Below are 212,600 nucleotides of genomic sequence, written 5' to 3' on the forward strand. Positions count from 1 at the left end.
CAAACCTAGAAAAGCTCCGACACAAAACACACGTATCTCTCAAACGATGACACAAAAACACCACCGCGGGATGGAGCAGTCCGGTAGCTCGTCAGGCTCATAACCTGAAGGTCGCAGGTTCAAATCCTGCTCCCGCAACCAAATCGAAAAAGCCCCGTGGCAAAACGCCCGGGGCTTTCTTGCGTTTGGGGGGTCGCGTAAGCCCGCCCCTCACTCCACGTAGTGCTGCGCCCAATTCTGGTAGCACTCCAGGCTCTCGGGGTAATCCGCCGGGCGCTGGTCGCCGTAGGCGCGCATGCGCAAGGGGGAGCCCAGCGCTTCGCGGTACTCCTCGACCGGCACGTAGTAGAGGAACTTCAACACCCGGCTTTCGAAGCGCCAGACACCCGCGTCCCGGCGGTAGCGGTCGTCGTAGCGCAGGCTGCCGATCAGTGTCTGCCCGTTCCGGTGGGCTTCGGCATGGCAGAAGCATTCGCCGGTGGCGCGGTCGGGGTTTCCATCGTCAAAGCTGATGATCGTGTCATGCGTCCAATGCACCGAAATATCGAGCACTTCGAAACGCTTGCGGTAGGTCTGCATGACCGCCTCGAGGCCCTTGCCCTGCATCATGCCGTCCTGGGAGCGGACCTCGGCGTCCTCGGTGAAGAGCGACCGCAGGAGCGGCACGTCGCGGTCGTCGCAGGCCTTGCAGTATTTTGCGATCAGCTCGAGGATCTCGACCCGGCTTTCGAGCCGGTCGATGCGGTGCAAAAGGGCGTCGTCCATGGGGTCCTCCTCAGACAGTGGCCGATGTTCCGAAAACCAGCGTGGCCTGGCTCGAGAGCACGCCGCCGTTGCCGTGGCTGACGGCGATCTCGGGGGCTTCGAGCTGACGCTCGCCGGCTTCGCCGCGGAGCTGGCGGATGCTCTCCACCATGGTGAAGAGGCCGTACATCCCGGGGTGACAGCAGGAGAGCCCGCCGCCATTGGTGTTGACCGGCAGGCTGCCGCCCGGCGCGATGGCACCCGAGGAGACGAAACCGCGGCCCTCGCCCTTGGCGCAGAAGCCGAGATCCTCGAGGAAGAGGATCGTGTTGATCGTGAAGGCGTCGTAGAGCTGCAGGCAGTCCACGTCGCGAGGCGTGATGCCGGCCTGGCCCATGGCCTCGGGGCCGGTGCGGGCGGCGCCGGTCACGGTGAGATCCGGCATGGCGGCGATTTCCTTGTGGGTCACCGTCTGCGCCCCGCCGAGAAGGGGCACCGGTGCGCGGGTGTCCCGGGCGCGGTCGGCGCGGGTCATGACCACGGCGGCGGCCCCATCGGTGACAAGGCAGCAGTCCCGCGCGGTGAGCGGGCTGGAGATCATCCGCGCGCCCAGCACCTCGTCGAGGCTCAACGGGCCGCGGCGGAAGGCTTCGGGGTTGAGATTGGCCCAGGCCCGTGCGGAGAGCGCCACCTGCGCGAGGTCCTCGCGCGTGGTGCCGTAGTCATGCATGTGGCGCGCGGCGGCGAGCGCGTAGCCGCCCACCGGCATCATCGCGCCATGCGGCTGCTCGTAGACCGAGGATTTCAGCGCCGAGACCAGCCCGCCCGAGGCGGTGCGCTGGTTCGAGCCATAGGCGATCAGCGCCACGTCGATCAGCCCGGCGTCGAGCGCCAGGGCCGCGTGGATCGCGTGGCAGAGGAAGGACGATCCCCCGGTGCGGTTGTTGTCGGTGATGCGCGGCGCGATGCCCAGGTATTCGGCGAAGGCCAGCCCGCCGAGGTAGTCGTCGGGCAGCGCCACGAAGAGCCCGTCGACCGCGTCGAGCGGCAGGCCCGCGTCATCGAGCGCCAGATGCGCGGCGCGGGCGGTCATCTCCAGCGCGGTGTAGCCGGGGCATTCGCCCAGGCCGAAGGTCGCGGCGCCGACGGCGGCGGTGCGGGCGCGGGGGAAGCCGGTCATGGCGCCTCTCCTTCGGGCTCGAAGACCACATGCGGCACCTCGGCCTCACGCGCGATCCGGGCGCGGACCGGCGCGCCGATCGCGATGTCCTCGGCGCCCGCGCCGGTGAGGCGCGAGAGCATCCGCCCGCCTTCGGCGAGGTCGACAAGGGCGATCACCCGGGGCGGCCCTTCGCGGCGGTGCTGCAGGGTCACCGAATGCACGGTGCCGCGGCCCGACATCTCCTGCCAGTCCTCGAGCGGGGCCTGCCCGCCCGGCGCGCGCAGCCGCGGCGGAAAGACAGCCTGCCCGCTCTCGGGGTCGCGTTGCAGCATGAACCTTCCTTCGGCCAGATAGCCGAGGTAGCGGGCTTCGGGACCTAAGTCGGACACGGGCGGACCTTTCAGATGACCTTGCGGCTGCGCAGAGCCTCGATCTCTTCCTCGCTGAGCGTCAGCCGCTCGCGCAAGAGCTGGGCGGTATGTTCCCCGGCGAGCGGCGGCGCGCAATTGTAGACCACCGGCGTCGCCGAGAACTTCAGCGGGCTGCCCACCACGCGCACATCACCCATCTGCTCGTGGGTCAGGGTGACGAACATCTGGCGGTCGGCGAGCTGTTCGTCGGCCTCGATGTCGGGCATGTCGTTGATCGGCCCGCAGGACACCTTGGCGGCGTTGATGGTCTTCATCCAGTGCTGCTTGCCGTGGTGTGAAAGCGCCTCGGTCATGTCGCGGGTCAGATCCCTGCGGTTGGCCAGCCGGTCGCGGGAGCGGGCGTATTTCTTGTCCTCGGCCCATTCGGGATGGCCCAGCACCTCGGCCAGGCGGGCGAACTCCCGGTCGTTGAAGGTGGCGATCAGGATATGGCCGTCGGCCACCTCGAAGACGCCGTTGGGCACCGCCGTCGGATGGTCGTTGCCGGTCCGGGGCAGGGGCGCGCGGGCGTTCAGCCAGGCCGACAGCGAGTTCAGCAGCAGCGCGACCTGCGAGTCGAAGAGAGAGATGTCGACATGCTGGCCCTTGCCGGTCTTCTGGCGGTCGATGATCGCGGCGAGGATGCCGATCACCGCGTTGTTGCCGGCGGTGATATCGGCGATCGGCACGCCCACCCGCATCGGCCCGGCGCCGGTCATGCCGTCGGGCAGGCCGGTCACGGCCATCTGCCCGCCCATGGCCTGCACCAGGTAGTCGTAGCCCGAACGGTCGGAATAGGGGCCGGTCTGGCCGAAGCCGGTGATCGAACAGTAGATCAGCCCGGGATTGATCTTGGCGAGATCCTCGTAGCCCAGCCCGTAGCGCGCCAGCGTGCCCGAGCGGAAGTTCTCGATGAAGACGTCGGATTCAGCGATCAACCGGCGCAGGATCTCGGCCCCGTCGGGGTCGGAGAAGTCCAGCGTCAGGGATTTCTTGCCACGGTTCACGGTCTGGAAATAGGTGCTCTGTTCCAGCGCGCGGTCGGGCGAGGTCACCCAGGGCGGCCCGAGGGTGCGCAGGTCGTCGCCGCCGTCCACCCGTTCGATCTTCACGACGTCGGCGCCGAGATCGGCCAGGGTCTGCCCGGCCAGCGGGCCGGCCACGACGCGGCTGAGGTCGAGGACCTTCACCCCGGCCAGGATCCCGCCGGAGGCCGGCGCGGAGACCGCGGCACTCTCGGGCGTGGGGCCCGGCGTCACCGAACTGTGGTTCATACATGTCCTCCCTTCGGTTGGCGTTCCCCGGATTCGCACCGAAGATATTCGCAAGCCTGCTTTTAGGTATACAATAGTTTGGCGATCATATACATGTAAAGGACTATCCGCGGCTTTGCCGGTTGCGCCCGCGGGGCGGCCGTCAGACCATGGCAAAAAGGGAGGAGCAGAAGGATGGAGCTAGGCCTCAGCGGGATGAAGGCCGCGGTCACGGGCGGCAGCCGGGGCATCGGCAAGTCGATCGCCACGCATCTGGCCGCCGAGGGCTGCGACGTCTCGATCTGCGCGCGCGGCCCCGAGGCGATCGCCGAGACCCGGGCCGAGATCGAATCGCATGGGGTGGCCAGTTTCGGCGCCGCGCTGCAGGGCCGCGACGGCGAGGCGGTGCGCCGCTGGACGCAGGACACCTGCACGGAGTTCGGCGGGCTCGACGTCCTGGTCTGCAGCCTCTCGGCGGGCGGCGGCACCAATGACGAACGCTACTGGTATCGCTCCTTCGAGATCGACCTCATGAGCGCCGTCCGCGCCGTCGAAGAGGCCTATCCCTATCTGAAGAAAAGCAAAAACGCCTCGATCCTAGTTGTCTCCAGCATGGCGGCGGCGGAAACCTTCGTGGCGCCCATGGCCTATAACGCCATGAAGGCCTCCTTGGTGACCTGGTCCGAGCAGCTGGCCCAGCAGTACGCGCCCAAGGGCATCCGGGTGAACTGCCTCGAGCCCGGCCCGACGATGTTTCCCGGCTCCAACTGGGAGATGATCAAGATCGCGCGCTCGCGCACCTACGCGGGCGTCATGCGCCAGCAGCCGACCCGCCGCATGGGCACTGCCGAAGAGATCGCCCGCGCCGCCGTCTTCCTGTCGAGCCCCGCCGCGCGCTGGGTCGTCGGCGCCACGCTCCGGGCCGACGGCGGCTACACCAAGGGCGTGCAATTCTGACATCGCGTGAGGGAAAAGAGATGACCATCCAACGAGTGTCCGAGGGCGATTTCACCAAGACCCCGATCGACAAGACCCCCGATCCAGGGCTGGGAACCGAGATGATTCCCAAGGAACGGTATACAAGCCGGGACTTCATGCAGAAGGAATGGGAGCGGCTCTGGACCAAGGTCTGGAACTGGGGCTGCGCCTCCGAGGACGTGGCCGAGCCGGGTGACTACATCGTCACCTCGCTCGGCAAGGAGGAGATCCTGATCACCCGCCAGCACGACGGGCAGGTGAAGGCCTTCTACAACGTCTGCCAGCATCGCGGGAACCGGCTGATGATGGGGCAGGGCAACGCCGAGACCTTCCGCTGCAACTACCACCATTGGGAATACCGGCTGAACGGCGAGTTCGAGAACATCCCCGACGCCGACAGCTTCCCCCAGGGCGCGCCGCCCTGCGGCGGGCTGACCGAGGTCCGGGTCGAGGAGTGGAACGGCTTCGTCTTCTTCAACCTCAACCCCGAGGCCGAGCCGCTTCTGGAGTTCCTGGCCCCGCTCGACACCCACCTCGGGCCCTATCACTTCGACCGGATGGTGAAGGTCACCGACTGGACAGTCGAATGGGAGTGCAACTGGAAGACCTCGGTCGATGCCTTCAACGAGTCCTACCACGTCCAGGGCATCCACCCCGAGCTTCTCTATTTCATCGAAGACAAGCACATCCAGATCGACACCTACGAGCGGCACAACCGCTACCTCATCCCCTTCTCGACCATCAGCCACCGGGTCAACGAGACCACCGAGATCCCGCATCTCATCAAGCACGCGATGAAGGAGGCGGGCATGGACCCGGCGGATTTCGACGGCCGGGTGAGCGAGGTGCGGCGCGCGCTGCAGCTCTACAAGCGCAAGCATGGCGCCGAGATGGGCATCGATTACTCGGATCTGAACGACGATCAGCTGACCGACGATTACCACTACATGATCTTCCCCAACATCACGATGAACACCCATGCCGAGGACCTCATGCTGTTCCGCCAGCGCCCGCATGAGAGCGACCCGGACAAGATGTATTTCGACGTGCAGATGTTCCGCCTGCTGAAGAAGGACGAGCCGCGCCCGAAGAAGCCCAAGAACGAACGCTTCAAGCACGGCGAGCGCAGCATGGGTCTGGTCATCGACCAGGACGCCGCCAACCTGCCCGGCGTGCAGCGCGGCATGCATTCCGCCGCCTTCGAGGGGCTCTGGCTGGGCGACCAGGAGCTGCGCATCCGGCATTTCCACAAGGTGCTGATGGATTATGTCGGCGAAGACTGATCCCCACCCCGCCCGCAAGTGGGAAGACCTGGAGCTTGGCGAGACCACCCGTTCGGACCCGGTGACGGTCACCGAGGACGACATGCTGGCCTTCGCCACCCGCTACGACCCGCAGTATTTCCACTCCGATCCCGAGGCCGCGAAGGACAGCCTTTTCGGTGAGCTGATCGCCTCGGGCATCTATACCGCGGCGCTCTGGCGGATCCTCGATCATTCGGTCAACGGCGACGTGGACTGGGTCTGCGGCGTGCAATGGGACGAGGTGCGCTGGCGCAAGGCCGTGCGCGCCGGCGACGTGCTGACCGCCTGCTCCGAGGTGATCTCGAAGCGGCCCTCGAAAAGCCGCCCCGGGGTCGGGCTGGTGGTCCTCGCCCATCACGTCGAGAACCAGGACGGCGCGGTGGTCTTCAGCTTCACCTCGACCGACCTGGTCTACCGCCGCGACGCGCCATGAGCCTGCCGCCGCGCTGCGAGGCCCTGCTGATCACCGGCGGCCCCTATCACGACATGGACCACGCCCGGCTGGCGCTTCTGGGCTTCATGGGCGAAGAGGAGCGCCTGCGGGTCACCTGTCGCGACCGCTACGACGCCGCGGCCATCGCCGCGGCCGAGGTGATCGTCACCTACACCTGCGACATGGTGCCGGACGCGGCGGCGCTCGACGCGCTCGAGGCCTTTCTTGCCCGGGGCGGCCGCTGGTTCGCCCTGCATGGCACCAATTCGCGCATGGTGCTCGACGGCGATGCCCCGGTTCGCTGCCCGCCGCTGCCGGAGCGGTTCCGCGCGCTTCTCGGCAGCCAGTTCGCCGCCCATCCAGCGCCCGGGCGCTACAAGGTCCGGGTCGCCTCTGACGATCCGCTGACCGAGGGGCTCGGCGACTTCCACGTCGAGGACGAGCAATACCTGCAGCATGAGGACCCGGGCAACGAGGTGCTGCTCTCCACCAAGTTCGAAGGCGCCACGCCGCTGTTCGAGACCCGCGACTGGCCGCTCAGGGAGCACGCGGTGCTCTATCGTCGGCGCCACGGGCCCGGCGCGCTGCTGTATCTCACGCTTGGCCACAGCCGGGGGCGTTACGACATGCGCCCGCTGACCGAGCATTACCCCTTTGTCGAACGCGGATCCTGGCCGCATCCGGTCTTTCAGAGACTGGTCCGCCGTGGCATCCGCTGGGCCATGAAAGAGGAGCCCTTCGCATGACCCAGGCCCTGGCCGAGGACGACGCCCGGATCGTCGAGTTTCACACAGACGACGGGCTGCGCCTGCGCGGCGAAGCCTATGGCGACCCCGCTGCGCCGGGCGTGCTGCTGGCCCATGGCGGCGGGCAGACGCGCTATGCCTGGAGCCGCGTCGCCCGGCGGCTCGGCGCGGCGGGCTGGCATGCCCTGGCGCTCGATCTGCGCGGGCATGGCGAAAGCGACTGGGACGCGGGTGAGAACTACACGCTCGACCGCTACGGCGCCGACCTTGTTGCCGTGGCGCGGGAGTTCGCCGCGCCGCCGGTGCTGGTCGGGGCATCGCTTGGCGGCAACTCGGGGCTTCTGGCGGCGGGCAGCTTCGGGCAGGGGGCCTTCCGCGCGCTGGTGCTGGTCGACATCACCCCGAAGATCGACGCCAAGGGTGTGGACAAGATCATCGACTTCATGGGCAAGCATCTCGACCGCGGCTTCGGAAGCTACGAGGAGGCGGCGCAGGCGATCTCGGACTACCTGCCGGAACGGCGCGGGCGGCGCTCGAACGTCACCTCGCTGGCGCGCTACCTGCGCGAGCGCGAGGACGGGCGGCTGCGCTGGCACTGGGATCCGGCCTTCATCAAGGGCCGCCGCTCCTCCCGGCTGACCTCGGGCACGCTGGAGAAGCTGAACGCCGCGCTTGGCGCGATCTCGGTGCCGATCATGCTCATCCGGGGATCGAACAGCGAGCTCGTCAATGACGAGAGCGTCGCCGAGTTCCTGCGCATCGCCCCGCACGCGGAGTTCCGTGACGTGACCGGCGCCGGGCATATGATCGTCGGCGACCGCAACGACGTCTTTGCCCGGACGCTCGAAGACTTCCTCGGGGGGCTCAGCGGCTAGGCCGCACCAGCACCCGGCGTCCCTCGATCTTCACGTCGAATCGCGGCAGGTTCGGGCAGGGCGTTTTCGCCCGGCCCGTCCGAATGTCGAAGCGCGCCCCGTGGTGGGGGCAGGTGATCTCTCCATCCTCGACCGCGCCGCCTTCGAGCTTGCCCAGCGAATGGGTGCAGAAGCCCGAGAAGGCCACGATCTCGCCCGCGGCATCGCGGGCAAGCATGACCTCCTGGCTGCCGATCGTGGTGAAGAAGACGCCGCTCTTCGGCACCTGCATGGTCGAACAGGCGTCCTGGTAGTCGGTCTGACCGCTCGGCAGCATGATCCCTCCTCAGCCGACACGCTGGTTGAACCGCCGGCCGATCATGGCCGAGGCGATGTTCACCTTCTGGATGTCGATGGCGCCGCCGGCAATGCCCCAGCCCCAGCTGTCGCGCAGGCGCCGCTCCATCGGGTATTCCTTGGAATAGCCGTAACCGCCCATGAGCTGCACCGCCGTGCCGGTCACCTCGCGGCTGATCTCGTTGGCGTAGCACTTGGCGACCGAGCTCTCGAGGATCGAGGGCATCCCGTCCTGGGCGTTGCTTGCGGCGCGATGGATCAGCAGGCGGGCGCCTTCGACGCGGATCTTCATCTCCGCCAGCTTGATCTGCACGCCCTGGAAATCCACGATCGGGCGGCCGAACTGCTTGCGCTCCTGCACGTAGTCCTGGACGTCCTCGAGCGCGCCCGAGGCCTGGCCCAGCGACATGGTCGCATTGCCGCAGCGTTCGAGGTCGAAGGCCTCCATCAGCTTCTTGAAGCCCCCGGCGGGCACGATCACGCTGTCGAGCGGCAGCTCGACGTTGTCGAAGTTCAGATCCGAGGAGGGCACGCCGCGGAAGCCCATGAGCTCTTCCTGCGGGCCGAAGGACAGGCCCGGGGTGCCCTTTTCCACGTAGACCGCGCCGATGCCCTTGGCGCCGGGATCGTCGGACATGCGGCAGTAGACGACGTAACCGTCGGCATGGCCGCCGCCCGAGCACCAGCGCTTGGTGCCGTTCAGAATCACCTTGTCGCCCGAGATCACCGCCCGGGTCTTGAGGTCCGTGAGCGCCGAGCCGGCGTCGGGTTCGGACATCGAGACCGCGACCACCGCCTCTCCGGCGCAGACCCGCGGAATCACCCGTTCCTTCAGGCTGTCCTGGGCGAAATGCTCGATCGCGCGGACCGGGCCGACGCAGCTTTCGAAGACCGGGAAGGCCACGGCCGAGCTGATCTTGGCGAACTCCTCGACCACCAGCAGCGCCTCGAGGTTGCCGAGGCCCAGGCCGCCGTATTTCTCGGCCACGTTGATCCCGAGAAAGCCCATCTCGGCGTAGCGGGAGAGCCAGTCGGCCGGCACGGGCTCGCAGGTCGCCTCGAGCGTCTTGGCCAGCTCCGGCAGTTGCTCCTGCGCGAACCGCCTGGCGGCCTCTTGCAGGCTTCGCTGATCATCGGTCAGTTTGAAGTCCATCTGACCTCCTCCTCCGCTGTGAATACAAAACTATACCTTTTCATATACACAAAAATCTGAGATGGGTATATGCAATCGCTGAAAATGCGGAAAGTCTGACGTTGTTGGGCGGCTAGGGAGGAGACAATGCAGCAAAACCCGGACCAGATCCGGCAGGCCTATCGGCAGATGCGGTTGATCCGCGAGTTCGAGGAACGCCTGCACGTCGAGAACCCCAAGGGCGAGATCGCGGGCTTCACCCATCTCTACGCCGGCCAGGAGGCCATCGCCGTCGGCGTCTGCGAGACCCTGCGCGACAGCGACTACATCATCTCCACCCACCGCGGGCACGGCCACTGCCTGGCGCGCGGCTGCGACCCCAAGGGCATGATGCACGAGATCTACGGCCGCGCCGACGGGCTGTGCAAAGGTCGTGGCGGCTCAATGCATATTGCCGATCTGGACCGCGGCATGCTGGGCGCGAACGGCATCGTGGGCGGCGGCCAGCCGATCGCGGTGGGCGCCGCGGTGGCCTGCAAGGCGCGCGGAGACGGCTCGGTCTCGGTCAGCTTCACCGGCGACGGCGCCTCGAACCAGGGCACCGTTTTCGAGGCGATGAACATGGCGGTGGTGCTGAAGCTGCCCAAGGTCTTCGTGCTCGAGAACAACGGCTATTCCGAACACACCGGCGCGAGCTACGGCATCGGCGGCGAGCTGAAGACCCGCACCGAGGGTTTCGGCATCCCGGTCTGGGAAGCGGACGGCTTTGACTACTTCTCTGTATACGAAGCCGCCAGCCAGGCCGTGGAACACGCCCGGTCCGGCAAGGGTCCAAGCGCCATCCTCGCCACCGCGACGCGGTATTTCGGCCATTTCGAGGGCGACCCGCAGGCCTATCGCGCCAAGGACGAGGTGAAGACCTTCCGCGAGACCAAGGACGCGCTGATGCGCATCCGCGAGAAGGTCACCGGGGCGGGCATCTTCACCGCCGAGGAGCTCGACAAGATCGACGAAGAGGTCCTCGCCCAGATCGAGGCCAGCGTCGAAAGCGCCCGCAGCGGGCCCACGCCGGACGCCGAGATCCTGATGTCCGACGTCTACATCGACTACTGAGAGGGCGCGTTATGGCTGAAATGACAATGCGCGACGCGCTGAACCAGGCGCTGCACGAAGAGATGGAGCGCGACCAGAGCGTCATCGTCATGGGCGAGGACGTGGCCGGCGGCTCGGGCGGCAGCTCGGGCAACCCCGAGGCTGCGGGCGGCATCTTCGGCGTGACCAAGGGGCTCAAGACCAAGTTCGGCGGCGACCGGGTGATCGACACGCCGATCTCGGAAAGCGCGATCGTGGGCCTCGCAAACGGCTCGGCGCTGGCCGGGATGCGGCCGGTGGCCGAGCTCATGTTCGCGGATTTCGTCGGGGTCTCGCTCGACCAGATCTTCAACCAGATGGCCAAGTTCCGCTACATGTTCGGCGGCAAGGCCAAGACCCCGGTCGTGCTGCGCATGTCCATGGGCGCGGGCATGAACGCCGCCGCCCAGCACAGCCAGACGATCTACCCGATGCTGACCATGGTGCCCGGCCTCAAGGTGGTCGTGCCCTCGAACCCCGCCGACGCCAAGGGCCTGATGAAACAGGCCATCCGCGACGACGACCCGGTGGTCTTCTTCGAGCACAAGGCGCTTTATTCCAAGAAGGGCGAGGTGCCCGAGGGCGAGCTCCTGACCCCCTTCGGCGAGGCCGCGCTTCTGCGCGAGGGCTCGGATGTGACCGTCGTGGCGCTGGCGCGCATGGTGCCCTTCGCCATGAAGGCGGTCGACAAGCTGGCGGCCGAGGGCATCAGCTGCGACCTGATCGACCTGCGCACGACCTCGCCGCTCGACGAGGAGGCGGTGCTGGAAAGCCTCTCGCTCACCGGGCGGCTGGTGGTGGTCGACGAGTCCAACCCGGTCTGTTCCATCGCCTCGGAGATCGCCGGGCTGGCCGCCTCGCGCGGGTTCAAGAGCCTGCGCGCGCCGGTCCAGAAGGTGACCGCGCCGCATACGCCCGTGCCCTTCGCCCGCGAGCTGGAGCGCATGTATGTGCCCAGCCCCGCTGATATCGAAGCCGCGATCCGCCGCGCCATGGATGGAGTGTGAGATGACAGAGATTACACCGATCACGCTTCCCAAATGGGGGCTCGAGATGTCCGAGGGCACGGTGACCGGCTGGCATCTGTCCGAAGGCGACAGCGCCGAGAAGGGCGCCGAGCTGGTGGACGTGGAAACCGACAAGATCGTCAATGTGGTCGAGCTCGACCGCCCCGGCACGCTGCGCCGGATCCTGGTGCAGCCGGGCGACACGGTGCCGGTGGGCACGCTGATCGCGGTCATGGCCGACCCGGCGGTCGAGGATGCCGCGGTCGAAGGCTTCATCCGCGAGTACAGCCCGGTGGACGCCTCCTTCGACCCCGACGAGGGGGCAAGTGAACCCAAAGCCGAGGCCCCCGCAGAGGCGCCCGCCGCCGAGGCCCCGCCCGCGACCGAGACGCGCGCCACCCCGCTGGCTCGCCGCGCGGCGGATCGCGCCGGGGTCGACCTCGCCGCGGTGCCGGGCAGCGGGCGCGGCGGCAAGGTCCTGCAGAAGGACGTCTCCGGCGCCGCCACCCCGCGCGACCCCGAGGCGGTCAGGGCCGAGAATGCCGCCATCCCGGCCAGCGTCATCGCGCGCAAGTTCGCCAATGGCCTCGGGCTGTCGCTCGCGGGCATCGCGGGCACCGGCCGCAAGGGCCGCGTCTCGCTGGAGGATGCGCAGGAGGCCGCCCGGGCCGCCGGGCTCTGGTCGCCGCCGGCGCCCAAAGCCGCCCCGGCCGGTCAGGCTGCGCCCGAAGCGGCGGCGGGACAGGAGCAGCCCTTCACCGGCATGCGCAAGTCCATCTCTGCGGCGCTGACCCGCTCCAAGCAGAACATCCCGCATTTCTACACCACCGTGGACATCGAGGTCTCCGCGCTTCTCGACCTGCGCGCCGCGATGAACACCGCCGCCGAGGAGGGTGCGCCGAAGCTCTCGGTCAACGACTTCCTGCTGCGGGCCTGCGGGTTGGCTTTGGCGCGTCACCCCGAGGTCAACGTGCATGTCTCCGAGACCGGCGTGACCGCCTTCGAGCAGGTCGACATCGCCATGGCCGTGGCCGTCGAGGGCGGGCTCGTGACCCCGGTCCTGCGCGACGTGGCGGGCCGGGGCCTGCGCGCCTTGGCCGCCGAGGCGCGCGACCAGGCGGCCCGCGCCCGAGACCGCAGCCTGACCAGCGCCGACCTCGCCGGCGGGACCTTCACGCTTTCCAACCTCGGGATGTTCGGGGTGCGCGAGTTCGACGCGATCATCAACCCGCCGCAGGCCGCGATCCTGGCGGTGGGCGGGCCCCGGCGCGAGCCGCGCGAGACCGCAGAAGGCATCGCCTTCACCTCGGTGATCTCGGTCACGCTTTCGGCCGATCATCGCGCCGTCGACGGGGCGCTGGCCGCGCAGTTCCTGGCCACGCTCAAGGCTCTGATCGAGGCACCGGCGCGGCTCCTGTCCTGACGGGAGCCCGGCCGAGGAAAAGCCGCCGGGATCTCCTCCCCCGGCGGCTTTTCCATGCGCGGTGATGGGGCTTAACCGGCGGCGTTGGCCCGCAGCGCCTCGCGGTCGCCAAGCGCGATATACTCCGCCAGCACATCTCCCTGCACGTTGGTGTGCTTGCGGAAGAGCTCGGCTGCGAGCTCGTATTCTCCGCCGCAGATCGCTTCCATGATCTTCTCGTGGTCGCGCAGGTTGTTCTCGGAGCGGCCCGGGTAGGAGAGCTGGAAGCGCCGGTAGGGCACCAGCTTGATGCCCAGACGATTGGTGGTCTCGATCAGCTCGTGGTTATGCGTGCCCTCGATCACCATCAGGTGGAACTTGCGGCTGAGGTGGTAATATTCGTCCTCGCGCCCGGCCTTGAAGGCCGCCTCGGAGGCCTCGTGCAGCTTGCGCAGGTCGGTACGCTCCTGCGGGGTCATGCGGCGGGCGGCGAACTTGGCGCAGATGCCCTCGAGCTCGGACATCACCTCGAAGAGCCGGATCATGTCCGATAGGTCGATCTGCGCCACGATCGCGCCCTGGCGCGGGCGTTTCTCCACCAGCCCGGACTGGATGAGCTGCAGCATCGCCTCGCGCACCGGCGTCCGCGAGACCGAGAAGCGCCGCGCCAGCGCCTCTTCGTCCAGCGAGGCCCCGGGGGCCAGCCGGCCGGCGAAGATATCGTCTTCCAGTGCCAGCCGCACGGTTTGCGCGTGTGTCATGCCCGAAGTTTTCGCCATCGGCTACCAGCCCTTTCCGAAGTCCAGTGGATCAGCTTCCGTGTTTTTAGTCATACCAGTCTGAATACGTGCTTTTCCAGAAAATTGCGCCGCCCCTGCACGATCGCCCCCAGGGTTGCAACATCTCCGGCACGGTTTTCAGCCAGGCAGGCGCCTGCGGCACCGTGAATTGCTTTGCATTGTATTCCATTGAGGTTGTATAAGTATACCCAGTAGGAGGGGCGATGAACAGCGTTTTCGGAGACATCCGCCAGATCGCCTATGTGAGCGACGACCTCGCGCGCAGCCTGGCCTATTTCACCGGGACGCTCGGGATCGGGCCCTGGTTCGTCAAATCCGACTTCCGCGTCCCCGAGTGCCGCGTCCACGGCCTTGAGACGGAGGTGGTCGTCGATGCGGCGCTGGCAAGTGCCGGGACGCTGCAGCTCGAGATCATCGTGCAGAAAAGCCCCGCGCCGACGCTCTATTCCGAGTTTCTGGCGCAATTCGGCGCCACCTATCTGCCGCACAGCTGGTGCGCCTGGCCCGAGGATTACGACGCGACGGTGAAAGTGGCCAAGGCGCGCGGCTTCCGCCCGGTGCTCGAGGCGCGGCCCGGGCTTGGGCGGATCGCCTATCTCGAACACCCCGCGCAGCCGCATTTCGCCTACGAGCTGGCGGAATACACGCCCGAGCGCCGCTCGATCTTCGCGCAGATCCGCGCGGCGGCAGAGGGTTGGGACGGGTCGGACCCGATCCGCGACGCCTGGCCCGCACCACAACCAGAAGGACCAACAGGATGACCGGACGACTGCAAGGCAAACGGGCGATCGTGCTGGGCGCGGCGCAGGCGGGCAACCTGGGCCAGGTGACCGCCCGCCGCTTCGCCGCCGAGGGCGCGCGCGTTCTGGTGGCCGGGCGCCATGAGGCGCCGCTTCGGGCCCTCGCCGAGGAGATCGGCGGCGCCTGGGCGCTCTGCGACATCACCGAGGAGGCGCAGCTCGGAGCCCTGGTGCAACGCTGCCTCGATGCCTTCGGCGGGCTCGACCTTGCGGTGAACTGCACCGGCTGGGGGCTGCTGACGCCCTTCCTCGACAACACCCGCGAGGAGCTCGAGGCCATGTCGGCCCTGCAGTTCGTCGGGCCCTTCCAGTTCTTCCAGGCGGTGCTGCGCGAGATGAGCGACGGCGGCGCGCTGGTGCAGGTCTCATCCGCCACCGCGAAGATCATGATGGAGGACCACGCCGCCTACATGGGCACCAAGGCGGGCATGGATCACGTGATCCGCTGCATCGCCAACGAGTTCGGCGCCCGCGGCATCCGCGCCAACAGCGTCGCGCCGGGCTTCACCGCCTCGCCGATGACCGAACGGGCGGCGCGCAATCCCGCCGTGGTCGGCGCCTTCGCCAAGGAATACCCGCTGGGCCGGGTCGGCACGCTGGAGGACACCGCCGAGGCCATCACCTGGCTTTGCAGCGACGCCTGTTTCATGACCGGAGAGGTCCTGCAGGTGAACGGCGGCGTCACCCTGCGCCGCAACCCCACCAACGACGAGATCGTCGGTGCCGCCCGCAAGGCCCGCGCGGAGCGCGACGCTCAGGGCTGACGCGCCCGCGCCTTGGGGTCGATCTTCTCGGAAGGCGCGAAGTCGCGGGGCAGCTTGAACTTCTGGATCTTGGTGGTCGACATCGGCCAGTCCTCGACGATCCGCACGTAGCGCGGGATCTTGTAGCTGGCGATCTGGCCGATGCAGTGGTCGACGACCTCCTCGGGAGAGAGCCGCGCGCCGGGCACCAGTTCGACGAAGGCGGCGGCGACCTCGAAGAGATGGTCGTCCGGCACGCCGATCACCTGGGCGATCTGGATCTCGGGATGGGCGCAGAGGAAGGTCTCGATCTCCAGCGCGGCGACATTCTCGCCGCCGATCTTGAGCATGTCCTTCAGCCGCCCGTCGTAGGTGATATGCCCGTCCGCCGAGACGTAGCCCATGTCCCCGGTGCGCAGCCAGCGGCCGCCGTCGACCAGCGTGCGGGCGGTCTGCTCGGGGTCCTTGTAGTAGCCCTGGAAGAGGCAGAAGCCGCCGATCCAGATTTCGCCGCGGCTGCCCGGGGGCAGGTCCGCGAGGGTCTCGGGGTCGACCGCCTTGGCCCGCACCCCGTCGAAGACCCGGCCCGAGACGCGCGGCGCCTCTTCGGGCGGGTCCGCGGGGTCGGTGAAGCAACAGACGCCGGTCGCCTCGGTCAGCCCGTAGGCGTTGATATAGGCCACGCCGGGGAAGGCGCGGGTGTATTTCTCCATCAGCTCCGAAGGGCCGACCACATGCAGGTGCCGCAGCGCCGAGAGGTCGTGCCGGGCAAACTCGGGGTGCTGCACGATCTGGTTCACCAGCGTCGGGAAGGACAGGTAGCCGAAGCTCACCCGCTCGCGCTCCATCTGCGCCAGGGTGCGCGTGGGGTCGAAATGCCCGGTGCAGATCTGCGCGGCGCCCGAGGCCCGGCAGGCCGCCATCGGCAGCATGGTGGACATGTGGAAGAAGGGCAGGGGGTTCATCACCCGGTCGGCCTCGGTCAGTCCGAAGCGCTCGGCGAAGCTGGTGCCGATCATCGACAGGGTGCGGTGGTTGATCATGCAGGCCTTGGGCTGCGCGGTGGTGCCCGAGGAATAGATCATCAGCGCCGGATCCTCGGGGTCGACCGCCTCGCGCAGCGCGTCGATCCGCGCGGGCGGCACGGCTTCGGCCCCGGCCAGAAGGGCGTCGCGGTCCGGCCAGCGGTCCTCGCGCGGGTCGTCGAGGTTGTAGACGGCCCGGAGCCGGGGCGCCTCCTCGAGGTCCAGCGGCCCGCCGTTCCAGATGCCGAGGTCGGGAAAGATCCGCGTCAGCATGCTGCGGAAGTCCATGTGCGGCAGCGCCTGCCCGCCGATGAACAGAAGGTCCATGTCGGAATGGCGCACCGCGTAGGACAGATCGTCGTCGCGGAAGCGGGCGTTGAGCGTCAGCGTCACCGCCCCGATCATGCCCGCGGCGTAGAACAGCCGCACGTAGTCCAGGCAATTGGGCATCAGCACGCCGATATGCGCGCCCGGCGCGACGCCCGCGCCCCGAAGCGCCCGCGCCCAGAGATGGGCGTCGCGGTAAAGCTCCCCCCAGGTCAGCCGGTCGTCGTCGAGGATGATCGCGGTGGCCTCGGGCCAGCGTTCGGCGGCGCGCGCCAGCATGGTGGCGGCGGTTTCCTGTCCCGCGGCGCGGAGGCTGTCGCTCAGATCGTCCATCGGTCCTCCCGCTCGTGGCTCCCGGGCGCGCCTCAGGCGGCGGCCCAGGCCGCCGCCTCCTCGCTTGTCACCCAGTCGATGGCGTTGCGCAGGAGCTTGCGGAAATTCGCGTTGCCATAGGTGTCGGCGTCATTGCCGCAGAGAATGGTCACCGTCGGGGCCTGGCCGGCCTTGCGGGCCCAGGCGACAAGATCGGTGCCCGGCCCGTGGGACCAGCCGTCGCGGGTCCACATCCGCGCTTCCAGCGCATTGGCAGCGGAATAGAAGTTGTCCTGCGTGAAGTCGAACTCCGCCCGCAAAAGCGGCACGACGTCCGGTTCGAGCAGCGGCATCAGGTAGAGCTCGTCGGTGAGGGTGAAGCCCTCGTCCAGACCCTCGGTGACCGGGTGCGTGCCCTCGGGGCGCAGGTGGTAGTCCACCGGGAAAAGGTAGCCGCTGTCGGGATAGTCGCGGCCCTTGTAGCGCCCCGGCTGGTAGAAGAACCGCGCGCCGATGGCCTCGGCGTAGTCGTCCCAGAGCGGCCAGCCCGCCACCGCGTGGTGCAGGAAGATCATCGGCTTGCCCGCCGCCAACAGCGCCCGGAAGCCCTGTTTCATGCGCTCGGGTGGCTCTTGCAGGGCGGGCGGCTGAGGCGTGCGGAACTGCAGCCCGGGCACGTCATAGAACAAGAGCGCGTCGAAGTCCGACGCGCTCTCGGGGGAGAGCAGCGCCGCCGTGGCGGGCTGCTCCACATGGGTCCAGGTCATGCCGCGCATCGCGTCGAACATGCCGAAGAAGGCCGGCTTGTCGAACGGGTGCCCCTTGGTGGACACCAGCAGGTTCAATGGCGCGTCGTAGCGGATGACCATGGGGCGTCAGAACTGCACGCGCTTGGTGAAGCCGCCGTCCACGATCAGGTTGGTGCCGGTGACCCAGCTGGCCGCATCCGAGGCCAGGAAGGCGATGCATTTGGCCACCTCGTCGGCCTCGCCCATGCGCCCGTCGGGCTGCTGCGCGAGGATCGAGTTGAAGAAGGCCTCGTCGGACTGGCGGATCTGGTCCCAGTTGCCGCCCTCGATCAGGATCGGGCCCGGCGAGACCACGTTGAAGCGGATGCCGCGCTTGGCGTGGAACTGGCTCATCTGCTTGGCATAGGTGATGAGCGAGGCCTTGATCGAGTTGTAGGGCATCGGCGCGATGAAGGTCTCGACCGCGGCGGTGGTTGAGATGAAGACCACCGAGGCGTTGCCCGAGGCCTTCATGTAGGGAAACAGCGCGTCGAAGCCGCGGACGCAGCCCATGAGGTCGATCTCGAAGGCCTTGTACCAGCTCTTCTCGCCCTCCATGCCGCCGCCTGCGCTGACGCCGGGCACGAAGATGTCGCAGCCGCCCAGTTCCTCGGCGGCGTCCTTCAGCCACTGCTGGTAGCCCTCGACCTCTTTGACGTTGGCGCTGCCGCCGATGACCTTGACGCCAAAGGCCTTCAGCTCCTCGGCGGTCTTGGCGACCTCGTCTTCGCTGCGCGCGCAGAAGGCGATGTCGCATCCCTCTTCGGCGAGGATCGTGAGCAGCGACCGGCAGATGCCCTTGGTGCCGCCGGTGACGATTGCCTTCTTGCCTTTCAGGCCAAGATCCATGCCTTTTCCTCCCATGTCAGTTGGCCCGTACCGGCCGCTGTCTGTCCGTATACACAGAAACGGCCTTTCTGTCCATTGGCAAGCCGAAACCGGGTGGAATTGCGCGGCGTGGCGCGTGACGCGTCTCTATTTGCCTGTAAAAACTCACAAATATCGACTGCATCTCTGAATACGGAAATTGCCTTCTTTACACACAATGCGCGTATTCTGTATACGGGTCGGCAGGAGGAGCGACCGATATGACGGCGGAACGGGGCAGGAGATCCGGCTGTGCGGCTCGATGAGGTGATCTTCGGCGCCGGGCGGCGGACGCCGCTGGGCAACTTCGGCGGCGCGCTGCGCGGCGTGCCCCTGGCCGACCAGGCCGCCCATGCGATCACGCACAGCCTTGCTGCCGCCGGGCGCGCGCCCGAAGAGGTCGACCACTGCGTCTTCTCCACCACCGTGCCCACCGACCGCGACAGCCTTTTCGCCGCCCGCGTCGTCGGCATGCGCGCGGGCCTGCCCGAGGCCGCCCCGGCGCTCTGCGTCACGCGCGCCTGCGCCTCGGGGCTGCAGGCAATGATCTCCGGCGCCCAGCAGATCGCCGAGGGCCAGAGCCGCCTGACCGTCGTCGCGGGCGCGGAGGCTTTTTCCCGCGTGCCGCACGCCGTCTCGGGCCTGCGCTGGGACGGCGCGCGGGGCAGCCGCCCCTTCGAGGACATGCTCGACTGGGCCTACCGCTGCCCTTTCAGCCAGGAGTACATGGGCGACACCGCCGAGACGCTGGCCGAACGCTTCGGCTACAGCCGCGAGGCAATGGACGCCTGGGCCGAGATGAGCCAGTCCCGCGCGCTGGGCGCCCGGGACTTTCTCGCCCGCCAGATCGCCCCGATGGAGATGCTGGCCGAAGACGAAAGCCCGCGCGCCGATGCCGATGCAGACAAGCTCGCCCGCCTGCGCCCCGCCTTCCGCGAGGGCGGGTGCGTCACCGCGGGCAATGCCTCGGGTGTGACCGATGGCGGCGCGGCGATGATCGCCTGCGCGCCGGGCGAGGCCCTGCCCGAGAATCCCTTCCGCATCCGCGCCTGGCGCGCGGTCGGCGTCCCGCCCGAGATCATGGGCATCGGCCCGGTCCCGGCGGTGCGCGCCGTGCTCGAGGCGACCGGCCTCGGCATCGCGGACGTGGACTACTTCGAGGTCAACGAAGCCTTCGCGGTGGTGAACCTGCACGCCGAGGCCGAACTCGGCATCCCGCGCGAGAGGCACAACCTCTACGGCGGCGGGATTTCCCTGGGCCATCCGCCCGCGGTGACCGGGCTGCGCATGGCGATGACCGCCGCGCAGCACCTGCACGAGACCGGCGGGCGCCTGGCCATGCTGACCATGTGCCTCGGCGGCGGTCAGGGCATGGCCATGCTGATCGAACGGATATGAGGAGAGCTGCATGAGCGAGCTTGTGACGGTGACGATCGAGGGGGCGGTGGCCGAGTTGCGCTTCAACCGCCCCGAGGCGCTGAACGCGCTGGACCTGCCCCTGGCCCGGGCCTTCGCCGAGGCGGTGGACCGGGTCACTGCGGACCCCGCGGTGCGGGCGATCCTGCTGTGCGGCGCGGGCCGGGCCTTCGTCGCGGGCGGCGATGTCGCGGCCATGGCCGCCGACCCCGACCGCGGCCACGAGGTCGTCGACGCGCTGCTCGAAGTGCTGAACCCCGCCGTGCTGGCTCTGCGCGCGGGCGACGCCCCGGTGATCGCCTCGGTGCGCGGGGTCGCGGCGGGCGCGGGCCTGTCGCTCGTGGCCAATGCCGACCTGGTCGTCGCCGATGCCGAGGCGCGTTTTGTCATGGCCTACGACCAGGTGGCCGGGGTGCCCGATTGCGGCGGCACCTGGTTCCTGACCCATCGGATCGGCCGGGCGAAGGTGCTCGAGATGATGCTGACCGGCGCGCCGATGACGGGCGCGGAGGCGCAGGCCGCGGGGCTGGTCACCCGGCTCTGTCCCGAAGACGAGGTCGAGGGTGAGGCCCGGAAGCTCGCCGCCCGCGTCGCGCGCGGGCCGACACAAAGCTACGGGCGGTTCCGCCGGCTCATTGACGCCGCGCCCCACCACACGCTGGCCGAACAGCTCGCGGCCGAGCGCAGCGAGATCGTCGCCGCCGCCCATAGCGCCGACTTCCGCGAGGGGGTCAGCGCCTTCACCGAGCGGCGCAAACCCGAGTTCAGGGGGCAATGATGGCTGACTACGACATCCTCGTCATCGGCGGCGGGCCGGGGGGCTATACCGCCGCAATCCGCGCCGCGCAGCTTGGCTTCAAGGCCGCCGTGGTCGAACGCGAGCACCTGGGCGGCATCTGCTCGAACTGGGGCTGCATCCCGACCAAGGCGATGCTGCGCTCGGCCGAGGTGCTGGGCCAGATGCGCCATGCCGCCGACTTCGGCTTGAGCCTCTCGGGCGATGTGAGCCCGGACATCGCCGCCATCGCCTCTCGCGCGCGGGGCATCGCCGAGCGGATGAACGGCGGGGTCGGCATGCTGTTGCGCAAGAACAAGGTCGACGTGATCTGGGGCGAGGCGCGGCTGACCGGCCCCGGCCAGGTCAGCGTCGGCGTACCCGGCAAGGCACCCTGCGCGCCGCAGGCGCCGAAGCCGCGCGGCGTCAAACCCGAGGGCGACTACACCGCCCGGCACATCGTGCTGGCCACCGGCGCCCGCCCGCGCGTGATCCCCGGGCTCGAGCCCGACGGTGAGCGCATCTGGACCTATTTCGAGGCGCTGAAACCCGAGGCAGTGCCCAAGCGGCTCGCCATCGTCGGCTCCGGCGCCATCGGCGTGGAATTCGCCAGCTTCTACGCCGCCATGGGCAGCGAGGTCACCGTGGTCGAGATGGTCGACCGCATCCTGCCCGCCGAGGATGCCGAGGTCTCGGATTTCATGCGCAAGGCCCTGGAAAAGCGCGGCATTGCCTTCCGCACCGGCGCGGCGATCACCGGCTCCAAACTCACCAAGTCCGGGGTGACGCTGACCCTCGGAGAGGGTGAGACGCTGAAGGTCGACCGGGTGATCTCGGCCGCAGGCGTGGTGGCGAACACCGAGGGGCTCGGGCTCGAGGCGCTGGGACTCACGCTGGAAAACGGCGTGGTCCCGACCAGCGGCGCGGGGCGGACCTCGGTGCCGGGGCTCTACGCGATCGGCGACATCACCGGCGCACCGATGCTGGCGCATAAGGCCGAACACGAGGCCGCGCTCTGCATCGAGGCTATCGCCGGCGAGCCGGGGCCCGAGCTGAACCGGAGCCGCATCCCGGCCTGCACCTATTGCGACCCGCAGGTTGCATCGATCGGGCTGACCGAGGCCCAGGCCGAGGCCGCCGGACATGCGCTGCGCGTCGGGCGCTTCCCTTTCCTGGCCAACGGCAAGGCCATCGCCATGGGCGAGGATCAGGGCATGGCGAAGGTGATCTTCGACGCCGACAGCGGAGAGCTGCTTGGCGCGCATCTCGCCGGGCCCGAGGTGACCGAGCTGATCCAGGGTTTCGCCATGGCGATGGAGCTGGAAGCTACCGAGGCCGAGATCATCGACACGGTTGTCCCGCATCCGACGATCTCGGAGGTGATGAAAGAGGCCGTCATGGCTGCCTTCGGCCGGGCGGTGAACATCTGAGACCCTCGCGCGCCCGGGCCTCGGGGTCCGGGCGTGGGGTCCTCGCGGGTTCCGGCCTCAGTCCGGCAGCGACCAGCCGCGGGCCAGCGCCACTTTCTCCACCTCGGGCAGCACCAGCCGGCCCTCGCTGTCGAGATGGCCCAGGACGCCGGTGCGGAAGAACCGGTCGGTGAAGCCCGCGCCGGGGCGCCCGGCGTATCCCTGGAAGACGCCTGTGCCGCGCAGCCAGACCTCGCCGGTCTCATACAGCAGCACGTCCATGCCGGTGCGGGGATCGACCACCATGACCTCGATCCCGCCGAGCGGGCGTCCGCAGGTGGCCACGACCGTTGCGGCGGGGTCGCGTGGATCGCTGGTCAGCGCCAGGCCGAAGGTCTCGGGCAGGGTCAGCCCGTTGACGAGCCGCGTGCCGGGCAGGGCCTCCGCGACCTCGGCCAGCTGCGCGCGCCCGGCGCGCAGGTGCAGCCGCGCAAGCCCGGGGGTGGGGCGGTAGTCCGCCACGGCCCCGGGCTCGAGCAGCCAGCCGGTCGTGGCCGCCTCAAGGTCAGCCGACAGGTCAAGCTGCGCGCCCGAAGCCAGGCAGGCGGCGAGCACCGGCCAGAACCCCGGATCCTCGGGCCGGGCGGCCAGCGCGACGCGGTCGTCCGCCGTGAGCGCCTCGCGCCGGGCCAGCGCAGCACCAAGGTGCGCGGCGTCAGCGGAGACATGGCAGAGCACCGCGCGCGCGCCGTCGCGCTCGATCGCGAAGCCCATGTCGCTGCGGCCGGACAGCACATCGGCGGTTCCGCCAAAGCGGACGACCCCGCCCGAACCGAGCTCGCCGAGCACCTCAAGCACCCGGCCTAGAGCCCCCGTGGCGGGCCCGCCGCCGTCGCGCACGGCTTCCGCGACCGCGCCCCAGGTGAGGCTGGTCTCGCCGTCGGTCAGCCCCGGGCGATCGGGGTGGTCTCCCGCAACCGAGGCCAGCAGACCCGCGAGGCCCTGCCGTTCCGATACCCTGGGCCTGTCCTGCGCATCCGCCGCCATGGCGCTTCCCTCACCTGATGAATTGTGTTTCTAATTACCTATTAGCGTATACAGGAGTTTCGGTCCATGCCATTGGCTTTCATCACGGGCGGCGCGCGGGGGCTGGGCCTTCGCATCGCGCAGGAGGCCGCGGCGCGCGGCTACGAGGTCGCGATCTTCGACATGGCCGCGCCCGAGGCGCCGGTCGATGCCTCCTGGCGCTGCCTGACCGGCGATGTGACCGATCCCGAGAGCGTCGCCCGCGCGCTCGAGGCGCTGGGCGCGGCGCCGGACCTCGTGGTGAACAACGCCGGCATCGTGCGCTTCGCCACGCTCCTGGAGACCTCGCCCGAGGACTTCGCCCGGACCATCGCGATCAATCTCAGCGGCGCCTACACGGTCGCCCGCCTGGCCGCGCCGGGGATGCTCGAACGCGGCTCGGGCCATATCGTCAACATCACCTCGACCGGCGGCATCGCCACCTCGCCGGGCACCAATGCCTATGCCGGGGCCAAGCGCGGGCTGGCGGCCATGACCGAGCTCATGGCGCAGGAATGGGGGCCCATGGGCCTGCGGATCAACGCGGTCGCGCCGGGGATGATCGACGGCGGCATGTCCTCGGGGATCTACATGAACGAAGAGGCCCGCGCCCGCCGCGCCGGTGCCGTGCCCACGCGCCGGCTGGGGCGCGAAGAGGATGTCGCCCACGCGGTGATGTGGCTCGACAGCGCCGAGGCCAGCTACGTCAACGGCCATGAACTGGTCGTCGACGGCGGGCTGACCAAGGCCACCATGTCGATGATCCCGCGCGACTAGAACTTCTGGAAGGCCTCGGGCACGCCCGCGGGCCAGACCGTGCCCCACATCCGCATGCCGCCATCGATGGTCAGCACCTCGCCGGTGATGAAATCGCCGCTCGGCGCGGAAAGGTAGACCACGCCCTCGGCCACGTCCCAGCTGTCGCCCATGCGGAACATCGGGTTCACGTTGTTGAAGCGCTGCGTGGCCTCTGGCGGATAGGCCGAGAGCCCCTCGGTGGCGATGGCGCCAGGGGCCACGCAGTTCACCCGGATGCCCAGCGGGCCCCATTCGGTCGCCACGGTGCGGCTGAGGTAGATTACCCCGGCGCGCGCCGCGCAGGTATGCGCCGCCTGCGGCATGCCGCGTTCCACATGCGCGACGTTGGAGACCACATGCCCCGGCTCGCCGCGGTCGCGCCAGCGCTGGGCCGCGCCCTGCATCATCCACCACGTGCCGTTGAGGTTCAGGTCGATCACCGATTTCCAGCCCTTGCGGGTGAAGTCGATGGCGCCCTGCGGATACTGCCCGCCGGCGTTGTTCACCAGCGTGTCGAGCCCGCCGAACTCCTCGAAGGTCTCGTCGAGCAGGGCGTCCACCTGGTCCTCGTCGCGGATCGACATGGGGCGGTAGTGGATCTCCGCGCCGATCAGCTCCTTTGCCTGGTCGCGGGTCTCCCGCAGAAGCTCCTCGCGGCGGCCGCAGATCATCACCTTCGCGCCGAGACGCGCGCAGAGAAAGGCCATGGCCTTGCCCATGCCCATGGAGCCGCCGGTGATCAGGAAGCGCTGCCCTTCCAGAAGATCGGGGGCGAAGATCGTTTTCTGGGTGGCAAGCTCCTGCGGCGAAAGCCCCCAATCGGGCTTCTGCGGGGTGGGGTCGGTCATGGGGTCCTCCCGAAGTCGGCGGCGCGCTTTTCGGCGTAGGCGGCGATTCCCTCGCGGCTGTCCTCCGAGCGCATGAGCCGGTCTGCATTGGCATGTCCGCGGTTGATCGCCGCGGGAAGCGGTTCGTTCTGCGCCTCGTTGAAAAGCGCCTTGGCGAATTGGATGGCATGCCAGGAATTGCCCAGCATGGCCTCGGCGAAGGCGAACGCCTCGTCGAGAACCCGGTCGGCGGGCACCACGCGGTTCACCACGCCCAGCTGTGCCAGCCGTTCGGAGGGCAGGAGCGTGCCGCAGGTCACCAGCTCCATGGCGATCTGCCGGGGAAGCTGTTGCGCCAACCGCTGCACGCCGCCGGTGAAGGCGACCATGCCGCGGGCGACCTCGGGCAGGCCGAAAAGCGCGCCCTCGCGGGCGATCAGGCAGTCGCAGGCCAGGGCGATCTCGAAGCCGCCGGCCACCGCCGCGCCGTTGATGGCGCCGATCACCGGCTTGGCGATCACCCGTTCGGTCACCCCGCAGAAGCCCGCGCCCGGCACCAGCCCGTGCCCGGCCCCCCGGGCCGCGGCTTCCTTCAGGTCCATGCCGGCGCAGAACGCCTTGTCGCCGGCGCCGGTCAGGACGATGGCGCCGACCTCGGGGTCGGCCTCGGCGGCGCGCAGGTGGCGGTCGACGAGATAGGAGCCCTCGGCGTCCATCGCGTTCGAGGCCCGCGGCCGGTTGAGCGTGATGAGGCAGATGGCCCCCCGCCGCTCGACGCGGACCGGGGGCTCTGCGCCGGGCGCGGCCATGGGGTCAGCCCTCGGCCGGCTCGGTGGTCTTGGCGGCCTCGGCAGGGGTGAAGGGGCTCACCCAGTCGCCCAGCCTGTCCGGCACCCGCAGCGCCTCGGGCACATCCGCGGCGCCGATGCATTTGTCGAGCTCGGCGTGCCAGTGGTAGATCCGGCGCTCCTGGTAGTTCAGCGGGAAGCCCCGTAGACCGGCGCTTTCCACCGACTTCTGGATCTTGTCGGCGAACTGCAGGTCCTCGTCGAGGATGTGCAGGAAGTTCTTCAGCCGCATGTCCCAGACCTCGGGGCGCGGGCCCTCGCCCCAGGAGGGGGCGAACCAATGCACCTCGATGGTCATCGTGTCGATCGAATCGGGCCAGAAGCACAGCACCGGGATGCCGGCGGGCGCGATCGGCGAGACGAAGTTCGGGAAGGCGAACATCGAGTAGTTGGTGCTTTCGAAGAAGGGATCGGCGTCCTCGACCTCGGGCAGGCCCTTCACGCCGGGATCTTTCCAGCCTTCGCGCTTGTAGGGGGTGACCATGCGGCTGTGGCCCTTGTCCCAGAGCGTGATCGCCGTGCCGCGATGGTCGAGGAAGCGGTCCACCGTGTTCTGGTGGATCGACTTCAGGTGATAGGTCTCCATGAAGGCATCCAGAAGGATCTTCACGTTGCAGTTCACCTGGATCGCCTGCTTGTCGACCAGGATCAGCGTCTCGGGCTTCACCTCGTCGAGGTCGCGCGCCGCGGGGCCAAGGTAGTCGCGCAGCGGCTCGGCCTCGGGGTCGAGGTTGACGAAATAGAGGTTGCCGATGTTCTCGCAGCGCACCTGGATCAGGCCGCGGCAGGACATGTCGAGGTCGACGAAATCGCGCCGGTCGCGCAGATTGATGAGCTCGCCGCGCGTGTTGTAGGTCCAGCCGTGGTACTTGCAGGTGACGCCGCGCGACTTGCCGTTTTCCTCGGTGACCACCGGCGCGCCGCGATGGCGGCAGGTGTTGTAGAAGCAGCGGACTTCCTGGTCCTCGCCGCGAATGAAGAAGAGCGGCTCGCCGAGGCGCGTCCACTGCACGTAGGAGCCGACCTCGGGCACCTCGTCGGCATGGATCGCGTAGACCCAGGTCTTGTGCCACATGCGCTCGATCTCGAGGCGGTTGAACTCGGGGTCGACGTAGCGGCCGCCGGGGATGTCGGGCAGCTTCGGGAAGCCCTCTGGCGGTCCGCCGCGCTTGGATTCGTAGGCTTGCTGGTCCTTGATGGACTGGACTTCACGGGGATCCATAGGCTCTCCTCCCTGCCTTGCGGGCGCACCCGGCCGGATTTCTTGTATTTTACTCATGCCTCTCGTATATGCAAACCTCAATTACCGTATTTTTGAGGGCAGGTCAGATGGGGCAGCGTTTCGGCAGGATCATGCAGATGGGCTATGTCGTGCCCGACCTCGACGCGGCGGTGGACCACTGGGTCAACGTGCTGGGCGTGGGGCCGTTTTTCGTCACGGGAACAGTGCCCTACGCCGAGGTCACCTTTCGCGGGGCGCCCTGCGACGCCGAGACCCGCGTGGCGATTTCCAGCCACGAGGGCCTGCAGATCGAGATCATCGAGCAGACCGGGGGCGGGGCTTCGACCTTCACCGAGTTCCTTGCGGCCACCGGCGGCGGGCTGCATCATGTCTGCGCGCTGACCGAGGACCTCGACGCCGCGCTCTCCGACTGGCGCGCCAAGGGGGTGGAGCCGGTGCAACATGGTGTCACCAAGGCAAAAATCCCCTTTGCCTACCTGGAGACCGACGACCAGCACCAGGGCCGGATCCTGGAGCTGGTGCAGCCCAGCCAGGGGCTTCTGCGGTTTTTCGACAAGATCGAGGAGACCGCGGCAGCCTGGGACGGCACGACCGCTCGCATCGAGTTGTGATTGTATGCGTTGACGGTTTTTTCTGGATACATTAATCCTGAAAGCCAGCAGAGGAGGACGCAATGCCGACGATTCACGCCACCGACCGCGACGGAACACAAAAGGTCATCGAGGCCGAAAACGGGCTCTCGCTGATGCTGAACCTGCGCGACAAGGGCGGGCTCGACATCGCGTCGATCTGCGGCGGCATGTGCTCCTGCGCGACCTGCCACGTCTATGTCGATCCCGACTGGCTGCCCAAGACCGGCGAGCAGTCGCCCGACGAGTTCGAACTGGTCGAGTTCTCCGACCACTACCAGGAAAACTCGCGCCTCTCCTGCCAGATCGAGATGTCCGGCGAGCTGGACGGCATCAAGGTCACCCTCGCCCCCGAGGAGTGACCCGGCGCGGCCCTCAGGCCCGCCCACCCTGGACGCAAAAAAGCCCCCGGTCGGGGGCTTTTTCGTCTCAAGGCCAGTGCCGGCGCGGCCCCGAGGCCGCGCGCCGCCTCAGGCCAGCATGTCCTTCAGCTTGAACTTCTGGATCTTCGAGGAGGACATCGGCCATTCGGTCACGAAATGCACCTCGCGCGGGACCTTGAAGCTCGAGATCTTGCCCTTGCAGTAGGCGATGATCTCCTCGGGCGCGATCTCGTTGCCCGGGACCAGTTCCACAAAGGCCACCGGCACCTCCTGCAGGCGCGGATCGGGCTTGCCGACCACCTGGCAGAGCTTCACCGCCGCATGGCCCGCGACCATGGCCTCGATCTCCTGCGCGGCGACGTTCTCGCCGCCGACCTTCAGCATGTCCTTCAGCCGCCCGTGGAACATCAGCGAGCCATTGGCGTCGAAGGCGCCCAGGTCGCCGGTGTGGAACCAGCCGTCGCGCTTGGCCTCGGCGGTCTTTTCGGGGTCCTTGTAGTATTCGGTGAAGACCGAGAAGCCGCGCACGCAGATCTCGCCGATCTCGTCGGGGCCGCAGGGGCCGGTCTCGGGGTGCAGAATCTTCACCTCGAGCCCGTCGAAGGGCTTGCCGAGGCGGCGGGTGCGTTCCTCGTAGCTGTCGGTCGGGAAGCTGGTGGTCACCGTGCCCGAGGTCTCGGTCATCCCGAATGTGCCGACCTGGATGGCATTGGGGATCTTCTCCTGCAGCGCCTTGGCGAAGCTCGGCGGCTGCATCGCCATGTTGGAGTTCATGATGCGGATCGAGGACAGGTCGCGGTCGTCGAAATCCGCATGGTAGATCATGTCACCGATGAAGGTGCCGAAGCTCGGATAGGTCACCGTGGCGCGTTCGGCCTCGATCATCTCGAGCGCCACGCCGGCGTCGAAATACTGCATCGAGAGATAGGTGGCGCCGACCGAATAGGCGGCGCAGAGCGGGAACATCGCCCCGATGTGATACATCGGCAGCGGCGACCAGAAGACGTCCTCGTCGGTCATGTCGTAGCGTTTGGCCATGGCCTGCCCGGTGCGGATCAGGCTTTCATGGGCGATCATGCAGCCCTTGGGCTGGGAGGTCGTGCCCGAAGTATAGAGCATCAGCGCCGTGTCGCGCACGCGCACGCGGTTGCGGATGGCGTGGATCTCTTCCTGCGGCACCTCGGTCGCGGCGCGGCGCAGCGCGGCCTCGGAGGTGAAGCCGCGCGCGCTGTCTTCGCCGGTCAGGAGGATGCGCTTCAGGCGCGGGGCCTCGGCCAGTTCCAGGGGCTGATCGGCGGGCGCCTCGGCGAGCGCCGGGAAGGCTTCGGTCAGCCGCGCGACGAAATCCACCGTCTCGGCGACCTTGCCCTGGGTGATCAGCGCGGTGAGATCGGCGTTCTCGACCACGAAGGACAGCTCCGAGCTGCGGTAGCGCGCGTTGATCGGCACCGAGACGGCGCCAAGGAGCGCGATGGCGAAAAAGCTCTCGACCGCCTCGATGCAGGAGGGCAGCAGCATGCCGACGTGATCGCCGGGCCCCACGCCCAGGGCCCGCAGGCCGCGCGCGCGCTGGATCGCCCGGGCCTCGAGCTCGCGGAAGCTCAGGCGTCGGTCGGGGAAGACGATGGCGTCTTTCTCGGGGAAGACCGAGGCCACCCTGAGCAGCAGGTCACCGACCGTGGTGATGGCCGTATACGCCTTGAAATCCAGCATGGTTGTTCCTCCCGTGGTCGCCATGATCAGCCCTCCCTGGCTTTTTGAGTATGAAAAACACTCGCTCCGTATACAAGAGCAATTCTCCAAAAGCCTCAGCCTGGCTTGGGTTTGGCGCGTGTTTATAGGGGGTCGGAGGGGGTCCGGCGTGCCGTGAACGCCACATTGCTGCGCCGCGGCGCGACAGAAATTCATTGATCAGTGTGTATATTTATGACCAACTCGCTAATACAAAGATGTGGGAATGGCATGGCCGTCAGCCCGATCCTAGCGAAAAGCGGACAGAGTGCACGGCTGTTTATAGGGAGGAAGACATGAAAATCCGGACACTTACGCTGACAGCCGCCAGTACATTGGCAATGACGCTCGCAGGGGCCTCTGCGCATGCGGAAGAGTACAAGGCCGTGATTCTGCAGTCCCTGACGGGCGGCGCGGCCTTCATCGGCAAGAACATCGCCGACGGCGCGGTGCTGGCCGCGGAAGAGCTGAACGAACAGGGCTTCTTCGGCGAGGGCAACTCGCTGGCCTTCGAGGTCGAGGACGACGCCACCGACCGCACGCAGACGCTGTCGCTGATCACCCGGCTCGCGGCCGATCCCGAGGTGCTCATGGTGGTCGGCCCGACCTCCGGCGCCGTGGCCATGGCCGGCGCCAACGTGGCCAACGAGCGCGAGTTCCCGATCATGACGACCACCAACACCATGGAGGTGCTCGAGAACGGCCCCTGGTCCTTCATCATGACCCAGCCGGGCAGCATCACCATGCCCTTCATCGCCGATTACACCGCCGAGACGCTGGGCGTTGAGACCTGCGCGATCATCGGTGTGAAAGACGTCGAATCCTACGTGGCGCTGCAGCGCAAATACGAGGAGCTGATCACCGAGGCCGGCGTCGAGATCGTCTCGAGCGACGGTGTTGCGGCGACCGACAGCGACTTCTCCGCGCTCGCCACCAAGATCGCCACCTCCGACCAGGACTGCGTCTTCGTCGGCACCCCGGCGGCGCAGGGAGCGAACATCATCCTGCAGCTCAAGCAGGCGGGCCTCGACCCCGACACCGCGATCCTCGGGCACAACGCCTTCGCCTCGCCGACCTTCATCGAAAAGGGCGGCGCCGCGGTCGAGGGCGTCTACCTGATCGGCGCCTGGGTGCCGGGCGGCGACACCGAGTTCGCCAGCGCCTTCGCCGAGAACTTCGAGGAGAAGATGGGCTTCCCTGCCGACGAATGGAACGCCATGGGCTACTCCGGCATGCAGGTGGTCGCCCATGCGATCCGCGACGCCGCCGAGGCCGGCAATGCCACCCGCGAGGGCGTGCGCGACGCGCTGGGCGAGCAGAAGGACGTCCCCGTCGTGGTCGGCACGCACACCTACAGCCTCAATGAAGAGCGCGTCCCCTACTTCGGGATGAAGGTTCTGCAGGTGAAAGACGGTGAGTTCACCGTCGCGCCGCAGTAATCCTTGAAAGGACGGCGCGGCGCCCCGGTGCCGCGCCTCACCGGAAAGACAGGGTAGAACCCTGCTCAATTGGTGGATGACATGCTTGCACAGCAAATCCTGAACGGTCTGGTCTCGGGGTCGGTCTACGCGCTCTTCTCGCTGGGCTTCACGCTGATCTTCGGAGTCCAGAAGCTTCTCAACTTCGCCCATGGCGCGACCTTCATGGCGGGCGCCTTCATCGCCTACTACTGCACGATCAGTGGGCTGCCTTTCGTCATGGCGATCGGTTTCTCGATGCTGGCGACGGGGATCATCTCGATCCTGGTCGACCTCATCGCCTTCCGCACGCTGCGCAAGCGCGGCAACGCCGAGTTCCCGGCGCTGGTCTCCTCGATCGGGGTCGACTTGATCCTGGTCTCGATCGCGCAGCAGGTGTCGAACACGCAGGTGCTGAACTTTCCCTTCGGCACCTTCCCGATCCAGTTCTACGACCTCTTCGGGCTGCGCATCTCGCTTCTGCAGATCGTCATCCTGGGCGTCGTCGCGGTGCTGGTCACGGCGCTGATCTTCTACCTCAAGAAGACCACCTTCGGCCGCCAGGTCCGGGCGGTGGCCACCAACGAGCGTGCCGCGGCGCTGCTCGGGGTCAATGCGCAAAGCGTCTACATCCAGACCTTCTTCATCGCCGGGGCCCTGGCGGGGCTTGCGGGGGTGCTGATCGGGCTGCTGTTCAACTCCATCCAGTTCCTGATGGGCGAGCCCTACATGCTGCGCGCCTTCGTGGTCGTGGTGATCGGCGGGCTCGGCAGCGTGCAGGGCGCCATCGTCGCCTCGCTGATGCTGGGCGTCGCGCAGTCGCTGACGGTCGCCTACCTGCCGTCGGGCCTGACCGACGCGATCATCTTCGGGCTTCTGTTCCTGGTGCTGCTCGTGCGGCCGAACGGGCTCTTCGGTGACATCAATGCCGTGGCCGGGGGGACGCGCCAATGATCCAGCTCTACTACGCCTATCAGCCGATCATCGACTTCTTCCTGCTGTCGGTGGGCTTCGGCTACAGCCAGCAGATCGCGCTGCGCGCCGGGGTCTTCTCGATCGCGACGGCCGGCTTCGCGGCGCTCGGCTCCTATTGCGTGGCGATCCTCGCGACGACCACCGGCGTGCCGATCTTCCTGACGGTGATCCTCGGGACCGCGCTGGCCGCGGTGATGGGCGGGCTTCTCGCCCTGCCGCTGGCCCGGCTGCGCGGCGCCTTCCAGGCCATCGCGACGCTGGCCTTCGTGCAGATCGTCCTGTCGCTCCTGCTCTATGGCGAGGGCTTCACCGGCGGCGCGCTCGGGATCGTCAACATCCCCCGCGAGGTGAACACCTGGATCCTGCTCCTGGTCACCGGCGCGACCATGTATGTGATCTGGAACATCGGCCGGTCGGGCATGGGGCGGGTCTTCAACGCCCTCCGCCAGGAGGAAAGCGTGGCCGCCTCGCTCGGGGTGAACATCGGCAAGTATCACATCCTTGCCTTTATCCTTTCGGGGGCGATCGGCGGGCTCTTCGGCGGGCTGCAGAGCCTCTATACCTTCCAGATCGAGCCGCATAACTACGGCTTCGCCTTCATCGTGAACACGCTGACCGTGGTGATCCTCGGCGGCCGGACAACGCTGCTCGGCCCGATCATGGGCGCGCTGATCATGGCGCTTCTGCCCGAGATCGCCCGCCCGCTGGCAGAGCACCGCCAGGCGGTGAACGGCGTGATCCTGATCCTCGTCATCACCTTCCTGCCCAACGGCGTCGGCGACGAGATCGTCTTCTGGTTCCGCCGCCGTCGCCAGGCGCGCCTACAGCGCAAGACCGCAGCCGCAAGGGAGGCCCGCGATGCCGTCACTTCGTCTTGACAATGTCGCCAAGCACTTCGGCGGGCTGAAGGCCGTCGACGGGATCACCATGGAGGTCAAGCCCGGCGAGATCACCGGGCTGATCGGCCCCAACGGCGCCGGCAAGTCGACCGTGGTGAACATGATCTCGGGGGTGCTGGCGCTGACCAAGGGCGACATCACCGTGGACGGGGTCAGCCTGGCCACCGACCGCGCCGATGTCGTCGCCCGCAAGGGTGTCGCCCGGACCTTCCAGAACATCCGCCTCCTGCCCGAGGCGACGGTGCTGGAAAACGTGCTGATCGGCTTTCACCGCCGCGAGGAAGCCTCGCTTCTGAGCCAGCTCCTGGGCCTGCCGCAGGCGCGGCGCGACACCCGGCGCTTCGAGGCCAAGGCCTGGGACCTGCTGCGTCGCTTCCGCATGGAGGAGTTCGCCGACTACGAGGCGGGCAACCTCGCCTACGGCCACCAGCGCCGGGTCGAGATGATGCGCGCCATAGCCGCCGAGCCGGATATCGTGCTGCTCGACGAGCCGGTCGCGGGCATGAACGACGTGGAGAGCGACGAGCTGGCCACGATCTTCCGCGAACTGGCCGAGAGCGGCATGGCGCTTCTGCTGATCGAGCACAACGTCGGCTTCGTGACCCGGCTCTGCCGGCAGGTCTACGTGCTCGACAGCGGGCGCATGATCGCCGCGGGCGATCCGGACAGCGTGACCCGCGATCCCGAGGTGGTCGCGGCCTATATCGGGACTTCGGGGCACTGACATGACCACATTGAAGATCAACGACCTGCATGTGTCCTACGGCGGCGTGAAGGCGCTGCGCGGGGTCTCGCTGCACATCGACGAAGGCGAGATGGTGGCCCTGATCGGCTCCAACGGGGCCGGGAAATCGACGCTGCTGAACGCCCTGTCGAACGTCGTCAAACGCCAGAGCGGCGAGATCGTCTTCGAGGGGCGCGAGACCCGGGGCATGTCGCCCTACGCGGTGTCGCGGGCGGGGCTCCTGCATGTGCCCGAGGGCCGGCAGGTGCTGGCCGACATGAGCGTCTACGAGAACCTCCAGGTCGGGCTCATCGCCCGCGGCAAGCGCGAGACGCTCTACACGCTCGACCATGTCTACGAGCTGTTCCCGGTCCTGCAGGAGCGGCGTGACCAGATCGCCGGCACGCTGTCGGGCGGGCAGCAGCAGATGCTCGCCATCGGCCGGGCGCTGATGGGCGGGCCGCACCTGCTGCTGCTCGACGAGCCCTCGCTCGGGCTCTCGCCCCTGATCACCGACCAGGTCTTCGCCGCGCTCAAGCAGCTCAACGCCGAGGGGCTCACCGTGCTGCTGGTGGAGCAGAACGCCCACCGCGCGCTCGAGGCGACCAGCCGGGCCTATGTGCTCGACCGGGGGCAGATCTCCTTTGAAGGGGCCAGCGCCGAGCTTGCGGGCAACAAGGCCGTGATCGACAGCTACCTCGGCGCCTGAGCGATGTTTCCGCTTGCGCTTCACCAGCTTTGCCTGCGCGACACCGGGCCGCTCGATCTGCCGGGCATCGCGCGGGGGGCGGGGCTCGACCGGGTGTCGGTCTTCGTCACCCCGCCGGCGCCGAACCTGGACATCTTCCCGCGGCTGACCGCGCAGGACCTGGCCGCCTTCCGCACCACCTGCGCCGCCCATGCGGTGACGGTGCACAACATCGAGGTCTTCTCGATCACGCCCGAAACCGAGGTCGCGGATCTCGCCCCGGCGCTCGACCTCGGGGCCGAGATCGGCGCGCAGCGGCTGACGGCCCTGGTGCAGGACCCCGAGGCCGGTCGCGCGGGCGCCCGGCTGGCCGAACTGGCCGATGCCGCCGTCGCGCGCGGCATGGCCGTCAGCCTGGAGTTCATGAAGTTCTCCCAGTGCCGCTCGATTAGCGCGGGAGAAGAGCTTTTGCGCGCCATCGGCCACGGGAATCTCAGCCTGCTGGTCGACCCGCTGCATCTATTCCGCACCGGCGGCACGGTGGCCGACTTGGCCGCGACCGATCCCGCGTTGATCGGGGCCGCGCAGCTCTGCGACGGGCCGCTCACCGCGCCCGAGAGCCCCTTTGCCGAGGCGGTCGAGGACCGCGGGTTGCCGGGCGAGGGGGCCTTCCCGCTCGCCGCCTTCCTTGCGGCGCTGCCGCCGGGGGTGCCGCTCGACCTCGAGGTGCCGATGCAGCGGCTCGCCCGCGCCGGGCTCTCGCCCGGAGAGCGGGCCGAGCGGCTGGTCGCGGCCTCCCGGGCCGTGCTCGAGGCCGCCGCCCCCGCCGGGGCCTGAGCCCCGCGCCCCCTTTCCCGTCACATCCTTTCCGAATGGACCAGCCATGACCCGAACAGCCTATATCGCCGGCTATACCCGCACGCCCTTCACCTTTGCCCGCAAGGGCGCGCTGGCGGGCACGCGGCCCGATCACCTGGGCGCCGCGGCGATCCGGGGCCTGCTGGCCCAGACCGGCCTCGCCCCCGACGCGGTCGAGGACGTGGTCTGGGGCTGCGCCTTCCCCGAGGGCGAGCAGGGGCTGAACATCGGCCGCGTGACCGGCCTTCTGGCCGGGCTGCCCGAGACCGTCGCCGGGGCCACGGTGAACCGCTGGTGCGGCTCCTCGATCCAGGCGGTGCAGATGGCGGCGGGCATGCTGATGATGAACGCCGGCGACTGTTTCATCGCCGGCGGCGCGGAAAGCATGTCGCGGGTGCCGATGATGGGCTTCAACGTGCTGCCGCCGCCGGAATGGGACGCCGAGGCGGTGTCGGATTTCGTCAATGTCGGGCTGACCGCCGAACGTGTGGCGCGGGACTATGGCGTCGACCGCGCCGCGCAGGACGCCTTTGCCTATGCCTCGCAGCAGAAGGCGCTGGCCGCCCAGGCCGATGGCCGGCTCGCGGCCGAGATCACCACCGTCGAGACTGCGGCGGGGCCGCTCGACCGGGACGGCTGCCCGCGCCAGACCACGCCCGAGAAGCTGGCCGACCTGGCGCCGGCCTTCCTCGAGGGCGGCAGCGTGACGGCGGGCTCCTCCTCGCCGATGACCGACGGGGCGACGGCGCTGATCGTCTGCACCGAGGAGGTCCTCGAGCGCCACGGCCTCACGCCCCTGGCGCGGATCGCGGGCTTCGGCGTCTCGGGCTGCGCGCCGGGCATCATGGGCATGGGCCCGGTGGAAAGCTCGAAGAAGGCGCTGTCCCGCGCCGGGCTGGGCATCGCGGACATCGACATCGTGGAGATGAACGAGGCTTTCGCCGCCCAGGCCGAGGCCTGCCGCCGGGCGCTCGAGATCCCCGAGGAAAAACTCAACATCGACGGCGGCGCGATTGCGCTCGGCCACCCGCTGGGCGCCACCGGCGGACGGCTGGTCGGCAAGGCCGCGCAGCTTCTCAAGCGCGAGGGCGGGCGGCACGCGCTGGCCACGCAATGCATCGGCGGCGGCATGGGCATCGCCATGGTTCTGGAGGCAGCATGAGGACGGACTTGAAAGCGGCATTCGGCAGCCAGGACACCGGCGTCCGGCGGGCGGCGGTGATCGGCGCGGGCTCCATGGGTGGCGGCATCGCGGCGCAGTTCGCCAATGCCGGGATCCCGGTCGACCTTCTCGACATTCCCGGCTCCGACAGCCGCAACGGCCCCGCCGAGGCCGGCATCGCGCGCCAACTCAAGAGCGGCGGCTTCATGGCCCCCGAGGCGGCGGCGCTGGTGCGCCCCGGGAACGTCGAGGACGACCTGCCGCGGCTCGCCGAGGCCGATTGGATTGTCGAGGCGATCATCGAGGATTTCGATCTGAAGCGCGATCTCTACCGCCAGATCGAGGCGCATCGGAAGCCGGGCAGCACGGTCTCGTCCAACACCTCGACGCTCCTGCGTCGAGACCTCGTGGCGGGTCTGCCCGAGAGCTTCGCCCGGGACTACGTGATCAGCCATTTCTTCAACCCGCCCCGGCAGATGCAGCTTCTCGAGGTGGTCGCGGGCGCGGATACGGCCAAGGAGAGCGCGACCCGGGCCTGGCGCGCGGGGCGCGGGCTCTTGGGCAAGACGGTGGTGGAATGCCGCGACACGCCGGGTTTCATCGCCAATCGCATCGGCTGCTACTGGATCGCCATGGCGGTGCTCGAGGCGGCGGAGCAGGGCCTGAGCGTCGAAGAGGCCGATGCGGTGATCGCCGCTTTCGGCGTGCCGCGCACCGGGGTTTTCGGCCTTCTGGACCTGATCGGCATCGACCTCATCCCGCTGGTCTGGGGCAGCCTGATCCGCTCCTTGCCCACGGGCGACGGGGCGCATGCCTATGACCTGGCGGGCTCCGAGCTTTCGGCGAAGATGCAGGCGGCGGGGCGCTTCGGGCGCAAGTCCGGCGCAGGGTTCTACCGCAAGGCCGAGGACGGCAGCCGCGAGGCGCTGGACTTGGCGAGCTTCGACTATCGTCCGCGCCGCGAGGTGGCGGATCTTCCGGGCGGCGGCCGCGATCTCGCCGCGCTGATCGCCGCGGGCGGGCCGCTGGGCGATTACGCCTGGTCGGTGCTGCGCAACCTCGCCCTCTACACCGCCTCGGTCGCGGGCGAGATCGCCCATGACCTGCCCGCCGTGGATACCGCCGTGGCGCTGGGCTACGGCTGGCGCGAGGGGCCGTTCCGGCAGATCGACCGGGTCGGCGCCGGTGAGGTGGTCGCGCGGCTCCGGGCCGAAGGCCGCGCGGTGCCGGAGCTTCTGGAGGGCGCGGCCCAAGCGGGCGACTTCTACGACGGCGCCGCGCCGCGCATCGATCTGTCGGGCGCGCCGCTGACCGGGGAGGACACCCCGGGCGCTGCCGCCGAGGTCGCGCCGCGCATCCTGGCCGAGACCCCGGGCGGGCGGCTCGAGGATGGCGGCGAAGGGCTCGGGATCCTGCGCATCACCACCAAGATGGGCACCTTCGCGCCCGAGGTCTTCGACCTCTTCGAGGCGGTGCTGGCGCGCGGCGACCTCAAGGCGCTGGTCATCGCGCCGGGCTCGCCCCGGGCGCTCTCGGCGGGGGCGGATCTGTCGCGGTTCCTGGAACTGGCCGAGACGCCGGAGCGTCTCGAGGCTTTCCTCGCGCGCGGCCAGTCGGTCTTTTCCGCGCTGCGCCGGGCGCCCTTCCCGGTGGTCGCCGCGGTGCGCGGGCTGGCGCTGGGCGGCGGCTGCGAGGTGACGCTGCACGCCGACCGCGTGGTCGCCCATGCCGAGGCCCGGATCGGCCTGCCCGAGACGCAGCTTGGCATCCTGCCGGGCTGGGGCGGCTGCACGCGGTTGTTTGCGCGCTTCGCCACGCCCGGCAGTGGTCTGCAGGGGCCCGGCGCGCTGGCGGCCCGGCTGGTCGAGACACTGCTGCCCGGGCCCGTCGCCCGGTCGGCGGCCGAGGCGCGGGGCCTCGGGCTCCTGCGCGAGGCGGACGAGATCGTCATGCATGCCGATGACGTCGAGCCCGCCGCCTGCGCCATCGCGCGGGCTCTGGCGCGCGACTACAGCGCGCCGGAGGAGGAGCTTTTCACCCTTGCCGGGCCGTCGGGCCTCGCCGGGGCCCTGGCCAGCGCGCGGGCCGCGCGGCAGGCGGGCCGGATCGAGCCGGCGGCGCTGCGCGTGGTCGAGGACCTGGCCGAGGTGGTGACCGGCGGTCCCGAAGGCGACCCGTCGCGGCCGCTCTCCGAGGCGGAGATGCACGCGCTCGAACGCGCGGCGGTGCTGCGCATGGCCGCCCGGCCCGAGACCCGCGCGGCGATGCAGGCCACGTTGAAGCGCTAAGAAATGCACCGGTCCCGCGGAGGGCGGGGCCGGTGGCTGGGCGTTGGAGACCGTCGGAGACGGGGGCTTGCTGCTGCCGTCGCGAGACTTGCTTGTGGTCCGAGGCTTGGCCGGGAGCGGTCCGCGGTCACCCCGGCACCAGCAAGCCCGCCCTCAGACCAGCTTCTCCACCTCTTCGCGCAGGATCTTGCCGCTGACCGACCGGGGCAGCGCGTCCATCTCGACGAAATGCACGTCCTTCGGGCGCTTGTAGCCCGCGAGCTCCGCGCGGCAGAGCGCCAGCACCTCCTCGGCCTCGAGCGGTGCGGCGCGGGCGACCACGGCGACCGGCACCTCGCCCCAGCGCGCATCCGCCCGGCGCACCACGATGGCATCGGCGACGCGCGGATCGGAGAGCAGCACCCGCTCGATCTCGGCGGGGTAGATGTTCTCGCCACCGGACTTGATCAGGTATTTCGACCGCCCGGCGAAGAGATAGCCCTCTGAAGTCTTGCGGAACATGTCGCCCATGCGGAACCAGCCCCCGGCAAAGTCCTTTGCGGTGACCTCGGGGTTGTTCCAATAGCCCGAAAAGAGCGCGGGCCCCCGCACCCAGGCCTCGCCCGGGTCGCCCTCGGGCACCTCGCGGCCCTCACCGTCGCAGAGCCGCAGCTCGACCAGGCTCGAGAGCCGCTTGGGAAAGCGCGTCGCGCGCGTGCCGGGCGGGATCACCGCGCCCGACAAGGGGCCCATGCCGGTCTCGGTGGCGCCGAAACTGTCGAGATAGGGCGCGCCGATCAGGGTGGTGATCTCGGCGATGACCTCCGAGGGCACAAGGTCGGCCATGCAGCCCACCGCGCGCACGCCCTGGATCGCGGGCTTCCGCGCCTTCAGCTCGGCGATCAGCGGCTCGATGGTCGCGGGCACCAGCAGCAGCCAGCCCACCGCGAAGCGTTCGAGCGCGTCGAGGATCGCGCCCGCGTCGAAGCCGTCCACCACGTAGCCCGGCGCGCCGGACATCAGGCTCGAGACCAGGTGCTCGGTGCCGCCGATGTGGAACATCGGGGCCCAGGCGACATAGCCGTCGCCGGGCAGGATGCCGAGGTCGAGCCGCAGCGTGCTCATCCGCGCGATCTGCGCGCGATGGCTGATCACCGCCGCCTTGGGCCGCCCGGTGGTGCCCGAGGTGTAGATGATGAAGAGCCCGTCTTCGGCCTCGGCGGCGACCTCGGTCTCGCCGGGGGCGGAAAGCTCGGCGAAACCCGCGACGGGGCAGGGCCCGGCCACCGCCGCCGCCATCTCGGCGTGGCGCTGCGAGGCGACGATCAGGCCGGGGCCGACCAGCTCCATGCAGTAGCGCAGCTCTGGCTCGGTCAGGCGGGTGTTCTGGCAGGCGGTGATCAGGCCCAGCTTGGCGCCCGCGAGCTCCAGCACGGTGTAGTCGATCGAGTTCTCCGACAGGACCGCGACCCGGTCGCCGCGCCGGAGCCCGCGCTGGGCGAGGGCCGCGGCGCAGCGGTCCACCCGGTCGATCAGCTGGGCGTAGCTCAGCTCGGTCGTCCCGTCGGTCAGCGCAAGCGCCCCGGGCCGTTCGCGGGCGCGCATCGCCACGAGCGGATAGACGGTCATCTGGGCGGCCCGGGCGGTGTCGGTCATTCCTGGTCTCCGAAGCGGAAGGTGGCGGTGAGAAGCGGCGCCTCCTCGCCCGCGCGATAAAGCGCGGCGCTGTCGCCGTCGCGGCGCGCGCAGAGGTGATCGCCCTCTCGGACATTGCCGAGAAACCGCGCCTCGACCTCGCGGAGCGTGCTTTCGCTCTCGCCGTCGAGAAGGGCGTTCATCAGCACGGCGAGGTTCGCCGGGCCTGGGTTGATGCGCAGGGGGCCAAGCCCCGCGGCTTCGGCGGCTTCGCGCGACAGGTGGATCTCGTTGTCGTCGTTCAGAAGCGCGCACCATTGCGCCATGTCACCGCCCGAGACCGGGCCGAAGCGGAAGCTGGGGGCGTCGGTCATTGGGCCTCCGGTGCGGGAAAGACGATGTGCAGCGCGATCTCCGAGGCGGGGGTGCCGTCTTCGGTCAGCGCCACGGCGAGATGCAGGTGATCGGCGGCGCCATAGGCCTGGCTGGGCCGCCGCTCGAGCCCGGCCACTTTGGCCTCGACGGTGTACTCCCGGTCGATCTGGAGCGGCGCATGCAGCGTGATCCGGCAGCCCGCCAGCACCGGGCCCGCGGCGAAGTCCAACCCGAGGCTCTCGCTCAGCTCCTTGATCGGCTGCGGCAGCCCGCCGAGGGCGCCGAGGAAGGCGAAGATCGGATGCGCCCCTGCGCCCTGCCGGGCCTGCGCGCCCGACATCCGCCGCACCGCGTCGTCCGCCTGCCGGGTGAGGCGGTAGCGGCTTTGACGGATGGGCGGATGCGCGGCGGGGGCAGGCATGAGGTCAGGCGCCGGGTCCGAGGGCCGTGCTGGCAGAGCAGGGGCGTAGGGGCATGAGGCGAGACCTTCCGTGGCGCGTGGCGCGCGGCCTAGAAGCCGCGCGGTAGGGGTGTGACGCGCGGGTGAGAGGTGATGGGTGGGGTGATCATTGTGTGAATAGAGGTATCTGTCAATATGCAGATGAGGCGCATGTGTATGCAGAGGGGCAAGCCTGTGTGCGCTTGCCGGGCCTTTCGGCCGCCCGTGGCAGGAGCAAATGCACGCGCATAGCGTGGCATGGGGGGCTTTCGGAACAGCGGCGGTCTAACGGGTGGGCTCTGCGCGCCGCCTGCGGGGATGATGCAGCTGGTATCCGACCCGCTCTCGCGGACGCCGCTGGATCAAAATGAGCCGTTCTGGATACACAAGAGTGTCGCGCCCAAACCTTGCCGCGTTGCGGCGCAAACGGCGGGCGGCAGGGCAATCGCCAGCACTGCTTGGGTATCTCCCTCCCGGCCGCTCATGCCACGCCACCCAACCCCGACAAAGCCCTTTGACCACATCCCGGATTTCGCATACAAAATACTACCCGCGCTCCGCCTCGGGCCGTCCATCCGGCGGCGCGGCGGCACGCTTTCTTGCGCCGTCCCGGGCGCGCTTTCAGCACGGATCCGCGCCCCATGACAGCCGCTGCCCAGCCGAAGATGAACGCCACCGAGCAGGCCTACCAGATCATCCGCCGCGACATCCTGACCGGCAAGCTCGAAGAGGGCGAGCGGCTGACCGAGACGCGGCTCTCCGAGGACCTCGGCCTCAGCCGGACGCCGATCCGCGAGGCCATCGGGCGACTCATCCTCGAGGGCTTCATCGACCGGCAGAGCGGCTATACCACCCGGGTCGCTTATTTCCCCGAGGACGAGGCCGAACAGGTCTACGAGATCCGCCGCCTCGTCGAATGCTACTCGGTCCAGCGCGCCGCGCGGCTCGCGACCGAGGAGGACCTGGCCGAGCTGCGCCGCATTCACGCGGTCATGCAGGCCAACACGCCGCCGCGCGACGACAGCGCCTACCAGGTGCTGGTCACCGCCAACGAGGAGTTTCACCGCACCATCGTCAATGCCGCGCGCTCGCCGCGGCTGACGGCGCTGATGACGACGGTGCTGGATGTCAGCATGGTGGTGCGCACCTATTCGATGTTCTCCGAACACGACCTGCGGCGCAGCCTGCATCACCACGCCGAGATCATCGACGCCATCGAGGCGCGCTCGCCGGAATGGGCCTCGAGCGTCATGTCGGCGCATCTGCTGGCCGGGGCCTCGCGGGTGGCGACGCATATTCAAAGCTCGCAACAGGCGAAGGACGGGGCGTGAGCCCGCCCTTCGAGGAGATCGCGGCGCGCGCCACCCGCTGGGGCTTCTGCGAGGCGCCCGAGGTCTCGCTGCCCTTGGATGCGGCCAAGGCGCCGGGGGCGGGGCCCTTGGCGGGTCTGACCCTCGGGGTGAAATCCAACTTCCGGGTCGCGGGCCAGGCCTGGACGGCGGGCATCGGGGCGCGCGCGGGCGAGCTGGCCAAGGCGGACGCGCCGCTGGTGGCCCGGCTGCGCGGCGCGGGGGCGCGCATCCTGTCGCGGCTTTCCATGGACGAAGGCGCGCTGGGGGCCGCCTGCGACAACCCGCATTTCACCCGCTGCGAGAACCCGGTCTGGCCGGGGCATTCGCCGGGCGGCTCCTCGGGGGGCTCGGCGGCGGCCTTGGCGGCGGGGGCGGTGGACCTCGCGCTTGGCAGCGACACCATGGGTTCGGTGCGCATCCCGGCAGCCTATTGCGGGGTCTTCGGGCTGAAGTTCGGCGCGGGGGCGGTGGCCGATGCCGGGCTCTTCCCGCTGGCGCCGAGCCTCGATGCGCCGGGGATCTTCGCGCGGGATGCGGGCGGGCTGAACGCGCTGCTGGATGTGCTTTTGCCTGACGACAACTCGCCGAACCCCCTCGGCTGGTGCGCGCCGGAGGCGGCGCAGCTGGCGGGCTGCACGCCCGAGGTCCGGGCGTTCTATGACGCCTGCCACGATGCGCTCGGCGCCTTTCTCGGCCCGCCCGATCCGCTGCCGCCCATGGACTTCGCCGAGCTGCGCGGCACCGCCTTCCTGCTGACCGAGATCGAGGCGGCACAAAGCCTCGGCGGCGTGCCCGGCCTCAGCCCGGGACTGCGCAAGCTCATCGATTACGGCGCGGCGATCCCGGAGGACAAGGCCCGCGCGATCCGTCCGTCGATCGCGCAGACCGCATCCGCCGTGCAATCCGCCCTCGATGGCCCGCGCGTCGCACTTCTGCCCACGGTGGCGGAGCCCGCCTTCCCGCTCGGGGGCCGCCCGCCGCGCGGGCAGGCGGATTTCACCGTGATGGCCAATGTCGCGGGCTGCCCGGCGCTGGCGCTGCCCGCGCCAGGGGCGCATCCGCCGGTCTCGGCGCAGCTTGTCGGGCCGAAAGGCAGCGAGCGCCTTCTGGTGACGCTCGCCGAGGACATCCTCGCGCGGCTCTGAGCCGCGCTCAGCCGCCCGCCTGCCGGGCTGCGCCGGGGGCGAAAAGCTCGGCGCATTCCTCCCGCAGCACGTTCTTCTGCACCTTGCCCATGGTGTTGCGGGGCAGGGCCTCGCGCATGACGTAGCGCTTCGGGCGCTTGTAGTTGGCGAGCCGCCCCGAGACCTCCTCGGCGATCCCGTCGAGGTCGGGGCCCGCGCCCTCGGCCACCAGCACCGCCACGACGCCCTCGCCGAAATCCGCATGCGGCACGCCGATCACCGCGCTTTCGCGCACGCCCGGCAGGTCGTCGAGCAGCTGTTCGACCTCCTTGGGATAGACGTTGTAGCCGCCCGAGATGATCAGGTCCTTCTCGCGACCGACGATGGTCACATAACCCTCGGCGTCGATCCGGCCGAGGTCGCCGGTGATGAAGAAGCCGTTCTCGCGCAGCTCCTCGGCGGTCTTTTCCGGCATCTGCCAGTAGCCCTTGAAGACATTGGGCCCGCGCACCTCGATCATGCCGGTCTCGCCGGCGGGAAGCGGGGTGCCCTCCTCGCCCATGATGCGGATCTCCACGCCCTCGAGCGGGAAGCCCACGGTTCCCGCGCGACGGTCGCCGTCATAGGGGTTCGAGGTGTTCATGCCGGTCTCGGTCATGCCGTAGCGTTCGAGGATGGCGTGGCCGGTGCGTTCGCGGAAACGGTCGTGGGTCTCGGCCAGAAGCGGCGCGCTGCCCGAGGTGAAGAGCCGCATGTGCCCGGCGCGGTCGCGGTCGAACTCGGGAGCGTCGAGAAGCCGGGTGTAGAAGGTCGGCACGCCCATCATCGAGGTGGCGCGCGGCAGCGCCTCGAGCACCGCGTCCGTGGAGAAGCCGGGCAGCCAGATCATCGATCCGCCGGCGTTCATCAGCACGTTGCAGGCCACGAAGAGCCCATGCGCGTGGAAGATCGGCAGGGCGTGCAGCAGCACGTCCGCATCGGTGAAGCGCCAGGTGCGGGTCAGCGTCTCGGCGTTGGAGGCGAGGTTGCCATGGGTCAGCATGGCGCCTTTCGAGCGTCCGGTGGTGCCGGAGGTGTAGAGGAAGCAGGCCAGGTCCTCGGGCGTGCAGGGGGTCACCTCGGTGACGGGGTCCGCCTCGGCGACCCGCGCAGCGAAGCTGCCCTGCTCCTCGGCGTCGAGCGTCAGGAGAAGCGCGCCCGCGGCCTCGGTGATCGGGCGCAGCGCGGCCTCGGCGGAGGGATCGGTGACGACGATCTTGGGCGCCGCGTCGCCGACGAAATAGCCGATCTCGTCGGGCGTATAGGCGGTGTTGAGCGGCAGGAAGATCACGCCCGATTGCAGGCAGGCGAGGTAGAGCGCCAGCGCCTCGGGGGACTTCGGGCATTGCATCGCCAGACGGTCGCCCTTTTCCAGCCCTTCGGCGCTGAGCATCCCGGCGATGCGGGCGGCGCGCTTGGCCATGTCGGCGTAGGACAGCACCTGCCCGCCCGGCAGATGCAAAAGCGGCGCCGGGCTGTCGGCGCGGCCTCCGATCAGCATGTCGTAGAGCGGATTTGTCATCTCGTCGTCTCCTGCAATGTCACGCCGCCGCGTGAAGCCTGACCGTCATCGCCGTGGTGCCATCCGGGCGCCGCGCCCAAAGCTCGGTCCCCTCGCTGCTGTCGCGCCCCTCGAGCGTGAAGGGCGCGGTGACGAAAAGCGGGGCCATGGCGCGGATCTCGATCGCCGAGAGCGCCCGGCCCTCCAGCCGTTCGAGGCCCAGCCCGATGAGCAGCGTCGCGGTCAGCGGACCATGCACCACCAGCCCCGGGTAGCCCTCGGTGCCGCGGGTGTAATCGGCGTCGTAATGGATGCGGTGGCCGTAGAAGATCAAGGCCGAGTAGCGAAAGAGCAGCACCGGGTCGGGGTGGATCTCGCGGGTGAAATCGGCGTCCTCGGGCGCGGGCTTGCCCGGGGGCGGGGGTGCGTCCGGGTCCGGCGCGGCGCGGTAGACGATGTTCTGCGTCTCGCGCAGCCGGTGTTCGCCCGCGACGCTGAAGTCGTGGTCGACGGTGACGAAGCAGAGCCGCCCCGAGCGGCCGGTCTTCTCTTCGACGCTGCGGATGGTCGAGAGCTTCTGCACCCTCTCGCCCAGCCGCAGGGGTTTGTCGATCTCGACCCGCCCGCCGGCCCACATCCGCCGTGGCAGCCCGAAGTCGGGGATGAAGCGCCCGAGCTTCTCGTGGCCGTCGGGGCCCAGCTCCGAAGCGCGGATCTGGGGGTTGAAATAGAGGTAATGCCAGAAGGGCGGCAGCGGATCGCCCTCGTCCAGCGTGGCCTCCTGGTCGAGCGTGAGCTGCATGAGCCGCGCCTGGCGCAAATCGAGGCTGTCCTCGGCGCGCTCGCTGCGGCCGACGGCCTCCTGCAGGGCCTTGTCCCGGGTGGCGGTGTTCATGTCATCGGCCCTCGAACCGGGGTTTGCGCTTCTCGGCGAAGGCGCGCTGTCCTTCCTGGTAGTCGGCGCTGTCGAAACAGGCGCGCACCAGCGCCTCGACCCGTTCGGGGTCGCGGGCGCCCTCGGGGCGCGCTAGCTCGAGGAGCGCCGCCTTGACCGCGCGGATGGTCAGCGGCGCATTGGCGGCGAGCCGGTCGATATAGGCGGCGCATTCGGCCTCGAACTGGTCCACGGGGTAAAGGAAATCCGCGATGCCCGCCGCGCGGGCCTCCTCGGCGTCGAGCCGGCGGCCGGTGAAAAGCAGATCGGCGGTCCGCGCGTGGCCCAGCCGCGACAGGAGCGAGGCGACGCCCTCGTAACCGTAGCCCAGGCCCAGCTTCGCGGGCGTGATGGCGAAACGCGCATCCGAGGCGGCGAGCCGCAGGTCGCAGCGCATGGCGATGCCGAGCCCGCCGCCGATGCAATAGCCGCGGATCAGCGCGAGGACCGGCACCGGCATGACCTCGACCGCGCGCTCGGCCCGGGCGACGGCGGCGTTGTAGCGCGCCGCCCCCGCGGCATCGCTGCGGGTCTCGCCGAACTCGGAGATGTCGGCGCCCGCGACGAAGGCCCGGTCGCCCGCGCCCTCCAGAACCAGGACGCGCAGGTCCGGGTCCGTGGCAAGCTCGTCGCAGATCTCGGCCAGCGCCTCCCACATGGCGAGCCGCATGGCGTTCATCTTCTCGGGCGCGTTGAAGACGATGCGGGCCACGCCGCCCGCGCGGCGCAGCAGGATGCGGCCCTCGGCAAAGGGCGTCTCGCGCGTCACGTCCCCGTCCATTGGCCGCCTCCGTCGATGTCCACCACGGTGCCGTTCAGATAGCCCGCGCGCGGCGACAGAAGCATGACCGCCAGGGCGGCGACCTCCTCGGGGTCGGCGGGGCGGCCATAGGGGAAACGGTCCGGGTCGACCATCTCGCGCCAGCGGGCCACGTCCCCCAGCTCGGCCTGGGCCTTGCGTTTCATGAAGTCGGTCATCCGGTCGGTCAGCGTCGGCGAGGGGTTGATGCCGAAGACCCGCAGCCCCGCGCCCTGCGCCTCGGCCCCGAGCGCCTGGGTGAAGGCGATGAGCGCCGCATTGGCCGCCGAGCCCGAGATATAGGCCGGCCGGTTCGCCCGGCCCGCCATGCCGATGATGTTCAGCATCGCGCCCGAGCCCCGCGCCGCCATCTGGGGCAGGAGCTGCTGGCAGAGATGGATATAGCCGAAGACCTTGAGCTCCCAGTCCTGCCGCCAGTCCTCGATCGACAGATCGCCCAGCCGCCCGGCGCGGATGGCGCCGGCGTTGTTGATCAGGATGTCCGGCAGTTCGACCGCCTCGAGCAGCGCCGCCCGGCCCGCGTCGCTGCCGAGATCGGCGGGCAGCACCGAAACCCGCGCGGGGTCCTCGGGGGCCAGCGCCGCCTGCGCCTCGGCGAGCCGCTCCGCGTCGCGGGCGACCAGCGTGACCCGCGCCCCCTCGGCCAGGAGCGCCGCGGCGATGGCCCGCCCGATGCCCTTGGAGCCGCCGGTGATCAGCGCGTGCCGTCCAGAAAGCCCAAGGTCCATCAGCCGTCCCCGTCGATGTAATACTGGATCTCGAAGAAGCTGCAGCCTGCCTCCGAGGTGAAGGGCCCGTGTTCGGTGCCGGGCGGGCGGCAGGCATAGGCAGGCGCCTCGAAGGCGGTGCCGCCCTTGCCGTCCGCGTCGCAGCCGGTGACCAGCACGCCCGAGAGCAGATAGACCTCTTCCCAGTAGTCATGCACGAAGACCGCGGGCGCCACGGCGCCGGGCTGGAAGCGGATCAGCCGGGTGCGGACGCCGGTCTTGGCCTCTTCGTCCAGCGCGCCCGAAAGCATCTTCATCTCGACCCCCGGCGCGCCGCCGGGCACCGGCTCCCAGCCGGTCTCCTCGGTCAGGGCGTGGAAGGGCACGGCGGGTTTCAGGGTCATGGCACGGGCTCCGGTTCGGGTGTGACGGCGCGGGTCAGCGCGCGGTGCAAGGCAAGAAGGTCGGACGCCTCGGGCAGGGCGGTCACCGCCTCGGCCAGGGCGCGGGCGGCGGGCGGCGGCACCCGGCCATGCGCGGCGTTGAGGTGGAACTTCTCCAGAAGATCCGCCTCGGACATCGGGTTCTCCGGGTCGCCCCAGGCGGCGGGGCATTCCGCGCTGCGCTCGGGGCCCGAGGACCGCGCGACGGTAACCCTGGCGCCATAGGCCTCCGGGAAGGCGGCGTCATGGGCGGGGTCCTGTTCCAGCCGCACGCGGGCGCGCAGCGCGGCGATGGCGGGATCGGTCAGCGCGGCGCCTTCGAAATCGGCGACGCCGGGCCGCCCGCGCAGGAGCGTCACCGCCACCGCGTGCTGCAGGCTGAAGCGCGCGGCATCGCCGGTCCGGGGCTCGGGCGCGTCGCAGAAGTCGATCGCCGCGCCATAGGTGGCGACGCGGATCTCCGCGGCCTCGGTCACGCCGTCCTCGCGCAGCGCCAGCGCCGCAGAGATCGCGGGATGGGTGTGGCGGCAGGCCGGGAAGGGCTTGTAGCTCATCTCGGTGATCGCCCAGGGGCCCGGCGCGGTTAGCGGCGCGGGATCGGCGCCGGGGTAGTGGCTCGCGAAAAAGCCCATGCGCCCGGTCAGGATCGCCCGCGGCCCCCGGAAGCCCGCCGCGCCCAGCTCGGCCGAGAAGACCCCGGCGCGGGCGGCATGGGCGGTGGCGAGCTGCTTGGAAAAGCTGGGCTCCAGCCGGCACTGCCAGATCCCGGCGGCCTGCATGCCCGCCTGTCCGAGCGCGTCGGCGGTTGCCTCGGCGTCGAGCCCGCGCAGCCGCGCGGCCGTGAGCGTGGCGCCGAAGACCCCGCAGGTGCCCGAGTTGTAGAAGGGGGTATAGCCGCCCGAAGCCGCGACCCGCCCGATCCGGGTGGCGATCTCGTAGCCCGCGACCAGCGCATCGAGAAGATCCGCGCCCGGGGTCTTGCGGCGCAGGCCCAGGGCCAGGGCGGCCGCGCAGATCGTGTCGCCGGGATGCAGGATCGAGGCGCGGTGCAGATCGTCCATCTCGAGCACATTGCCGAGCGCCCCCAGCGCCAGCACCGCGGTCTGTGCATCCGAGCGCAGGGGCGCGAAGGCCATGCCCAGAAGATCGCCGCCCTCGACCCCCAGTGCCGCCGCCAGCGCGCGCGCCTGCGGCGCGCCGCGCGCGGCCAGGATGCAGCCCAGCCAGTCGAGCAGGCAGAGCCGCGCCGCGGCCCGGGCCGGAGCGTCCGGCGCGGCGCTGGAAAGCGCGATCAGGGCCGATTCGGTGGAGGCGGGGTTATGGGTCATTTCGCATACAAAATCCGCTATACACCCTCAGGATTGCCCCGATTCTGCGTGCAGATCAAGCGCCATGAGCCTGCATATAACGCTGGAATCGCATGTTCTTGGGCGGGCCTCACATATTTCGCAATGCTTTTCAGCAGCTTGCAGGAATCTTCATTCTGCATACAAAAAAATTTTGCAATCACGCCGTTTCGGGACATACTCGATGGCAAGAGCAAGGGCGTGTCCGGCCTGAACCGGGCCGCCCGGCGGCCGCGAAGATCGGCCGCCATGCCATTGGGGCAAGACGATCGGGACAGACGATCCACCCTGCCGGCTGGTCGGCGGGCCCAACCAACAGGAGAGTTCGCATGAACCAAGCTGAGTTTAACCGCCGCACATTCATGGCCCTGATGGGCGCCACCGCCGCCTCGGGCGCCTTCGGCACCGCGGCCCGGGCGCAGGAGGCGCTGAAGCTCTGGGCGCCGGGCATCGCCAAGGTCGGCGCGCAGGACTGGTCCGACATGGAGTCCCAGGCCGGGATCAGCATCAACGCCATCGCCAAATCGGCCCGCGCCGATGAATCGATCCAGAAGATGGTCGTGGGCGACGGCAACGCGCTTTACGACGCGATGACCGACAACGGCGGCGGCATGGAGGACGCGCTGGCCTCGCAGGGGGCGATCGCCGAGCTCGACATCTCGCGGATCCCGAACTGGGCCAATATCCTCGAGAGCTACCAGGAGGGCGGCGACAGCGCCGACACCATCCGCCACGACGGCAAGGTCTACGCCGTGCCCTATATCTCCAACGCCGACAGCCTGGCCTTCAACCACGAGGTCATCGGCGAGGAGCTGACCTCCTGGGAGGCGCTCTTCGACAGCCAGTTCCGCGGCCGGGCGGCGATGCAGAACGACTTCGGCCCGACGCTGACCAATACCGCGATCTACCTCAAGCAGTCCGGCAAGGGCGACATCGACAACCCCTCGGACATGACCGAGGACGAGGTGCGCCAGACCTGCGAGTTCCTCATCGACCTCAAGAAGAAGGGCCACTTCCGCACCTTCTGGGACGGGGTGCAGAACGGCGCGGACCTTCTGTCCTCGGAAGAGGTGCTGGTCTCCTCCTGCTGGGAGGTGATCCAGATCTTCGCGGCCCGCAAGAACGGCCAGGACATCCGCTACGGCACGATGAAGGAAGGTCACCAGAGCTGGAACAACATCGTCATGCTGACCCGCGGCGGCCAGGAGCGCGGCATGGAAGAGGCCTTCTACAGCCTCGCCAATGTCTACCTCAGCCCCTGGTTCGGCGCGCAGACCCTGGCGGGCCTGGGCTTCACCCCGCAGATGACCGGCGTGTCCGAGTTCGTCGAGGCCAACGGCGACATGTTCGACGATGACACCAAGGCGATCATGGCCGAGCGGCTCGAGCGCAAGCAGGCGCGCCGCGCGGTGGCCGGCAACTCCTGGCAGAACGTCTTCCCGACCAACATCCGGGCCTACCAGGACTGGTGGTCGCGCGTTCAGGCGGCCTGATCCACATGGCGGTGCAAAGCACAGAAACGGTCGGCGGGGCACGTCCCGTCGACCGGACCACGCCCCCCTGGCGCGAGCGGCTGGTGCCCTGGGTCTTCCGCGCACCGCTGATCTTCATGGTGATCTTCTTCGCCCTGCCGATGGCGATGACCGTGGTCTTCTCGGTCTTCGAGCGCACGATGTTCTGGATGGAGCCGGGCTTCACCCTGTTCTCCTACGAGAACTTCTTCTTCTCCGCGCGGCTGACGAACTTCCTCAACTCGATGAAATACTCGCTGATCTCGGTGGCGATCTGCTTCGTCTTCGGCTTCCCCATCGCGGTCTTCGTGCGCAAGTCGATCCCGCAGGTGGCCCAGCACCGGGTGGTGCTGCTGTTCATCCTGCCCTTCATGGTCTCCGAGATCATCCGCGTCTTCGCCCTGCGCCCGGTCCTGCAACGCAACGGGCTGGTGAACACCACGCTGATGGACCTCGGCATCATCGACGAGCCGATCACGGCGCTTCTCTACACCCATACCGGGGTGGTGATCGGCGAGGTACTGTCCTTCCTGCCCTTCATCGTCTTCTCGGGCTTCCTCGCGATGGAGGCGGTGCCGAAATACATCTTCGAGGTCTGCGACGACCTGGGCGTCGGCCCCTGGCGGCGCTTCAAGGACGTGATCCTGCCGCTCGCGGCGCCGGGGATCTTCGCGGGCTCGGTCTTCATCTTCGTCAACGGACTGGGCGTGGCGCTGCTGCCGAACATCCTGGGCGGGGCGGGGGCCGTGAACGCCGGGCTGATCGCCACGCAGGCGATCACCGCGCTCGACTTCCCGCTCGCCATGGCGGTGAGCGCGATCATGATGGCCACCCTGATGACGCTTCTGTGGATCGGGCACCGGCTTTTCGATCTCACCAAGATCCTCACCCCGCTGAGCTGAGGGCGCGCGCATGAACGACTACGACAATCCCTGGCTGCATCGCCTGAAGTGGGCCTACCTGCTCTTCGTGGTGCTGACGCTGATGACCCCGGTCCTCTACGTCATGTATGTCTCGTTCAACGCCAACGGCTTCGGCGCGAACGAATATGTCTTCACGCTCGAGTGGTACGGGCTGATCTTCTCGGACGAGCTGTTGATCGGCGCGCTGCGCTGGACGCTGATGCTGGCGGTGGTGGTGACCGTGATCACCGTGCCGATGGCGCTCTTGGCGGCCAAGCACTACAAGTCGGCGGGCAACAAGATCTTCCCGGTCTTCCTGCTTCTGGCGCCGCTGTTCGTGCCGCCGGACATCCTGGGCTCGGCGCTCCTGGTGTCCTTCAAGAACCTCAACATCGCCTTCATCTGGCTGGGCGACCAGCTCGGCACCGCGATGTTCGACGGCTGGTTCCGGCTGAGCTTCCTGACCGCGACGATCGGGCTGATCATCTACACGATCCCCTATTCCTTCGTGGTGATCCTGATCACCATGGGCCGCTACCGCCCCGAACAGACCGAGGCCGCGCGGGCCTGCGGGGCCAACGGCTGGCGCGCCTTCTGGGACATCGAGTTCCCGCAGATCCGCGCCGGTGTCTTCTCGGCCTGCGCCTTCACGGTGATCCTGGTCTTCAACGAATACACCCGCACGAGCCTTCTGAAGGGCGGGTTCGACACCTTCACCACGGTGCTGATCAGCCAGATGCTCAACACCGGCATGTCGCCGCAAAGCTATGCCATGTCCGCCATGGTCAGCTTCGTCGCCATCGCCGTGATCGGCTCCATCATCCTTTTCACCATGATCCGCGCCGAGAGCCTCTCGCGCGTGGCCCGCGCCAAGGCGGCGCCGGTGGGATCGTGACCCAGATCGAGACCCAGGGGACCCAGCAGATGACCGACAGCCAAGCTCCCGCCGTCGAGGTGCGCAACCTCGCCAAGCACTACGGTGACTTCGTGGCGCTCCAGAACGTCAATGTCTCGATCGGGGCCGGCGAGTATTTCGTCCTGCTCGGGCCCTCGGGCGGAGGCAAGACGACGCTCCTGCGCACCATCGGCGGCTTCCAGAAGCCGACCCACGGCGAGGTGCTGCTGCATGGCCGCAGCGTCGGCCACCTGCCGCCCGACAAACGCCCGACCAGCATGGTCTTCCAGGCCTATGCGCTGTTCCCGCACATGAGCGTGGAGCAGAACGTGGGCTACGGGCTCAAGGTCGCGGGGCTGCCGCGCGCGCAGGTCGGCGAAAAGGTCGCCGCGGCGCTGGAGCAGGTCGGGCTCACGCCCTTTGCCGCGCGCCGACCGCACGAGTTGTCGGGCGGCCAGCAGCAGCGCGTGCAGCTCGCCCGGGCCATCGTGCTCGACCGCGACATCCTGCTGCTCGACGAGCCGCTGGCGGCGCTGGATGCGCAGCTCCGCAAGGACATGTGCCTCGAGCTCAAGCACCTGCAGGAGAAGGTCGGCATCACCTTCATCCATGTCACCCACAACCAGGAAGAGGCGATGACCGTGGCCGACCGGATCGCGCTCATTGCCAATGGCGAGCTGGTGGAGTTCGGCCGCGCCCGCGACATCTACCGCGCGCCGGAGAAGACCTTCACCGCCAGCTTCGTGGGCGAGAACAACGTGCTGAAGGGCCGCGTCGCCGAGGCCGCGGGCAGCGAGATCATCGTCGACGTGGCGGGCTCGCGGCTGCAGGTCGACAAGCGCGGCCTCGCGGTCAGCGACGGGCAGGAGGTGACGCTCTCGATCCGCTCGGAATGCGTGGCGCTCGACCGGGTGAACGGGGCCGAGACGCCGGCGGACGGCTTCTCGATCACCGGGGCCTACGACGAGTCGGTCTACCTTGGTCTCACCACCTCGCACCTGGTGCATCTGCCCGACGGCACCGAGATGGTCAGCCGCGAGATCGCCGACAGCGACGAGCGCCTGCCCGAGGCCGGATCGCGCGTGCGGCTGTCCTGGAAGCCTTCCGACATCCGCCTGCACGTGGAGTGATCCCCATGCCCTCCAATCCGCGCATCCCCTTCCAGCTGTCCTCGGACCGCGCGCCGCTCGACGGGCCGGACGGCAAGCCGCTGATCGTCCATATCGTGATGAACATCGAATACTGGCCGATCGAGCGGGCCATGCCGCGCGGCATCATCCCCGCGCCGCATGGCGCCACCCCGGCGCCGCCGGATGTGCCGAACTTCTCCTGGGTGGAATACGGCATGCGCTGCGGCATGCCGCGCATCCTCGACATGCTTGACCGCAAGGGGCTGCCCTGTTCGGCCTTCATCAACGCCCAGGTCGCGGACGTCTACCCGACGCTCATGGGCGCGGTGAAGGACGCCGGCTGGGAACTGGTGGGCCACGGCTGGTTCCAGCAGTCGCTGAAACAGGCCGAGGATGAGGCCGACGTGATCCGCCGCAGCCTCGACCGGCTGGAGCGGGTGGCGGGCCACAGGCCCCGCGCCTGGCTCGGTCCGGGCCTCGGCGAAAGCGAGGACACCCCCGACATCCTCAAGTCCGAGGGCGTGGAGTTCCTGCACGACTGGGCGCTCGACGACCTGCCGGTCTGGATGAAGACCAAGCACGGGCCGCTTCTCGGGCTGCCCTATACCTTCGAGCTGAACGACGTGCCGGTCTACGCCATCCAGAACGGATCGAGCGACGAATACCTCAAGCGCGTCGAGGCGACGCTGGCCACCTTCGAGCGCGAGCTGGCCGCGCAGCCCCGGGTCATGACCCTGGCGCTGCATCCCCATATCATCGGCGTGCCGCATATCGCGCATTTCTTCGAGGCCGCGCTCGATCTGCTCATGGCGCGGGAGGACACCGTCTTCCTGACCTCGAGCGGCATCGGCGACTGGTATCTCGGGCAGGACCCCGACGGGGCCGCCCGGCTGATGGAGGCGCAGTGATGGCGGATCGTTCGCTTGCCCTCGACGGGCTCAAGGTGCTGGACCTCACCCGGGTGCGCGCCGGGCCGACCTGCTGCCGCGTGCTGGCCGATTTCGGCGCCGACGTGATCAAGATCGAGGCGCCGGTGGGCGCCGATCCTTCCGCCGGGGTCTCGGGGGCGCGGCACGGCTACGACATGCTGAACCTGCACCGCAACAAGCGGTCGCTGACGCTGAACCTCAAGGCGCCCGAGGGCCGCGCGCTGTTCCTGCGCATGGTCGAAAGCGCCGACGTGGTGGTCGAGAACTTCCGCCCCGACGTGAAGGACCGGCTGGGCATCGCCTATGACGATCTGAAGGCGGTGAACCCGCGGGTGATCCTGGCCTCGATCTCGGGCTTCGGGCAGGACGGGCCCTACGCGCGCCGGGCGGGCTTCGACCAGATCGCCCAGGGCATGGGCGGGCTCATGGGTGTCACCGGAGAGGCCGGCGGCGGGCCGATGCGCGCGGGCGCGGCGGTGGCCGACAGCGCCTCGGGGCTCTACGCGGCGATCGGCATCCTCGTGGCGCTGCAGGAGCGCGAACGCTCGGGGCAGGGGCAGTGGGTGCAAAGCTCGCTTCTCGAGGCGCAGATCGCGATGATGGACTTCCAGGCCGCGCGCTACCTCGTCGAGGGCGAAGTGCCGCAGAGCTCGGGCAACGATCACCCCTATGTCACGCCCATGGGCGTGGTCGCGACACGGGACGGATACCTCAACCTCGGCATCGGCAGCGATGCCCAGTGGCGGGCCTTCTGCGGCCTGATCGACCAGCCCGACTGGGGCGAGGACGCAAAATGGGCGACAAATGCCGCCCGCTTCGAGCGCCGGGCGGAGCTTTGGGACCTGCTGAACCCGATCTTCGCCGAGCGCGACACCGCCGATTGGGTCGAAGCCCTCGAGGCGGTCGGCGTGCCTGCCGGGCCGATCTACAAGATGGACGAGGTCTTCGCCGATCCGCAGGTCAACCACCTCGGCATCGCCGCCCCCGTCCACCACCACGCCCGCGGCGAGACGCGGCTGGTGGGCCAGCCGGTGACGCTCTCGCGGACGCCGGCCTCGATCTACATGTCCGCGCCCGATGCGGGCGCCCATTCCGAGGCGATCCTGGCCGAGGCCGGCCTGTCGCCCGAGGAGATCGCCGCGCTGAGGGCGCGCAACGTCATCTGAAGGACAGAGCCATGAACCACTACGACCCCGACATGATCACGATGCCGGTTGCCCCGGCCTTCGAGGATATCCGCGACGCGGTGGCGCGGCTCTGCGACGACTTCCCCAACGAATACTGGCTGAAGCTCGACAAGGAGGACGCCTATCCCCACGACTTCGTCACCGCGCTGACCGAAAGCGGCTTTCTCGGCGCGCTGATCCCCGAGGAATACGGCGGCTCGGGCCTGCCGCTCGCCGCTGCCGCCGCGGTGCTCGAGACGATCCACGCCAAGGGCTGCAACGCCGCCGCCTGCCACGCGCAGATGTACACCATGGGCACGGTGCTGAAGCATGGCTCCGAGGCGCAGAAGCAGAAATACCTGCCGAAGATCGCCACCGGCGAGCTGCGCCTGCAGGCCTTCGGGGTGACCGAACCCACCACCGGCAGCGACACCACCCAGCTCAAGACCCGGGCCGAGAAGACCGACAAGGGCACCTATGTCGTGAACGGCCAGAAGGTCTGGACCTCGCGGGCCTTCGAGTCGGACCTGATGCTGCTCCTTGCGCGGACCACGCCGGCGGACCAGTGCAAGAAGCGCTCGGACGGGATGTCGGTCTTCCTCATCGACATGAACGAGGCGCGGCAGAACGGGCTCTCGCTCACCAAGATCGACGCGATGATCAACCACAACACCTGCGAGGTCTTCTTCGACAGCGTCGAGATCCCCGCCGACACGCTGGTCGGGGAAGAGGGCAAGGGCTTCAAGTATATCGTCGACAGCATGAACGCCGAGCGCATCCTGATCGCCAGCGAATGCATCGGGGACGCCAAGTTCTTCATCGAGAAGGCCTGCGAATACGCCAATGACCGCAGCGTCTTCGGCCGGCCGATCGGCGCCAACCAGGGCATCCAGTTCCCTCTGGCCGACGCCTATGCCAAGGCGCAGGCGGCCGAGCTTATGGTCTCCAAAGCGGCGGCGATGTTCGACGCGGGCCAGAAGGCGGCCGCCGAGGCGAACCTCGCGAAGCTGCTCGCCGCCGATGCCTCCTGGGCCTGCGCCGAAGCCTGCATGCAGGTCTATGGCGGTTTCGCCTTCGCCCGCGAATACGGGATCGAGCGCAAGTGGCGCGAGGCGCGGCTTTATCAGACCGCGCCGATCTCGAAGAACATGATCTTCGGCTACCTGGGCCAGCACGTCCTGGGGCTGCCGCGAAGCTACTGAGCGCCGGGCCCTTTCGGGCCGGCGTCACCGGCGGGCGGGGGGCAAGCCCCGCGCCGCCGGACCGCGCGGGCGGGCTCCCTGTGCCGTCCGCGCGTTTTTTCTCACCCGCCGGGTTCGGGCCCAGGCGGGTAGTCTTTCCGCGCCCGTGCGCCAGATGCTTCATATTTAAATTATTGATTTATGAAGGATCTTTCCCGCGCCCCCGGTGCCGCATCTGCCGCCCGGCGCGGCTTTGAACGCAAGACCAAGGCACCAAAGGCTTTCCGCGCTGCGAAAGTGACCCAGGGAAAGGCGCCGGCTTCCTTGCGGCCTGCTCTGACTTCGCTATCATCCCAATTCTCGAACGGGGCCAAAGAGCTCCGGTTCAGTCACAGGGAGTATTCTTATGAAATCCACCGGCATTCTTGCCGCGGCGCTTCTTGCCAGCACGGCATTGAGCGCGCAGGCCGAAACGCTGCGCTGGGCGCGCGCGGGCGACAGCCTGACGCTCGACCCGCACGCGCAGAACGAAGGTCCGACGCACACGCTGTCGCACCAGATCTACGAGCCGCTGATCATCCGCGACATGACGGGTGAGTTCCAGGCCGCCCTGGCGACCGACTGGGCGCCCAAGGAAGACGATCCGAACGTCTGGGTGTTCAACCTCCGCGAAGGCGTGACCTATCACGACGGCGCCGAGTTCACCGCCGAGGACGTGGTCTTCTCGATCAACCGCGCGAAGTCCGAGGACTCGGACATGAAGGAGCTGCTGAACTCCATCACCGAGGTGCGCGCGGTCGACGACCTGACCGTCGAGTTCGTCACCGACGGGCCGAACCCGATCCTGCCGGCGAACCTCACCAACCTGTTCATGATGGACAAGGGCTGGGCCGAGGCCAATGACGCCACCGACGTGCAGGACATGGAAGGCGGCGAGACCACCTTTGCCGCGACCAACGCCAACGGCACCGGCGCCTACAAGCTCGTCAGCCGCGAGCCCGACGTGCGCACGGTTCTGGAACAGAACCCCGATTACTGGGGCATGGACCAGTTCCCGATGGAGGTGACCGAGATCATCTACACCCCGATCCAGAACGCCGCGACCCGCGTCGCCGCGCTGCTCTCGGGCGAGGTGGACTTCATCCAGGACGTGCCGGTGCAGGACCTCGGCCGCGTCGGCGACACCGAGGGCCTCGTGGTCAAGACCGCCCCGCAGAACCGGGTGATCTTCTTCGGCCTGAACATGGGCGCCGATGACATCGCCAACGATGACGTCGAGGGCGAGAACCCGCTGGCCAGCAAAGAGGTGCGCCAGGCCATGTCGATGGCGGTGAACCGCGACGCGATCCAGCAGGTCGTGATGCGCGGCCAGAGCCAGCCCGCCGGCATGATCGCCCCGCCCTTCGTGAACGGCTGGACCGAAGAGATGGACCAGTCCACCACCGACGTCGAGGCCGCCAAGGCCCTGATGGAGGAAGCGGGCTACGGGGACGGCTTCTCGATCCAGCTCGACTGCCCGAACGATCGCTACATCAACGACGAGGCGATCTGCCAGGCCGTCGTGGGCATGCTCGCCCAGATCGGCGTGACCGTGAACCTGGACGCCAAGCCCAAGGCCCAGCACTTCCCGCTGATCACCAACGGCGAGACCGACTTCTACATGCTCGGCTGGGGCGTTCCGACCTATGACTCGGAATACATCTTCAACTTCCTGGTTCACACCCGCGGCCCCGAGCGCGGCAGCTGGAACGGCACCGGCTTCTCCGACAGCGCGATCGACGAGAAGATCGTGAGCCTCGCCTCCGAGACCGACCTCGAGGCGCGGAACGCGACCATCGGCGAGATCTGGCAGACCGTCCAGGACGAGACGCTCTACATCCCGGTGCACCACCAGGTGCTGAACTGGGGCATGACCGAGGGTGTCGGCATCGAGGTCAGCCCGGAAGACGATCCGAAGTTCAAGTTCTTCGAGATGAACTGAGGTTTGGCCGGCGCCTGAGCGCGCCGCCCATGATCCCGGACCCGGACGCGGCTGGCCCGCGTCCGGGCAACCGCATTAGCTGAAGGATGACTGCCATGAGACTGCCCCTCGCTCTTGTCGCGGTTGCGGCGCTGACCGCGCCTGCCGCCGCCGAACCCTTCCGCTGGGCGGGACAGACCGACCCCAACACCATGGACCCGCATGCGGGCAACTCCGCGCCGGTCCTGGGTTTCCTGAACAATGTCTACGAAGGCCTCGTGCGCCGGAACCAGGACATGGAGATCGAGCCCGCGCTCGCCACCTCCTGGGAGCCGCTCGAGGACGGGCCGGGCTGGCGGTTCACCCTGCGCGAAGGCGTGACCTTCCACGACGGGTCCGAGTTCACCGCCGAGGACGTGGTCTTTTCGTATGAGCGCGCCTCTTCCGCCGAGGCCGATACCGCGAGCTGGTTCTCGGGTGTGACCGAGGTCACGGCGCCCGACGATTACACCGTGGTGATGCGCACCGAGGCGCCGAACCCGATCTTCCCCGACAGCATCGCCAACTGGATGATGATGGACAAGGGCTGGTCCGAGGCCAACGACGTGGCCCGCCCCAACATCGAGCGCGGCAACTACGCGACGATCAACACCAACGGCACCGGCGCCTTCATGGTGACCGAACGCGAGCCGGGCCTGCGCACCGTGCTCGAGCCGCATGAAAGCTGGTGGGGCGAGGCCGACCACAACGTCACCCAGGGCATCTTCACCCCGATCGAGAACTCCGCGACCGCGGTGGCGGCGCTGCTCTCGGGCGAGGTCGACATGATCAACCCGGTGCCCGTCCAGGACGCGCAGCGCATCGACCAGGCCGAGGGCGTGCAGCTCCTGCGCGGCATCGAGGCGCGGGTGATGATGTTCGGCTTCAGCCAGGACAAGGAGACGCTCCTGGCCTCCGAGGAGGAGAACCCCTTCCAGGATCCGCGCGTCCGCCAGGCGGTGGGCCATGCGATCAACGTGCCGGCGATCCTGCAGACCACCATGCGCGGGGCGGCCGAACCGGCGGCGCAGCTCGTCAGCGCGGCGATGCGCGGCTATTCCGACAGCCTTTCCGAGCGGCCGGCCTTCGACCCCGAGCGCGCCCGCGCGCTCCTGGCCGAGGCGGGCTACGAAGAGGGCTTCTCGTTCCAGCTCAAGTGCCCGAACGACCGCTACATCAACGATGAATCGGTCTGCCAGGCGGCGGTCGCCATGCTGGCCCAGGTCGGGCTCGACGCCCAGCTCGAGGCCATGCCGGTGCGCAACTACTGGCCCGAGCTTCGCGCCGACAACTACGACATGTATCTGCTCGGCTGGTCGCCCGGCACCTTCGACGCGGAACATCCCTTCCGCTTCCTGGTGCACACCCCGCAGGAGAACATCGGCACCTGGAACTTCGGCGGCTATTCCAACCCGCGGGTGGACGAGCTGATCCCGATGGTGCAGGCCGAGATCGACGAGGAGGCCCGACAGGGCATGCTCGACGAAATCGCCGGCATCGTGCAGGAAGACGCGGTCTACCTGCCGCTTTATGTGCAGCCGCTCCTTTGGGGCGCGGCCGAGAACGTGGAACTCACCCAGCGCGAAGACAACTTCTTCATCCTGCGCTGGGTCACCGTGAACTGAGGGCTCATGCTCGCCTATATCATCCGCCGGGTCGCCCAATCGATCCTCGTGCTGTTCGTCGTGGGCCTGGTGGCCTTCTCGATGTTCCGCTTCGTGGGCGACCCGATCGACAACATGCTGGGGCAGGAACGCACCCAGTCCGACGTTGAACGCCTGCGCACCGAGCTGGGGCTCGATCAGCCCTTCCCGGTGCAATATTACCGCTTCCTCGAACAGGCGGTGCAGGGCAACTTCGGGCTGAGCTACCGCCAGGGGCGTCCGGTCTCGGAGATCCTCATAGAGCGGCTGCCCGCCACCCTGGAACTCGCCACCGTCTCGGGCATCCTCGCGCTTGTGGGGGGCATCGGGCTCGGGATCTTCACCGCGATCCGAAGGCGGGGCACCGCGGCCAATGTCATCATGACACTGTCACTGGTGGGGGTATCACTCCCGACGTTCCTGATCGGCATCCTGCTGATCTACGTCTTCTCGGTGGAACTTGGCTGGCTGCCCTCGTTCGGGCGCGGCGAGGTCACCTGGATCGGCGGCTGGTCCACCGGTTTCCTGACCGAAAGCGGGCTGAAGGCACTGATCCTGCCGGCGATCACGCTGGGGCTCTACCAGATGACGCTGATCATGCGGCTGGTGCGCACCGAGATGCTCGAGGTCTTGCGCATGGACTACGTGCGCTTCGCCCGGGCCCGGGGCATCAAGGAACGCGCGATCAACTTCCGCCACGCGCTGAAGAACACGCTGGTGCCGGTGATCACCATCACCGGCCTGCAGCTCGGCTCGATCATCGCCTTCGCGATTATCACCGAGACGGTCTTCCAGTGGCCGGGGGTGGGGCTGTTGTTCATCAACGCCATCCAGTTCGTCGATATCCCCGTGATGGCCGCTTACCTGATGCTGATCTCGGTGATGTTCGTCGGCATCAACCTGATCGTCGACATGCTCTATTTCGCCATCGACCCGCGTCTCAGGGTCGACCGGACCGCAGGAGGTCACTGATGTCCGAAGTGCAGACCGAAGCCAAGGTGCGGCCGGGACGGCTGGCCCGCGCCTGGGACAGCGATCTGGCCTATTCCTTCCGCCATACCCCCGTCGCGGTGGTCTCGGCGGTGGTGGTGTCGATCCTGATCCTCGCGGCCGTCTTCGCGCCGCTGGTGGCGCCGCACAATCCCTTCGATCCCGCCACGCTGAACCTGATGAACGGCTTCACCCCGCCGGGGCAGCCGAACCAGTTCACCCAGGATTACTTCCTGCTCGGCACCGACGACCAGGGCCGCGACGTCTTCTCGACGATCCTCTACGGGATGCGGATCTCGCTTTTCGTGGGCTTCGCCGCGGTGATGCTGGCCATGGTGATCGGGGTTCTGCTGGGGCTGCTCGCGGGCTACCTCGGCGGCTGGACCGAGACGGTGATCATGCGCATCGCCGACATCCAGCTGACCTTCCCGGCGATCCTCGTGGCGATGCTGATCTTCGGCATCGCCAAGGGCATCACCCCGCCGGAATACCGCGACCAGATGGCGATCTGGGTGCTGATCCTGGCGATCGGCCTGTCGGACTGGGTGCAGTTCGCCCGCGTGGTGCGCGGCGCCACGCTGGTCGAGAAGAACCGCGAATACGTCCAGGCGGCGCGGCTCATCGGGCGCTCGCCCTTCTCGATCATGCTGCGGCACATCCTGCCCAACGTGCTGAACCCGGTGCTGGTCATCGCGACCATCAGCCTCGCGCTGGCGATCATCGCCGAGGCGACGCTGTCCTTCCTGGGCGTGGGCGCGCCGCCGACGAAACCCTCGCTCGGCACGCTGATCCGCATCGGCCAGGAGTTCATGTTCTCCGGCGAATGGTGGATCCTGTTCTTCCCCGCCGTGACCCTGCTGGCGCTGGCCCTGTCGATCAACCTTCTGGGCGACTGGCTGCGCGATGCGCTCAATCCGAAACTGAGGTGAGGCGATGAGCACACCCGTTCTGTCCGTCCGCGACCTGGTCGTGGAAATTCCAACGCGCCGTGGAGTCCTGCGGCCGGTGAACCAGGTGAGCTACGACATCCACGCCGGGGAGATCCTCGGCGTGGTGGGCGAATCCGGCGCCGGCAAGTCGATGACCGGCAACGCGGTGATCGGCCTTCTGGACCGCCCCGCGCGCATCGTCTCGGGCGAGGTGCTCCTGGGCGGCGAGCCCGTGCACCAGCTCAAGGGCGAGCGGCTGCGCAAGCTGCGCGGGCGCAAGATGGGGATGATCTTCCAGGATCCTCTGACCTCGCTGAACCCGCTTCTGACGGTGGGCGAGCAGCTGACCGAGACCATCACCGAGCACCTTAACGTGGGCCAGTCCGAGGCCCGCCGCCGCGCCATCGCGGCGCTCGACGAGGTCGGCATCCCGGCGGCCTCGCAGCGCATCGGCTCTTACCCGCACGAGTTCTCGGGCGGCATGCGGCAGCGCGTGGTGATCGCGCTGGCGCTCTGTGCCGAGCCCGACCTGGTGATCGCCGACGAGCCGACCACCGCGCTCGACGTCTCGGTGCAGGCGCAGATCGTGGCGCTCCTGAAGCGGCTCTGCCGCGAAAAGGGCGTGGCGGTCATGCTGGTCACCCACGACATGGGCGTGATCGCCGAGGCCGCCGACCGCGTGGCGGTGATGTATGCCGGCCGCCTGGCCGAGCTCGGCCCGGTGCGCGAGGTCATCACCAACGCCCGGCACCCCTATACCGCGGGGCTCATGGCCTCGACGCCGCTGGCCAGCCGCGGCCAGAAGCGGCTGCGCCAGATCCCCGGCGCCATGCCGCGCCTCGACAACCTGCCCGCGGGCTGCGCCTTCCATCCGCGCTGCGACCGGGCCGAAGCCGCCTGCCGCCAGGACCCGCCGCCGAGCCTCTCGGCCTGCGACGGGCGCGCGGCCTGCTGGTTCCCCCTGACCGACAAGACCAAGGCCACTGCATGAGCGCGATCGTCAAAGTCTCGGACCTCACCCGTATCTTCGATGTCTCGAAACCCTGGCTGAACCGGGTGATCGAGCGCAGCCCCCGGGCGCTTCTGACCGCCGTCTCCGAGGTCAGCTTCGAGATCGAGGAAAACTCCGTCTATGCGCTGGTGGGCGAATCCGGCTCGGGCAAGTCGACCATCGGCAAGATCATCGTGGGCCTGGTGCCGCCCTCCGAGGGCCACGTCGAGGTCGACGGCGTCGATCTCGCGACCGAGACCGATGCCGAGAAGATCGAGTCGATCCGCTCGGAGATCCAGATGATCTTCCAGGATCCCTATGCCTCGCTGAACCCGCGCTGGACGGTGCGGGACATCATCGCCGAGCCGGTCGCCGTGCGCGGCGGCAAGACCGACGGGCTGGCCGAGCGGTTGCTCGAACAGGTGGGCCTCTCGGGGGCGGATGCGGGCAAATATCCGCACGAGTTCTCGGGCGGCCAGCGGCAGCGGATCTGCATCGCGCGGGCGCTGGCGGCGGGCCCGCGGATCATCGTCTGCGACGAACCGACCTCGGCGCTGGACGTCTCGGTGCAGAGCCAGGTGCTGAACCTGATGTCCGACCTGCGCGAGGAGCTGGGGCTGACCTATCTCTTCATCAGCCACGACCTGACGGTGGTGCACCACATGGCCGACAAGATCGGCGTGCTCTACCTCGGCGGGCTGGTCGAGGAAGCGCCGCGCGACCGGCTCTTCGACGATCCCAAGCATCCCTATACGCAGATGCTCTTCGACGCCGCGCCGCGCATGGATGCCTTCGGGCGCGAGGTCGAACCGCCGAAGGGCGAGATCCCGGATGCGATCAACCCGCCGCCGGGCTGCCCCTATCACCCGCGCTGCCCGATCGCGGTGGACCGCTGCCGCAAGGAACGCCCCGAGCTGCGCCGCCTGGGCGAGACGCGGGTCGCCTGCCACCTGGCCGAATAGGGCCGGGCGGGCGGTCTTGGGCGTGTCTTCGACGGGGGGTTAGGTCTGCGGCCGGGGGAGACCCCGGCCTGGGGCCTCAGCCCATCCGCTGCGCCTCGCTGGGGACCGCGCGGGGGAAGTCCTCCTGCGCGCCTTCGGCGAGCTGGGAGGTGATGCCCGCGGCCACGCGCATCGTCTCGGAGGCGTTGTTGCGCATCATCGCTACCACGACCTTCTGCAGGTTCTCCTGCAGCGCGCGCCAGCAGCCGTCGGGGTCGGCGGCGTAGTCCGCCACCCGCCAGCGGATCACCCGCCAATGCGCCACGGTCAGCGCATGGGCCAGCACGTCGTCGGGCAGGATCGAGGCCATGGAGCGGCAGATGCTGATCGCGTAGCGGGCGTAGAGGTCCATCGAATGTTCGGTGGTGTTCTGGGCGACCAGCGACTGGCCGACCATCTCGATCTTGGCACCGTCGTCGACCTTGGCGCCGACGCAGCAATTGGCGGCGGCGGTGGCGATCTCGGCGTAGACCTTGAAGGCCATGCCGCGGTCGGTGTCGTAGAGGCTCGAGATCACCGTTCCGACGCCCGGCCGGGTTTCCACGAGCCCGGCGATGGCCAGTTCCTGGAGCACCTGGCGGACCGGCGTGCGCGACACGCCCAGCTCTTCGGCGAGGGCGGTTTCATGCAGGACGGTTGTCGTGTCGGTGGGTGCGAGCAGGACCTTGGTCAGCACGACATCGAGCGTATCGTCGTAGGTGCGTAGCTCTGTGGTGGCCATGGGATTCCCAGATCAACTGCCGAAAACATGTATACAGCTGGACGCTGCAAGTCAAGCGTGTGTCGAAACGTGCTAAATACACGTTAATAGTTTAGGCCAACCCGCGAGAAAAAGGCGATAGAGCTTGCCATAGTCGCGAAAAAGCCACATTGTCGCCCGAAAGTGCCGGGCTATATCCCGGTATACAGGTAGATAAACTTTGAGCAGTATTGTGGCCATTTGTCCAGAGGACATGGGCAGTAACGCCCGCCTTTCCCGCGCCTCCGCGCGCGAGGAAAACCAGTGATTTTTCTGCGAATTTCCCCGAAATCCCGGGTATCCACCCGGGGTGTCGGGGAATTCCGGGCGTTTTCAACGCCTTTCCCCACCCGCCCCGCGATCTGCCCGCGAACCGGGGCGGCACGACCCTCTGCGGGGAAAATGCCGAAAATCCCGCGCGCCAGCCGCGGACGTGAGCTTTGTTTTACCTTCTCGCGATACAAAGAATCCGGCAGAATTGTGGAAACAGAACAATAATCCGAGGCAGTGCAAGATGACCGAGATCCTGACAGAGATCCTGAAAAATGGCGTGCCAGACACGTCGATCGACGCCTCCCTGCGCAGGCTCTACTACCTCGCCTCGGACGCCGATCGCACGATCGACGAAAAGGCGCAGGAACTTCTCGAGCTGGGCTGCAGCACGCTGGGGCTGTCGCTCGGCATCGTCAGCCGCGTGCAGGACGGTCGCTACGAGGTGCGCTACAGCGCCGGCCTCGAGCTCGATCCCCCCGAGCCGGGCACCATCTTCGAGGTCTCCGGAACCTACTGCTGCCACACGCTGGCCGCCGAGGATGTGACCAGCTTCCACCACGCCGGCAAGTCCGAGATCGCTGAACATCCCTGCTATCTCGACTTCGGGCTCGAAGCCTATATCGGCACGCCGCTGATCGTGCACGGCCAGGCCATCGGCACGCTGAACTTCTCGGACCCCGCCGCCCGCCAGCGCCCCTTCTCGATCAAGGAGGTCGAGCTGGTGCGCTTCTTCGGCAAGTGGCTGTCGAAGGAATGGCAGCTCGAGGTCGAAAAGCAGGAGCTGCTCGACACTTCGGCGCTTCTGAAGGCGGTGATCCAGGCCATGCCAGACGCCCTGATCGTGGCCGACCGCGAACGCCGGATCACGCTCACGAACGAGGCCTTCGGCAAGACCTTCGGCTACCGCACGCAGGAGCTGGCGGGGCGGCAGACCTCGGTGCTTTACGCTGATCTCGACCAATACGATTCCACCGGCCAGCGCCGCTTCAATCCCGGCGCCAACGGCGTCGGCGACCCCTACGAGATGACCTATCGCCGCCGCGACGGCGAGGCCTTCACCGGGGAGACCCATGCCGCGCCGCTGACCACCCAGGACGGGCGGCGGCTGGGCTATCTCGCGGTGATCCGCGACCTGACGCGCCGCAAGGCCATCGAGGCGCAGCGCGACCACGCCATCTCGGTGGTCAGCCACGAGATCAAGACCCCGGTCTCGGTGGTCTCTGGCGCGCTGCAGCTTCTGGGGAACTACGCCCACAAGCTGCCCGAGGAGGGCCAGCACCTGATCACCATGGCCGAGAACGGCATGACCCGGACCGAAAGCCTGATCGAGGACATCCTGACCTCGGGCCGGCTGCAGGCCGAGGACGGGCAGTCCCCCTTCGAAGAGGCCGACCTGGCCGTGGTGCTGAAGCAGGCGATCCAGGGCATCCAGCTTTTTGCCGATACCAACGACGTGAGCCTCGATTTCGTCGGCGCAGAGGGCGGCGGCGCGGAGGTCTTCGTGAACATCTCGCGGGTCCAGCAGGTGGTGACGAACCTGCTTTCGAACGCGATCAAGGCCTCGCCCAAGCACGGGCGGGTCAAGGTCGGACTGGTGACCAACCCCGCGGGCTTTTGGATCAGCGACAACGGCCCGGGCATCCCCGAGATGCTGCAGCCGGTGCTTTACGACCGCTTCACCCGCAGCGACGAGGAAAGCTTCCGCTTCGGCGGCGGCACCGGGCTGGGGATGAGCGTGGTGAAGGCCATCGTCGACCAGCACCGGGGCGAGATCACCTTCGACACCTCGAAATCCGCGGGCACGACCTTCGTGGTGCGCTTCCCCAACCTCTCCGCCGAGGCGACGCCCGGCGCCGAGGTGATCGACCTGCCGGGCGTCTCGGCGGAGTGAGGTCGGGGCAGGGCGGGGGCTTTTCCGGGTGGTGTGGGGCCGGGGGCCGAGTGACGGGCCTGCCGGTTGGAAAAATGGCGTGAGTCTCAAAGCCGGGTGCAAGCCCGGCTTGCCGAGCCGCGCCGTGGTCGTCTGGATCAGGTCTGAGCTTCCGCAAGCCTGCCGGCGCTAGCTCTGCCGTCCGGCAAACCGCCCGGCGTTAACCTTGCGCTCTCTCAAGCCTGCCCACGCCAGCCCCGCTCTCTCGCGAACCGTTCGACTCTAAACTCGCCCTCCCGCAAATCGCCCGGCGCTAACCTCACACTCCAGCCAACCGCCCGACCCCAAGCCTTCCAGCCCCTCACCCCCCGCGCCGCAACACATGCGACTCCCGCGGCACCAGCGGGCATTCCAGCCGCACCTGCTCGCCGTCGAGCTCCGCCGCCAGCAGCCGCTTCACGCAGAGCTGGCCCATCTCGCGGTGCGGCAGCAGCACCGTGGAGAGCTGCGGCGAGAGGTGCTGCGCGACCTCCTGGTCGTCGTAGCCCATGACCGCGATGGTCTCTCCGATGGTCTCGCCCAGCTCCTTCAGCGCCTCGTAGCAACCCAGCGCGGTCAGGTCGTTGGCGCAGTAGATCGCATCGGGGCGCAGGGGGCCGCGCATCAGCTCCAGCGTGGCGCTGCGCCCGCCGCTGGGCAGGAAGTTGCCCTCCTTCACCAGCGCCGGATCGACGGCGCGGCCCGCGGCGCGCAGGGCGCGCTCGTAGCCCTCGAGCCGCTGTTCGGAAGCCTCCATCCAGGGCTCGCCCGAGATATAGGCGATGCGCGCATGGCCCGCCGCGATCAGCGCGCGGACCGCTGCCTCGCTGCCGCGCCGCTCGGCGGGCACCACCGAGGGAAAGCGCGCCTCGGGGTCGTGGCAGTTCAGCAGCACCGCGCGGTGCTGGGCCAGCCCCGGCGGCGGCTGCGCCTCGCGGGTCAGAATCGCGCCGTAGATCACCCCGAGCACCCCGTCCTGCTGCCATTTGCGCAGTACCGCGGCCTCGTAATCGGGGTCGCCGCCGGTCATCACGACCTCGGTCATCACGCCGCCTTGCCAGGCCTCCTCCTGGATGCCGTCGACCGAGATGGCAGCGAAGGGGCTGGTGGCGATCTGGTCGAACATCACCCCGATCACCCTGAGACCCAGCTGGCGCGGCGGCCGGCCCGCGCCGCGCGGGCGGTAGCCAAGCGCCTTCACCGCCTCGAGCACCCGGCGCCGGGTCTCGCCGCTGATGCGCATGTCCTCTTGCCCGTTCAGCACGAAAGAGACCGTGGACTGCGACACGCCGGCCTGGCGCGCGACATCCTTCATGGTGACGCGCTGGGATTTGCCTGTCTCCTCCGCGGCCATGCCTGGGCTCCCCGCCTGTTGCTCCCGTCACACGCCATACACCGGCGCCCCCGCGCGCGAAACACCGGTGCCGGAGCCCCGGCGCAGGAATGTCTTGCGCATCGCTAATAAATATTGCTAAAAATATTAGCACAAGCGGAATCAGCCCGCGGACCGCCCTTTGCGGCGGGTCCGGCGCGGCGATGACCGCGAAAGCCCGGGGCGCGCGCCAGAGGAGAGGCCGCGCAAGCCCCGAGGCAGACGACAAGGCGCATGGACGGGGAGGAGACCGATGCCGCTGCGACCCAAGATCGGACGTTCGCTGAGCCAGGCGCAGGCGGCCTATGCGCTGCTTCTGCCCTTCCTGGCGGTCTACGCGCTCTTCCTGATCTATCCCTTTTTCCGCGGCGTCTGGATCAGCCTGCACGACTGGAACCTGCTCGAGGTCGCCTTCAACCCGGCGGCCAAGGAATACGTGGGTCTGCGCAACTACGAGCGGGTGATGTGGGGCAAGGACATCGAGTGGAGCCTCTTCGCCGCGCCGCTGATCCAGCTTGCCGGGCTGGCCGCACTGGCCGGTGCCGCGCTTGCCGGCTGGACCGGACGGCTGAGCCGGCCCACGGCCCTGGCGCTGGGGGTCGTGGCGGCGCTCGTGGTGCTGATCGCCGGGCTGCACCCGGGCGAGGAGGGCCGCTGGTACGACCGCCGCTTCTGGCCGACCGTCGGCAACACGCTGGTCTTCGTCGGGCTGGCGGTGCCGGGGGTGACGCTTTCGGCGCTGGTGCTGGCCGCGGCGCTCAACCGCGAGAGCCGCGCCATGGCGGCGCTGCGCACGCTTTTCTTCCTGAGCCAGGTGCTCTCGGTGACCGTGGTCACGCTGATCTGGCAGATCATGTTCTCGCCGCGCCAGGGGCTCATCGCCAATATCACCGAGCTTTTCGGCGGCACCCCGATCAACTGGCTGACCGACGCGCAATTCGCCATGGCGGCCATCGTGATCGCAACCATCTGGTGGTCGCTCGGGATCGCGCTGATCCTCTTTCTCGCCGGGCTGCAGGACATCTCGAAGGACCTCTACGAGGCCGCGGCGCTGGACCATTGCACCGGCGTCCGGGCCTTCCGGCACATCACCTTGCCGAACCTCAAGCGCACCATCACGCTGGTGGTGATCCTGCAGATCATCCTGCACTTCCAGGTCTTCGGCCAGTCGCACCTGATGACCCAGGGCGGGCCCAACGACAGCACGCAAGTGCTGGTCCGCTACATCTACCAGACCGGCTTCCGTGACAGCGACCTGGGCCGCGCCTCGGCCATGGCGGTCTTCCTCTTCGTGGTCATGGGCGCCTTCTCGGTCATCCAATTCATCGTCGGACGGGAGAAGAGCCAATGACCCGCGGAACCTCCTGGCTGGTGATCGCGCTGGCGATCCCGGCCTTCCTCTGGCTGGTGCCGACGCTCTGGATGGTCTCGCTGTCCTTCCAGCCGAACGACGTTCTGGCGCGGACCACCTCCTCGACGGCGCTGGGGCTGGTGCCCTGGCCCTTCACCGCCGAGAATTACGCCGCACTTTTCGCCTTCGGGCAGACGCCCTGGTGGTTTCTCAACTCGCTGATCGTGGCGACCGGCATGACGCTGGGCGTGCTCGCGGTCTCGACCACGGCGGGCTACGCGCTGGCGCGGCTCGAGTTTCCCTTCAAGAAGACCATCGCCACGATCTGCCTCATCGGGCTCATGGTGCCGGAACAGGCGGTCTTCATCCCGCTTTACACGATGTTCGCGGATTTCGGCTGGCACAACAGCTACCACGCGCTGATCCTGCCGCGCATGGCGGTGCCGATCGGCGTCTTCCTGATGATGCAGTTCTTCCGCGCCATCCCGCAGGACATCGAAGAGGCCGCGCGGCTCGACGGGGTCGGCTGGCTGCAGATCTTCTGGCACGTCATGCTGCCGCTGGCGCGCCCGGCGATGATGACGCTGGCGATCCTGACGTTTCTCTATGCCTGGAACGACTACCTCTGGCCGCTCGTGAGCGCCCAGCAGCGCGAATATTTCACCATCACGCTCGGCCTCGCCTCGATCCAGTCGAACTTCGCCCAGTCCGAGGGGCTGGGGCGGGTCATGGCCTCGGGGGTGATCGCCTCGCTGCCGGTGGTCGTGCTGTTCCTGATCTTCCAGCGCTACGTGGTCCAGGCGATGACCGCCGGCGGGACCAAGGGCTGACCCGGGGCAGGGGCCCCATCCATCTCAGAGGGAGGACACCATGAGACAACTCATCATCTGCGGGCTTGCCGCCGCCACGCTGGCCGGCGGCGCCACGGCCCAGGAGGTCACGCTCGGCCGCTTCTTCGGCGCCTGCGAGGACGCGGGCACCGACACCAAGGCCTCGGTCGGCGAGGCCTGCATCATCCAGTCGATCATCAACGCCGCCTCGGCTGAGATCGAGGGCGTCTCGATCGAGACCCTGCCCACCGACTGGGGCAATTACTACGACCAGATCAAGGCGGCCTATGCCGGCGGCACCCCGCCGGACGTGCATGTCATGCACCGCCACCGGATCCCCGAGTTCGCGGGCATCGGCGCCCTGGCCGAGCTCTCGGGCGACCTCGAGGCCGCGGGCATCGACCCCGCCGACTGGAGCGAGGCGGCGCGCGCCGCGGTCACGCATGACGGCGGCATCTACGGCGTGCCGATGGATATTCACGCCAACCTCTGGCACGTGAACATGGACATCATGGCCGAGGCGGGCCTCGTCGAGGACGGCAAGCCGGTGCTGCCCTCCTCGCCCGAGGAACTCATCGCCCATGCCGAACAGGTGAAGGAGGCGACCGGCAAGAGCTACCTCGCCGCCGATTTCGCGCAGTTCCCGCTCGGCGTGCGCATGGTGCTGGCGCTGCTCTGGCAGCAGGGCGACAACATCTTCACCGAGGACGGCACCGCGACCCTCGACACCGAGGCCGCCCGCCGCGCCGTCGAGACGGTCACCCAGCTGTTCGACGCGGGCCATGCCGATCCGCGGCTGAACTACGCCGACAGCCAGCAATCCTTCCTGAACGGCGAGGCCGCGGTTCTGGTCAACGGCACCTGGGTCGTGGACTTCTACGACGCAGAGGCCGCCAAGGAGGAAACCGGGCTCGACAGCTACTATGTCGCGGATTTCCCGACGCTCTTCTCGGAAGGGGCGACTTGGGCGGACAGCCACATGTGGGCGATCCCGGCGCCGCTCAAGGCCAATGACGCCGAGACCTATCAGGCCGCGCTGAAGGTCCTGGCCTTCATCAACGACCACAACATCGACTGGGCGCGCACCGGGCATATGGCCGTGCGCAACTCGGTGGTGGACAGCGCCGAATACGCCGAGCTGCCGCATCGCGGCGAATACGCCGGCACCGCCGCCATCGCCACCGACACCCCGCCGTCGGAGCGGTATGGCGCGATCCAGGACGTGCTGAACCGCGAGTTCCAGGCGATCTGGCTGACCGGCAAGCCGGTGGGCGACGCGCTGGCCGATGCCGAGATCGAGGTCCAGGACCTGCTCGACCGCTGAGACCCCGTGCCCCGCCGCCCGGAAAGGCGGCGGGGCCCCTGATATTCCGGAGACGACAGATGCAGGTTTGGAGCCCGAGCCGGGCGCAGGATTGGTGGCAGCGCCGCGGCTGGGTCTGCGGCGCCAATTTCCTGCCCTCGACGGCGGTCAACTTCCTCGAGATGTGGCACCCCGAGAGCTTCGACCGCATCACCATCGCGCGCGAGCTGGGCTGGGCCGCCGAGGCGGGGCTGAACGCGCTGCGGGTGAACCTGCACAGCCTGGCTTGGCGCCATGACCCCGAGGGGCTGATCCAGCGGCTCGACTGGGTCATGGACCAGGCCGCGCGGCAGGGGATGCGCGTCGCGCCCTGCCTCTTCGACGACTGCGGCTTCGGCGGGCAGGAGCCCCACTGGGGCCCGCAGCCGGACCCGCTGCCGGGTGTGCACAACAGCCGGGCCGTGGCCTCGCCGGGCCGCGATGTGGTGGTCGCGGGCACCGACCGGGCCGCGCTCGAATCCTACGTGCGCGGCGTGGTGGGCGCCTTCCGCGACGATCCGCGGGTGCTGTTCTGGGACATCTACAACGAGCCCGGCAACCGCATGGAATTCACCGCCGAGGGTTTCGCGCAGTATTCCCGCGACCTCGAGCCCGCGGCGATTGCGCTGATGGAGATGGCCTTTGCCTGGGCCCGCGCCGAGGCGCCCGAAGCGCCGCTCACCGCCGCGGCCTGGAGCACGCCGCTTCCGGGCGAGGACGCGGCCCCCTATCAGACCGAGGCCGACCGAAGGGCGCTCGATCTCTCCGACATTGTGACCTTCCACGCCTATTGGCACAGCGAGGCCGTGGCGGGCTTCATCGACCACCTTGCCGCGCGCGACCGGCCGATGCTCTGCACCGAATGGATGGCCCGGGCGGTGGGCAGCACGATCCCCGACCAGCTGCCGCTCTTCCGCGCGCGGGACGTCGGCTGCTTCCAGTGGGGGCTGGTGCGCGGGCGCACCCAGACCCATCTGCCCTGGCCCGCCGACCTGGTCGCCGCGCATGGCGGCGACCCCCGGCGCGACATCTGGTTTCACGATCTCCTGCACCGCGACGGGCGGCCCTACGACCCCGAGGAGATCGCCACGATCAAACGGCTGCGCGCCGCGCCTCCCGGCGGAGCGCAGGGCGGGGCGGCTGCGGGGTAGGGGTACCCCGCGCCGCTCAGTCCAGACGGCGGCCCTCGACGATCCACATGGTGGCCGGCCAGGCCAGGGGCAGGGTCAGCCCCTGCGCCATGAGCCAGCGCCCCGAGGCCTGGATCGGGCCCGTCTTCAGGCGGTTCGGCCCGCGGCTCTGCGGCGGCGCATCCTCGGGGTTCGCCAGTTGCAGCTCGTAGCGCGCCGCGGGGTCGAGCCCGGTCAGCCGCAGCGGGCGCGGCAGGCTCTGCCGGCTGGTCTGTGACTGGCCCGCGAAGAGCGCGAAGCGGCTGCCGTCGGCACTGACTTGCAGCTCGCCGGTCATCGCCGGGTCGTCGCTGTCGAGCCGGTGCAGCGCCGCGCCGAAGAGCCAGCCGCGCGCGGCTTTCCACCAGGCGGTGAGCCGGGTCAGCACCGCCTCCTCCGCCTCGGTCAGATCGCGCAGGTCCATCTCGAAGCCCATGTGGCGGCTCGCGGCCACTCCGGCGCGATAACCCATGGGCAGGCTGCGGCCGCTGGAATGGCTGTCGCGCGCGCCCACATGCGCGCCGGTCACCGCCGCGGGCAGGAAGAGCGCCGCATCGTGCTGGATGCGCAGCCGCTCCAGCGCGTCGTTCGAATCCGAGAGCCAGACCCGCTCGGTCCGGGACAGGATGCCGTAGTCGATCCGCCCCCCGCCCGAAGCGCAGGTCTCGAACTCGATGCCCGGATGGGCCGCGCGCAGCCGGTCGAAAAGCGCGTAGACCCCGCGCGTCTGGGCGGCATCGGCGACGGGCAGCACCCGGTTGTGATCCCATTTCACGTAGTCGATCCGATGCGCCGAGAAGACCGCGTCGAGGGCCTCGAACAGGTGGTCGCGCACCTCCGCGCGGCTCATGTCGAGCACGTATTGCGCCCGCCCCAGCGTCTGGTCGGCGGGCCCGAGGATCCAGTCGGGATGGGCGCGGAAGAGCGCGCTTTGCGGGTTCACCATCTCGGGCTCGACCCAGAGCCCGAAGCGCATGCCCAGGGCCTCCACCCGGTCGATCAGCGGGCCCAGGCCCTCGGGCCATTTCCGCGCATCGACCTGCCAGTCGCCGAGCGAGGTGGTGTCGTCGTCGCGCGCGCCGAACCAGCCGTCGTCCAGCACGAAGCGCTCCGCCCCGATGCGCGCGGCGCGTTCGGCGATGTCTGACAACACCTCGAGGTCATGGTCGAAATAGACCGCCTCCCAGCAGTTGTAGTGCACCGGGCGCGGCCGCGCGGGCTCGCGCCAGGCGACATGCTCGTCGCGCAGATAGGCCTGGAGCCGCACCGCCGCCGAGTTCAGCCCCGCGTTGCCATGCGCGGCGTAAAGCGTCGCGGTCTCGAAGCTGGTGCCGGGGGCGCGTTCGGAGCCCGCGGCATGGCCGAACTGCACCTGCCGCCGCCCGTCCGACAGTTCCTCGGCGAGGAATCGGTGCCCGCCCGACCAGCCGTAATGCAGCGCCTGCACCGCGCCGCGGGTGTTGGCGGCCCCGGCTTCCAGCAGGTAGGCGCCGGGGAAATGCTCGTGCCCGGAACGGCCGTTCAGCGCCTCCTGCAGGATCGCGCCCTGCCGCCAGGGCTGCCGGTCGAGCTGGAACTCCGAGAGCCAGCGCCCGGTCACGGTCAGGACCTCGGCGCTCGACTGCGGCGCGGCGAGGACCGGCGCGGAGAGCCACTGCAGACGCACCGGCGCCTCGGAGGTCAGCCGCGCCGAGAGCTTCAGCACGTTGGAAGGCGTGGTCTCGATCCGCGCCTCGTAGCTCAGCCCCAGCGCCGCGTCGCGCCCGCGTACCCGCGCGCTTCTGCCGTCGCAGTCCACCGTCTCGAGGGTCAGCCGGGGCAGCAGCGGCGCGCCATCCGCATCCGCGAGGCTCAGCCCCGGCTGGCCCGGAAAGCCCGCGCCATGGGTCGGGCAGATCGTCAGCTCGGGCAGCGCGTCAAGCATCCCGCCGCCGATGTCCGAGAGGCTGGCCCGCGCCAGTTCGGCCAGGTCCTCCTCGGGGGGCAGCGGGTCGCCCCAGTAGATCACGCCGGGCAACTCCGTGCCGGTCGCGGCCAGAACCAGGGTTTGCGTCGCGTCGTCGATACGCCAGGGGCCGGTCATCGCGGGGCTCCTTCTGTCTTGTGGGGGGATGGAAAAACCCCGGCCCCGCCCGGGAGGCGGGGCAGGGCCGGGCGGTGCCGGGGCCTCTGGCGCGCGCCTTAGCGCAGCCCGTCCCAGCGTTCCTGAACGCGTCCCGCCGCCTCTTCGGCGCTGGCGCCGACGGTGTAGTCGATCATCGCCGACCAGAAGGCCGAGGTGCCGATCTCGCCCGGCATCAGGTCCGAGGCGTCGAAGCGGAAGGTGGTGGCATCGGTCAGGATGCGCCCCTGTTCGCGCAGCATGTCGCTGGCATAGGCGTCGGGGTTCGCCTCGGTGAAGGGCGTGAGGAAGCCCGACTGCGCCATCCAGACCTCATGGGCGATCGGCGTCTTCAGGAACTCGATGAAGGCGCGCGCGGCGGGGCTGTCCTCGGTGATGACGAACATCGTGCCCGCGCCCAGGACCGGGCGGCCGAGGTCACGCTCTTCCGAGGCGGGGAAGTAGAAGAAATCCACGTCCTCGCCCATCTCGACGCCCTCGGGGAAGAAGGTCGGGATGAAGGTCGCCTGCTTGTGCATGTAGCACTCGTTCGGCACCGAGAAGAGGCCCGCCGGGCTGTCGCGGAAGTCGGTGGTGGCCGCCGCCTGGGCGCCGCCCGCGACGAAACCCTCGGTGCGGGCGAACCAGCCGTATTCCTCGATCGCGTCCAGCACCTTGGGGTCGTCGAAGGGCATCTCGTTGGCGACCCAGGCGTCATAGTCCTGCGGCGGGTGGAGGCGCAGCATCAGGTCCTCGACCCAGTCGGTCGCGGGCCAGCCGGTGGCGTCGCTCGATCCCAGGCCGATGCACCAGGGGGTGCCGCCCTCCTCGGCGATCTCCTCGGTCAGCGCCTTCAGCTCCTCGAGGCTCTCGGGCACGTCGTAGCCCATCTCGTCGAAGGCGCGGGGCGAATACCAGACCAGCGACTTCACATCGACCTTGTAGAACAGCCCGTAGAGGCCGTCGTCGCCCTCGGGGCCCGCGAAGCTGGCCAGGTCGACCCAGCTTTCGCCGGCGGAATAGTTCTGCCGCACCCAGTCGGCGGTGTCCTGGCCCAGCGGCGTCAGCAGCCCCTTGGCTGCGAGGTCGCGGGCGAGCCCCGGCTGGGCCACCGCCGCGACACCCGGTGGGGTGCCGGCGTTGAGGCTCACCACCACCGATTGCTCGAAGTTGCCGGTGCCGGAGTAGCGCGCGTCGGCGCCGGTCGCCTCGGCGAAATAGGCGACCACCGAAGAGATCAGCGCCGCGTCATTGCCGGTCCAGGGCCCGAGGATCTCGAGGCTTTCGCCCGCGAGGTCATGCGCCTCGGAAAAGCTGGAGAAGCTGTCCCAGCTGAAACGGTCCTCGGCGCCGGGCGCGAAGGGCAGCTCTTGCGCCGTGGCGGGGCCCGCAAGGGCGCAGGTCAGCGCGGTTGTCGCGATCAGCTTGTGCATCAGTCAATCCTCCCGGTTGCTGGGCTTGAGGTAACGCGGCCCCACCCCTTCGTTCTTCCGGGAAATGACGATAGTCTTCCGGGAATCGCTGGAGAGATGCCATGCCCCAGGAGGACGCGCCGCCCGTCACCGCCCGCGAGGGCCGGATCGAGCCCTCGCTGTCGCCCGACAGCGGCTTCCTGATCGAGCGCCACCGCCCGAGGCGCTTTCGCGAACCCTATCACCACCATGCCTCGATCGAGGTGAACTACCTCGACGGCGTGTCGATGACCTATGCCTTCTCGGGCGAGGAGGTGACCCTGCCCGAGCGGCGGCTGACGCTTTTCTGGGCCATCGCGCCGCACCGGGTGACCGAGGTCGCGGGCCGCGGGACGATCACCAACATCTACCTGCCGCTCGGGCACATGCTGCAAAGCGGGCCGGGCGGGGCCTTCCTGGATGCGCTGTTCCGGGGCGCGGTGCTGAGCGCCCGGCCGGGCGCGTCCGAGGACGGCGCCTGGCTCGACCGGCTCTTGCGCGAACAGGGCCAGAGCGATCCGCGCTGGCGGCGGCTGCACCTGGCCGAGATCGACGCGCGGCTGGCGCGGTTCGCGCTCGAGGGCTGGGAGGTGCTGCGCGCCCCGGCCCCCCGCAGCCGTCAGGAGGACCGCTCCGCCCGCGCGCTGGGCCAGGTGGAGCGGATGTTGCACCATATCTCGGAGCATTTTGCCGGGGACCTATCGGTGAGCGATGTGACCGGCTGCACCGATCTCTCGCCCAGCCACGCCGGCGCGCTTTTCCGGCGCGTCACCCAGCGCTCGATCAAGCAGCACATCGACCGCACGCGGCTGTCACACGCCTGGGTGCTTCTGTCGGAGACCGACCTGAAGATTTCCTCGGTGGCGATGGACGCCGGCTACCGCTCGCTCTCGAGCTTCTACGAGGGGGTGACGCGGCACTACGGCATGTCGCCCGGCGCGGTCCGCAAAGCGGCGCGGCAAGGGCGGATCTGAGCGGCCGGGGAGCGGCCGGACATGCGGAAATTTTTGGCGGGAGAGGCCCGGCGGAGCCAGTTTTCTCAACCATTTGCGGGGAAAGCCGCAAATGGTGCCCAGGAGAGGACTCGAACCTCCACGTCCATACGGACACCAGCACCTGAAGCTGGCGCGTCTACCATTCCGCCACCTGGGCAGGTTGCGTGAGGGGCCGTTTAGACGTGGTGGCGGGCAGTGTCAACGCCGATTCCGAGACTTCCTGTCCTCACCGCCCGGCCTCCCTTGCCGCGCGGGCCGGGCAGGGTTAGGAACGTCGCAACGACAGCGCCTGGAGAGAAATTCGATGCCCAAATCCAAGCTCGTCACGATCTTCGGCGGCTCCGGCTTCCTGGGCCGCTACGTCGCGCGCCGCATGGCGCAGGACGGCTGGCGGGTGCGGGTTGCCTGCCGCCATCCCAACGACGCGATCTTCGTGCGGACCTATGGCGTGGTGGGCCAGGTCGAGCCGGTCTTCTGCAACATCCGCGACGATGATTCGGTGCGCAATGTGACTACCGGCGCCGATGCGGTGGTGAACTGCGTGGGCGTCTTGGCCGAGAGCGGCAAGAACAGCTTCCAGGCGGTGCAGACCGAGGGCGCCGAGCGCATCGCGCGCATGGCCGCCGCCGAGGGCGTGGGTGCCCTGGTGCATGTCTCGGCGATCGGGGCGGACTCGGGCTCGCGGTCGAAATACGCGCGCACCAAGGCGGCGGGCGAGGCGGCGATCCTCGAAGCCTATCCCGGCGCGGTGATCCTGCGGCCTTCGATCATCTTCGGGCACGAGGACGGCTTCTTCAATCGCTTCGCCCAGATGACCCGCTACGGCCCGGTCCTGCCGGTGGTCGGCGCGGGCACCCGGTTCCAGCCGGTCTATGTCGACGACGTGGCCCATGCCGCCTTCAAGGCGGTCAAGGGCGAGGTCGCGCCGGGCACCTACGAGCTGGGCGGGCCCGACGTGAACACCTTCCGCGAGCTGATGGACTACATGCTCGAGGTCATCGCGCGGCGGCGGCTGGTGCTGAACATTCCCTTCTTCGCGGCGCATGTGATCGGGGCCCTGTCCGAGCTGGTGACCAAGCTGACGCTGGGCGTGATCCCGGCGCAGATCACCCGCGACCAGGTGGCGAACCTGCGGACCGACAACGTGGTCTCCGAGGAGGCCAAGGGCTTTGCCGATCTCGGCATCGAGCCGACCTCGATGGAGGCCGTGCTGCCGGACTACCTCTGGCGCTTCCGGCCCTCGGGGCAGTATTTCGACATCAAGAAGTCGGCGGAATCGCTGAAGCGGCGGTGAGGGGCGCGCCCGGCGCTGGCGGGTCGCGAGGCTGTCCTTTGGTGCTGGGAGCACGGTAAGGTGCCCGGCTGGTGGGGCGCGAATTGCGGTGCGCAAAGCCCGAAGACTTGTGGCCGGTATTCGGGCAAATGCAGTCCAACGTCGCTATGACGTGAGGCATTCCTGGAGAATGCCTCGCTGTACCCCACGCAGGCCCTTGATGAACACCATCGCTTTCGAGCCCATGCTCCTCCAACAGCCCGCGCTACCCTTCCCCACATCAGCGCCCCCTTGCGCCCGAATAGCACCGAAGGTGCCGGGCGCGCGCCGGACCGGCCCCTTGGGCCGGCGCTCTTGTGGGCGAAGCGCAAAGATCACCGCTAGTCCTGACCTTGTTGGTATAAAGCGCCTTGCTCAGTCGTCAGCAGCGCCGGCCCCCGGTCCGGTGCGCGCCCTCTGTTGCGCGGGGTGAGAGGGGGCGGGGCGGGTAGGAAAGCGCTTTCAGCCAACAGCTGGTCGCGCGGGACGGCAGTCAACAGGCGACGACCGTCCGCACAGCCACTCAACCGCCCGAAAACCCTCGGCCAAATCCCCCCTCAGATCGCCCCCATCTGCGCCGCGGTGCGCCGCACGATGTCGATCCGCGAGGCATTCGGCGGATGCGTCCCGAGGAACCGGTTGCCGGGATCGGGGATGCGCAGGAAGAACTCCGCCCCGCGCACCGGGTTGTAGCCCGCCTTGCCGGTGATGATCGTCCCGAGCTGGTCGGCCTCGAGCTCGAAATCCTTGGAATAGCGCCGCGCGCCGACCTGGGCGCCAAGCTGCTCGGCCTCGCGGATGTAATCCGGGCTCGCCCCCGAGGCCGCCGCCAGGTTGGAGAAGATCAGTGCCCCCACCGTGGCATTCTGCTGCGTCCGCTCGAGATGGCCGAGGACGTGATGCGCCGCCTCGTGCCCCATCACGAAGGCCAGCTCGTCGGCATTCTCGACCGAGGCGATCAGCGCGAGGTTGAAGGCCAGGATCGGCCGGCCCGCCTGGTCCAGCGTCTGGTAGGCGTTGGGCTGCTGCCCGGGCCGGTCGTCCACCACGATGATGAAATTGCAGTTCGCCCGGGGCGCCACGCGGCGGCATTCGCTCTCGGCCACGGGCTCCACCGTCTCCACCACCTCGATGAAGGTATTGGCGGCGCGCTCGGCGCGGCTGCGCGAGCCATCGCTGCCGACCGGCGTCAAGACGCCCGAAGGCGGCATGGCCGGACCGGTCTGGGGCAGCGGCGCGCAGGCCGACAGGATCACGAGCAGAAGCGGGACGAGACGCAGCATGACACCTCTCATTGAGCCGATACCCTAGGCATATCTTCGCTCATATTGATGGGGAACCCACGAATCCGCGACTTGGCGGCAGCGCGCCGACGCCTATCTCTGCCGCCATGGATGGGACTTTGACCGTCATCTACAACGATACCTGCCCGATCTGCGCCCGCGAAGTGCAGGGCTACAAGCGGATCGCCGCGCGCCACGGGCTGGAGATCGGCTTCCGCGGGCTCTCCGAGGGCGACCTCTCGGCCTATGGGCTGACCCGCCGCGACGCCGCCCGGCGCTTCCACGTCGAGGCGGACGGGCGGGTGCACGACGGGGTCGACGCCTTCGCCCTGGTCTGGGAACGCATGCCCGGCTTCCGCTGGCTCGCGCGGCTGGTGCGGCTGCCGGGGGTGCATCGCGCGGCGGAGCTGCTCTACGACCATGTCGCCGCACCGGCGCTGTTTGCCCTGCACCGCCGGCGGGTTGCGCGCGGCACCGCGGTGCGGCGCGGCTGAGGCGGGCGGAAACTGCGCGAAAAGGCGGTTCCCCGGGCGCCCGGGCCGGGCTAGGCTCGGGGCATGTTCAGCATAGAGCACGATTTCGACGCGACCGTCGTGACCCTCGTCGACGAAGGCAAAGCCCCGCTGATGGAGGATGTCGTCGTTCATTCCTTCGAGGAATGCATCACCATCGAACAATTCGACGCGCGGACCGACAGGATGATGAAGATCACCCTCTCGATCAGCCAGATGCGCGACCTCGCCGCCGCGCTGGACCTGCCCGAGGGGGTCTACCGGCGCGATTGACCGCGCGCCGGGGGCGTCTGCGGGGCGCATCGCTGGTGCGGATCACGGGCCCGGACCGCGATCCGCGGTTGATATTGCCGGCCCCTGCGCAGACATATCGCCCAGCACAGTCCGAGAGGTCACCATGCCCGACGCCAATCCCGCCGCGATGGAGTTCCTGCTGAGCCGCCGCTCGCGCCCGGCCAAGACGCTCACCGGCCCCGCGCCCGACCGCGCGGCGCTTCTGCCGATCCTGACCGCCGCCTCGCGCAGCCCCGATCACGGCAAGCTCGAACCCTGGCGCTTCGTGGTGCTGGAGCGCGCCGCGCTCGACCGGCTGGCGGCGCTGGCGGTCACGCGCGGCCGCGCCGCGGGCCTCGAGGACGACCAGGTCGAGAAGGGCCGCGCGCAGTTCGCCAATTCGCCGCTCTGCGTGGCGGTGGTGGAAAGCCCCAAACCCTCGCCCAAGGTGCCGGCGCTCGAGCAGACCTACGCGGTGGGCGGGGTGTGCCTGGCGCTTCTCAACGCCGCGCTGGCCTCGGGCTGGGGGGCGAACTGGCTGACCGGCTGGGCCGCGCATGACCGCGCCTTCCTGGCCGAGGGCCTGGGCCTCGCGCCCGAGGAACGCCTCGCGGGCTTCCTGCACATCGGCACCGAGACCTCGGCCCCGCCCGAGCGCCCGCGCCCGGACCTCGAGGCCATCGTCGAATGGGCCGAGGCGTGATTCTCACCGCCTTTACCCGCGCGCTGGGCCAGCTCGGCGACCCGCGCTTCCGCCGCGTGCTGCTGCTGGGGCTGGGCCTCGCGCTGGGGTTGCTTGCGCTCTTCTACGCGGGGTTCGCCACGCTGGTCGGCTGGATGGTGCCCGAAAGCGTGAGCCTGCCGCTCCTGGGCGAGATCACCTGGGTCGACGACCTGGCGAGCTGGGGGTCGCTTGTGCTGATGCTGGTGCTGTCGGTCTTCCTGATGGTGCCGGTGGCCTCGGCGATGACCGGGATCTTCCTCGAGGACGTGGCCGAGGCCGTGGAGGCGCGGCATTACCCCGGCCTGCCGCCCGCCGGCCGCATCCCCTTCTCCGAGGCGCTGCGCGACACAATGACCTTCCTGGGCGTGCTGATCGCCGCCAACGTGCTGGCGCTGGTCCTCTACCTGATGTTCGCCCCGCTCGCGCCGGTGATCTTCTGGGGGCTGAACGGTTTCCTGCTCGGGCGGGAATATTTCACCGTGGCCGCCATGCGCCGGGTCGGCCGCCAGGGCGCCGCCGAGCTGCGCCGCCGCCACCTGCCGGTGATCTGGCTCGCCGGCGTGCTGATGGCGGTGCCGCTCTCGGTGCCCTTGGTGAACTTGCTTGTGCCGATCCTGGGGGCGGCGACCTTCACGCATTTGTATCACGCGCTGACCGGCGCGCGGGGGTGAGGAGCGGCCTAGTGGGGCAAGACTGAAGGTGCACCTCGGGCTGGCCGGGTGTGCTGGCTTCTGGGGGGGGGGGCGCTGGAGCACGACCTGCGGGACATGACGCATCTTGAGGAGCGTAACCCGCCCTTTTTCGTCGCGGACGCAGCCCATGGCTTCCCGGCGCCACGCCACCGACCCTGTCCCTGTCCCTGTCCCTGTCCCTGACGCGACACAGCGCATCCTCTCCAGCCACGCCCAATGTCACCACCCCATCCCGACGCCCCCTCCGCCCTCTCAACACGCCCCAACAGAGGGCGCGCGCCGGACCGGGGGCCGGCGCTGCCGACCTCAGAGCGAGGCGCTTTATCCCGGCAAGGTCAGGGCTAGGGGCATGCTACGCGCGCCACTCCAAGGAGCGCCGGCCCAAGGGGCCGGTCCGGCGCGCGCCCGGCACCTTCGGTGCTATTCGGGCGCAAGAAAGGGCGGTCGGCTGCTGTTTCAGCGGCTGGGGTTGCTTGGGCGGTTTGAGGCTTGAAAGCTAGAGTTCCGCAGAGCTCTGGAGCCACCTGCCGGATCACCTAAGCCGACCCCCCCCCCAAACTCACTCCACCGCCGGCGCCATCCGGCCGAACAGGTCGATGTCCTCGATCGTCAGCCACCCCGAGGTGATCACCACGAAGAGTACCAGCCAGATCACCGCGGACACCCCCGAGGTGATCCAGGCCTTTTTCTTTAGATGGTGATTCTCCGGGCTGCCCGCATGGGTGCCGGGCACCACCTTGCCGAGGTCGCCCTGGGTCTCGAGCCGGATCGGGATCACCACCAGGAAGGTGAGGAACCAGATCACCGCGTAAAGCACGATGGCCGAGGTAATGCTCATGTCGCCTCCTATCGGGGCCGGGCCGCGCGGGCGGGCCTCAGACCTCTTCCAGCTCGATCAGGCAGCCGTTGAAATCCTTGGGGTGCAGGAACAGCACCGGCTTGCCATGGGCGCCGATCTTCGGCTCGCCCGAGCCCAGGACCCGCGCGCCCTCGCCCTTGAGCTTGTCACGGGCGGCCAGGATGTCCTCGACCTCGTAGCAGATGTGATGGATGCCGCCCGCGGGGTTCTTGTCGAGAAAGCCCTGGATCGGGCTTTCCTCGCCCAGGGGGTAGAGAAGCTCGATCTTGGTGTTCGGCAGCTCGATGAAGACCACGGTCACGCCATGGTCGGGTTCGTCCTGGGGCGCGCCGACGGTGGCGCCGAGCGCGCCGCGATACTGCGCCGAGGCGGCCTCGAGGTCGGGCACGGCAATCGCGACATGGTTCAATCTGCCGATCATCTGGCCAAGCTCCTTCTGGGCATTGCGTGCCGCCATATGGCCCGCGCCCGGCCCGGCGCGCAAGGCGGTGCGACCGTTAACCGCTCGTTAGCCATCCGCCCGCAAGCTGGGACGCGGCAGTTTCGCCCGGATCAGGAGGCCCCAAGGCATGCAGATGAACCCGCTCACCCCGACCCTGCGCCCGACCCCGGCGCGCCCGCTGCTGGGCCTGACGCTCCTGGTGGTCGAGGACAGCCGCTACGCCTGCGAGGCGCTGCGCCTTTTCGCGCTGCAAAGCGGCGCGCGGCTGAGGCGCGCGGACCGGCTGTCGGCGGCGCGGCGGCATCTCGGCGTCTACCGGCCCTCGGGCATGATCGTGGACATCGGCCTGCCCGACGGCTCGGGGCTCGAGCTGATCCGCGAGGCGGCGCAGGCAAGCCCCCGGGTGGCGGTGCTTCTGGCGACCAGCGGCGATCCCTTCACCGAGGACGTGGCGCTCGCCGCGGGCGCCGACGGCTTCCTGCCGAAGCCGGTGCCGGGGCTTGCGGTCTTCCAGTCCGAGATCCTCGCGCATCTGCCGCGCGGGCAGCATCCGCTGGGCCCACGGCATGTCGCCCAGGTGCTGGACCGCCCCGACCCCGAGGCCTTCCGCGACGACGTGGCCCATGCGCTGAGCGTCTTGTCCGAAGACCCCGACGCCGCGCGCATCGACTATGCGGCGCGCTTCGTCGCGGGGCTGGCGGCGACGGCGGGCGACCACGCGCTGGGTGAGGCCGCCGAGGTGCTGGCGGGCGCGGGCGTCAGCGGCGCGCCCCTAGGCCCCGGGCTGACGCGGCTGCGGGCCCTGCTGGAGGACCGGCTCGACCGGGCTCTGGCGGGCTAGGGCGCGGGGCTCAGAACCGGAAGCCCGCCGGGTAGTCGTGCAGCCCGTCGTAGTCGGATTTCCCGATGTCGAGCCCCGCCTGCCGCAAGACGGCAAAGCCCATGCCGAGGTGGAAGAAGAAGTTCGGCAGCCCGAAGAGATGCAGGAAGTCGCTGCCGCTCTGGTCGAGCTCGGCAAAGCCCGCGCGATGGCTGATGCGGCGGTCCTCGGCGCCCTCGAAGGCATCGGGGTCCAGTTCGGCGAGCCCCGCGCGGGCGAAGGCGAAGCGCGCCCGCAGCCCCTCGGCGTCAAGGCCCAGGTGCGGGGTCTCGGGCACCTCGCGCCCGGCCAGCGGGCAGGCGGTGCGCAGCGCGAAGCCCGCCGCGGTGGCGAACTGCTGGGCGCCGGTGAACATGTCGGGGGCAAGCTGGCCCTTCAGCGCCTCGGGCGCGGTCTCGGCCTGGGCGACCAGCGCCTCGGCGCGGTCGAGGTAATGTCCGAAGACCGGGACGGAGGCGGCGTAAAGCGGCGGGGTCATGGCGGGTCCTTCCTCGGGGCGGGCGCCCTCTTCGGACGCCTCCCCGACGAAGCCTCGCGGCAGGGCCGGCGTCAAGCCGGCCCGGGCCTATTCGTGGAGTGCGGAACCCGGGGGTTCATGTCTCGGGCCCCAGGCCCCGAGCCTCACTCCTCGGGCATCACTCGCAGGCGCAGCTCCATGAGCTGGTCGCTGGTGGGCTCCGAGGGGGCGCCCATCATCAGGTCCTCGGCGCGCTGGTTCATCGGGAACATGATGACCTCGCGGATGTTGTCCTCGCCCGCGAGCAGCATGACGATCCGGTCGATGCCCGCCGCGCAGCCGCCATGCGGAGGCGCGCCGAAGCGGAAGGCGTTGACCATGCCGCCGAAGCGCTTGCGCACCTCTTCCTCGCCGTAGCCGGCCAGTTCGAAGGCGCGGAACATGATCTCGGGCTTGTGGTTCCGGATCGCGCCCGAGACCAGCTCGTAGCCGTTGCAGGCCAGGTCATACTGGTAGCCCTTGACGCTGAGCGGGTCCGCCTCCAGCGCCTCCATCCCGCCCTGCGGCATCGAGAAGGGGTTGTGGCTGAAGTCGATCTCGCCGGAGTCCTCGTCGGCCTCGTACATCGGAAAGTCGACGATCCAGGCGAAGGCATAGCGGTCCGCCTCGGTCAGGCCGAGCTCTTCGCCGATGGTGACCCGGGCCTTGCCCGCGACACGCTCGAAGTCCTTGGGCTTGCCGCCCAGGAAGAAGGCCGCGTCGCCGACGCCCAGGCCAAGCTGCTGGCGGATCGCCTCGGTGCGCTCGGGCCCGATGTTCTTGGCCAGCGGGCCGGCGGCCTCGGTCTCGCCGTCCTTGTCGCGCCAGAAGATGTAGCCCATCCCCGGCAGCCCCTCCTTCTGGGCGAAGGCGTTCATCCGGTCGCAGAACTTGCGGCTGCCGCCCGTCGGCGCGGGGATCGCGCGGATCTCGGTGCCTTCCTGCTCGAGCAGCTTGGCGAAGATCGCGAAGCCCGAGCCGCGGAAGTGGTCCGAGACCACCTGCATCTTGATCGGGTTGCGCAGGTCCGGCTTGTCGGTGCCATACCAGAGTGCCGCATCCGCATAGGAGATCTGCGGCCAGTCCTCGGGCTTGTCGACCTTGGCCGAGCCGCCGAACTCCTCGAAGACGCCGGCGATCACCGGAGAGATCGTGTCGAAGACGTCCTGCTGCTCGACAAAGCTCATCTCCATGTCGAGCTGGTAGAAGTCGGTGGGCGAGCGGTCGGCGCGCGGGTCCTCGTCGCGGAAGCAGGGCGCGATCTGGAAATACTTGTCGAAGCCCGAGACCATGATCAGCTGCTTGAACTGCTGCGGGGCCTGGGGCAGCGCGTAGAACTTGCCCGGGTGCAGCCGCGAGGGCACCAGGAAGTCGCGCGCGCCCTCGGGGCTCGAGGCGGTGATGATCGGGGTTTGGTATTCGCGGAAGTCCTGCTCCCACATCCGCCGCCGGATCGAGGCCACCACGTCCGAGCGCAGCACCATGTTCTGCTGCATGACCTCGCGCCGCAGGTCGAGGTAGCGGTACCGCAGGCGGGTCTCCTCGGGGTATTCCTGGTCGCCGAAGACGATCAGCGGCAGCTCCTCGGAGGCGCCGAGCACCTCGATGTCGCGGATGTAGACCTCGATCGCGCCGGTCGGCAGCTTGGGGTTCACCAGGCTCTCGTCGCGGGCCTTCACCACGCCGTCGATCTTGACGCACCACTCCGAGCGTAGGCGCTCGACCTCGGCGAAGACCGGGCTGTCGGGATCGCAGAGCACCTGCGTCATGCCGTAGTGGTCGCGCAGGTCGACGAACAGAACGCCGCCATGGTCGCGGATGCGGTGGACCCAGCCGGAAAGCCGGACCTCCTGGCCCACGTGCTCTTTGCGAAGATCGGCGCAGGTCTGGCTGCGATAGGCGTGCATTGGGTCGGCCCCTCGGAACTAGTTCGGGAAGTCAGGCGCCGATACACCGCCCCGCGCGCGGGAAGTCAAGCAGAAGCCCGGGGCAGGGGGCTTGTGAGCGGGGGTTTGATGGGCGTGCGCGGGCTGCGGGACGGATGCGGGCATGGGGCGGGCCGTCCCGCGGCGGTTCCCGCCGCGCGGGCGCACCTCGGGGCGGGACTCAGCGCCCGCGTGCGGGCCGCGCGAGGGGCCGTCCTGCGGGTCGCGCGTCCGTCCAATTCGCCGCCAAAGCCCAGAAAACTGCCGCTTTTCGTGGCCGCCCTGCGACAACATCCCCCGCAACCCGTGGCCCTGACACGAAAAATTTGTCGCGAGGCCCCTTTCTGGGGTAATTTGGAGACGCCCGGAACGGCGGACCCGGCTGACAGCCCTTGTTTTGGGGAGGCGACGATGTGGGACCGTATTCTGAACGACATGCTGCGCCGCCTGGTGACGCTGGGCGATCTGCGCGTCACCTGGCCCGACGGCAGCGAAACGCGCTACGGCGCCGATGAGCCGCCGCGCGCCAGCCTGCGCCTCAAGGACCCCGGCATCGTCCGGGCGCTCTGCCTGAGCCCGGTCCTGGCGCTGGGCGAGGGCTACATGGACGGCCGGATCGAGATCGCCGACGAGATGCTGAACCCCGCGCTCGGTCTTCTGCAGCGCGCCCGCGAGCGCGGCGGCCGGATGCCCGCCTGGATCGAGACCCTGAACAGCGCGCGCATGGCGCTCTCGGTCTTTCTGCAGCGCAACACGCCGCTCACCGCGCGGGCCAATGTGGCGCATCACTACGACATCTCGGACGACCTCTACCGGCTCTTCCTCGATGCCGACATGCAGTATTCCTGCGCCTATTTCACCGACCCCGAGATGAGCCTCGAGGCCGCGCAGGAGGCCAAGAAGGCGCTGATCGCGCGCAAGCTCCGGCTCGAGCCGGGGATGCGGGTGCTCGACATCGGCTGCGGCTGGGGCGGCATGGCGCTGACGCTCGCGCGGGACCACGGCGCGCGGGTTCTGGGCGTGACGCTGTCGCAGAACCAGCTGGCCACCGCGCAGGCCCGTGCCGAGGCGGCGGGCCTCGCGGACCGGGTGGAGTTTAGGCTGCAGGACTACCGCGACGTGCGCGACAGCTTCGACCGGATCGTCAGCGTCGGCATGCTGGAGCATGTCGGCCGGCCGCAGTTCCGCACCTATTTCCGCAAGGTCTCGGAGCTGCTCGCCCCCGAGGGCGTGGCGCTGATCCACACCATCGGGCTGTCGAGCCCGCCCTCGCCGACCTCGCCCTGGCTGGCGAAATACATCTTCCCCGGCGGTTACGTGCCCGCGATGTCCGACCTCGCCCCCGAGATCGAACGGGCGGGCCTCTGGATGGCCGACATCGAGGTTCTGCGGCTGCATTACGCCTGGACGATTCGCCACTGGCGCCAGCGCTTCGAGGCCAGCCGCGACCGGATCCGCGAGATGCACGACGACCGCTTCGTGCGGATGTTCCGCTTCTACCTGGCGGCCTGCGAGACCGCCTTCGAGGAGCAGCGCCAGGGCGTGTTCCACTTCCAGCTGACCAAGGAACACGCCGCCGTGCCGGTGACCCGGGATTATCTGGCCGAACCGCCCGGCGAGCGGGGGGCGCGTCGCCACGGCCGGACCCGGCAGGCGGCGGAGTAGGGGGGCCTCTTCTTGCGCCCTCGTTAGGCGCTTGTGGCGAGAGTGGAGAGCAGGTCACCTCGCAAGACCCGCTGGCCAACTGCCCGCCCCAGCGCGTTCCGTTCCAGCCCGCGCCTCTTGCGCCCGAACAGCATCGAAGATGCCGGGCGCGCGCCGGACCGGCCCGATGGGCCGGCGCTCCTACAAGTGGCGTGCTTAGCCCACAGTTCGTACTGACCTTGCTGGGATAAAGCGCGTCGCTCAGAGATCAGCAGCGCCGGCCCCCGGTCCGGCGCGCGCCCTTTGGTGGGGCTGGTGGAGAGGGTGTCGGGTGGGTTTGTGCTTGGGGCGCGTGAGCGGGGCGGGCGTCGGTTGCGCGTTGTCCGGCGGAGGTCGTGGCGTTCAAAGCTTGGAGGTGCGCTTGGCACCGGCCACCGGAGCTGCCTCAATCTCAGCGCCTAGCGCCTAGCGCCTAGCGCCTAGCACCTAGCCCCCGTCACCAACCCGAAACCCCACCCCTAAAGCGTCACCTCGAACACGCAGTGTCCGTGCCCGGTCGCCTGGCAATGCGTCTCGCGGCAGATGAAGTCGCGGTGCGACAGCCGCTGCAGCGTGTGCTCGAAGAGCGCGGCGTAGAACTGGCAGATCGGCCGTTCGGCCTCGATGCCGGTCGCCAGCGGATTCTGGAACATCGCGAAGCGGCTGGTGGTCTGGATCGCAAACAGCCCCGAGCCCGCGAAGGTCTCGGAGTTGAGCCGGATCGACTTGCCGACCAGCCAGGCCGAGACCGACCAGGGCATGTTCTGCAACAGAAGCCGGGCCTTGGGCGGGATGCGCTCGGTCACGAAGACCTCGGCAGCCACGCGTCCGGCGGTGTCCAGGACCTCGTCGGCGGCTTCGGGCCAGTTCTCGCGCACCCGGCGGTGCAGGAAGGCGACCTGGCCCTCGGGCAGAAGGCTGTCCTCGGCGGGAAGGTCTTCGAGCCCGGCCTCGGCGAACACCGCGTCGCGGTCGGCCTTGGAGACGTGCCGCTCCAGCACGGCATGCAACGGCGCCACCATGTTCGCACCCATCAAGCGCGCCTGACGAGACGGCGATTGAGGCGGTTCGAGGACGGTGGCCATGTGGCTTCTCCCTTCAAAGAAGCGGTCCGGGTTGCGATGACGCCTGCTTAGGTGTCCCATGCGCTCCGGAAAGTATAGACCGATAGACAGATTCGAGTGTCATAATAAATTGACAGCTTTTGCGCCTGCAGCGCCCGCACCACCCCGCGCCGCCGCCTCTGCCCAAGCCTGCGGCAGCGCGCGCCCGGGCGACGGGGCTTGAACCGCACCGCTGCATCTCTATAAGGCACGACAATTTGCGCCCCGGCCGGCTTCGCGGGCGCGCGCACCATCGCTGTCAGACGAGGTTCACATGCCCAAACGCACCGATATTCAGTCCATCATGATCATCGGCGCAGGGCCCATCATCATCGGTCAGGCCTGCGAGTTCGACTATTCCGGCGCCCAGGCCTGCAAGGCCCTGAAGGAAGAAGGCTACCGGGTCATCCTGGTGAACTCCAATCCGGCCACGATCATGACCGACCCGGGCATGGCCGATGCCACCTACATCGAGCCGATCACCCCCGAGGTGGTCGCCCGGATCATCGCCAAGGAAAAGCCCGACGCGCTCCTGCCGACCATGGGCGGGCAGACCGGGCTCAACACCGCGTTGAAGCTCGAGGAAATGGGCGTCCTCGCCGAACACGGGGTCGAGATGATCGGCGCCAACCGCGAGGCCATCGAGAAGGCCGAGGACCGCGCGCTCTTCCGCGAGGCGATGGACCGGATCGGGCTCGAGAACCCCAAGGCCACCATCGTCACCGCGCCGAAGAAGCCCGACGGCAACGCCGACCTGAAGGCCGGCGTGCAGATCGCGCTTTCCGAGCTCGAGCACATCGGCCTGCCGGCGATCATCCGCCCGGCCTATACGCTCGGCGGCACCGGCGGCGGCGTGGCCTACAACCGCGAGGACTTCGAGTATTACTGCCGCTCGGGCATGGATGCCTCGCCGGTCAACCAGATCCTGATCGACGAGAGCCTCCTGGGCTGGAAGGAATACGAGATGGAGGTGGTCCGCGACCGCGCGGACAACGCCATCATCGTCTGCGCCATCGAGAACGTCGACCCGATGGGCGTGCACACCGGCGATTCGATCACCGTGGCCCCGGCGCTGACGCTGACCGACAAGGAATACCAGATCATGCGCTCGGCCTCGATCGCGGTCCTGCGCGAGATCGGCGTCGAGACCGGCGGCTCGAACGTGCAGTGGGCGGTGAACCCCGAGGACGGCCGCATGGTCGTGATCGAGATGAACCCGCGGGTCTCGCGCTCCTCGGCGCTGGCCTCCAAGGCGACCGGCTTCCCGATCGCCAAGATCGCCGCGAAGCTGGCCGTGGGCTACACGCTGGACGAGCTCGACAACGACATCACCAAGGTGACGCCCGCGAGCTTCGAGCCGACCATCGACTACGTGGTGACCAAGATCCCGCGCTTCGCCTTCGAGAAGTTCCCGGGCTCCGAGCCGCTGCTGACCACCGCGATGAAATCGGTGGGCGAGGCCATGTCCATCGGCCGCACGATCCACGAATCGATGCAGAAGGCGCTGGCCTCGATGGAGACCGGGCTTTCGGGCTTCGACGAGGTGCAGATCGCCGGCGTCTCGGCCCCCGCCGAGGGCGGCACGCCGCTTGACGAGGCCGAGCGCGCGGCGGTGGTCAAGGCGCTCTCCATGCCGACGCCCGACCGGCTGCGCACCATTGCCCAGGCGATGCGCCACGGGCTGGGCGACGACGAGATCCAGGGCGTCACCAAGTTCGACCCCTGGTTCCTCGCCCGCATCCGCGAGATCGTCGAGGCCGAGGCCAAGATCCGCGCCGAGGGCCTGCCGCAGGACGCCGACGGCCTGCGCGAGCTGAAGATGATGGGCTTCACCGACATGCGGCTCTCGCGGCTGACCGGCCGCGAGGAGATGGAGATCCGCGCCCATCGCACCGGGCTCGGCGTGACCGCCGTCTTCAAGCGCATCGACACCTGCGCGGCCGAGTTCGAGGCCCAGACCCCCTATATGTATTCGACCTATGAGGCGCCGCTTCTGGGCGAGGTCGAATGCGAGGCGCGCCCCTCGGAGGCCAAGAAGGTGGTGATCCTCGGCGGCGGGCCGAACCGGATCGGCCAGGGCATCGAGTTCGACTACTGCTGCTGCCACGCCTGCTTCGCCCTGACCGAGGCGGGCTACGAGACCATCATGATCAACTGCAACCCCGAGACCGTGTCGACCGACTACGACACCTCGGACCGGCTCTATTTCGAGCCGCTGACCTTCGAGCACGTCATGGAGATCCTGCGCGTCGAGCAGGAGGCCGGGACGCTGCACGGGGTCATCGTGCAGTTCGGCGGCCAGACGCCCCTGAAGCTCGCCAACGACCTTGAGGCCGCGGGCATCCCGATCCTCGGCACCACGCCCGACGCCATCGACCTGGCCGAGGACCGCGAGCGCTTCCAGGCGCTGGTCAACAAGCTGGGCCTGCGCCAGCCGAAGAACGGCATCGCCTCCTCGGACGCCCAGGCGCTCGACATCGCCGAGGAGATCGGCTTCCCGCTGGTGATCCGCCCCTCCTACGTGCTGGGCGGCCGCGCGATGGAGATCGTCCGCGACATGGATCACCTCAAGCGCTACATCGCCGAGGCGGTCGTGGTCTCGGGCAAGTCGCCGGTGCTGCTCGACGGCTATCTCTCCGGCGCGGTCGAACTGGATGTCGACGCGCTCTGCGACGGCAAGGCCGTGCATGTCGCGGGCATCATGCAGCACATCGAGGAGGCGGGCGTCCATTCGGGCGACAGCGCCTGTTCGCTGCCGCCCTATTCGCTGCCGGGTGAGATCATCGAGGAAGTGAAACGCCAGACCGTGGCGCTGGCGCTGGAACTGGGCGTAGTCGGGCTGATGAACGTGCAGTTCGCGGTCAAGGACGGCACGATCTTCCTGATCGAGGTCAACCCGCGCGCCTCGCGCACCGTGCCCTTCGTGGCCAAGGCCACCGACAGCGCCATCGCCTCGATCGCGGCGCGGATCATGGCCGGAGAGCCGCTCTCGGCCTTCCCCGAGCGTCCGCCGCATGGCGACAAGATCGACTATGACACCGATGTGCCCATGGCCGATCCGATGACCCTGGCCGACCCGATGATGCCCTGGTTCTCGGTTAAGGAGGCGGTCATGCCCTTTGCGCGCTTCCCCGGCGTCGACACGCTGCTTGGCCCCGAGATGCGCTCCACCGGCGAGGTCATGGGCTGGGACCGCAACTTCCCGCGCGCCTTCCTGAAGGCGCAGCTCGGCGCCGGCAACATGCTGCCCGAGGCGGGCCGGGTGTTCCTCTCGATCAAGGACGAGGACAAGGGCCCGCAGCTCATCGAGACCGCCAAGACGCTGATGGAGCTGGGGTTCACCATCGTCGCGACCAGCGGCACCGCGGCCTACCTCGAGGCCGAGGGCGTCCCCGCCGAGATCGTCAAGAAGGTCTACGAGGGCCGGCCCAACGTGGTCGACCAGCTCAAGGACGGGGCAATCCAGCTGGTGATGAACACCACCGAGGGCGCCGCGGCCATCGCCGACAGCCGCGAGATCCGCTCGGTCGCGCTTTATGACAAGATCCCCTATTTCACCACGCTCGCCGGCGCCCATGCCGCCGCCCAGGCGATGAAGGCCCGGGGCGAGGGCGAGCTGGTGGTGAAATCCCTGCAGGGCGGTGCGCTGCCCGCCTGAGGGTAAGTCAGATCCCGACATCACGACGGGCCCGCCTCCCAACGGCGGGCCCGTTGCCGTTTGCGGGCCAGCCGATCAGCAAGTCCCCGCGTGCCGCCGCGCGCGGGCACGCGGGCCTTTTCGTGTCCCCGCCTTCGCGTTAAGCGGGTTCTGTAGCAACTCAGCGAGGTGCCCATGCCCAAACCCGTCATCCTGACCATCCTCGACGGCTGGGGCCTGTCCGAGCGCCGCGAGGCCAATGCCCCGGCGCTGGCCGAGACGCCGGTGATGGACCGGCTCATGGCCGAATGCCCCAATGCGACGCTGACCACCCATGGGCCGGACGTGGGGCTGCCCTCGGGGCAGATGGGCAACTCCGAGGTCGGCCATACCAACATCGGCGCGGGGCGCGTCGTGGCCATGGACCTCGGCCAGATCGACCTCGCGATCGAGGACGGCAGCTTCTTCTCCAACGAGGCGATCCTGGACTTCGCAGGCCGCGTCTCCGAAGCCGGAGGCCGGGCGCATCTTTTCGGCGTGGTCTCGAACGGCGGGGTGCACGGGCATCTCGACCATATCGTCGCCGCCGCGCGGCTCCTGACCGACAAGGGGCTCGAGGTGGTCGTCCACGCGATCACCGACGGCCGCGACGTGGCGCCGAAATCGGCGGACGATTTCCTGCCCGAGCTGCAGTCCAAGCTGCCCGAGACGGCGATGATCGGCACGGTGATCGGGCGCTATTTCGCCATGGACCGCGACAACCGCTGGGGCCGGGTGAAGACCGCCTATGACGCCATCGCCAAGGGTGAGGGCGAACTGGCGCGCACCGCCCCCGAGGCCGTCGCCGCGGCCTACGAGGCGGGCACATCCGACGAGTTCATCCCCGCCACGGTGATCGACGGCTACGCGGGTCTCGCCGAGGGCGACGGGCTCTTCTGCCTGAACTTCCGCGCCGACCGCGCCCGCGAGATCCTCGCCGCGCTGGGTGATGCGGAGTTCGACGGCTTCGAGCGCGAGGCGCCCGCGCTTTCGGCGCTGCTCGGCATGGTGGAATATTCCGACCGCCACAATCGCTACATGACCACCGCCTATCCCAAGCGGCCGGTGGTCAACACGCTGGGCGCCTGGGTGGCCGGCAAGGGGCTCACGCAATTCCGCCTCGCGGAGACCGAGAAATACCCCCATGTCACCTTCTTCCTGAACGGCGGCAAGGAAGAGCCCGAACCGGGCGAGGACCGGCACATGCCGAAAAGCCCCGACGTGGCGACCTACGACCTGCAGCCCGAGATGAGCGCCCCCGAGGTGACACAGGCTTTCGTCGAAGCCATCGAGAAGGGCTACGACCTCATCGTGGTGAACTACGCCAACCCCGACATGGTCGGCCATACCGGCGACCTCGAGGCCGCCAAGGCCGCCTGCGCGGCGGTCGACCAGGGGCTCGGTGCCGCGCTCGAGGCCATGGAGAAGGCCGGCGGGGCGATGATCGTCACCGCCGATCACGGCAATTGCGACGTGATGACCGACCCCGAGACCGGCGGGCCGCATACCGCGCATACACTAAACCCGGTGCCGGTCATCATGGTCGGCGGGCCCGAGGGCGCGCGGCTCGACAAGGGCCGGCTGGCCGACCTCGCGCCGACGCTCCTGGAACTCATGGGCCTCGATCAGCCCGAAGAGATGACCGGCCGGAGCCTCATCCGCAGATGATCCGCGCGGCGCTCCTCTGCCTGGGGCTGACCCTCGCGCTCGGGCCCGCGCCGCTCGCGGCGCAGGAGGCCGCGGCGCGGGCGCGCGGCGCGGCGGAGGCGCTCGACCAGGCGGCGGCGCGGCTCGATGCGGCCGAGCGGTCCTCGGACCGGGTGGCGGCGCTGACCGAGACCATCCGCGCCTATGAGGACGGGCTGGCGGCCATGCGCGACGGGCTGCGCGACGCGGCGATCCGCGAGACCCAGCTGCGCCGCAGCCTCGCCGGCCGCGAGGGCGAGCTGGCCGAGCTTCTGGCGGCGCTGCAGACCCTGGGGCGCAGCGATGTGACCCAGCAGATGCTGCACCCCGAAGGCCCGGTCGGCGCGGCGCGCTCGGGCATGCTGGTCGCGGCGGTGACCCCGGGGCTCGTGGCCCAGGCGGTGGCGCTGCGCGGCGATCTGGAAGAGGTCGAGACCCTGCGGCTCCTGCAGGAGAACGCCGCCGAGGACCTGCGCGACGGGCTGGAGGGGCTACAGACCGCGCGCGCTGCGCTGAGCCAGGCGGTGGCCGACCGGACCGACCTGCCGCAGCGCTTCACCGAGGACCCGGCCCGGATCGGCGCGCTGATCTCGGCGACCGAGACGCTCTCGGGCTTCGCCAGCGGGCTCTCCGATCTGACCGAGGGCGCCGTCGCCCCCACCGAGGAAGACGCCGCGCTCAAGCCCGGGGCGGTGCCGCTGCCGGTCGCGGGTCAGCTCTTGCGCCGCGCCGGAGAGGCCGATGCCGCGGGCGTCACCCGCCCGGGCGTGGTGCTGGCGACCGCGCCGGGCGCGCTGGTGACCACCCCGGTCTCGGCCACGATCCGCTACCTCGGGCCGCTGCTCGACTACGGGCTGGTCGCGGTCCTGGAGCCGAAGCCCGACCTGCTGTTCGTCCTGGCCGGGCTCGGCACGGTCTACGGCGCGGCCGGGCAGGTGCTGCCGGCGGGCGCGCCGGTCGGGCTGATGGGCGGCGCGGAAGACAACACCTCTGTGTTACAGGGCGGCGCGGGGGGTGGAAACGCCAGACCCGAAACGCTCTATATAGAGGTAAGAGAGGGAGACCGGCCGGTGAACCCGCTGGACTGGTTCGCAACCGACAAGGGATAATCAAGGCATGAAGAAATTCGTCATGGCCGCGATCGGCGGCACGCTCGCCGGTATCGTCGCGACGACCCAGTTCGTGGGCCCGCTTCTGGCTCAGGAAGAGGCGAAGAAGGCCAGCGTCTACGAACAGCTCGACCTCTTCGGCGACATCTTCGAGCGCATCCGCGCGCAATACGTCGAGGTGGTCGACGAGGAGGAGCTGATCGAGGCGGCCATCGACGGCATGCTGACCTCGCTCGACCCGCATTCGAGCTACCTCTCGCCCGATGACGCCGCCGACATGCGGGTGCAGACCCGCGGCGAGTTCGGCGGGCTCGGCATCGAGGTCACCCAGGAAGACGGCTTCGTGAAGGTGGTCTCGCCGATCGACGGCACCCCCGCCGAAGAGGCCGGGATCGAGGCCGGCGACTTCATCACCCATGTCGACGGCGAGTCGGTGCTGGGCCTGACCCTCGACGAGGCGGTCGACCTGATGCGCGGGCCGGTGGGCTCCGAGATCCTGATCACCATCGTCCGCGAGGGCGAGGCCGAACCCTTCGACGTCGAGATCGTGCGCGACACGATCACCCTGACCGCCGTGCGCACCCGCACCCAGGGCCAGTCGGTGGTCCTGCGGGTCACGACCTTCAACGATCAGACCTATCCCAACCTCGAGGAGGGGCTCGCCGAAGAGGTCGAGACGCTGGGCGGCATGGAGAACGTCAACGGCTTCGTCATCGACCTGCGCAACAACCCCGGCGGGCTCTTGAACCAGGCGATCAAGGTCTCCGACGCCTTCCTCGAGGCCGGCGAGATCGTCTCGACCCGGGGCCGCGATCCGGCCGACGGCGACCGCTACAACGCCACCCAGGGCGACCTCGCCGAGGGCAAGCCCATCGTGGTGCTGATCAACGGCGGCTCGGCCTCGGCTTCCGAGATCGTCGCGGGCGCGCTGCAGGATCACCGCCGCGCCATCGTCGTGGGCACCAAGAGCTTCGGCAAGGGCTCGGTGCAGACGGTCATGCCGCTGCGCGGGCAGGGCGCCATGCGCCTGACCACGGCGCGCTACTACACGCCCTCGGGCCGGTCGATCCAGGCGCTCGGCGTCTCGCCCGACATCATCGTCGCCCAGCCGCCCCGCCAGCCCGAAGAGGAGGAGGACGAGGAGGCCAACGGCCTGCCGACCCGCTCCGAGGCCGACCTGCGCGGCGCGCTCGACAACGACTCACTCTCCGAAGACGAGATCCGCCAGATCGAGGAGGACCGCGAGAAGGCCGAACAGGCCGCGGCCCTGCGCGAAGAGGACTACCAGCTGGCCTATGCCATCGACATCCTCAAGGGCCTCTCGGCGCTGGGGCCCGAGGTGCAGGCCCTGTCTCAGGGGGCCGGCGTCACCGCCCCCGAAGATGGCGAAGGCGAGAGCGAGAGCCAGTAAGCCGATGCGCGGCGCGGGGGCCCCGTCCGGGGTGCCGCGCCGCGTTTCCGTTCCAGAGATCCCGAACATTTCCGACGAGGTGCCGATGACCCCGGCCGAGATCGACGCGCTGCCCTACCGTCCCTGCGTGGGGGTGATGCTGGCCAATGCGAAGGGCGAGGTCTTCGTCGGCCAGCGCATCGACAGCGAGCTGCCCGCCTGGCAGATGCCGCAGGGCGGGATCGACCCCGGCGAGGCCCCGCGCGAGGCGGCGCTGCGCGAGCTGCTCGAAGAGACCGGCATCCCCGCCGAGCGGGTCCGCGTCGAGGCCGAGACCGCCGATTGGGTCACCTACGACCTGCCGCATGAGATCGTGCCGCGGATCTGGAAGGGCCGCTTCAAGGGCCAGAAGCAGAAGTGGTTCCTGCTGCGCTTTCTGGGCACCGACGACGAGGTGACGATCGAAACCGACCACCCGGAGTTCTCCTCCTGGCGCTGGCTGCCGGTGGCCGAGCTGCCGGGCCAGATCGTGCCGTTCAAGCGCGCGGTCTACGAGGCGGTGGTCGCCGAGCTGGGCCCGAAGCTGTGAGCGCCCAGGCCCGGAGGCGGCGCGGGACGGCTCCGGCGCGGCGCTTCGGGTTTGGGTGGTGTGAAGCGGTGGGGCGTCTTGCCTCTCCGATCAAGCGGCCAAAGGCGGTCCCGGCACGCCCTCGCGGCCTCGCCGCAGCCATTCTTCCCGCGCTCCTCGCCGCCACGCTGCTGCCCGGCCCCGCGCGGGCGCTCTCCTGCATGCCCGCCGATGTCGCCCGCGACTACCTGATGGCCGAGGCCGACGACGACCTCTGGGTCGTGGTCACGGGTGTGCTGAGCTTCGACGAGGCGCGGCTGCCAAAGGAGGACTTCGGCACCGAGGGCAAGGCCGCGTCCACCGACGTTCCCGCCCGGCTGACGGGCCAATCGCTTGGCCCCGACGGCTTCGCCCGGGCTTTCGACCGCGAGATCGTGCTGCGCGTGATCTGCCTCGGCCCCTGGTGCGGGCGCACCGAAAGCGGGCTCACGCACCTGGTCTTCCTGGAGCAGCAGGGCGCGGATTACGTGGCGCAGCTGAGCCCCTGCCCGGCGGGCCTCTACCCCGAGCCCAGCCCGGAAGACCTCGCCCGCGTCACCACCTGTTTCACCGGCGGGCGCTGCGCGCCCGAGGCGCTGCGCTAGGGCTTAAAGCCTTATCCCTCCCGCAGGTGCTCCAGCACCCTGAGCGAGACGTAGCCGTCCGGCCGCAGCCCCTCGGCGTCCTGGTAGCTGCGCACCGCCGCGATGGTCAGCGGGCCGATCCGCCCGTCGATCTTCTCGGGGTCGAAGCCCGCCGCGCGCAGAAGCTCCTGCAGCTCGATCCGCTCGTCGTAGGTCAGCGCCCGGTCCTGCCGCGGCCAGGAGTTGGTCAGCGGGCCCGCGCCCGCGAGCCGCTGCGCCAGGTGGCCCACCGCGATCACATAGGCATCGGCGGTGTTGTAGCTCTCCAGCACCTCGAAGTTCTCCGAGATCAGGAAGGCCGCGCCATCGGCACCGGCGGGCAGGAGCAGCGACAGCTCGGTCTCTGCGGGCACCTCGGGTTGACCCACCGGGGCCACGCCCAGCCCGCGCCAGCCTTCCAGCGCCATGGTGTTGTCGCGCCGCGCCTGAAGGTAGTCGAAATCCGAGGGCAGCAGCACCTCGAAGCCCCAGGGCACGCCGGTCTGCCAGCCGCGTTCGGCCAGGTAGGCCGCGGTCGAGGCCAGCGCGTCGGCGGGGTCCTCGCCCCAGATGTCGCGCCGCCCGTCGCCGGTCCAGTCGACCGCGAGCTCCAGGTAGGAGGAGGGCATGAACTGCGTGTGCCCCATGGCCCCGGCCCAGGAGCCGCGCAGGTTCGGCGCGCTGGTCTCTCCGGCCTCGAGGATCTTCAGCGCGGCGATGACCTCGGCCTCGAAGAAGGCGGCGCGGCGGCCCTCGTAGGCGAGGGTGGCGAGCGCGCCCAGCGTCGGCGTGGTGCCCTTGAAGCCGCCATAGGCCGATTCCAGCCCCCAGATCGCGGTCACGATCTCTTTCGAGACGCCGTATTCCGCCTCGATCCGGTCGAGCGTCGCGCCCTGCGCCTTGAGCGCCGCGCGGCCATTGGCGACCCGCGCGTCCGAGACGGCGGTGTCGAGGTAGTCCCAGATGGTCTTGGTGAACTCGTTCTGCCGCCGGTCCTTCTCGACGATGCCGGGATCGAAGCGCGCGCTGGCGAAGGCCTCGTCGTAGGTCGCGGCCGAGATGCCCTCGGCCAGGGCATAGGGCCGGAAGGCGGCGATCCAGGTCTCGAAGCCCGCCTGGCTCAGGTCCGAGAGGTCCTCGGGCCGCAAGAGCACCTCGATGGGCGAGGGCGCCTGGCCCGCGCCGGGGCGGGCCTCGGGGCGGATGGAAAGCTCGGGCGCGGCCTGGGCCAGGGTGCCTAGGGCGGCCAGGGCAAGGGACAGCGGCGCAAGTTTCATGGGCCTAACCGGGTCTGCTGCTCGTTTGCGCGGCACTCTATCCGCTGCGCGGGCCCGCGCAAAGCACCGCCTGCGGGGCGGGCAAGGCCTTGCCGATCACCCGCGCGAGAGCCGGCGCCGCTTTTCCTTGGTCTTGCCCGCGGCGTCCTTCTTCTTTGCGCGTTCGAGCTTGCGCTTGGGCGGCTTGCCGGGCTTGCCGCGCGTCTTCCGGGGCGGTTTGCCGCCGCCGCGCCGGCCGCCGCCGCCACCCTGGGGCATCTCCTGGTCCTCGAGCTCGAGCAGGTCGAAGGCGATGCCGCCGGTCACCGGGGCGGCCTCGATCAGCTTGACCCGGGCGCGCTGGCCCAGCCGCACGACGGTGCCGGTCTCGGCGCCCATCAGCGTGCCCTCGTCGCGGTCGAAGTGGAAATACTCGCGCCCGAGGTTGCGCATCGGGACCAGCCCGTCGGCGCCGGTCTCGTCGAGCTTCACGAAGACGCCGAACTTGGCGATGCCCGCGATCCGCCCGGTGAACTCCGCGCCCACACGGTCCGAGAGATAGGCCGCGAGGTAGCGGTCGGTGGTGTCGCGTTCTGCGACCATGCTGCGCCGCTCGGTGTCGGAGATATGCGTGCCGGTCTGCTCCAGCGTCTCGACGTCGGTCTGTGACAGCCCGTCCTCGCCCCAGCCATGCGCCGAGATCAGCCCGCGGTGCACGATCAGGTCGGAATAGCGCCGGATCGGCGAGGTGAAATGCGCGTAGTTCTGCAGCGCCAGGCCGAAGTGGCCGAAGTTCTTCGGCGCGTAATAGGCCTGGGTCATGGCGCGCAGGGTCGAGAGGTTGATCAGCTCGGCCTCGTCGCCCGCCGCCGCATCGGCGAGCAGCTGGTTGAGGTGCCGGGTCTTCAGGACCTGCCCCTTGGCCAGCGTCAGCCCCGCCGCATCGGCGGTGTCGCGCAGGCTTTCGAGCTTGTCCTGCGGCGGCTCCTCGTGGACCCGGAACAGCAGCGGCGTCTTCTTGGCGATCAGCGTCTCGGCGGCGGCGACATTGGCCAGCACCATGAATTCCTCGATCATCCGGTGCGCGTCCAGCCGGTCGACGAAGTTGACGCTGGTGACCTTGCCCTCCTCGGACAGCTGGATGCGCCGCTCGGGCAGGTCCAGCTCCAGCGGCTGGCGGCGCTCGCGCGCGGCGCGGAGCGCGTAATAGGCCGCGTAGAGCGGTTTCACCACGTCGTCGAGCAGCGGCGCCACATGGTCGGCGGGCTCGCCGTCAAAAGCCGCCTGCACCTCCTGGTAGGTCAGCGAGGCGGGCGAGCGCATCAGCGCGCGTTCGAATGTGTGGCTCTTCTTGTTGCCCTCGGCATCGAGCACCATGCGCACCGCCAGGCAGGCGCGCGGCACGCCTTCGTGCAGCGAGCAGAGATCGCCCGAGAGCCGATCGGGCAGCATCGGCACCACCCGGTCGGGGAAATAGCTGGAATTGCCGCGCTTGCGCGCCTCGCGGTCGAGCGCGCTGCCGGGGCGCACGTAATGCGCCACATCGGCGATGGCGACCCAGAGGATGTGCCCGCCGGGGTTCTTCGGGTCCGCGTCGGGCGCGGCATAGACCGCGTCGTCGTGGTCGCGCGCGTCCGAGGGGTCGATGGTCACCAAGGGCAGCTCGCGCAGGTCGGTCCGGCCCTTGAGGCCCGCAGGCTTCATCCGGTCGGCCTCGGCGAGGACGTCCTCGGGGAAATCGTCGGGAATGCCGTGCTGGTGGATCGCGATGAGCGAGACCGCGCGCGGTTCGGAGGGATCGCCGATCCGGGCGGTGACCCGGGCGCGGGGCGCGCCCATGCGCCCGCGCGGGCCGATCTGCTCGGCCTCGACCAGCTCGCCGTCCTTGGCGCCGCCCGCGGCATCGGCGCCGACGCGCCATTCGCGGTCCGAGCCCTTCTCGATCGGGGCGATGCGCCCGCCCTCGGCGCTTTTTCGGAAGATGCCCACCACCTTCTTGGGGTTGGTGCCGATGCGCCGGATCAGCCGCGCCTCGTAGTCGTGGTCGGTGTCCTTCACCTCCTGGAGCCGCGCCAGGATGCGGTCGCCGGCCCCGAGTGCTGGGTCGCTGTCCCGCGCCACGATCAGCACCACCGGCTCGCGCCCCTCGCCGTGCCATTCCATCGGCTTGGCGAAGAGATCGCCGTCCGCGCCGGGCTCGAGCACCTCAAGGACGCTGACCGGCGGCAGCCGGTCGGGGTCACGGTAGGTCTTCTTGCGCTTCTCGAGATGCCCCTCGTTCTCGAGCTCCTTGAGCATCTGCTTGAGGTCGATGCGCTGCGCGCCCTTGATCCCGAAGGCCTTGGCGATGTCGCGCTTGGCCGTCTGGGTCGGGTTCTCGGCGATCCAGTCGAGGATCTCTGCCTTGGTGGGAAGCTGTGCCATGGATGCGCAGTTAGCACGCGGGCCCGGGGTCGTCACGGGGCCTTTCAGGGCGCGCGGCGCATCATCCTGTGCGGCACGCCTTCGTCGTCGATGATCCCGCCGTAGGCGGTGAAGCCGAGCCCCTCGTAGAAGGCCGCCGCCCGGACCTGGGCGGAAAGCGCGACCGTGGCCAGCCCGCGGGCGCGGAAATGCGCGAGCCCCGCCTCGACCAGGGCTGCACCGATGCCGCGGCCCCGGCCCTCGGAGAGGACGCAGATCCGCCCGATCCGGCCTTCGCCCGCCACCTCGTAGAGCCGCGCGCAGCCCACCGGCGCGCCGTCGAGCCGGGCCAGGAGATGCACCGCCTCACCGTCGATCGCGTCGAACTCTCCGGCCGGGTCGAAGCCCTGCTCGGTGACGAAGACCGCCTCGCGCAGGGCGCGGACCGGGGCGAAATCGGGGCTCGGAGCGATCTCCAGGCTCATGCGAAATAGGCCGCGAGGATGCGGCGGTAGACGGCGGAAAGCTGGGTGATCTGCGCCACCGGCACATGTTCGTCGACCTGGTGCATGGTCTTGCCGACAAGGCCGAACTCGACCACCGGGCAGTGGTCCTTGACGAAGCGCGCATCCGAGGTGCCGCCGGTGGTCGAGAGCACCGGCCGCCGCCCGGTCTCGGCCTCGACCGCCTCGGCCACGAGGTCCGAAAGCGGCCCCGGCGGGGTCAGGAAAGCCTCGCCCGAGACCTTGATCTCGAGCCGGGTCTCGGTGCCGAAGGCGCGGTCGACCTCGGCGGCCTCGCGGGTCAGCCAGTCCGACAGCGACGCGCCGTCGTGCAGGTCGTTGAAGCGGATGTTCAAGAGACCGCGGGCCTCGGCGGGGATGACATTCGTGGCGGGGTTGCCGACGTCGAGGCTGACCACCTGCAGCGAGGAGGTGTCGAAATGCTCGGTGCCCTCGTCGAGCCGCCGCCCGGCCAGCCGGTCGAAGAGCCGCACCAGCGCGTGGCAGGGGTTCTTGGCGCGGTGCGGATAGGCGGCATGGCCCTGCACGCCCTTGACCGTGACCCAGGCCGAGAGAGAGCCGCGCCGGCCGATCTTCATCATCTCGCCCATCTCCTCGGGGCAGGTGGGCTCGCCCACGAGGCAGACCGACATGCGCTCGCCCTCGGCCTGCATGTGGTCGAGAAGCGCCTTCGTGCCGTCCTGGGCGGGGCCTTCCTCGTCGCCGGTGATGGCCAGGATCACCGCGCCCTCGGGCGGGGTCTCGGTGACGAAATGCGTGGCCGCCGAGACGAAGGCCGCGATGCCGGACTTCATGTCGGTCGCGCCCCGGCCCCAGAGGATGCCCGCGTCGATCTCGGCGCCGAAGGGGTCGCGGCTCCAGGCCGCGCGGTCGCCCACCGGCACCACGTCGGTATGGCCGTTGAAGCCGAAGGTGCGGGCGTGGCCCTTCTCGCCCCAGCGCGCGAAGAGGTTGGCCACCCCGCCCCGGTCGGCGCGGGCGCAGGCGAAGCCCGCCGCGGTCAGCTCTTCCTCAAGGAGCTGGAGCGCGCCGCCTTCTTCGGGGGTGACCGAGGGGCAGCGGATCAACTCGGCGGTCAGCGCGACGGGATCTTTGGGCATGGGGAGGCTCCGGCTCTGGCGTGGTCTTGGGCTAATCCAGCCGCCCCGGCAATGCAATTGCCGCGCGGAGCGGGCCGGGGTGGGGGGCGCGTGCGCCCTGCGCGCCGTCTGTCGCAGAAATCGCGCCGCACCGGGTCTTTGCCGGTGCCCCGCGCGGGGAACTGGCGTATAGCTGGGCGCATGGTTCTGCCGTTTGCCGTCCTGCCCAAGCCGCCTGTCCGCAGCGCCCCGCGCGTCGCGTCTCGTGGCGCGCCTGAGGGCGCCTTCCGGGACCACCCCGCATGAGCTGGATCGCCGTCTCCGACGCCGAACGGCGCTGGTCCCATGCCGCGGTCTTCGGGCCCGACGCCCAGGCGCGCTACCGCCTGCAGACCCGCGGCTCCATCGTGATCGAGACCCGGCTCTCGCCCGAGGGCCGCCCGCAGACGCTTCTGGGCTACGAGCGCCGCCACCCCTGGGCCGGGCGCATCTCCTTCCAGGCGGTGCCCGGCGGCGGGGTGGTGGTGATCCTCGCCCAGGGCGACGCGGTCTTTCACTCCGTCGTCCCGCCCGAGAGCGAGGAACGCACCGACACCCTGCGGCTCACCTTCTCCTGGGACGCGCCGGCGCGCTGGGGGCGGCTGACCGTCGAACGCCCCGAGAGCGACCGGGTGCGGATGCTCGAGACCCCGCCGCCGCCGCCGCTCATGCTCGAGGATCTCTACACGATGATCGAGCGGCCGGAGCTCTGCGAGCGCGACCGCGACGTGATCTACTGCGCGATCTCCGACGCGGTAGAGCCCGTGGGCCCGATGCCGAGCCTGACCGCCGGCACCCCGGTCGAGACCCTGCGCGGGCCGCGCCGCGCCGATGCGCTGCGCCCCGGCGACCGGGTGCTGACCCTGGGCGGCGCGCAGGAGGTCGTCGCGGTGGTGACCCGCGAGGTGCCCGCCATGGGCGCCTTCGCCCCGGTGACCCTGCGCGCGCCCTACCTCGGGCTGACCCGCGACATCACCATCGCACCGCAGCAGCGGCTGGTGATCGGCGGCTCGGACGTGGAATATCTTTTCGGGCGCGAGGCGGTGCTGATCCCCGCCGAGGCGCTGGCCAACGGCTTCACCGGCTACCGCGCGCAGACCGGCACCGTCCTCAGCTACGTGCAGGTGGTGCTGGCGCGGCATGATGCGCTGCGGGTGGCGGGCGCGGGGCTCGAGAGCCTTTACCTTGGCCGCCTGCGCCGCGACCGCGCGCTGCGGGCGGCCTCGCTGTTTGCCGGGCTCGAGGACGCGCGCTTCCCCGAGCACCTGCGCGCGGGCTACCAGACCTTGCGGCCTTTCGAGGCGGTGACGTTGGCAGAGGCCCGGGCGGCGTGAGCCCGGGCGCTTGAGGGCGGTCTTGCGGGCGGCCCGAAGCCCCGGCTCAGTCCTTGTCGAAGAACGGCGTGATCTGCGCCACGATCACCGAGTTCTCCTCGAGCGCGCGGGCCATGAGCGCGGCCTCCTCGGCGTCGATCTCGTGGCCGGCCTCGCGGCGGTCCTCCTCGGTGCCGTGGCCGGTCACGTCGAGGGGCGCCAGGTCGGCCTGTTTCAGGATCGCCACGGTCTCGCGCACGGCCTCGGCCTCGTCCACGCCCGAGGCGTAACACATCAGCGCCGCGCCCGAGGCGCCCTCGGGCAACCCGTCGCCGGACTTGCGCCCGACCTGGACCACCAGGGTGTAGACCTTCTGCTTCTTGCCGCTCTCGCTTGCCATATGCGCTTCCTCGGGTCTGAGGGCGGGGTTGTCAAGCGTGGGGCGGGGGTTGGCCGTGTTTAGAGAGGTAACGGTATGAGGAGGCGCGGGTCCTGCGCCCGAACAGGACCGAAGGTGCCGTGCGTGGGCCATGGCGCTCACTTGCGCCCAAACAGCACCGAAGATGCCGCACTGGGGCGGTGGCGCTCTCTTGCGGCCGAACAGCACCGAAGATGCCGGGCTTGGGCCATAGTGCCCTCTTGCGCCCGAATAGCACCGAAGGTGCCGGGCGCGCGCCGGACCGGCCCCTTGGGCCGGCGCTCCTTGGAGTGGCGTGCTTAGTTCGCCTCTAGTCCTGACCTTGCCGGGATTAAGCGTTTAGCTCAGCAGTCAGCAGCGCCGGCCCCCGGTCCGGCGCGCGCCCTCTGGTGGAGCGTGTTGAGCGCGGGGGTGGGCTTGGATGTGGGGGGCCGCACTTGGCGGTGCGGCGGCTTTGGGGGCTCTCCGTGGGCTGGCTTTCAGGCCCGAGCGCCCCAACACCCCCAAGCCACCCCTACCGCCGGATCGCCCGCCACAGCCAGATCAGCAGGCAGGCCCCGCCGGCGCCGACCACCAGCTGGCCCTGCCAGCCGTGCAGCGTCCGGTCGATCAGCGCGTAGAGCAGCCAGTTGCCCACCACCGCGCCGAGGATGCCGAGCACGATGTTCGTCAGAAGCCCGTGCCGCGCCTTCATGATCTTCTCCGCGATCCAGCCGGCGATGGCGCCGACGATCAGGGCCGCGAACCAGCCGATACCTGTCATCTCCCGTCTCCTTTGCTCATGTCATGCCTCAAGAAAAAACCTCAGCTCCCGCCCGCGCCGGAGGGGCTGCGCGCGAAGATCTCGATCACCATGGCGGTCAGATAGATGCCCATCATCAAGACGCTCTCGATGCCGATCCTGCCCGGGCCTTCGCGCTGGCGCAGGATCAGCCCGCCCAGAAGCACCGCGGTCATCAAGAGACCCGTGGCCAGCCAGTAGAGGTCGTTGGCCTGCGTCGCGTGGTAGATCGAGCCGTCGCGATAGGCCATGTCGGCGGCGACCAGGAAGAGCGTGTCGAAGGTATTGCCGCCGATGATGCCGCCCACGGCGAGCTGCAGCGCGCCGCGGCGCACGGCGACCAGCGTGGTGACGAACTCGGGCAGCGAGGTCACGACTGCGGTGACCAGCGCGCCGACGAGGCTTGAGGAGAGCGAGAAGCGCTCGATGAAGACACCGCCGGTCTGGCTGATGACCCAGCCGCCGAGGCCCATGATGGCCACCAGCCCGACGAAGCTCATGGCCGGGCCGCGGGCGGATTTCTGCGGTTCGTCAGTGTCCTCGGGCTCGTCGTGGCGGGTGTCGGAGGTGCGCACCGGCCGCCACATCGGGTCCTCGCGCACCGAGGAGGCCAGCTTCACCCCCGCGAGATAGGCAAGAAACAGCGCCAGCGAGACCGGGTGCACGCCGAAGTAGGCCACGTCCGGGCCCGAGATCGCGAGAAGCGGCATGCTCAGCAGCACGATCAGCATCACCGCCTGGAACAGGTTGGCGGGCTCGGCGGCGGCATGTTCGAGGTTGGCGCGCCGGTGCAAGAGATCGGCGATGGCCAGGAAAAGCGTCTGCGCCGCGATGCCGCCGACGGCGTTCGAGAAGGCGTAGCTGCCGTCGCCCGACCAGGCGGCATTGACCGAGACCACCACGCCCGCCAGCGATGTGGCCGCGCCGAGGATCAGCCCGCCGGCCATGGCCTCGCCGATCTGGGTGCGGTCGGCCAGGATGTCGGCCAGCGCGGTCGCCCGGATCGAGGCCAGGATCACCGCCAGGGCGGCCAGGGCGAAGACCCCGAAAAGAAGCGGATTGGATAGCTCAGAGATCATGGCGCGGCCCGGTCATTCCTCGCACAACGACCGGGCCGGGCTTTGGTTTCCCGCAAGATGCGGGCGGGGTCGCGCTCAGTCGCGCAGAAGCTCGTTGATGCCGACCTTGGAGCGGGTGCGCTCGTCCACGCGCTTCACGATCACCGCGCAGTAGAGGTTGAGGTTGTTCTTGGTCGGCATGGAGCCCGAAACCACCACCGAATAGGGCGGCACCTCGCCCATGAAGACCTCGCCGGTCTCGCGGTCGACGATCTTGGTGGACTGGCCGATGTAGACGCCCATGCCGAGGACCGAGCCCTCGCGCACAATGCAGCCTTCGACCACTTCCGAGCGGGCGCCGATGAAGCAGTTGTCCTCGATGATCGTGGGGCCGGCCTGCATGGGCTCGAGCACGCCGCCGATGCCGACGCCGCCCGAGAGGTGCACGTTCTTGCCGATCTGCGCGCAGGAGCCGACCGTGGCCCAGGTGTCGACCATGGTGCCCTCGTCGACATGCGCGCCGAGGTTCACGAAAGAGGGCATCAGCACCACGCCGGGCGCGATATAGGCCGATTTGCGCACCACCGCGTTCGGCACCGCGCGGAAGCCCGCGGCGCGCCACTGGTTGTCGCCCCAGCCCTTGAACTTGCTGTCGACCTTGTCCCACCAGCCGCCGCCCTGCGGGCCGCCGGGCTGGATTTCCATGTCCTTGATGCGGAAGCCCAGGAGCACGGCCTTCTTGGCCCATTGGTTGACGTGCCAGTCGCCGTTCGCCTGCTTCTCGGCGACGCGGAGCTCACCGCGGTCGAGCGCGTTCAGCGTGTCCTCGATGGCCTCGCGGGTTTCGCCTCCGGTGGCCGGGGTGATCTCGGCGCGGCCCTCCCAGGCGGTTTCGATCGCGGTTTCGAGCTGGGCGATATCCATGGGGTTCCGTCCTTCGCGTTGTGCTGCTGTTGCGCCCTCATAGCCTGTGATCCGGGCGGCGAAAAGTATCGCGGTGGCGGGGCGGATGTGAGGGGCGGGGGCGCCTTCCCGCGCCACAGGTCCCGACGGAGGGCGCGCGCCGGACCGGGGGCCGGCGCTGCCAACCTCTGAGCGGGGCGCTTTATCCACGCAAGGTCAGGGCTAGGGGATAGCTGAGCGCGCCGCCCCATGGAGCGCCGGCCCATCGGGCCGGTCCGGTGCGCGCCCGGCACCTTTGGTGCTGTTCGGGCGCAAGACGCGCTGACGGCACCGGATCGCTTTGGTGCAATGGGCAGGCCGTCGGTGCGCGGGCAGGAGGGCCCGACCACCTTGCAACAAGGACAACGGAGGGCGCGCACCGGACCGGAGGCCGGCGCTGCTGACCTCTGATCAATGCGCTTTATCCACGCAAGGTCAGGGCTAGGGGCGATCTGTGTGCTTCGCCCACAAGAGCGCCGGCCCATCGGGCCGGTCCGGCGCGCGCCCGGCATCTTTGATGCTATTCGGGCGCAAGGGCGCGCGTGGGTGGTCGGCGGTCGTCACTGTGCCGAGGCGGGGGCTCCACACCGCTTCCTCGTTCGGCCCGGCTGCTCCACGCATCCCAACTCTTCCCCACCCCCCACCACCTCACTGGCGGCCACCGGCAAAGCGGGCTAGGTCAGGGGCGACCAGTGACCGAGAGGCCCGATGAAGGACAGACGCAAGACCCAGTTCCGCGACGCCGGGCGCGACCGCAAGGCCGCCCGCGAGGTGCCGGACACGCCGCAGACGCGCTCGCCGGCCTATAGGCTCGCCTTTACCGACGACGATTTCCTCTGCCGGCCCGAGCTGCGCCCGGTGCGGCTGCAGCTCGAACTCCTGAAGCCCGAGATGCTGCTCGACGAGGCGGGGATCGAGACCACCGTGGTGCTCTTCGGCGGCGCCCGCATCCCCGCGCCCGACCAGCGCGACAAGGCCCGGACCAAGACGCTGGCGGATCTGTCGAAATACTACGAGGAGGCCCGCGTCTTCTCCCGTCGGATGACGGAATATTCGCTCGAACACCTGGGCGGCCGCGACGTGATCGTGACCGGCGGCGGCCCCGGCGTCATGGAGGCCGGCAACCGCGGCGCCGAAGAGGCCGGCGGCCGCTCGATCGGGCTCAACATCGTGCTGCCGCACGAACAGGCGCCGAACGAATACGTGACGCCCGAGCTGGCCTTCAACTTCCATTACTTCGCGCTGCGCAAGATGCACTTCCTGATGCGCGCCCGCGCGGTCTGCGTCTTCCCCGGCGGCTTCGGCACGCTCGACGAGCTCTTCGAGGCGCTGACGCTGATCCAGACCGGGCGGATGAACCGGATGCCGGTGCTGCTTTTCGGCGAGGAATTCTGGCGCCGCATCGTCGACTGGGAGGCGCTGGCCGAGGCGGGCACCATCGGGGCCGAGGACCTCGAGCTGTTCCGCTTCGTCGAGACCGCCGACGAGGCGCTCGAGGAGATCGCGAAATGGCCCGTCGAGCCGGCCCGCGACCGCATTCCCGACCGCTGACCCGAGCCCCGGAGCGGGGGCGCCGCATCGGTGCCCCCTTTCCGTCCGCCCCCGGCTGCGCTAGTTAGCGCGCCAATCTCGCGCCGGGCACGCCGCCCGGACCTGACCGAAGCCAAGACCCAAGGAGGGATCTGATGGGCTATAGAATCGCCGTCGTCGGCGCCACCGGCAACGTGGGCCGCGAAATGCTGAACATCCTCGCCGAGCGCGAGTTTCCGGTCGACGAGCTGGCCGTCCTGGCCTCGCGCCGCTCGCTCGGCACCGAGGTCAGCTTCGGGGACCAGACGCTGAAGACCCAAGACCTCGACACCTTCGACTTCACCGGCTGGGACATGGCGCTCTTCGCCATCGGCTCGGATGCCACCAAGAAATACGCCCCCAAGGCCGCCGAGGCGGGCTGCGTGGTGATCGATAACTCCTCGCTCTACCGCTACGACCCGGACGTGCCGCTGATCGTGCCCGAGGTGAACCCCGAGGCCGTCGAGGGCTATGCCAAGAAGAACATCATCGCCAACCCCAACTGCTCGACCGCGCAGATGGTGGTGGCGCTGAAGCCGCTGCACGACCGCGCCAAGATCAAGCGCGTGGTGGTCTCGACCTACCAGTCGGTCTCGGGCTCGGGCAAGGATGCCATGGACGAGCTCTGGGACCAGACCAAGGCGGTCTACAACCCCACCGACGAGGTGAAGCCCAAGGTCTATCCCAAGCAGATCGCCTTCAACGTGATCCCGCATATCGACGTCTTCCTCGAGGACGGCTCCACCAAGGAAGAGTGGAAGATGGTCGCCGAGACCAAGAAGATCGTCGACAGCTCGATCAAGCTCACCGCGACCTGCGTGCGCGTGCCGGTCTTCGTCGGCCACGCCGAGGCGATCAACATCGAGACCGAGGAGTTCCTCGACGAGGACGAGGCCCGCGACATCCTGCGCGAGGCGCCCGGCATCATGGTGATCGACAAGCGCGAGGACGGCGGCTACGTCACGCCGGTCGAATGCGTCGGCGATTTCGCCACCTTCATCAGCCGCATCCGTCAGGATTCGACCATCGAGAACGGTCTGAACTTCTGGTGCGTTTCGGACAACCTGCGCAAGGGCGCGGCGCTGAACGCGGTTCAGATCGCCGAGACGCTGGGCAACCGGGTGCTGAAGAAGGCCTGATCCCGGCCCGACGGGGATTGTTGACAGCGCGCCGCCGCCCGGGGTCCTCGGGCGGCGGCGTTTCTTTTGGGGGATGCGGTCGGATCTTGGGGGCCTGCTGTGCCCGCCCACAGGATCTGCGCCGGGTGGCGGTCTCAGGTCGCAGTCAGGCCCGGCGGCAGGCGCCGAAACCGTCGCGCCTTCGGCAACGCACCCGCCCCGAACGCCCCACCCGAGGGGCGCAAATGGTAACCATAGCGACACATTGCCGGAAAAAGGCCCGGATCGGCCATATTCGCGCGCCGATTCTCTGTCACACTCCAAGACAGGCAGAAAAACGGGCAAAACCAATGCAACAGATGGCATCCCCCTCCGGTGGGCCGGAGGATTTCCTTCCCGGTCACATCGACTGCGAGACCGCGGCGCTGATCCGCGGCTTCCTCGGACCGATCTTCGCCCATGCGCGCAGCTGGCAGGGGCTCCGCGCGGCGCTGGGCGCGCGCGGCTACCGGCTGGAGTTCCGCGACGGGCGGCTGGTGGTCATCGCCCGCGAGGCGGAGCGGCCGCTCTGCACCGGGCGCGACCTCGGGCACCCGCTGATCGAGCTGGCCCGCCGCCTCGGACGACCGCAGCTCCGGATCGGCCGCGAGGGCCGGACCGGCTGGCTGGTCTGAGAGAGGCGACGGTCAGACCGGCGCGGAGATAGGCATTCGGGCCGGCGCGCAGACCGGCGCGCAACTAGACGCCCAGACTGGCGCGCAGCCAGGCACTCGGGCTGGCGCGCAAATAGACACCGAGACCGGCGCTCAGACCGGCTGGAAGACGCGCTTGTCGGTGTCGTAATACTGCAGCCCGCCTTCGCCGATGTCGGTCCAGAGCCCGTGCAGCGACAAGGCCGAGCTGTCCACCGCCTCCTTCACGAAGGGGAAGGTCATCAGGTTCTCGAGGCTGACCAGCACCGCTTCCTTCTCGAGCGCACGGGGCGCCTCGGCCTCGGGCAGGCCACGCTCCTTCACGCGCTCGTAGCCCGGGCGCAGCAGGTCCATCCAGCGGCCCACGAAGCTCGAGGTCTCCTCGAGCTGGGGCGCCTTGCCGGAGCACATGTCGAGGCAGCCCTGCACCCCGCCGCAGCTCGAATGGCCCAGCACGATCAGATGCGAGACCTTGAGCGCGGTCACCGCGTATTCCACCGCGGCGGACGTGCCGTGCTGGTTGCCGTCGGGCTCATAGGGCGGCACCAGGTTGGCGATGTTGCGGTGAATGAAGAACTCGCCCTGGTCGGCGCCGAAGATCGAGGTCACATGCACCCGGCTGTCGCAGCAGGAAATCACCATGGCGCGCGGGCGCTGGCCCTCGGTGGCGAGCCGCCGGTACCAGGAACTGTTCTCGGCGTAGGTCGTCGCCTTCCAGCCGTGGTAGCGGGTCACCAGGTAGCCGGGCAGGGGGCGCGCGTGTTGCATCTCGGTCTCCTTCGCAAGCGAGGTGGCGCCTTGAATAGGATCGTTTTTCAAGGAATTCGAGGGGAAAAGCCGGTGCGGCGAAACCTTTTGGGAAGGGTCTCGGGCCTAACTGATCCCGGGTATGGGGGTTTTGAGGCAAGGGGTTGTCATGGCTCAGGTGACACGTCTGGCGCCGGAGGAACCGGCACGACTGGATACGGAAACATTGGTGCGCTTCTGCGCCGCGCGCGATCCGCAGGGCGCCGAAGAGGCGGTCTGCCGCGCGATGGAGGCGCTGGCGCGCGGGCTGGCCGAGGCCGAACGCGCCTGGTCGCGGCAGGACTGGACGGCGCTTGACCAGGCCGCCGCCCGGGTCGCGGTGCATGCCCGCGCAACCGGCATGACCGGGCTTCTGCGCAGCGCGGGCGACATCCGCGCCTGCCTGGCGGCGGGCGATGCGGTGGCGCTGGCGGCGACGCTGGCGCGGCTCCTGCGGGTCGGGGAACGTTCGCTCTACGCGCTCTGGAACCATGACGCGGCGACGGTCTGACTGGCGGGGGTCAAGCCCCTTGCCGCTGCGGATACGGCCGCTAGGCTGGCGCCGGAATTCAGCCAGCACGAGGACTCCATGCCGCTTCGTTTCGCGTCGGAAGACAGCGCCGCCATCGACCTTCACTTGATCGAACAGGGCGGCGCCGCGGCCTGGGCCGAAGGCCAGGACGCCCGCACCCGCGCCTGGGTCGCGGCCTCGGGCTTCGACGGGGCGCTGGGCGAGGCGCTCCTGATCCCCGACGGGGAAGGCAAGCCGCGGGCCGCGCTCGCGGGCTACGGCAATGCCGCGCAGCGCGCGCGCCAGCGCTTCCCGCTGGCCGCCGCCGCGCCGCGTCTGGCCGGGCAGACCCTGTGCGTGGCCTCGGGCCTGCCGGCCGAGGTGGCCGAGGCCGAGGCGCTGGGCTGGCTCCTCTCCGGCTACGGCTTCTCGCGCTACCGCGACCAGAGCCCCAGCGTCGGCGCGCTCATTGCCCCCGAAGGCGTGGACGCCGCCCGCGTGGAGGTGCTGGCCGAGGCCGAGGCCCTGACCCGCGACCTGATCAACACCCCCGCCGCCGACATGGGCCCCGAAGAGCTCGAGGCCGCCGCCCGCACGCTGGCCAAGCGCTTCGACGCGGGCATCGAGGTGACCACCGGGCAGGCGCTGCTCGACAAGAACTTCCCGATGATCCACGCGGTCGGCCGCGCCGCCGCCCAGGAGCCGCGCCTGATCGACATGCGCTGGGGCGCGGAAGGCCCGCTTCTGACGCTGGTCGGCAAGGGCGTCTGCTTCGACACCGGCGGGCTGAACCTCAAGCCGGCCTCCTCGATGGGGCTGATGAAAAAGGACATGGGCGGTGCCGCCAACGTGCTGGGCCTCGCCCAGGCGATCATGGCGCTCGGGTTGAAGCTGCGCCTGCGGGTGCTGATCCCGGCGGTGGAGAACTCGGTCTCCTCGGACAGCTTCCGCCCGCAGGACATACTGACCTCGCGCAAGGGGCTGACGGTGGAGATCAACAACACCGACGCCGAGGGCCGGCTGGTCCTGGCCGACGCGCTGGCCCTGGCCGACGAGGAGGGGCCGGACCTGATGCTCTCCATGGCGACGCTGACCGGCGCGGCGCGGGTCGCCGTGGGCCCGGACCTCGCGCCCTTCTTCGCCACCGACACCGCGATCACCACGGCGCTGGCGGCTTCGGCCGAAGGCGCCGCCGACCCGGTCTGGCCGCTGCCCTTCCACGCGCCCTACGAGGCGATGATCGAGCCGGGGGTGGCGGATCTCGACAATGCGCCCAAGGGCGGCTTTGCAGGCGCGATCACCGCGGCGCTCTTCCTGCGGCGCTTCGTGACCGACACGCCGCGCTACGCGCATTTCGACATCTACGGCTGGCAGCCCGCGCCCGCGCCGGGCCGCAGCAAGGGGGGGATCGGCCAGGGCCCGCGCGCGATCCTGGGCGCGCTGCCCGAGCTTTTGGGCCTGTGATGCCCGACCGGCGGCTCCTGCCGGCCAATGCCCGGGCGGCGCTCGCCGGGACACCCGGCGCGCCTTCGGGCGCGCGCGAGGTGCCGGGCAAGGCGCTCCGGGTCACGGCACCTCTGGCGGATCTCTGCGCCGCGCCCGGCGGGCCCCGCGACCGGCAGCTCCTGATGGGCGCCCTGGTGACCGAGATCGACCGCGCGGACGGCTGGGTCTTCCTGCGCGCCGAGGCCGACGGCTACGTCGGGTATATCCGCGCCGAGGCGCTGGGCCCGGCCCCGGCGCCCACCCACCGCGTCGCCGCGCGCGCCACCCATGTCTACAGTGCCCCCGACATGAAATCGCCCGAACGCCTCAGCCTGAGCCTCGGCGCGGCCCTCACGGTCGAGGCCACCTCCGGCAGCTTCTGCGAGACACCGCAGGGCTTCGTCCCGGCGGTGCACCTTGTGCCCTTGGACAGCCCCGTCCCCGACCCGGTGGCCCTGGCCGAGACGCTGCTCGGCACGCCCTACCTCTGGGGCGGCAACTCCGCCTTCGGGATCGACTGCTCGGGCCTCGTGCAGATCGCGCTTGCCGCCGCCGGGCGCGCCTGCCCCGGCGACAGCGACCTGCAGGAGGCGGCCTTCGCGCCCTTTGCCTCCAAGGCCCCCGCCGCACGCGGGGATCTGTTGTTCTGGAAAGGCCACGTCGCCTGGGTCACGGACGCCGAGACCCTCCTGCACGCCAATGCGCACCACATGGCCGTGGCCTACGAGGACCGCGCCTCCGCCGTGGCCCGGATCGCCGCCCAGGGTGACGGCCCCGTCACCGCCCATATCCGCCTGCCCGCCAAGGAGACGCCATGAGCCAGGACGATTTCTTCCACCCGGTCTCGGGCTTCGAGCTGCCGCGCTTTGCCGGGGTGCCGACCTTCATGCGCCTGCCACATGTGCCGCCCGGCCACGCGCGCTTCTCCGAGGTCGAGATCGGCCTGACCGGCGTGCCCTGGGACAGCGGCACCACCAACCGCCCCGGCCCGCGCCACGGGCCGCGCCAGCTGCGCGACGCCTCGACGATGATCCGCGCCCAGCACCCGGTCAGCGGGCTGCGCCCCTTTGAGGCCGCCCGCTGCGCCGACCTGGGCGATGTCGGCCCGAATCCGGCTGACATTCCCGACCCGCTCGAGCGGATCACCGCCTTCTACAAGGAGCTCCGCGCCGCGGGCATCCGCCCGCTGACCGCCGGCGGGGACCACCTGAGCAGCCTGCCGATCCTGCGCGCGCTGGCCGCCGAGGCGCCGCTGGGCATGGTGCATTTCGACAGCCACACGGACCTCTACAAAGGCTATTTCGGCGGCACCAAATACACCCATGGCACGCCCTTCCGCCGCGCCGTGGAGGAGGGGCTGCTGGATCCCAAGCGGGTGGTGATGATCGGCATCCGCGGCACGGCCTACGACATGGAGGACCGCGATTTCGCCCGCGCCGAGGGCATCCGCGTGATCCCGATCGAGGAGTTCTTCGCCCGCGGCATCCCCGACGTCATGGCCGAGGCGCGCGAGATCGCGGGCAGCGGGCCGACCTACGTCAGCTACGACATCGACTTCGTGGACCCGGCCTTCGCGCCCGGCACCGGCACGCCGGAGGTCGGCGGCCCGAATGCCTTCGAGGCGCTCTCGGTCTGCCGCGAGCTGGCCGGGCTGCAGATCGTCGGCGCCGACATGGTCGAGGTCTCGCCGCCCTTCGACGCAAGCGGCGGCACCGCCTTTTTGGGCGTTTCAATCATGTTTGAACTTCTTTGCGCGATGCTGTCGGAGAATCGAAACCTTTAATTAAAGGGTTTCGATAACGATCTTAGATAAGATCGTTATCTAAGAAGGGGCGATCAAACGGCGCGCGGCCCCGGCCGCGCCGCCCTCATCGCTCCTCATCACAGCCCCCCGTCACTCCACCGCGCGGATCAGCTTGCGCTCCAGCACCCGCAGCACCGCGCGCAGGTCCTGCCCGCGCTTCAGCACCTGGCCATCCATGCCCAGCACCGAATACATGCCCTGCCGGTTGCGCAGCTTCGGGCGTTTCTCGATGCGGTAGATCGGGTGTTCCGCCGCCCGGCGGAAGACCGAGAAGACCGCCGCGTCGCGCAGCGAGGAGATGCCGTAGTCCCGCCACTCCCCGGCCGCGACCATGCGTCCGTAGATCGACAGGATTTCGTTCAACTCGATGCGATGGAACATCACCGTCTCGGTGTGCTCGGGGCGGCCGGGAAAGGGCGTGAGCGAGTTCATCCTCAAAACTTGCGAGGGGCGGCGCCCAAAATCAAGCGTGTTCCCGCCTCAGAGATGCGTGCGCGACTGCCGCCGCCCGCGCGGCTCGAGATGCGGGCAGGCGTTGAACTGCGCCAGCGCCAGCCCCTCGGGCAGCACCATCAGCCGGTGGATCGAGCTGTTCTCGATCGACAGGCAGAGATGCGACAGCGCCGCCACGTCGAGCCGCAGCGCCACCTTCAGCGCCATGCCGATCACCCCGCCCGAGGTCACCGCCACCACCGGCCCGCGGCCGCGCGCCAGGTCGGCCAGGGCCTCGGCCACGCGGGTCTCGAAGGCCTCGAAGGGTTCGGGCGCGCCGGCGATCTCGCCGCGCGACCAGGCGCCGAACATCGCCGGCAGATGGCGCAGGAAGGCCGGGCGGTCGGGCGGCATGGGCACGCCGTGTTCGGCCTCGAAAGCCTGGGCCATGGTGAAATACTCGAGCTCGTTCAGCCGCGGGTCCTGTTCCGGCGGGCTCTCGGCCACATCCATCTCGCGCAGGGTTTCGGCCTGGCGGCGCAGCGTCCCCGAGGTCGCCCGCGCGAAGCGCTCGCCGCAATCGCGCAGATGCGCCCCGAGCCAGCGCGCCTGTTCGCGGCCCAGGGGGCTCAGCCGGTCGTAATCGGCCTCGTCGCGGGCGGCGGAATTGGCCTGCCCGTGCCGGACAAGAAGGATCTGGGTCATGCTGCGCCGCCTTGTTGGGGAATGCCCCGACCGGTTATCCTATGGCGGCGTCGGGGAAAACCGTCCGCCGGCCCGCTCGGGGCGACGCGGATCGGAAACCCCAGGGCGCAAAATCCGGCCGAGGCGTCGGAAATGACCCGGGCAGGGCGCGGAGGAAGCCGCTACACCCGGGGTCAGACCGGGAGGACGACCATGGCAGAGACGATCCGCTTCACGCTCGACGGCGACACGGTCGAGGTGCCCGCAGGCACCACAATCTGGGAGGCGGCGCATGGCCGGGGCCTGGTGATCCCGCATCTCTGCCACCGGCCCGAGCCGGGCTATGCCCCGGACGGCAACTGCCGCGCCTGCATGGTCGAGATCGAGGGCGAGCGCACGCTGGCCGCCTCCTGCATCCGCACCGCGACCGAGGGCATGGAGGTCCGCACCGCCACCCCGCGCGCCGAAAGCGCCCGGCGGCTGGTGATCGAGATGCTCATGGCCGACCAGCCGGAGCAGGCGGCCGCGCATGACCGCTCCTCGCAGTTCTGGAAGATGGCCGAGGCCGCGGGCGTCGCGGAAAGCCGCTTCCCGACGCTCGAGGCCGACCGCATCCCGCTCCTTGACGACAGCCATGTCGCCATGCGGGTCAACCTCGACGCCTGCATCCAGTGCAACCTCTGCGTCCGGGCCTGCCGCGACGTGCAGGTCAACGACGTCCTCGGCATGGGCGGGCGCGGGCACGACGCCTTCCCGGTCTTCGACCAGGACGACCCGATGGGCGCCTCGACCTGCGTGGCCTGCGGCGAATGCGTGCAGGCCTGCCCGACCGGGGCGCTGATGCCGGCCTCGGTGCTCGACGCCCAGGAGGTCGGCGACAGCGCGGATTACGACGAAGAGGTCGCCTCGGTCTGCGCCTTCTGCGGCGTCGGCTGCCAGGTCTCGCTGAAGATCAAGGACGGCCAGGTCCGCGACGTCGAGGGCATCAACGGCCCCGCCAACGAAGGCCGGCTCTGCGTCAAGGGCCGCTTCGGCTTCGACTACATCCGCCACGCCCACCGGCTGACCAAGCCGCTGATCCGCCGCAAGGACGCCCCCGACAAGGGGCTGAACGTCGACCCCGCCGATCCCTGGACACATTTCCGGGAAGCGAGCTGGGAAGAGGCGCTCGAGGTCGCCGCGCATGGGCTGGTGGACATCCGCTCGTATTACGGCGGCCGCGCGGTGGCGGGTTTCGGCTCGGCCAAATGCACCAACGAAGAGGCCTATCTGTTCCAGAAGCTGATCCGCCAGGGCTTCGGGCACAACAACGTCGACCATTGCACCCGGCTTTGCCACGCCTCCTCGGTGGCCGCGCTGATGGAGAACGTGGGCTCGGGCGCGGTGACCGCCAGCTTCAACGAGATCGAGAGCGCCGACATCGCCATCGTGATCGGCGCCAATCCGACCGAGAACCACCCCGTCGCCGCGACCTACTTCAAGCAGTTCGCCAAGCGCGGCGGCGAGCTCATCGTCATCGACCCGCGGCTGCAGAACGGGCTGAAGCGCCATGCCGCGCACAACCTGCAATTCCGCCCCGGCACCGACGTGGCGCTGCTGAACGCCATGATGCATGTGATCGTCGAGGAGAAGCTCTACGACCTGCAATACGTCCAGGGCTTCACCGAGGGCTTCTTCGAGTTCCGCGACCACATCCGCGCCTTCCCGCCCGAGAAGATGGCCGAGATCTGCGGCATCGACGCCGAGACCATCCGCACCGTCGCGCGCAGCTTCGCGCGGGCCCGCTCGGGGATGATCTTCTGGGGCATGGGCGTCAGCCAGCACATCCACGGCACCGACAACTCGCGCTGCCTGATCTCGCTGGCGCTCCTCTGCGGTCACGTCGGGCGGCCGGGCACCGGGCTGCATCCCCTGCGCGGGCAGAACAACGTCCAGGGCGCCTCGGACGCGGGGCTGATCCCGCAGGTCATGCCGGACTACCAGTCGGTGACCGACCGCGAGGTGCGCGAGCTCTTCCGCCACATCTGGCGCGGCACCGAGATCGACGCCGAACCGGGGCTGACCGTGGTCGAGATCATGGACCGGGTCTACCGCGGCGAAATCCGCAGCATGTATGTCCTGGGCGAGAACCCTGCCATGTCCGACCCCGACGTCGACCACGCCCGCCGGGCGCTGGCCAAGCTCGATCACCTGGTGGTGCAGGACATCTTCCTGACCGAGACGGCGATGTTCGCCGATGTGATCCTGCCGGCCTCGGCGCTCTACGAGAAGTCCGGCACGGTGACCAACACCAACCGCACGGTTCAGGTGGTGCGCCAGGCGGTGACGCCCCCCGGCGAGGCGCGGCAGGACTGGGAGATCCTGGTCGACCTGGCGCGCGGCATCGGGCTCGATTGGGACTACGACGACCCGCGCGAGGTCTTCGACGAGATGAAGATGTCGATGCGGGCGCTGCACCACATCACCTGGAAGCGGCTCGAGGCCGAGGGCGCGGTGAGCTACCCCTGCCTCGGCCCCGAGGACCCCGGCCAGTCGGTGGTCTTCGGCGACGGCTTCCCGCGCCGCGCGGGCAGGGCCAAGTTCACCCCCGCCCGCGTCACCCCGCCGGCCGAGACGCCGGACGCGGATTACCCGATGATCCTGATTACCGGGCGGCAGCTCGAGCATTGGCACACCGGCTCGATGACCCGTCGGTCGGTGACGCTTGACGCGGTGGAGCCCGAGGCGACCTGTTCGCTGCATCCCGCGACCCTGCGCGAGATGGGCGTGGCCCCGGGTGGGTTGGTGCGGCTGACGACCCGGCGCGGCAGCCTCGAGGTCATGGCCCGGGCCGACCGCAACGTGGCGCCGGGCACGGCCTTCATGCCCTTCGCCTTCGTCGAGGCGGCGGCCAACGTGCTGACCAACCCGCAGCTCGATCCCTTCGGCAAGATCCCCGAGTTCAAGTATTCCGCGGTGCGGATCGAAGCCGCCGAGACCCGCGCGGCGGCGGAGTAGGGGCGGGGGCCGCGGCGCCGCCCGCCGTGTGCGGGTGGGGCTAGAGCGCGCGGCTTGGAGCCTGAGCGGCGCGAAGGGGGCCAAGCGCCCACGCTCGGCGCGCGTCAGGCTTCTCTCCCGCGCTTCGCTCGTCTCCGCGCCAATTGGCTTGGCCGTCTCCTCGTAAGGGACGGCTGGCCCCTCTCTCTCGTCGCACGGCACCGCCAGCCACCCCTCACCCACGCGCGCCCCGCGCTGGACCGGTGGGCGGGGCTGGCCTAGACTGCGCCGATGGATCCGGTTTCGGTCACCTATTACGCCGCGATCTGCGGTTGCCTCTCGCTCCTGTCGCATAGGCTGGGGCGCGCCTGGATGCGGCTGGCGCTGGGCGTGGGTGTCGGCGTGGCCGCCGCGCTTGTCCTGCCGCTGCTCCGGCCCATGGTCTGGTAGCGCCACCAGCGCCCGCAGACCCCCTGCCGAACGCACCAGGGCGAATCATCCACAGGCCAAAATGTATGCCGGTTTTGGCGAATTTTCCCTGCATCACGCGGATTTTAACCGGGCCCGCGGCCCCCGCATCCGCCGCTTCTCACTGCATTAATTTAATGCCCGTTCAATTTTTTTCCCTCAAGCGTCACGCGAGCCTTGACCGGAGGGTCCGCAGCGGACCTAATACATTCCGAGCCTTGCGGAGGACCCGGCGGCAACCCCCGCCGGTCTTGGCTGAGAGGGGCCGGTAAACGGCCTCCGGGGAGGAGAAAGTTTGGCACAATCGTCCGAGGCCGCAGGCGACCTGCGGTCGGTTCCCGCACTGTTGCGGCGCAACGCGGCGCGTTTCGGATCGCGCCCGGCCTACCGCGAAAAGGAATTCGGCATCTGGCAAAGCTGGAGCTGGTCCGAGGCCGCCGACGAGATCGAGGCGCTGGCGCTAGGGCTGCTCAAGATGGGCGTCCAGAAGGGCGACTTCATCGCCATCATCGGCCGCAACCGTCCGTATCTCTACTGGTCCGTCGTCGCCGCCGAGATGGTCGGCGCGATCCCGGTGCCGCTCTACCAGGACGCGGTCGCCGAAGAGATGGCCTATGTGCTCGATCACTGCGGCGCCAAGCTGGTGATCGCCAGCGACCAGGAACAGGTCGACAAGGTGATCGAGATCCAGGACCGGCTGCCCGAGTTCGAGCGGATGATCTACCTCGACCCGCGGGGCCTGCGGAAATACGACCATTCGGCGCTCTTCGCCTTCGACCAGGTGCAGGCCGAGGGCCGCGCCGCGCGCTCCGAGCTGGGCGCCGAGCTGAAGGCCCGCGAAGAGGCGATCGGCTACGACGACACCTGCGTGATGCTCTATACCTCGGGCACCACCGGCAAGCCCAAGGGCGTGGTGCTGTCCAACCGCAACATCATCGAGACCGCCAAGGCCTCCTGCAGCTTCGACCACCTGAGCGAAAGCGAGGAAGTGCTCGCCTACCTGCCCATGGCCTGGGTCGGCGACTTCATCTTCTCGATCGGGCAGGCCTATTGGGCGGCCTTCTGCGTCAACTGTCCCGAAAGCGCGGACACGATGATGACCGACCTGCGCGAGATCGCGCCGTCCTACTACTTCGCGCCGCCGCGGGTCTTCGAGACGCAGCTGACGCAGATCATGATCCGCATGGAGGACAGCGGGAAGCTCAAGCAGAAGCTCTTCCACTACTTCCTGAACCACGCCCGCGGCATCGGCCCGCGGATCCTCGACGGCCATCCCGTCGGCGCGCTCGACCGGCTGAAATACCGCCTCGGCGAGTTCATGGTTTACGGGCCCCTGAAGAACGCGCTGGGCTTCAGCCGGGTGCGCGTGGGCTATACCGCCGGCGAGGCGATCGGCCCGGAGATCTTCGATTTCTACCGCGCGCTCGGGATCAATCTGAAGCAGCTTTACGGCCAGACCGAGGCCTCGGTCTTCATCACCCAGCAGCCCGACGGCGAGGTCCGCTCGGACACGGTGGGTGTGCCTTCGCCCGGGGTCGAGCTGAAGATCGGCGAGAGCGGCGAGGTCTACTACCGCTCGCCCGGCACCTTCGTGGAATACTACAAGAACGCCGAGTCGACCGCCGACACCAAGGACCCCGAGGGCTGGGTCGCCACCGGCGACGCGGGCTTCATCGAGGAGGACACCGGCCACCTGCGGATCATCGACCGCGCCAAGGACGTGGGCAAGATGGCCGACGGGGCGCTCTTCGCGCCAAAATACGTGGAGAACAAGCTCAAGTTCTACCCCAACATCCTCGAGGCGGTGGTCTTCGGCTCGGGCCGCGACCGCTGCGTGGCCTTCATCAACATCGACCTGACCGCCGTCGGCAACTGGGCCGAGCGCAACAACATCGCCTATGCGAGCTACCAGGAGCTGGCGCAGAACCGCGAGGTGCTCGACACCATCCAGGCCCATGTCGAGGAGGTGAACGCCAGCGTCGCCCAGGACGAGATGCTCTCGGGCTGCCAGATCCATCGCTTCTTCGTGCTGCACAAGGAGCTGGACGCCGACGACGGCGAGCTGACCCGCACCCGCAAGGTGCGCCGCAAGATCATCGCCGAGAAATACGCCGACCTCGTGGAGGGTCTCTATGCCGGCGACGACAGCGTCTACACCGAGACCGAAGTGACCTACGAGGACGGCCGCAAGGGCAAGATCAAGGCGACGCTCTACGCCCGCGAGCCCAAGGTCGTGCCTGTCACCGCCAAGACGCTGGAGGCGGCGGAATGAGCCCCCGCGCCAGCGCCGCAGACCGCCCCGCCCCGCAGACATCGGCCCGCCCCGAGAAGGAGAGCGCCCATGCTTGACAGCTCCGAAGGCTACACCACGGCCGACGGCCGCCAGATCGGCGGCGTGCTGATGGAGATGAAGAACATCACCCTGCGCTTCGGCGGCGTGGTGGCGATCAACGACATCTCCTTCGACATCCGCGAAGGCGAGATCCGCGCCATCATCGGCCCGAACGGGGCCGGCAAGTCCTCGATGCTGAACGTGATCTCGGGCTTCTACACGCCCTCCGAGGGCGAGGTCTTCTACAAGGGCTCCAAGCGCCCGCAGATGAAGCCCTTCGAGGTCGCCCGCATGGGCGTCGCCCGGACCTTCCAGAACATCGCGCTCTTCGAGGGCATGACCGTGCTCGACAACGTGATGACGGGCCGGCTGACCCACATGCATTCGGGCGTCTTCTCGCAGGCGCTCTGGTGGGGGCGCGCCCGCGACGAGGAGATGGACAACCGCGAGAAGGTCGAGCGCGTGATCGACTTCCTCGAGATCCAGAACATCCGCAAGACGCCGGTCGGACGGCTGCCCTACGGCCTCAAGAAGCGGGTCGAACTGGCCCGCGCGCTGGCCGCGGAGCCCTCGCTTCTGCTGCTCGACGAGCCCATGGCGGGCATGAACGTCGAGGAGAAGGAGGACATGAGCCGCTTCATCCTGGACGTGAACGACGAGTTCGGCACCACCATCGCGCTGATCGAGCACGACATGGGCGTGGTCATGGACCTCTCCGACCGGGTGGTCGTCATGGATTACGGCAAGAAGATCGGCGACGGCACGCCCGACGAGGTGCGCGGCAACCAGGACGTGATCGATGCCTACCTGGGGGTGTCGCATGACTGAGGCGCAGCCGGGCGGCGGGGCCCTGACCCGCATCCCAGAGCAGAACCAGCGGAACCAGCAGAACCAAAAGGCGGCGCGGGCCCCGGTCCCCGCCGCACAGCCTGAGGGGGCGGCATGCTTTACGACTTTCTGATCCAGCCATTCGTCGACATGGCCACGGCGCCGGACTTCTTTCTCCAGGTGCTCTGGGAAGGGCTGGTCTCGGGCGTGCTCTACGCGCTGATCGCGCTGGGCTTCGTGCTGATCTTCCGCTCGAGCCGGATCTTCAACTTCGCGCAGGGCATCATGGTGGTCTTCGCCGCGCTGACCCTGGTCGGGCTGCACGCCATGGGCGTGCCCGCCTGGATCGCGGTGGCGCTGACCCTTGCGGTGATGTTCGTCCTGGCGGTGACCATCGAACGGGTGGTGCTGCGCCCGCTGGTGGGCCAGCCCGACATCATCCTGTTCATGGCAACCATCGGCATCACGCTCTTCCTGATCGGCCTGGGCGAGACGATCTTCGGCGGCGAGAACAAGGTGATGATCAGCGAGGAACTGGGCATCCCGACCGGCGACACGGTGCTGGAGCCCTGGGGCGGTCTCCTGATCCTGCAGCACCTCGACATCACCGTGGTGGTGGTGGCGACGCTCCTGGTCGCGGGGCTCCTGGCCTTCCTCAACTACACCCAGATGGGCCGGGCGATCCGGGCGCTGGGCGACGACCACCAGGCGGCGCTTTCGGTCGGCATCTCGCTGCAGACGATCTGGGTGCTGGTCTGGTTCATCGCGGGCATCATCGCGCTGGTCACCGGCATCGCCTGGGGCGCCCGGGCGGGCGTCAGCTTCGCGCTCGAGGTCATCGCCTACAAGGCGCTGCCGGTGCTCATGCTGGGCGGCCTCGAAAGCATCACCGGCGCCATCGTCGGCGGCTTGATGATCGGCATGCTCGAGAAGCTCTTCGAGATCTACTGGGGCCAGCCTTTCCTCGGCGGCAACACCGAGACCTGGTTCGCCTTCGTGCTGGCGCTGATCGTGCTTCTCTTCCGGCCGCAGGGCCTCTTCGGGGAACGCATCATCGAGAGGGTCTAGGGCGGGCCTCGGCCCGCCACCCCACACCCCCCGACGCGCGGCCCCGGCCCCGCATCCCGGCAGACGATTAACGGAAAGACCCAAAGATGCTCTACCGCACGGCAGGACAGTTCAAGACCAGCTACACCGCCGACCAGGCGCTGTTCCCGGTCCGGCAGGATGCGATCCTTCTCGGGGTGATCCTCGTCTTCGCCTATCTCATCTTCCCGCTCACCGCCTCGGAGTTCGCCTTCCAGACGCTGCTGATCCCGATCCTGATCTACGCGCTGGCGGCCATGGGGCTGAACATCCTGACGGGCTATGCCGGGCAGCTCTCGCTCGGGACCGGGGCCTTCATGGGGGTGGGCGCCTATGCCTGCTACAAGCTGATCACCATCTTCCCCTGGATGAACCCGATCGTGGCGATCCTGCTGTCGGGCGTGTTCTCGGCCGGGGTGGGCGTGGTCTTCGGCATCCCCTCGCTCCGGATCAAGGGCTTCTACCTCGCCATCGCGACGCTGGCGGCGCAGTTCTTCCTGGTCTGGCTCTTCGAGAAATGGGCCTGGCTCTACAACTACAACGCCTCGGGCGCGATCCAGGTGCCGAACCTCGACATCTTCGGGCTCTATGTCTCGGGCCCGCAGGCGGCCTCGGTGACGCAATACTACCTGGTGCTGGGGGTGGTGACGCTGATGTCGATCCTTTGCATCAACCTGACCCGCGGCAACCTCGGGCGGACCTGGAAGGCGACCCGCGACATGGACATCGCGGCCGAGCTGATCGGCATCAACCTGATGCGCTCCAAGCTCGTGGCCTTCGCGATCTCCTCCTACATCGTGGGCGTGGCGGGCGCACTTTACGTCTTCATGTGGAAAGGCGCGGCGGAGCCCAATGTCTTCGACATCCCGCTGAGCTTCCAGGTGCTCTTCATCGCGATCATCGGCGGGCTGGGCTCGATCCTCGGCAACTACCTGGGCGCGATCCTGATCGTCGGCCTGCCGGTGGTCTTGAACCTGGTGCCCTCGGCGCTGGGGCTGCCGATCTCCTCGGCCATGGTCGAGCACCTCAACGTCATGATCGTCGGCGGGCTCATCATCTTCTTCCTGATCGTGGAGCCCCACGGTCTGGCGCAGCTTTGGCGGCTCATTCGTGAGAAGCTGATCATCTGGCCCTTCCCGCACTGAGCGGGCGGCCCAACAGCAAAACCCGGACAACCGGGGTCACATCCAAGGGAGGATACCCGATGAAGACCATCACCAAACTGGCCACCGCGGCGGTTCTGGGCACGACGCTCGGCACGGCGGCGGTCGCTCAGGAGCTTTACGTTCCGAACCTCGCCTACCGGACCGGCCCCTTTGCCGCCACCGGCATCCCGCTGATGAACGGCCAGGCCGACTATTTCACCATGCTGAACGAACGCGACGGCGGCATCGGCGGGCTGACGGTCAACGCCGAGGAATGCGAGACCGGCTATTCCACCGAGAAGGGCGTGGAGTGCTACGAGAAGACCAAGGGCAAGGCGATCGTGACCCAGCCCTGGTCGACCGGCATCACCCTGCAGGTCCTGCCCAAGACCAACGTCGACGAGATCCCGATCCTGGCGCCGGGCTACGGCTTCTCGCCGATGGCCGACGGCACGGTCTTCCAGTGGGCCTTCAACATGCCCGCCGGCTACTGGGACGCGGCCTCGATGATCGTGCAATACCTCGAGGAAGAGGGCTCGCTCGAGGGCAAGAAGGTCGCCTTCCTGCATCTCGACCACCCCTACGGCAAGGAGCCGCTGCCGCTTCTCGAGACGCTCTCCGAGAACAAGGGCTTCGAGCTGCTGCCGATCCCGGTGGGCCTGAAGGAAATGCAGAACCAGTCGGCGCAGTGGCTGCAGATCCGCCGCGAGCGTCCCGACTACGTGGTGATGTGGGGCTGGGGCGCGATGAACGCCGGCGCCATCACCGAGGCGGTGAAGACCAAGTTCCCGATGGAGAACTTCATCGGCGTCTGGTGGGCCGGGCATGACGCCGACCTGCGCCTCGTCGGCGAGGATGGCAAGGGCTACAAGTCGATCTCCTGGTCCTTCCCGAACCTCGAAGCGCCGGTGATGCAGGACATCCGCGAGCATGTGATCGACGCGGGCCTGTCGAACACCAACCCCGAGGAATCCTCGGGCGTGTTCTACTCGCGCGGGATCGTGATCTCGGCGATCCTGGCCGAGGGCATCCGCACCGCCCAGGAGGAATACGGCACCGCCGAGATCGACGCCGCGCAGCTGCGCTGGGGCCTCGAGAACATCAACATGACCGAGGAGCGGATCACCGAGCTCGGTCTTGACGGCATGGTGCCGCCCTTCTCGACCTCCTGCGCCAACCACACCGGCCACTCCGGCGGCTGGATGCTGGAATGGGACGGCGAGCAGTTCGTGAAGGTCTCGGACCTGATGAACGCCAATACCGACACCTACCAGGACCTGATCTCGGCCAAGGCGACCGAATACGCCGACGAGAACGCGCCCTGGCCCACCAACGAGGAATGCTCGGCCACCAACTGAGCCTGACCTTTTTCCCGGCGGCGGCCCGCCCGCCGCCGGGGCATCGCAACTGACCCAGAAGACGCATGAAGGGGCGCCCCATGCTCGACGCCGCGAAGACCGACGAGGCCCTCCTCGAGGTGAACAACATCGAGGTGATCTACAATCACGTCATCCTCGTTCTGAAGGGCGTGTCGCTGAAGGTGCCCAAGGGCGGCATCACCGCGCTGCTCGGCGGCAATGGCGCCGGCAAGACCACGACGCTCAAGGCGATCTCCAACCTTCTGCATTCCGAACGCGGCGAGGTCACCAAGGGCTCGATCCTCTACCAGGGCGAGCGGGTGCAGCATCTCGACCCCGCGGCGCTGGTGAAGCGCGGGGTGATCCAGGTGATGGAGGGCCGGCACTGCTTCGGCCATCTCACCGTCGAGGAAAACCTCCTGACCGGCGCCTATACCCGCCGCGACGGCAAGGCCGCCGTCGAGGCCGACCTCGAGATGGTCTATTCCTATTTCCCCCGCCTGAAGGAGCGCCGCCGCAGCCAGGCCGGCTATACCTCGGGCGGCGAGCAGCAGATGTGCGCCATCGGCCGGGCGCTGATGTCCCGGCCCGAGACGATCCTGCTCGACGAGCCCTCGATGGGTCTCGCGCCGCAGCTCGTGGAGCAGATCTTCGAGATCGTGAAGGCGGTGAACGAAGGCGAGGGGGTGTCCTTCCTCCTGGCCGAGCAGAACACCAATGTCGCGCTGCGCTTCGCCCATACCGGCTACATCCTTGAATCCGGCCGCGTGGTCATGGAAGGCACCGCCGAGGGCCTGCGCGAGAACCCCGACGTGAAGGAGTTCTACCTCGGCATGTCCGACGAGGGCCGCCGTTCCTTCCGCGACGTGCGCTCCTACCGCCGCCGCAAGCGCTGGCTCTCTTAGAGCGCGAGTGCGGTCGGAACACTCAAAAATGCGTGTTTGAGGGCAATATTTTTTCAAGCCCAGCGGAACATGGGCAATCTCCGGTCGTTATGGGTCGACGTCACAATCGTGACGCGAAACATTGGGAGAATGTCATGAAGACCACCGCATCCATCGCCGCCGTTCTCGGCCTCGCGCTTTCGACCTCCGCCGCCTTTGGCGCCGCACACGCCATGGACCCCAACGAGGTGACCTGCGCGGATTTCCTGAGCATGGACGATGAAGGCAAGATGGGCGTCGCCGAGGCCGTCGTGGCCGAGCTCGAGTCCATGGAAGACGCCGATGCCGCGATGATCGAGATCGACGGCGCCTGCCAGGAAGACGAGTCGATCTCGGTGCTGACCGCCGCAACCGCGGGCGCGAACGAGTAATCATTTCCCGTCGCACCGATGGTTTCCGCCGGCCGCGCTGTTTGCGCGGCCGGTTTTGGTTTGGGGGTGGTGTGGCCGGGTTTGCGTTACACAAGGCCCGGAGCGCCTGAACTCCTCCGGGTTTGGCCAAATTCCTTCCTCGCGGATTATGCCCCACCCCCCTCTCAACCAGCCCAACAGAGGGCGCGCACCGGACCGGGGGCCGGCGCTGCCTAACTCTGAGCGAAGCGCTTTATCCTAACAAGGTCAGGGCTAGGGCTGCTCTATGCGCTTCGCCCACAAGAGCGCCGGCCCAAGGGGCCGGTCCGGCGCGCGCCCGGCACCTTCGGTGCTGTTCGGGCGCAGGGAGCGCGAGCTTTGACGTTCGGCGGATATTCAGGCCGAGAGGAACGCGGCACCTGTCTAGATGCTTCACCCCACGGCCCCGGTTCAAACGTGCCACTTCCTGCCCACCGCAAAGGCGCACCAACCCAGCCCACCGCGCAGGCCTGCCAACCAGCCAACCCCCCGGCCTGCCGCCCCTTCCCACCTCGCCCCTTCCTCGGCGCGAAACCGCCCGCGCGGCCTGTTGCGGCCCTTGTTATCTGATAGCCTCACCCTCGACATGGCATGACCGGACGCGCGTCGTCAGGTCCTAGGAGGAGGAATGCCCGCGATGACCGAACCCGACCAGCTCGAGAGCCGCAGCCCGGCCGACCGCGACGCCGCCCTGGCCGAGGCGCTGCCGCATCAGATCGCCCGCGCCCAGGCGCTCGAGGGCTTCGCCGCCCTGCGCGACTTCGAGGCGCAGGAGATCACCTCGCGCGCGGCGCTGGCGCGGCTCCCGGTCCTGCGCAAGTCCGACCTTGCCGCGGCCCAGGGCGCGACCCCGCCCTTCGGCGGGCTGGCCGGGCCGCTCGGCACCTTCACCCATGTCTTCCAGAGCCCCGGCCCGATCTACGAGCCCGGCAAGATCGAGGACGACTGGTTCCGCCTCGGCCGCTTCCTGCGCGCCGCGGGCTTCCATGGCGGCGACGTGGTGCAGAACTGCTTCGGCTATCACCTGACGCCCGCGGGCATGATGTTCGAAAGCGGCGCCCGGGCCGTGGGCGCCACAGTGCTGCCCGCGGGCACCGGCCAGACCGAGCTGCAGGCCCGCGCCGCCGCCGACATCGGCACCACGGCTTACGCGGGCACGCCGGACTACCTGAAGGTCATCCTCGAAAAGGCCGATGAGATGGGCCTGGAGCTCGCCTTCAGCAAGGCCGCGGTCTCGGGCGGGGCGCTCTTCCCGAGCCTGCGCGAGTATTACGCCGAGCGCGGGATCGACTGCCTGCAGTGCTACGCCACCGCCGACCTGGGCCTCATCGCCTACGAGAGCGAGGCCAAGGAAGGCATGATCGTCGACGAGGACGTGATCGTCGAGATCGTCACCCCCGGCACCGGCGACCCGGTCGCCGAAGGCGAGGTCGGCGAGGTGGTGGTGACCACGCTGAACCACGACTACCCGCTGGTGCGCTTCGCCACCGGCGATCTCTCGGCGGTGCTGCCGGGGCAAAGCCCCTGCGGCCGCACCAACATGCGCATCAAGGGCTGGATGGGCCGCGCCGACCAGACCACCAAGATCAAGGGCATGTTCGTGCGCCCCGAGCAGGTCGCCGAACTGGTCGCCCGCCACGCCGAGATCGACCGCGCCCGCGTTGTCGCGGGCCGCGAGAACGACGCCGACACGATGCTTGTCCGCGTGGAAACCAGCGCCTCGGATGCCGCGCCCTTCGAGGCCAGCGTCGCCGAGGTGCTGAAGCTCAAGGGCCGGGTCGAGATCGTCGCCCCGGGCGAGCTGCCGCGCGACGGGCTCGTGATCGAGGATACCCGAAGTTACGACTGACAAAGGAGACGCCATGTCCCGCTTCGCCCTGACGCTTGCCGCCTGCCTCTGGTCCTCGACCGCCCTGGCCGAGAACGCGGCGCTTCTGATCGAGAACGCCGCGCCCTCGGTGCTCGACCGCATCCGCGGCGCCGATGGTGTCGCGGGGGCCGTCGAGCCGCTGCGCGAGGCGGGGGTCGACGTGCTGGCCCTGCGCGGCGCCAGCGGGGCGGAGCTGCGCGAGGGGCTCGGGCGCTTCCTCGGCACGCTCGATGCCGAGACCGAGGGCGTCGCCATGGTGCTCTCGGGGCGCTTCGTCTCGACCACGCGCGAGACCTACCTCCTGCCGCCGGAGGTCGAGGCCGAGACCGCGGCCGAGGTCTTCGCCGAGGGGCTGCCGCTCTCGCCGCTGCTCGCGGTGCTCGCCGATTTCCCCGGCCGGGCGGTCCTGATGCTGGCCGAGGGCGGGCCCGAGACGCTGGAGGCGCGCTTTCTCGACGATGGCGCGGGGGCGATCGACCTGCCGCAGGGGGTGACGCTGATCCGGGGCGCGCCGGATGTGATCGCCGCGCTGGCCCGCCGCGACCTGCCGCGCCCGGGCCGTGCGCTGGTGGCCCGCGCCCGCGAGGAAAGCCTCGCCGTCGAGGGCTACGCGCCGCGCGGCTTCTCCTTCCTGACCGAGGTGACGGTGCCCGCGCCGAACCCCGAGCCAGAGCCGGAGCCCGCGCCGGAACCCGAATCCGAGCGCGAAACCGACGCCGAGGCCGAGGCGCGGCTCTGGGCCGACGCCCGCCGCCGCGACACCCGCGACGCCTATGCGCTCTATCTCGCGGCCTTCCCCGAGGGGCCGAACGCCGTCCGCGCCGAGGCCCGCATCGAGGAGATCGACGGCGAGCCCCTGCGCGAGGCGCGGCTGACCGAGGAGGCGCTGGAGCTCAATCGCGACGAACGCGCCGAGATCCAGCGCAACCTGGCGCTGCTCGACTACGACACCCGGGGCATCGACGGCATCTTCGGCCCCGGCACCCGCGGCGCCATCGAGGCCTGGCAGGAGCGCGAGGGCTACGAGGTCACGAGCTATCTCACCGCCCGCCAGGTGGAGCGGCTCGACACCCAGGCCGAGGCCCGCGCCGAGGAGCTGGAACGCGAGGCCGCCGCCCGTGAGGAAGAGCGCGCCCGCGAGGACCGCGCCTATTGGCGCGAGACCGGGGCCTCGGGCGCCGAGGCGGACCTGCGCGCCTATCTCGACCGCTACCCCGACGGCGATTACGCCGATGTCGCCGAGGAGGAGCTGTCCCGCATCGAGGAGGCCGCCCGCGCCGATGCGGCCCGCGAGGACCGCGCCGCCTGGGATCGCGCGCGCCAGGTGGGCACCGCCCAGGCCTACCGCGAATACCTGCTGGAGTTCCCCGACGGGGCCTTCGCGGGCGAGGCGCAGCGCCGCCTGGTCGAGGATGACCGCGACGCCGGGGAGCGCGCCGCCGAGGCCCAGGCCCAGGCGCAGGAGGCGGCGCTGAACCTCTCGCCCATGGCGCGGCGGCTGGCCGAGGCGAAGCTGGGGTCGCTGGACCTCGGGCCCGGTCGGGTCGACGGCAATTTCGACGCCGACACCCGCCGCGCGATCCGCCGCTACCAGAACGCCCGCGGGCTGCAGGTGACGGGCTACCTGGACCAGCCGACGGTGGTGCGGCTCCTGGCGGATTCGATCCTGCCGCGGTGAGGGGCGGCGCCGGGAGGCGCCGTCACTTAGCGGAGCGGCTGGGTGCGTCGGGTGTGTAGCTCGGCGCATTGGGGCCCGACGACCACCCGGCCCGTGGCCTGTCGCGACAGAGGGCGCGCGACGGACCGGGGGCCGGCGCTGCCGAGGGTCGAGCGAAGCGCTTTATCCCGACAAGGTCAGGACTAGGGGATAGCTGAGCACGCCACTCAAAGGAGCGCCGGCCCATCGGGCCGGTCCGGCGCGCGCCCGGAATCTTCGATGCTATTCGGGCGCAAGTGGGGGCGTGAGTCGTGGGAAGTGTGGCGGTGGCAGTTGCTGCTCCCGCGGCTCGTGCCAACAACCAACGCCCTCAAAATCCCACCACCGCCAAAAGAAAAAGCCGCGCCCGGCGGGGCACGGCTTTCTCAACTCGCAAGATCCGGTCGGATCAGCCCTGGCGGGCCTTGAAACGACGCTGGGTCTTGTTGATCACGTAGACTCGGCCCTTCCGGCGCACAACGCGGCAGTCGCGATGGCGGGACTTGAGCGAGCGAAGCGAATTCCGAACCTTCATCGGTCTTCTCCTCTTGTCGCGGCGCCAGGCGCGCCTTGGGGTTGCGTTGCACCCCTGGCACCTGCGCCGGGGGCGGTAAATTCCATGGTGGGCGGTACTGGGTTCGAACCAGTGACCCCTACGATGTCAACGTAGTGCTCTACCGCTGAGCTAACCGCCCTTACCGACCCCGCGCCATCGGAAACGTGCCCCTTAAACGAAAGGGGCGCGGATGGCCCCGCGCCGGTGGACGGGTCTTTAAAAGGAGTCGGAGCGGAGATCAAGGGCTTTTGGACCTAGAAAAATTCGGTCTATCTTAAGCCTGACCGCGAGGAGCAGAGATGCCGAAATCGGCCTTCCAGTTATACCGCCCCGAGGCGCTGACATCCTGCGTGGTCTTTGCCTCGCCGCATTCGGCGCGCGACTATCCCTGGTCCTTCCTGCGCCATACCGTGCTGGACGAACACGCCATCCGCTCCTCCGAGGACGCCTATGTCGACCGGCTCTTCGACGGGGCGCCCGATTACGGCGCGCCCTTCCTCAAGGCCGGGGCGCCGCGCGCCTTCGTCGATCTCAACCGCGCGCCAGACGAGCTTGACCCCGCGCTGATCGAAGGGGTGCGGCGGATCGGCCACAACCCACGGGTCGCCTCGGGGCTCGGCGTGGTGCCGCGCGTGGTGGCCAATGGCCGCGCGATCTACCGCGGCAAGCTGCCCATGGCCGAGGCCGACCGCCGCATCGCGGGTTACTGGCGGCCCTATCACGCCCAGCTCCAGGCCCTGCTCGACGAGGCGCAGGCGGGCTTCGGCGCGGCGATTCTCGTCGATTGCCACTCCATGCCGCACGAGGCCGCCGACGGGGCGGCGCGCTCGAGCGGGGTGCGTCCCGAGATCGTGATCGGCGACCGCTTCGGCGCCTCGGCCGATGGCGACATCGTCGACCGGATCGAGGCGGCCTTTTCCCACGCGGGCCTGGTCGTGGCCCGAAACACGCCCTTCGCCGGGGCCTATAGCACCCAGCACTACGGCCGGCCCGCGCGCGGCCAGCACGCGGTGCAGATCGAGATCGACCGCGCCGTCTACATGGACGAACGCGCGATCCGACCGAGCGCGAATTTCCACGCCTTCCGCAAGCTCCTGCGCGGGGTCATCGCCGAGATCGCGACGATTCGCGCCGAGGAGGCCCCGGGGCTCGCCGCCGAGTGATCAGAACAGCGCGTCGAGCGCGGCCTCGAGGGGGGCGTCCTCGGTCAGCTCCAACCGCACCGGCAGGGTCAGCACCTTCATTCGGAAGTCCTGCGGCAGCCGCACGGCGTCCTTCTCGGTGGTGACGAGCTGCGCGCCCTGGGCGCGGGCCTCGGCCTCGAGCCGGGCCATGAGCGCGGGCGTCAGCGGCTGGTGATCCTCGAGCGCCTCGGCGCGCAAAAGATCGACACCGAGGCCGCGCAGGGTGCGGAAGAATTTCTCCGGGTAGCCGATGCCGGCGAAGGCCAGCGCCGGCAGACCTTCCCAGGGCATGCCGGTTTTGAGCGGCGCCAGCGCGCCCCGGAGCCGCGGCAGAGGGGCGCTCTGCCCCCAGGTCGCGTCGAAGCCCGCCTGCGCCTCGGGCCCGCCGATGGTGAGCAGGAGGTCCGCCCGGGCCAGCCCCGTCTCGACAGGCTCGCGCAGCGGCCCCGCGGGCAGGCAGCGCCCGTTGCCGAAGCCCTGCGCCGCATCGGCCACCACGATCGAGAGGTCTTTTTCCAGCGCGGGGTTCTGGAAGCCGTCATCCAGAAGGATCACCCCGGCGCCCTCAGCGACCGCGGCCCTGGCGCCCTCCGCGCGGTCGCGCGCCACCCAGACCGGCCCGAAGGCCGCCAGCAGGAGCGGCTCGTCGCCCACCTCGCGGGCGCTGTGGCGGGCCGGATCGACGCGCAGGGGCCCGGCCTCGCTGCCGCCATACCCGCGCGAGACCACATGCGGGGTCACGCCCCGGCTGGTCAGCCGCTGGATCAGCTCCATGACCGTCGGCGTCTTGCCGGTGCCCCCGGCGCTGAGGTTGCCGACGCAGATCACCGGCACCGGCAGGCGCAGCCCGGGCAGCGCGACGCGGCGCGCCGTGGCCCAGGCGGTCAGCGCCCCGAGCGGCGCCAGCGCGCGGGCCCGGAGGCCCGGGGTGGCGGGCGGGTTGTCCCAGAAAAGGGGCGCGCGCATCAGGGCTCTCCTTCCTCGGGCGGGCGGTCGTCGAGAAGCTCGGCGATGCGGGCGACGATCCGGTCCTCGGTCTTGGCGCCCGAGGTGACCACGTCCCAGCCCGCATGGGCCATGGCGGCGGCGCGGTCCGGGGCGATCAGATGCGAGACCGCCGAGGCCAGCGAATGCGCGTCGCGCACGATTCGCGCGGCGCCCGCCTCGACCAGCCGAGAATAGGTGCCGAGGTGGCGCCCGACGTTTGGCCCGTAAAGGATCGCCGAGCCCAGAGCCGCGGCCTCGAGCGGGTCGGTGCCGCCGTGGCGCGGCGCCAGCGAGCCGCCGAGGAAGGCCAGGGGCGCGACCCGATACCAGAGGCCCAGCTCCTCGGTGCCCTCGACCAGCAGGATCTGGGTCATGTCGTCGGGCATCTCTCCGGCCTCCCAGCGCGCGGCGCGCAGGCCCGTGGCCTCGGCGGCGGCGCGGGCGGCCTCGGCGTCCTCGGGGCGCTCGGGCACGACCACCAGGAGGAGCCGGTGGGCCAGCCGCGAGGCCGAGACATGGGCGTCGAAGATCCGCCGCATCTCGTCGGCGCGGGCCCGGGCGGCCAGCCAGACCGGGCGGCCGCCGAGGGCCGTGGCGACCTCTTCATGGCTCTCGGGCGCGCAGTCGAGCGGCGGCGGCGCGGCGCTGAGCGCGCCGCTGCGCTCGATCCGGGGGCCGGGCAGGGCAAGCCGGCGCACCCGCCGCTCGGCCTCGCGGGTGGCGCAGAAGATGTCCGAGAAGCGCGCCAGCGCGGCGGGGGCCGCATCGGGCAGCCAGCGCGGCGCGGGCGTGGTGAAAGGCGCGTCCTCGGCGTTGACGAGGATCGCCGGCAGCCGGGCGTGATGGACCGCCTCCATGAGCGCGGGCCGCAGGGCGTGGCCCGCCCAGACCATCAGGTCGGGCCGCCAATGGGTCAGGAAGGCGCGGGCCTGGGGCAGGCTGTCCTCGGGCAGGGGGGCGGTCTCCTCGCCATCCCAGGCGCCGGTCCTGAGGATGTTCAGCTCGGGCATCTGCTGGAGAAGCCGCGGCGCCAGCGCGGCCAGCGCCGGGCGGTCCTCGCGGCTGGCCGCGTGCAGCCAGAGGATCCGCCCCGGGGGCCGTGCGCCCGGGGGCGCGCCCGCACCTGTGCCCGCGCTCTCCGGGCCGCTGCCGGGGCGCGGCTCGGCGGGCCGGACCAGCGCCAGGTAGGCCGAGAGGGAGAAGGGGCGGCGGGACATGCGCGGGCCTCGGGCCTCAGCCCAGCTCCTCGGTCGGGGAGACCTCGCGCTCCTCGTCGCGGAGGCGATGCAGATGGGCGATGAAATAGCGCATATGGGCGTTGTCCACGGTGCGCTGCGCCTCGCGCTTCCAGGCGTCATAGGCGGTGGCGTAATCGGGGAAGATGCCCACGACATGGATGTCGTCGACATTGCGGAACTGGGTTTTCTGCGGATCGACGAGCTCGCCGCCGAAGACCAGGTGAAGGCGTTGCATGGGGCGTGAGGCTCCTTTGCCGAGGGGTTGGGCCGGGGTGACGCTGCGCCCGATTAGGACAGGCCCGCGTGGAAAGGCAAGGCGTGCGGGGGGATGGGGGTGGTGGAGGTTGGGTTGGCGGGGTGTGCGGGGAGGGCGGTGTGAGGAGGTGTCGTGGTAGGGTCGTAGTGGTCTGGCGGGTGGTCTTGGAGCGCCGACCCGCCCGTCTGATCTCTCGCACCACCCCAACCACCCCGCGCCCTTCTTGCGCCCGAACAGCACCGAAGGTGCCGGGCGCGCGCCGGACCGGCCCGATGGGCCGGCGCTCCTACGAGCGGCGTGCCTAGCTCACAGCGTGTCCTGACCTTGCTGCCATAAAGCGCGTAGCCCAGAGGTCAGTAGCGCCGGCCCCCGGACCGGCGCGCGCCCTCTGGTGCGCGGGGTTGAGAGGGGGAAGGGTTGGAGCGGTAAGCGATGCCGATAGGTGTCGTGGTTTCCGAAGCCGTCTGCAGCGTGCGTCGCCATTGCTGGGCTCTGGCGATGCTCCCGGGCCCGCAATTCCATCGCCCTGACATGAACAACGCCCCCCTTGCGCCCGAATAGCACCGCAGGTGCCGGGCGCGCGCCGGACCGGCCCCTTGGGCCGGCGCTCCTTGGGATGGCGTGCAAAGCTCACAGCCAGTCCTGACCTTGCTGCCATAAAGCGCGTAGCCCAAAGGTCAGCAGCGCCGGCCCCCGGACCGGCGCGCGCCCTCTGTTGGGGAGGGCTGAGAGGCGGGCGTGATCCCCGGCGCCTTCTCTCCGGGAGGGGGCGAGCTGCGGGGGATAGCGGCGCCGCCTTTTCGGGAGGAGGTGTGCAAAGCGGTTCGACGGCAGCCACCCCCCACCACCCCTCACCCCGCCGGCATCCCCAGCGCGGCCATGGTGCCCTGCCAGAGCGGCGGCGGCGCGGCGACGATCCCGGGCAGGAGCGCGTCGGGGCGGTTGAACCGCAGCGACTGACCCTGTCGGTCGGAGACCTGCCCCCCGGCCTCGGCGACGATCAGCGTGCCCGCCGCCACGTCCCATTCCCAGGCGTCGCGGAAGGTCAGCATGGCGTCGAAGGAGGCATCCGCCACCAGGCAGAGCCGATAGGCCAGCGAGGGCCGATGCGCGCGGTGGAAAGGCGGCACCCCGCCGGGCCAATGCTTCGGATCGACGTTGGGCTTGGTCGCGAGCACCTGCGCGCCGGCGATCTCGGCCCGGCCCGAGGCGCGGATCGGGGCGCCGTTCAGCCGCGCCCCGCCCGCCACCTCGGCGGTATAAAGCTTGTCGCGCATCGGCAGGTAGACCACCGCCGCGGTGATCCGCCCGGCCTCGGCCACCGCCAGCGAATGCGCCCAGGTGTCCGAGCCGTCGATGAAACTGCGCGTGCCGTCGATCGGGTCGATGATGAAGGTCGCGGGCGAGGTCAGCCGCAGCGGGTCGTGCGGGCTTTCCTCGGACAGCCAGCCATAGCTCGGCCGCGCGGTGCGCAGGGTGTCCTCGAGGATCTCGTTCACCGCCAGGTCGGCGGCGGTCACCGGGCCCTGGCCGTCGGGCTTCTCCTCGGTGCCGAGCGGCCCGCCGATGAAGGTCGTGGCGACCTCGGCCGCGGCCTGGGCGGCGCGGGTGAGCAGCGCAAGATCACTCTCCGGCAAGGGTCAGCCCTTCGACCAGGAGCGAGGGCACCACCCGGCTGAGCCAGGGGCGCGCGTCATTGGCGGGGCGCAAGCTGCGCAGCATCTCGGGCAGGCTGCCGGCCACGGTCACGCCCGAGACCGGGTAGACGACCTCGCCGTTCTCGACCCAGAGGCCCGAGGCGCCGCGGGAATAATCCCCGGTGTTGGGATTGATCGTCGCGCCGATCATCGAGGTGACGATCAGCCCGGTGCCCATCTCGGCGATCAGATCCGCGCGCGAGGACGCGCCCTGGGTCAGCGCCACGTTCCAGGCGGCCGGCCCGGGCCCCGAGGCGACCGACCGCGCGGCATTGGCGGTGGGCTCCAGCTCGAGCTTGCGCGCGCAGGCCAGGTCCAGCGTGTAACTTTGCAGCACGCCCCCTTCGACAACGGCGCGGCGGCGGGTCGGCAGCCCTTCGGCGTCGAAGCGCCGCGAGCCCATGGCGCGGGGGCGGTGCGGATCCTCGATCAGCGACAGATCGCGCGGCAGCACCTCGCGCCCCAGCGCGTCGCGCAGCCAGGAGGCCCCGCGCGACACCGCCTGGCCCGAGGTCGCCTGCAAGAGGTGCCCGATCAGCGAGGCGGCGATGCGCTCGTCGAAGAGCACCGGGTAGGCGCCGGTCTTCGGGCGGCGCGGGTTCATGCGTTCGACGGTGCGCTCCCCGGCGCGGCGGCCGATCTCCTCGGGGCTGCGCAGGTCGGACTGGAAGACCCGCGAATCGCCGTCGTAGTCGCGTTCCATGCCGGTGCCTTCGCCGGCGATGGCGACGCAGGAGGTCGACCGCTGGCTGCGCGCGTAACCGCCCGAGAACCCGTTCGAGGCCGCCAGGTGCACCCGGGTCGCCCCGTAGCCCGCCGAGGCGGCGTCGATCCGGGTCACGCCCTCGACGGCCAAGGCCGCGGCCTCGGCGCGGCGGGCGTCCTCTTCCAGCGCGGCGGGATCGGGTTCGGCGGCGGGATCGCAGAGCTCCAGCGCCGAGACGTCGAGGTCCCGCGCGAGCTGATCGGGATCGGCCAGGCCGATGTAAGGGTCCTCGGGCGCCTCGCGGGCCATGGCGACGGCGCGGTCGGCCATCTCGGCCAAGGTCTCGGGGCGGGTGTCCGAGGCCGAGACCGTCGCCGAGCGCCGGCCCAGAAGCACCCGGAGGCCGATCTCCACCGCCTCGGAGCGTTCGGCCTGTTCCAGCGCACCGCCGCGCACATCGGCGCTGATCGAGGTGCCATCCACCGCCATGGCATCGGCGCTTTCCGCGCCGGCTTTGCGGGCGGCGTCGATCAGCGCCTCGGTCAGGCGGGACAGGTCATGCGGCATGGGCTCTCCTCGGGGTCGCAACCTGGCCAGAGACCTAGGCCGGGGCGGGGGGAAGCGCAAGTTCGGGGCCCCTCAGGGGGTCTTGGGCACCACCACGCCCAGGATCGGGCCCATCGGCCGGCCGATGTCGGCGCGGTTCAGCGCCGGGGCGTAGAGCCGCGAGATATTGCCGTCGAGAAACAGCGCCTGGTCGATGCCGAGCCCGTCGCGGTAGAGCCGCCCGAACTCGTGGAAGGTGACCGGCCGCTTGGAGATCGCGAAGATCACCTCGCGCCCGTCGGCGCTGCTGCCGACGCCGTTGCGGATGTAGCGGCTGTCGCTGTCGGGCAGGAAGCGGGGGTGCAGCTCGCCGTCGATCACCAGCATCGGGCCGGACTGGGTGGCGAAGCGGCATTCGGGCGCCTCGGCCTCATAGCGCGAGGTCTCGATGACCTCGGCGCGGTCCTCGCGGATGCAGAAGACGCCGTTCGGCAGCAGCCCGAAGTTGCCCGGCCCCTCGGAGGTGATGAGCCGCTGCAGCTCCTCGCCCTCTTCGATGTAATGGCCAACCGGGGCGCGGTCGGGGTGATACATGCCGCCGTTCATCGCGAAGGCCAGCCGCCCCTCCTCGGCGCCAAGCGCCTGGTCGAGCCGGCCGAACTGGGCGTAGGGCTTGCCGTCCTCGGCATAGAGAAAAAGCCGCAGGTCCTGCGCCGCGGCATCGACCCGGCAGAGCGTGTAGGGCGTGTTCTCGAAGACGAACTCGCGGCAGTCGACGGCCTCTTCGGCCGCCGCCGGAAGGGCGCCGAAGATCAGCGGGAACAGAAGGCCGGGCCAGCGCATCGCGTCAGTCGTCCAGGTCGCGGCGCACGTCGTCCTGGTTGAAGAGCCGCCGGGTCTCGTCGAGCTTGTCGAAGGTCTCGTCGAGCCGGAAGCGCAGCTCGGGCGCGAACTTCAGCTTCACGTTCTTGGCCACCAGCTTGCGCAGCTCTCCGGCGTTGCGCGCCAGCAGCTTGACCAGCGTGTCCTGCCCGCGTCCGCCGAGCGGCACGACATAGGCGGTGGCGACCTTGAGGTCGGGAGAGACCCGCACCTCGCCCACGGTGATCGACATGCCCGCCAGATCGGGGTCGTGCAGATCGCCGCGCATCAGCACGTCCGAGAGCGCGCGGCGCACAAGTTCGCCCACGCGCAGCTGGCGCTGGCTGGGTCCGGGTCCATCGTTGAAGCGGTTCTTGGCCATGAGGCGCAGATACGCCTTCGTCCCGGCTTTGCCAAGCCGCCCGGCGCGCGGTAAAGGGGCGGCAGAGCGAAGGAGAGGCAGCAGTCATGAGCGAGACAACCCGCGTTGTGGTCACCGGCGTGTCGGGCCGGATGGGGCAGATGCTGGTCCGGGCCCTGGCCGAGGCCGAGGGGCTCGAGCTGTCGGGCGCGGTCGAGCGCAGCGGTCACGACTGGGTCGGGCGCGACCTGGGCGCCGCCATGGGCGGGGCCGACATCGGCCTTCTGGTCACCGACGACGCCGAGGCCGCCTTTGCCGAGGCCCATGCGGTGATCGACTTCACCGCGCCCGCGGCCACCATCGCCTTCGGCCGGCTCGCCGCGGCGCGGGGCATGGTGCATGTGATCGGCACCACCGGCTTTTCCGACGAGGAGCTGGACGAGCTCGCCACCGCCTCCGAAGGCGCGGTGCAGGTGCGCGCGGGCAACATGTCGCTCGGGGTGAACCTGCTGACCCTGCTGACCCGCAAGGTCGCCGAGGCGCTCGACGCGGACTTCGACATCGAGGTCGTCGAGGCCCACCACAGCCGCAAGGTCGACGCGCCCTCGGGCACGGCGCTGATGCTGGGCGAGGCCGCCGCCGAGGGGCGCGGCGTGGCGCTGGGCGACGTGGCCGACCGGGGCCGCGACGGCATCACCGGCGCCCGAAAGCGCGGCGACATCGGCTTCACGGCGATTCGCGGCGGCGACATCGTGGGCGAGCACGACGTGGTCTTCGCGGGCCCGGGCGAGCGCATCGTCCTGCGCCATGTCGCCTCGGACCGGGCGCTCTTCGCGCGCGGCGCGCTCAAGGCGGCGCGCTGGGGCGTCGGGCAGGCGCCGGGCTTCTACGACATGATCGACGTGCTGGGGCTGAAGTAGGGGCCTGCGGGCTGGCTCCGGGGCAGAGGCCCCGGGTCGGTCACAACCTTGTCATAGCCCGCCATGAGCGCAAAAAAATGAAACCGATCCGCCTCGGTCCGCGTAGTTCCCGCAAGACCGAGGAGATCCGACATGCGCTTTTCCCTGATCCCGAGCTTGATCCTGGCCCTGATGCTGCCCGCTGCCGCGGCCGCCGAACGGGTCGACACCCGGGCCGAGTTCCTCTCGGCCGTGGAGGGCAAGCGGCTGGTGCGTCCGCTGGTCAACCTGCAGGTCCTGTCGAACGGCGGCATCGCCGGCAATGGCGCGGCCTGGGACGTGACCGGCAACTGGACCTGGCAGGACGGCTTCTTCTGCCGCGACTTGAACTGGGGCGGTGACGACCTGGGCTACAACTGCCAGCTGGTCGAGCTGGACGCCAACCGCATCACCTTCACCGCCGACCGCGGCGCGGGCCGGTCGGAAGGATTTACGCTGAAGTGAGCTTTACGGGGGGCCGTGGGGCGCCGGTTTGGACTGAGGCCCGGGCCTCTCGCACTGAGTTGAGAGCCGCGTTAGGCGCGTTGAGACGCGATTGAGCCCTTCGGTTCACCTGGTTCTAGGTAAGTATTGCTGACAGGCCGCGCGCCCGCGCCGTGACGGCTGAGCGCACGTAGCCACCACCGACTCCTTCAGAAGTCGATCGCCAGTCCCTTCTTCTCCCAGTCGCCGTAGCGCACGGGCTCCAGCCCCTTGCGGCCGCCCAGTTCCACCGGCCGGGGGTTGGCGGCCTCGGCCTCCTCGGCCTTGCGGCGGCGCTCTTCGGCCTCGGCAAGCGCCCGGCGGGCGGGTTCGGGCAGATCGGCATTGTCGTCGCGCATCGGCGGTTCCTCCGGTCGTCTGCCCCTGATATATCGCCGCGACGCAGAGGAACAAGGCAGGCAAGATGGATCAGGCACGGCGCGCGGGCGTGGATCTTCTGGACGGGGTGTTGGGCGAAGGCCGGCTGATGAGCGAGCTTCTGGCCGCGCCGGCGCTGCGCCGGCTCGCGCCCGAGGACCGCGCGGCGGCCCAGCGGCTGGCGACCGAGACGCTGCGGCATCTCGACCGGGCGGACCGGCTCCTGCAGCCGCATCTGCGCAAGGCGCCGCCCCTGCGGGTGCGCAATATCCTGCGGCAAGGCGCGGTGGAGCTGGCGCTGGGCGGCGCGGCGCATGGCGTCGTCTCTTCCGCCGCCGACATCGCCGATGGCCACAAGCGCACCCGCGCGATGAAGGGGCTCGTGAACGCCGTCCTGCGCAAGGTGGCGGGCGCGGCGCCAGGGGCCTGGGATGAACTGCCGGTCTCGCGGCTGCCCGACTGGCTGCGCGGCCCGCTGCTCGAGGCCTGGGGCCGCGAGGCGGTGCGCAGTTTCGAGGCCGCCCATGCCGCGGGCGCGCCGCTCGACCTGACGCCGAAGGACCCCGCCAAGGCTGCGTCGCTGGCCGAGGCGCTGGTCGCCGAACCTCTGCCCACCGGCTCGCTGCGGCTCACGGCACGCGGGCAGGTCTCGACGCTGCCGGGGTTCGAGGCGGGCGACTGGTGGGTGCAGGACGCCGCCGCGGCGCTGCCCGCGCGGCTCCTGGGTGAGCTGGCGGGTCAGACGGTCCTCGACATGTGCGCCGCCCCGGGCGGCAAGACGCTGCAGCTGGCGGCCGCGGGGGCAAAGGTCACGGCGCTTGATCTCTCCGAGGCGCGGCTGGCGCGGGTCTCGGAGAACCTGGAGCGGGTCGGGCTCTCGGCCGAGGTCGTGACCGGCGACGCGCTGACCCATGAGGGCAGCTATGACGCCGTGCTTCTCGATGCGCCCTGTTCGGCGACCGGCACCATCCGCCGCCACCCGGACCTGCCCTATGCCAAGGACGGCGCGGGGATCTCCGAGCTGATCGCCCTGCAGGCCGCGATGATCGACCGCGCGCTGACGCTCCTGAAGCCCGGCGGGCGGCTGATGTTCTGCACCTGCTCGCTGATCCCCGACGAAGGCGAGGTGCAGGTCGAGGAGGCGCTGGAGCGTCATCCCGGCCTGACGGTCGTGCCGCTCGAGGCGGCCTGGATCGCCGAGGATTGGCGCAGCCCCGAGGGCGGCCTGCGGCTGCGCCCGGATCTCTGGCCCGAGTGGGGCGGGATGGACGGCTTCTACATGGCCCTTCTGACCAAGCCGTAAGCGGCGCGCGGTCCCTAGCGGTTCCGCGGCGGGCGGGCCTTGTAGGTCGGCAGCCGCCAGCCCCGCGCCAGCGTGCCCGCGCGCAGGGTGAAGGTCACCGCGGCGCAGGCCAGCGCCGCCAGCCCGTCACCAAGCCCCAGCCAGGCGCCGAGCAGCGTCGCCAGAGAGCCCGCCAGGGCGCAGGTCACGTAAAGCTCGCCCTGGCTCAGCACCACCGGCACGTCATTGGCCACCACGTCGCGCATCAGCCCGCCCAGGCAGCCCGTCGCCATGCCCATGACCACCACGATCGGTGCCGGCTGCCCGGCCTCGAGCGCGATGCCCGAGCCCGCCGCCGCCGCGACCGAGAGCGCCGCCGCGTCGAGCCAGCGCAGCGTCGCCAGCCGGTTCTCGAGCCGATGCGCGGTCACGAAGACCACCAGCGCCGCCAGGCTCGCCACCGCGAGGTAGAAGGGATCGGCGATCCAGAACACCGGGTTCCGGTCCAGAAGCAGGTCGCGCACCGTGCCGCCGCCCAGCCCGGTCAGCGCGCCGAGGAAGACGAAGCCTACCACGTCGAGCTGCGCGCGGCTCGCCGTCAGCGCGCCGGTGGCCGCGAAGACCAGCACGGCGGCATAGTCGAGCAGCGTGAAGAGGGTCATTTGCCGCGCGGCTTGAAGGGCGCCATGCCGTCCCGCGCGAGCTGGTCGGCGCGTTCGTTCTCGGGGTGGCCGGCATGGCCCTTCACCCATTCCCAGGTGACCTGGTGGCGGCCCTGCGCGGCGTCGAGCCGCTGCCAGAGCTCGGCGTTTTTCACCGGCTTCTTCGAGGCGGTCTTCCAGCCGTTGCGCTTCCAGCCGTGGATCCAGCCGGTGACGCCGTTCTTCACGTAGGCGCTGTCGGTGACCACGGTGATCTTCGAGGGCCGCGCGAGGCTTTCCAGCGCGTTGATCGCGGCCAGCAGCTCCATCCGGTTGTTGGTGGTCGCGGCCTCGCCGCCCGAGAGCTCGCGCTCCTTCACGACGCTTTCGCCCTCCTTCGCCTGGAGCAGCGCGCCCCAGCCGCCGGGGCCGGGATTTCCGGAGCAGGCTCCGTCGGTGAAGGCAAAAAGATCGGCCATGGCGCGCGGTGTCGCCTGCGCGTGGTCCGCCGTCAAGTGGGCGCGGGGCCGCGACGAAAGGCACCGGCGCGAAACCCCGCGGCGCAGGAACGTGGGCCGGGGGCAGGCGTTTTGCCCCGGAACGGCGGGCACGCCCCCCATGCAAGCTCAATAGACCCGAAGGAGACCTGTCATGCCCAAGATTTCCGACGCGAAGATCCTGCTGATTGCCACCCATGGTTTCGAGCAATCCGAGCTGGAGGTGCCGCGCGACCGCCTGCGCGAGCATGGCGCGGTGCTGCATGTGGCCAGCCTCGACGGCAAGGAGATCAAGGGCTGGGACGGCGACGACTGGGGCCGCACCGTGCCGGTCGACACCGGGCTGAACGCGGTGGACGCAAGCGATTACGACGCGCTGGTGCTGCCCGGCGGGCAGATCAACCCCGACCTCCTGCGCGTCGACGAGCGGGTGATCGAGACCGTGCGCGCCTTCCACCAGTCCGGCAAGACCATCGCCGCGATCTGCCATGCCCCCTGGGTGCTGATCGAGGCGGGTATCCTCAAGGACCGCAAGGCGACCTCGTATCCGTCGGTGAAGACCGACGTGGTGAACGCCGGCGCGCACTGGGTCGATGAGACCGCGGTGGCCGACCAGGGCATCGTGACCAGCCGCAACCCCGGCGACCTCGAGGCCTTCGTGGCCAAGATCGTCGAGGAGGTCGAGGAAGGCACCCACAGCCGCCGCGCGGCCTGAAAGCCCTTGGCGCCGGGGCAGGGCAACTGACCCCGCCCCGGCGCCTCTGATCACTCTACCGTCACGCTGATATGGTCGGAGGCCACGATCGGATCATGCGGGCGGTGATTGGCATCTCCCAAGATAAGCTGCAGCGTGTGGGTGCCGGGCTCCAGGTCCAGCGTCACCTGCGTCTGCCCGCCGCCGAAATGGCGGTGGTTGTCGTCCGAGGGCAGCCCGTTGCCCATGGCCTCCTCGTCGCCCTCGGCCTCGCCGAAGGGCGCACGGTTGATCAGCACGTGGTGGTGGCCGGTGGCCTCGCGCTCGGTGCCGGCGGGGGCGACACCCATGCCTTCGAGCCCGAAGCGCAGGGTCAGGGGGCTGCTCACGCTGGCGCCGTCCTCAAGCCCGATGAAATAGACCCGCGCCGCATCCGGGGCGGGCGTGGCCTCCTGCGCGATGGCCGGGGCGGCAAGCGTCCCAAGCGCGAGACAGGCGGCGAAAGTGGTCCGTGCAAACATAGCGAATCCTCCCGATTTCAGTGCCCTGGGCACCACTTGGACTGTAGCGCGAATGCCCCTCTGTCGACAGCTTCGCCTGTTTCCAAGTCTCAAACAGAGCCTTCAAATACCTTCCAATTGTCTGCCCCACGCCGCGATTGTGCCCAACTTCGCCGCGATACCTTGGCCAAGACAAAAGTTGCGAAGATGCGAAGGAGCGCTCCATGGATCGGCTCACCGAAATGGAAGCATTCGCCACCGTGGTGGATCAGGGCGGGTTCACGGATGCCGCCAAGAAGATGGGGATTTCCAAGTCCGCCGTCTCCAAGCATGTCTCCTCGCTCGAGGCGCGGCTCGGCGCGCGGCTCCTGAACCGCACCACGCGGCGGGTCAGCCCGACCGAGATCGGCCTGGCCTATTACGACCGCGCCCGCCGGGTGCTGAACGACGCCGGAGAGGCCGACGCGCTGGTGACCTCCATGCAGTCGGCGCCCTCGGGGCTGCTGCGGATCTCGGTGGCGACGGACTTCGGGGTGAATCACCTCTCGCCGATCCTCGGCCGGTTCCTGGCGGAATTTCCCGACATCACCGTGAACATGGTGCTGAACAACCGCTACGTGGAGCTGATCTCGGAGGGCTTCGACATGGCGGTGCGGATCGGGGAGCTCGAGGATTCGACGCTGCGCGCCCGCAAGCTTGCCGAATGCACCAAGCGGATGATCGCCGCGCCCTCCTATTTCGAGAAGTTCGGCCGCCCGGATCGCATCGACGATCTGAACGAGCACAAGCTTCTGCATTACTCCAACCAGTCCTCGGGCAATGTCTGGAAGGTCACCGCGCCTTCGGGCGAGAAGCGCCAGGTGCGCACCGCGGGCTGGCTTTCGGTCAACGACGGGCAGTCGCTTCTGAACGCCTGCATCGCGGGCCTCGGCATCGCCTATCTGCCGTCCTTCCTTTACTCCGATGCCATGGCCAGCGGCCTGGTCGAGGATGCGATCCCCGATCTGCCGCAGGAGACCCAGGGCATCTACGCCGTCTATCCGCCGGGCCGGTTCACCCAGCCCAAGGTCCGGGCCTTCATCGACTTCCTCGTGCATGAGTTCGCCGAGAAGGGTCCGACCGACTGGTAGTCTTGTCCCGAAGCCTGTTCCAAGGCCGACTGGCCCCGGTTGCCCTGTGGCACCGGGGCGTTTTTATGCCCGCGCCGTCCGGCGCACCGGCCAGACCTCGAGCACCCCGGCCAGGAGCACCAGCCCGCCGCCCGCGAGTTCCAGCGGCGCCGGCACCTCGCCCGCGAGCCAGGCCGCCGAGGCGGTGCCGACCAGCACCTCGATCATCAGGAGGATCCCGACCCTGGGCGGATCGAGCCGCACCGTCGCCCACATCAGCGCGGTCATGCAGAGCGCCCACCAAATGGCGCCCGCCGCGACCGCCCAGCCGAAGGCGGGCAGGGCTTCGGTGAGGCTCTCGAGCGCCGGCGGCGCGGCGAGAAGCGGCGCCAAGGCCGCCGCGGCGAGGACCGCCCCGCAGGAGAAGACGAAGGAGGCCTCGATCGGCGGCACCGCCGGGCGCACCCGCATGCCGACCGTCGCCACGGCCCAGAGAAGACCCGAGAGGAGCGCCATCCATTCGCCCAAGCCCCGGGGCAGCGGCAGGTCGCCCTCGGCCCCGAGCATCAGCGCCAGCCCCGCGAGCCCCGCCGCGATGGCCGCGAGCCGGAGCCCCGGCGTCGGCCAGCCCATGACCAGCCGCCCGATCAGCGTCGACCAGACCGGGGTGAGGAAGAACAGCAGGATGATCACCGCGACCCGCCCGTAGATCAGTCCAACGGAATAAAGCACGAAGCTGCTTCCGCCGAGCGCCACGAAGGCCAGCGCCGCCCGGTCCGCCCGCGCCAGCACGCCGCGCCGCCGCAGCGCCTGCGGCAGAAGGCAGAGCGCCGAGATCGCCACGATCGCCAGCGTGCCCCAGGCGCCGGCGAGCCCGGCCTCCTCCAGGCGCCGCACCGGCACCCAGTAGAACCCCCAGAAGGCCCCCGCCGCGACCACGTAGAAGGTGGCGCGCGAGATCGGATTGCTGAAAACCATGGCTGCCCGCTCCTGCCCGAGATGACGCTCCCCGCCCGATAGCGCGCGGGGGCGGGGAGGGCAATCTGGGGGGGTGGGGAGAGGGGGTGTGAGATGCGTGGGTGGTTGGGGGGGCGGTATGGGTGTGAGAGGTGGGGGGCGGTGGCTTGTGTATTGTTTGGCGGTTGTGCAGGTTTTGGAGCCTTGAGGCGGCGGAAGGCCGATGATGCCCGGGAAGACAGACCTCGGGCCGGAGAGAATAGCCTCGCAGCCCTTTGTCGCAGAACCTTACATCTAGGAACGAGGGCGCGCGCCGGACCGGGGGCCGGCGCTGCCTAACTCCGAGCTGCGCACTTTATCTCAACAAGGTCAGGGCTAGCGACAAGCTAAGCACGCCACCCTAAGGAGCGCCGGCCCAAGGGGCCGGTCCGGCGCGCGCCCGGCACCTTCGGTGCTATTCGGGCGCAAGTAGGGGATGGGGGCTAGGTGGTGGTTAGCTGTTCGTTGCGGGGCTTTTCGGAGCTGTAGATGGCGGTCCCAGAACGGAGACGCCGGTCAAATCATGGAATGTGGGGAGCGAAGCCCAGGAGACCAGTGCGCCGCGCGCTCACCCTCGCCTGGCTTACGAACCACTCTCTTTAGCCTCGCCAAGCCTCAATTCGGCCGGCAGCGCGCGCCTTCGAGCCTAAGGCGGCATTCGACGCAGAGGAGCGGCAGCGCCACGCGCGAGGCGGCGAGGGTCAGGGGCAGGATCGCATCCGGGCGGACCAGGAAGATCGCCTCTTCCAGCGCCGCCTCGCGGTCGGCCTCGAGCGCGCGGAGGACGAAGCGGCAGAGCCCGTCCTCGTCGGGCGTCAGCGCCGGGGTCTCGGGCTCGGCCATCTCCGGCAGCGCCCAGGCGGCGCGTTTCAGGATCGCCTGCAGGGTCTTGAAGGCCGACAGGCAGGCCCGTGCGCGGCCGGCACCCAGCTCGTGACTGAGCTCGGACCAGAGCAGCGTCTGGGCCTCGGGCCCGAGCGGCCAGAGCCGGAACATCGCCAGGAGCCGCGCCTCGGGCGGGCGCAAGTCGGTGATGCTGCGGGTCGCGGGCGCATCCAGGAGGGAAGCTAAGGGCATGGCGGATCCTCTTCTGAGGATATTCCTGATGGAAATGATAAGGTAAGTCAATCGCGGGATGTGGCGGGGCGGCGGTGGGGCGCTTTTGCTCAGTGCAGGGGATGAAAACTTGGGCAGGGGGTGCAGCCCCGCGGGCGCGCCCGTCGTGTCGGCGCTTGCATCGCGTTTTGCCGAAGCCGCCGCGTATAGCCGAAGAGACAGTCGTGCGCGTGGCTCGCCGGTTTCCGCTCCACCACATTGCGTGGGGCCGCCCGCAGCGCCCCACAAACGCCCCCCTTAAATTCAACCTTCGCAACCTAGCGCAGGCGCCTCACCCCGGCACGCCGCCCCGCGCGGGGTGGCGGAGAACCGCCCAGCCGCCGCGCCCGGCTGCGCGGCGCGGCGCCCAGACCCACGCCTTCGGCACTGCGGCCTTGCGCCGCCCCGCGCGGGCCAACAGGCATTTGCCCACAGAGCAGGAAAAGGAGCTTTGACATGCGACTGACATCCACCGCCCTCGCCGCGACGCTGACCCTGGCCGCGGGCGCCGCCCAGGCCCAGGGCATGGCCTTCGCCGACCTCGACATCGACGGCAACGGCACCGTCAGCGCCAGCGAGTTCGCCGAGGGCTTCGGCGCCGACCGCGCGGCGGCCTTCGCGCAATACGACCTCGACGGCGACGGCCAGATGACCCGTGCCGAAGCCCGCGCCGCTGCCCAGGCCCGGCTCGAGGCCGAGACCGACGCCGGCGTGAACGGCGATGTCCTCGGCGCCGCGGAAGCCGCGCTCGACGACGACGAAGACGACATGGAAGCGGATGACGACGCGGACGAGGGCTTCGACGACGACGATGCGGACGACGACGACGCGGATGACGATGACGGCGACGATGACGGGGGTGACGACGACGGCGCCGATGATGACGACGGTGACGACGGCGACGACGACTGATCCGCGCAAGTGATCCGGGAGGCGCCGCCCTCTCCCCGGCGCCCCCGACGCCCCGCCAGCCCGGCGGGGCGTTTTTTGTTTGCGGTTATTCGAGCGTGGCAGCGACGGGAGTGTCGGACATGATTGTTTGTCCGGGCCGCCTGCGGCGTCCCGGACCGGGGTAGGGGGCTCTGCCCCCTCTGCGGGCGTGCCGCCCGCATTCACCCCCGAGGTATTTGGACAAGCTGAAGCTGGTGGGTGGCGCTTGGTGGTGGGGGGTGCGCCCGGGGTGGTTGAGGTGGACGCGGTGTTGCGCAGGTAGGAGGGCGCCTTGGGCGTGCCGGGGCTTTGAGGTGCCGTTGGGACGTGGCCGCGCGCAGCGCGTCGCCCGGCGCTTCAGTCCTCGGCGCGGAGGAGAGCGGCGAGGCCTTCTCGGTAGGTGGGGTAGCGCATCTCGAGGTCCAGCACCTCTTTCACCTTGGCGTTGGAGGTGCGCTTGTTGTCGGCGTAGAAGCTGCGCGCCATGGGGCTCATCTCGGCCTCCTCGAAGGGCACCTCGGGCGGCACCGGCAGGCCCAGGAGCTCGGCGGCATGGGCGATCACGTCCTGCGGCGGCGCGGGCTCGTCGTCGCAGAGGTTGAAGGCCTCGCCGGGGGTGGGCGCGGCGATCGAAGCCTCGAGCACCCGGGCGATGTCCTCGACATGGATGCGAGAGAAGACCTGGCCGGGTTTCACCACCCGCTGGGCGCGGCCGGCCTTGACCTTGGCGAAGGGGCCGCGGCCGGGGCCGTAGATGCCCGCGAGGCGGAAGATATGCAGCGGCAGGCCGGGGATCGCGGCCCAGGCGGCCTCGGCCTCGACCCGAGCGCGGCCGCGCCGGCTGTGGGCCTTGAGCGGCGCGCTCTCGTCGATCCAGGCGCCGCCGGCGTCGCCGTAGACCCCGGTGGTCGAGAGATAGCCGGCCCAGCGCAGCTTCGGCGCGCGGGCGGCGATGGCGTCGCGGGCGAGCGCCAGCGCCGGGTCGCCGTCCTCACTCGGGGCGGCGGACATCAGGAGGTGATCGGCCTCGGCCAGCGCCTCGGTCACCGCCTCATGGGTGAAGAGGATCGGCTCGCTGCCGGTCTCGGCCAGGGCCGAGAGCTTCTCGGGGTCGCGGCTGGTGCCGATCACCCGCCAGCCAAGCGGCAGGAGACGGGTCGCGAGCGCGCGGGCGGAATAGCCGTGGCCGAGGGAAAGGAGCGTGCCGGTCATGCCGGGGAAACTGGCGCGGCCCGCGGGCTTTGGCAAGCCATGCGCGGGCTGCCGCCGACGGCGGATCCCCGCGCTCGCGCGAATCAGGCCGGGAGAGGCAGGATCCGCGCCGGAGCAACAATCCGGACCTCGATCCATGACCCGACCCCTGCTGGCCGTCCTGATCTGCCTGAGCCTGGCCGCCTGCGCGGCCCCCAGCGACGAGACCGTCGCGCGTTTCGCCGCCGAGGGCGCCGAGACCGGCTACAACCCGCCCCTGCACCCCAACGAGACCGAGGAGCTGCGGCGGCTCATCAACCGCTACGCCGACCGCTACGAGGTGCCGCGCGCGCTGGTCCACCGGGTGGTGATCCGCGAGAGCACGCATCGCCCCTGGGCGCGCAACGGGCCCTATTACGGGCTGATGCAGATCCTGCCCGCGACGGCGCGCAGCATGGGCTTCCAGGGGCAGGCCACGGACCTGCTCGATGCCGAGACCAACCTGCGCTACTCGGTGAAATACCTGCGCGGGGCCTGGCTCCTGTCGGACGGCAGCTTCGACACGGCGGTGAAATGGTACTCCCGGGGGTATTATTACGAGGCCAAGCGGCAGGGGATGCTGGTGGAAACCGGGCTGCGGCCGGGGTGAGTTGGCCGGGCCGCTAGCGGGCGCGTTGCGCGGGCCGCGGGCCCGGCGCGGGCCGGCGCTGTTTGGCGGCCTCGACGGCGCGGACCGTTCGGCTTTGGCCTTCCGCAAGCCCTCAAGTTGCCACCGAAGCAACGGGTGCCAAGACCCCCGCTTAGCGCCCCTCCCGCGCCATCAGCCTCGGCAGCTCACCGGTCAGCCCGGCGGCCTCGCGCATGGCGGCGCGGCGCAGGCCGGGGGTGGCGTTGACCGCCCGCATGCCCAGGTCGCGCAGCGCCCGGAGCCCCGCGCTGTCGTTCGAGAACAGCCGGTTGAAGAGATCGGTCGCCAGCCCCAGCGAGGCAGTGTCGAAGCGCCGCCAGCGGGCGTAACGGTCAAGCACCGGCGCCGCGCCGGGGTCCTCGCCCCGGGCGCGGGCCTCTTCCAGCACATGGGCCAGCGCGCCGACGTCGCGCAGCCCCGCGTTCAGCCCCTGGCCCGCTAGCGGATGCACGCCATGGGCAGCATCGCCCACCAGCGCCAGCCGCGGCGCGGTCAGCGCCTGTGCGAGCGAGAGCCCCAGCGGATAGGTGAAGCGCGCCCCGGCCAGCGAGACCGCGCCGAGGAAATCGCCGAAGCGCGGGCGCAAGACTGTCAGGTAGTCGGCCTCGGGCAGGGCATTGATGCGCTCGGCCAAGCCGCGCCGCTCGCTCCAGACGATCGAACTGCGGTTGCCGGTCAGCGGCAGGATCGCCAGCGGCCCCGAGGGCAGGAAGAGCTGATGCGCGACACCCTGGTGCGGGCGCTCGTGCTCGATGGCGCAGACCAGCGCGGTCTGCGGATAGTCCCAGCCGGTGCGGGAGATCCCGGCGCGGGAGGCGGTGCCGCTCGTCCGTCCATCGGCGCCGACCGCGAGCCGGGCGGTGAGCGTTTCGCCACCCTCCAGCTCCAGCACCTGGGCGGCCGCTTCAGCGCGCTGGCCGGTGACGCGGGTGCCGCGGCGGTGGCTGATGCCCGGGTGCTCGGCCAGACGGTCCAGGAGCACGCGGCGCAGGTGCCGGTCCTCGACCATGTAGCCCATCGGCCCCTCTTCGAGCTCGGCGCCCTCGAAATGAAGCCCCAGCGCCACGCGGGCCTCGCCGACGCGGCCGTCGGTGACCTTGATCTCGCGCATCGGCTGGGCGCTCTCGGCCAGCTCGGACCAGAGCCCGAGGTTCGCCAGGAGCCGCTTCGAGGCCTGGGCCAGCGCGTAGGAGCGGCCGTCGAAATCCGCCGCGCGATGAGTCGCTTCGGGGGCGGCATCCAGCAGGCAGACCGAGAAGCCGGCCTCTGCCAGCGCCAGCGCCAGGGTGCCCCCGGCCAGGCCGCCGCCGATGATGGCTATGTCGCAATCGGGTGTCATGCCGCGAAATATGCCCCGGGGCGCGGCATTGTCCATGCGCCCTCACGCCGCTAGCGTCGCGGCCGGACCACAGGGCAGGGAGGACACGGGGCATGAGTGACTGGACCGAGATGGAGGCCCATGCGCTGGGCGCAGGCATCGCGCGAGGCGAGATCGACCCGGTGGCGCTGACCGAGGCGTATCTCGAGAAGATCGCCGCCCATCCGCTGACCGATAGGATCTATGCCCGGGTGACGCCCGAGCGCGCCCGCGCCGAGGCGCAGGCCGCGGCGGACCGCGCGCGGATGGGGCGGCGGCGCTCGCCCCTCGACGGGGTGCCGGTCAGCTGGAAGGACCTCTTCGACAGCGCCGGCACCGCGACCGAGGCGGGCTCGGCCATGCTGAAGGGCCGGGTGCCGGCCCGGGACGCGCGGGTCCTGCGCGAGGCGACGGCGGCGGGGCTCGTCTGCCTCGGCAAGACGCATATGTCGGAACTGGCCTTCTCGGGGCTCGGGCTGAACCCGGTGACCGCGACGCCGCCCTGCGTGAATGACGCGGGCGCGGTCTCGGGCGGGTCCTCCTCGGGCGCGGCGGCCTCGGTGGCCTTCGGGCTGGCGCCCGCGGCCATCGGCTCCGACACCGGCGGCTCGGTGAGGGTGCCCTCGGCCTGGAACGACCTGGTGGGGCTGAAGACCACCGCCGGGCGGGTCTCGCTCGAAGGCGTGGTGCCGCTGGCGCCGCGCTTCGACACCGTGGGGCCGCTGACGAAAAGCGTGGCGGATGCGGCGCTGCTCTTGCGGCTCATCGAGGGCCGGAAGGGGCCGGACCTCGGGCAGGCGGGATCGCTGAAGGGGCGGCGCTTCGCCCGGCTGACCACCATGGTCGAGGAGGACCTCGCCCCGGAGATCGCGCGCGCCTATGACGCCGCGCTGCGCGCCTTCGAGGCGGCGGGTGCCACGATCAGTGACGTCGCCGCGCCCGAGATCGAAGGGCCCATGGCCGACGCGGGCGTCCTATACACCGGCGAGGCCTGGGCGCTCTGGGGCGAGACCATCGAGGCCGAGGGGGCGGCGATGTTCGACCCGATCCGGGCGCGATTCGAAGGCGGGCGCGCGGTCTCGGCGGCGGAGTTCCTGCGCGCCTGGGCGCGGCTCGAGGAGGCCCGCCAAGCCTGGGGCGCGCGCATGGCGGGCTTCGACGCGGTGCTCTGCCCGACGACACCCAACCTGCCGCCCGACGCGGCACGGCTGATGGAGGATGGCGACTATTACGTCGCGGAAAACCTCAAGACGCTGCGCAACACCCGGGTCGGCAACCTCATGGGGCTCTCGGCGGTGAGCCTGCCGGGGGGCACGCCCTCGGCGGGGATATCGCTGATGGGCGCGCCATGGGCGGAGGAAAGGCTTCTCTCCCTGGCCGCAAGCGCCGCGCGCGCGCTGGGTTAAGCGCCCGGCGCGATGCGGATTTCCTGCCACAGGTCCTTGAGACTTCGGCAAGATTCTGGACGATCGGGCGCGCTGCGATGTATCTTTGTCACAAAGCGGGGCGTCAACGATCCCGCCACCACGAGGCAGTAGAGCATGTTTCCCGAACGGTTTTCGGACCTTCCGGCCTATGCGTTCCCGCGCCTGCGCGCGCTGTTGGACGCAGACGCGCCCGGCGGGCCGGTCGTGCATATGACCATCGGCGAGCCGCGCCACGCCTTCCCCGACTGGGTAGGCGAGGTGCTGGCGGCGCATGTCGGCGAGTTCGCCCGCTACCCGGTCAACGAGGGCACGCCCGAGCTTCTGGGCGCGATCCACGACTGGCTGGGGCGGCGCTACGGCGTCGACATCGACCCGGCGCGGCGGATCATGGCGCTGAACGGCACGCGCGAGGGGCTCTATAACGCCGCCATGGCGCTTTGCCCGGAGCGCAAGAACGGCCAGCGCCCGGTGATCCTGACGCCCAATCCCTTCTACCAGGTCTACGCGGTGGCGGCGCTGTCGGTCGGGGCGGAGCCGGTCTTCGTGCCCGCGACCGAGGCGACGGGCCATCTGCCGGATTACGCGGCGCTGCCCGAAGAGCAGCTCGACCGGGTGGCGCTGGCCTATATCTGCTCGCCCGCGAACCCGCAGGGCGCGGTCGCCGACCGGGCCTATTGGGAGCGGCTGATCGGCCTGGCCGAGCGGCACGATTTCCAGATCCTCGCGGATGAATGCTACTCCGAGATCTTCCGCGGCAAGGCGCCGACCGGCGCGCTCGAGGTGGCCCGCGACATGGGCGCCGACCCCGAGCGGGTGGTGGTCTTCCATTCGCTCTCCAAGCGGTCGAACCTGCCGGGCCTGCGCTCGGGCTTCGTCGCGGGCGGGCCCGAGACCATCGCCCGGATGCGCCAGCTCCGGGCCTATGCCGGGGCGCCGCTGCCGCTGCCGCTGCAGCGCGTGGCCGAGAAGGTCTGGGCCGACGAGGCCCACGTCGAGGAGAACCGCCGGCTCTACGCCGAGAAATACGAGATCGCCGACCGGGTCTTCGAGGGGATCGAGGGCGCGGGCGCGCCCGAGGCGGGCTTCTTCCTCTGGCTGCCGGTCGACGATGGCGAGACGGCGGCGCGGCAGCTCTGGCGCGAGACCGGCGTGCGGGTCCTGCCCGGCGCCTACCTGTCGCGGGACACCGCGACGGGCAATCCGGGGGCGGGCTACATCCGCGTGGCCATGGTCGCCCCGCGGGACGAGATGCGGGACGGGCTCGAACGGCTCAGGGCCTGTCTCTACGGGTGACGAGATAATCAGAAGAAACGAAGGCGAGGCAAGAATGGCTTATCCGGCACGGGGACGCGAACCGCTGTTCGACAGCGACATGCAGGCGGCGATCGAACGACGCGGCAAGGAGCTGGTGGGTCTCGCGCTGGTCGTCCTGGGCCTCATGGCGGGCGCGATGATCGGCTCCTACGCGCCGGACGATCCCTCCTGGATCGCGGCCACCGATGCGCCGGTCGAGAACTGGATGGGCCGCTTCGGCGCGGCGATCTCGGCGCCGCTCTACATGATCGTCGGGCGCGGGGCCTGGGCGATTCCCATGGTGCTCATCGCCTGGGGCGCGCGGCTGCTCCTGCACCGGGGCGAAGAGCGCGCCGCGACGCGGGCGATCTTCGCGCCGATCTGGATTGCGCTTCTGTCGATCTTCGCCGCGGGCCAGGCGCCCGGGGCAGACTGGACCCACAGCTTCGGCATGGGCGGACTTTTCGGCGACATGGCCATGGGCGCGGTGCTGACCTTCCTGCCGCTGGGCGCCGGGGCCTCGCTGAAGCTGGCCATGGTGGTCTTTGCCGTGGGCATCGTGGCCTTCGGGGCCTTCGTCCTGGGCTTCACCCGCGACGAGCTTTCGCGCCTCGGGCGCAGCGCACTGATCGGGCTGATCATGGGCTATGCCGCGCTTCTGAAGCTCTTCGGCCGGGGGGCCGCCGGGGCGATGCAGGGCGCGCGCGCCATGCAGGAGGCCCATGCCGCCCGCCGCGCCGCCCGCGAGGACATGCTGATCGACGAGGACGACGACGCCGCCTGGGATGTGCCCGAGGACCAGACCCGCAGCCAGCGCGTGGTGCGGGCCGAGCCGACCTTCGGCGCCCCGCGCGCGGCGCAGGGTGACGAGGGCTACGAGGCCCCCGCTCGCGAACCCGAGCGCCAGGGTTTCCTCGCCCGGCTGATGCCGGGCCGCGGCTCGGACGACCTCGAGCCCGAACTGATCGAGCCCGACCTGGCCCCCGACGCCGAGATGCCCGAGGGCTCGCGCGTGCAGGCCAAGATCGCCGACGCGGTGCGCAACAAGCTGCGCCGCGCGCCCGAGGCCCGCGCGCCCGAGGACACGCCGCTGACCCGCGGCCGGGGCCGCCGCCCCGATCCGCTGATCTATGCGCCCGCGCCGGTCGGCCTGCGCCCCGAGCCGCCGCTGACCGCCCGCGACGGCGGCGAGGCGGGCGACGATGCGCCCGAGGACTTCGCCGAGGACAGCGCGCCTTCGCAGGGCCGCGTGCTGAGCCGCGGCATCCCCAAGGCCGAGCCGCTGCCCGAGGACCGCTTCGTCGCAGTCGAGGACGAGGATGACGACGGCTACGGCGAGGATTACGGCTATGGCTACGGCTACGACGCGGGCGCCGAGGAGGCGCGGCAACCCGCCGCGCCCGCGCGCCCCGCGGTCCCCGTGGCCCAGCCCAAGAAGGTCGTGGAACACAGCCCGCGCAAGCCGGTGCAGCCCTCCAAGCGCGCCCGCGCCGAGGCCCAGCCGAGCCTCGCCTTCGAGGACCGCGTGGCCGATTTCGAGCTGCCGCCGCTGTCGCTTCTGACCAACCCTGCCAAGATCGAGCGGCTGCATCTTTCCGACGAGGCGCTGGAAGAGAACGCCCGGATGCTCGAGACCGTCCTCGACGACTATGGCGTCAAAGGCGAGATCGTCAGCGTCCGTCCCGGCCCGGTGGTCACCATGTACGAGCTGGAGCCCGCCCCGGGCCTCAAGGCGAGCCGCGTGATCGGCCTGGCCGACGACATCGCGCGCTCCATGTCGGCGCTTTCGGCGCGGGTCTCCACGGTGCCGGGCCGCTCGGTGATCGGCATCGAGCTTCCGAACGACAACCGCGAGATGGTCTCCTTCCGCGAGATCCTGTCCTCGCGGGCCTATGGCGACGGCAACCAGCGCCTGCCGCTGGCGCTGGGCAAGGACATCGGCGGCGACCCGGTGGTGGCGAACCTCTCGAAGATGCCGCACCTCCTGATCGCGGGCACCACGGGCTCGGGCAAGTCGGTGGCGATCAACACGATGATCCTGTCGCTCCTCTACAAGCTGACGCCCGACGAATGCCGGTTGATCATGATCGACCCGAAGATGCTGGAACTCAGCGTTTACGACGGCATCCCGCACCTCCTGAGCCCCGTCGTCACCGACCCCAAGAAGGCCGTTGTGGCGCTGAAATGGGTCGTGGGCGAGATGGAGGACCGCTACCGCAAGATGTCCAAGATGGGCGTGCGCAACATCGACGGCTACAACGGCCGCGTCGAGGAGGCCCAGAAGAAGGGCGAGATGTTCTCGCGGACGGTGCAGACCGGCTTCGACGACGAGACCGGCGAGCCGGTCTTCGAGACCGAGGAATTCGAGCCCCGGAAAATGCCCTATATCGTCGTGATCGTCGACGAGATGGCCGACCTGATGATGGTCGCGGGCAAGGAGATCGAAGCCTGCATCCAGCGCCTCGCGCAGATGGCGCGGGCCTCGGGCATCCACCTGATCATGGCCACGCAGCGGCCCTCGGTCGACGTGATCACCGGCACCATCAAGGCGAACTTCCCCACCCGGATCTCCTTCCAGGTGACCTCGAAGATCGACAGCCGCACGATCCTGGGCGAGATGGGCGCCGAGCAGCTCCTCGGCATGGGCGACATGCTCTACATGGCCGGCGGCGCGCGGATCACCCGCTGCCACGGGCCCTTCGTCTCGGACGAGGAGGTCGAGGAGGTGGTGAACCATCTCAAGGCCTTCGGGCCGCCCGATTACGTCGGCGGCGTGGTCGAGGGCCCGGCCGACGAGAAGGCCGACAACATCGACGCGGTGCTGGGGCTGAACACCGGTGGCAACACCGGCGGCGAGGATGCGCTTTACGACCAGGCGGTGGCGATCGTCATCAAGGACCGGAAGTGCTCGACCTCCTACATCCAGCGCAAGCTGGGCATCGGCTACAACAAGGCCGCGCGCCTGGTGGAGCAGATGGAGGAAGAGGGCGTCGTCTCGGCCGCCAACCACGTCGGCAAGCGCGAGATCCTGGTGCCCGAACAGGCGTGACCACCCCCGCGGGGGCCCGGTTGCCGGGACATATCAACGGTTTGGCCCCCCTCCCCTGCCGGGAGGGGGGCTTTTCTTTGCGCGCGGCCCGGTCCGGGGCTTCAGCGGGCCTCCGCCGATCGCGGGGCGCCGGGAACCGCCGTCGTGAAGGCGGCGTTTCGGAGCCATGACAGCGGCCAAGGCAACACCCGATGCAGAGGACCTCAAGGCGCTCGCCGCCCCCGGCGGGACCGAGGTCTGCGACGTCGTCGTGCACCTGCGCGAGCGCGTCTCCGAGGACGAGGCGCGGCGCGACAGCGTGACCCTGGGCGACGTGGTGCGCGCCATCGGCGAGCGCGGCTTCGGGCCGATCTTCCTGGTGCTCTCGGCGCTGATCCTGACGCCGCTCGGCGGCATTCCCGGCGTGCCCACGGTGACCGCCACGGTCATGGCCATCGCCGCGCTGCATCTCTTGGCGGGCAGCGATCACATCTGGACCCCGCGCATCCTGCGCGAGCGCCCGGTCCCCGACCGCCGGCTCTGCCAGGCGCTCGACCGGCTGGAGCCTTTCGCCGAACGCATGGACCGCTGGTTCGGCCAGCGCTTCACCGCCTTCGCGGGGCAGGGCGCGCGGCGGCTCGCGGCGCTGGTGATCCTGGCGCTCTGCCTGACGGTGCCGCCGCTCGAGCTCGTGCCCTTTGCCGGGGTGATCCCGATGATCGGCATCTTCATCTTCGGCCTGGCGATCACCGCGCGCGACGGCGCGCTGATGATCCTCGGCCTCGCCGCGGCGGTGCCGGCGCTGATCGGCGCGCCCTTGCTGCTTTTATCACAATGAAATCCTGCGCTATCGCATAACGCGCGGGCCCGGCCCATATCCGCCATCAGGTTCACAACGTGCAAAAGGACGACATTCCGATGCGTTTTTCCGCCTTCATCGCCGCGCTCGGCCTCGGGCTTCTCACCGCCGGCCAGGCCGCCGCGGACAAGCTGTCGCTGAACGAGATTTCCAACTACCTCAACGGCATCCGCACCGCCGAGAGCGACTTCACCCAGATCAACGCCGACGGCACGATCTCGACCGGGGACCTGGCGCTGTCGCGGCCGGGCAAGATGCGCTTCGACTACAACCCGCCGGAACAGGCGCTGGTCATGGCCGGGCGCGGCACGGTGGTGATCATCGACAAGAAGGTCGGCGGCCAGCCCGAGACCTACCCGCTGAACCAGACGCCGCTGTCGATCATCCTGGCCTCCAACGTGAACCTCGCGCAGGACGGCATGGTGGTCGCGCATGACTACGACGGCACCGCGACCATCGTCACCGCGCGCGACCCCAAGCGGCCGGAATACGGGACCATCCAGATGAAGTTCACCGACGAGCCGGTGGAGCTAAAGCAATGGGTGGTGACCGACCAGGACGGCCAGAAGACCACCGTGGTGCTGGGCGCGCTTCAGAAGAAGGAGCTGCCGAACTCGCTGTTCAACATCGACCGCGCCGTGGCGGAGTCGAACTGAGGACGGACGTCTAGGGCAAAGGGCGCGCGCCGGTCCGGGGGCCGGCGCCGCTGCTTTTTGGGCTGCGCGTTTTATGGCTGCAAGGTCAGGGCGAGGGGCGATCCAAGCGCTTCGCCCGCAAGAGCGCCGGACCAAGGGGCCGGTCCGGCGCGCGCCCGGCGCCTGCGGCGCTCATCGGGCGCAAGTTGGTGCTTGCTGGCTAGAGAGACTGCCGAGCTCAGGCTGGGTTGGCGGAGACACTCAGGCCCCCGCTTACCCCGCAAGCCTCACCGCGCGTGGCGGCAGCCCACGAGTTGCGCCTGGTAGGTCGTCGAGCGCTGCCCGACCTCGTCGGCCACCCGCAGGAGCCAGGACTTGGCGTTGTAGCTGCCCCGCCGATAGCCGGTCCGGCCCTCGTGATAGGCGAGATACTGGTTCCGCGCGTCCCAGGTCGAGATCCCCAGCTCGCGCTGGGTCTGGGCCATGTACCAGCCCATGAAATCCGTCGCGTCGCGGATGTCGTCGCGCTGGGTGCGGCGGCCGCCGTGCTGGTCCTGGTATTCCTTCCAGGTCCCGTCGAGCGCCTGGCTGTAGCCGAAGGCCGAGCTTTGCCGGCCGACCGGGATCACCCCCAGGGAATAGCGGAACGGCGTGCGCGCATCGCCGATGAACTTGCTTTCCTGGTAGATCGTCGCCATCTGCACATGGACGGGTACGCCCCATTTGCGCTCGGTGGCGCGGAAGGCGCGGATGTAATGCGGGCGTTCGCGAAGGATGGCGCAGGCATCGTCCAGGTTTGACGGCGCGGTCTTGGGGCCGCCGCCCCCGCAGGACGCCGCCAGCAACACGATCACGAGCGCGCGAAAGAAACTGCTCATCTGCCTCTCGCTCTGTCTGGCCGTTTGGGCTCTTGGCAGGCAGTCTAGCCGATCGGGCCGGGCGATGAAATCACAAACCCCGAAACCCGCGAGAGGGGGGTTGCAACCGGCGGGATGCCGCCCGATGTGGAGGCAAATGTCAGACCCGGCCGCTTTGTCCGACTCACCTGCACAGAGTGTTTCCGGCGAAAATGCGGCGAAAAAATGGACAAACTGGCGCGCGGAGCGCTAGCTTTGCGGTCAAGAGGTATAGGCCAATGTACACACAACGCGCGAAATACAAGCTCGGCCAGGTCGTTCGGCACCGCAAACACCCCTTCCGCGGGGTGGTCTTCGACGTCGACCCGGAGTTCGCCAATACCGAGGAATGGTACCAGTCGATCCCCGAGGACAGCCGCCCGATGCGGGATCAGCCCTTCTACCACCTCCTGGCGGAAAACGACCAGAGTTTCTACGTCGCCTATGTGTCGGAGCAGAACCTGGTCGCGGATTACTCCGGCGAGCCGGTGGACCATCCCGACATCTCCGAGCTTTTCGGCCAGTTCACCGATGGCTCCTACGAGCCGCAGTTCCAGATGAACTGAGCGCCGGCGTGCGGGCGTGATGCGCCGCGCGCCTCGGCCTGCTGCGCGCCACGCGTCTGCGCATGGAGCGGAGACCCAAGCCTTCCGCCCGACGCTGTCCCAAGAAAATCCGCTGATGCTTCCGCCGGGCGCCCCGTCTCAGGGCGCCCGATCTTGTCTCTGACGGCGCGGCGCCTCAGGCGCCGATCACCTCGAGATAGCGGTCGATCTCGGCGTCCTCGATGGACCAGTCGCAAACGAAGCGCGCCTTGACCGGCTCCTCGGGGTCGCCCTCGGCGATGTCGCCCATGCAGTAGTAATAGGCCCCCGCCTCGAAGGCCCGGGCGTGCAGCTTCCGCGGCAGCCGCGCGAAGATCATGTTGACCCGCGGGTCGCCCTCGATCTCGGCCACCTTCTGCAGGCCCGCCAGAAGCCGGGTCGACTTGGCATTGGCGGTCCGCGCCAGCTCGGCCCAGAGGTCATCCGCCAGATAGGCCTGCATCTGCGCGGTCAGGTAGCGGTGCTTGGAGAAGAGATGCCCGCCACGCTTGCGGCGCAGCTCGAACTCGCGGGCCTTCTCGGGGTCGAAGAAGATCACCGCCTCGACGCCCATGAGCCCGTTCTTGGTGCCTCCGAAGACCGCGACGTCGACGCCGGACTTCCAGGTCATCTCGGCCGGGGTGCAGCCCAGGGCGACGCAGGCATTGGCGAAGCGCGCGCCGTCGAGATGCACCGGCAGGCCGAACTCCCGGGCGACGCCGGTCACCGCGCGCAGATCGTCTAGGCTGTAGATATTGCCCTTCTCGGTCGCCTGGGTGATCGAGACCGGCCCGCGCTGCGCGTTGTGCACCGAGCCGCCCGAGCCGCAGATCGCGCGGCGCAGGACCGAGGGCTCGAAGCGGTCGCTCTCGCCCACCAGCGTCAGCTTGGCGCCGCCGGTGTAGAACTCGGGCGCGTTGCACTCGTCTTCCTCGATATGGGCGGGCGGGGTGCAATAGACCGTGTCGAAGGGCTGGGCGTAGCAGGCCAGCGCCAGGCAGTTCGCCACGGTGCCGGTGGCCACCAGGTAGACCGCCGCCTCGGGCGCCTCGAAGAGGTCGCGGAGCTGCTGGGTGACCTCTTCGGTCAGCGGATCGGTGCCATAGCCCTTGGCGTGGCCTTCGTTGGCGCGGGTCAGCGCCTCGAGCACCTGCGGCGGAACCGGGCCGGAATTGTCGGAGGCAAAGAACATGGCGGCTCTCCTTTAATGGGGTTCGTCGATGATGTGGTCTTCCCAGTCGTCGTCATCGACCTCGAACTCGGGAACGGTCATGCCCCGGACCGAGACGCCGGCTTCGTGCACGCTTTCGGCGCGGCCCGAGATCAGCGGGTGCCAGTCGTAGAGCCCCCGCCCTTCCCAGAGCAGCCGGTAGGCGCAGGTCCGGGGCAGCCAATAGGCGTGCTGCTCGATGGTCTTGGGGCTGAGCACGATGCATTCCGGCACGAAGCTGTGGCGGGTCTCGTATTGGCCGCAGCGGCAGCTGGCGTCGTCGAAGAGCCGGCAGGCGACGCGGGTCAGGGCGACCTCGCCGCTGTCCTCGTCCTCGATCTTGTTGAGGCAGCATTTGCCGCAGCCGTCGCAGAGCGCCTCCCATTCCGGGGCGCTCATCTTCGAGAGCGATTTGGTCTCCCAGAAGCGGGGCGCGAGGCCGCTCCGGTCGATCGGGTCGCGGTCGCTCATGTCTCGGCCAGCACCGACCGGGCGCGGGTGCAGTCGTCGTCCATCTGGGTGATCAGCGCCTCGAGGCTGTCGAAGCGTTCCTCGGGGCGCAGGAAATCCACCAGCCCGACCGAGAGCCGCGCGCCGTAGAGGTCGCCTTTGAAGTCGAAGAGATAGGTCTCGATATTGGCCTGGTTCTCGCCGAACATCGGGCGGATGCCGACCGAGGCGGCGCCGTGATAGCTGCCGCGATGCGGCCCGTCGAGCACGTCGACCATGACCGCATAGACCCCGAAGTGCGGCGGATGCAGCCCGTCGATGGACATGTTTGCGGTGGGATAGCCCAGCTCGCGGCCGCGCTTCTCGCCGTGCAGGACCGGCCCTTCGATCCGGTGCCAATGGCCCAAGAGCGCCTTGGCGTCGCGCGGGCGGCCCTCGCTCAGCGCTTCGCGGATCGCGGTCGAGGAGACCTGCCCGCCGGCGCCTTTGAGAAGAGGCGCCACGGTCACGCCGAAGCCCATGGCCTCACCGAAAAGGATCAGGTCCTCGGCGCCGCCCGCGCGGCCCTTGCCGAAGCGGAAATCCGCGCCGACCACCACATGCGAGAGGCCCAGCCCCTCGGCCAGAACCTCGCGGGCGAAAGCCTCGGGGGTGAGCCCGGCGAGGCCCGCGTCGAAGGGCAGCTCGAAGAGCGTCTCGACGCCGATCTTCTTCAGCCGCGAGGCGCGCGCCGCGGCCGAGGTCAGCCGGAAGGGCGGGGCCTCGGGGGCGAAGAACTCGCGCGGATGCGGCTCGAAGGTCAGAACGCCCAGCGGCGCCTCGGGCGCGGCCTGGCGCGCCAGGTCCAGCACCGTGCGGTGGCCGCGATGCACGCCGTCGAAATTGCCGATCGCCGCGCTTGCGCCGCGGGCGTCCTCGGGAATCTGCCTGTGATCGCGGTAGATGCGCATGGCCCGCACTTAGCCCCGCGCAGGGGGTGGCGCAAGGCGGGCCCGACGCTCAGTCGAACTTGCGCGTGGGGGCAAGCACCGTGGCCTCGCCGATCAGGACCTTCTTGCCGTCGACGGCGCAGTGGCATTCCAGCGTGACGCGGCGCTTGCCGACCTCGATGCCGGTCACCTTGACCTCGGCATGGACCAGATCGCCGGGCCGCACCGGGGCCAGGAACTTCAGCGTCTGGCTCATGTAGACGGTGCCATGGCCGGGCAGCTGCTCGCCGATCACCGCCGAGACGAGGCCCGCGGTCAGCATCCCGTGGGCGATGCGGCCGCCGAAGATCGTGTCGCGGGCGTAGCCGTCATCGAGGTGCACCGGGTTCCGGTCGGTGGAGACATCGGCGAATTTCTCGATATCGGCGTCGGTGATCTCCTTCTGGAGATACCGGGTCATGCCCATCTCGATGTCCTCGATCGGGATCGTGCCCCGCGGCTGATTGTCCAACACTGTGGCCTCCGGATTCACCCTGCCCGCGCGCGAGCAACAAATTACCCTGTTCGGGCGTGTATCCGGCAACAATATTACTTTGCAGGTGCAGAAATCAACCCCCGGTGCGGGGATGGGGTGAGGCTTGTGGGGGGTGGTGGTCTCTGGGGCCGCGGTGCCCGCGTCGGGCAGCGGGGCGACCCGGGCCGGGGTCGCCGGGCGCAATCACGCACGGGTCACCCCAGCGCAAGATGCCCGCCCCCGACCTGCCAGACCGGGGGCACGGGCCTCAGCGCAGGTAGCCGATGGCGAAGCTCGGAGAGATGCCCTCGCGCGCGAGGTAGTCGCGCAGCGCCTTGGGGTCGGGCTGTTCCTCGGTGCGGGTCTCCGCCGCCGCGAGCCCGCCGGTGATGAAGAGCGAATCGATGTCCTCGCCCATCGCCCCGGTGATGTCGGTCTGCGGCCCGTCGCCCACCGCCAGGATCGCCGCGTCGCCGGGCACCGTGCCGAGCGCCGCAAGTCGGGTCCGCGCGAGGTCGTAGATCGGCGGATGCGGCTTGCCGAAATAGAGGCTTTCGCCGCCCATCTCGGTGTAGAGTCGCGCCAGCGCGCCCGCGCACCATTCCCGCCGCTCGCCGCGGTCGACCACGATGTCGGGGTTGGCGCAGAGGAGCTTCAGCCCCTTCTGCTTGGCATAGAGGAACTCGGGCCGCATGACCTCGGGTTCGGCATGGGGATCGAAGGGGCCGCAGCAGACGATGCCCTCGGCCTCTTCCAGCGGCACGCGCTGGATGTCGAGCGGGTCCGAGATGATCTTCAAGGGCTCGAAGAAGCTCTGGTCGTGGTCCTCGCCGATGAAATAGACCTTGCGGCCCACCGCGCCCTGGAACATCGCCGCGCGGGCGGAATCGCCCGAGGTGGCGATCGTGTCCCAGGCGTCATCCGGCACGCCGAGCTTGGCGATCTGCCGGGCGACGCTGTCGCGCGGGCGCGGCGCATTGGTCAGAAGCACCACCGTGCCGCCGGTCGCGCGGAAAGCCTGCAGCGCGGTTACCGCGTCCTCATGGGCGCGCAGCCCGTCGTGCACGCAGCCCCAGAGGTCCACGAAAAGCGCCTCGTAGCGCGCGGAAATGTCGGACAGCTGCCGGATGATCTCGGTCATGGGGTGTCTCCGGCGCGCACCCCCCGCGGCGCGCGCATGATCTGGCCGGACCGGTTCACGGGGGTGCGGGGGACGCCAAGGCCCCCCGCCCGCAGGTCGGCGTTACGCCTTGAGGTTCGGGATGATCTGCTTCTTGCGGCTCATCACGCCGGGCAGGACCACGGTGTCGCCCGCGACCTGGGTGTCGAAGCTCTTCTCGGCGATGGTCTTCACCCGGTCGTTCGGCACCAGGAGGGTGGCTTCCTCGTTCAGGATGTCGACGACGAAAAGCGTCACCTCGTCGACGCCGTCCTCGGCGGCCACGTCCTTCATGGAGGCCATGAGGCTCTCCTTGCGCGACAGCACCTGCTCGGGTGCCGTGGTCTCGAGGACCGAGACCCGCAGCTTCACGCCGTCGACGGTGTATTCCTTGGAATCCATGCGGATCAACTCGGCGTCTGAGAAGGCCGAGACGTCGGATTTCGCGGCGAACATCTCGGCGGCATAGGCCGGGATCTCGAGGCCCAGGTCCTCGGCCAGCGCATGGGCGACGGCCTTGTCTTCCTGGGTGGTCGTGGGCGAGCGGAATTCCAGCGTGTCGGACAGTATGCAGGTCAGCATCGCGCCCTTGATGGCCTTGGGCGCCTGCGCCATGTCCTTGCCGATCATCTTCCACATGATCGTCGCGGTGCAGGCCAGCGGCTCGATGCGGATCTCGATCGGGCCCTTGGTCTCGAGCCCGCCGACCAGCTTGTGGTGGTCGATGATGCCGCGGATGTCGGCGGAATTGACCGAGGCCGGCAGTTCCGCGGGGTTGTTGGTGTCGACAATCACCACCGGCGTGTCGGCCTCGACGTCGGCGATGATCTCGGGCTTCTCGAAGCCCCAGCGCTCGAGCATGAAGGCGGCCTCGGTGTTCGGCTCGCCGAGCAGCACGGGCTTGGCCTCTTCGCCACGGATCTCGTTGAGATACCACGCCCAGATGAGCGGGCTGCCGGTGGAATCGGTGTCGGGCGATTTATGGCCGAAAACCTGAAGCGTCATGGTCGTCCTCGTAAGCGTTTGGCGATGTCGCGCGCCTTATAGGGGCGGGCGCGGGGGTTGTCACCCGGGCGCGGAGCGGCCCCCGGGGCCTCAGTCGTAGACGCGTTCGCCGAAGATCGCGGAGCCGACGCGGACATGGGTCGCCCCGAAGGAGATCGCCTCTTCGAAGTCGCCCGACATGCCCATCGACAGGCCGGAAAGCCCGTTCCGCTCGGCCAGTTTCGCCAGAAGCGCGAAGTGCAGCGAGGGCGTCTCCTCGACCGGCGGGATGCACATCAGGCCTTTGACCGGCAGCTGCATCTCGCGGCATTCGGCCAGGAAGCCGTCGACATCGGCGGGCGCGATGCCGGCCTTCTGCTCTTCCTCGCCGGTGTTCACCTGCACGAACAGATCGGGGCAATGCCCCGTCTCCTCGGCGATGCGCGCGATGCTGCGCGCGAGCTTCGGGCGGTCGACCGAATGGATGGCGTCGAAAAGCTCCATCGCGCGGCGGGTCTTGTTTGATTGCAGCGGCCCGACCAGGTGCAGCCGGGTCCCGGGGAAGCGGGCCTGGAAGTCGGGCCATTTGCCCTCGGCTTCCTGGACCTTGTTCTCGCCGAAGACGCGGTGGCCTTCCTCGAGGACGGCCTCGACCCGCGCGTTGGGCTGGACCTTCGAAATGGCGATCAGCTCGACCGAACCGGCACTGCGGCCGGCGGCCTCCTCGGCCTTGCGGATGCGGGTGGTGATGTCGCTCAGTCCCATGGATCGTCTCCCCAGGCCTCGATGAAGGGGGCCAGCTGGTGGGCGTGTTTCTCCCAGGCCGCGCGGCGGCCGGCGTGGATCGGCTCGCGCACCTGCGCGACCGAGAGGGTCTTCACCGCGCCGCCCGATTCGTGGAAGCGCAGGCAGCCATCTTCCCAGTCGAGCCCGGCGGCGGCGACGAGGCGCGGGGCCTCGGTGTCGGGCGCGGAGACCAGGTCCTCGTAGCGGAACTCCTGGATGCGATCGCCGAGCCGGCCCTTCCAGTAGGTGACGCTGGCGCGGAAGTCCTTGATGACGCCCGCGATGTCGCCCAGGTCGTTGGCGTAGCGATGCGTGCCCGTCGCGAAGTGGTTGCGGTAGATCGACAGCGCGATGTCGCGCGGGTCGCGGTGGATCACGATGAAGCGCGCGCCGGGCAGGGCGCGGGCGAGGTAGCCGTAGATCAGGTGGCTCTGGATCGACTTGTCGGTGAAGACCCCGGTTTGTGCCCCGGTGTCGCGCCGCGCCAGCGTCAGATAGGCCCGCGCGAGGTCGCGGATCTGCGTCTCGCTGGCGCTCCTGAGCGGCGCGAGGCGGCCCTGGGCGGTGAAGGACTTCCAGACCAGTTTCAGCGCATGGGCCAGCTCGCCTCCGGCGGCGGCCTGGCTGTGCGCGCCGATGATCTGTTCGGCCAAAGTCGTGCCCGAACGCGGCAGCCCGGTGACGAAGACCGGGCGGAGGTCCGCCGGCTCGCCCATGGGCGTCAGGTCGGCGCCCTCCTGCGCGGCGCGGATCGCCTGCTGTTCGGTGCGCCGCGCCTCGGCGTCATAAGGCGCGAGCTTGCGTTGCAGGCGGTTGGCGCGGGCCAGCTCGTCGAAGGCGGCATCGTGCTTGCCCAGGTCGAAGCGCGCCTTGGCCATGGCGAAATGCCCCTGCACCCGGGCCTCGCCGCTGACCTGGCTGTGCCGCAGCGCCTGGCCGAGGCTCTTGAGCGCCGGGTCATCGGCCTTCAGCTTCGCCGTGGCAAAGAACATCCGGTAAAGCGCGCCCTCGCGCGGGTGTTTCGCCAGGAGCTTGCGGAAGATCGTCTCGGCCTCGGCGAAGCGCCCGATGCGCTGGAGGTAAAGCGCCTTGTCGGCGCGCGGCTTGATCTGCCCCGGGGCCTTGGCGATCAGCCGGTCGAAGGCCGCGAGCGCATCCTCGGGTCGGTCGGCGCGGGCAAAAGCCTCGGTCGCCTCCTGCAGGAGCGCGGGCTCATCAGGCTTCTTGGCAAGCGCGCTGTCGAGATGCCGGGCCCGGGCGGCGCTGTCGCCTTCCAGGTGCGCCAGCCGCGAGAGCTGGAACTGGATTTCCGGCTGGTCTGGATGCGCGCGATCGAGCGCCGCGAAGGTGCTGCGCGCCTCGGTCAGCCGCCCCGCCTGCAGCGCCGAGAGCCCCGCCTGGTAGCGGGCTGCGGCGGGATTTGCGGTGCGGGATTGGGGCGCGCGCGACATGGCTTCGGTCTAAGCCGCCCCCGCACAAAAGAAAAGAGCGGGCCCGAAGGACCCGCTCTTCCATCCAAATCTCCGTGGGGAGATTAGAAGGACATCTTCGCGCCGAGCGAGAAGGTGTCGAAGTCTTCGGTCGCGCCGCCGAAGCTGCCGATCTCGTCTTCGCTGGACCAGCCGTAGCCTGCGCGCAGCGAGATGCCGCCGCCCAGGTCGTAGACGGTTGCGAGGCCCCAGCCGCTGGTCTGGTCGCCGTCGAGCTCGTACTGGCCGTAGTTGAAGCCGATGGCCAGAGCGTTCATCTCGTAGCCGATGCCGAGACCGGTGTGGGTCGCGTCGTCGGAAACGCCGTCCAGGTCCCAGTTGCTCACGGTGGCGCCCAGGGTCAGGCCGTTGGCGAAGCCGCCGGTGACAGCGAACGAGGTGACCGCCCGGTTGTCTTCCTGCTTCTGGTAGCCGAGGCCGACGTTCATGTCGATGCCCGACACGTCAGCTGCGTAGCTGACACCAACGCCGATGACCGGCTCGTCGCCTGCGCCGTTTGCGTCCTGCTCAGCGGAGAGCGAGAAGACGGCTGCGCCAAAGGCGTAGTCGAAGCGTGCGATCTGGCCGTCGCCGCCGGCGCCGTCGAGGATCGCGCCGTTGTCGAAGCCGTTGTGCGCGGTTTCGTCGTCAGCAAGCGAGCCGCCTGCCAGCGCCATTTCCGGAACGCGTGCGTCGAGTGCGCCGTCGGTGTCGCCCATGGTCAGGGTCGCGCCGCCGAAGGACACGAAGATCGACTCGCCGCCCTGCACGTTCGGGTCGAACGCGTCGGAGTCGCCGTTCACGGCGCAGGTGGTGCCCGTGACGTTGTCGGCCACGCCAGGTGCGTCCACGCAGGTGGAGTCGCCGCCGTCGGACTCGTCGAGGTCGATCGACGCGCCGAAGGTCAGGCCGTTGTCGGCTTCACCGGACATGGTGAAGGTGACGTCGACGTCGGTGAAGAACTGAGTATCGATGTCCTCGCCGCCGTAGATACCCATCTCGGCGGAGCCCGACAGAGCCACATCGGCTTGGGCAACCCCGGCGGTAGCAACCAGCGCGGTGGATGCAAGAAGAAGCTTTTTCATTGTTTCCCTCATGTGTTCGTAAGGCACATACCAATCCGGATGCCCCGGCCTTGATGGGGTCTCTATGCGCCGTCGGGGGCTGGCCTTGCAAGCGGCGGCGGGACGGCCTCGGGAACATCTCGTTCCATGATGCACATTTGCCACAAAGCCGCCGCAGACGGGGCGGGGCGCTCCTGCAGGGGCCAAATGCTCCCATGAGCGCGGGGCATTGACCGCTTGTCGGGGCGCGACGCGGCCGTTAATGAGGTCTGCGACGAAACGGGCCGTAAGGGACGGGGGACATGGCAGGACTGCGCATCGCAAGAGGGCTCTGGCTCATTCCGGCGCTGGCGGCGCTGGCGGGCTGCGGCATGTTCCAGCGCAGCCCCGATGCGGCGCCGGTCGAGACCCGGCCCGCCCAGGAGATCCTCGACGAGGAAGTCTACGGCCGCGAGGGCCCGCCCGAGAGCACCATCTGGGACATCTTCCGCAATCGCGGCGACGCCCAGGATATCGGCGCTGTGAACCGCTACATCTGGAACGCTTCGCTGGAAACGCTGAACTTCCTGCCGATCGAATCGATCGATCCCTTCACCGGCGTCATCACCACCGGCTACGGCACGCCGCCGGGCGGTGGGCAGCCTTACCGCGCGACGATCTATGTCACCGATCCGGCGCTGGACGCGCGTTCGCTGAACCTGGCGCTGCAGACGCGCTCGGGCCCGGCCAGCGCGGCGACGGTGCTGGCGGTCGAGGATGCGATCCTGACCCGCGCGCGGCAGCTGCGGCAGCAGGATTCGCGCTTCTGATCCCGCTGCCCTGCGGGGATCTGACGAGATTTTGGGAGAGCCCGCCGCCTCGGATCGAGGGTGGCGGGTTTTCTTTTGGGCGCGTGGTGAAGGTGGCTTGAGCAGAAGGCGAGCGCGGGCGGCTTGCAAAGGCGCTTGGTAAGAACGCTCCTGTAGCGGCGCGTTTTTCTCGATCAGAGGTGCGGACCAGCATTCGGAACGGGGGCGCTCGCGCCCCTGCGCAGGAAGCCACCCCACCTCAATCCTTCGGCAACCGGCCCTTCTTCTTCGCCAGCTGCTCCACCCAGGCCAGGTGCTGGGGCAGGCAGACCCGCCGCAGATCGTACTGCCCGACCACATGCGCGCGCGCGGCGGCGCCGAGGCGGGCGCGGTCTTCACCTTCCTCGAGAAGCGCCGTCACTTCGGACAGCAGCGCCTCCTGGTCGAAGAAATCCACCAGCCGGCCCGTGACGTCATGGTCCAGCACCTCGCGCACCGGGGCCACGTCGCTGGCGACCACCGCCGCCCCCGCGCTCATCGCCTCGAGAAGCGACCAGCTCAGCACGAAGGGGTAGGTCAGGTAGACATGCACCCGGCTGACCTGGATCACCGAGAGGAACCGCTCGTAGGAGACCCGGCCGAGGAAATGCACCCGCGCCCAGTCCTCCTCGGGGATCTGGTCGCGGACCTCCTCGATGAAGATCTCCTTCCAGCTCTTGCCCGAGGCCGAGCGCGACCCGTAGCTCACCCCGTCGCCGCCAAGCAGCACCACCTGCGCCTCGGGCCGGGCCTTCAGCAGCGCGGGCAGCATCCGCATGAAGACGTGGTAGCCCCGGTGCGGCTCGAGGTTGCGGTTGATGAAGGTCACCACCTCGTCGGTGCGGGTCAGCGCGCGGCCCTCGCCCAGGTCGAGCCGCGCCTCGGGGTCGGGGCGCACCGCCTCGGTGTCGATGCCGTCGTGAATGACGCTCAACCGGTCCTGGAAGACCTCCGGGAAGGTGTCGGCCTGGAACCGCGTGGGCGAGAGGCCCGAATCCATGATCTCTTCGTGCATGCGGTTGTTGAAGTTCTTCAGCCGCAGCTTCAGCGGCTGGTCAGCCATGTTCTTCGGCGCGAACTCCGGGTCGAAGGCGGTGATCGCGGGGTCGGAGCTGTAGTAGAGCTCGCAGTAAAGGCCCAGGCGGGCCTCGGGCCAGACATCCTTGAGGAACAGGCTCTCGCCCCAGCCGTGATGGGCGAGGATCACGTCGGGGCTGAAGCCCTGGTCGCGCAGGGCGAGCGCGGCGCGGTAACAATAGGTCGCGCGCATCAGCTTGGTCTCGAAGTCGGCGGCCAGCGGGAAGACACCCTTGGTCGAGCGGCCCTCGACCTTGTAGGGCAGCACGTCCACGCCTTTCCAGGTGGTGCGCTCCTTGACGCGCAGGGTCAGGGCGCGGACCTCGTGGCCGCGCGCCACCAGCGCCGGGGCGAGGTGCTTGTACTGGCCGGGAAAGTTCTGGTGGATGCAGAGGATCTTCATGCGCGCCTGTGATCGAAGCTGTCCCGGGGGCGGGCCCCCGTGCCCGATCTGACACGGCGCACCCTTCCGCGCCAATCCTCGCGCGGCGGTTGGCGGGTGACCTGTGCCCATCCTGCCCGTTGGGCGTGAGAGCGGAACGGTCGGGCAGGGGCCGGGCTGCAGGCAGGAGCCTGGCGCCCGCACAGTGGAGAGGCGCTGGCGGAGGCAGAGATTTGGCCGCTGGCCGGACCGCGCGACGGGTCGCGGTGCAGACCTGGGTCTGAGCGCAGCACGCGACAGCCCGGGGTCAGGGCCAAGCCGGGAACTGACCGGACCACGCGACAGCCCGAGGGCAGGGGCCCAGCCGAGGCGCGCCCGAAGCCTCCCCGCGAGAGCGCACCGCCCCCCGACCACCCCGCACCGCCCCAACCGCGGCCCAAGCGCAGCAAGCCGCCGCCACGGTGGGCTGGACGCCGCCGCCCCCGCGCCCTATCACGCGGCCTGCAACACCCGACTGACAGCCGCTGGAAAAGGACGCCCCGATGTCGCGCTACAGCCCCGCCGAGATCGAGCCGAAATGGCAACAGGCCTGGGACGAGGCCGGAACCTTCGAGGCCCGGCGGTCGGACGACAAGCCGAAGTATTACGTCCTCGAGATGTTCCCCTATCCCTCGGGCCGCATCCACATCGGCCACGTGCGCAACTACACGATGGGCGACGTGGTGGCGCGCTACAAGCTGGCGACCGGCCACAGCGTGCTGCACCCGATGGGCTGGGACGCCTTCGGCATGCCGGCGGAGAACGCGGCCATGGCCTCGGGCGGGCACCCGAAGGACTGGACCTATTCCAACATCGCCGACATGCGCGGCCAGATGAAGCCGCTGGGCCTGTCGATCGACTGGAGCCGCGAATTTTCCACCTGCGACCCGGACTACTACGGCCAGCAGCAGGCGCTGTTCCTCGACTTCCTCGAGAAGGGGCTGGTCTACCGCAAGAACGCGGTGGTCAACTGGGACCCGGTGGACATGACGGTGCTCGCCAATGAGCAGGTCGAGAACGGCCGCGGCTGGCGCTCGGGCGCGCTGGTCGAACGGCGCGAGCTGACCCAGTGGTTCTTCCGCATCTCGGACTATTCCGAAGAGCTGCTTGAGGCGATCGAAGGGCTCGACGACTGGCCGGCCAAGGTCAAGGCCATGCAGGCCAACTGGATCGGCAAGAGCCGCGGCCTGCAGTTCGCCTTCTCGACCTCGGATGCGCCCGAGGGCTTCGACCGTATCGAGGTCTATACCACCCGGCCCGACACGCTCATGGGCGCGAGCTTCGTCGGCATCTCGCCCGACCACCCGCTGGCCCGGGCGCTTGAGCGCGAGGACGACGAGATCGCCGCGTTCAACGCCGATTGCCGCCGCATGGGCACCTCGGAGGAAGAGCTGGAGACCGCCGAGAAGCGCGGCTTCGACACCGGCATCACCGTGCGCCATCCCTTCGACACCTCCTGGGAGCTGCCGGTCTATATCGCCAACTTCATCCTGATGGACTACGGCACCGGCGCGATCTTCGGCTGCCCGGCGCATGACCAGCGCGACCTCGAGTTCGCGCGCAAGTACGAGCTGCCGGTCAGCACCGTCTACGCCCCTGCCATAGGCGAGGAGGGCACCTTCATCCTGCCAGAGGAAGGCGGCCCGGCCTATGTGCCGCCGAAGCAGGAAACCGTCCGCTACATCAAGGGCTTCGCCGGTGAGGAGGCGCAGACCGGAGAGCAGGGCGTCGATGCCGCCATCGCCTTCTGCGAGGAGAACGGCGTCGGCCAGGGCGTGACCAAGTTCCGCCTGCGTGACTGGGGCCTGTCGCGGCAGCGCTACTGGGGCTGCCCGATTCCGGTGGTGCATTGCGAGACCTGCGGCGTGGTGCCCGAGAAGAAAGAGAACCTGCCGGTGCGCCTGCCCGACGACGTCTCCTTCGACCAGCCGGGCAACCCGCTCGACCGGCATCCGAGCTGGCGCGATGTCTCCTGCCCCGCCTGCGGCGCGGCGGCCAAGCGCGAGACCGACACGATGGACACCTTCGTGGACAGCTCGTGGTATTTCGCCCGATTCACCGCGCCCCGGGCCGAGACCCCGACCGACCTGGCCGAGGCGGAGTACTGGATGAACGTCGACCAGTATATCGGCGGCATCGAACACGCGATCCTGCACCTGCTCTACTCGCGCTTCTTCGCGCGGGCGATGCAGATGACCGGCCATCTGCCCGCGAAGTCGAGCGAGCCGTTCAACGCGCTCTTCACCCAGGGCATGGTCACCCATGCGATCTACAAGACCACCGGCGCCGGCGGGCGCCCGGTTTATCACTACCCCGAGGACGTCGAGCTGAAGGACGGCAAGGCGCTCCTGCGCGCCGACGGCAGCGAGGTCGAGGTGATCCCCTCGGCCAAGATGTCGAAGTCCAAGAACAACGTCGTCGACCCGGTGGCGATCATCGGCCAATACGGCGCCGATACCGCGCGCTGGTTCGTCCTCTCCGACAGCCCGCCCGAGCGCGACGTGGAATGGACCGCCGCGGGCGCCGAGGCGGCCAACAAGCACCTCGCGCGGGTCTTCCGCATCGCCTCCGAGGCTGCGGCCTCCGAGGCGCCGGCCAAGCCCGGCGACGAGGACCTCCTGCGCGAGATGCACAAGGCGATCCACGACGTCACCCAGGGCATCGAGAGCTTCGGCTTCAACGCCGCCATCGCCCGGCTCTACGCCTTCACCAGCACCCTGTCGAAGGCCGAGGCGGGCGGCGAGGCCAAGCGCCAGGCGGCCCGCGCTTTGGCGCAGCTCATGTCGCCCATGACCCCGCATCTGGCCGAGGAGCTCTGGGCGCTCCTGGGCGGCGAGGGGCTGATCGCCAATGCGCCCTGGCCCATCGCCGACGAGGCCATGATGGTCGAGGACACGGTGACCCTGCCGATCCAGGTCAACGGCAAGCGCCGCGCGGAGATCGCCGTGCCCAAGGACATGGACAAGGGCGAGGTTGAAAAGACCGCGCTGGCTCATCATGCTGTGGTCAAGGCGCTCGACGGCGCCGAACCGAAGAAGGTGATCGTGGTGCCGGGACGGATCGTGAATGTGGTCATCTGAACGCCGCCGCCTTCTGGCCGGCCTGGGGCTGGGCCTGGTCCTGGCCGCCTGCGGCTTCGCCCCGGCCTATGGGCCCTCGGGCGGCGCCATGGCGCTGCAGGACCGGATCCGCGTCGAGGCGCCGGACAACCGCAACGGCTACCTGTTGCGGCGGCGGCTCGAGGACCGGCTGGGCCGCGCCTCCGGCCCCTACAAGCTCGAAGTGACGATCCGCGCCGAGGAACAGGACTTCGGCACCACCTCGGCGGGTTTCACCACCCGCTTCCGCCTTGTCGGCACCGCGGGCTACCGGCTGCGCGACGCCACCGGCACGGTGATCGACGCGGGCCAGGTCGAGGAATTCGTGGGCTATTCGGCCACCGGCTCCATCGTCTCGACCCCCGCCGCCCAGGCCGACGCGCAGGAGCGGCTGACCACGATTCTCGCCGACCGCATCGTCGAGGAGCTGATCTTCATGTCCGACCGGCTGCCGCCCGCGACATGAAGCTATCGGCCCGCGACGCGCCCGCCTATTTCCGCAAGCCCGATCCCGAGGCCGCGGGGCTCCTGATCTTCGGCGAGGACGCCATGCGTGTCGCGCTGAAGCGCCAGGAGGTGGTGGCCGCGCTGCTCGGGCCGAACGGCGAGGAGGAGATGCGCCTCACCCGGATGTCCGGCGGCGACCTGCGCAAGGAACCGTCGCGGCTTCTCGATGCGATCAAGGCGCAGGGCTTCTTCCCGGGCCCGCGCGTGGCCTTCGTCGAGGAGGCCAACGACAACGCCGCGCCCGCGGTGATCGCCGCGCTCGAGGACTGGCGGCCGGGCGACGCGCAGATCGTGGTGACGGCGGGGCAACTCAAGGCCTCCTCGAAGCTGCGCAAGGCCTTCGAGGGCCACAAGCGCGCCTATGCCGCGGGCATCTACAACGACCCGCCGAGCCGCGCCGAGATCGAGGCCGACCTCGAGCGCGCGGGGCTGACCGGCTTCGACCGCGCGGCCGGCGATGCGCTCTTCGCGCTGGCGCGCACGCTTGACCCCGGGGACTTCCGCCAGACCATCGAGAAGGTCGCGCTTTACAAGATCGGCGACGAGAGCCCGCTGAGCGCGGCGGAAGTGGCGCTCATGGCGCCGACCTCGACCGAGGCGGATGTCGACGAGATCCTGCATGTGGTGGCCGAGGGCCGCACCGACGAGATCGGCCCGGTGATGCAGCGCCTCGGCGCCCAGGGCACCAATGCGGTGACGCTGGTGATCATGGCGACCCGGCATTTCCGCGTGCTGCATGCCGCCGCCGCCGACCCCGGCGGGCCGCAGGCGGGCATGGGCCGGGCCCGGCCGCCGGTCTTCGGGCCGCGCCGCGACCGGATGATCCGCCAGGCCCAGGGTTGGGGCGGGCGCAAGCTCGAACAGGCGCTGACGATCCTGACCGACACCGACCTGTCGCTGCGCTCGGCGGGCCAGAAGGCGCCGCAGATGGCGCTGGTGGAGCGTGCGCTGATCCGGCTGGCGATGCTGGCGCGGCGCTGATCGGGCCGGGGCGTCGCAGGTCCGCCCGGATCGGCGCTGTTGCGGAGCCGGGGGGCTTCGGCCACTCTGAAGGCAGGGCTGGCAGCCTCCGGCCCCGACTTGCAAGAAGGCCGCCTTTCCCATGCGCTACACCCTGATCGGCACCGCCAAGACCCGTGCCTTCCGCCCGCTCTGGCTGCTCGAGGAGCTGGGGGTCGATTACGAACATCTGCCCGTCGGCCCGCAAAGCGCCGAGGTCCGCGAAGCCAGCCCCCTCGGCAAGGTGCCGGTGCTGCTGGCCGATGGCCGCGCGATCCCCGATTCGGCGGCGATCCTGACCTTCCTGGCCGACCGGCACGGCGCCTTCACCTGTCCCGCCGGCACGCCCGAGCGCGCGGTGCAGGACAGCTGGACCTTCCGCATCCTCGACGAGCTCGACGCGATCATCTGGACCGCCGCGCGGCACAGTTTCGTGCTGCCCGAGGACAAGCGCGTGCCCGAGGTGAAGGACAGCCTGAAGTCCGAGTTCGCCGCCAACCTCGAGCGCATCACCGCGGGCATCGAGGGGCCCTATATCATGGGCGAGGAGATGACCGTGCCGGACATCATCCTGTGCCATTGCGGCGGCTGGGCGCGGGTGGCGAAGTTCCCCGACCCGCCCGAGGCCTTCAAGGCCTACACCCGCCGCCTGCGCGACCGCGAGGCCTACCGGCGGGCGGCGGCGCTGCCCTAGGGCACCGCGCGCGTCGACGTGAGGGCGATGGAGACGCTTGGGTGACGCGCGGCATGGGCGATGTTGCCGATCCTTGGGAGACGTTGCCGCCCGGTCGCGGCGCTGGTGCCAGCCTGCCCTCTACCCACCTTACCGCGCCGCCTGCGCCAGCCTGAGGCTTACCCACCATACCGCGCCGCGTGCCGCCCGGCCCAGAGGCCGGTCGCCATGCAGGCGGTCAGCAGGTAGCCGCCCGTCGGCGCTTCCCAGTCGAGCATCTCTCCCGCGGCGAAGACCCCGGGCTTGGCGCGCAGCATGAGCCCCTCGTCCAGCGCCGCCCGTGGCAGCCCGCCCGCGGTGGAGATCGCCTCGTCCATCGGCCGCAGCCCCGCGTGCGCCACCGGCAGGACCTTCAGGAGCCGGGCCAGCGTCTCGGGTTCCCGGGGCAGGGGGCGGGCGCATTCCATGACCAGCGCCTGGGCCTGCGGCGAGAGCTTCAGCGTCTTGCGCAGCCAGTTCGACAGGCTGTCCTTGCCGCGCGGCCGTTCGAGCCGCCGGGCCAGCGCCTCGAGCTCGCGGTCGGGCGCGAGGTCGAGGGTCAGCGCCGCCCCTTGCCGCAGCGCGGGCGAGAGCGGGTAGAGCCCGCCGCCCTCGAGCCCCCGGGCCGAGATCACCGCCTCGCCGCGCGCTTGGGTCTCGCCCGCGCTCAGCGCGATGTTCTTCAGGGGCGCGCCGAAATGGCGGGTCATATGCGGCGACCAGTCGACCTTCAGGCCCGCGTTGGCAGGCGCGAAGGGGGTGAGCTCCAGTCCCTCGGCCTCCAGATGTCCCGCCCAGGCGCCGTCCGAGCCGAGCCGCCGCCAGCTCGCCCCACCGGCGGCCAGCACCGCGACATCCGGGGTGCGCGTGACCGGCCCCTCGGGCGTGTCGAAGATGAAGGGCCCCGCGCCGCCCGTCCAGCGCCAGCGGGTGCGGACCTCGAGGCCCTTGGCCTCCAGCCGCGCCAGCCAGGCGCGCAGGAGCGGAGAGGCCTTCATGGCCTTGGGGAACACCCGCCCGGTGGAGCCGGTGAAGACCTCCTGGCCCAGCACCTCGGCAAAGCGCACCGCCGCCTCGGGGCCGAACGCGGCGAGCATCGGCGCGAGCCAACCGGCCGCCGCGCCATAGGCCTTCAGGAACTCCTCGGGGGGCTCGGCCTTGGTCAGGTTCAGCCCGGATTTCCCCGCCATCAGGAACTTCCGCGCGAGCGAGGGCTTCTGCTCGGCCAGGGTGACCCGCCAGCCGGCATCGAGCAGCGCCTCGGCGGCCATCAGCCCCGCCGGCCCGCCGCCGATCACCAGCGCGCTTGATCCCCCGCCGGGGGCTGCCATCTTGGCTGTCATGGTTGACGATCCGATCTGCCCGCTTTGCCTGCGGCCCATTCCGCCCGAGGCGAAGAGCAGCCTGCATCATCTGGTCCCGAAGCTCAAAGGCGGCAAGGGCGGGCCGGTCGTGCTGTTGCACCAGATCTGCCACAACGAGATCCACGCGCGGTTCACCGAGGCCGAGCTGGCGCGAGAGCTGAACACGCCCGAGGCGCTCAGGGCGCATTCGGAGCTCTCGGGGTTCCTCGCCTGGGTCGCCAAGCGCCCGCCGGCGTTTCACAAGCGCTCGGCTGGAGGGCGGCGGAAGCGGTAGGGGTCTTGTCTTCGGGGGAAGGCGCCGGGCGCGCGGAGGGCGTAGAGCGGGCTTTTGGCTGGTGCTCTGGGGTGCCGTTGGGGGCAAGCCCGGCGGAGGTGTTTCGAGACGATTGAAGTTGGGCTACCCGGGCGCCCCCCGTGATCCGGCAAGGAGCGCCTCAGGCCGGGGTGAAGGTGCCGGGCGCGCGGCGGACCGGGGGGCGGCGCTGCTGCCCTCTGAGCGAGGCGCTTTATGCCAACAAGGTCAGGGCTGGCTGCGATCTTTGCTCACCACTCGCAAGAGCGCCGGCCCAAGGGGCCGGTCCGGCGCGCGCCCGGCACCTTCGGTGCTATTCGGGCGCAAGGGGGCGCTACCGGTGCGGTTGGCGCTTTGCGGGATTTGCCTGGAACTGATTTCAGTGTGGTGCAGCTAAGGCCGCGCTAGGCAGTCTTCACCCGCTCGCCTGCGAGCGCTCCAGGTAGGCGCGCAGCTCCTCGGCCTCGTGGCGGGCCTCGCGCAGGCCCTCCATGGCGGCGGCCAGCTCGGCCTCGGTCTGGGCGAGCTGGTTGGTCAGCTCGGCCTCGCGCTGCTGCAGGTAGGTGATCGCCTGGTCGCGGGTCTCCTCGGCCTCGTGCAGCTCCTGGCTCATCTTCTCGAGCTCGGAGAGGTCGGTCTGGCTGACCCGGGTGAAGCGATGCACGAGCCAATTGGCGAACCAGCCCAGGCAGAAGGCCACGAAGAGGATGATCGCCGTGGTGATGATGAATTCGATCCGGTTCACTCCGTGTCCTCGTCCGACCCTGCCCCGCCGTCTTCTTCTGCCCCATCTTGGGGCGCGGCTTCAACGCTTTCGAGCGTGGTTTCTTCCTCGGGCGTCTCTTCGGGCTGGATCAGGGTGAACTCGATCCGGCGGTTGGCCTCGCGGCCCTCCTCGGAATCGTTGTCGGCGATGGGCTCTTCCTCGCCGTAGCCCACCGCGCGGTAGGAGGAGGTCAGCACCCGCCGGTCGGCCAGGGCGATCAGCACCGCCTGGGCGCGTTCCTGGCTGAGCTGCTGGTTCATCACCTCGCGGCCCTGGCTGTCGGTATGGCCCTGGATCTCGAGCGGGATGTCACCGCAGATCTTCAGAAGCTCGGAGACCTCGTCGAGGATGTCCTTGGCCGACCCGTCGAGCGTCGCCGAACCGGGCTCGAAGGTGATCTTGCGCTCGCCGATGATGACGCTGATCTGCGCCACGCATTCCTCGGGCGTCGGGATGCCCTTGGTCGGGTCGAGCTTCTCCTTGTAGGTCACGTCGAGCTCGAAGTTCTCGGTGCCGAGCTTCTCCGACAGCAGCGCGGTGATCTCGGCGGAGGCGTCGGGGTTGCCGGTGTCGCCGGAAATCTCGATCCGCCCGGGCGTCACCACAGCGGCGCCGTTCTCGAGCCGCGACAGACCGTCGAGCGCGGCCAGCACCCGCGCGCGCCAGCCCTCGGGCAGGCGGTCGTCGACGCGCGCGCCAAGCTGGATCGCGGCCGAGCCGAAGGCCGCGCGGGCATAGCCGTCGATCGCGGTGCGGGTGACCTCGTTGTCGATCAGCCCGCGCAGGGCGACCTGGCCCTCGGGGCTGAGCGTGGCCACGAACTCGAGCGGGGCGTCATCCTCGTTCGGCGGCTCGGGCAGGACGGCATCGAGCACAAAGGCCTCGGGCAGATCGCCCTTGAGGCTGCCGATCACCCGGTCGAAGCGGTCCGCGGGCGTGCCCTCGGCGGCCACCAGCGCGATGTCGGCATTGGAGAAGGTCAGGCTGCCCTGGCCGATGTCCGACAGCGCCCCGATGGCCTCGGCCACGGCCTTGCCCCATTGCGGCGAGGGTACGCCGAGCGCCAGGGTGCATTCGCTCTCGGGGGCCGCCCCGGCCAGCCGCGCGGCGTTCAGGATCTGCGCGCGGGCGGTCTCGGAATCGGCGGCGCAGGCGGTGAGCCGGGCGCCCTCCTCGTCGATGACCATCTGCAGCGGGAAAGGCGAGAAGACCGGCCGCGGCGCCTCGATGGCCAGTTGCAGCTCGACGTCCTCGGGGGCGGCCTGCTTGAGCTTCGAGGTCAGCCGCAGCTTGTCCTCGGCGCTTTCCGTCATGGCCTCGATCAGCACCCGGTCGGCATTGACCGAGATCTTCGCGCGCGGCAGATCCGCGAGCGCGAAGGCGGCGAACCGCATCGCCGGGCCCCAGGTCTCGGGCGCGGGGAAATCGGCGCTTTCCAGCAGGTCCGACAGATCCTCGGGGTCGTCGGCAAGCGTCATCAGCCCGTCGATCAACGCCTCGCGGTCGTAGCTCGTGGGCACCAGCCCGATGAGCGAGATCCGGTCGTCGTTGCGCAGCATCTCGACCGAGAAGCGCGGCGCCTTGATCGCCTCGGGCTCGACCACGTTCAGCTCGTCGATGACCCGGGCGGCGTCGACCACCTGGCCCGCCAGCGACAGGGCGCGGAAGCGGTCGGCCTCGGAGGGGGCGGTGCCATGCACGAAAAGCTGCAGACCGTTGGCGTCCACCCCGGCCCAGGTGATGCCGTCCTCTTCGAGGATGCGGGCCACGCCGGCGGCGGAGCTGTCCTCGACCACACGGGCCGAAAGGCTGGCGGCCACCACCGAAAGCGCGGCGGCGCCGACAAATGTGCCGGTCAGCGTGGCGAAAGTCGAAAGGCGCATGTCAAACCTGCAATTGCCTGAACCGGAAGTGTCTTAAGCGGCGGCGGGCAAGGCTGCAATCACAGGATCGCCGCACAGGCGAAAAACAGCACAGGCAGAAGCCCCGCGTCCCGGTTGGATCTGAAGAGTGCCAGAAGCACGTCGTGATTGTCGAGGTCCACCCGCGAGAGCTGCCAGGCCATATGCGCCCCGAAGGCCGCGACCCCGGCGAGCGCCAGCCCCAGCGAAGCCGCCCCCGCCGCGCCGAGCGCGCCCCAGACCGCCGTCGCCATGAGCGCCAGCGCGGTCACGAGGAAGATCACCAGCACCCGGGGCGTCATCTCTCCGAAGAGCCGCGCGGTGGATTTCACCCCGATCAGCGCGTCGTCCTCCTTGTCCTGGTGGGCGTAGATCGTGTCGTAGAACAGCGTCCAGGCCATGCCCGCGACATAGAGCAGCACCGCCGGCACCCCGAGGCTGCCGGTATGCGCCGTCCAGGCCAGGAGCGCGCCCCAGTTGAAGGCCAGGCCGAGGAAGATCTGCGGCCACCAGGTGAAGCGCTTGGCGAAGGGATAGATCGTTACCGGCACCAGCGCGAGGATACCCAGAAGGATCGCCGCGGCGTTGAAGCTCAAGAGGATCAGGAAGGCCAGGAGGCACTGGCCCACGCCCCAGGCCAGCGCCTGTTTCGCGCTGACGTCGCCCGCCGGGATCGGGCGCTTGGCGGTGCGCGCGACCGAGCCGTCGATGTCGCGGTCGGTGATGTCGTTCCAGGTGCAGCCCGCGCCGCGCATCAGCACCGCGCCGATGCCGCAGCCCGCGAAGATCCAGGCGTCGTGCCAGGAGGCGGTTCCGGTCGTGGCCATGGCCAGGAACAGCCCCCACCAGCAGGGCAGCAGCAAGAGCCAGGTGCCGATCGGCCGGTCGAGGCGCGACAGCCGGAAATAGGGCTTCAGCGCCTCGGGCGCGTGGCGGTCCACCCAGTTGCCTTTGACCGCATCGGCGATCTGGCCCTCTGGCACTTCTCCCGGTCGGGTCATAGGGTCCCCCCATGGCTCAGGTCAGGCTCTATGTAGACGAGCCCCTCGGGGCGGGACAACAGCTGGCGCTCGCGCGCGAGCAGGCGCATTACCTTTTCGGGGTGATGCGGCTGGCGCCGGGGGCCGTGCTGCACCTGTTCAACGGGCGCGACGGCGAATGGCGCGCTTGCGTGGCCGAGGCCGGCAAGCGCGGCGGCACGCTTGTCGTCGAGGACCAGACCCGGGCCCAGCAGATGCCGCCCGACCTCTGGCTGCTCTTCGCGCCGGTGAAGAAGGCGCGCACCGATTTCATCGTCGAGAAGGCGGTCGAGATGGGGGTGCGGCGGCTCCTGCCGGTGGCCACCGAGTTCACCAATTCCGAACGCATCCGCCAGGACCGGCTGCAGGCCCATGCCCGCGAGGCGGCCGAGCAATGCGGCGCCTGTTTCGTGCCCGAGGTGGCGCCCTTGGCCAAGCTCTCGCAGCTTCTGCGCGACTGGCCCGAGGACCGGCGGCTGATGTTCTGCGACGAGGCCGAGGCCCATGGCCCCGAGACCCGCGCCGCCCGCTTCGCCGAGGCCGAGGGGCGCGGCGCGCCCTGGGCGGTGCTGATCGGCCCCGAGGGCGGCTTCTCGGAGGGCGAACGCGCCCGGCTGCACGAGCTCGATTTCGCCGCCGTGGCAGGGCTCGGCCCGCGCATCCTGCGCGCCGATACCGCCGCGGTGGCGGCGCTGACGCTCTGGCAGATGCGGCTCGGAGACTGGACGTGATCCGGCCCGAGGCGCGCGCGGCCCTGATGCGCTGGCGCGAGGCGCTGGCGGGCGGCGCGGTGCTGGCGCTGGGGCTCCTGGTGGCGCTCGGCGCGCTTGGCTGGCTCGCGGCGGCCTTCGGCTGGGCGCTGGTGGCGCTGGGCCTGCTGCTTCTCGGGCTCGGGGTGCAGCGTGGACGCTTCCGCGGCGCGGGCGACGGGCCCGGCATCGTCGAGGTCACCGAACGGCAGCTCAGCTACTTCGGCCCGCTTTCGGGCGGCACCGCGGCGCTCGACGAGGTGACGGCGGTCTCGCTCGACCGGGCCTCGCATCCCCGGCACTGGCGCATCGACCACGAGGGCGGGCCCGCGCTTCACATTCCGGTGACGGCCAGCGGCGCCGATAGGCTCTTCGATGCCTTCGCGGGGCTGCCGGGCTTCGACACGGGCGCCATGTTGCGCGCGCTCGAGGCCGGCGGCGGCGGGATCGCCCCGCTGTGGCGCCGGGACGGGCCCGCGCCCCGCGCCCGGCGGCTGCATTGACACCCAGGAAGAACCTGCCCATGCCTGTCGCCCAAACCCGGGGCTGAGTTGAACGGAGCGTCCAGATGTCCATACCTCAAAGCGGCGGCGGTCCGATCGAGCATCACGGCCAGCTCGCGGAATACCTCGAAGCCGGCTGCAAGCCGCGCGAAGACTGGCGCATCGGCACCGAGCACGAGAAGTTCGGCTACCTGAAGGACACGCTGGAGCCGCTGCCCTACGAGGGGCGCCAATCTGTGCGCGCGGTGCTCGAGGGGCTGCGCGACCGCCACGGCTGGTCCCCGATCGAGGAGTCGGGCCATCTGATCGGGCTTGAGAAGGACGGGGCGAATGTCTCGCTCGAACCCGGCGGGCAGCTCGAGCTGTCCGGCGCGCCGCTCGAGACCATCCACCAGACCTGCGACGAGGTGAACCTGCATCTCGCCCAGGTGCGCGACGTGGCCGACGAGCTGGACGTGGGTTTCATCGGCCTCGGCGCCGCGCCGCATTGGCGCCACGAGGACATGCCGATGATGCCCAAGGGGCGCTACCGGCTGATGACCCGCTACATGGACGAGGTCGGCACCATGGGGAAATCCATGATGTACCGGACCTGCACCGTGCAGGTGAACCTCGATTTCGCCTCCGAGCCCGACATGGTGCAGAAGCTGCGCGTGGCCTTGGCGCTGCAGCCCGTGGCGACCGCGCTTTTCGGCAATTCGCCCTTCTTCGAGGGCGGGCTGAACGGCCACAAGTCCTGGCGCAGCCGGATCTGGCGCGACCTCGACGCCGACCGCACCGGCATGCTGCCCTTCGTCTTCGACGAGGGCTTCGGCTTCGAATCCTGGGTCGATTACGCGCTCGATGTGCCGATGTATTTCGTCTACCGCGACGGCCGCTACGTCGACGCGCTGGGCCAGAGCTTCCGCGACTTCCTGAAGGGCGAGCTGCCGGCGCTGCCGGGCGAGAAGCCGATGCTCTCGGACTGGGCGGACCATCTGACCACGATCTTCCCCGAGGCCCGGATCAAGAAGTTCATCGAGATGCGCGGCGCCGACGGCGGCCCCTGGCGGCGGCTCTGCGCGCTGCCGGCCTTCTGGGTCGGGCTGACCTACGACCAGGGGGCGCTGGATGCGGCCTGGGACATCGCCAAGGACTGGGACGCCGAGACCCGCGAGGCCTGGCGGGTCGCCGCCGCGACCGATGGTCTTGCCGCCGAGGTCGGCGGACGCCACATGCGTGAGCTGGCCGCCGAGGTGCTCGACCTGGCGCGCGGCGGGCTGAAGGCGCGGGCGCGGCCCGGCGCCGGGGGGCTCCTGCCCGACGAGACGCATTTCCTGAACGCATTGCAGGACAGCATCGAAAGCGGCGAGGCACCCGCCGACGAGCTGATCCGCCGCTTCCACGCGGATTGGGACGGCGACGTGCGGCCGGTCTTCGCGGAATATTCCTACTGAAGGGCAAGGGCCTGGCCCCGGCGCGCTGACCGGGGCCAAAGCCGGGCGCGCGGGGGCTCAATACCCCAGCGCGATGCCGTCCTTGCGGTGGTCCGAGGCGCCTTCCAGCACGCCCTCCGCGTCGATGCGGATCGCCTGGGCGCCGCCGATCGGGCCCTCGGGCACCTGCACCGCGTGGCCCATCTCGGCCAGTTCGCGGCGCACGCTCTCGGGGTAGCCGCGTTCGACCTGCAGGACCTGCCCCTCGGCGAAGGCGCGCGGCGCATCGAGCGCGTCCTGCGGGGCCAGCCCGTAGTCGCGCCAGTTGCTGACCATCCGCGCGTGGCCGGTGGATTGATACTGCCCGCCCATGACGCCGAAGCTCATGCTGACCGCGCCGTTCTCCTGCAGCATGGCGGGGATGATCGTGTGCATCGGGCGCTTGCCCGGGGCCAGTTCGTTGGCGTGCCCCTCGGTCAGCGAGAAGCCCGCGCCGCGGTTCTGGAACAGGATGCCGAATTTCTCCGAGGCGATCCCCGAGCCGAAGCCGTGGAAGATCGAATAGATCAGCGAAACGGCCATGCGGTCGCGGTCGACCACGGTGATGTAGATCGTGTCCTTGTGAACCGCCTCGGCGATCTGCGTGGTCGCCCCCTGGGCGCGGCGCGGGTCGATCAGCCCGGCCAGCGCCTCGGCGGTGGCGGGGTCGAGCATATGGTCGAGCCGGGTCATGTGGTCAGGATCGGCCAGGAAGCGGTTGCGCGCGTCATAGGCGAGCTTTGTGGCCTCGGCCTCGATATGGGCGCGCTGGGCGCCGAAGGGATCGAGCGCGGCAAGGTCGAAGTGCTTCAGGATGTTGAGGAGCAGGATCGCCGTCGCGCCCTGGCCGTTGGGCGGATGCTCGAGCAGTTCGGTGCCCGCGTATTGCCCCGAGATCGGCGCGCCGAAGGTGGCCTCGACCCCGGCGAAATCCTCGGCGGTATGGGCGCCGCCCAGGGCGCGGAGGCTCGCCACCATGTCCTCGGCGACCTCGCCTTCGTAGAAGGCCTTCGGGCCGTCGCGGGCAATGCGGCGCAGGACCTCGGCCTGGCCGGGCAGGGCGAAGCGGGTGCCGGGGCGCGGGGCCTCGCCGCCGGGCAGGAAGTGGTCGCGCGCCGCGCCCTGCAGCACCTTGTGCTGGCCCGCCCAGTCGAAGGCGACGCGCGGCGCGACGGGCACGCCCTCCTCCATGTAGGCGATCGCGGGGGCGAGGCTCTGGGCGAGGCCCAGCTTGCCCCAGCGTTCGGACATCCGGGCGAAGGCGTCGACGGCGCCGGGCAGGGTGACGGCCTGGGCGGAATGCACGGGCACGGTCTCGTGGCCCGCGGCGCGCAGGGCCTCGGCGCTGGCGCCCGCGGGCGCGCGGCCCGAGCCGTTGACCGCGGTGACGCCCTGCCCGGGTTCGGAGATGAGCGCGAAGCAGTCGCCGCCGATGCCGGTCATCTGCGGCTCGCAGAGCCCCAGGAGCACGCCGCCCGCAATGGCGGCATCCATGGCCGAGCCGCCGGCCTTGAGGATGTCGATCGCGGCGGCGGCGGCCAGCGGATGCGAGGTGGCCGCCATGCCGTTCTCCGCGAAGACGGCGGAGCGGCTGGGCAGGTGGAAGTCGCGCATGAATATCTCCCCCGGGGCTGCACTGGCGCGAGCCTACTGCAGATCCTTCGGGCGTCAATCTCGGGAAGGGAGGGGGAAGACCTCGGCGCCGCGCACTGGGTGGGGGCTATTACGACGCGACGCCGAGGGAAGCATATTGCAGCTACAGGGAGAGTTATCGCCTTGCTCTGTGTCGCTTTTGAGCAGGGAAAGGGGTCTTTTTGAGGCGCGGAGTGCGGCGGGGATGGGTGCCGCGTAAGGCGTTGTTTTGCTGGGGAAGAAAGAGGGGCTGGCCGCGCGCGGATGGGCTGTCACGGGATGGAATCGGTGCAACCATGAGGCGGGAGGTGGCCACGGTGGGGCCGGTTGGGGGCAGGCGGGGGCCGCCGGGCGATAAGTCCCGGGATCAGGCGATCAGTTTCGGGGGTGGGAAACGTCGTGGCGCGCCTGAGCCCGCGCCGTTCTTGCCAGCATGCCCGAGCCCAGCTCAGCTCCTGCCCGGCGCACCTGGCGCGGGGGCCCTTACCCCACACCTCCAAAGCGCCGACATCTGTCGAGCCCACTCGCCATGTGGAGCTGCACCCAGCCCACCCGCAGCGCCATCCCAGAACACCCAAACACCCTCTCGCCACCCACCCCTCAGGGTGCCAGCACGATGTCCAGCACGTTCTCCTGGCCGCGGCGCATGTAGCGCACCTCGTCGGAGAGGCTGTGAATGATCGACAGCCCGAAGCCGCCCTCGGGCAGGCCGACCTTGCCCTCGATCACCGGCGGGGCGGGTTTGCGGAAGACCGAGGCGGGCACCGGGCTGCCGCGGTCGGCGATGCGCAGCCGGCAGCGGCGGCCGCTGGAGAACTCCAACCGCAGCTCGCCCGCGCCCTCGGCGTGTTGGCCATGTTCCACCACGTTGTTCAGCGCCTCGGCGCAGACCAGCGCGACGCGGCCCGCGGGGGCGGCCTCGAAACCCGCGCCGATCAGGTCGGCCTCGAAACGGCGGCAGGTCTCGCGCACCGAGAGGAGTGCGGCGGGCAGCGTGTAGAACAGGACCACCCCGGGCTGGGGGCGGTTCGAGGTGCGATCCTGGGTGCGATCCTGGGCACCGGTCCGCGCGGCGGCGTTCTCAGGCATCTTCGGCGATCCCCGCGTCAAGCGTGTCGTGGATGCGGAAGATCGTGTCCATCCGGGTCAACCGGAAGACCGTGTCCACCGTGGGGTTGAGCCGCACCAGCTCCAGCTCCTGGCCGGCTTCGAGGTGTTTCATCACCGCGACGATGGCGCCGAGCCCGCTGGAATCGACGAAGCCGACCTGCCCGAGGTTCAAAAGGATGCGCCCCGGCGCGCCCGCCGTGACGGCGCGCATCGCGTCCTTGAACTCGATCGTGGCGGCGGCGTCGATCCGCTCTGCCAAGACGTGGACCACGCGGATCGCGCCGATATCTTCCGCTTCCAGCAACATGCCGCACCTCCTACCGGGATGCACGCAGGGTAGGGCGCAGGGCTTACCAAAAGGTAAGCGCGACCGGGATTTCCGCGGATCAGCCCTCGGCGGGGGCGGTCAGCCCCTCGACGGTGGCCTGCAGCCAGGCCCGCAGGTCGTTGACCTGGGCCACATAGCCCTCGAGCGCGGGCGCGGCGGCGGGGGCCATCTCGGCCAGCGGCGCGGCATAGACATAGGCCGCCCCGGCGAGAAGCGCGAGCACCAGGACCAGCATCAGCCCGCGTCCGTAGCCCGAGCGGCCCCGGTCCTCCGGCTCGGGCGCGCGGCCCTGCGGGGTCTCGACCGGGCGGCGGTCGCCGGCCGAGCGCAGCGTCTGGTTGATCTCGTCGACATCCGGCAGCATGCCGCTGCGGGCGTTGGGGTCGGGCTGCTCTGGCGTCGCCTCCGCGGGCGCGGGCGCAGAGGGCGCCTCGCCCTCGGGGCCGCGCATCTTCTCCATCCGGGCGCGGGACTGGCGCGCGCGCTCGGCCTCCTCGTCCTCGGCGGGCGCGTCGAGGCCCAGGTCGGGCTGGCTTTCCAGCGTGCCCCCCTCGGCGCGGCGGGCCAGCGCCTCGCGGCGGGCCTCCTCGCGCAGGACATTGGTGACCTCGGGGTCAAGCTCGCGGCGCGGCGCGGTGGCGGCGGCGCCCGGCGCGGGGCCTTCCTCGGGAGGCGGCAGCCCCTCGTCCTCGGGGGCCGCATGCGCCTCGAGCGCGGACCGGGGCGTGATGTCGTCCGGGGCGGGATCGTCCTCGGGGGCGAAATCGGGATGATGCTCGAACCAGGTGTGCCCGCAGTTCGAACACTGTACGTCGCGGCCCGCCTCGGGGATGACTTCCGTCGGAACTTCGTATTGCGCGCCGCAATTGGGGCAGATCAGTCGCATCGAATTCGCGAAACCCTTGCCGGACAAACCATCATCGTTGCGAAACAATAGGCTGGCGGTCCCCCCGGTTAAAGCCGTTTTCGGCGCGGCTCCGGATTGAAACCGGGCCGATGCTCGGGCACAACATGGCCCGGAGTGCGAGGGAACAGGCGTGATCGAATTCGACCAGGTGGCCTATAGCTACGGTGGGGGCGAACTGCTTTCCGAGCTGTCGCTGAGCCTGCCGCCGGCCTCGTTCCATTTCCTGACCGGACCCTCAGGGGCGGGCAAGACCACGCTTCTCAAGCTGTGCTACGGCGCGCTGCTGCCGACCGCGGGGCAGGTGCGGCTTTTCGACCGCGACGTCACCCGGATCGGCCGCGACGGCGTGGCCCTGGCGCGGCGGCGGATCGGGGTGGTGCACCAGGACTGCCAGTTCCTCGATCACCTCTCGGTCGCCGAGAATGTCGCCCTGCCGCTGACCGTCGCGGGCGAGGCCAATGCGGCGATGGAATCCGACCTGAGCGAGCTTCTGACCTGGGTCGGGCTGACCGACCGCGCCCATGCGCTGCCGCCCGAGCTCTCGGGCGGCGAGCGGCAGCGCGCGGCCTTAGCGCGGGCGGTGATCATGTCGCCTGACGTGATCCTGGCCGACGAGCCCACCGGCAACGTCGACTGGGACATGTCCCAGCGTCTCCTGCGGCTCCTGATCGAGCTCAACCGCATGGGCAAGACGGTGATGATCGCCACCCACGACCTGAGCCTGATCCGCGCCGCCAAGGCACATGTGCAGGCCCGGGTGCTGCGGATCTCGAACCGGCGGCTGCAGCTCGCGGGGGCCGACCTGTGAGCGGGATGCGCGCCGATATCTCTGCCGCCTTCTCGCGCGAGGCGGGGGCCGACCGGGTGGTGCCGCCCTCGGGCTTCACGGTGCAGCTGACGCTGTTCTCGGCGGCGGCCATGGCCTTTCTCGCGGTCTTCGCCCTGGCGCTGTCGCTGGCCGCCGGGCGGCTCGCCGACCGCTGGGGTGACGAGCTGGCGCGCTCGGCCACGCTGCGGATCTCGGCGCCCGCCGAGGAGATGCCGCGCCAGACCGCCCGCGCGCTGGAGATCCTGTCCACCACGCCCGGCGTGGCCGAGGCCCGGGCGCTCAGCGACAGCGAGCAGCGCGGACTGCTCGAGCCCTGGTTCGGCCCCGACCTGCCGCTCGACCAGCTGCCGGTGCCGCAGCTCATCGAGATCGCCGAGGGCCCGGAAGGGCTCGATGCCGCGGGGCTGCGGCTCAGGCTCCAGGCCGAGGTGCCGGGGGCGGTGCTCGACGATCACGCGCGCTGGCGCGAGCCGCTCCTGGCGGCGGCGGGCGGGCTGCGCTGGCTCGGGGCGGCGGCGCTGCTGCTGATCGCGGGGGCCATGGCGGCCATGGTGACGCTGGCGGCCAATGCCGCGCTGGCCGCCAATGCCCAGGTGATCGCGGTCCTGCGGCTGGTCGGCGCCACCGACGCCTATATCGCCGGGGCCTTCGTGCGCCGCTTCACCCTGCGCGCGCTCATGGGCGCGGCGGCGGGCACCGGGCTCGGGGTGCTGGCGGTGACGCTGATGCCCGACACCGGCGACACCGGCGGCGTGCTGACCGGCCTCGGTTTCGAGGGCGCGGGCTGGCTCTGGCCGCTGGCGGTGCCGAGCCTCGCCGCGCTGGTCGCGCTTGTTGCAACGCGGGCCGCGGCCCGCCGGGTTCTGGAGGATCTCGCCTGATGGCCCATGCGCTGCAATGGCTGCGCTCGCTCGCGCATATCGTGACGATCTACACCGCGATGCTGGTGATCGGCATCGCCTATTTCCCCTGGGCGCTGGTCTCGGCGCGCGGCGCGCGCGCGGCCTGCAAGACCTGGTGCCGCTTCACGCTCTGGACCGCGCGCTGGATGATCGGCCTGACCTACGAGATCCGCGGAGAGGTGCCGCAGGACGAGGTGGTCATCGCCGCCAAGCACCAGAGCTTCCTCGACATCATCCTGATCTTCTACGCGGTGCCCGCGGGCAAGTTCATCATGAAGCGCGAGCTCATGTATGCGCCGATCATCGGGCAATACGCGCTGAAGATCGGCTGCGTGCCGGTCGATCGGGGCAAGCGCGGCCAGGCGATCCGCAAGATGGTCGCCGATGTCGAGAAGGGCCGCGCCGAGGCCGGCCAGCTGATCATCTATTCCCAAGGCACCCGCGTCGCGCCGGGGGTGAAGGCGCCCTACAAGGTCGGCACCTCGGTGCTTTTCGAACAGCTCGGCCAGGACTGCGTGCCGGTGGCGACCAACGCCGGGGTGACCTGGCAGCGCAAGGGCATCTACCGCCGCCCCGGCACGGCGGTGGTGGAGTTCCTGCCGCGCATCGCCGCGGGCACCGACAAGCGCGGCTTCCTCGCCCGGCTCGAGACCGAGGTCGAGGGCGCCTCGGACCGGCTCCTCGAGGAGGCCGGCGGCCCCGAGGGCCTGCGGCCCGCCCGGGCCCTCCGGTGACAGCCGCCCCGGCGCGGGAGACCCGCGCGGGCCGCCTTCTGATCTACGCGCCGGTGCCGCTTTATCGCGACGCCGCTGGCCTGCACGTCGAGGGTCAGGCCGTCGCGGGGCTGCGCCGCTGGGCCGACAATTTCGCCCATGTCACCGCCCTCATGCCCGAGCTGCCCGGCCCGCCGCCCCCAGGCTACCGGCCCGCGACCGCGCTTGATCCGCTGGCGGACCGGATGCGCCTCGCGCCGATCCTCGCCGCCTATCGCCCCGACGCCTTCCTGCGCGCCCTGCCCGCGGGGCTCCGGCAGATCGGCGCGCTGATCGATCAGGCCGACTACCTGAGTTTCGCCATCGGTGGGCTTTTCGGCGACTGGGGTTCGGTCGCGTCCCTTCTGGCGCAACGCCGCGGCCGACCTTTCGCGGTCTGGACCGACCGGGTGGAATCCGCGGTGCTGCGCGCCGAGCAGCGCTCCTCCAACCGCCGGGTGGCGCTGCGCGCGCGGCTCTACGCGGGGCCGACGGCGCTGCTCGAGCGCATGGTGATCCGCCGCGCGACGCTGGGGCTGTTCCACGGGCAGGAGACCTATGAGACCTATGCGCCCCTGGCCCGCCGGGCCGAGATGGTGCACGACATCTCCCTGACCCGCGCCGACCACATCACCCCCGAGGCCCTGGCCGCAAAGGTCGCCCGGGCGGGCGAGGGCCCGCTGCAGATCCTCTACGTCGGGCGGCTCGCGCCGATGAAAGGGCCGATGGACTGGCTCGCCACGCTCGCCGCCCTGCGCGACGCGGGCGTTGCATTCGAGGCCCGCTGGATCGGCGAGGGCCCGTCCCGCGCCGAGGTCGAGGCCGAGTGCGCCCGCCTCGGGCTCGAGGACCACGTGCGCTTCCCCGGCTTCCTGGGCGACCGCGCCGCGGTGCTCGAGGCCTGCCGCGCGGCGCATGTGCTGCTCTTCTGCCACCTGACCCCCGAGAGCCCCCGCAACCTGATCGAGGCGCTGGTCTCCGGCACCCCGATCCTCGGCTATGCCGACGCCTATGCCCGCGACCTGATCCACCCCGCCGGCGGCGGCCGCCTCGTCTCCCGCGGCGCGGTGCGCGAGCTGGCGGGTGAGCTGGCCATGCTCGCCCGCGACCGCGTGGCCCTCGCCGATCTCATCACCCGCGCCGCCCGCGACGGCAGCCCCTTCGACGCCGACCGCGTCTTCGCCCACCGCAGCGCGCTGATCCGGAGATATCTGGGGGCGGACTGAGGTTGTGGGCGTTGGGCCTGACGGGAAGCGTTTGTTGAGAGCGGGGCGTTTTTTTTGTGGGTCCGGGCCGCCTTCGGCGGCCCGGACTGGGGGGCGCTGCCCCCTCAGCGGGCCTGCGGCCCGCATTCACCCCCGAGGTATTTGGACCAAGCTGAAGCTGCGGGGGTGGCGTGTGTTGAGGTGTGGGTGCGCTTTTGGGCGGCGGTGTGCTGGTGGCGCGCGGGGTGAAGGGGGTTTTGGCGCCTGGGGCGCTTCGTGGGAGCCGGGTGAGGTTATTTGGGGGTGGCGTGTCGCCGAGCGATTGCGCTGCCTCGCCTGACGCCTGACGCCTGACGCCTGACGCCTGACGCCTGACGCCTGACGCCTGACGCCTGACGCCTGACGCCTGCGGGCTGTGCGGCGGCGCTGCGGGTGGCGGGCTTGGCGGCGCGGAGAGCGGGATTTGGGATTCCGCTCTGGGTCGGGACGCGCTAGCTCAGGGGACATGGATGTTGTCGTCGTCATCGCGATTATCGCGGCGCTGTTTCTGATCCTGGGTGTGGCCGAGCCGCTCGCGGGGCGGTTGCGGCTGCCCTACACGGTGATCCTGGCGCTGATCGGCATCGTGCTGGGCCTGCTGGCCTCCTTCTTCCTGCGCACAGAGCTGACCGATGCGCTGAACCCGGTGGCCTCGGCGATCCTGGATTTCCCGATCCGCTCCAACGTCTTCCTCTATGTCTTCCTGCCGACCCTGCTGTTCCAGGTGACGCTGGGCATGAACCTCAGGCGCATGGCCGACGACTGGGTGCCGATCCTGGTCCTGGCGGTGGTCGCGGTCTTCTTCTCGACGCTCATGGTGGGCTATGCGCTGGCCTTCGTGAGCGGCATCGACCTCATCGCCTGCCTGCTCCTGGCCGCGATCATCTCGACAACGGATCCCTCGGCGGTGGTCTCGATCTTCCGCTCGATCGCCGCGCCGCGGCGGCTGGCGCGGATCATCGAGGGCGAGAGCCTGATGAACGACGCCGCGGCCATCGCGCTTTTCGGCCTCCTGATGGGCTTCGTGATGCGCGGGGTGCCCGACCCCTCGCTGCGCGACGCGGTGCTGCAGTTCCCCGGGCTGCTCCTGGGCGGCGCGGTGGTGGGCTTCGTGTTGGCGCGTTTCGCGGTCTTCATCATGTCCTTCTTCGACCGCTACGAGGCGGCGCAGATCTCGATCTCGGTGGCGCTGCCCTATTTCGCCTACATCGCCGCCGAGCAGATGTTCGGCGCCTCGGGCGTCATCGCGGTGGTGGCCTCGGGGATGACCATGACCGTCGCCGCGCCGGGCGCGATCAGCCCGACGAGCTGGGCCAACATGCGCGAGGTCTGGGTGCTCCTGTCGCATTGGGCGGGCGGGCTGATCTTCGTGCTGGCGGCGCTTCTGATCCCGCGGCTCCTGCAGGACGTGACGCTGATCGACGTGGCGTTGACGCTTTTCGTGGCGCTGGCGGCGCTCGGGGCGCGGGCGGTGATCCTCTTCGGGCTCCTGCCGGTGCTGGCGAAGCTGAGGATCTCGCCGCCGGTGGAGCGGCCCTACCGGGTGGCGATCCTCTGGGGCGGGCTGCGCGGCGCGGTCACCCTGGTGCTGGCGCTGGCGGTGACCGAGAGCCTGCGGGTGCCCGCCGAGACCCAGCGCATGGTCGGCATCCTCGCCACCGGCTACACGCTCTTCACCCTGGTGGTGCAGGGCACGACGCTGCGCTGGATGATCGGACGGCTCGGGCTCGACAAGCTCTCGCCGCTCGATGCGGCGCTGGCCAAGCAAGTGGTCGCCGTGGCGCTGCAGACCGTGCGCGAGGAGGTGGCCGAGCGCACCCGCTCCTACGATCTCAGCCACGACATCGTGCGTTCGGAGGCGAAAAGCTTCGGCGAGCGGCTCGACGGCGCGGTGAAGGAGGCCGAAAGCTCGGTCGACGTGCTCGACCGCGACCGGATCACCCTGGGGCTGGTGGCGCTGGCCAGCGCCGAGCGCGACATCGTCTTGGAACGGCTGAAGGAGCGCGCGGTCTCCTCGCGGCTGGCCGACCGGATCCTGACCGACGTCGACCGGCTGGTCGAGGGCGCGCGGCAGTCCGGGCGGCTGGGCTACCGCCGGGCGGCGCGCGGGGCGGTGGGGCTGAACCGCTCGTTCCGGCTGTCGCTCTGGCTCTTCAACCGGCTGCGGATCTCGGGGCCGCTGGGGCGGCTGACGGCGGACCGCTTCGAGGTGCTTCTGCTGCAGGGGCTGGTGCTGCGCGACCTCGACGCCTTCATCGACCAGCGCATCCGCCGAATCCACGGGCGCCGGGTGGCGGAGCTGCTGCACGAACTGCTGGCGCGGCGCACCGAGATGGTGGAACAGGCGCTCGACGGGCTGCGGCTGCAATACCCGGGCTACGCCGAGGAGCTCGAGCGGCGCTTCATCCGGCGCACCGCCATGCGGCTCGAGCGGCGCGAATACGACGAGCTGCTGGAAGAAGGGCTGATCGGGGTCGAGCTGCACACCGACCTCTCGCAGCGCCTCGCCCGGCGCATGGCCCGGGAGGACCGGCGCCCGGCGCTCGACATCGTCATGCAGAAGGCCGAGGTGGCGCGGCAGTTCCCGCTCTTCTCGGAGTTCGACGAGGCGACGCTGCGGCGGCTCTCGCGGGCGCTGGTCACCCGCTACGCCGCCGAGGGCGACACCATCCTGAGCCGCAGCGCCGCGCCGGACACGGTCTATTTCATCGCCTCGGGCGCGGTGGAGCTGCGCAGCCGCGGGGTCAGCTACCGGCTCGGGCGGGGCGAGCTGTTCGGGCAGCTCGCCATGCTGACCAAGACCGCGCGGCGCAGCGAGGTGCGCGCCATCGCGCCCTCGACGCTGCTGGCGCTGGACGAGCGGCGCTTCCGGCGGCTCCTGCGGCGCTCCAAGCCGATGCAGAAGGCGGTGCGCGAGAGCGCCGAGAAACGCGGCATCCAGGTGCCCTACCTCGACGAACTGGCCGCCGGCGGCGGGTGAAATCCGCGCCCCGAGGGCCTAGATAGGGTGGATGGACAGAGACGCGCCAAGAGGATAGCCAGCCGGGCCATGGCCAAGAAGAAAGACGACAACCCGAACTACAAGGTGATCGCCGAGAACCGGCGCGCCCGCTTCGATTACAAGATCGAGGAGGACGTCGAATGCGGCATCGTGCTGCAGGGCTCGGAGGTGAAGTCGCTGCGTCTCAACCAGGCCAATATCGCCGAGAGCTACGCCGAGGTGAAGGACGGCGAGTTGTGGCTGATCAACTCCTATATCGCGCCCTACGAGCAGGCGATGTTCGGTCACGAGGACCGGCAGCCGCGCAAGCTCCTGGCCTCGAAGCGCGAGCTGGCGAAGTTCTGGAACGAGACCAGCCGCAAGGGCATGACGCTGGTGCCGCTGGTCCTCTACTTCAATCACCGCGGCATCGCGAAGATCAAGATCGCGCTGGCCAAGGGCAAGAAGACCGTCGACAAGCGCGAGACCGCCGCCAAGCGGGACTGGAACCGGCAGAAGCAGCGGCTCCTGAAGGAGAACGGCTGAACTTGCCTCTCGGGGGACCCCGTTCTAAGCACTGGAGCGACCCTGACCTGACCGAGGTGGCGAAAGTGACCGACGATCCCCGGACCCTCGTCTCGACCGACTGGCTGGCCCAGCATCTGAACGACCCCGACCTGCGGGTCATCGACGCGAGCTGGTATCTGCCGGCGATGCAGCGCGACGCCAAGGCCGAATACGAGGCGGCCCATATCCCCGGCGCGCGCCATGTCGACATCGACGCGCTGAGCGACGCGCGCTCGGAGCTGCCGCATATGGCCCCGCCGCCCGAGAAGTTCATGTCGCGGATGCGGGCACTGGGCATCGGCGACGGCCACCAGGTGGTGGTCTACGACGGCGCCGGGCTGTTCTCGGCGGCGCGGGTCTGGTGGATGTTCAAGCTCATGGGCCACATGGATGTGGCGGTGCTCGACGGCGGTTTCCCGAAGTGGCAGGCCGAGGGTCATCCCGTCGAGGACATGGCCCCGGTGATCCGAGACCGGCACATGACCGTGCGGCGCCAGGCCCACCTCGTGCGCGACGTCACCCAGGTCTCCTCGGCCGCCAAGCTCGGCGATCACGAGATCATCGATGCCCGCCCGGCGGCGCGCTTCGCCGGCAGCGACCCCGAGCCGCGGCCGGGGCTGCGCGCGGGGCACATTCCGGGCTCCAAGAACCTGCCCTTCACCGCGCTTCTGAACGGCGACGGCACGCTGAAATCCCCCGAGGCGCTGCGCGCCGCCTTCGAGGCCGCCGGCGTCGATCTCGGCAAGCCCGCGATCACCTCCTGCGGCTCGGGCGTCACCGCCGCGGTGCTGAGCCTCGCCATGGAGCGCTTCGGCAAGCGCGACCATTCCCTCTATGACGGGTCCTGGTCTGAATGGGGCCAGTTTCCGACCCTGCCCGTCGCAACCGGAGAAGATTGATGTTCGAACATCTCAAGGACCAACCCGCCGACAAGATCCTGGCGCTGATGCAGGCCTACAAGGAAGACCCGCGCGAGGAGAAGATCGACCTCGGCGTCGGCGTCTACAAGGACGCCAGCGGCAACACCCCGATCATGCGGGCGGTCAAGGCGGCCGAGAAGCGGCTCTGGGACGAGGAGCAGACCAAGGCCTATACCGGGCTCGCGGGCGATCCGCTCTTCGGTGAGCGCATGGCGTCGCTGGTCCTGGGTGACGCGGTCTCGCTCGACAGCGTGGCGCGGGTCGCGACCCCGGGCGGCACCGGCGCGGTGCGCCAGGCCTTCGACCTGGTGCGCATGGCCAACCCCGAGGCGCGGGTCTTCGTCTCCGATCCGACCTGGCCCAACCACCTGTCGATCCTGAAGCACATGGGCATCGCGCATGTGCCCTACCGCTATTTCGACGCCGAGACCGGCGGCGTGGATTTCGACGGCATGATGGAAGACCTCGCGGGCGCGGGCAAAGGCGACATCGTGCTGCTGCACGGCTGCTGCCACAACCCGACCGGCGCGAATCTCACCATGGAGCAGTGGAAAGAGGTCGCGGACCTGGTGAACAAGACCGGCGCGGTGCCGATGATCGACATCGCCTACCAGGGCTTCGGCGACGGGCTCGAGGCCGATGCCGGCCCGACGCGGCTGATCGCGGCGCATTGCCCCGAGGTGCTGATCGCGGCCTCCTGCTCGAAGAACTTCGGCATCTACCGCGAGCGCACCGGCTGCCTGATGGCGGTCGCCCATGAGGCCGGGCGGCACAAGACCAACCAGGGCACGCTGGCCTATCTCAACCGGCAGAACTTCTCCTTCCCGCCCGACCATGGGGCGCGGCTGGTGCTGATGATCCTCGGCGACGACAAGCTGCGCGCCGATTGGGAGGCCGAGCTCGAGGAGGTGCGCCTGGGCATGCTGGAGCTGCGCGAACAGCTCGCACGCGAGCTGCGCGAGCTTTCGGGCTCGGACCGCTTCGGCTTCCTGGCCCAGCACCGCGGCATGTTCTCGCGCCTGGGCGTCGGGCCGGAGAAGGTCGAGGCGCTGCGCGAGAAGCACGGGGTCTACATGGTCGGCGACAGCCGGATGAACATCGCCGGGCTGAACGCCGAGACCGTGCCGAAGCTGGCGCGCGCGATCATCGACGTGGGCATCTGATCTGGCGGAGCGGGCGGCCTTTTGGGCCGCCCGCGCATGTCATGTCGCCCGGGGCCGGGGGCCCCGGTCTCCGGTGCGCCTTCGGCGGGAGAGTACTTTCGGCCCGGTCATGCTGTGGGGCGGGGTGCTGTTGCCCCTGTGGTGGGCGCGGGTTTTTGCTGGTTTTTTGGTTGGATTTTGGCGGGCCGTGCCTGGGTTGGGGCGCGGCTTTTTTGTTGTCGGGGGCCGCGCTGGGCCGCGGGGCGCTTGGGGCGAAGGTTGCGGGCCGCGGGGCGCGGAGGTTGCGGAGGTTCGGCCAGCTTTTCTGAGATGTTGGCGTCGTGCCGGGCCTGGGAGTGGCCCCGCCGGTGGTGACCGGCGAGGCCTGGTCTGCTGCCTGAGGGAAGCCCAAGGCGGCATGACCGGGCGCGGCCATCGGCGCTCCCGCCTGTTCCGGCGGGGCAGGGTGCGGCAGGGATGGTTAAGACTGGGTTAAAACGACCAGTTCACGCCCGGTGGTAGGGCGTGCCGGCGAGGATCGCTGTGGCGCGGTAGATCTGTTCCGAGAGCATCACGCGCGCCAGCATATGCGGCCAGACCATCTCGCCGAACCCCAGCGTCATCTCGGCCTCGTCGCGGAGCGTGGGGTCGATCCCGTCGGCGCCGCCGATCACGAAGGCCACGTCCTGCCGCCCGGTGTCGCGCCAGCCCGCCAGCGTCTCGGCGAAGCCCGGCGAGGAAAGCCGCCGCCCGCGTTCGTCGAGACAGCAGGTCAGCGCGCCGCGCGGCAGGGCGCCACGCAGAAGCGCGGCCTCGGCCGCCGGGCCGCCACCCTTGCGGTCCTCGACCTCGTTGAGCTGGACGGAAGAGATCCCGAGCGCGCGCCCGGCCCTGCGGGCGCGGTCGAGGTAATCGTCGACAAGCATTTTCTCGGGCCCGCGCTTGAGCCGCCCGACGACGCAGAGATGCAGCCGCATTACTGGGGCGTGCGGCCGGTGGGCGTGGGCACCCACATCTTCTCGATCTGGTAGAACTCGCGGACTTCCGGGCGGAAGACATGGACGATCACGTCGCCGCTGTCGATCAGCACCCAGTCGCCGGTTTCCTTGCCTTCGACCTTGGAGAGCAGGCCATGCGCCTGCTTCAGGTCCTCGACCACCTTGTCGGCGATCGCGCCGACCTGACGCGAGGAGCGGCCCGAGCAGACCACCATGTAATCGGCCATGGCGGATTTGCCGCGCAGGTCGATCTGTACGGTGTCGTCGGCCTTCATGTCATCGAGGGACTTGCGGATCAGGGCGAGGGTGTCCTCGCTCGAATGATCTGCATGGGTCGGGCCCGTCACGGGGCCGCCCTGTTCAGCGGTGGACGCCGCGGACGCGTGTGGCAACAGGACGATGTCCTCCTTCGGTTACGGCGCGGGGATACGCTCCCGCGCGAGGCGTGGTCTAAAGATAGCATCGGGGGCATGAAATCTCAATGACAGGGCCTTGAGGGCGGCGAGAGCCGGTCAGGCGCCATAAGGCACCCAGACCGACTTCACCTCGGTGGCGGCATCGAGGAAGGCGCGGGCGCCGCCCTCGGGGCCGAACCAGTCGCGCGCGTGGCCCTGGTCGACCAGGGTGCGCTTGAGATTGCCCGCCGCGCGGCGCTCGATCTCGCCCGAGAGATCGGCCCCGGAGAAGCTCCAGAGCGCGTCGAGATCGGCGTGATCGGCCAGCGTCTTGGCGAGATCCGCATGCGGACCTGTCAGCAGGTTCACCGCGCCCGCGGGCACATCCGAGGTCTCGAGAAGCTGGGTCACCTCCTGGGCGATCAGCGGGAAGGGCTCGGAGGCCACCAGCACCAGCCGGTTGCCCATGGCGAGCGCCGGGGCCATGAGCGACACCAGCCCCAGCAGCGGCGCCTCGTCGGGGCAGAGCGCGCCCAGGACGCCCACCGGCTCGCGCAGCGCCATGGCCAGGCCGCGCATCGGCACGGCGCGGGCCTCGCCGGCGAATTTGTCGGCCCAGGCGGCGGCCTCAAAAAGCCGGGTGATCGCGGTTTCGACCTCCTTGGCGCCGGTCTTGCTGCCGGTCATCGCGTCGAGACGCGCGGCCAGTTCGGACGCGCGGGCCGAGAGGTTCTCGCCCAGGTAATAAAGCACCTGCGCGCGGTTGTGCGCGGTGGCCCCGGACCAGCCCTTGGCGGCGCGGGCGGCCTCCACGGCGTTGCGCACGTCCTTGCGGTTGGCGATCGGCGCCTGGCCGAGGACCCGGCCCTTGGCGTCATAGACCACCTGCGCGTAGCCGCCATCGGGCCGCGCCTGCTTGCCACCGATGAAGAGCTTGGCGGTGCGGTCCACCGGCTGCGGCTCGGCCTCGGCGCCGGCGAAAGGCGCGATGCGCTTCTTGGCCTTCGGCTTGCCCGCGGGCTTGGTGTAGGCCAGGAGTCCCTCGGGCCCGCCCTCGCGGCCGAAGCCCGACTCGCGCATGCCGCCGAAGGGGGCGGAGGCGTCGAACATGTTGGTGCCGTTCACCCAGACCACGCCCGCGACCAGCTTCGGCGCGATGTCGAGCGCGACGTTGATGTTCTCGGACCAGACCGAGGCGGCCAGCCCGTAGCGGGTGTTGTTGGCCAGTTCCACCGCCTCGGAGGGCGTGCGGAAGGTGGTCGAGACCAGGACCGGGCCGAAGATTTCCTCCTGCATGAGCGGGGAGGCGGGCGAGAGGTCCGAGATCAGCGTCGGCGGGTAGAAGCAGCCCTCGGGCACCGGGCAATTGGCGCGGTAGACCGAGCCCTCGGCGCCCGCGACCAGCGAGGTGATCCGCGCGAGCTGTTCGGGATGCACGATGGCGCCCACGTCGATCGACTTGTCGAGCGGATCGCCGAGGCGCAGCTTGTCCATCCGCGCGGTGAGCTTGGCGTGGAAGCGTTCGGCGACGCCCTCCTGCACCAGAAGCCGGGAGCCCGCGCAGCAGACCTGCCCGCCGTTGAACCAGATCGCATCGACCAGCCCTTCGACCGCGCTGTCGAGATCGGCGTCCTCGAAGACGATGTAGGGCGACTTGCCGCCCAGCTCGAGGGTCAGCGCCTTGCCGCTGCCGGCGGTGGCCTGGCGGATCTTGCGGCCGACCTCGGTGGAGCCGGTGAAGGCGACCTTGTCGACATCCGAGGCGACCAGCGCCGCGCCGGTGGCGCCATCGCCGGTGACGATGTTGACCACGCCCTTGGGCAGGCCCGCCTGACGGCAGATGTCGGCGAAGAGAAGCGCCGTGAGCGAGGTCCATTCCGCCGGCTTCAGCACCACGGTATTGCCCATGGCCAGCGCCGGGGCGACCTTCCAGGCCAGCATCAGGAGCGGGAAGTTCCAGGGCACCACCTGGCCGCAGACGCCATGGGCGACGCGGCCGGGCACGGTCTCTTCCATGAGCTGGGCGCAGCCCGCGTGGTAGTAGAAATGCCGCTGGGCGGTGGGGATGTCGATGTCGCGGCTCTCGCGGATCGGCTTGCCGTTGTCGAGGCTCTCGAGCACCGCGAAGAGGCGCGAATGCTTCTGCAGAAGCCGGGTGATCGCGTAGAGGTGCCGCGCGCGGCCGGGGCCGCCGAGCTTTTCCCAGGCAGCTTGGGCCTTGCGCGCGGCGGCGACCGCGGTGGCGACGTCGTCCTCGGTGCCCTGGGTGATCTCGGCCAGCACCTCGCCATTGGCGGGGTTCGTGGTCTCGAAGGTCTCGCCGGGCTTGGTGAAGCCGCCGTCGATGAAATGCCCGAAGCGCGCGCCCTGGTCGGTGATCCAGGCCAGCGCGTCGCCGGCCGCCTCGGGGGCGGGGCCATAGTCCATCGTCTCGAAGATCTCTTTCACGCCCATGTTCGCCTCACGCCATCGCATGCCGCCAGGACGCCGAATAGGCCCCGGTGACATGGTGTTCCAATTGCCGCTCGATGTCGCCCAGAAGGCTGGAGGCGCCGAAGCGGAAGAGATGCGGAGACAGCCAGTCGTCGCCCAGCTCCTCCTTGATCAAGGCCAGGTAGGTCAGCGCATCCTTGGCCTTGGAGATGCCGCCCGCGGGCTTGTAGCCGACGCGGAAGCCGGTGGCCTCGTGGAAGTCGCGGATCGCGCGGATCATCACCAGGCTGACGGGCAGGGTGGCGTTGACGCCTTCCTTGCCGGTCGAGGTCTTGATGAAATCCGCCCCGGCCATCATGCAGACCAGGCTGGCGCGCGCGACGTTCTGCAGGGTGCCCAGCTCGCCGGTCGCGAGGATCGCCTTCACATGCGCCTCGCCGCAGGCCTGGCGGAAGGCGCGCATCTCGTCGTAGAGCGCCTGCCAGTTGCCGGTCAGCACGTGGCGGCGCGAGATCACGATGTCGATCTCCTGGGCGCCGGCCTCCACGCTTTCGCCGATCTCGGCCAGCCGCAGGTGGAAGGGCGAGAGCCCGGCGGGAAAGCCGGTCGAGACCGCGGCCACCGGGATGCCCGAGCCCTCGAGGCAGGAGACCGCGGGCGCCACCATGTCGTGGTAGACGCAGACCGCCCCGGTGGTCAGCCCGGTCAGCCCCAGCGTCTCGAGGAGGTCCGCGCGCACCGGCTGGCGCGCTTTGGCGCAGAGCCGGCGCACCCGTCCCTCGGTGTCGTCGCCCGCAAGCGTGGTCAGGTCGATCATCGAGATCGCCCGCGCCAGCCAGGCGGCCTGGTGGTCCTTCTTCACGCTGCGCCGTCCCGGCAGCGTCGCGGCGCGCCGTTCGATGGCCGAGCGGTTGGCGGTCGCGCGCATCACCCAGTCGAGGTCGAGCGCGGTCCCGGGGTTCCGGGGCTCGACGGTCTGCGGCAGGAGCGTCGCGGTCGTTGTGCTTTGCATGTGGCCGGTCTTTCCTTGTCTTGGCCGGAAAGTCGCATGGCCCGGAGCCGGGAGCAAGAAGTGCCGCTCCGTCACGTCACCCGGGCCGCGGGCCGGCGCGCAAGGCGCGATTGTGCGCTGGCGCAAAGCCTCTCCGCGCAGGCGGCATGGACCCGCCGGGCGAGGCCCATAGTTTCTGATCCAAGCGATAGGAGGAACTCATGGGCAAGCTCGTCAACGGCGAATGGAAAGACCAGTGGTACGACACCTCGAAGACGGGCGGGAAATTCGTCCGCTCCGAGACCAAGTTCCGCAACTGGATCACCCCCGACGGCAGCGCCGGCCCTTCGGGCGAGGGCGGCTTCCCGGCGGAAAGCGGGCGCTACCATCTGTACGTCAGCTATGCCTGCCCCTGGGCGCATCGGGCGCTGGTCTTCCGCAAGCTCAAGGGGCTCGAGGATCACATCGGCGTCTCGGTGGTGCATCCCGACATGCTCTCGGACGGCTGGACCTTCGAGAGCGACTATCCCGGCGCCACCGGGGACCAGCTTTACGGGCTGCCCTTCGCGCGGGACATCTACCTCAAGGCCGATCCCGAGATCTCCGGCCGGGTCACCGTGCCGATCCTCTGGGACAAGGAGCGCGAGACCATCGTGTCGAACGAATCGGCCGAGATCATCCGCATGTTCAACTCGGCCTTCGACGGGCTGACCGGCAACCGCGACGACTACTGGCCCGAGGAGCTGCGCGAGGCGATCGAGCCGGTCAACGCGCGGATCTACGACACGGTGAACAACGGCGTCTACAAGTCCGGCTTCGCCACCTCACAAGAGGCCTATGACGCCGCGGTCTACCCGCTCTTCGAGACGCTGGACTGGATCGAGGAGCGGCTGGCCGAGAACCGTTATCTCATGGGCGACCGGGTGACCGAGGCCGACTGGCGGCTCTTCACCACGCTCATCCGCTTCGACAAGGTCTACCACGGCCACTTCAAGTGCAACCGCAACCGGATCGTGGATTTCCCCCATCTCTGGGGCTACCTGCGCGAGCTCTACCAGTGGCCGGGCGTCGCCGAGACGGTGAACTTCGACCACATCGTGCGGCACTACCACTACAGCCACGAGTCGGTAAACCCGCACCGCATCGTGCCCATGGGCCCGGCGCTCGACCTGATGGCGCCGCATGGCCGCGACCGGCTGAAGGCCGCCTGAGCGGGCCATGCCGGGGGCGGCGCGCTTCCCAGCCCGCCCCGGCGCTGCTAGAGACCGCGCGATTTCAGAACCACACCGGGGGAAACCCATGTTCCAAACGACCGCCCTAGCGCTGGCCTTGCTGGCCATGCCCGCCTCGGCCTTCGCACAGGCCTGCGGTGGCGATTTCACCGCCTTCAAGGCCGGCCTCAAGGAGGAGGCCGTCGCGCGCGGCATCGCGCCCGCCAGCGCCGAGCGTTTCCTGGCCTCGGTCAGCCGCGACCAGTCGGTCCTGGCCGCCGACCGCCGCCAGGGCATCTTCCAGGCACCCTTCATCGACTTCTCGCGCCGGCTGATCAGCCAGAACCGGCTCGACCGGGGCCGCCAGATGGGCGAGCGCTACGACGCCACCTTCGACCGCATCGAGGAGCGCTTCGGCGTGCCGCGCGGCGTGCTTCTGGCCTTCTGGGCCTTCGAGACCGACTTCGGCGCGGTGCAGGGCGACTTCAACACCGCCGACGCGCTGGTGACCCTGGCGCATGACTGCCGCCGGCCCGAGCTCTTCCGCCCGCAGGTCTTCGCCGCGATGGAGCTGGCCGAGCGCGGCGATTTCGACCCGGCGACCACCACCGGCGCCTGGGCCGGCGAGATCGGCATGGTGCAGATGCTGCCCGAGGACATCCTGACCAACGGGATCGACGGCGACGGCGACGGCAAGGTGACGCTGAAGACCTCCGAAGAGGACGCGCTGATGTCCGGCGCGGCGATGCTGGCCGATCTCGGCTGGCGCGCGGGCGAGCCCTGGCTCGAGGAGGTCTCGCTGCCGGCGGAGTTCGACTGGTATCAGACCGGGCTCGAGGCCCGGAAGCCCGCGGGCGACTGGGCTGCCATGGGCGTCAGTGCCCGCGACGGCGAGATCGACCGCCCGGACCTGCCCGCCTCGATCCTGCTGCCGCAAGGCAAGGACGGCCCGGCCTTCCTCGCCTATCCGAACTTCCCGGTGCTCTTCGAGTGGAACAAGAGCTTCACCTATGTGCTGACCGCCGCCTATTTCGCCACCCGCCTCGAGGGCGCGGCGATCTACGACGCGGGCAATCCCGCGCCCGGCCTCTCGGGCGAAGAGATGGTGCGGCTGCAGGAAAAGCTGCAGGCGCGCGGCTATGACGTGGGCGGGGCCGACGGCATCCTCGGCGCGGGCACCCGCGCGGCGGTGCGCGACGTCCAGCGCGAGCTGGGCCTGCCGGCGGACGCCTGGCCGACGCGCGAGCTGCTGAACCGGCTGTAAGCAAGATCCAAGCGCAGGGCCCTGCCGCTGGGGCGGGGCCCGCGGGGCGCCTCAGGCCACCATCTTCTCGGCCTTCTTGAGGTCGACCGAGACGAGCTGGCTGACCCCCTGTTCCTGCATCGTCACCCCGAAGAGCCGGTCCATGCGCGCCATGGTCACCGCGTGGTGGGTGATGATCAAAAAGCGCGTGTCGGTGCGGCGGCACATCTCGTCGAGCATGTCGCAGAAGCGGGTCACATTGGCGTCGTCGAGCGGCGCGTCGACCTCGTCGAGGACGCAGATCGGCGCGGGGTTCGCGAGGAAGACCGCAAAGATCAGCGCCAGCGCGGTCAGCGTCTGCTCGCCGCCCGACAGCAGCGACAGGGTCGAGAGCTTCTTGCCCGGCGGCTGGCACATGATCTCGAGCCCGGCTTCCAGCGGGTCGTCGCTTTCGACCATGACGAGGTTCGCCTCGCCGCCGTTGAAGAGATGCGTGAAGAGCATCGAGAAATTGGCGTTCACCTGCTCGAAGGCGGTCAGGAGCCGTTCGCGGCCCTCGCGGTTGAGCGAGGAGATGCCGGTGCGCAGGGCCTTCACCGCCTCTTCGAGATCGGCCTTCTCGCTGGCGAGCGTGTCGTGTTCCTCCTGGACCTCGCGGGCGTCCTCCTCGGCGCGCAGGTTGACCGCGCCCAGCGCGTCGCGCTGGCGTTTCAGCGCGTTGACCTGGGTGTCGATCTGGTCGGCGGCGGGGATCTCCTCGGGGGTGACGTCGAGCCGGGTCAGCAGCGCCTCGGGGGTGGTCTCCTGTTCCTCGTCGATGCGCTCGGCGGCGGTGGTGACCGCCTCGCGGGCGGCCTCGGCGCGGGCCTCGGCGGCGGCGCGGGCCTCGCGCGCCTCGGAGGCCAGCCGTTCGGCCTCGCGCTCGCCGGTCACCGCGTCGCGCAGCAGGGTCTCGGCCTCGGCCAGCGTGTCGGCGGCGGTGCGGCGGCGGGCCTCGGCCTCCTCGATGGAGCGGCTGAGCTTGTCGTGCTGCGCCTCGAGCTCGGCGGGCCGGTCCTTGGCTTCGGCCAGTTCCTCGGCGGCCAGGTCCTTGCGCTCGGCCAGTTCCGCGCTGCGGCCCTTGGCGGTCTCGAGCCGGTGGCGCCAGCCCGAGAGCTCCTTGGTGACCTGCTGGCTGCGGGCGGTGCGGGCTTCGCCCTCGCGGCGCAGCTCGTCATGGGCGGAGCGCTTGGCCATCATGGTCATCCGCGCCGCCTCGACGGTCAGCTTGATGTCCTCGACCTCGGCGCGGGCGGCCTCGAGGTCGCCCAGCTCGGCCACGCTGCGCTCGGCCTCGGTGACCTGCTTGCGCGCGGCGGTGGCCTCGTCCTCGTGGCGCCCGACCGAGAGCCGCGCGCTGTCGAGCCGGCCCTCGGCCATGTCGCGGTCGGCCTCGGCGCGGTTCAGCGTCCGGCTCGCCTCGGTCACCGCCTGGTCGGCGGCGCGGCGGGCCTCGCGGGCCTCCTTGTCGGCGCGGGTCAGATCGGCCAGCCGGGTCTGCAGCGCCTCATGCGCCTGGCGCGCGCCGGCGAGCTGCGATTCGGCGCCGTTGACCTCCTGCTTCAGCGCCTCGAGGCGGTTCAGCTGCTCGAGCCTGAGCGCCGCGGCGGAGGGCATGTCCTCGGACCAGGCGCGGTAGCCGTCCCAGCGCCACAGGTCGCCGTCGCGGCTGACCAGCCGCTGGCCGGGTTTCAGGTGGCGCTGCAGGGCGGTGCCGTCCTCGGGCTCGACCAGGCCGATCTGGCTCATCCGGCGTTCGAGGACGTCGGGCACCGAGACATGCTGGGTCAGCGCGGTGACCCCCTGGGGCAGCGGCTGGGCGGCGTCATAGGCCGGCAGCACGGTCCAGCCCGAGGGGCCGTCGGCCTCGACCTCGGGGGCGCGCAAATCGTCGGCGAGCGCGGCGCCGAGCGCCTTCTCGAAGCCCTGTTCGACCTGCAGCCGGTCGAGGATCTGCCCACCCTCGGCGGTGTCGCGGTCGAGAAGCCGCGCGAGCGCCGTGACCTCGGCGCTGAGCGCGTTCAGCTCGCCCTCGGCGGAGCTGCGTTCGCTGCGCGCCTCGGCTTCGCGGGACTGGGTCTCGGCCCGGGCGGCCTCGGCTTCGGAGAGGACCTCCTCGGCGCGGGCGGCGGTGTCCTGGGCCTGGGCCAGCTCTTCGGCGGCGGCGGTTTTGCGGTCGGTCGTGGCCTCGAGCCGCGCTTCGGCCTCGCGCACGGTGTCGCGGGCGCGGGCGGCCTCGCCCTCGTGCCGGTCGAGGGTCTTCTGCATGTCGGCGAGGTAGCGATGCGCCGACTGGTGGCGCGCGGCGAGCCGGGCGACATCCTCGGTGCGCTCGGACAAGAGCCCCTCGCGGTCCTGCAGGACCGCGGCCGCGTCATGCGCGGCCTCCGAAGCCTCGGCGACGCGGTCCTCGTGGCCTTCGCCGGCGCGCGCCAGTTCGCGGGCCTCCCATTCGAGCCGTTCGATGGTCTCGCCGGCGTCGCGGTTCAGCCCGCTCTCGCGGTCGATGTCATGGGTGAGCTGGTCGATGCGCCGGGTCAGCGTGTTGATCGTGTCCTCGGCGCGGGCCTTCTCGTCCTTGAGCGTGTCGCGCTCCACGGTCAGCCGCTGCAGGATCGCGGCGGCGACGGATTCCTCGTCGCGCAGCGGCGGCAGGCGCTCTTCCTGGGCCTCGCGCTGGGTGGCGGCCTCGCGGGCGGCCTTCTCGGCGCGGGCGGCGCCGCTGACGCGCTCGCGCAGGGCTTCCTCGGCGCGGGCGCGGGCGGTGTCGGCGTCGCGCCAGCGGCGGTAGAGAAGGAGCCCCTCGGCCTGGCGCAGCTCCTCGCCGATGGCGCGGTAGCGGGCGGCCTGCCGGGCCTGCCGCGCGAGGCTCGAAAGCTGGCTCGCGAGCCCCTCGATCACGTCGTCGACGCGGGTGAGATTGGCCTCGGTGTTCTTCAACTTCAGCTCCGCCTCGTGGCGGCGCTGGTAGAGGCCCGCGATGCCGGCGGCATCCTCGAGGATGCGGCGCCGCGACTTCGGCTTGGCGTTGATCAGCTCGGAGATCTGGCCCTGCCGGACCAGCGCCGGCGATTGCGCGCCGGTCGAGGCATCGGCGAAGAGCATCTGAACGTCGCGCGCCCGGGTGTCCTTGCCGTTGGCCTTGTAGGCCGAGCCCGCGTCGCGGGTGATGCGGCGGATGATCTCGAGCTGGTCGCTGTCGTTGAAGCCCGAGGGGGCGAGCCGTTCGCTGTTGTCGATCTGCAGCGTGACCTCGGCGAAGTTGCGCGCCGGGCGCGAGCCCGAGCCCGCGAAGATCACGTCTTCCATGCCGCCGCCGCGCATGGCGGTGGGGCGGTTTTCGCCCATGACCCAGCGCAGCGCCTCGAGCAGGTTGGACTTGCCGCAGCCGTTGGGCCCGACGACGCCGGTCAGCCCGTCGGCGATGATCAGATCCGTGGGGTCCACGAAGCTTTTGAAGCCGGTGAGTTTGAGTTTCGAAAAGCGCAAAGGCCCGGGCCCCCGATTCCGCGTTTGACGACGATGGTGGCCGCGCGGGTCGCGGCGAGTCAAACAAAATGCCGCTCATATGGCGGTGATCCGCTCGTTATCCACAAGATATCGGCGGATGAGCGAGATTTGGCATGGTTGACCGCGGCGCGAACCACGGGTTCTCTGTGCCGCGCAGCAGCAAGAGACAGGCCGCCCCATGCCCCTCCGCATCGCAAAGGTCGACCCCTTTTCGCCCCCGATCGCGGCGGTTCTGCGCCAGAGCCACGCGCTGATGCAGGAGATGTTCCCGCCCGAGGAGAATGCGTTCCTCGATCTGCCGGGGCTGGCTGCGCCCGGGGTGACGCTCTGGGCGGCGTTTGAGCGGGAGGAGGGCGTCGCGTCCGACGGTGCGGCTCTGGACGGCGCCGAGGTGCTGGGCACCGTGGCGCTCAAAGTCGAGGACGGTGCCGCGAGCGCTCCCGAACGCGCGGGCGAGGTCAAATCCCTCTTCGTCAGCGAGGCCGCCCGCGGGCGCGGGGTGGGCGAGGCGCTTCTTGCGCATCTCGAGGCCGAAGCGGGGGCCGAGGGGCTCACTGTCCTGCGCTTGGAGACGGGACGCGGCCTCGACGCCGCGCGGCGGCTTTACGAGCGGGCGGGTTTCAGCGAGCGCGGGGCCTTTCCGCCTTATGTCCCCAACCGTTCGAGCCTGTTTTTCGAGAAGCGCCTTGGCGGTGACGACCGCTGAGGGATATTTCACCGCACCGCACCGCACCGCACCGCACCGCACCGCACCGCACCGCACCGCACCGCACCGCACCGCACCGCACCGCACCGCACCGCACCGCACCGCACCGC

General features: G+C 69.7%; 196 protein-coding genes and 3 tRNA genes. 112 read left to right on the top strand and 87 right to left on the bottom strand.

What is annotated here, in order from left to right; translation table 11 throughout:
- Positions 1–64 precede the first annotated feature (64 nt).
- A tRNA-Met gene (locus ACX938_RS07315) sits at positions 65–141 on the top strand.
- Between the two features lie 69 nt (positions 142–210).
- On the opposite strand, the gene ACX938_RS07320 is transcribed toward ACX938_RS07315, so the two are convergent.
- From ACX938_RS07320 to ACX938_RS07335, 4 genes are all read right to left on the bottom strand, one after another.
- Positions 211–765, bottom strand: a complete 555-nt coding sequence (locus tag ACX938_RS07320) for a nuclear transport factor 2 family protein (RefSeq protein WP_459430566.1) — start codon at positions 763–765, stop codon at positions 211–213.
- 10 nt (positions 766–775) lie between these two features.
- Positions 776–1,924 carry a thiolase gene (locus tag ACX938_RS07325; protein ID WP_459430567.1) on the bottom strand — a complete coding sequence of 383 codons (1,149 nt, stop codon included), beginning with the start codon at positions 1,922–1,924 and terminating at the stop codon, positions 776–778.
- Positions 1,921–2,238 (bottom strand): Zn-ribbon domain-containing OB-fold protein, encoded by a 318-nt coding sequence (locus tag ACX938_RS07330; RefSeq protein WP_459430568.1) that lies wholly within the window; start codon positions 2,236–2,238, stop codon positions 1,921–1,923. Before ACX938_RS07330 ends, ACX938_RS07325 begins: the two co-directional genes overlap by 4 nt.
- Positions 2,239–2,306: 68 nt before the next feature.
- On the bottom strand, positions 2,307–3,590 hold the full coding sequence (locus ACX938_RS07335) for a CaiB/BaiF CoA transferase family protein (protein WP_459430569.1): 1,284 nt from the start codon (positions 3,588–3,590) through the stop codon (positions 2,307–2,309).
- A gap of 174 nt (positions 3,591–3,764) precedes the next feature.
- Here ACX938_RS07335 and ACX938_RS07340 point away from each other — a divergent pair, with 174 nt between their 5' ends.
- Genes ACX938_RS07340 through ACX938_RS07360 form a run of 5 tightly spaced genes read left to right on the top strand, consistent with a single transcriptional unit; the run spans position 3,765 to position 7,905 of the window.
- Positions 3,765–4,526 carry an SDR family NAD(P)-dependent oxidoreductase gene (locus tag ACX938_RS07340; protein WP_459430570.1) on the top strand — a complete coding sequence of 254 codons (762 nt, stop codon included), beginning with the start codon at positions 3,765–3,767 and terminating at the stop codon, positions 4,524–4,526.
- A 20-nt stretch (positions 4,527–4,546) separates the two neighbouring features.
- Positions 4,547–5,830, top strand: a complete 1,284-nt coding sequence (locus ACX938_RS07345; protein ID WP_459430571.1) for an aromatic ring-hydroxylating oxygenase subunit alpha — start codon at positions 4,547–4,549, stop codon at positions 5,828–5,830.
- A complete protein-coding gene (locus tag ACX938_RS07350; protein ID WP_459430572.1) occupies positions 5,814–6,284 on the top strand; it encodes a MaoC family dehydratase in 471 nt (156 codons plus the stop codon). The genes ACX938_RS07345 and ACX938_RS07350 overlap by 17 nt, the downstream gene beginning before the upstream one ends.
- Complete coding sequence (locus ACX938_RS07355) at positions 6,281–7,030, top strand: ThuA domain-containing protein (protein WP_459430573.1); 750 nt, start codon at positions 6,281–6,283, stop codon at positions 7,028–7,030. The genes ACX938_RS07350 and ACX938_RS07355 overlap by 4 nt, the downstream gene beginning before the upstream one ends.
- Complete coding sequence (locus ACX938_RS07360) at positions 7,027–7,905, top strand: alpha/beta fold hydrolase (RefSeq protein ID WP_459430574.1); 879 nt, start codon at positions 7,027–7,029, stop codon at positions 7,903–7,905. Before ACX938_RS07355 ends, ACX938_RS07360 begins: the two co-directional genes overlap by 4 nt.
- Here ACX938_RS07360 and ACX938_RS07365 read toward each other — a convergent pair.
- Both ACX938_RS07365 and ACX938_RS07370 read right to left on the bottom strand, forming a co-directional pair.
- Entirely contained in the window at positions 7,895–8,221 is a 327-nt protein-coding gene (locus ACX938_RS07365) for a Rieske (2Fe-2S) protein (protein WP_232754368.1), read from the bottom strand. The genes ACX938_RS07360 and ACX938_RS07365 overlap by 11 nt on opposite strands.
- A gap of 9 nt (positions 8,222–8,230) precedes the next feature.
- Positions 8,231–9,394, bottom strand: a complete 1,164-nt coding sequence (locus ACX938_RS07370; protein WP_232754367.1) for an acyl-CoA dehydrogenase family protein — start codon at positions 9,392–9,394, stop codon at positions 8,231–8,233.
- A gap of 126 nt (positions 9,395–9,520) precedes the next feature.
- On the opposite strand from ACX938_RS07370, the gene ACX938_RS07375 reads away from it, so the two are divergent.
- The 3 genes from ACX938_RS07375 to ACX938_RS07385 are packed head-to-tail and all read left to right on the top strand — an operon-like array spanning position 9,521 to position 12,934.
- Positions 9,521–10,486 carry a thiamine pyrophosphate-dependent dehydrogenase E1 component subunit alpha gene (locus ACX938_RS07375; protein ID WP_232754366.1) on the top strand — a complete coding sequence of 322 codons (966 nt, stop codon included), beginning with the start codon at positions 9,521–9,523 and terminating at the stop codon, positions 10,484–10,486.
- Positions 10,487–10,497: 11 nt separating this feature from the next.
- Positions 10,498–11,511, top strand: a complete 1,014-nt coding sequence (locus tag ACX938_RS07380) for an alpha-ketoacid dehydrogenase subunit beta (RefSeq protein ID WP_232754365.1) — start codon at positions 10,498–10,500, stop codon at positions 11,509–11,511.
- Between the two features lies 1 nt (position 11,512).
- On the top strand, positions 11,513–12,934 hold the full coding sequence (locus ACX938_RS07385) for a 2-oxo acid dehydrogenase subunit E2 (protein WP_459430575.1): 1,422 nt from the start codon (positions 11,513–11,515) through the stop codon (positions 12,932–12,934).
- A 71-nt stretch (positions 12,935–13,005) separates the two neighbouring features.
- Here ACX938_RS07385 and ACX938_RS07390 read toward each other — a convergent pair whose 3' ends face one another.
- Positions 13,006–13,674, bottom strand: coding sequence for a GntR family transcriptional regulator (locus ACX938_RS07390; RefSeq protein ID WP_232754363.1), 669 nt, complete (start codon positions 13,672–13,674; stop codon positions 13,006–13,008).
- A 242-nt stretch (positions 13,675–13,916) separates the two neighbouring features.
- Here ACX938_RS07390 and ACX938_RS07395 point away from each other — a divergent pair, with 242 nt between their 5' ends.
- Both ACX938_RS07395 and ACX938_RS07400 read left to right on the top strand, forming a co-directional pair.
- Positions 13,917–14,474: a VOC family protein gene (locus ACX938_RS07395; RefSeq protein WP_459430576.1), complete on the top strand. Its 558-nt coding sequence runs from the start codon at positions 13,917–13,919 to the stop codon at positions 14,472–14,474.
- Positions 14,471–15,277, top strand: a complete 807-nt coding sequence (locus ACX938_RS07400; protein ID WP_459430577.1) for an SDR family NAD(P)-dependent oxidoreductase — start codon at positions 14,471–14,473, stop codon at positions 15,275–15,277. The genes ACX938_RS07395 and ACX938_RS07400 overlap by 4 nt, the downstream gene beginning before the upstream one ends.
- Here ACX938_RS07400 and ACX938_RS07405 read toward each other — a convergent pair.
- The 3 genes from ACX938_RS07405 to ACX938_RS07415 are packed head-to-tail and all read right to left on the bottom strand — an operon-like array spanning position 15,268 to position 18,557.
- On the bottom strand, positions 15,268–16,941 hold the full coding sequence (locus ACX938_RS07405; protein ID WP_459430578.1) for a class I adenylate-forming enzyme family protein: 1,674 nt from the start codon (positions 16,939–16,941) through the stop codon (positions 15,268–15,270). The genes ACX938_RS07400 and ACX938_RS07405 overlap by 10 nt on opposite strands.
- Positions 16,942–16,973: 32 nt before the next feature.
- Positions 16,974–17,789, bottom strand: coding sequence for a ThuA domain-containing protein (locus ACX938_RS07410; protein ID WP_459430579.1), 816 nt, complete (start codon positions 17,787–17,789; stop codon positions 16,974–16,976).
- A 6-nt stretch (positions 17,790–17,795) separates the two neighbouring features.
- Positions 17,796–18,557, bottom strand: coding sequence for an SDR family NAD(P)-dependent oxidoreductase (locus tag ACX938_RS07415; protein ID WP_232754358.1), 762 nt, complete (start codon positions 18,555–18,557; stop codon positions 17,796–17,798).
- Positions 18,558–18,827: 270 nt separating this feature from the next.
- On the opposite strand from ACX938_RS07415, the gene ACX938_RS07420 reads away from it, so the two are divergent.
- From ACX938_RS07420 to lpdA, 3 genes are read left to right on the top strand one after another with little or no spacing between them, the layout of a single operon-like run.
- Positions 18,828–19,973 carry a thiolase family protein gene (locus ACX938_RS07420; RefSeq protein WP_459430580.1) on the top strand — a complete coding sequence of 382 codons (1,146 nt, stop codon included), beginning with the start codon at positions 18,828–18,830 and terminating at the stop codon, positions 19,971–19,973.
- Positions 19,974–19,983: 10 nt separating this feature from the next.
- The gene (locus tag ACX938_RS07425) at positions 19,984–20,769 is read left to right on the top strand and encodes an enoyl-CoA hydratase/isomerase family protein (RefSeq protein WP_459430581.1); all 786 of its coding nucleotides are present in this window, start codon (positions 19,984–19,986) and stop codon (positions 20,767–20,769) included.
- Complete coding sequence (lpdA, locus tag ACX938_RS07430; protein ID WP_459430582.1) at positions 20,769–22,196, top strand: dihydrolipoyl dehydrogenase; 1,428 nt, start codon at positions 20,769–20,771, stop codon at positions 22,194–22,196. Before ACX938_RS07425 ends, lpdA begins: the two co-directional genes overlap by 1 nt.
- Before the next feature lie 57 nt (positions 22,197–22,253).
- Here lpdA and ACX938_RS07435 read toward each other — a convergent pair whose 3' ends face one another.
- Complete coding sequence (locus ACX938_RS07435) at positions 22,254–23,222, bottom strand: AMP-binding protein (protein WP_459430583.1); 969 nt, start codon at positions 23,220–23,222, stop codon at positions 22,254–22,256.
- Between the two features lie 66 nt (positions 23,223–23,288).
- On the opposite strand from ACX938_RS07435, the gene ACX938_RS07440 reads away from it, so the two are divergent.
- Positions 23,289–24,017, top strand: coding sequence for an SDR family NAD(P)-dependent oxidoreductase (locus ACX938_RS07440; protein WP_459430584.1), 729 nt, complete (start codon positions 23,289–23,291; stop codon positions 24,015–24,017).
- Here the strand turns inward: ACX938_RS07440 and ACX938_RS07445 are convergent.
- The 3 genes from ACX938_RS07445 to ACX938_RS07455 are packed head-to-tail and all read right to left on the bottom strand — an operon-like array spanning position 24,014 to position 26,935.
- On the bottom strand, positions 24,014–24,886 hold the full coding sequence (locus ACX938_RS07445) for an SDR family oxidoreductase (protein ID WP_459430585.1): 873 nt from the start codon (positions 24,884–24,886) through the stop codon (positions 24,014–24,016). The genes ACX938_RS07440 and ACX938_RS07445 overlap by 4 nt on opposite strands.
- Positions 24,883–25,674, bottom strand: a complete 792-nt coding sequence (locus ACX938_RS07450) for an enoyl-CoA hydratase-related protein (protein WP_459430586.1) — start codon at positions 25,672–25,674, stop codon at positions 24,883–24,885. Before ACX938_RS07450 ends, ACX938_RS07445 begins: the two co-directional genes overlap by 4 nt.
- Positions 25,675–25,678: 4 nt before the next feature.
- Complete coding sequence (locus ACX938_RS07455) at positions 25,679–26,935, bottom strand: aromatic ring-hydroxylating oxygenase subunit alpha (protein ID WP_459430587.1); 1,257 nt, start codon at positions 26,933–26,935, stop codon at positions 25,679–25,681.
- Positions 26,936–27,042: 107 nt separating this feature from the next.
- Between ACX938_RS07455 and ACX938_RS07460 the strand changes: the two genes are divergently transcribed.
- Positions 27,043–27,567 (top strand): VOC family protein, encoded by a 525-nt coding sequence (locus ACX938_RS07460; protein ID WP_459430588.1) that lies wholly within the window; start codon positions 27,043–27,045, stop codon positions 27,565–27,567.
- A gap of 62 nt (positions 27,568–27,629) precedes the next feature.
- Positions 27,630–27,947 carry a 2Fe-2S iron-sulfur cluster-binding protein gene (locus tag ACX938_RS07465; RefSeq protein WP_232754348.1) on the top strand — a complete coding sequence of 106 codons (318 nt, stop codon included), beginning with the start codon at positions 27,630–27,632 and terminating at the stop codon, positions 27,945–27,947.
- 108 nt (positions 27,948–28,055) lie between these two features.
- On the opposite strand, the gene ACX938_RS07470 is transcribed toward ACX938_RS07465, so the two are convergent.
- Positions 28,056–29,705 carry a class I adenylate-forming enzyme family protein gene (locus ACX938_RS07470; RefSeq protein WP_459430589.1) on the bottom strand — a complete coding sequence of 550 codons (1,650 nt, stop codon included), beginning with the start codon at positions 29,703–29,705 and terminating at the stop codon, positions 28,056–28,058.
- Between the two features lie 290 nt (positions 29,706–29,995).
- Here ACX938_RS07470 and ACX938_RS07475 point away from each other — a divergent pair, with 290 nt between their 5' ends.
- From ACX938_RS07475 to ACX938_RS07510, 8 genes are all read left to right on the top strand, one after another.
- Positions 29,996–31,138, top strand: coding sequence for an ABC transporter substrate-binding protein (locus tag ACX938_RS07475; protein ID WP_459430590.1), 1,143 nt, complete (start codon positions 29,996–29,998; stop codon positions 31,136–31,138).
- An 81-nt stretch (positions 31,139–31,219) separates the two neighbouring features.
- Positions 31,220–32,110 (top strand): branched-chain amino acid ABC transporter permease, encoded by an 891-nt coding sequence (locus tag ACX938_RS07480; protein WP_232754345.1) that lies wholly within the window; start codon positions 31,220–31,222, stop codon positions 32,108–32,110.
- Positions 32,107–33,009 carry a branched-chain amino acid ABC transporter permease gene (locus tag ACX938_RS07485; RefSeq protein WP_232754344.1) on the top strand — a complete coding sequence of 301 codons (903 nt, stop codon included), beginning with the start codon at positions 32,107–32,109 and terminating at the stop codon, positions 33,007–33,009. Before ACX938_RS07480 ends, ACX938_RS07485 begins: the two co-directional genes overlap by 4 nt.
- Positions 32,990–33,754 (top strand): ABC transporter ATP-binding protein, encoded by a 765-nt coding sequence (locus tag ACX938_RS07490; RefSeq protein ID WP_459430591.1) that lies wholly within the window; start codon positions 32,990–32,992, stop codon positions 33,752–33,754. The genes ACX938_RS07485 and ACX938_RS07490 overlap by 20 nt, the downstream gene beginning before the upstream one ends.
- A 1-nt stretch (position 33,755) precedes the next feature.
- Positions 33,756–34,463 carry an ABC transporter ATP-binding protein gene (locus ACX938_RS07495; RefSeq protein ID WP_459430592.1) on the top strand — a complete coding sequence of 236 codons (708 nt, stop codon included), beginning with the start codon at positions 33,756–33,758 and terminating at the stop codon, positions 34,461–34,463.
- A gap of 3 nt (positions 34,464–34,466) precedes the next feature.
- Positions 34,467–35,279, top strand: a complete 813-nt coding sequence (locus tag ACX938_RS07500) for a sugar phosphate isomerase/epimerase family protein (protein ID WP_459430593.1) — start codon at positions 34,467–34,469, stop codon at positions 35,277–35,279.
- A 46-nt stretch (positions 35,280–35,325) separates the two neighbouring features.
- Positions 35,326–36,462 (top strand): thiolase family protein, encoded by a 1,137-nt coding sequence (locus tag ACX938_RS07505; RefSeq protein ID WP_459430594.1) that lies wholly within the window; start codon positions 35,326–35,328, stop codon positions 36,460–36,462.
- 8 nt (positions 36,463–36,470) lie between these two features.
- A complete protein-coding gene (locus ACX938_RS07510) occupies positions 36,471–38,750 on the top strand; it encodes a 3-hydroxyacyl-CoA dehydrogenase/enoyl-CoA hydratase family protein (RefSeq protein ID WP_459430595.1) in 2,280 nt (759 codons plus the stop codon).
- 153 nt (positions 38,751–38,903) lie between these two features.
- On the opposite strand, the gene ACX938_RS07515 is transcribed toward ACX938_RS07510, so the two are convergent.
- Genes ACX938_RS07515 through ACX938_RS07525 form a run of 3 tightly spaced genes read right to left on the bottom strand, consistent with a single transcriptional unit; the run spans position 38,904 to position 41,160 of the window.
- On the bottom strand, positions 38,904–40,385 hold the full coding sequence (locus ACX938_RS07515; RefSeq protein WP_459430596.1) for a class I adenylate-forming enzyme family protein: 1,482 nt from the start codon (positions 40,383–40,385) through the stop codon (positions 38,904–38,906).
- Positions 40,382–40,738, bottom strand: coding sequence for a hypothetical protein (locus ACX938_RS07520; protein ID WP_459430597.1), 357 nt, complete (start codon positions 40,736–40,738; stop codon positions 40,382–40,384). The genes ACX938_RS07515 and ACX938_RS07520 overlap by 4 nt, the downstream gene beginning before the upstream one ends.
- Positions 40,735–41,160 (bottom strand): hypothetical protein, encoded by a 426-nt coding sequence (locus tag ACX938_RS07525; protein ID WP_459430598.1) that lies wholly within the window; start codon positions 41,158–41,160, stop codon positions 40,735–40,737. Before ACX938_RS07525 ends, ACX938_RS07520 begins: the two co-directional genes overlap by 4 nt.
- 659 nt (positions 41,161–41,819) lie before the next feature.
- On the opposite strand from ACX938_RS07525, the gene ACX938_RS07530 reads away from it, so the two are divergent.
- Complete coding sequence (locus ACX938_RS07530; protein WP_232754335.1) at positions 41,820–42,509, top strand: GntR family transcriptional regulator; 690 nt, start codon at positions 41,820–41,822, stop codon at positions 42,507–42,509.
- The gene (locus ACX938_RS07535; protein ID WP_459430599.1) at positions 42,506–43,675 is read left to right on the top strand and encodes an amidase family protein; all 1,170 of its coding nucleotides are present in this window, start codon (positions 42,506–42,508) and stop codon (positions 43,673–43,675) included. The genes ACX938_RS07530 and ACX938_RS07535 overlap by 4 nt, the downstream gene beginning before the upstream one ends.
- Positions 43,676–43,682: 7 nt before the next feature.
- Here ACX938_RS07535 and ACX938_RS07540 read toward each other — a convergent pair whose 3' ends face one another.
- The 6 genes from ACX938_RS07540 to ACX938_RS07565 are packed head-to-tail and all read right to left on the bottom strand — an operon-like array spanning position 43,683 to position 49,426.
- Entirely contained in the window at positions 43,683–45,215 is a 1,533-nt protein-coding gene (locus tag ACX938_RS07540) for a malonate--CoA ligase (protein ID WP_459430600.1), read from the bottom strand.
- Positions 45,216–45,234: 19 nt separating this feature from the next.
- Positions 45,235–46,089 (bottom strand): HTD2 family dehydratase, encoded by an 855-nt coding sequence (locus tag ACX938_RS07545; RefSeq protein ID WP_459430601.1) that lies wholly within the window; start codon positions 46,087–46,089, stop codon positions 45,235–45,237.
- Position 46,090: 1 nt separating this feature from the next.
- A complete protein-coding gene (locus ACX938_RS07550) occupies positions 46,091–46,909 on the bottom strand; it encodes an enoyl-CoA hydratase (protein WP_459430602.1) in 819 nt (272 codons plus the stop codon).
- Entirely contained in the window at positions 46,894–47,676 is a 783-nt protein-coding gene (locus ACX938_RS07555) for a short-chain dehydrogenase/reductase (protein WP_459430603.1), read from the bottom strand. Before ACX938_RS07555 ends, ACX938_RS07550 begins: the two co-directional genes overlap by 16 nt.
- On the bottom strand, positions 47,676–48,059 hold the full coding sequence (locus tag ACX938_RS07560) for a cupin domain-containing protein (RefSeq protein ID WP_459430604.1): 384 nt from the start codon (positions 48,057–48,059) through the stop codon (positions 47,676–47,678). Before ACX938_RS07560 ends, ACX938_RS07555 begins: the two co-directional genes overlap by 1 nt.
- Positions 48,056–49,426, bottom strand: a complete 1,371-nt coding sequence (locus ACX938_RS07565; protein WP_459430605.1) for an MmgE/PrpD family protein — start codon at positions 49,424–49,426, stop codon at positions 48,056–48,058. Before ACX938_RS07565 ends, ACX938_RS07560 begins: the two co-directional genes overlap by 4 nt.
- 347 nt (positions 49,427–49,773) lie before the next feature.
- Here ACX938_RS07565 and ACX938_RS07570 point away from each other — a divergent pair, with 347 nt between their 5' ends.
- From ACX938_RS07570 to ACX938_RS07630, 13 genes are all read left to right on the top strand, one after another.
- Entirely contained in the window at positions 49,774–50,937 is a 1,164-nt protein-coding gene (locus ACX938_RS07570) for an ABC transporter substrate-binding protein (protein WP_232754327.1), read from the top strand.
- The gene (locus ACX938_RS07575) at positions 50,913–51,857 is read left to right on the top strand and encodes an ABC transporter permease (RefSeq protein ID WP_232754326.1); all 945 of its coding nucleotides are present in this window, start codon (positions 50,913–50,915) and stop codon (positions 51,855–51,857) included. The genes ACX938_RS07570 and ACX938_RS07575 overlap by 25 nt, the downstream gene beginning before the upstream one ends.
- Before the next feature lie 10 nt (positions 51,858–51,867).
- A complete protein-coding gene (locus ACX938_RS07580) occupies positions 51,868–52,752 on the top strand; it encodes an ABC transporter permease (RefSeq protein WP_232754325.1) in 885 nt (294 codons plus the stop codon).
- Entirely contained in the window at positions 52,749–53,882 is a 1,134-nt protein-coding gene (locus tag ACX938_RS07585; protein ID WP_459430606.1) for an ABC transporter ATP-binding protein, read from the top strand. Before ACX938_RS07580 ends, ACX938_RS07585 begins: the two co-directional genes overlap by 4 nt.
- A 5-nt stretch (positions 53,883–53,887) precedes the next feature.
- Positions 53,888–54,790: a polysaccharide deacetylase family protein gene (locus tag ACX938_RS07590; RefSeq protein ID WP_232754323.1), complete on the top strand. Its 903-nt coding sequence runs from the start codon at positions 53,888–53,890 to the stop codon at positions 54,788–54,790.
- Positions 54,790–55,977, top strand: a complete 1,188-nt coding sequence (locus ACX938_RS07595) for a CaiB/BaiF CoA transferase family protein (protein WP_459430607.1) — start codon at positions 54,790–54,792, stop codon at positions 55,975–55,977. The genes ACX938_RS07590 and ACX938_RS07595 overlap by 1 nt, the downstream gene beginning before the upstream one ends.
- 11 nt (positions 55,978–55,988) lie before the next feature.
- Complete coding sequence (locus tag ACX938_RS07600; RefSeq protein ID WP_459430608.1) at positions 55,989–57,179, top strand: acyl-CoA dehydrogenase family protein; 1,191 nt, start codon at positions 55,989–55,991, stop codon at positions 57,177–57,179.
- A 385-nt stretch (positions 57,180–57,564) separates the two neighbouring features.
- Positions 57,565–59,139 (top strand): ABC transporter substrate-binding protein, encoded by a 1,575-nt coding sequence (locus ACX938_RS07605; RefSeq protein ID WP_232754320.1) that lies wholly within the window; start codon positions 57,565–57,567, stop codon positions 59,137–59,139.
- 86 nt (positions 59,140–59,225) lie between these two features.
- Entirely contained in the window at positions 59,226–60,782 is a 1,557-nt protein-coding gene (locus ACX938_RS07610; RefSeq protein ID WP_459430609.1) for an ABC transporter substrate-binding protein, read from the top strand.
- Between the two features lie 6 nt (positions 60,783–60,788).
- Positions 60,789–61,772 carry an ABC transporter permease gene (locus ACX938_RS07615; protein ID WP_459430610.1) on the top strand — a complete coding sequence of 328 codons (984 nt, stop codon included), beginning with the start codon at positions 60,789–60,791 and terminating at the stop codon, positions 61,770–61,772.
- Positions 61,772–62,719 carry an ABC transporter permease gene (locus tag ACX938_RS07620; protein ID WP_232754317.1) on the top strand — a complete coding sequence of 316 codons (948 nt, stop codon included), beginning with the start codon at positions 61,772–61,774 and terminating at the stop codon, positions 62,717–62,719. The genes ACX938_RS07615 and ACX938_RS07620 overlap by 1 nt, the downstream gene beginning before the upstream one ends.
- A gap of 4 nt (positions 62,720–62,723) precedes the next feature.
- Positions 62,724–63,710: an ABC transporter ATP-binding protein gene (locus tag ACX938_RS07625; protein WP_459430611.1), complete on the top strand. Its 987-nt coding sequence runs from the start codon at positions 62,724–62,726 to the stop codon at positions 63,708–63,710.
- Positions 63,707–64,672 (top strand): ABC transporter ATP-binding protein, encoded by a 966-nt coding sequence (locus ACX938_RS07630; protein ID WP_232754315.1) that lies wholly within the window; start codon positions 63,707–63,709, stop codon positions 64,670–64,672. The genes ACX938_RS07625 and ACX938_RS07630 overlap by 4 nt, the downstream gene beginning before the upstream one ends.
- A 76-nt stretch (positions 64,673–64,748) precedes the next feature.
- Here the strand turns inward: ACX938_RS07630 and ACX938_RS07635 are convergent, their stop codons facing one another.
- On the bottom strand, positions 64,749–65,432 hold the full coding sequence (locus ACX938_RS07635; RefSeq protein ID WP_459430612.1) for a winged helix-turn-helix domain-containing protein: 684 nt from the start codon (positions 65,430–65,432) through the stop codon (positions 64,749–64,751).
- Between the two features lie 532 nt (positions 65,433–65,964).
- Here ACX938_RS07635 and ACX938_RS07640 point away from each other — a divergent pair.
- Positions 65,965–67,614 (top strand): GAF domain-containing sensor histidine kinase, encoded by a 1,650-nt coding sequence (locus ACX938_RS07640; RefSeq protein ID WP_459430613.1) that lies wholly within the window; start codon positions 65,965–65,967, stop codon positions 67,612–67,614.
- A gap of 340 nt (positions 67,615–67,954) precedes the next feature.
- On the opposite strand, the gene ACX938_RS07645 is transcribed toward ACX938_RS07640, so the two are convergent.
- Positions 67,955–68,986, bottom strand: coding sequence for a LacI family DNA-binding transcriptional regulator (locus ACX938_RS07645; RefSeq protein WP_459430614.1), 1,032 nt, complete (start codon positions 68,984–68,986; stop codon positions 67,955–67,957).
- 271 nt (positions 68,987–69,257) lie between these two features.
- Between ACX938_RS07645 and ACX938_RS07650 the strand changes: the two genes are divergently transcribed.
- From ACX938_RS07650 to ACX938_RS07665, 4 genes are read left to right on the top strand one after another with little or no spacing between them, the layout of a single operon-like run.
- On the top strand, positions 69,258–70,355 hold the full coding sequence (locus ACX938_RS07650; protein ID WP_459430615.1) for a carbohydrate ABC transporter permease: 1,098 nt from the start codon (positions 69,258–69,260) through the stop codon (positions 70,353–70,355).
- Positions 70,352–71,185 (top strand): carbohydrate ABC transporter permease, encoded by an 834-nt coding sequence (locus ACX938_RS07655; protein ID WP_232754310.1) that lies wholly within the window; start codon positions 70,352–70,354, stop codon positions 71,183–71,185. Before ACX938_RS07650 ends, ACX938_RS07655 begins: the two co-directional genes overlap by 4 nt.
- 40 nt (positions 71,186–71,225) lie before the next feature.
- Positions 71,226–72,509, top strand: coding sequence for an extracellular solute-binding protein (locus ACX938_RS07660; RefSeq protein WP_459430616.1), 1,284 nt, complete (start codon positions 71,226–71,228; stop codon positions 72,507–72,509).
- 59 nt (positions 72,510–72,568) lie between these two features.
- Positions 72,569–73,678, top strand: a complete 1,110-nt coding sequence (locus ACX938_RS07665; protein ID WP_459430617.1) for a glycoside hydrolase 5 family protein — start codon at positions 72,569–72,571, stop codon at positions 73,676–73,678.
- A gap of 16 nt (positions 73,679–73,694) precedes the next feature.
- Here ACX938_RS07665 and ACX938_RS07670 read toward each other — a convergent pair whose 3' ends face one another.
- Together ACX938_RS07670 and ACX938_RS07675 are read right to left on the bottom strand one after the other, a co-directional pair.
- A complete protein-coding gene (locus ACX938_RS07670; RefSeq protein ID WP_459430618.1) occupies positions 73,695–75,779 on the bottom strand; it encodes an alpha-galactosidase in 2,085 nt (694 codons plus the stop codon).
- A gap of 98 nt (positions 75,780–75,877) precedes the next feature.
- Positions 75,878–77,230, bottom strand: a complete 1,353-nt coding sequence (locus tag ACX938_RS07675) for an ABC transporter substrate-binding protein (protein ID WP_459430619.1) — start codon at positions 77,228–77,230, stop codon at positions 75,878–75,880.
- Positions 77,231–77,331: 101 nt separating this feature from the next.
- Between ACX938_RS07675 and ACX938_RS07680 the strand changes: the two genes are divergently transcribed.
- Positions 77,332–78,222, top strand: coding sequence for a helix-turn-helix domain-containing protein (locus ACX938_RS07680; RefSeq protein WP_459430620.1), 891 nt, complete (start codon positions 77,332–77,334; stop codon positions 78,220–78,222).
- Between the two features lie 92 nt (positions 78,223–78,314).
- Here the strand turns inward: ACX938_RS07680 and ACX938_RS07685 are convergent.
- Positions 78,315–78,400: transfer RNA gene (locus ACX938_RS07685), tRNA-Leu, on the bottom strand.
- A 147-nt stretch (positions 78,401–78,547) separates the two neighbouring features.
- On the opposite strand from ACX938_RS07685, the gene ACX938_RS07690 reads away from it, so the two are divergent.
- Positions 78,548–79,537 carry a complex I NDUFA9 subunit family protein gene (locus ACX938_RS07690; RefSeq protein WP_459430621.1) on the top strand — a complete coding sequence of 330 codons (990 nt, stop codon included), beginning with the start codon at positions 78,548–78,550 and terminating at the stop codon, positions 79,535–79,537.
- 575 nt (positions 79,538–80,112) lie between these two features.
- Here the strand turns inward: ACX938_RS07690 and ACX938_RS07695 are convergent.
- Positions 80,113–80,838: a M48 family metallopeptidase gene (locus ACX938_RS07695; protein ID WP_232754292.1), complete on the bottom strand. Its 726-nt coding sequence runs from the start codon at positions 80,836–80,838 to the stop codon at positions 80,113–80,115.
- Positions 80,839–80,957: 119 nt separating this feature from the next.
- Between ACX938_RS07695 and ACX938_RS07700 the strand changes: the two genes are divergently transcribed.
- The 4 genes from ACX938_RS07700 to ACX938_RS07715 all read left to right on the top strand — a co-directional run bounded on the left by ACX938_RS07700 (position 80,958) and on the right by ACX938_RS07715 (position 83,018).
- Positions 80,958–81,332, top strand: a complete 375-nt coding sequence (locus tag ACX938_RS07700; protein WP_459430622.1) for a thiol-disulfide oxidoreductase DCC family protein — start codon at positions 80,958–80,960, stop codon at positions 81,330–81,332.
- A 63-nt stretch (positions 81,333–81,395) separates the two neighbouring features.
- Positions 81,396–81,623: a hypothetical protein gene (locus ACX938_RS07705; protein ID WP_232754290.1), complete on the top strand. Its 228-nt coding sequence runs from the start codon at positions 81,396–81,398 to the stop codon at positions 81,621–81,623.
- A 124-nt stretch (positions 81,624–81,747) separates the two neighbouring features.
- Complete coding sequence (locus ACX938_RS07710) at positions 81,748–82,326, top strand: nitroreductase family protein (RefSeq protein WP_459430623.1); 579 nt, start codon at positions 81,748–81,750, stop codon at positions 82,324–82,326.
- Positions 82,323–83,018 carry an EI24 domain-containing protein gene (locus ACX938_RS07715; RefSeq protein WP_459430624.1) on the top strand — a complete coding sequence of 232 codons (696 nt, stop codon included), beginning with the start codon at positions 82,323–82,325 and terminating at the stop codon, positions 83,016–83,018. Before ACX938_RS07710 ends, ACX938_RS07715 begins: the two co-directional genes overlap by 4 nt.
- Before the next feature lie 580 nt (positions 83,019–83,598).
- On the opposite strand, the gene ACX938_RS07720 is transcribed toward ACX938_RS07715, so the two are convergent.
- Both ACX938_RS07720 and mce read right to left on the bottom strand, forming a co-directional pair.
- Positions 83,599–83,877, bottom strand: a complete 279-nt coding sequence (locus ACX938_RS07720; protein WP_459430625.1) for a DUF1467 family protein — start codon at positions 83,875–83,877, stop codon at positions 83,599–83,601.
- A 37-nt stretch (positions 83,878–83,914) separates the two neighbouring features.
- Positions 83,915–84,319, bottom strand: coding sequence for a methylmalonyl-CoA epimerase (mce, locus tag ACX938_RS07725; RefSeq protein ID WP_459430626.1), 405 nt, complete (start codon positions 84,317–84,319; stop codon positions 83,915–83,917).
- A gap of 148 nt (positions 84,320–84,467) precedes the next feature.
- Between mce and ACX938_RS07730 the strand changes: the two genes are divergently transcribed.
- A complete protein-coding gene (locus ACX938_RS07730; protein ID WP_459430627.1) occupies positions 84,468–85,181 on the top strand; it encodes a response regulator transcription factor in 714 nt (237 codons plus the stop codon).
- A 10-nt stretch (positions 85,182–85,191) separates the two neighbouring features.
- Here the strand turns inward: ACX938_RS07730 and ACX938_RS07735 are convergent, their stop codons facing one another.
- Together ACX938_RS07735 and aspS are read right to left on the bottom strand one after the other, a co-directional pair.
- Entirely contained in the window at positions 85,192–85,698 is a 507-nt protein-coding gene (locus tag ACX938_RS07735) for a DUF1993 family protein (RefSeq protein WP_459430628.1), read from the bottom strand.
- Positions 85,699–85,841: 143 nt separating this feature from the next.
- Positions 85,842–87,623: an aspartate--tRNA ligase gene (gene aspS / locus ACX938_RS07740; RefSeq protein ID WP_232754283.1), complete on the bottom strand. Its 1,782-nt coding sequence runs from the start codon at positions 87,621–87,623 to the stop codon at positions 85,842–85,844.
- A gap of 429 nt (positions 87,624–88,052) precedes the next feature.
- On the opposite strand from aspS, the gene ACX938_RS07745 reads away from it, so the two are divergent.
- The gene (locus tag ACX938_RS07745; protein ID WP_232754282.1) at positions 88,053–89,306 is read left to right on the top strand and encodes an SAM-dependent methyltransferase; all 1,254 of its coding nucleotides are present in this window, start codon (positions 88,053–88,055) and stop codon (positions 89,304–89,306) included.
- 497 nt (positions 89,307–89,803) lie between these two features.
- Here ACX938_RS07745 and bchJ read toward each other — a convergent pair whose 3' ends face one another.
- On the bottom strand, positions 89,804–90,358 hold the full coding sequence (bchJ, locus tag ACX938_RS07750; protein WP_232754281.1) for a bacteriochlorophyll 4-vinyl reductase: 555 nt from the start codon (positions 90,356–90,358) through the stop codon (positions 89,804–89,806).
- A gap of 343 nt (positions 90,359–90,701) precedes the next feature.
- Between bchJ and carB the strand changes: the two genes are divergently transcribed.
- From carB to ACX938_RS07780, 6 genes are all read left to right on the top strand, one after another.
- Positions 90,702–94,085 (top strand): carbamoyl-phosphate synthase large subunit, encoded by a 3,384-nt coding sequence (gene carB / locus ACX938_RS07755; protein WP_459430629.1) that lies wholly within the window; start codon positions 90,702–90,704, stop codon positions 94,083–94,085.
- A gap of 168 nt (positions 94,086–94,253) precedes the next feature.
- Positions 94,254–95,771 (top strand): 2,3-bisphosphoglycerate-independent phosphoglycerate mutase, encoded by a 1,518-nt coding sequence (gene gpmI, locus ACX938_RS07760; RefSeq protein ID WP_459430630.1) that lies wholly within the window; start codon positions 94,254–94,256, stop codon positions 95,769–95,771.
- Positions 95,768–96,898, top strand: coding sequence for a murein hydrolase activator EnvC family protein (locus tag ACX938_RS07765; protein ID WP_459430631.1), 1,131 nt, complete (start codon positions 95,768–95,770; stop codon positions 96,896–96,898). Before gpmI ends, ACX938_RS07765 begins: the two co-directional genes overlap by 4 nt.
- A gap of 7 nt (positions 96,899–96,905) precedes the next feature.
- Entirely contained in the window at positions 96,906–98,309 is a 1,404-nt protein-coding gene (locus ACX938_RS07770; RefSeq protein ID WP_459430632.1) for a S41 family peptidase, read from the top strand.
- Between the two features lie 85 nt (positions 98,310–98,394).
- Positions 98,395–98,877 (top strand): RNA pyrophosphohydrolase, encoded by a 483-nt coding sequence (locus ACX938_RS07775; RefSeq protein WP_459430633.1) that lies wholly within the window; start codon positions 98,395–98,397, stop codon positions 98,875–98,877.
- Positions 98,878–99,077: 200 nt separating this feature from the next.
- Positions 99,078–99,500: a hypothetical protein gene (locus ACX938_RS07780; RefSeq protein ID WP_459430634.1), complete on the top strand. Its 423-nt coding sequence runs from the start codon at positions 99,078–99,080 to the stop codon at positions 99,498–99,500.
- 11 nt (positions 99,501–99,511) lie between these two features.
- On the opposite strand, the gene ACX938_RS07785 is transcribed toward ACX938_RS07780, so the two are convergent.
- The 4 genes from ACX938_RS07785 to dapE all read right to left on the bottom strand — a co-directional run bounded on the left by ACX938_RS07785 (position 99,512) and on the right by dapE (position 104,801).
- The gene (locus ACX938_RS07785) at positions 99,512–100,795 is read right to left on the bottom strand and encodes a lytic murein transglycosylase (protein ID WP_459430635.1); all 1,284 of its coding nucleotides are present in this window, start codon (positions 100,793–100,795) and stop codon (positions 99,512–99,514) included.
- 96 nt (positions 100,796–100,891) lie between these two features.
- On the bottom strand, positions 100,892–103,198 hold the full coding sequence (gene rnr, locus ACX938_RS07790; RefSeq protein ID WP_459430636.1) for a ribonuclease R: 2,307 nt from the start codon (positions 103,196–103,198) through the stop codon (positions 100,892–100,894).
- Positions 103,199–103,242: 44 nt separating this feature from the next.
- Positions 103,243–103,662, bottom strand: a complete 420-nt coding sequence (locus ACX938_RS07795; RefSeq protein ID WP_459430637.1) for a GNAT family N-acetyltransferase — start codon at positions 103,660–103,662, stop codon at positions 103,243–103,245.
- A complete protein-coding gene (gene dapE / locus ACX938_RS07800) occupies positions 103,659–104,801 on the bottom strand; it encodes a succinyl-diaminopimelate desuccinylase (RefSeq protein WP_459430638.1) in 1,143 nt (380 codons plus the stop codon). The genes ACX938_RS07795 and dapE overlap by 4 nt, the downstream gene beginning before the upstream one ends.
- Before the next feature lie 281 nt (positions 104,802–105,082).
- Between dapE and ACX938_RS07805 the strand changes: the two genes are divergently transcribed.
- Positions 105,083–106,153 carry a Hint domain-containing protein gene (locus tag ACX938_RS07805; protein ID WP_459430639.1) on the top strand — a complete coding sequence of 357 codons (1,071 nt, stop codon included), beginning with the start codon at positions 105,083–105,085 and terminating at the stop codon, positions 106,151–106,153.
- Positions 106,154–106,199: 46 nt separating this feature from the next.
- Here the strand turns inward: ACX938_RS07805 and ACX938_RS07810 are convergent, their stop codons facing one another.
- The 4 genes from ACX938_RS07810 to dapD form a co-directional block, all read right to left on the bottom strand.
- Positions 106,200–106,532, bottom strand: a complete 333-nt coding sequence (locus ACX938_RS07810; protein WP_232754269.1) for a hypothetical protein — start codon at positions 106,530–106,532, stop codon at positions 106,200–106,202.
- A gap of 532 nt (positions 106,533–107,064) precedes the next feature.
- Complete coding sequence (locus tag ACX938_RS07815; protein WP_232754268.1) at positions 107,065–107,313, bottom strand: GlsB/YeaQ/YmgE family stress response membrane protein; 249 nt, start codon at positions 107,311–107,313, stop codon at positions 107,065–107,067.
- Positions 107,314–107,354: 41 nt separating this feature from the next.
- Positions 107,355–108,410: a sodium:calcium antiporter gene (locus ACX938_RS07820; protein ID WP_459430640.1), complete on the bottom strand. Its 1,056-nt coding sequence runs from the start codon at positions 108,408–108,410 to the stop codon at positions 107,355–107,357.
- Positions 108,411–108,485: 75 nt separating this feature from the next.
- Positions 108,486–109,313 carry a 2,3,4,5-tetrahydropyridine-2,6-dicarboxylate N-succinyltransferase gene (dapD, locus tag ACX938_RS07825; protein WP_232754266.1) on the bottom strand — a complete coding sequence of 276 codons (828 nt, stop codon included), beginning with the start codon at positions 109,311–109,313 and terminating at the stop codon, positions 108,486–108,488.
- Between the two features lie 726 nt (positions 109,314–110,039).
- Between dapD and ACX938_RS07830 the strand changes: the two genes are divergently transcribed.
- From ACX938_RS07830 to ACX938_RS07840, 3 genes are all read left to right on the top strand, one after another.
- Positions 110,040–110,882: an LOG family protein gene (locus ACX938_RS07830; protein ID WP_232754265.1), complete on the top strand. Its 843-nt coding sequence runs from the start codon at positions 110,040–110,042 to the stop codon at positions 110,880–110,882.
- A 134-nt stretch (positions 110,883–111,016) separates the two neighbouring features.
- Positions 111,017–112,039 (top strand): aspartate-semialdehyde dehydrogenase, encoded by a 1,023-nt coding sequence (locus ACX938_RS07835; protein ID WP_232754264.1) that lies wholly within the window; start codon positions 111,017–111,019, stop codon positions 112,037–112,039.
- 338 nt (positions 112,040–112,377) lie between these two features.
- Complete coding sequence (locus ACX938_RS07840) at positions 112,378–112,692, top strand: hypothetical protein (RefSeq protein ID WP_232754263.1); 315 nt, start codon at positions 112,378–112,380, stop codon at positions 112,690–112,692.
- A gap of 132 nt (positions 112,693–112,824) precedes the next feature.
- Here ACX938_RS07840 and ACX938_RS07845 read toward each other — a convergent pair whose 3' ends face one another.
- A complete protein-coding gene (locus ACX938_RS07845; protein ID WP_232754262.1) occupies positions 112,825–113,478 on the bottom strand; it encodes a carbonic anhydrase in 654 nt (217 codons plus the stop codon).
- Positions 113,479–113,626: 148 nt separating this feature from the next.
- Here ACX938_RS07845 and ACX938_RS07850 point away from each other — a divergent pair, with 148 nt between their 5' ends.
- The 4 genes from ACX938_RS07850 to speB all read left to right on the top strand — a co-directional run bounded on the left by ACX938_RS07850 (position 113,627) and on the right by speB (position 117,275).
- On the top strand, positions 113,627–114,007 hold the full coding sequence (locus ACX938_RS07850) for a hypothetical protein (RefSeq protein ID WP_232754261.1): 381 nt from the start codon (positions 113,627–113,629) through the stop codon (positions 114,005–114,007).
- Positions 114,008–114,085: 78 nt separating this feature from the next.
- On the top strand, positions 114,086–115,471 hold the full coding sequence (locus ACX938_RS07855) for a leucyl aminopeptidase family protein (protein ID WP_459430641.1): 1,386 nt from the start codon (positions 114,086–114,088) through the stop codon (positions 115,469–115,471).
- The gene (locus ACX938_RS07860) at positions 115,471–116,310 is read left to right on the top strand and encodes a C40 family peptidase (RefSeq protein WP_459430642.1); all 840 of its coding nucleotides are present in this window, start codon (positions 115,471–115,473) and stop codon (positions 116,308–116,310) included. Before ACX938_RS07855 ends, ACX938_RS07860 begins: the two co-directional genes overlap by 1 nt.
- Positions 116,307–117,275, top strand: a complete 969-nt coding sequence (gene speB / locus ACX938_RS07865; RefSeq protein ID WP_459430643.1) for an agmatinase — start codon at positions 116,307–116,309, stop codon at positions 117,273–117,275. Before ACX938_RS07860 ends, speB begins: the two co-directional genes overlap by 4 nt.
- A 111-nt stretch (positions 117,276–117,386) precedes the next feature.
- Here speB and ACX938_RS07870 read toward each other — a convergent pair whose 3' ends face one another.
- Positions 117,387–117,728 carry a DUF2794 domain-containing protein gene (locus tag ACX938_RS07870; protein ID WP_232754257.1) on the bottom strand — a complete coding sequence of 114 codons (342 nt, stop codon included), beginning with the start codon at positions 117,726–117,728 and terminating at the stop codon, positions 117,387–117,389.
- A 48-nt stretch (positions 117,729–117,776) separates the two neighbouring features.
- On the bottom strand, positions 117,777–118,433 hold the full coding sequence (locus ACX938_RS07875; RefSeq protein ID WP_459430644.1) for a histidine phosphatase family protein: 657 nt from the start codon (positions 118,431–118,433) through the stop codon (positions 117,777–117,779).
- A 192-nt stretch (positions 118,434–118,625) separates the two neighbouring features.
- On the opposite strand from ACX938_RS07875, the gene fdhF reads away from it, so the two are divergent.
- From fdhF to ACX938_RS07930, 11 genes are all read left to right on the top strand, one after another.
- Positions 118,626–121,409, top strand: a complete 2,784-nt coding sequence (gene fdhF, locus ACX938_RS07880; protein WP_459430645.1) for a formate dehydrogenase subunit alpha — start codon at positions 118,626–118,628, stop codon at positions 121,407–121,409.
- Between the two features lie 270 nt (positions 121,410–121,679).
- Positions 121,680–121,838 carry a hypothetical protein gene (locus ACX938_RS07885; RefSeq protein WP_232754254.1) on the top strand — a complete coding sequence of 53 codons (159 nt, stop codon included), beginning with the start codon at positions 121,680–121,682 and terminating at the stop codon, positions 121,836–121,838.
- 313 nt (positions 121,839–122,151) lie between these two features.
- Positions 122,152–124,128 carry an AMP-binding protein gene (locus ACX938_RS07890; protein ID WP_232754253.1) on the top strand — a complete coding sequence of 659 codons (1,977 nt, stop codon included), beginning with the start codon at positions 122,152–122,154 and terminating at the stop codon, positions 124,126–124,128.
- 69 nt (positions 124,129–124,197) lie between these two features.
- Positions 124,198–125,016: an ABC transporter ATP-binding protein gene (locus ACX938_RS07895; protein ID WP_459430646.1), complete on the top strand. Its 819-nt coding sequence runs from the start codon at positions 124,198–124,200 to the stop codon at positions 125,014–125,016.
- Between the two features lie 114 nt (positions 125,017–125,130).
- Positions 125,131–126,084, top strand: coding sequence for a branched-chain amino acid ABC transporter permease (locus ACX938_RS07900; RefSeq protein WP_232754251.1), 954 nt, complete (start codon positions 125,131–125,133; stop codon positions 126,082–126,084).
- 86 nt (positions 126,085–126,170) lie between these two features.
- On the top strand, positions 126,171–127,247 hold the full coding sequence (locus tag ACX938_RS07905) for a branched-chain amino acid ABC transporter permease (RefSeq protein ID WP_232754250.1): 1,077 nt from the start codon (positions 126,171–126,173) through the stop codon (positions 127,245–127,247).
- Positions 127,248–127,306: 59 nt separating this feature from the next.
- Positions 127,307–128,605: an ABC transporter substrate-binding protein gene (locus ACX938_RS07910; protein WP_232754249.1), complete on the top strand. Its 1,299-nt coding sequence runs from the start codon at positions 127,307–127,309 to the stop codon at positions 128,603–128,605.
- Between the two features lie 80 nt (positions 128,606–128,685).
- The gene (locus ACX938_RS07915; RefSeq protein ID WP_232754248.1) at positions 128,686–129,510 is read left to right on the top strand and encodes an ABC transporter ATP-binding protein; all 825 of its coding nucleotides are present in this window, start codon (positions 128,686–128,688) and stop codon (positions 129,508–129,510) included.
- 134 nt (positions 129,511–129,644) lie between these two features.
- Complete coding sequence (locus ACX938_RS07920; RefSeq protein ID WP_232754247.1) at positions 129,645–129,920, top strand: HdeA/HdeB family chaperone; 276 nt, start codon at positions 129,645–129,647, stop codon at positions 129,918–129,920.
- Between the two features lie 655 nt (positions 129,921–130,575).
- Positions 130,576–131,787 (top strand): phenylacetate--CoA ligase family protein, encoded by a 1,212-nt coding sequence (locus ACX938_RS07925; RefSeq protein ID WP_459430647.1) that lies wholly within the window; start codon positions 130,576–130,578, stop codon positions 131,785–131,787.
- 13 nt (positions 131,788–131,800) lie between these two features.
- A complete protein-coding gene (locus ACX938_RS07930; protein WP_459430648.1) occupies positions 131,801–133,486 on the top strand; it encodes a peptidoglycan-binding domain-containing protein in 1,686 nt (561 codons plus the stop codon).
- A 427-nt stretch (positions 133,487–133,913) separates the two neighbouring features.
- On the opposite strand, the gene ykgO is transcribed toward ACX938_RS07930, so the two are convergent.
- On the bottom strand, positions 133,914–134,039 hold the full coding sequence (gene ykgO / locus ACX938_RS07935; RefSeq protein ID WP_028287243.1) for a type B 50S ribosomal protein L36: 126 nt from the start codon (positions 134,037–134,039) through the stop codon (positions 133,914–133,916).
- An 85-nt stretch (positions 134,040–134,124) separates the two neighbouring features.
- Positions 134,125–134,199: transfer RNA gene (locus tag ACX938_RS07940), tRNA-Val, on the bottom strand.
- Positions 134,200–134,359: 160 nt separating this feature from the next.
- Here ACX938_RS07940 and ACX938_RS07945 point away from each other — a divergent pair.
- Positions 134,360–135,223 carry an N-formylglutamate amidohydrolase gene (locus tag ACX938_RS07945; protein ID WP_232754244.1) on the top strand — a complete coding sequence of 288 codons (864 nt, stop codon included), beginning with the start codon at positions 134,360–134,362 and terminating at the stop codon, positions 135,221–135,223.
- Here ACX938_RS07945 and lpxK read toward each other — a convergent pair whose 3' ends face one another.
- From lpxK to rbfA, 7 genes are all read right to left on the bottom strand, one after another.
- Entirely contained in the window at positions 135,224–136,210 is a 987-nt protein-coding gene (lpxK, locus tag ACX938_RS07950; protein ID WP_459430649.1) for a tetraacyldisaccharide 4'-kinase, read from the bottom strand. It lies immediately after the preceding gene.
- Positions 136,210–137,448 carry a 3-deoxy-D-manno-octulosonic acid transferase gene (locus ACX938_RS07955; protein WP_459430650.1) on the bottom strand — a complete coding sequence of 413 codons (1,239 nt, stop codon included), beginning with the start codon at positions 137,446–137,448 and terminating at the stop codon, positions 136,210–136,212. The genes lpxK and ACX938_RS07955 overlap by 1 nt, the downstream gene beginning before the upstream one ends.
- 16 nt (positions 137,449–137,464) lie before the next feature.
- Positions 137,465–137,704: a DUF4170 domain-containing protein gene (locus tag ACX938_RS07960; RefSeq protein WP_232754241.1), complete on the bottom strand. Its 240-nt coding sequence runs from the start codon at positions 137,702–137,704 to the stop codon at positions 137,465–137,467.
- A gap of 872 nt (positions 137,705–138,576) precedes the next feature.
- The gene (locus ACX938_RS07965; protein WP_459430651.1) at positions 138,577–139,362 is read right to left on the bottom strand and encodes a 3'(2'),5'-bisphosphate nucleotidase CysQ; all 786 of its coding nucleotides are present in this window, start codon (positions 139,360–139,362) and stop codon (positions 138,577–138,579) included.
- Positions 139,349–140,695: a TldD/PmbA family protein gene (locus ACX938_RS07970; protein ID WP_459430652.1), complete on the bottom strand. Its 1,347-nt coding sequence runs from the start codon at positions 140,693–140,695 to the stop codon at positions 139,349–139,351. The genes ACX938_RS07965 and ACX938_RS07970 overlap by 14 nt, the downstream gene beginning before the upstream one ends.
- 72 nt (positions 140,696–140,767) lie before the next feature.
- On the bottom strand, positions 140,768–141,517 hold the full coding sequence (locus ACX938_RS07975) for a phosphodiester glycosidase family protein (RefSeq protein ID WP_459430653.1): 750 nt from the start codon (positions 141,515–141,517) through the stop codon (positions 140,768–140,770).
- A 4-nt stretch (positions 141,518–141,521) separates the two neighbouring features.
- On the bottom strand, positions 141,522–141,917 hold the full coding sequence (rbfA, locus tag ACX938_RS07980; protein WP_232754237.1) for a 30S ribosome-binding factor RbfA: 396 nt from the start codon (positions 141,915–141,917) through the stop codon (positions 141,522–141,524).
- 86 nt (positions 141,918–142,003) lie between these two features.
- Here rbfA and dapB point away from each other — a divergent pair, with 86 nt between their 5' ends.
- Positions 142,004–142,816 carry a 4-hydroxy-tetrahydrodipicolinate reductase gene (gene dapB / locus ACX938_RS07985; RefSeq protein ID WP_459430654.1) on the top strand — a complete coding sequence of 271 codons (813 nt, stop codon included), beginning with the start codon at positions 142,004–142,006 and terminating at the stop codon, positions 142,814–142,816.
- A gap of 132 nt (positions 142,817–142,948) precedes the next feature.
- The gene (locus ACX938_RS07990) at positions 142,949–143,299 is read left to right on the top strand and encodes a dihydrodipicolinate reductase (RefSeq protein WP_232754235.1); all 351 of its coding nucleotides are present in this window, start codon (positions 142,949–142,951) and stop codon (positions 143,297–143,299) included.
- A 188-nt stretch (positions 143,300–143,487) separates the two neighbouring features.
- On the opposite strand, the gene ACX938_RS07995 is transcribed toward ACX938_RS07990, so the two are convergent.
- Complete coding sequence (locus ACX938_RS07995) at positions 143,488–143,676, bottom strand: DUF1674 domain-containing protein (RefSeq protein ID WP_232754234.1); 189 nt, start codon at positions 143,674–143,676, stop codon at positions 143,488–143,490.
- Between the two features lie 65 nt (positions 143,677–143,741).
- On the opposite strand from ACX938_RS07995, the gene ACX938_RS08000 reads away from it, so the two are divergent.
- Entirely contained in the window at positions 143,742–144,998 is a 1,257-nt protein-coding gene (locus ACX938_RS08000) for an RsmB/NOP family class I SAM-dependent RNA methyltransferase (RefSeq protein ID WP_459430655.1), read from the top strand.
- A 14-nt stretch (positions 144,999–145,012) separates the two neighbouring features.
- Here ACX938_RS08000 and ACX938_RS08005 read toward each other — a convergent pair whose 3' ends face one another.
- Together ACX938_RS08005 and rnhA are read right to left on the bottom strand one after the other, a co-directional pair.
- Positions 145,013–145,639, bottom strand: a complete 627-nt coding sequence (locus ACX938_RS08005; protein ID WP_459430656.1) for a trimeric intracellular cation channel family protein — start codon at positions 145,637–145,639, stop codon at positions 145,013–145,015.
- Positions 145,636–146,097, bottom strand: a complete 462-nt coding sequence (gene rnhA / locus ACX938_RS08010; RefSeq protein WP_232754231.1) for a ribonuclease HI — start codon at positions 146,095–146,097, stop codon at positions 145,636–145,638. Before rnhA ends, ACX938_RS08005 begins: the two co-directional genes overlap by 4 nt.
- 172 nt (positions 146,098–146,269) lie before the next feature.
- On the opposite strand from rnhA, the gene ACX938_RS08015 reads away from it, so the two are divergent.
- The gene (locus tag ACX938_RS08015; RefSeq protein ID WP_459430657.1) at positions 146,270–146,830 is read left to right on the top strand and encodes a type 1 glutamine amidotransferase domain-containing protein; all 561 of its coding nucleotides are present in this window, start codon (positions 146,270–146,272) and stop codon (positions 146,828–146,830) included.
- A gap of 50 nt (positions 146,831–146,880) precedes the next feature.
- On the opposite strand, the gene ACX938_RS08020 is transcribed toward ACX938_RS08015, so the two are convergent.
- Positions 146,881–147,330: a DUF4399 domain-containing protein gene (locus tag ACX938_RS08020; protein WP_459430658.1), complete on the bottom strand. Its 450-nt coding sequence runs from the start codon at positions 147,328–147,330 to the stop codon at positions 146,881–146,883.
- A 203-nt stretch (positions 147,331–147,533) separates the two neighbouring features.
- Between ACX938_RS08020 and ACX938_RS08025 the strand changes: the two genes are divergently transcribed.
- Positions 147,534–148,439 (top strand): LysR family transcriptional regulator, encoded by a 906-nt coding sequence (locus ACX938_RS08025; RefSeq protein ID WP_232754228.1) that lies wholly within the window; start codon positions 147,534–147,536, stop codon positions 148,437–148,439.
- Between the two features lie 63 nt (positions 148,440–148,502).
- On the opposite strand, the gene ACX938_RS08030 is transcribed toward ACX938_RS08025, so the two are convergent.
- Both ACX938_RS08030 and ACX938_RS08035 read right to left on the bottom strand, forming a co-directional pair.
- On the bottom strand, positions 148,503–149,396 hold the full coding sequence (locus ACX938_RS08030) for a DMT family transporter (protein ID WP_459430659.1): 894 nt from the start codon (positions 149,394–149,396) through the stop codon (positions 148,503–148,505).
- A 633-nt stretch (positions 149,397–150,029) separates the two neighbouring features.
- Positions 150,030–150,491, bottom strand: coding sequence for a hypothetical protein (locus tag ACX938_RS08035; protein WP_459430660.1), 462 nt, complete (start codon positions 150,489–150,491; stop codon positions 150,030–150,032).
- A 474-nt stretch (positions 150,492–150,965) separates the two neighbouring features.
- Here ACX938_RS08035 and ACX938_RS08040 point away from each other — a divergent pair, with 474 nt between their 5' ends.
- Positions 150,966–151,421 (top strand): EF-hand domain-containing protein, encoded by a 456-nt coding sequence (locus tag ACX938_RS08040; RefSeq protein WP_459430661.1) that lies wholly within the window; start codon positions 150,966–150,968, stop codon positions 151,419–151,421.
- Between the two features lie 375 nt (positions 151,422–151,796).
- Here the strand turns inward: ACX938_RS08040 and ACX938_RS08045 are convergent, their stop codons facing one another.
- Complete coding sequence (locus ACX938_RS08045; RefSeq protein ID WP_459430662.1) at positions 151,797–152,651, bottom strand: SDR family oxidoreductase; 855 nt, start codon at positions 152,649–152,651, stop codon at positions 151,797–151,799.
- A 136-nt stretch (positions 152,652–152,787) separates the two neighbouring features.
- On the opposite strand from ACX938_RS08045, the gene ACX938_RS08050 reads away from it, so the two are divergent.
- Positions 152,788–153,279, top strand: a complete 492-nt coding sequence (locus tag ACX938_RS08050; protein WP_232754223.1) for a lytic transglycosylase domain-containing protein — start codon at positions 152,788–152,790, stop codon at positions 153,277–153,279.
- 151 nt (positions 153,280–153,430) lie between these two features.
- Here the strand turns inward: ACX938_RS08050 and ACX938_RS08055 are convergent, their stop codons facing one another.
- Positions 153,431–154,657 (bottom strand): UbiH/UbiF/VisC/COQ6 family ubiquinone biosynthesis hydroxylase, encoded by a 1,227-nt coding sequence (locus ACX938_RS08055; protein ID WP_459430663.1) that lies wholly within the window; start codon positions 154,655–154,657, stop codon positions 153,431–153,433.
- Between the two features lie 92 nt (positions 154,658–154,749).
- Here ACX938_RS08055 and ACX938_RS08060 point away from each other — a divergent pair, with 92 nt between their 5' ends.
- The 5 genes from ACX938_RS08060 to ACX938_RS08080 all read left to right on the top strand — a co-directional run bounded on the left by ACX938_RS08060 (position 154,750) and on the right by ACX938_RS08080 (position 161,938).
- Positions 154,750–156,081 carry an amidase gene (locus ACX938_RS08060; protein WP_459430664.1) on the top strand — a complete coding sequence of 444 codons (1,332 nt, stop codon included), beginning with the start codon at positions 154,750–154,752 and terminating at the stop codon, positions 156,079–156,081.
- Between the two features lie 135 nt (positions 156,082–156,216).
- Positions 156,217–157,395, top strand: a complete 1,179-nt coding sequence (locus tag ACX938_RS08065) for an aminotransferase class I/II-fold pyridoxal phosphate-dependent enzyme (RefSeq protein WP_459430665.1) — start codon at positions 156,217–156,219, stop codon at positions 157,393–157,395.
- Between the two features lie 34 nt (positions 157,396–157,429).
- Positions 157,430–160,444 (top strand): DNA translocase FtsK, encoded by a 3,015-nt coding sequence (locus tag ACX938_RS08070; protein ID WP_459430666.1) that lies wholly within the window; start codon positions 157,430–157,432, stop codon positions 160,442–160,444.
- A 166-nt stretch (positions 160,445–160,610) separates the two neighbouring features.
- Complete coding sequence (locus tag ACX938_RS08075; protein ID WP_232754218.1) at positions 160,611–161,261, top strand: exopolysaccharide biosynthesis protein; 651 nt, start codon at positions 160,611–160,613, stop codon at positions 161,259–161,261.
- 80 nt (positions 161,262–161,341) lie between these two features.
- Entirely contained in the window at positions 161,342–161,938 is a 597-nt protein-coding gene (locus ACX938_RS08080) for a LolA family protein (protein WP_232754217.1), read from the top strand.
- A gap of 266 nt (positions 161,939–162,204) precedes the next feature.
- On the opposite strand, the gene ACX938_RS08085 is transcribed toward ACX938_RS08080, so the two are convergent.
- Positions 162,205–162,795, bottom strand: coding sequence for a transglycosylase SLT domain-containing protein (locus ACX938_RS08085; protein ID WP_232754216.1), 591 nt, complete (start codon positions 162,793–162,795; stop codon positions 162,205–162,207).
- 257 nt (positions 162,796–163,052) lie between these two features.
- Between ACX938_RS08085 and hspQ the strand changes: the two genes are divergently transcribed.
- Positions 163,053–163,379 carry a heat shock protein HspQ gene (gene hspQ / locus ACX938_RS08090; protein ID WP_232754215.1) on the top strand — a complete coding sequence of 109 codons (327 nt, stop codon included), beginning with the start codon at positions 163,053–163,055 and terminating at the stop codon, positions 163,377–163,379.
- Positions 163,380–163,554: 175 nt separating this feature from the next.
- Here hspQ and ACX938_RS08095 read toward each other — a convergent pair whose 3' ends face one another.
- The 9 genes from ACX938_RS08095 to ACX938_RS08135 form a co-directional block, all read right to left on the bottom strand.
- Entirely contained in the window at positions 163,555–164,589 is a 1,035-nt protein-coding gene (locus ACX938_RS08095; protein WP_459430667.1) for a threonine aldolase family protein, read from the bottom strand.
- A gap of 12 nt (positions 164,590–164,601) precedes the next feature.
- Entirely contained in the window at positions 164,602–165,078 is a 477-nt protein-coding gene (locus tag ACX938_RS08100; protein ID WP_459430668.1) for a YcgN family cysteine cluster protein, read from the bottom strand.
- Positions 165,075–166,007, bottom strand: coding sequence for a bifunctional riboflavin kinase/FAD synthetase (locus ACX938_RS08105; RefSeq protein WP_459430669.1), 933 nt, complete (start codon positions 166,005–166,007; stop codon positions 165,075–165,077). Before ACX938_RS08105 ends, ACX938_RS08100 begins: the two co-directional genes overlap by 4 nt.
- A gap of 49 nt (positions 166,008–166,056) precedes the next feature.
- A complete protein-coding gene (locus tag ACX938_RS08110; protein WP_232754211.1) occupies positions 166,057–166,500 on the bottom strand; it encodes a MaoC family dehydratase in 444 nt (147 codons plus the stop codon).
- Positions 166,501–166,768: 268 nt separating this feature from the next.
- Positions 166,769–167,641 carry a TIGR01459 family HAD-type hydrolase gene (locus ACX938_RS08115; RefSeq protein ID WP_232754210.1) on the bottom strand — a complete coding sequence of 291 codons (873 nt, stop codon included), beginning with the start codon at positions 167,639–167,641 and terminating at the stop codon, positions 166,769–166,771.
- A 102-nt stretch (positions 167,642–167,743) separates the two neighbouring features.
- Positions 167,744–168,664, bottom strand: a complete 921-nt coding sequence (locus ACX938_RS08120; RefSeq protein WP_459430670.1) for a manganese-dependent inorganic pyrophosphatase — start codon at positions 168,662–168,664, stop codon at positions 167,744–167,746.
- Between the two features lie 90 nt (positions 168,665–168,754).
- Positions 168,755–169,408 carry a YggS family pyridoxal phosphate-dependent enzyme gene (locus tag ACX938_RS08125; protein ID WP_459430671.1) on the bottom strand — a complete coding sequence of 218 codons (654 nt, stop codon included), beginning with the start codon at positions 169,406–169,408 and terminating at the stop codon, positions 168,755–168,757.
- Entirely contained in the window at positions 169,399–170,880 is a 1,482-nt protein-coding gene (locus ACX938_RS08130; RefSeq protein ID WP_459430672.1) for a tetratricopeptide repeat-containing sulfotransferase family protein, read from the bottom strand. The genes ACX938_RS08125 and ACX938_RS08130 overlap by 10 nt, the downstream gene beginning before the upstream one ends.
- 83 nt (positions 170,881–170,963) lie before the next feature.
- A complete protein-coding gene (locus tag ACX938_RS08135) occupies positions 170,964–171,983 on the bottom strand; it encodes a porin (RefSeq protein ID WP_459430673.1) in 1,020 nt (339 codons plus the stop codon).
- Positions 171,984–172,264: 281 nt separating this feature from the next.
- On the opposite strand from ACX938_RS08135, the gene ACX938_RS08140 reads away from it, so the two are divergent.
- The gene (locus tag ACX938_RS08140; RefSeq protein ID WP_459430674.1) at positions 172,265–172,771 is read left to right on the top strand and encodes a DUF3576 domain-containing protein; all 507 of its coding nucleotides are present in this window, start codon (positions 172,265–172,267) and stop codon (positions 172,769–172,771) included.
- Positions 172,772–173,009: 238 nt separating this feature from the next.
- Here ACX938_RS08140 and ACX938_RS08145 read toward each other — a convergent pair whose 3' ends face one another.
- Complete coding sequence (locus ACX938_RS08145) at positions 173,010–174,269, bottom strand: glycosyltransferase (RefSeq protein WP_459430675.1); 1,260 nt, start codon at positions 174,267–174,269, stop codon at positions 173,010–173,012.
- A 521-nt stretch (positions 174,270–174,790) separates the two neighbouring features.
- Between ACX938_RS08145 and leuS the strand changes: the two genes are divergently transcribed.
- The 4 genes from leuS (at position 174,791) to ACX938_RS08165 (ending at position 179,585) form a co-directional block, all read left to right on the top strand.
- Complete coding sequence (gene leuS, locus ACX938_RS08150) at positions 174,791–177,367, top strand: leucine--tRNA ligase (protein ID WP_459430676.1); 2,577 nt, start codon at positions 174,791–174,793, stop codon at positions 177,365–177,367.
- Positions 177,354–177,851, top strand: coding sequence for an LPS assembly lipoprotein LptE (gene lptE, locus ACX938_RS08155; RefSeq protein WP_459430677.1), 498 nt, complete (start codon positions 177,354–177,356; stop codon positions 177,849–177,851). The genes leuS and lptE overlap by 14 nt, the downstream gene beginning before the upstream one ends.
- Complete coding sequence (holA, locus tag ACX938_RS08160) at positions 177,848–178,873, top strand: DNA polymerase III subunit delta (RefSeq protein ID WP_459430678.1); 1,026 nt, start codon at positions 177,848–177,850, stop codon at positions 178,871–178,873. The genes lptE and holA overlap by 4 nt, the downstream gene beginning before the upstream one ends.
- A gap of 121 nt (positions 178,874–178,994) precedes the next feature.
- Complete coding sequence (locus ACX938_RS08165) at positions 178,995–179,585, top strand: glutathione S-transferase family protein (protein WP_232754200.1); 591 nt, start codon at positions 178,995–178,997, stop codon at positions 179,583–179,585.
- A 158-nt stretch (positions 179,586–179,743) separates the two neighbouring features.
- Here ACX938_RS08165 and ACX938_RS08170 read toward each other — a convergent pair whose 3' ends face one another.
- A complete protein-coding gene (locus ACX938_RS08170; protein ID WP_459430679.1) occupies positions 179,744–180,946 on the bottom strand; it encodes a TIGR03862 family flavoprotein in 1,203 nt (400 codons plus the stop codon).
- Here ACX938_RS08170 and ACX938_RS08175 point away from each other — a divergent pair.
- Entirely contained in the window at positions 180,945–181,241 is a 297-nt protein-coding gene (locus tag ACX938_RS08175; RefSeq protein WP_459430695.1) for an HNH endonuclease family protein, read from the top strand. The genes ACX938_RS08170 and ACX938_RS08175 overlap by 2 nt on opposite strands.
- Positions 181,242–181,674: 433 nt before the next feature.
- Here ACX938_RS08175 and ACX938_RS08180 read toward each other — a convergent pair whose 3' ends face one another.
- Genes ACX938_RS08180 through ubiA form a run of 3 tightly spaced genes read right to left on the bottom strand, consistent with a single transcriptional unit; the run spans position 181,675 to position 184,927 of the window.
- Positions 181,675–182,004, bottom strand: coding sequence for a hypothetical protein (locus tag ACX938_RS08180; protein ID WP_232754198.1), 330 nt, complete (start codon positions 182,002–182,004; stop codon positions 181,675–181,677).
- Positions 182,001–183,908: an OmpA family protein gene (locus ACX938_RS08185; RefSeq protein WP_459430680.1), complete on the bottom strand. Its 1,908-nt coding sequence runs from the start codon at positions 183,906–183,908 to the stop codon at positions 182,001–182,003. Before ACX938_RS08185 ends, ACX938_RS08180 begins: the two co-directional genes overlap by 4 nt.
- Positions 183,909–183,967: 59 nt before the next feature.
- Positions 183,968–184,927: a 4-hydroxybenzoate octaprenyltransferase gene (ubiA, locus tag ACX938_RS08190; RefSeq protein ID WP_232754196.1), complete on the bottom strand. Its 960-nt coding sequence runs from the start codon at positions 184,925–184,927 to the stop codon at positions 183,968–183,970.
- A gap of 11 nt (positions 184,928–184,938) precedes the next feature.
- Here ubiA and ACX938_RS08195 point away from each other — a divergent pair, with 11 nt between their 5' ends.
- The 3 genes from ACX938_RS08195 (at position 184,939) to ACX938_RS08205 (ending at position 187,633) form a co-directional block, all read left to right on the top strand.
- Positions 184,939–185,676, top strand: a complete 738-nt coding sequence (locus ACX938_RS08195) for a 16S rRNA (uracil(1498)-N(3))-methyltransferase (RefSeq protein WP_459430681.1) — start codon at positions 184,939–184,941, stop codon at positions 185,674–185,676.
- Positions 185,673–186,197 carry a hypothetical protein gene (locus tag ACX938_RS08200; protein WP_459430682.1) on the top strand — a complete coding sequence of 175 codons (525 nt, stop codon included), beginning with the start codon at positions 185,673–185,675 and terminating at the stop codon, positions 186,195–186,197. Before ACX938_RS08195 ends, ACX938_RS08200 begins: the two co-directional genes overlap by 4 nt.
- Positions 186,198–186,262: 65 nt before the next feature.
- On the top strand, positions 186,263–187,633 hold the full coding sequence (locus ACX938_RS08205; protein ID WP_459430683.1) for a glutamate--cysteine ligase: 1,371 nt from the start codon (positions 186,263–186,265) through the stop codon (positions 187,631–187,633).
- A 57-nt stretch (positions 187,634–187,690) separates the two neighbouring features.
- Here the strand turns inward: ACX938_RS08205 and ACX938_RS08210 are convergent, their stop codons facing one another.
- The 4 genes from ACX938_RS08210 to ACX938_RS08225 all read right to left on the bottom strand — a co-directional run bounded on the left by ACX938_RS08210 (position 187,691) and on the right by ACX938_RS08225 (position 191,607).
- The gene (locus ACX938_RS08210; RefSeq protein ID WP_459430684.1) at positions 187,691–189,265 is read right to left on the bottom strand and encodes a gamma-glutamyltransferase family protein; all 1,575 of its coding nucleotides are present in this window, start codon (positions 189,263–189,265) and stop codon (positions 187,691–187,693) included.
- A 618-nt stretch (positions 189,266–189,883) separates the two neighbouring features.
- Positions 189,884–190,372: an ATP-binding protein gene (locus tag ACX938_RS08215; protein ID WP_459430685.1), complete on the bottom strand. Its 489-nt coding sequence runs from the start codon at positions 190,370–190,372 to the stop codon at positions 189,884–189,886.
- A complete protein-coding gene (locus ACX938_RS08220; protein ID WP_232754190.1) occupies positions 190,365–190,700 on the bottom strand; it encodes an STAS domain-containing protein in 336 nt (111 codons plus the stop codon). The genes ACX938_RS08215 and ACX938_RS08220 overlap by 8 nt, the downstream gene beginning before the upstream one ends.
- A gap of 79 nt (positions 190,701–190,779) precedes the next feature.
- Complete coding sequence (locus tag ACX938_RS08225) at positions 190,780–191,607, bottom strand: zinc-ribbon domain-containing protein (protein ID WP_459430686.1); 828 nt, start codon at positions 191,605–191,607, stop codon at positions 190,780–190,782.
- Positions 191,608–191,758: 151 nt separating this feature from the next.
- Between ACX938_RS08225 and ACX938_RS08230 the strand changes: the two genes are divergently transcribed.
- The 8 genes from ACX938_RS08230 to ACX938_RS08265 all read left to right on the top strand — a co-directional run bounded on the left by ACX938_RS08230 (position 191,759) and on the right by ACX938_RS08265 (position 200,985).
- Positions 191,759–192,436 (top strand): cell division ATP-binding protein FtsE, encoded by a 678-nt coding sequence (locus ACX938_RS08230; protein ID WP_232754188.1) that lies wholly within the window; start codon positions 191,759–191,761, stop codon positions 192,434–192,436.
- A gap of 5 nt (positions 192,437–192,441) precedes the next feature.
- Positions 192,442–193,338, top strand: a complete 897-nt coding sequence (locus ACX938_RS08235; protein WP_459430687.1) for a cell division protein FtsX — start codon at positions 192,442–192,444, stop codon at positions 193,336–193,338.
- Positions 193,338–194,093, top strand: a complete 756-nt coding sequence (locus tag ACX938_RS08240) for a lysophospholipid acyltransferase family protein (RefSeq protein WP_232754187.1) — start codon at positions 193,338–193,340, stop codon at positions 194,091–194,093. Before ACX938_RS08235 ends, ACX938_RS08240 begins: the two co-directional genes overlap by 1 nt.
- A complete protein-coding gene (locus ACX938_RS08245; protein WP_459430688.1) occupies positions 194,090–195,337 on the top strand; it encodes a glycosyltransferase in 1,248 nt (415 codons plus the stop codon). Before ACX938_RS08240 ends, ACX938_RS08245 begins: the two co-directional genes overlap by 4 nt.
- Before the next feature lie 484 nt (positions 195,338–195,821).
- Positions 195,822–198,335: a cation:proton antiporter gene (locus tag ACX938_RS08250; RefSeq protein ID WP_459430689.1), complete on the top strand. Its 2,514-nt coding sequence runs from the start codon at positions 195,822–195,824 to the stop codon at positions 198,333–198,335.
- A gap of 69 nt (positions 198,336–198,404) precedes the next feature.
- The gene (gene smpB / locus ACX938_RS08255; protein ID WP_232754184.1) at positions 198,405–198,881 is read left to right on the top strand and encodes an SsrA-binding protein SmpB; all 477 of its coding nucleotides are present in this window, start codon (positions 198,405–198,407) and stop codon (positions 198,879–198,881) included.
- 65 nt (positions 198,882–198,946) lie between these two features.
- A complete protein-coding gene (gene sseA, locus ACX938_RS08260; RefSeq protein WP_232754183.1) occupies positions 198,947–199,801 on the top strand; it encodes a 3-mercaptopyruvate sulfurtransferase in 855 nt (284 codons plus the stop codon).
- Complete coding sequence (locus tag ACX938_RS08265; RefSeq protein ID WP_232754182.1) at positions 199,801–200,985, top strand: amino acid aminotransferase; 1,185 nt, start codon at positions 199,801–199,803, stop codon at positions 200,983–200,985. Before sseA ends, ACX938_RS08265 begins: the two co-directional genes overlap by 1 nt.
- Positions 200,986–201,470: 485 nt before the next feature.
- Here ACX938_RS08265 and rlmH read toward each other — a convergent pair whose 3' ends face one another.
- The 4 genes from rlmH to deoC form a co-directional block, all read right to left on the bottom strand.
- Complete coding sequence (rlmH, locus tag ACX938_RS08270; protein WP_232754181.1) at positions 201,471–201,941, bottom strand: 23S rRNA (pseudouridine(1915)-N(3))-methyltransferase RlmH; 471 nt, start codon at positions 201,939–201,941, stop codon at positions 201,471–201,473.
- Positions 201,941–202,309, bottom strand: a complete 369-nt coding sequence (rsfS, locus tag ACX938_RS08275; RefSeq protein ID WP_232754180.1) for a ribosome silencing factor — start codon at positions 202,307–202,309, stop codon at positions 201,941–201,943. Before rsfS ends, rlmH begins: the two co-directional genes overlap by 1 nt.
- Before the next feature lie 165 nt (positions 202,310–202,474).
- On the bottom strand, positions 202,475–204,811 hold the full coding sequence (locus ACX938_RS08280; RefSeq protein ID WP_459430690.1) for an aldehyde dehydrogenase family protein: 2,337 nt from the start codon (positions 204,809–204,811) through the stop codon (positions 202,475–202,477).
- Between the two features lie 7 nt (positions 204,812–204,818).
- Positions 204,819–205,802, bottom strand: coding sequence for a deoxyribose-phosphate aldolase (gene deoC, locus ACX938_RS08285; RefSeq protein WP_232754178.1), 984 nt, complete (start codon positions 205,800–205,802; stop codon positions 204,819–204,821).
- A 200-nt stretch (positions 205,803–206,002) separates the two neighbouring features.
- On the opposite strand from deoC, the gene ACX938_RS08290 reads away from it, so the two are divergent.
- Together ACX938_RS08290 and ACX938_RS08295 are read left to right on the top strand one after the other, a co-directional pair.
- Positions 206,003–206,992 carry a glutathione S-transferase family protein gene (locus ACX938_RS08290; RefSeq protein ID WP_459430691.1) on the top strand — a complete coding sequence of 330 codons (990 nt, stop codon included), beginning with the start codon at positions 206,003–206,005 and terminating at the stop codon, positions 206,990–206,992.
- A gap of 88 nt (positions 206,993–207,080) precedes the next feature.
- A complete protein-coding gene (locus ACX938_RS08295) occupies positions 207,081–208,256 on the top strand; it encodes a lytic murein transglycosylase (protein WP_459430692.1) in 1,176 nt (391 codons plus the stop codon).
- A gap of 51 nt (positions 208,257–208,307) precedes the next feature.
- Here the strand turns inward: ACX938_RS08295 and smc are convergent, their stop codons facing one another.
- The gene (smc, locus tag ACX938_RS08300) at positions 208,308–211,763 is read right to left on the bottom strand and encodes a chromosome segregation protein SMC (protein ID WP_459430693.1); all 3,456 of its coding nucleotides are present in this window, start codon (positions 211,761–211,763) and stop codon (positions 208,308–208,310) included.
- 199 nt (positions 211,764–211,962) lie between these two features.
- On the opposite strand from smc, the gene ACX938_RS08305 reads away from it, so the two are divergent.
- Positions 211,963–212,490, top strand: a complete 528-nt coding sequence (locus tag ACX938_RS08305; RefSeq protein ID WP_459430694.1) for a GNAT family N-acetyltransferase — start codon at positions 211,963–211,965, stop codon at positions 212,488–212,490.
- Positions 212,491–212,600 lie beyond the last annotated feature (110 nt).

Source organism: Roseivivax sp. (genome assembly GCF_054552075.1).

What these genes read in the sequence shown, in the direction of transcription:
- ACX938_RS07480 (WP_232754345.1), top strand. Translation starts at nt 31,220, where the DNA reads ATGCTTGCACAGCAAATCCTGAACGGTCTGGTCTCGGGGTCGGTCTAC.
- lpxK (WP_459430649.1), bottom strand. Translation starts at nt 136,210, where the DNA reads ATGCGCGCGCCCCTTTTCTGGGACAACCCGCCCGCCACCCCGGGCCTC.
- ACX938_RS07375 (WP_232754366.1), top strand. Translation starts at nt 9,521, where the DNA reads ATGCAGCAAAACCCGGACCAGATCCGGCAGGCCTATCGGCAGATGCGG.
- ACX938_RS08045 (WP_459430662.1), bottom strand. Translation starts at nt 152,651, where the DNA reads ATGACCGGCACGCTCCTTTCCCTCGGCCACGGCTATTCCGCCCGCGCG.
- ACX938_RS07485 (WP_232754344.1), top strand. Translation starts at nt 32,107, where the DNA reads ATGATCCAGCTCTACTACGCCTATCAGCCGATCATCGACTTCTTCCTG.
- ACX938_RS07425 (WP_459430581.1), top strand. Translation starts at nt 19,984, where the DNA reads ATGAGCGAGCTTGTGACGGTGACGATCGAGGGGGCGGTGGCCGAGTTG.
- ACX938_RS08035 (WP_459430660.1), bottom strand. Translation starts at nt 150,491, where the DNA reads ATGCCCTTAGCTTCCCTCCTGGATGCGCCCGCGACCCGCAGCATCACC.
- ACX938_RS08210 (WP_459430684.1), bottom strand. Translation starts at nt 189,265, where the DNA reads ATGCGCGACTTCCACCTGCCCAGCCGCTCCGCCGTCTTCGCGGAGAAC.
- ACX938_RS07680 (WP_459430620.1), top strand. Translation starts at nt 77,332, where the DNA reads ATGCCCCAGGAGGACGCGCCGCCCGTCACCGCCCGCGAGGGCCGGATC.
- ACX938_RS07655 (WP_232754310.1), top strand. Translation starts at nt 70,352, where the DNA reads ATGACCCGCGGAACCTCCTGGCTGGTGATCGCGCTGGCGATCCCGGCC.
- ACX938_RS07460 (WP_459430588.1), top strand. Translation starts at nt 27,043, where the DNA reads ATGGGGCAGCGTTTCGGCAGGATCATGCAGATGGGCTATGTCGTGCCC.
- aspS (WP_232754283.1), bottom strand. Translation starts at nt 87,623, where the DNA reads ATGCACGCCTATCGCAGCCAGACCTGCGCCGATCTTCGCAAAGAGCAC.
- ACX938_RS07365 (WP_232754368.1), bottom strand. Translation starts at nt 8,221, where the DNA reads ATGCTGCCGAGCGGTCAGACCGACTACCAGGACGCCTGTTCGACCATG.
- ACX938_RS07490 (WP_459430591.1), top strand. Translation starts at nt 32,990, where the DNA reads ATGCCGTCACTTCGTCTTGACAATGTCGCCAAGCACTTCGGCGGGCTG.
- ACX938_RS08165 (WP_232754200.1), top strand. Translation starts at nt 178,995, where the DNA reads ATGCGCTACACCCTGATCGGCACCGCCAAGACCCGTGCCTTCCGCCCG.
- ACX938_RS07735 (WP_459430628.1), bottom strand. Translation starts at nt 85,698, where the DNA reads ATGACCCCGCCGCTTTACGCCGCCTCCGTCCCGGTCTTCGGACATTAC.
- ACX938_RS07770 (WP_459430632.1), top strand. Translation starts at nt 96,906, where the DNA reads ATGAAGAAATTCGTCATGGCCGCGATCGGCGGCACGCTCGCCGGTATC.
- ACX938_RS08065 (WP_459430665.1), top strand. Translation starts at nt 156,217, where the DNA reads ATGTTTCCCGAACGGTTTTCGGACCTTCCGGCCTATGCGTTCCCGCGC.
- ACX938_RS08295 (WP_459430692.1), top strand. Translation starts at nt 207,081, where the DNA reads ATGTTCCAAACGACCGCCCTAGCGCTGGCCTTGCTGGCCATGCCCGCC.
- carB (WP_459430629.1), top strand. Translation starts at nt 90,702, where the DNA reads ATGCCCAAACGCACCGATATTCAGTCCATCATGATCATCGGCGCAGGG.
- ACX938_RS07720 (WP_459430625.1), bottom strand. Translation starts at nt 83,877, where the DNA reads ATGAGCATTACCTCGGCCATCGTGCTTTACGCGGTGATCTGGTTCCTC.
- ACX938_RS07780 (WP_459430634.1), top strand. Translation starts at nt 99,078, where the DNA reads ATGCCCGCCGATGTCGCCCGCGACTACCTGATGGCCGAGGCCGACGAC.
- ACX938_RS07635 (WP_459430612.1), bottom strand. Translation starts at nt 65,432, where the DNA reads ATGGCCACCACAGAGCTACGCACCTACGACGATACGCTCGATGTCGTG.
- holA (WP_459430678.1), top strand. Translation starts at nt 177,848, where the DNA reads ATGAAGCTATCGGCCCGCGACGCGCCCGCCTATTTCCGCAAGCCCGAT.
- ACX938_RS07820 (WP_459430640.1), bottom strand. Translation starts at nt 108,410, where the DNA reads ATGATCTCTGAGCTATCCAATCCGCTTCTTTTCGGGGTCTTCGCCCTG.
- ACX938_RS07870 (WP_232754257.1), bottom strand. Translation starts at nt 117,728, where the DNA reads ATGAACTCGCTCACGCCCTTTCCCGGCCGCCCCGAGCACACCGAGACG.
- ACX938_RS07990 (WP_232754235.1), top strand. Translation starts at nt 142,949, where the DNA reads ATGCGCTTTTCCCTGATCCCGAGCTTGATCCTGGCCCTGATGCTGCCC.
- ACX938_RS08250 (WP_459430689.1), top strand. Translation starts at nt 195,822, where the DNA reads ATGGATGTTGTCGTCGTCATCGCGATTATCGCGGCGCTGTTTCTGATC.
- ACX938_RS07605 (WP_232754320.1), top strand. Translation starts at nt 57,565, where the DNA reads ATGAAATCCACCGGCATTCTTGCCGCGGCGCTTCTTGCCAGCACGGCA.
- ACX938_RS08130 (WP_459430672.1), bottom strand. Translation starts at nt 170,880, where the DNA reads ATGTCGCGCGCGCCCCAATCCCGCACCGCAAATCCCGCCGCAGCCCGC.
- ACX938_RS07645 (WP_459430614.1), bottom strand. Translation starts at nt 68,986, where the DNA reads ATGGCCGCGGAGGAGACAGGCAAATCCCAGCGCGTCACCATGAAGGAT.
- ACX938_RS07340 (WP_459430570.1), top strand. Translation starts at nt 3,765, where the DNA reads ATGGAGCTAGGCCTCAGCGGGATGAAGGCCGCGGTCACGGGCGGCAGC.
- ACX938_RS08060 (WP_459430664.1), top strand. Translation starts at nt 154,750, where the DNA reads ATGAGTGACTGGACCGAGATGGAGGCCCATGCGCTGGGCGCAGGCATC.
- ACX938_RS07400 (WP_459430577.1), top strand. Translation starts at nt 14,471, where the DNA reads ATGACCGGACGACTGCAAGGCAAACGGGCGATCGTGCTGGGCGCGGCG.
- ACX938_RS08195 (WP_459430681.1), top strand. Translation starts at nt 184,939, where the DNA reads ATGGCTCAGGTCAGGCTCTATGTAGACGAGCCCCTCGGGGCGGGACAA.
- ACX938_RS07455 (WP_459430587.1), bottom strand. Translation starts at nt 26,935, where the DNA reads ATGGATCCCCGTGAAGTCCAGTCCATCAAGGACCAGCAAGCCTACGAA.
- ACX938_RS08215 (WP_459430685.1), bottom strand. Translation starts at nt 190,372, where the DNA reads ATGCCTGAGAACGCCGCCGCGCGGACCGGTGCCCAGGATCGCACCCAG.
- ACX938_RS07475 (WP_459430590.1), top strand. Translation starts at nt 29,996, where the DNA reads ATGAAAATCCGGACACTTACGCTGACAGCCGCCAGTACATTGGCAATG.
- ACX938_RS07385 (WP_459430575.1), top strand. Translation starts at nt 11,513, where the DNA reads ATGACAGAGATTACACCGATCACGCTTCCCAAATGGGGGCTCGAGATG.
- ACX938_RS07665 (WP_459430617.1), top strand. Translation starts at nt 72,569, where the DNA reads ATGCAGGTTTGGAGCCCGAGCCGGGCGCAGGATTGGTGGCAGCGCCGC.
- ACX938_RS07325 (WP_459430567.1), bottom strand. Translation starts at nt 1,924, where the DNA reads ATGACCGGCTTCCCCCGCGCCCGCACCGCCGCCGTCGGCGCCGCGACC.
- ACX938_RS07775 (WP_459430633.1), top strand. Translation starts at nt 98,395, where the DNA reads ATGACCCCGGCCGAGATCGACGCGCTGCCCTACCGTCCCTGCGTGGGG.
- ACX938_RS07505 (WP_459430594.1), top strand. Translation starts at nt 35,326, where the DNA reads ATGACCCGAACAGCCTATATCGCCGGCTATACCCGCACGCCCTTCACC.
- rlmH (WP_232754181.1), bottom strand. Translation starts at nt 201,941, where the DNA reads ATGCGGCTGCATCTCTGCGTCGTCGGGCGGCTCAAGCGCGGGCCCGAG.
- ACX938_RS07525 (WP_459430598.1), bottom strand. Translation starts at nt 41,160, where the DNA reads ATGCCTGCCCCCGCCGCGCATCCGCCCATCCGTCAAAGCCGCTACCGC.
- ACX938_RS07960 (WP_232754241.1), bottom strand. Translation starts at nt 137,704, where the DNA reads ATGCAACGCCTTCACCTGGTCTTCGGCGGCGAGCTCGTCGATCCGCAG.
- ACX938_RS07345 (WP_459430571.1), top strand. Translation starts at nt 4,547, where the DNA reads ATGACCATCCAACGAGTGTCCGAGGGCGATTTCACCAAGACCCCGATC.
- ACX938_RS07555 (WP_459430603.1), bottom strand. Translation starts at nt 47,676, where the DNA reads ATGGACCTTGGGCTTTCTGGACGGCACGCGCTGATCACCGGCGGCTCC.
- ACX938_RS07515 (WP_459430596.1), bottom strand. Translation starts at nt 40,385, where the DNA reads ATGACCGACACCGCCCGGGCCGCCCAGATGACCGTCTATCCGCTCGTG.
- ACX938_RS07930 (WP_459430648.1), top strand. Translation starts at nt 131,801, where the DNA reads ATGTCCCGCTTCGCCCTGACGCTTGCCGCCTGCCTCTGGTCCTCGACC.
- ACX938_RS08225 (WP_459430686.1), bottom strand. Translation starts at nt 191,607, where the DNA reads ATGCGACTGATCTGCCCCAATTGCGGCGCGCAATACGAAGTTCCGACG.
- dapB (WP_459430654.1), top strand. Translation starts at nt 142,004, where the DNA reads ATGAGCGAGACAACCCGCGTTGTGGTCACCGGCGTGTCGGGCCGGATG.
- ACX938_RS07530 (WP_232754335.1), top strand. Translation starts at nt 41,820, where the DNA reads ATGACAGCCGCTGCCCAGCCGAAGATGAACGCCACCGAGCAGGCCTAC.
- ACX938_RS08085 (WP_232754216.1), bottom strand. Translation starts at nt 162,795, where the DNA reads ATGAGCAGTTTCTTTCGCGCGCTCGTGATCGTGTTGCTGGCGGCGTCC.
- ACX938_RS07970 (WP_459430652.1), bottom strand. Translation starts at nt 140,695, where the DNA reads ATGCCGCATGACCTGTCCCGCCTGACCGAGGCGCTGATCGACGCCGCC.
- ACX938_RS07850 (WP_232754261.1), top strand. Translation starts at nt 113,627, where the DNA reads ATGGCTCAGGTGACACGTCTGGCGCCGGAGGAACCGGCACGACTGGAT.
- ACX938_RS08020 (WP_459430658.1), bottom strand. Translation starts at nt 147,330, where the DNA reads ATGTTTGCACGGACCACTTTCGCCGCCTGTCTCGCGCTTGGGACGCTT.
- ACX938_RS08095 (WP_459430667.1), bottom strand. Translation starts at nt 164,589, where the DNA reads ATGTTCTTTGCCTCCGACAATTCCGGCCCGGTTCCGCCGCAGGTGCTC.
- lptE (WP_459430677.1), top strand. Translation starts at nt 177,354, where the DNA reads ATGTGGTCATCTGAACGCCGCCGCCTTCTGGCCGGCCTGGGGCTGGGC.
- ACX938_RS07320 (WP_459430566.1), bottom strand. Translation starts at nt 765, where the DNA reads ATGGACGACGCCCTTTTGCACCGCATCGACCGGCTCGAAAGCCGGGTC.
- ACX938_RS07335 (WP_459430569.1), bottom strand. Translation starts at nt 3,590, where the DNA reads ATGAACCACAGTTCGGTGACGCCGGGCCCCACGCCCGAGAGTGCCGCG.
- ACX938_RS08185 (WP_459430680.1), bottom strand. Translation starts at nt 183,908, where the DNA reads ATGCGCCTTTCGACTTTCGCCACGCTGACCGGCACATTTGTCGGCGCC.
- ACX938_RS07785 (WP_459430635.1), bottom strand. Translation starts at nt 100,795, where the DNA reads ATGAAACTTGCGCCGCTGTCCCTTGCCCTGGCCGCCCTAGGCACCCTG.
- ACX938_RS07630 (WP_232754315.1), top strand. Translation starts at nt 63,707, where the DNA reads ATGAGCGCGATCGTCAAAGTCTCGGACCTCACCCGTATCTTCGATGTC.
- ACX938_RS07670 (WP_459430618.1), bottom strand. Translation starts at nt 75,779, where the DNA reads ATGACCGGCCCCTGGCGTATCGACGACGCGACGCAAACCCTGGTTCTG.
- ACX938_RS07640 (WP_459430613.1), top strand. Translation starts at nt 65,965, where the DNA reads ATGACCGAGATCCTGACAGAGATCCTGAAAAATGGCGTGCCAGACACG.
- ACX938_RS07410 (WP_459430579.1), bottom strand. Translation starts at nt 17,789, where the DNA reads ATGGTCATCCGCTACGACGCGCCATTGAACCTGCTGGTGTCCACCAAG.
- ACX938_RS08105 (WP_459430669.1), bottom strand. Translation starts at nt 166,007, where the DNA reads ATGCGCATCTACCGCGATCACAGGCAGATTCCCGAGGACGCCCGCGGC.
- ACX938_RS08055 (WP_459430663.1), bottom strand. Translation starts at nt 154,657, where the DNA reads ATGACACCCGATTGCGACATAGCCATCATCGGCGGCGGCCTGGCCGGG.
- dapE (WP_459430638.1), bottom strand. Translation starts at nt 104,801, where the DNA reads ATGCCCAAAGATCCCGTCGCGCTGACCGCCGAGTTGATCCGCTGCCCC.
- ACX938_RS07405 (WP_459430578.1), bottom strand. Translation starts at nt 16,941, where the DNA reads ATGGACGATCTGAGCGACAGCCTCCGCGCCGCGGGACAGGAAACCGCC.
- rbfA (WP_232754237.1), bottom strand. Translation starts at nt 141,917, where the DNA reads ATGGCCAAGAACCGCTTCAACGATGGACCCGGACCCAGCCAGCGCCAG.
- ACX938_RS07360 (WP_459430574.1), top strand. Translation starts at nt 7,027, where the DNA reads ATGACCCAGGCCCTGGCCGAGGACGACGCCCGGATCGTCGAGTTTCAC.
- leuS (WP_459430676.1), top strand. Translation starts at nt 174,791, where the DNA reads ATGTCGCGCTACAGCCCCGCCGAGATCGAGCCGAAATGGCAACAGGCC.
- bchJ (WP_232754281.1), bottom strand. Translation starts at nt 90,358, where the DNA reads ATGGGTGCGAACATGGTGGCGCCGTTGCATGCCGTGCTGGAGCGGCAC.
- mce (WP_459430626.1), bottom strand. Translation starts at nt 84,319, where the DNA reads ATGATCGGCAGATTGAACCATGTCGCGATTGCCGTGCCCGACCTCGAG.
- ACX938_RS07415 (WP_232754358.1), bottom strand. Translation starts at nt 18,557, where the DNA reads ATGGATCTTGGCCTGAAAGGCAAGAAGGCAATCGTCACCGGCGGCACC.
- ACX938_RS07500 (WP_459430593.1), top strand. Translation starts at nt 34,467, where the DNA reads ATGTTTCCGCTTGCGCTTCACCAGCTTTGCCTGCGCGACACCGGGCCG.
- ACX938_RS07445 (WP_459430585.1), bottom strand. Translation starts at nt 24,886, where the DNA reads ATGACCGACCCCACCCCGCAGAAGCCCGATTGGGGGCTTTCGCCGCAG.
- ACX938_RS07920 (WP_232754247.1), top strand. Translation starts at nt 129,645, where the DNA reads ATGAAGACCACCGCATCCATCGCCGCCGTTCTCGGCCTCGCGCTTTCG.
- ACX938_RS07695 (WP_232754292.1), bottom strand. Translation starts at nt 80,838, where the DNA reads ATGCTGCGTCTCGTCCCGCTTCTGCTCGTGATCCTGTCGGCCTGCGCG.
- ACX938_RS07380 (WP_232754365.1), top strand. Translation starts at nt 10,498, where the DNA reads ATGGCTGAAATGACAATGCGCGACGCGCTGAACCAGGCGCTGCACGAA.
- ACX938_RS07550 (WP_459430602.1), bottom strand. Translation starts at nt 46,909, where the DNA reads ATGGACGGGGACGTGACGCGCGAGACGCCCTTTGCCGAGGGCCGCATC.
- ACX938_RS07440 (WP_459430584.1), top strand. Translation starts at nt 23,289, where the DNA reads ATGCCATTGGCTTTCATCACGGGCGGCGCGCGGGGGCTGGGCCTTCGC.
- ACX938_RS07860 (WP_459430642.1), top strand. Translation starts at nt 115,471, where the DNA reads ATGCCCGACCGGCGGCTCCTGCCGGCCAATGCCCGGGCGGCGCTCGCC.
- ACX938_RS08115 (WP_232754210.1), bottom strand. Translation starts at nt 167,641, where the DNA reads ATGACCGAGATCATCCGGCAGCTGTCCGACATTTCCGCGCGCTACGAG.
- ACX938_RS07565 (WP_459430605.1), bottom strand. Translation starts at nt 49,426, where the DNA reads ATGACCCATAACCCCGCCTCCACCGAATCGGCCCTGATCGCGCTTTCC.
- ACX938_RS07590 (WP_232754323.1), top strand. Translation starts at nt 53,888, where the DNA reads ATGCCCTCCAATCCGCGCATCCCCTTCCAGCTGTCCTCGGACCGCGCG.
- ACX938_RS07355 (WP_459430573.1), top strand. Translation starts at nt 6,281, where the DNA reads ATGAGCCTGCCGCCGCGCTGCGAGGCCCTGCTGATCACCGGCGGCCCC.
- ACX938_RS07545 (WP_459430601.1), bottom strand. Translation starts at nt 46,089, where the DNA reads ATGAACACCGCCACCCGGGACAAGGCCCTGCAGGAGGCCGTCGGCCGC.
- ACX938_RS07435 (WP_459430583.1), bottom strand. Translation starts at nt 23,222, where the DNA reads ATGGCGGCGGATGCGCAGGACAGGCCCAGGGTATCGGAACGGCAGGGC.
- ACX938_RS07995 (WP_232754234.1), bottom strand. Translation starts at nt 143,676, where the DNA reads ATGCGCGACGACAATGCCGATCTGCCCGAACCCGCCCGCCGGGCGCTT.
- ACX938_RS07390 (WP_232754363.1), bottom strand. Translation starts at nt 13,674, where the DNA reads ATGACACACGCGCAAACCGTGCGGCTGGCACTGGAAGACGATATCTTC.
- ACX938_RS08145 (WP_459430675.1), bottom strand. Translation starts at nt 174,269, where the DNA reads ATGAAGATCCTCTGCATCCACCAGAACTTTCCCGGCCAGTACAAGCAC.
- ACX938_RS07350 (WP_459430572.1), top strand. Translation starts at nt 5,814, where the DNA reads ATGTCGGCGAAGACTGATCCCCACCCCGCCCGCAAGTGGGAAGACCTG.
- ACX938_RS08100 (WP_459430668.1), bottom strand. Translation starts at nt 165,078, where the DNA reads ATGAGCGACCGCGACCCGATCGACCGGAGCGGCCTCGCGCCCCGCTTC.
- ACX938_RS08235 (WP_459430687.1), top strand. Translation starts at nt 192,442, where the DNA reads ATGCGCGCCGATATCTCTGCCGCCTTCTCGCGCGAGGCGGGGGCCGAC.
- ACX938_RS08220 (WP_232754190.1), bottom strand. Translation starts at nt 190,700, where the DNA reads ATGTTGCTGGAAGCGGAAGATATCGGCGCGATCCGCGTGGTCCACGTC.
- ACX938_RS08240 (WP_232754187.1), top strand. Translation starts at nt 193,338, where the DNA reads ATGGCCCATGCGCTGCAATGGCTGCGCTCGCTCGCGCATATCGTGACG.
- ACX938_RS07895 (WP_459430646.1), top strand. Translation starts at nt 124,198, where the DNA reads ATGCTTGACAGCTCCGAAGGCTACACCACGGCCGACGGCCGCCAGATC.
- ACX938_RS08280 (WP_459430690.1), bottom strand. Translation starts at nt 204,811, where the DNA reads ATGGGCGTGAAAGAGATCTTCGAGACGATGGACTATGGCCCCGCCCCC.
- ACX938_RS07470 (WP_459430589.1), bottom strand. Translation starts at nt 29,705, where the DNA reads ATGGCGACCACGGGAGGAACAACCATGCTGGATTTCAAGGCGTATACG.
- ACX938_RS08080 (WP_232754217.1), top strand. Translation starts at nt 161,342, where the DNA reads ATGCGTTTTTCCGCCTTCATCGCCGCGCTCGGCCTCGGGCTTCTCACC.
- ACX938_RS08290 (WP_459430691.1), top strand. Translation starts at nt 206,003, where the DNA reads ATGGGCAAGCTCGTCAACGGCGAATGGAAAGACCAGTGGTACGACACC.
- ACX938_RS07840 (WP_232754263.1), top strand. Translation starts at nt 112,378, where the DNA reads ATGGCATCCCCCTCCGGTGGGCCGGAGGATTTCCTTCCCGGTCACATC.
- ACX938_RS08140 (WP_459430674.1), top strand. Translation starts at nt 172,265, where the DNA reads ATGGCAGGACTGCGCATCGCAAGAGGGCTCTGGCTCATTCCGGCGCTG.
- ACX938_RS08040 (WP_459430661.1), top strand. Translation starts at nt 150,966, where the DNA reads ATGCGACTGACATCCACCGCCCTCGCCGCGACGCTGACCCTGGCCGCG.
- ACX938_RS07845 (WP_232754262.1), bottom strand. Translation starts at nt 113,478, where the DNA reads ATGCAACACGCGCGCCCCCTGCCCGGCTACCTGGTGACCCGCTACCAC.
- ACX938_RS07450 (WP_459430586.1), bottom strand. Translation starts at nt 25,674, where the DNA reads ATGGCCGCGCCCGGCGCAGAGCCCCCGGTCCGCGTCGAGCGGCGGGGG.
- ACX938_RS08170 (WP_459430679.1), bottom strand. Translation starts at nt 180,946, where the DNA reads ATGACAGCCAAGATGGCAGCCCCCGGCGGGGGATCAAGCGCGCTGGTG.
- ACX938_RS08175 (WP_459430695.1), top strand. Translation starts at nt 180,945, where the DNA reads ATGGTTGACGATCCGATCTGCCCGCTTTGCCTGCGGCCCATTCCGCCC.
- ACX938_RS08005 (WP_459430656.1), bottom strand. Translation starts at nt 145,639, where the DNA reads ATGACCCTCTTCACGCTGCTCGACTATGCCGCCGTGCTGGTCTTCGCG.
- rnr (WP_459430636.1), bottom strand. Translation starts at nt 103,198, where the DNA reads ATGGCACAGCTTCCCACCAAGGCAGAGATCCTCGACTGGATCGCCGAG.
- ACX938_RS07560 (WP_459430604.1), bottom strand. Translation starts at nt 48,059, where the DNA reads ATGACCCTGAAACCCGCCGTGCCCTTCCACGCCCTGACCGAGGAGACC.
- ACX938_RS08070 (WP_459430666.1), top strand. Translation starts at nt 157,430, where the DNA reads ATGGCTTATCCGGCACGGGGACGCGAACCGCTGTTCGACAGCGACATG.
- ACX938_RS07395 (WP_459430576.1), top strand. Translation starts at nt 13,917, where the DNA reads ATGAACAGCGTTTTCGGAGACATCCGCCAGATCGCCTATGTGAGCGAC.
- ACX938_RS08265 (WP_232754182.1), top strand. Translation starts at nt 199,801, where the DNA reads ATGTTCGAACATCTCAAGGACCAACCCGCCGACAAGATCCTGGCGCTG.
- speB (WP_459430643.1), top strand. Translation starts at nt 116,307, where the DNA reads ATGAGCCAGGACGATTTCTTCCACCCGGTCTCGGGCTTCGAGCTGCCG.
- ACX938_RS07745 (WP_232754282.1), top strand. Translation starts at nt 88,053, where the DNA reads ATGTGGGACCGTATTCTGAACGACATGCTGCGCCGCCTGGTGACGCTG.
- ACX938_RS07595 (WP_459430607.1), top strand. Translation starts at nt 54,790, where the DNA reads ATGGCGGATCGTTCGCTTGCCCTCGACGGGCTCAAGGTGCTGGACCTC.
- ubiA (WP_232754196.1), bottom strand. Translation starts at nt 184,927, where the DNA reads ATGACCCGACCGGGAGAAGTGCCAGAGGGCCAGATCGCCGATGCGGTC.
- ACX938_RS07690 (WP_459430621.1), top strand. Translation starts at nt 78,548, where the DNA reads ATGCCCAAATCCAAGCTCGTCACGATCTTCGGCGGCTCCGGCTTCCTG.
- ACX938_RS07815 (WP_232754268.1), bottom strand. Translation starts at nt 107,313, where the DNA reads ATGACAGGTATCGGCTGGTTCGCGGCCCTGATCGTCGGCGCCATCGCC.
- ACX938_RS07915 (WP_232754248.1), top strand. Translation starts at nt 128,686, where the DNA reads ATGCTCGACGCCGCGAAGACCGACGAGGCCCTCCTCGAGGTGAACAAC.
- ACX938_RS07905 (WP_232754250.1), top strand. Translation starts at nt 126,171, where the DNA reads ATGCTCTACCGCACGGCAGGACAGTTCAAGACCAGCTACACCGCCGAC.
- ACX938_RS07875 (WP_459430644.1), bottom strand. Translation starts at nt 118,433, where the DNA reads ATGACCCAGATCCTTCTTGTCCGGCACGGGCAGGCCAATTCCGCCGCC.
- ACX938_RS07710 (WP_459430623.1), top strand. Translation starts at nt 81,748, where the DNA reads ATGCCCGACGCCAATCCCGCCGCGATGGAGTTCCTGCTGAGCCGCCGC.
- ACX938_RS07495 (WP_459430592.1), top strand. Translation starts at nt 33,756, where the DNA reads ATGACCACATTGAAGATCAACGACCTGCATGTGTCCTACGGCGGCGTG.
- ACX938_RS08030 (WP_459430659.1), bottom strand. Translation starts at nt 149,396, where the DNA reads ATGGTTTTCAGCAATCCGATCTCGCGCGCCACCTTCTACGTGGTCGCG.
- ACX938_RS07610 (WP_459430609.1), top strand. Translation starts at nt 59,226, where the DNA reads ATGACTGCCATGAGACTGCCCCTCGCTCTTGTCGCGGTTGCGGCGCTG.
- ACX938_RS07975 (WP_459430653.1), bottom strand. Translation starts at nt 141,517, where the DNA reads ATGCGCTGGCCCGGCCTTCTGTTCCCGCTGATCTTCGGCGCCCTTCCG.
- ACX938_RS07540 (WP_459430600.1), bottom strand. Translation starts at nt 45,215, where the DNA reads ATGACAAATCCGCTCTACGACATGCTGATCGGAGGCCGCGCCGACAGC.
- ACX938_RS07625 (WP_459430611.1), top strand. Translation starts at nt 62,724, where the DNA reads ATGAGCACACCCGTTCTGTCCGTCCGCGACCTGGTCGTGGAAATTCCA.
- ACX938_RS07370 (WP_232754367.1), bottom strand. Translation starts at nt 9,394, where the DNA reads ATGGACTTCAAACTGACCGATGATCAGCGAAGCCTGCAAGAGGCCGCC.
- ACX938_RS07945 (WP_232754244.1), top strand. Translation starts at nt 134,360, where the DNA reads ATGCCGAAATCGGCCTTCCAGTTATACCGCCCCGAGGCGCTGACATCC.
- fdhF (WP_459430645.1), top strand. Translation starts at nt 118,626, where the DNA reads ATGGCAGAGACGATCCGCTTCACGCTCGACGGCGACACGGTCGAGGTG.
- ykgO (WP_028287243.1), bottom strand. Translation starts at nt 134,039, where the DNA reads ATGAAGGTTCGGAATTCGCTTCGCTCGCTCAAGTCCCGCCATCGCGAC.
- ACX938_RS07925 (WP_459430647.1), top strand. Translation starts at nt 130,576, where the DNA reads ATGACCGAACCCGACCAGCTCGAGAGCCGCAGCCCGGCCGACCGCGAC.
- ACX938_RS07910 (WP_232754249.1), top strand. Translation starts at nt 127,307, where the DNA reads ATGAAGACCATCACCAAACTGGCCACCGCGGCGGTTCTGGGCACGACG.
- lpdA (WP_459430582.1), top strand. Translation starts at nt 20,769, where the DNA reads ATGGCTGACTACGACATCCTCGTCATCGGCGGCGGGCCGGGGGGCTAT.
- ACX938_RS07730 (WP_459430627.1), top strand. Translation starts at nt 84,468, where the DNA reads ATGCAGATGAACCCGCTCACCCCGACCCTGCGCCCGACCCCGGCGCGC.
- ACX938_RS08305 (WP_459430694.1), top strand. Translation starts at nt 211,963, where the DNA reads ATGCCCCTCCGCATCGCAAAGGTCGACCCCTTTTCGCCCCCGATCGCG.
- ACX938_RS07805 (WP_459430639.1), top strand. Translation starts at nt 105,083, where the DNA reads ATGAGCTGGATCGCCGTCTCCGACGCCGAACGGCGCTGGTCCCATGCC.
- ACX938_RS07705 (WP_232754290.1), top strand. Translation starts at nt 81,396, where the DNA reads ATGTTCAGCATAGAGCACGATTTCGACGCGACCGTCGTGACCCTCGTC.
- ACX938_RS08075 (WP_232754218.1), top strand. Translation starts at nt 160,611, where the DNA reads ATGACAGCGGCCAAGGCAACACCCGATGCAGAGGACCTCAAGGCGCTC.
- ACX938_RS07620 (WP_232754317.1), top strand. Translation starts at nt 61,772, where the DNA reads ATGTCCGAAGTGCAGACCGAAGCCAAGGTGCGGCCGGGACGGCTGGCC.
- ACX938_RS07955 (WP_459430650.1), bottom strand. Translation starts at nt 137,448, where the DNA reads ATGTCCCGCCGCCCCTTCTCCCTCTCGGCCTACCTGGCGCTGGTCCGG.
- ACX938_RS07570 (WP_232754327.1), top strand. Translation starts at nt 49,774, where the DNA reads ATGAACCAAGCTGAGTTTAACCGCCGCACATTCATGGCCCTGATGGGC.
- ACX938_RS08015 (WP_459430657.1), top strand. Translation starts at nt 146,270, where the DNA reads ATGCCCAAGATTTCCGACGCGAAGATCCTGCTGATTGCCACCCATGGT.
- dapD (WP_232754266.1), bottom strand. Translation starts at nt 109,313, where the DNA reads ATGGATATCGCCCAGCTCGAAACCGCGATCGAAACCGCCTGGGAGGGC.
- ACX938_RS08000 (WP_459430655.1), top strand. Translation starts at nt 143,742, where the DNA reads ATGGATCAGGCACGGCGCGCGGGCGTGGATCTTCTGGACGGGGTGTTG.
- ACX938_RS07520 (WP_459430597.1), bottom strand. Translation starts at nt 40,738, where the DNA reads ATGACCGACGCCCCCAGCTTCCGCTTCGGCCCGGTCTCGGGCGGTGAC.
- ACX938_RS07675 (WP_459430619.1), bottom strand. Translation starts at nt 77,230, where the DNA reads ATGCACAAGCTGATCGCGACAACCGCGCTGACCTGCGCCCTTGCGGGC.
- hspQ (WP_232754215.1), top strand. Translation starts at nt 163,053, where the DNA reads ATGTACACACAACGCGCGAAATACAAGCTCGGCCAGGTCGTTCGGCAC.
- ACX938_RS07795 (WP_459430637.1), bottom strand. Translation starts at nt 103,662, where the DNA reads ATGAGCCTGGAGATCGCTCCGAGCCCCGATTTCGCCCCGGTCCGCGCC.
- ACX938_RS07810 (WP_232754269.1), bottom strand. Translation starts at nt 106,532, where the DNA reads ATGGCAAGCGAGAGCGGCAAGAAGCAGAAGGTCTACACCCTGGTGGTC.
- ACX938_RS07660 (WP_459430616.1), top strand. Translation starts at nt 71,226, where the DNA reads ATGAGACAACTCATCATCTGCGGGCTTGCCGCCGCCACGCTGGCCGGC.
- ACX938_RS08135 (WP_459430673.1), bottom strand. Translation starts at nt 171,983, where the DNA reads ATGAAAAAGCTTCTTCTTGCATCCACCGCGCTGGTTGCTACCGCCGGG.
- ACX938_RS08125 (WP_459430671.1), bottom strand. Translation starts at nt 169,408, where the DNA reads ATGGGACTGAGCGACATCACCACCCGCATCCGCAAGGCCGAGGAGGCC.
- ACX938_RS07900 (WP_232754251.1), top strand. Translation starts at nt 125,131, where the DNA reads ATGCTTTACGACTTTCTGATCCAGCCATTCGTCGACATGGCCACGGCG.
- ACX938_RS07650 (WP_459430615.1), top strand. Translation starts at nt 69,258, where the DNA reads ATGCCGCTGCGACCCAAGATCGGACGTTCGCTGAGCCAGGCGCAGGCG.
- ACX938_RS07885 (WP_232754254.1), top strand. Translation starts at nt 121,680, where the DNA reads ATGGATCCGGTTTCGGTCACCTATTACGCCGCGATCTGCGGTTGCCTC.
- ACX938_RS07615 (WP_459430610.1), top strand. Translation starts at nt 60,789, where the DNA reads ATGCTCGCCTATATCATCCGCCGGGTCGCCCAATCGATCCTCGTGCTG.
- ACX938_RS07835 (WP_232754264.1), top strand. Translation starts at nt 111,017, where the DNA reads ATGGGCTATAGAATCGCCGTCGTCGGCGCCACCGGCAACGTGGGCCGC.
- deoC (WP_232754178.1), bottom strand. Translation starts at nt 205,802, where the DNA reads ATGCAAAGCACAACGACCGCGACGCTCCTGCCGCAGACCGTCGAGCCC.
- ACX938_RS08205 (WP_459430683.1), top strand. Translation starts at nt 186,263, where the DNA reads ATGTCCATACCTCAAAGCGGCGGCGGTCCGATCGAGCATCACGGCCAG.
- ACX938_RS07600 (WP_459430608.1), top strand. Translation starts at nt 55,989, where the DNA reads ATGAACCACTACGACCCCGACATGATCACGATGCCGGTTGCCCCGGCC.
- ACX938_RS07855 (WP_459430641.1), top strand. Translation starts at nt 114,086, where the DNA reads ATGCCGCTTCGTTTCGCGTCGGAAGACAGCGCCGCCATCGACCTTCAC.
- ACX938_RS07765 (WP_459430631.1), top strand. Translation starts at nt 95,768, where the DNA reads ATGATCCGCGCGGCGCTCCTCTGCCTGGGGCTGACCCTCGCGCTCGGG.
- ACX938_RS07465 (WP_232754348.1), top strand. Translation starts at nt 27,630, where the DNA reads ATGCCGACGATTCACGCCACCGACCGCGACGGAACACAAAAGGTCATC.
- ACX938_RS07830 (WP_232754265.1), top strand. Translation starts at nt 110,040, where the DNA reads ATGAAGGACAGACGCAAGACCCAGTTCCGCGACGCCGGGCGCGACCGC.
- ACX938_RS08050 (WP_232754223.1), top strand. Translation starts at nt 152,788, where the DNA reads ATGACCCGACCCCTGCTGGCCGTCCTGATCTGCCTGAGCCTGGCCGCC.
- rnhA (WP_232754231.1), bottom strand. Translation starts at nt 146,097, where the DNA reads ATGGCCGATCTTTTTGCCTTCACCGACGGAGCCTGCTCCGGAAATCCC.
- ACX938_RS08025 (WP_232754228.1), top strand. Translation starts at nt 147,534, where the DNA reads ATGGATCGGCTCACCGAAATGGAAGCATTCGCCACCGTGGTGGATCAG.
- ACX938_RS07580 (WP_232754325.1), top strand. Translation starts at nt 51,868, where the DNA reads ATGAACGACTACGACAATCCCTGGCTGCATCGCCTGAAGTGGGCCTAC.
- ACX938_RS07330 (WP_459430568.1), bottom strand. Translation starts at nt 2,238, where the DNA reads ATGCTGCAACGCGACCCCGAGAGCGGGCAGGCTGTCTTTCCGCCGCGG.
- ACX938_RS08120 (WP_459430670.1), bottom strand. Translation starts at nt 168,664, where the DNA reads ATGACGCTTCAGGTTTTCGGCCATAAATCGCCCGACACCGATTCCACC.
- smpB (WP_232754184.1), top strand. Translation starts at nt 198,405, where the DNA reads ATGGCCAAGAAGAAAGACGACAACCCGAACTACAAGGTGATCGCCGAG.